This window comes from Pseudomonas reactans (assembly GCF_013385825.1).
Lineage (GTDB): Bacteria > Pseudomonadota > Gammaproteobacteria > Pseudomonadales > Pseudomonadaceae > Aquipseudomonas > Aquipseudomonas reactans.
Genome location: NZ_JACAPG010000002.1, coordinates 1 through 218,770, shown reverse-complemented (window position 1 = coordinate 218,770; position 218,770 = coordinate 1). Strand labels below are relative to the sequence as shown.

The window sequence follows — 218,770 nt, the reverse complement described above, 5'->3', positions numbered from 1 at the left end:
GCCCGGCGGTTTTCGAGAACAACTGGATCACCACCACACCCAGCACAATCAGGCCCATCCCCAGCATCGCCGGGATATCCAACTTCTGCCCGTAGATAAACAGCGCCGCGATGCTCACCATCACGATGCCCATCCCTGCCCACACGGCGTAGGCCACACCCACCGGCACCGTGCGTACCACCAGCGTCAGCATCCAGAACGCCACGCCGTACCCGACGATCACCAGCAACAGTGGGATCGGCGTACTCCAGCCCTTGATGGCCTTCATGGAAACGGTGGCGATCACTTCCGAGCAGATGGCAATGGCCAGGTAGTAGTAAGCGACGTTCATGGGCAATCCTCGGGGTAAAGCAATCAGATAAGGCTGGCATTCTAGAGTTTAATCAGATGGGGTAAAGTCATTACCTATCTGAATTGGAGATGGGTTGAGCCATGAGCGTGCAATGGGATCTGGAGCAGATGCGCCTGTTTGTCAGCGTCGCCGAGCAGCGTTCGTTTTCGGCTGTGGCGCGTCAGCAGCGTAAGGCGCAGTCAGCGGTAAGCAATGGGATTGCGATGCTGGAGGCGGACCTCGGCGTCAGCCTGTTCGAGCGTAGCAGCGGGCGCCAACCACGACTGACCGAAGCCGGCAGCGTGTTGCTGGAGGAAGCGCGCGAAGTGCTGCGCCAATGTGAGCGGCTCAATGGCCGGGCGCTCTCACTGACCCGCGGCGAAGAGGCGTGCCTGCGCCTGGCCCAGGACGAAGCCATGCTGTTCCAGCCGGTCCTCGACAGCCTGGAGGCGTTGGCGGGCAAATACCCGTTGCTGGAAGTGCAGCTATCCAGCGCTGCCCAGGGCGACGTGGCGCGCAAGTTGGTAGAGCGCAAGGCCGACCTGGGTCTGCTGTTCTACCATGACCAGATTCCCGAAGCCCTGGAGCGGCGGGTGGTCGGCAGTGTGGAGATGGTCACGGTGTGTGGCGTGAATCACCCGCTGGCCATGGAAAAATACGTGACGTGCCAGCGCCTGGCGCAGTTCCGCCAGCTACTGATGTCGACCCAGACCAGTGTCTACCCCGGCAGCGAAGCGGCCAGCCCGTTGGTGTGGCGCGCCGACAGTTTCTACGTGTTGGCCGAGTGGCTGATGAGCGGCCTGGGCTGGGCCTGGCTGCCCCGGCATATCGTGCAGTACCCGACCTATCAGCAACAGATGGTGGAACTGGACAGCGAATGGACGCCGCCAGCCCTGGTGGTGGAGCTGGTCTGGCGTCGCGACGAGCACCTGGGACCGGCCGCGCGCTTCCTGGCCAAACGATTTGCCGAGTGCTTGCAGGCGATCGACTGAAAAAGCCGATAAACTCCGCCGCCATGAATAGAACTCTCTACAGCTGTCTGTTTTACCTGGCGCTGCCCTTGGTGGCTTTACGTCTGTGGCTGCGTGCGCGCAAGGCGCCGGCGTATGCCAAGCGCGTCGGCGAGCGCTTCTCCTATGGCCTGCCGGTGATGCAACCCGGCGGGATCTGGGTGCATGCCGTGTCGGTAGGCGAGAGCATTGCCGCCGCACCCATGGTGCGCGGGTTGCTGGCGCGTTATCCGACGCTGCCGATCACGGTTACGTGCATGACGCCCACCGGATCCGAGCGCATCCAGGCGTTGTTCGCCAACGAGCCGCGCATCCAGCATTGCTATTTGCCGTATGACTTGCCGTGCGCGGCCAAGCGTTTCCTCGACCGTGTGCAGCCGAAACTGGCGGTGATCATGGAAACCGAGCTGTGGCCCAACCATATCCACGCCTGCGCCCAGCGTGGGATTCCGGTGGCGTTGGCGAATGCGCGGTTGTCGGCGCGTTCGGCCAAGGGCTACGGGCGCTTTGCCAAGCTGACGGCGCCGATGCTGTCGCAAATGAGCCTGTTCGCCGTACAGACGCACGCCGAAGCCCAGCGCTTCCTTAGCCTTGGCGCTCGCCCGGAAACCGTCGACGTCACCGGCTCAATCAAGTTCGACCTGACCATCGACCCCGAACTGCCGGTGCGGGCCGCTGAGTTGCGCGAGCAATGGGGCGCCAGCGAACGTCCGGTATGGATCGCCGCGAGTACCCATGAAGGTGAAGATGAAGTCGTTTTGGCAGCCCATCGGCAATTGCTCGAAAGCTATCCCAACGCACTGCTGATTCTGGTGCCGCGCCACCAGGAACGCTTCGGGCCGATGTTCGAACTGTGCCAGCAACAAGGTTTTGCCACCGTGCGCCGTTCCAGTGGCGAAGCAGTCACCGCGCAAACCTCGGTATTGCTCGGCGACACCATGGGTGAATTGCTGTTTCTCTACGCCTTGGCCGACAGCGCGTTTGTCGGCGGCAGCCTGGTGGCGACCGGCGGGCACAATCCCCTGGAGCCGGCGGCATTGGCAAAGCCTGTGATCATGGGCCCGCACGTATTCAACTTCCTCGAAATCACCGCGATGATGCGTGAAGCCGGGGCGTTGCGAGAGGTGGATGACGCCGAAGGCTTGGCCGAAGCCGTGCGCCAATTGTTCGAATTGCCGCAGGATGCGCGCAAGATGGCGCAGGCGGGGCTGAAGGTGATGCAGGCCAACCAGGGTGCGTTGAAGCGCTTGCTGGATGGCCTTGATCGACTCATCACCCTGTAGGAGCCGGCTTGCTGGCGATGGCGATTTTAAGGACGCCATCGCTGGCAAGCCAGCGCCTACAGAAGGTATGTCAGTAGCCGGGGCGGGCCTTGAGCTGCTCGGCCGCAGCCTTGGCCAGGTCCGGCGGCAGGAAGTCGCGGTCCGGGTTGTAATCAGCCTTTAGATAGCGCGCCAGGTCCTGCAGGTCGCCTGGATTCAAAGTGCCCGCTGCCTGCTTCAAGCGCAGGTTGTCGAGGATGTAGTCATAACGGCTGTTGTTGTAGTTGCGCACCGACGCGTAGAGCTGGCGTTGTGAATCCAGCACATCGACGATGTTGCGCGTACCCACCTGGTAACCGATTTCCGTGGCTTCCACCGCGCTCTGGTTGGAGATGATCGACTGGCGGCGCGCTTGCACCTGCTCCACATCGGTGTTGACTGCGCGGTGCAGGTTGCGGGTGTTTTCCACCACCTGGCGGCGCAGGCCTTCGCGCTGTTGCTCGGTCTGGCCAAGGCGTGAGTAGGACTCGCGCACTTGCGAACTGGTCAGCCCGCCGCTGTAGATCGGGATGCTCAGGCGCAAGCCGATGGTGCGTTGTTCCACATCGCCACGGTACGGCGTGCCGAAGGCATTCGGGTTGCTGAAACCCAGGGCATCGTTGTCGCCTTTTTCGTATTGCGCCACGGCGTCCAAGGTCGGCGCATGCCCGGCCTTGCGCTGCTTGAGGGTTTCCTCGGCGGCGGTGACGGCGTAGTTGCTGGCGAGCAGGTTGAGGTTTTGGCGGCCGGCGGTTTCGACCCAGGCCTTGGCGTCGTTCGGCAGCGGCGGCAACACCGGCAGCGTGTGGACAATGCCCTGGATCGAGTTGTACTGGCGGTTGGTCAGGGTGATCAAGGCTTCGAACGCGTCTTCCACCTGGCGCTGGGCCAGGATGCGGTTGGCGCGGGCGGTGTCGTAGCTGGCCTGGGATTGCAGCACGTCGGTCTTGTCCGACAGGCCGACGTCGAAGCGCTCGTTGGACTGGTCCAGTTGGCGCTTGAACGCGTTCTCTTCGGCCTTTGTCGACGCCAGGTTGTCCTGGGCACGCAACACGGCAAAGTAATTTTCGGCACTTTGCAGGATCAGGTTCTGCTCGGTGGCCGACAGTTGCAGCGCCGCCTGCTCGTTGGTGGCCTCGGCCGCCTGTAATTGAAACCAGCGGTCGGCGCGGAACAGCGGCTGGCTCAAGGTGGCCCGCCAGGAATGCGCATCGCGGTTGGCGGTGGCGGCAGGCGTGTCGATCTGCGTGCGTACGTTATTGATATCGGCGCCACCGGTCAGGTTCGGCAGCAGCCCGGCGCGGGCCTGGGGCACCACTTCTTTTTGCGCGCCGTATTGGGCGCGGGCGGCGGCCAGGTCGGCGTTGTTGTCCACCGCTTCCTGGTAGACGCTGACCAAGTCAGTTTTAGCGGACAAGGGCGCTTCTGCTGCCCAGACCATTCCGTTGGTCGCACAAGACACGGCGAGCGCCAGTGAGAGTTTGCGCAGCATGAGGCGATCCCTAGTTTTAATATTACGGTGATAATTTAGCGCCCAAGGCTAAGGCGGCCCATTCCTGGCGTCAAGCATTGTGGCGGCAACCGAGTGTAGTGGTGCTGACTCGGCGCAACAATCCCGCAATCACGCCATTCATCACGCTGAATGCACTGCCATTGGCAATTTGCCCACGCCATGGTCTAGACTGGCCGCGTTCTTGTCGGGGTGCCTTGTTGGAAGGCTGAGATCGGTAAATACCGGATCCCGTTGAACCTGATCAGGTTAGCGCCTGCGTAGGGAACAAGATTTCTCGTCACCCGGCGAGTCCTCTTGTGCTTCGTCCGGGATGCTGTTCATTTAGTGAACAGCCCTCGTGCACCGAGCACAGCACTGGTTTCAGTGCGTCCATCCGTCACAGGTTCGCTCCGACAAAAATCCACCGCCTGGATAAGTTGGAGAGCCCGTGATGAGTACAAGACCAAAAAATACCGTGCACCTGAGTGAGTCGGCCAAAGTCGACTCCGGCTCCGTGCAACCCTTTACCCGCTCGCAAAAAATCTACGTACAAGGCACCCGCCCGGACATTCGTGTGCCGATGCGCGAAATCAGCCTGGACGTGACCCCCACCGACTTCGGCGGTGAAATCAACGCGCCGGTCGTGGTCTATGACACCTCTGGCCCGTATACCGACCCCAACGTGATCATCGACGTGCGCAAAGGCCTGGGCGATGTACGCTCGCCGTGGATCGAAGTGCGTAACGACACCGAACGCTTGCCAGGCCTCAGCTCCCACTTCGGCCAGCAACGCTTGAGCGATGCTGAACTCACCGCGCTACGTTTCGCCCACGTGAAGAACCCGCGTCGCGCCAAGGCCGGCGCCAACGTCACGCAGATGCACTACGCGCGCAAAGGCATCATCACCGCCGAGATGGAATACGTCGCCATCCGCGAAAACATGAAGCTGGAAGAAGCCCGCGCCACCGGCCTGCTCGACCAGCAACACGCCGGCCACAGCTTCGGCGCCAGCGTGCCGAAGATCATCACGCCTGAATTCGTGCGCGAAGAAATCGCCCGTGGCCGCGCGATCATCCCGGCCAACATCAACCACACCGAACTGGAACCGATGATCATCGGCCGTAACTTCCTGGTGAAGATCAACGGCAACATCGGCAATAGCGCCCTGGGTTCCTCCATCGAAGAAGAAGTGGCCAAACTGACCTGGGGCATTCGCTGGGGTTCGGACACCGTGATGGACTTGTCCACCGGCAAGCACATCCACGAAACCCGTGAGTGGATCATCCGCAACTCGCCGGTGCCGATCGGCACCGTGCCGATCTACCAGGCGCTGGAAAAAGTCGGCGGCGCCGCCGAAGACCTGACCTGGGAGCTATTCCGCGACACCCTGATCGAACAGGCCGAGCAGGGCGTGGATTACTTCACCATTCACGCCGGTGTGCTGCTGCGCTACGTGCCGCTGACCGCCAAGCGCGTGACCGGCATCGTGTCCCGTGGCGGTTCGATCATGGCCAAGTGGTGCCTGGCGCACCACAAAGAGAACTTCACCTACACGCATTTCGACGAAATCTGCGAAATCATGAAGGCCTATGACGTCAGCTTCTCCCTCGGCGACGGCTTGCGCCCTGGCTCGATTGCCGACGCCAACGACGCCGCGCAATTCGGCGAGCTGGAAACCCTCGGCGAGCTGACCAAGACCGCCTGGAAGCACGACGTGCAAACCATGATCGAAGGCCCTGGCCACGTGCCGATGCAGTTGATCAAGGAGAACATGGACAAGCAGCTCGAATGCTGTGACGAAGCACCGTTCTACACCCTCGGCCCACTGACCACCGACATTGCGCCGGGCTACGACCACATCACCTCCGGCATCGGCGCGGCGATGATCGGCTGGTTCGGTTGCGCCATGCTCTGCTACGTCACGCCCAAGGAACACCTGGGCCTGCCGAACAAGGATGACGTGAAGACCGGGATCATCACCTACAAGATTGCCGCACACGCGGCAGATCTTGCCAAAGGCCATCCGGGCGCGCAGATCCGCGATAACGCCTTGAGCAAGGCGCGCTTCGAGTTCCGTTGGGAGGACCAATTCAACCTGGGGCTGGACCCGGACACGGCGCGTTCGTACCACGATGAAACCCTGCCGAAGGACTCGGCCAAGGTCGCGCATTTCTGCTCCATGTGCGGGCCGAAGTTCTGCTCGATGAAGATCACCCAGGAAGTGCGTGAATACGCGGCCAACCAGCGCATTGAAGCGGTGGATGTGGACGTGGCCAAGGGCTTGGCGGAACAGGCGGAGCGGTTCAAGCAGGAAGGCAGTCAGCTGTACAAAAAGGTCTGACGGCCTCGCCGAAATCCCTGTAGGAGCCCGGCTTGCCGGCGATGGCGATCTTGTTGGCGCCATCGCCGGCAAGCCGGGCTCCTACAAAGGATGTACCAGATAATAATGTTCCTCAGAGATACCACCCTTGAGCATTCAACCGAGTACTTACTCCCCGGATATCGCAGTGCCGAGCGACAAAAGAGTCTTCGGCGCCCGCGACCTGTTCTCCCTCTGGTTCTCCCTCGGCATCGGCCTGATGGTCCTGCAAACCGGTGCATTGCTCGCGCCGGGCCTGGGCCTGTCCGGTTCGTTGCTGGCGATTTTCCTCGGCACCCTGGTGGGCGTCCTGCTGCTGGCCGCCGTCGGCGTGATCGGCAGCGACACCGGCCTGTCCGCCATGGCAGCCCTCAAGCTCAGCCTCGGCGCCAAAGGTGCAAGCCTGCCGGCGCTGCTCAACTTGCTGCAGCTGATCGGCTGGGGTTCGTTCGAAATCATCGTGATGCGCGACGCGGCCAGCTTGCTAGGCACGCGGGCGTTCAGCGAGGGCAGCCTGTTCGCCAGCCCATTGCTGTGGACCCTGTTTTTCGGCGGCCTGGCGACGCTGTTGGCGGTCAGTGGCCCGCTGACCTTTGTGCGTCAGATCCTGCGCAAATGGGGCATCTGGCTGCTGCTCGCCGCTTGCCTGTGGCTCACCTGGAACCTGTTCGCCAAGGCCGACCTCGCCGCACTTTGGGCCAAGGCGGGTGACGGTTCGATGCCGTTTGCGGTGGGTTTTGATATCGCCATCGCCATGCCGCTGTCGTGGCTGCCGCTGATCGCGGATTACTCACGTTTCGGCAAGCGCGCCAACAGTGTGTTCGGCGGCACGGCGCTTGGGTTCTTTATCGGAAATTTCTGGCTGATGGGCCTAGGCGTGGCCTACACGCTGGCGTTTGCGCCGAGCGGTGAAGTCAACGCGCTGTTGCTGGCGTTGGCCGGGGCTGGCCTGGGGATTCCGCTGCTATTGATCCTGTTGGATGAATCGGAAAACGCCTTCGCCGATATTCACTCGGCGGCGGTTTCCAGCGGAATATTGTTGCGTTTGAAGGTCGAGCACCTGGCACTGGCTATCGGTGTGATCTGCACGCTCATCGCCTGCTTTGCGCCATTGGCCCAGTACCAGAACTTCCTGCTGCTGATCGGCTCGGTATTCGCGCCGCTGTTTGGCGTGGTGCTGGTGGATCACTTCATCCTGCGCCGTCGTAGCGCGGGTGCAGTAGCCAGTCTACGCTGGCCGGCATTAATCGCCTGGCTGGGTGGTATTGCGACTTACCACCTGCTGGCCAATCTGTATCCGGATGTCGGCGCAACCCTGCCGGCGCTGGTGCTGGCTGGGTTGCTGCAATTCATCCTGGGCAGGGCCTTCAGCGGCGCGCGGGCACCAGCTCAGGCTTGAGGATGCCGTCCAGGCGCGAGTAAGGAATCTGCAACTCGACGTGGCCCAAGGCATACGGCGCAATCGTGGTGGTGGGGTACTTGAGGATCACGCCACCGTAGGTCAGCGCCACGTTCGGGGTTTTCTGGAAGGGGTACTGTTTCACGTACTCCGGCTCCAGGCTCAGGCGGGTGCTGATCAGCCAGCTGTTATGGGCCACCTGGGCGGCTTTCCAGAACGCATCTTCTTTGCCGGGCAACAACATGTCGGTGAGGGTGAGGGCCTTTTGCTGCTGGCGCGAATAGTTGATGAACGCACGGCCCGGTTCGCCGTGGGTGGCGCCCTGGTCCAGGTAACTGGATAACTCGATGATCACCAAGCCGTCATGCTGCTCACGTACCTTTGCCTGCAAGTACATGCTGTTGCGTGGAGCGGCGGTGCGCAGGAACTGCTCGCTGTACGTCGCGAGGCTGCTAGGCAGCGGGTCGGCCTGGGTCATTTCCAGCAGGCGCTGTTCGATCAAGGCGTCCAGCTTGGGTTCCTTGGCAAAGTGCACCGTGTCGATGTTCACCAGCGGGCAGTCGGCGCTGGCGCAGCCTGGTTTGCTTTGCTCGGTGGCGTCGCGGGTGGCGTCCAGCGGGGTTTTGTAGCTTGGCTGGAACAGGCTTTGGCAAGCGCCGAGGGTCAATGCGATGCAGGCCACGGAGGCGATTTTTAAAAGCGACATGGATGTCCTTCGTCTAGCGATAAGAGCGAAATTTGTGGAGCTTCGACTGTCAGCAAGGCCGTCAGTTCGCCACTAAGCTGATTAGAGTGAGTTTGACGCCCGCCGTCTATCCCGGCAACTGGAAAGGGGCTGCATCCAGAGGCATGAGCGCGTTAGGATGGCGCCAAATGCGCAGGCTCAATGAGGAAGGGATATGACGGACATCGCAAAATCGACGCCGAGCACCATCGAGATTGTTCAGCGCGACAATGCCTACCAGGGCTTCTACAAGCTTGATCGCGTGCAACTGCGCCACGAGAAATTCGATGGCGGCATGAGCCGGGTGATCAATCGCGAAGTCTTCGTTCGTCACGACGCCGTATGCGTGTTGCCCTACGACCCGCAGCGCGATGAAGTAGTACTGATCGAGCAGTTCCGCGTGGGCGCCATGGGCCGAACCGAAAACCCCTGGCTGATCGAGATGGTCGCTGGCCTGATCGACAAGGATGAGCAACCGGAGGAGGTTGCACACCGCGAGGCCGAGGAGGAAGCTGGGCTGACGTTCTCCGCGTTGTGGCCGATTACCAAGTATTTCCCGTCGCCCGGCGGCAGTACCGAATTTGTCCACTTGTACCTGGGCCGTTGCGACAGTTCCGGAGCCGGGGGTGTCCATGGATTGGAAGAAGAAGCTGAAGATATCCGCGTCACCGTATGGGCCTTCGAAGATGCCCTGCAAGCGGTACGCGACGGCAAAATTTCCAACGCAGCCAGCATTATCGCCCTGCAATGGCTTGCGCTTAATCGCGCGGAAGTGAGGGGGTTATGGCAGTAAAGGCACGGGAACGTTATCGAGTCGACCTGATCGGGTTGCAAGCGGCCTGCGAGGCCAACTATGCGCGGCTGATGCGCCTGCTCCCCGATATGCGCCATGCCCCTGAGGCGCGGCGCATCGGCGTAACCCACGGCGACCAGATGCTTGGCGTGCTGGCGCTGGAAGTCATCGTCAATTGCCCGTACACCACCACCCTGCGGGTGCGCCAGGAACACAGCCTGCCGTGGCTGCCGGTGCCGCAACTGGAAGTGCAGGTGTACCACGACGCGCGCATGGCCGAAGTGATCAGCGCCGAACATGCGCGACGCTTTCGCAGCATCTATCCTTACCCCAACGTGTTCATGCACCAGCCCGATGAGAAGGCACAGCTCAATGTGTTCCTCGGTGAGTGGTTGAGCCACTGCCTGGCCCTGGGCCATGAGTTCGAAGTTGTGCGGTAGATGTGAACTGTATCTGCTTCCCAAGGTTTCCTCTTGTGTCCTGCCCCAGCATAATCACGCCACACGTCCATTCCTGTGATTGCCTTGGGAGAGCGCCTTGCCGAGCGTATCCACTGTGAGTCCCGATGCGCCGGCATTGCTGGTGCAACTGTCCGACAGCCACCTGTTTGCCGAGGCCGACGGTACGCTGCTGGGCATGAACACCCGTGACAGCCTGCAAGGCGTCATCGAATTGGTGCGCGCGCAGCAGCCGCACATCGATTTGGTGTTGGCGACGGGGGATCTGTCCCAGGACGGCACGTTGGAGTCGTACCAGCAATTTCGCGACATGACCCGGCAGATCGACGCCCCGGCGCGCTGGATTCCCGGCAATCACGACGAGCCGCATATCATGGCCCACGCCGCTGTGCACAGCGATCTCTTGGAGCCGGTGGTCGATATCGGCAACTGGCGCGTTACCCTGCTGGACTCCGCCGTACCCGGTTCGGTGCCGGGCTACCTGCAAGACCAGCAACTGCAACTGCTCGCCCAGGCCCTCAGTGAAGCGCCGAACCGTCATCATCTGGTGTGTTTTCATCATCATCCGGTATCCATCGGTTGCGCCTGGATGGAGCCCATCGGCCTGCGCAATCCTGAGGCGTTGTTTGCCGTGCTCGACCGTTTCCCGCAGGTGCGAGCGGTACTCTGGGGTCACGTGCACCAGGAAATCGACCGCGAACGCAACGGCGTGCGCCTGCTGGCGTCGCCGTCGACCTGCATTCAGTTCGAACCGGGCAGCGAAGACTTTAAGGTCAGCGAGCAAGCGCCGGGCTACCGCTGGTTGCGCCTGCATGCCGACGGACGGTTGGAGACTGGGGTAGAGCGCTTGGTCGGCTTCGCGTTTACGGTGGATTACGGTAGCAACGGCTACTGAGATTTACCTGTAAACTGCGCCTTTTTGGCGCAAGCACGGAGAGCCCGGCATGTCCGCTTCGATCCTGTATATCCACGGTTTCAACAGTGCGCCTGCGTCCAACAAGGCCACTCAGCTGATGACTGTGATGGGCGCCATCGGTCTGGCCGACCAATTGCGCGTGCCGGCCTTGCATCACCATCCCCGTCAGGCGATTCCTCAGTTGGAAGCGGCCATTGCCGAACTGGGGCGGCCACTGCTGGTCGGCAGCTCCCTCGGCGGCTACTATGCAACCCATCTTGCCGAACGCCATGGCCTTAAGGCGCTGCTGGTGAACCCGGCGGTCAGCCCTCACCGGATGTTCGACGGTTACCTGGGCACCCAGAAGAACCTCTACACCGATGAAACCTGGGAACTGACCCACGACCACGTTACGGCGCTGGCCGAGCTGGAAGTACCGGCTCCCCAGGATGCGGCGCGGTATCAGGTGTGGTTGCAGACCGGGGATGAAACCCTGGATTTTCGCCTCGCCCAGCAGTACTACCGGGCTTGTGCCTTGCGCATCCAGGCCGACGGCGACCATGGTTACCAGGGGTTCGCCCAGCAATTACCGGCCATGTTGAGCTTTGCCGGCATTGGCGCAGATCAGTATCAATCCTTCGATTTTTCTTCATTGTAAGAATCGCAGGTCACTTTTTAATCGAACGACTCACGACGAGACCCCATGGCCACTCCCAGCGCTAGCTCTTATAACGCCGACGCCATCGAAGTCCTCTCGGGCCTCGACCCGGTGCGCAAACGCCCCGGCATGTACACCGACACCAGTCGGCCGAACCACCTTGCCCAGGAAGTCATCGACAACAGCGTCGACGAAGCCCTGGCCGGTCACGCCAAGTCGGTGCATGTCATTCTCCACGCTGACCACTCCCTGGAAGTGTCCGACGATGGTCGCGGCATGCCGGTGGATATCCACCCGGAAGAGGGTGTGCCTGGCGTCGAGCTGATCCTCACCAAGCTGCATGCCGGTGGCAAGTTCTCCAACAAGAACTACCAGTTCTCCGGCGGCCTGCACGGTGTGGGTATTTCCGTGGTCAACGCCTTGTCCACGCTGGTGCGGGTCAAGGTCAAGCGCGACGGTAACGAATACCAGATGACCTTCGCCGATGGCTACAAGGCCACCGACCTGGAAGTGATCGGCACCGTTGGCAAGCGCAACACCGGCACCAGCGTGTACTTCGCGCCGGACCCGAAATACTTCGATTCGCCGAAATTCTCCATCAGCCGCCTCAAGCACGTGCTCAAGGCCAAGGCGGTGCTGTGCCCAGGCCTGCTGGTGACCTTTGAAGACAAAGGCACCGGTGAGAAGGTCGAGTGGCACTACGAAGACGGCCTGCGCTCGTACCTGGAAGACTCCGTCAGCGACTTCGAGCGCCTGCCCAGCGAGCCGTTCTGCGGCAGCCTGGCTGGTAATAAAGAAGCCGTGGACTGGGCGCTACTGTGGTTGCCGGAAGGCGGCGACAGCGTGCAGGAAAGCTACGTCAACCTTATTCCGACGGCCCAGGGTGGCACCCACGTCAACGGTTTGCGTCAGGGCCTGCTGGATGCCATGCGCGAATTCTGCGAATACCGCAGCCTGCTGCCGCGCGGCGTGAAGCTGGCGCCGGAAGACGTGTGGGAGCGCATCGCGTTCGTGCTGTCGATGAAGATGCAGGAGCCGCAGTTCTCCGGCCAGACCAAAGAGCGTCTGTCGTCCCGCGAAGCGGCGGCGTTTGTCTCCGGCGTGGTCAAGGATGCCTTCAGCCTGTGGCTCAACGAGCACCCAGAGCTGGGCCTGGCCCTGGCGGAGTTGGCGATCAACAACGCCGGTCGTCGTCTGAAGGCCAGCAAGAAGGTCGAGCGCAAGCGCATCACCCAGGGTCCGGCATTGCCCGGCAAGCTGGCCGATTGCGCCGGGCAAGACCCGATGCGCTCCGAGCTGTTCCTGGTGGAAGGTGACTCCGCCGGCGGTTCCGCCAAGCAAGCGCGGGACAAGGAGTTCCAGGCGATCCTGCCGTTGCGCGGCAAGATCCTCAACACCTGGGAAGTCGATGGCAGCGAAGTCCTGGCCAGCCAGGAGGTGCACAACATCGCCGTGGCCATTGGCGTAGATCCCGGCGCAGCGGACATGAGCCAGTTGCGCTACGGCAAGATCTGCATCCTCGCCGACGCCGACTCCGACGGCCTGCACATCGCCACGCTGCTGTGCGCGCTGTTCGTCCAACACTTCCGCCCGTTGGTGGATGCCGGTCACGTCTACGTCGCCATGCCGCCGTTGTACCGGATCGACCTGGGCAAGGAGATTTACTACGCCCTGGACGAAGCCGAGCGTGATGGCATCCTCGATCGCCTGGTCGCCGAGAAGAAACGCGGCAAGCCACAGGTCACGCGATTCAAAGGCCTGGGTGAAATGAACCCGCCGCAGTTGCGCGAAACCACCATGGACCCGAATACCCGGCGCCTGGTGCAGTTGACCTTGGAAGACTACGCCGCCACGTCGGAAATGATGGACATGCTGCTGGCGAAGAAGCGCGCGCCGGACCGCAAGTCCTGGCTGGAGTCCAAAGGCAACCTGGCCGAGGTTCTGGGCTGATGCGCACAGGTTTCGCCCTGGCGATCCTGATGTTGAGCGGGCTGGCGGCTAGCCAAGTGGTTGCCGCGCCCGTGGCTGAGCTGAAACTGGTGTCCGAGCACCCGGTGGACGGCATGCGCGGCGGCAACCTGTCGGGCCTGGCCTTGTGTGGCAAGGAGTTGTGGACGGTTTCCGACCGCGATGACGACCAGATCTACCGCCTGGATATCAGCGCGCCAACCTGGCAGGCCGAGGCGGTCAAGATCGACGTGCCACCGGTGCCGGAATCCGGGCTGCCATGGGGTTTGCGTTCGCGCACCAAGGCCGCATCGTTCATTCGCGGTGGCGATTTGGACTTTGAAGGCATCACCTGCGATGCCGCCGGCAACCGCTACGTAGTCAGCGAGGCCCATGCGGCGGTGCTGCAAGTGTCAGTGACGGGCGCGCCTGAGTGGTTGAAGATCGCGCCGGGCATGGTGCGTGAAGCGCGGGCCAGTGGCATGTTGCTGCACTTCAACGCGTTGTTTGAAGGTCTTGCGATCAACCCTGAGGGCAACCAGATCTGGCTGGCGGCCGAGCGCGAGCGACGCGGGCTAATTTCGATCAAGCGTCCGCAAAGCCTGTGGGATTGTGATGGCCCTTGTGTATTGTTGAGCGAAGCCGGCCAGGAAGTGCAACCGGCCCAGTTCCCGAACCCCAAGGCGGTATCCAAGGACTTCGCCGACCTGGCGCTGTTCAACGGCAAGCTGTTTACCCTAGAGCGCAATGCGTTCCAGATTTGCCGGCGTGACGCGGTCACGGCCAAGGTCGAACTGTGCTGGTCGTTTGCCGACGAGACCCTGACGCCCGAGCGGCGTTATCCCCAGCCCTATGGCCTGGCTGAAGCCCTGGTGGTGGATGCCGACGGTGCTTGGCTGGGCATCGACAACAACTTCGGCCCGCGTGCCGACGGTGAAAAACGCCCGGTGGTCTATCGTTTCGCCGCCCCGGCCGGTGGTTGGAGCGCCCAGCCATGAATTTGAATTTTCTTGAATTGACCCGACGTCGCGACATTTTCGCTGCGTCTTACCAAATGATGAGGCCCGCATGAGTGACATCCTCGCAGACAGCTTAGATGGCGTAGAACGCCGGTCGCTGGCTGACTTCACCGAAAATGCCTACCTCAACTACTCCATGTACGTGATCATGGACCGTGCCTTGCCGCATATCGGCGACGGCCTCAAGCCCGTACAACGGCGCATTATCTACGCCATGAGTGAGTTGGGCCTGGACGCCGATTCCAAGCACAAGAAGTCGGCGCGTACCGTCGGTGACGTGCTCGGTAAGTTCCACCCCCACGGCGATTCCGCCTGCTACGAAGCCATGGTGCTGATGGCGCAGCCGTTCAGCTACCGCTACACACTGGTAGACGGCCAGGGCAACTGGGGTGCGCCGGATGATCCCAAGTCCTTCGCCGCCATGCGATACACCGAAGCGCGTTTGTCGCGTTACTCGGAAGTATTGCTGAGCGAACTGGGGCAGGGCACCGCCGACTGGGGGCCTAACTTCGACGGCACCCTCGACGAACCCCTGGTGTTACCGGCACGTTTGCCGAACATCCTGCTCAATGGCACCACCGGTATTGCTGTGGGTATGGCCACTGACGTGCCGCCGCATAACCTGCGTGAAGTCGCCACCGCCTGCGTGCGCTTGCTCGATGAGCCCAAAGCCACGGTGGAACAGCTCTGCGAGCACATCCAGGGGCCGGATTACCCGACCGAAGCGGAAATCATCACGCCGCGCGCCGACCTGCTGAAGATGTACGAAACCGGCAAGGGCTCGGTGCGCATGCGCGCCGTGTACCACATCGAAGATGGCGACATTATCGTCACCGCGTTGCCGCACCAGGTGTCCGGTGCCAAGGTGCTGGAGCAGATCGCCGCGCTGATGCAGGCCAAGCCGTCGAAATTGCCGCAGGTTGCCGACCTGCGTGACGAATCCGACCACGAAAACCCTTGCCGCATCGTGATCATCCCGACCAACAGCCGGGTCGACCACGAGGTGCTGATGCAGCATCTGTTTGCCAGCACGGACCTGGAGTCCAGCTACCGGGTCAACGTCAACATCATCGGCCTGGACGGCAAGCCGCAGTTGAAAAACCTGCGCAACCTGCTGGTGGAGTGGCTGGAGTTCCGGGTCAACACCGTGCGTCGCCGCCTGCAATTCCGCCTGGATAAGGTCGAGCGTCGCCTGCACCTGTTGGACGGCTTGCTGATCGCCTATCTCAACCTGGATGAAGTGATCCACATCATCCGTACTGCCGAGCACCCGAAAGCCGAGTTGATTGCGCGTTTCGAGCTGAGCGAGATTCAGGCCGACTACATCCTCGACACCCGCTTGCGTCAGTTGGCGCGACTGGAAGAAATGAAGCTGCGCGACGAACAGGACGCGCTGCTTAAGGAGCAAGCCAAGCTGCAAGCCCTGCTGGGCAGCGAAGCCAAGCTGAAAAAGTTGGTGCGCAGTGAGCTGATCAAAGACGCCGAAACCTATGGTGATGACCGTCGTTCGCCGATCGTGCAGCGTGCTGAAGCGAAAGCGCTGACAGAAACCGAGTTGTTGCCAAACGAGAAAATTACCGTCGTTCTGTCGGAAAAGGGTTGGGTTCGCTCCGCCAAGGGGCATGATATTGACGCCACAGGCTTGTCGTACAAGGCCGGCGACGGGTTCAAGACCGCTGCCGCCGGGCGTTCCAACCAGTTTGCGGTGTTTATCGACTCCACCGGGCGCAGTTATTCGGTGCCGGCCCACACCTTGCCGTCTGCACGGGGGCAGGGCGAGCCGTTGACCGGCCGCCTGACACCGCCGCCAGGGGCGAACTTCGAGTGCGTGCTGCTGCCGGACGATGATGCGCTGTACGTGATCGCCTCCGACGCGGGTTATGGGTTTGTGGTGAAAGGTGAAGACCTGCAGGCCAAGAACAAGGCCGGCAAGGCTTTGCTGAGCTTGCCGAACAACGCCAAGGTGATCCTGCCACGGCCGGTGGATGACCGTGAAAGCAACTGGCTGGCCTCGGTGACCACCGAAGGGCGTTTGCTGGTGTTCAAGATCAGCGACCTGCCGCAGTTGGGCAAAGGCAAGGGCAACAAGATCATTGGCATTCCCGGCGAGCGGGTGGCCAGTCGCGAAGAGTATGTGACCGACATCGCAGTGATCCCGGAAGGCGCGACGTTGGTGCTTCAGGCCGGTAAACGTACCCTGTCGTTGCGTCCTGACGACCTCGAGCATTACAAGGGTGAGCGCGGTCGGCGTGGTAACAAATTGCCTCGCGGCTTCCAGCGCGTGGATGCTTTGCTGGTGGAAACGCCGGTTTAACGCGTATTAGAGCCCTCGATCTACGATTTAACGCGTAGATCGACGCTTTGGCGCTGGAGTCATGGCGCATATTCACGGATGATATGGCCTTTCCAGCGCCGGCGTGGCCGAGCGTGTTTAGGTTATTTTTAGTATTACATTGTGGTTCGCCTTGTGGCAGCCACCTGGATGGGATGATGACTGCTCCACGCCTTCCTTTATTTTTTGTACTCGCTGGCCTTTTGGGGCTGGCGGGTTGCAGCACACATCAACCGGTGTCGCTGTACCAGCTGGACAGCGGAAGTCCGGCTCAACCTGCACAGACCGCCGGCATGGCCGTCTTGCTGGGCCCGGTGGTGGTCGCCGACTACCTGCAACGCGAAACCCTGCTGCAACGTCAGAACGATGGCAGCCTGCAAGGTTCCACCGACGGTCGTTGGGCGGGCAGTTTGTCGTCCGACATCAACCAGCTGATGTTGCGCCAGGTCGCGGGTCAACTGGATAGCCAGCGTGTGGTGCTGGCACCCGCGCCGACTGGTTTTACCCCGGATGTGCAGGTGTTGCTGACCATCACCCGTCTTGACTCCGGTACGTCGCAGCCGGCGATCCTCGATGCGCAATGGCGCTTGATCGACCGTCGCGGCCAGGTACGCGATAACCGCATCGTGCACCTGCAGGAACAACACACCGGCACCACCGCGTCCCAGGTCCAGGCCCAGGGCGTGTTGTTGCAGCATCTGGCACAGCAATTGTCGGTGGCCCTCAAGCCATTGGCCAACCAGCCGCCGATTGCCGAAGCGCCACGCAAGCAGAGCGCCCCGGCGCAGGCCAAGCCGGCAGAGCCGCAGAAGCCGAAGATGCCAATGGCGACGCCGATTCGCACGGATATGGAAGTGTTCAGGTTCTGATCTGAATCGCAGATACAAAAAAGGCCCGCTGACTCAGCGGGCCTTTTTGTTGGCTGTAGACCTGTAGGAGCCGGCTTGCCGGCGATGGCAATCTCACCATAACCACCGGCCTCAAGGGCCTCATCGCCGGCAAGCCGGCTCCTACATAAGATCAGGGCTTGCGGGTCTCGTGCATCCGCGCCAACTGCCGCTCCAGCATCGACGGGTACGGTTCCATCAACCGCTCCACACAGCTTGCACCCTCTGGGCTGGCAATCGGGCGGATCCGTGCGCGCTGGCGAATCAGCGTGTCTTCACTAATCTTGCGCTCCACCAGCAACAGGTTGCGGCTGTGTTGCGACAGGGCCAGGGCATCCTGGGCGCTCTCGGTGAGCAGCAGGTCGATCTGGGTCATGCCAAACAGGTCATCGCTCACCGTCAGGCCCAACTGCAGTTGCAGCGTGATGCCACTGTCGGCCACTTCGATCTGCAGGGCATGGCCCAAGGCGCGCAGCAGCTCACCGCAGCAGATGGCGTTGGTCAGGTAGTCTTCGCCACTGTCTTCGCTGTGGAACAGCATCAGCGTGCTGCCGTCGTTCAGGGTGTGCAGCTCGCTCTGGTAGAGCGATGCGGCCTGGTCGAGGCAGTCGCGGTAGCGTTCCAGTAGCTCGGTCAGGCGTGCACGGGGCAGGCGACGCAGTTGATCCTGAGCGCCCAGTTGCACAGCCAATACGGCGCTGAACTGGGGTTCGGTGTTCTTCACCGGGACTGGCTTCGGTGCGACGGCCGGTTCGCTGGCCGAGGTGTCGCGCAGGTCGGCGAAGGGGTCTTCTTCGTCCAGCTCGTCTTCTTCGGCTTTGAACGCCTGGCGGGTGGCAGGCTTCAGGCCCGCTACCGGCGCGTCTTGCACTTCAAACTCAGGCTCGTCGTCGTAGTCTGTTTCGTCGAACTCAGGCTCTGGCTCTACTTCGCGCACTACGGGTTCCGGGGCGAAACTGGCGTGCAACTGGCGGGCGAGGTCGCCGATCTCATCCTGGCGGTCAGTGGCCGGGGTGTGTTCGTCGATATCGCGCAGCCAGATGCGCAACTGCATCAGCGGCGTAGAGATGTGTCGACCCAGGCGCAGGCTCAAGGCCAAGGCCAATGCCAGCAGGATCGCGCTCAAGATGCCCATGCTTTGCAGGCTGATGGTCATCGGCTGCTGGAATTGCTGCATGTCCAGGCTGATGCGCAGTTGGCCGGCCTTCACGTCCTGGAACGTGATATTGCTCGAATACAGGCCTTCGGCCTCACCCAACAGGCCGTTTTTCGGGCGCTGCCCGGCTTCGGCCATGATCCGGTTGTCCACGCTGTAGATGGCGGCGTGGGCCACCAGCGGGTTCTTGGTCAGGTTGTTGAGCAGCACGTTGAGGCTGAGGATGTCATTGGACACCAACAGCTCAGTCGCCGAGGTGGCGGTCTGGGTGGTCAAGCTCTCGCCCAGGGCGTCGGCTTGCTCGTGCATGGCCTGTTTGAACTGCAAACCCATCACGCAGGCGTAGATCACCAAGGCCAGGGCGACCAGGATCACGTTATGGCTGGCGATGCGTAATGCGATCGGTACACGGCGGTGGCGCAGTGCCCGGAAGATCAGCAGGAAGAAATTATCGGTTTTTACTGGCGTGGGCCGGTTCACTTGCGCTCGGCTCTTGGTCCGTGAAGTTGACGCGCAGTATAGCGACAGCCCTAGGACCGGCAAAGCGCTGGCTGTGCCCGATGGTCACTGAAAGTGGGTAGAATGCGGTTTTTTTCCAGCCTGGGGGTGCGCCTTGCGCGAAATTGTCCTGATTAACATCACGGGGGAGGACCGCCCAGGTCTGACCGCAGCCATTACCGGCGTTCTGGCCCAGGGTGGTGTGAACATTCTCGACATCGGCCAGGCGGTGATCCACGACACCCTGTCGTTCGGCATCCTGGTCGAGATCCCGAGCACAGAACAGGCGTCTTCGGTGCTCAAGGACATCCTGTTTACGGCGTACAAGCTGGATCAACAGGTGCGTTTCACCCCGGTTTCCGAAGAGGACTACCAGCAATGGGTCGCCGGCCAGGGCAAGAAACGCCACATCGTGACGCTGCTGACCCGCAAGGTCACCGCCGAGCAGCTGCAACGCGTCAGCTCCATTACCGCGCAGTACGGTCTGAACATCGACCATATCGACCGTCTGTCGGGTCGCATGCCACTGGACACTCCGGCCGACAAGGGCAAGGGTTGCATCGAGTTCTCCGTGCGCGGCGAACCGGCCGACCCGCAAGCCTTGCGCGCCGAATTCCTCAGCGTGGCCCAGGAGCTGAACGTCGACATCGCCTTCCAGGAAGACTCGTTGTTCCGCCGCAACCGCCGTCTGGCGGTGTTCGACATGGACTCCACGCTGATCGAGGCTGAAGTCATCGACGAGTTGGCCAAAGCCGCCGGTGTGGGCGAGCAGGTTTCCGAAATCACTGAACGCGCCATGGCCGGTGAGCTGGACTTCCGCGCCAGCTTCAAAGAGCGCCTCGCGCTGCTCAAAGGCCTGGACGTGAGCGTGCTGGACTCCATCGGCGCCTCCCTGCGCCTGACCGAAGGCGCCGAGACCCTGTTCGCCGAACTCAAGCGCCTGGGCTACAAGACCGCCATCCTGTCTGGCGGCTTCACCTACTTCGCCAAGCAACTGCAGGCCAAGCTGGGCATTGACTACGTGTTCGCCAACGAGCTGGAAGTGGTGGATGGCAAGGTGACCGGCGTGGCGGTCGAGCCGATTGTCGACGCACAACGCAAGGCGGATTTGCTGAAGGAGCTGGCGCACAAGGAAGGCTTGCGTCTGGAACAGACCATTGCGGTCGGCGACGGTGCGAATGACCTGCCGATGCTGGCGATTGCCGGGTTGGGTGTAGCGTTCCGTGCCAAGCCGTTGGTGAAGCAGTCGGCCAAGCAGGCGATTTCGACACTAGGACTGGATGGCGTGCTGTATCTGCTGGGCTTCCGTGACCGCGACGGCCAGCTTTAGGCCGTCACGCCACCCCCTGTAGGAGCGAGCTTGCTCGCGAAAATCGTCAACGATTACACGGGCATTCTGGATGCCCGCGGTGTTCTTGAGTTCTTCGCGAGCAAGCTCGCTCCTACAGGGTCTGTGTCGATCAGGCTTTAGGTGCGGCGATGCCCTGGCCCATCTGTACCGGAGTACCAGCGGCCAGTTCTTCAGCCCACTTCACCTGATCCGGCCCGAACAGCACGATCGCCGTCGAACCCAGCTTGAAGCGACCCAGTTCCGCACCTTTCTCCAAATGAATCGGCGCGCGCGCGGCTTCGTCGTAGCGGAAGGTTTTCAGCTCGCGTTTCGGCGGCGTCACCAAACCGGCCCACACGGTTTCAATCGACGCAACAATCATCGCACCCACCAATACCACGGCCATCGGGCCGCGTTCGGTGTCGAAAATGCAGGCAACGCGCTCGTTGCGCGCGAACAGTTCAGGTACGTTTTCAGCGGTAGTCTGGTTCACCGAGAAGATGCGACCCGGGATGTAGACCATCTCGCGCAGCGTACCGGCCAGCGGCATGTGCACGCGGTGGTAGTCCTTTGGCGACAGGTAGATGGTGGCGAAATCACCGCCCATGAACGGCGCTGCTACGGCCGAATCGCCCCCCAGCAATTCCAGCACGCTGAAGCTGTGGCCCTTGGCCTGGAACACCCGGCCATGCTCGATCGGGCCCAATTGGCTGACTGCGCCATCGGCTGGGCTCAACACCGCGCCTGGGGTTTGATCCAGTGGGCGCGCGCCGTCTTTCAGTGCGCGGGTGAAGAAGGCGTTGAAGTGCTCGTAGGCGGTCACGTCCTCAACCAGGGCCTGGGACATGTCCACTTGATAACGCTTGGCGAACCACGTGGTGAAGGCATTCTTGAACCAGCGCACGCGGCATTCGGCGATGCAACCGGCCAGGCGCGACAGCAAGTGGTGCGGCAGCAAGTACTGGCTGAGGATAAACAACTGCTTTTTCATAACTGTCCTTAAACCTTAAATCTCGACGGGGGTGTCGGGGTGGTTGCCCCATTCGCCCCAGGAACCGGCATAACCTTTGACTCGCGGATAACCGAGCGCCTTGGCCACCAGGTAGGTGAAGCCAGAGCGGTGGTGAGTCTGGCAGTGGGTGATAATTTCTTTGTCGCGGGTCAGCCCGAGGTCTTCGAGGATCTGCGGCATGTCGCGGCGGATACGCAGGTTGCGCGCCTTGTCCATGCCGGCGGTCCATTCGAAGTTCACGGCGCCGGGGATGTGTCCGCCTTTGGCCGCCAGGACCTTCTCGCCGGAGTACTCCAGCGGACCGCGTGCGTCCCAGATGCCCAGGTCGGCAGCGCCCAAACGGCTTTGCAGGTATTCGCGGGTGGCGGTGGGGCCGTCGTGCAGCGTGAGGCTGACCGGGCCGCCGACGGGGGCGGGCACCTCGGTCGAGACCGGATGCTTTTCTTCCAGCCAGGCCAGCAGGCCGCCGTCCAGGTAGTGGTACTTCTGATGGCCGATCACGTCGAGCATCCAGATGAATCGTCCGGCCCAGCCGCCGCCTTCGTCGTCGTAGACCACGTAGGTGGCGTCCGGGGTATGACCCAGTTCGCCGAACAGTTTCTCAAGATCAGCCTTGTTGGGCAGCAGGCCGGGCGCCGGCGGCTGGCCCAGTTGGGTGCGCTTGGGGTCAACGAAATGCGCGCCGGGGATATGCCCTTCGGCGTAGCGGGCGGCACTGGTGAGGTCCACCAGTATCAGGTGTTCGGCATCGAGGCGACCAAGCAGGTCGCTGGATTCGATCACCAGCGGCAAGCCAGAGAAGTCAGGCATGTGAGGTCTCCTGGGCACAAATGTTGGCGATAAAAGACGGCGATTGTAGCGCAAGCATCAGGCGCTGCGGTTGGTAAAGCAGTGCAGGGCTTTTTCGATGCATTGGGCGGTTTTGCCGAAGGCCTGCACGGTGGTTTCCGAGAACGGCCCGCCGCCCTGGTCGGCTACCATCAGCATCACCACCTTGCCATTGCAACTCAGCGAGCGCAGCAACAGGTGTTCGCCGGTAAACAGGCGGCGCAGTATCGGCGGCAGCAAGGCCGAGAACTGCGCATGGTTTTCAGGGTTGAGGCGTACCTGGGCGGATTTTTCCAGCAAGCGCTGCAGCAACGTACTGTTGACCACATCCAGGCTCAAATTGGCCGCATCCTTCGGCAGGCCATCGGCCTGGTGCACACGCAAGGTGCTCATGGCGCGGTCAGCCATTAATAGCATGACCCGCTGCATGCCACTGGCCACCAGGGCTTCCTTGGCGCAGGTGGTCAAGTGCATGGCGTTGGCAAAGCGACTCGGCTCCACCAGCAGTTCGGTGCAGCGTTTGCGCCACACGGCCAGGGCCTCGGCGGTGGGCGGCGGCGCTGGGAGCAGGCCGCGATGAATCTTTTGTACATGCCACGGCCAAATCAACGACAGCGCCGGGTGCCAGAGGTCTGGCATCAAGGCGGTACGGGCGCTGGTGACGGCCTGCTGGTGAACCTGTTGTTGTACCTCGCCCAGAGGCTGTTGCAGGTACAGCGCCGTGAGGAGTTGCCAGCGTTCGGTGTGCGGGCAGGTCCAGGATTCCTGGGCCGACATCGCCAGGCCGTTGGCCAGCAGCACGGTGTTGGCCGGCTGGTTCAACCAGCGGCGCAGATTGGGTTCGGCGTCGAGTAATTGCTGGTGGCGCAATGGGTCGTCTTCGCGGGCGATGTGCAGCGCCTTGACCAGCAAGCGTTGCTCGCTCATCAGTAGCTTGTAGCCCTGGGACACCCAGATCGGCAGGTGCCAGGCTTCGGTCAGGCCGACGCACAGGTCCAGCAAGCGCACGCCGAACAACGCCTGCTCGACCTCGCGCGCCGATTGGCCTTTGTGGATCACCCGCAGTTCCCATTCTTCAAGGAGCTTGGGGTAGGCGACCGCCATCGGCCACAGCGGCGACAGAAACAGCAGGCTGCCCCAGTGAATGTCCTGCCACAGTCGCGCCAGGCGGCTGCCGAACAAACCGTTGGCTTGCTGCGAAGCGTGCTGGCTCACCAGCAACAATTGGCGCAACGCCACGGGGATCTCGTTGGCCGGCACCGAGGGCAGGCGCGCCAGCAGTTCTTCGGCGCGCTTGAGGCCCAGGCGGTTGAGCGCCACTTCGAGGTTTTCCGCCGGTTCCGCCAGGCTGCCATGGGTATGGCTGTTGGCCTCGCGCATCACGCTGAGCACGAGCGCCGGGCTGCTTTGCATCAGCTCCGCAATATCTCGCAATGAACTGCGGCTGTCGCGGATGCCTTTGCACACCCGGTCGTGGCTGGCCTGGGGCACAGGCAGCAGCACATCGTCCAGGCGCTTGATCCAAGCAGCGAGAGAGTTGGGTTTTGCACTTGGGACTGTCGTTTCATTAGCCATGATAGGGGCGCGATCATCACTTGCGGTCTACACGCCCGGAGCGGGCCGAACTGGCTTTTCGCCTTAACGGGCTATAGTCTGGCGCAGTTTTGCCGATAAGTAGAACAAGAGTTTTCTGCTACACCCAATATGTCCATGAACCCGACGGCGCAAGTACTCATCCCCTATGGCTAAAATTATCGGCATCATCGTCGTCATCGCAAGTGTGCTCGGTGGCTACGTCCTGTCCCACGGTAAAATTGCGGCGTTGATCCAGCCCTTCGAAGTGCTGATCATCGGTGGTGCGGCGTTCGGCGCATTCTTGCAGGCCAACCCCGGCTACATGACTATGCACGTGGTCAAGAAGTCGCTGGGGATGTTCGGTTCGCGCTTCACTCACACGTTCTATCTGGAAGTGCTGGGGCTGGTCTACGAGATCCTCAACAAGAGCCGCCGCGAAGGCATGATGGCCATCGAGGCTGACATCGAAGACGCCGCCGCCAGCCCGATTTTCGCCAAGTACCCGGCTGTGCTCAAAGATGAGCGCATGACCGCCTACATCTGCGACTACCTGCGCATCATGTCCTCCGGCAACATGGCCCCCCATGAGCTGGAAGGCCTGTTCGACATGGAGTTGTTCAGCCTTAAAGAAGAGTTGGAGCATCCTTCCCACGCCGTGACCGGCATCGCTGACGGTATGCCGGGTTTTGGTATCGTCGCGGCGGTACTCGGTATCGTGGTGACCATGGCGTCCCTGGGCGAGGGCGACCAGGCCGCTATAGGCATGCACGTTGGTGCGGCACTGGTGGGTACGTTCTTCGGTATTCTCGCGGCCTACGGCTTCTTCGGCCCGTTGGCCACCTCCCTGGCCCATGACGCCAAGGAAGAAATCAACCTGTACGAATCGATCAAGGCCAGCCTGGTCGCTTCGGCTTCCGGCATGCCGCCGTCCCTGGCGGTGGAGTTTGGCCGCAAGGTGCTGTACCCGAAACATCGCCCAAGCTTCGCCGAGCTGGAACAAGCGGTTCGCGGTCGCTAAGCCATGGAAAACAACCAGCCGATAATCATCAAGCGCGTCAAGCGCTTCGCTGCGGGGCACCATGGCGGCGCCTGGAAAATCGCCTTCGCCGACTTTGCGACGGCGATGATGGCGTTCTTCCTGGTGCTGTGGCTGATGTCCACCGCCACGCCGGAACAGAAGATCGCCATCGCCGGCTACTTCAAAGACCCGATTGGTTTCTCGGAAAGCGGCACGCCCTTCGTGATCGACCTGGGCGGCTCGCCGCAATTGGCACCTGAGCGCACCATCAATCCGGAAATCAAGACCGAGTCGCCCCAGGAAAAAATCCCGATCGAGCGCGACACGGTCGAGTCCATGGCCGAGCAGGTCGAGCAGGAGCGCCTTGAGCTGCTGCTGCAAGAGCTGCAAACCAAGGTCGAAGAAAACCCGCAACTGCTGAAATTCAAGGACCAGATTTCCTTCGAGATCACGCCTGAAGGCTTGCGCATCCAGATCACCGACGCGGCCAACCGGCCGATGTTCGACTCTGGCAGTGCGCGCTTGAAGCCGTACTTTGAAGACATCCTGCTGGCCATGGCCGACACCATCAAGGCGGTGCCGAACAAGATCAGCATCAGTGGCCACACCGACGCCAAGCCATACGCGGGCCAGGGCGATTTCGGCAACTGGGAGCTTTCGGCCAACCGCGCCAACGCCGCTCGCCGCGCGCTGGTCGCCGGCAGCTATCCGGACCCGCAAGTGGCACGGGTGGTCGGGTTTGCTTCGTCGCAGCTGTTTGACCATCAAGACCCGTTCAACCCGGTCAACCGCCGGATCGATATCGTGGTGCTGACCAAGAAGGCCCAGCGTGCGATTGAAGGTGATCAGCCGCCAGCGCCGCAACCCACCCAAGGTGCAGGCGCACCGGGTGAAGTACCGGTCGACCCGAATGCCATTCCGCCAGGGCAAGAGCCGCTGCCGGCGCATGAGCTGCGCCAGAAGCTGAATTTGTTTGATGATGGTGGGGTGAAGGATCCTACGGTGCCTGGTACCGGGTCGTAGGCCCTTTTCGACAAACTTCGTCAGTGAAAACGCCCCAACTCATTGGGGCGTTTTCGTATCCGTCAGAGCGGAAGATAGGCTTTCACACCGCTGATCACGCCTTGCATGTCGTCGGTACATAACCTCGGTACGAAGTACTCTCGTCCTTTGGAACGGGTCTTTCTGTGGAGTTTGTCGAGCCGCTCGAAGCTGACGGTGTAAATCATGTCGCACTTCACCCACAGCTCTTTGTAGCCATCAGTTAGAAGTGGATTGGTGTGAAGTAAATGGTGCCAGTCATGCTGTATCTCGGGAGCGGTAGAAGAGATCGGCACTACTGTGCAGAGCTTGCGGTTGTGGGTAGCCGTCGGGGATATCACTACGACTTTGCGGATCTTCAGCATTTCTGGTGCAACAAAGCCTCGCGTGAAGTCGCAGAGCAGCACATCGCCTTGTTTGGGGTGATAGTAAAGAGGCAATTATTAATTCCCCACAAAAAGCAAAGCCGCCCGAAGGCGGCTTCATTCGACACGCAGTGGAGCTTGCTTCGCCCCTTCTGCGCCGCTGGATCAACCCCGAAAAGGATCCAGACTCCTGCCAGCTATCGCTGGTGACGGAGCAATTATGCGCATCAGGAATTCCGAATTCAAGCTGGCTCGTGTCGACTGGCCGCCCAGTTGTCCTGAATTCTTGATGCCAAACCCCGTTAAATCAATGGACTAGGCCGATCTGTGCCTTACTTTATGTGTATCAAGGCATGGCGGCTCAGTAACTGCTCTCCGGCAAACTCGCAATAATCGACCGATAGCTATTCATCCGCTGCTGCTGCACACGCCCATCCTCCAACGCCTTGAGCAATGCACAGCCCGGTTCGCGGTCGTGTTTGCAGTCGCGGAAGCGGCATGTGCCGATCAGGTCGTTGAATTCGATGAAGCCTGCTTCCACATCGCTGCGGCTGACGTGGCCGAGGCCGAATTCGCGGATACCGGGGGAGTCGATCAGCTCACCACCGCCGGGGAAGTGGAACAACCGCGCGGTGGTGGTGGTGTGGGTGCCCTGACCGGACAGTTCCGACAGCGGGCCCACACGGGTTTCGACTTCCGGCAGCAGGCTGTTGACCAGCGAGGATTTACCCACGCCCGACTGGCCGACAAACACGCTGATGCGCCCGTCCAACTGCTGTTGCAGCTGTTCCATGCCATTGCCGTGATGCGCCGAGACTTCCAGCACCGGGTAACCCAGCGTGCGGTACACCGCCAGCAGCGCATTCAGCGCCGGGGCGTTCTGCTCGTCGATCAGGTCGAATTTGTTCAACAGCAACAACGGGCGGATGCCGGCATGCTCGGCGGCGACCAAATAGCGGTCGATCAGGTTGGCATGGGGCTCGGGCAGCGGGGCGAACACGATCACGATCATGTCGACGTTGGCTGCCACCGGCTTGAGCTGGCCACGGCTGTCCGGGCGGCGCAGTTCGGTGGTACGCGGCAACTGGGCGACGATCACGCCGATGCCCTGGTTGCCGGCACGCCAGACCACTTGGTCGCCGGTCACCAGCGCAGGCAGGTTGGCGCGCAAGTGGCAACGGAACACAGAGCCTGCGAGTTCGCCTTCGAGCGCCTCGACTTCGACCTGCACACCAAAGTGCGCGATCACCAGGCCTGTTTGTTCAGGGCCCAGGTCGCCGCCTTCAAGCGCTTCCACGGCGGAGGATTCACGTTTGGCGGCGCGAGCGGCGCGTTCACCTTGAATCTTTTCGATGCGCCAGTTTTGGCGACGGTTGAGCTGGCGTTTGGCCATGGGTGTTCCGTGTCGATAATGCAAAGGTTGGGTAAAACGGTCGCGAGTCTAGCACGCCCCCGCCTGCTAAACTGCGCAGCTACGCCAAGGTGCCAAGAGAATCAAGCCATGCAAAACCCACAGAACCTGATTTGGATCGATCTGGAAATGACCGGTCTGAACCCCGACACCGACGTCATCATCGAGATGGCTACGATTGTCACCGACAGCAACCTCAACACCTTGGCCGAAGGTCCGGTGATCGCCATCCACCACAGTGACGCAGTCCTCGCCACCATGGACGAGTGGAACACCCGCACCCACGGCAACTCCGGCCTGACCCAGCGTGTGCGCGACAGCCGCATCAGCATGGCCGAAGCCGAAGCCGAGACCATTGCCTTCCTGGAGAAGTGGGTGCCCAAGGGCAAGTCGCCGATCTGCGGCAACAGCATTTGCCAGGACCGTCGCTTCCTCTATACCCACATGAAAGGGCTGGAAAGCTACTTCCACTACCGCAACCTGGATGTGTCGACACTCAAAGAGTTGGCCGCGCGTTGGGCGCCGGAAGTCAAAGACAGCTTCCATAAAGGCAGCACCCACCTGGCCCTGGATGATATCCGCGAGTCGATCGCCGAGTTGCAGCATTACCGCAAGCATTTCATCAAAGCGTGACGCCCCCTTTTGGTGCCGTCAGCAAATGATTAGACTGCCGGCCTCAATGCAAGGATCGCCCTCATGCTGTTGATGCTCTACCTCCTCGCCATCACCGCCGAAGCCATGACCGGCGCGCTGTCTGCTGGTCGGCGTGGCATGGATTGGTTTGGCGTGGTGCTGATCGCCTGCGTCACAGCGTTGGGCGGTGGTTCGGTGCGCGACGTGCTGCTTGGGCATTACCCGCTGACCTGGGTCAAACACCCGGAATACCTGGTGCTGACCTCCATTGCCGCACTGGTGACGATCTTTATCGCACCGCTGATGCGTCGCCTGCGCTCGTTGTTCCTGGCGCTGGACGCCGTGGGCCTGGTGGCCTTCACTCTGATCGGTTGCATGACCGCGTTGGAAATGGGCCACGGCATGCTGGTGGCGTCGGTCAGTGGTGTGATCACTGGGGTCTTCGGCGGCATCCTGCGCGACATCTTCTGCAACGACATCCCGCTGATCTTCCGCCGCGAGCTGTACGCCAGCGTGTCGTTCCTCGCCGCCTGGTTCTACATGCTCTGCCTTTATCTGGAGCTGCCCAGCGAGCAGTCGATTCTGTTGACCCTGTTCAGCGGCTTTCTATTGCGCCTGCTGGCGATCCGTTTTCACTGGGAAATGCCCAAGTTCGTCTACAACGACGACGTGCACTAGCGCGTAGCGTGCTGGTTCAGCGCCCACTCCACATGTTCGCGCACCAGTTCCGACGGGTAATCCCGACGCGCCTTCAAGGCTTCCAGCACTGGAATACTCGACGGCGCATTGCCCAGGCCAACCGCCAGATTACGCAGCCAGCGCTCGTAGCCGGCGCGACGCAGCGGTGAGCCTTCGGTGCTGCTGAGGAATTTATCCTCGTCCCACATAAACAGCTCGGCCAGCTCCGCGTTATCCAGATTGTGGCGTGGCTTGAAATCGCTCTCGGCGGTAGAGCGGGCGAAACGATTCCACGGGCATACGATCTGACAATCGTCGCAGCCAAACACACGGTTGCCGATCAGGGGGCGCAGGTCCTCGGGGATCGCGTTCTTGAGCTCGATGGTCAGATAGGAAATGCAGCGCCGTGCGTCCAATACATAGGGTCCGACGAAGGCATTGGTGGGGCAGATATCCAGGCAAGCGGTGCAGCGGCCGCAGTGTTCGGTACTGTGAGGGGCGTCGATCGGCAATGGCAGGTCGACGAATAGTTCGCTCAGAAAGAAGTAACTACCGGCCTTGCGATTAAGGACCAGGGTGTTTTTGCCGATCCAGCCCAGCCCGGCTTTTTCGGCGATCGCTTTTTCCAGCACCGGCGCACTGTCGACAAAGGCACGGAAACCGAAGGGTCCGATTTGCGCCTGGATGCGGTCGGCCAGTTGCTGCACGCGCTTGCGGATCAGCTTGTGGTAGTCGCGGCCCAAGGCGTAACGGGAGATATAGGCTTTTTCCGGCTTGGCCAGCAATTGGGCCATTTGCGTGTCGCCCGGCAGGTAATCCATGCGCAGCGACACCACGCGCAAGGTGCCCGGTACCAGTTCATCGGGGTGGGAGCGTTTGCTGCCATGGGCGCCCATGTACTCCATCTCGCCGTGGTAGCCCGCGTCGAGCCAGCGTTGCAGGTGCTGCTCATGCTCGGCCAGGTCCAGGCCGCTGATGCCGACTTGTTGAAAGCCCAGCTCGCGGCCCCAGTCTTTGATCGATTGGGCGAGGGCGGGCAGATCGGACGTAATAGCAGGCATGAGACACGGGAAACCACAGGTTAGATGCGTATAATTCTGCCAGACATCGGAGCTTGAAGACGCATGCCGCAGACAAAACACGCAATAACCGACGTACAGCCCCTGTTGCACGGCCATTTGCCGCAACTGGCGGCCCGTTCCCCGGACGCCCATAAAGGCCAGTTTGGCCACCTGTTGGTCATTGGCGGCGACCGCGGCTTGGGTGGCGCCGCCCTGCTGAGCGCCGAAAGTGCCTTGCGCAGTGGTGCGGGGATGGTGTCCCTGGCGACGCGCCTGGACCACGTGTCGGCCGCGTTGGCCCGCTTGCCGGAAGTCATGACCGTCGGCGTGAGCTCGGCCAATCAACTGATGGGCCTGTTGGAAAAGATCTCGGTCATTGTGATCGGGCCTGGGCTGGGTGACGCGTCCTGGGGCAAAAGCCTGCTGTCCGTCGCCGCCAACGCCAGCTTGCCGCAGGTCTGGGACGCCGATGCCTTGAATCAGCTCGCCAGTGGTGGCGTCAGCTTGCCAGCCAACAGCGTGATCACCCCGCATCCGGGGGAGGCTGCGCGGTTGTTGGGCCTTTCGACAGCCGAGGTTCAGGCCGATCGTCTTAAGGTGGCGCGCGCGTTGACTCAGAAATTCAATGCAGTGGCTATCCTCAAGGGGGCTGGCAGTTTGATTGCCAGCCCGGACGGACGTGTTTCACGCTGTGACCAAGGCCATCCGGCGATGGCGACGGCGGGGCTCGGTGATGTCCTGGCCGGTCTGGTGGGCGCGTTGCTGGCCCAGGGCATGCAGGCCTATGAGGCAAGCTGCCTGGCGGTTTGGTTGCACGCCACGGCGGGCGATCGCCAGGGCACCTTTGGTCGTGGGCTGGCTGCCAGCGACTTGATACCCGCCATTCGTCAATTGCTGGAGGAGCAGTCGCCGTGTCTGAAGTAATCCTTTTTTTGGCCGATGAAGAGGCCATGGTTGCGTTCGGGCAACGCATCGCGCAGGTGACGGCCGGAGCCGGGCTTATCTTTCTGGAGGGCGATTTGGGGGCGGGCAAGACCACGCTGTCCCGAGGGATTATCCGAGGGTTGGGCCATACAGGGGCAGTAAAAAGCCCTACGTTCACCCTGGTAGAACCCTACGAGATCGGTGCAGTGCGCGCCTTTCACTTTGACCTCTATCGTCTGGTGGACCCCGAAGAGCTGGAATACATGGGTATCCGGGATTACTTCGATGCAGATGCGTTGTGCCTGATCGAGTGGCCAGATAAAGGCACAGGCTTTTTGCCAAAGCCTGACATGACCATTACCATTACGCCGCATGAGCACGGACGTCAGTTGAAGTTGTTGCCCCAGAGCGCGCGCGGCCAGTCTTGGTGCGCCGCTTTGGCATTGGAATTCAAATAATTGGTGGGGTTAGGTATGCGCTTTCGCGCGTTGGTTGCTGTCGTGGGGGTGTTGCTTGCGGCAATGACTGTCAATGCTCTGGCTGCTTCACAGGTGAAAAGTGTTCGCCTGTGGCGAGCGCCGGATAACACGCGACTGGTGTTCGACCTGTCTGGCCCGGTCCAGCACAGCGTCTTTACGTTGACGTCGCCTGATCGCCTGGTGATTGATATCAACGGTGCGACCCTGGCTGCGCCGTTGAAAGTGTCCACCGCCAATACTCCGATTACCGCCATGCGCTCGGCCCAGCGTACGCCGACCGATCTGCGCGTGGTGATCGACCTGAAAAAGGTCGTGACCCCGAAAAGCTTCTCCCTGGCGCCCAACGCCCAGTACGGCAACCGTTTGGTGGTCGACCTGTTCGACAACGCCGCCGATGCCAACCCGCCGCCTGCACCGCCTCCAAGCGTCGCGACGGTCCCGGCGGTGCCGGTCAACCCGTCGCAACCGCAGGTCAAGCTGCCTCCGCCGCCACCGGCTCCCGCCGGCAAGCGTGACATTATCGTGGTGATCGACGCCGGCCACGGCGGTGAAGACCCGGGCGCCTCTGGCTCACGCGGCCAGCATGAAAAAGACGTGGTGCTGGCGATTGCCCGTGAACTGCAGCGCCAGATCAACGCGATGAAAGGTTATCGCGCTGAGCTGACCCGTACCGGCGACTACTTCATTCCGTTGCGTGGCCGTACCGAAATCGCCCGTAAGAAGGGCGCCGACCTGTTCGTGTCGATCCACGCCGACGCCGCGCCTTCGGCTGCAGCCTTTGGCGCCTCGGTGTTTGCCCTGTCGGATCGCGGCGCTACCTCCGAGACTGCCCGTTGGCTGGCCGACAGCGAAAACCGTTCCGACCTGATCGGCGGGGCCGGCAACGTGTCCCTCGATGACAAGGACAAAATGCTCGCCGGTGTACTGCTCGACCTGTCGATGACCGCTTCGCTGACCTCCAGCCTGAACGTCGGCCAGAAGGTCTTGAGCAATATCGGTCGCGTCACGCCGCTGCACAAACAGCGCGTGGAACAAGCGGGCTTCATGGTGCTGAAATCGCCGGACATCCCGTCGATCCTGGTGGAAACCGGCTTTATCTCCAACTCCAACGAAGCTTCGAAACTGGCGACCGGTAGCCACCAGCAGGCGCTGGCACGTTCCATCAGCGCCGGTGTGCGCCAGTTCTTCCAGCAGAATCCGCCGCCGGGCACCTACATCGCCTGGCTGCGTGACTCCGGGAAGATCGCCCAGGGCCCGCGCGACCATCGCGTACAGCCCGGCGACACCCTGGCCATGCTGGCTGTGCGTTTCCAGGTGTCGGCTGCTACCTTGCGCAGCGCCAACAACCTGAAGACCGATGAATTGAAAGTCGGCCAGGTGTTGACCATCCCCGGCACCGAATTGGCGGCGCAGTAATGAGCGAATCGATCCTGGATAACGGCTCACGCATCGAACTGCTGAGCCCGCGCCTTGCCAACCAGATTGCGGCAGGTGAGGTGGTGGAGCGCCCAGCCTCGGTGATCAAGGAGCTGCTCGAAAACAGCATCGACTCCGGCGCCAAGCGCATTGATGTCGACGTGGAACAGGGCGGCGTCAAGCTGCTGCGCGTGCGTGACGATGGCAGCGGCATCTCGTCCGACGACCTGCCGCTGGCCCTGGCGCGTCACGCCACCAGCAAGATTCGCGACCTGGAAGACCTTGAGCGGGTGATGAGCCTGGGCTTTCGCGGTGAGGCGCTGGCGTCCATCAGCTCTGTGGCGCGCCTGACCCTGACGTCCCGCACCCGCAGCGCCGAGCAGGCCTGGCAAGTGGAAACCGAAGGTCGCGACATGGCGCCTCGGGTCCAGCCGGCAGCCCATCCCGTCGGTACGTCGGTAGAAGTGCGCGACCTGTTCTTCAACACCCCGGCGCGGCGTAAATTCCTCAAGGCCGAGAAAACCGAATTCGATCACCTGCAGGAAGTCATCAAGCGCCTGGCCCTGGCCCGCTTCGATGTGGCGTTCCACCTGCGGCATAACGGCAAGACCATCCTCAGCTTGCACGAAGCCCACGATGACGCCGCGCGTGCTCGCCGGGTGTCGGCGATTTGCGGGCCGGGTTTCCTGGAGCAGGCGCTGCCGATTGAAATCGAGCGCAATGGCCTGCGCCTGTGGGGTTGGGTCGGGTTGCCGACCTTCTCCCGCAGCCAGGCGGACTTGCAGTACTTCTTTGTGAACGGCCGTGCGGTGCGCGACAAGCTGGTGGCCCACGCGGTGCGCCAGGCCTATCGCGATGTGTTGTTCAACGGGCGCCACCCGACGTTCGTGTTGTTTTTCGAGGTCGACCCGTCGGTGGTGGACGTGAACGTGCACCCGACCAAGCACGAAGTGCGCTTCCGTGATGGGCGCATGGTGCATGATTTCCTCTACGGCACCTTGCACCGCACCCTGGGTGATGTGCGTCCGGATGATCAGTTGTCTGCGCCGATTGTGACGGCCGTGGTCCGCCCGAGTGGCCCGCAAGCCGGTGAGTTCGGCCCTCAGGGCGAAATGAGCCTGGCGGCCAACCTGCTGCAATCGCCGCAGTCACAACCTGCTTATACCGCGCCGAATGCTGGCGCCGGCTCGGGTTATCAGTACCAGTACACCCCGCGCCCACAGTCGGCAGTACCGGTGGCTGAAGCCCAGGCGGCTTACCGCGAGTTTTTCGCGCCGCTGCCAGGTGCCGAACCGGGCGCGCCTGTGGCCTTGCCGGAAGGCGGTGGAGATATCCCGCCGCTGGGCTACGCGTTGGCGCAGCTCAAGGGCATCTACATCCTGGCGGAAAACGCCCATGGCCTGGTGCTGGTGGACATGCACGCCGCCCATGAGCGGATCATGTACGAGCGCCTCAAAATCGCCATGGCCAGCGAAGGCCTCAGCGGCCAGCCGCTGCTGGTGCCGGAGTCCCTGGCGGTCAGTCAGCGTGAGGCCGATTGTGCCGAGGAACACCACGGTGTGTTCCAGAAGCTGGGCTTTGAATTGCAGCGCCTGGGCCCGGAAACCCTGGCCATCCGCCAGATTCCCGCGCTGCTCAAACAGGCCGAGGCCAACCGCCTGGTCGCTGATGTGCTGGCGGACCTGATGGAATACGGCACCAGTGACCGCATTCAGGCGCATATCAACGAATTGCTCGGCACCATGGCCTGCCACGGCGCCATCCGCGCCAATCGCCGTCTGGCCCTGCCGGAAATGAACGGCCTGCTGCGCGACATGGAAAACACCGAGCGCAGCGGGCAATGCAACCATGGCCGACCGACCTGGACCCAAATGGGCCTGGACGATCTGGACAAACTGTTCTTGCGCGGTCGTTGATGAGTGCCTTGCCCCCCGCGATCTTCCTGATGGGCCCCACAGCCGCCGGCAAGACCGACCTGGCCATCGAGCTGACCAAAGTGCTCCCGTGCGAGCTGATCAGTGTCGACTCTGCCCTGGTTTACCGGGACATGGACATCGGCACGGCCAAGCCTTCCAAGGAGCTGTTGGCCCAATATCCGCATAAGCTGATCGACATCATCGACCCGTCGCAGAGCTATTCGGCCGCGGATTTCCGCACCGACGCCCTGGCGGCCATGGCCGATATCACCGCACGGGGCAATATTCCGCTGCTGGTGGGCGGTACGATGCTCTATTACAAGGCTTTGCAGGAAGGCCTGGCGGATATGCCGCCGGCCGACGCCCAGGTGCGCGCCGAGCTTGAAGAAGAGGCTGCACGCCTTGGCTGGCAAGCCTTGCATGACCAGTTGGCCGCCGTGGACCCTGTGTCCGCCGCGCGCATTCACCCCAATGACCCCCAGCGCCTCACTCGCGCCCTGGAAGTCTGGCGTGTCAGCGGGCAGACCATGACTGAACATCGGCTGAAACAAAGTGCGCAAAGTGCTGACGCAGGCGCATCTGGCGCGTCACAATTGCCCTATACTGTGGCGAATCTGGCCATCGCTCCGGCAAATCGCCAGGTGCTGCATGATCGAATTGCACAAAGATTCACAATTATGTTGGAACAGGGGTTTGTGGACGAGGTCGTAGCTCTGCGTTCCAGAGGTGACCTGCATCCAGGGTTACCTTCGATACGTGCTGTAGGCTACCGCCAAGTCTGGGATCATCTGGATGGCAAGCTGACGTCAGCCGAAATGCAGGAACGCGGCATCATTGCCACGCGCCAATTGGCGAAACGCCAGTTCACCTGGTTGCGCAGCTGGAGCGATTTGCACTGGCTGGACAGCCTGGACAGCGACAATCTGTCACGCGCCTTGAAATACTTGGGATCGGTCTCCATATTGAGCTGAGTCCTTGCAATTGCCGTCTATCCTTGGGGGTGTGACGGCCATAAGCTATCTATTTTCCGATTTTTTATTATTGATCCTTAAAGGAGTGCGGCACATGTCAAAAGGGCATTCGCTACAAGACCCTTACTTGAATACTTTACGTAAAGAGAAAGTGGGGGTTTCCATCTACCTGGTCAACGGTATCAAGCTGCAAGGCACGATCGAGTCGTTCGACCAGTTCGTGATCCTGCTGAAAAACACCGTCAGCCAGATGGTCTACAAGCACGCTATCTCGACAGTCGTCCCTGTTCGTCCAATCCGTCTGCCTAGCGCTGCCGGTGACGACGTAGCTGACGCTGAGCCAGGTAACGCCTGATAGGAGTCTCCTTTGTTCTTTGAGCGCCACGGTGGTGGTGAGCGGGTCATTCTCGTTCACTTGGATGGACAGGACCCTGAGGCGCGCGAAGATCCGCAGGAGTTTCAGGAGTTGGCAAATTCGGCCGGCGCCGAGACCGTTGCGTTTTTTAACGTGCCGCGTCATCGGCCAACCGCCAAATTCCTGATTGGCAGCGGCAAGGTCGAGGAACTGCGCGACCTGGTCCACGCCGAAGAAGCCGATCTGGTGATCTTCAATCACGTCCTCACGCCCAGTCAGGAACGTAACCTCGAACGTGTCTTCGAGTGTCGCGTGATCGACCGTACCGGTCTGATTCTCGATATCTTCGCCCAACGCGCCCGTACCCATGAGGGCAAGCTCCAGGTTGAACTGGCCCAGCTTGACCACATGAGCACCCGCTTGGTCCGCGGCTGGACTCACCTTGAGCGTCAAGGTGGTGGCATCGGCATGCGCGGGCCGGGTGAAACCCAGCTCGAGACCGACCGACGCCTGCTGCGGGTTCGTCTGCGCCAGATCAAGGGCCGCCTGGAGAAAGTGCGTAGCCAGCGTGAGCAATCGCGCCGTGGCCGTTCTCGCGCGGACATCCCGACCGTGTCCCTGGTGGGCTATACCAACGCCGGCAAATCCACACTCTTCAACAACGTGACGAAATCGGACGTGTACGCGGCCGACCAACTGTTCGCCACCCTCGACCCGACCCTGCGTCGTCTGGATCTGGACGATCTGGGGCCGATTGTCCTGGCCGACACCGTGGGTTTCATTCGTCATTTGCCGCACAAGCTGGTCGAGGCATTTCGGTCTACGCTCGAAGAGTCGAGCAATTCCGACCTGCTGTTGCACGTGATCGATGCGGCTGAACCGGATCGCATGTTGCAGATTGAACAGGTGATGCTGGTGCTGGGCGAGATTGGTGCCCAGGACTTGCCGATCCTCGAGGTCTATAACAAACTCGATTTGCTTGAAGGCGTTGAGCCACAAATCCAGCGCGATGAGAACGGCAAGCCCCAGCGGGTCTGGCTGTCGGCGCGTGATGGCAGTGGTCTTGAGTTGCTTGAACAGGCCATTGCCGAGTTGCTCGGCAGCGATTTGTTCGTTGGCACCTTGCGCTTGCCCCAGCGTTTTGCTCGACTGCGTGCACAGTTTTTCGAGTTGGGCGCGGTACAGAAAGAAGAATACGACGAAGAAGGTGTCAGCTTGCTGGCCGTTCGATTGCCGCGCTCGGAGCTGAATCGGCTGGTCAGCCGTGAAGGCGTGGTACCGACAGAGTTCATCGAACAACACACTTTGCAATAAAAGCCTCCTAAAGCGGTTGTGCCGCAGTGGCAGGCATTCTGTAGCATTGGTCGGCGCGCCGTGGGTGCGTCTTTGCTTTATCAGATGGAGAGCGCTATGGCTTGGAATGAGCCGGGTGGCAACTCGAATAATCAGGATCCTTGGGGTGGTAAACGCCGCAATAATGGCGACCGCAAGGGGCCACCAGATCTCGACGAGGCCTTCCGAAAGCTGCAGGAAAGCCTGAATGGGTTGTTCGGTGGTGGAAAAAAACGTGGTGGTGACGACGGCGGTCGCACAAGCAAGGGCGGCGGCTATGGCCTGCTGGGCCTGGGTCTTGTCGTGCTGGCGGCCGTATGGCTGTACAGCGCCGTGTACGTGGTGGACGAGCAGGAACAGGCCGTGGTGCTGCGCTTCGGCAAGTACTACGAGACTGTCGGCCCGGGCCTGAACATCTACTTCCCGCCGATCGACAAGAAGTACATGGAAAACGTCACGCGTGAGCGTGCCTACACCAAGCAGGGCCAGATGCTGACCGAAGACGAGAACATCGTCGAAGTGCCGCTGACCGTGCAGTACAAGATCAGCAACCTGCAGGACTTCGTGCTGAACGTTGATCAGCCGGAAATCAGCCTGCAACACGCTACCGAAAGTGCCCTGCGCCATGTCGTCGGTTCGACCGCGATGGACCAGGTGCTGACCGAAGGTCGTGAATTGATGGCCAGCGAGATCAAGGAGCGCCTGCAGAGGTTCCTCGATACCTATCGCACCGGTATCACCGTGACCCAGGTGAACGTACAGAGCGCAGCCGCACCGCGCGAAGTACAGGAAGCGTTCGATGACGTGATCCGGGCCCGTGAAGACGAGCAGCGTTCGCGTAACCAGGCTGAAACCTACGCCAACGGCGTCGTGCCGGAAGCCCGTGGTCAGGCCCAGCGTATCCTCGAGGATGCCAACGGTTACCGCGACGAAGTGGTCTCTCGCGCCAAGGGTGAGGCGGATCGCTTTACCAAGCTGGTCGCCGAGTACCGCAAGGCGCCGGAAGTCACGCGTGAACGTCTGTACCTGGACACCATGCAGGAAGTCTTCAGCAACACCAGCAAGGTTCTCGTGACCGGCAGCAAAGGTGGGCAGAACAACCTGCTGTACCTGCCGCTGGACAAGATGATCGAAGGTGGTCGTAGCAGCACCAGCGCACCGTCCACCGGTTCCAATGCCGCTGCCAATGAAGCGAGCGCCCGTGCGGCCGCTGACTTGCTGCAACAGCAAACACGTACCAGGGAGAGTCGTTGATGAGCAATAAATCGCTGACCGCCCTGATTGTGGGCGTCGTCGTGGTCATCGCTGCCTGGAACTGCTTCTACATCGTGGCTCAGACCGAGCGTGCGGTGCTGCTGCAATTCGGTCGCGTGGTCCAGGCGGATGTCCAGCCGGGCCTGCATGTGAAAGTCCCCTACGTCAACCAGGTGCGCAAGTTCGACGCCCGCCTGATGACCCTGGATGCACCGACACAGCGCTTCCTGACCCTGGAAAAGAAAGCCGTGATGGTTGACGCCTACGCCAAGTGGCGCGTCAAGGATGCCGAGCGCTTCTACACCGCGACCTCCGGCCTCAAGCAGATTGCTGACGAGCGTTTGTCGCGCCGTCTGGAATCGGGCCTGCGTGACCAGTTTGGTAAGCGCACCCTGCATGAGGTGGTATCCGGTGAGCGTGATGCGCTGATGGCTGATATCACGCGTTCGCTGAACACGATGGCGGAAAAAGAACTGGGCATCGAAGTGGTTGATGTCCGGGTCAAGGCCATCGACCTGCCGAAGGAAGTGAACCGCAGCGTGTTCGAGCGTATGAGCACCGAGCGTGAGCGTGAAGCCCGTGAGCACCGCGCCAAGGGTAACGAGCTGGCAGAAGGTATTCGTGCGGATGCCGACCGTCAGCGCCGTGTACTGTTGGCCGAAGCTTATCGCGAGTCTGAAGAGGCCCGTGGTGATGGCGATGCTCAAGCCGCGGCGATCTATGCCAAGGCCTACGGCCAGGACCAGGAGTTCTACGCGTTCTACCGTAGCCTGCGTGCCTACCGTGAAAGCTTCGCGAACAAAACCGACGTCATGGTGCTGGACCCAAGCAGCGACTTCTTCCGCTACCTGGAAAAGTCCAAGTAACCGGCCTGTGATTCTGTAGGTTTCACTCCCGTCGGGCGGCTAAAACGCCTGGCGGGGTGATCCTTTCAGAAAACGGGTGTATGATGCGGCAGCCGGGAAATTCCCGGCTTTTTTGCGTCTGCATGTTTGATTCGGCAGGCGTGACAGGTTTTTCGAGGAAAGTGCCCGACGAGGCCGATTACAGGCCGTTCGTCACGTCGCTCTTGCGCGTGGTTTATGCAGGGGGCGGGTGTTTTCTGCTTCACTCAAGGCTCGGCCGAGGGCTGGCCGCCCGGATCAAAGGGGAATGGCGTAATGGCAACGGTAGACCGCTGGCTGCTGCCAGATGGCATCGAAGAAGTACTGCCACCAGAAGCTGCGCGCATTGAAGTAGCGCGTCGCCAGGTGTTGGATCTGTTCCAGAGCTGGGGTTACGAGTTTGTCGTGACCCCCCATATCGAGTACCTGGAATCCCTGCTGACCGGTGCGGGCCAGGACCTGGATCTGCGCACCTTCAAGGTCATCGACCCGCAATCGGGCCGGCAAATGGGTTTCCGTGCCGACATCACGCCGCAAGTGGCGCGCATCGATGCGCACACCCTGCGTCGCGAAGGTCCGAGCCGTCTGTGCTACGCCGGTAGCGTGCTGCATGCACAGCCGCGCGCGTTGTCGTCGTCCCGTAGCCCGATCCAACTGGGCGCCGAGTTGTACGGCGATGCCAGCCCGAGCAGCGACGTTGAAGTGATCAGCTTGATGCTGGCCATGCTGCAACTGGCCGACGTGCCGGATGTCCACATGGACCTGGGTCACGTCGGTATCTACCGTGGCCTGGCCCGTGCGGCCGGTTTGTCCGGTGAAGTGGAACAACAGCTGTTCGATGCCCTGCAACGCAAGGCCATCGATGAAGTGATTGCCCTGACGGCGGGTGTGCCTGCCGATCTGGCTGACATGCTGCGTGCACTGGTCAACCTGTGCGGCGGTCGTGAAGTGCTGGTGGCTGCGCGTGAGCGCCTGGCCAAGGCGCCGGCGCCGGTACTGGCTGCGCTGGACGACGTGCTAGCGATTGCCGAGCAGTTGTCGGCGCGCTTCCCGGAGCTGCCGCTGTACTTTGACTTGGGTGAGTTGCGTGGCTACCACTACCACACCGGTGTGGTGTTCGCCGTCTTTGTACCGGGCGTTGGCCAAGCCATCGCCCAAGGTGGTCGTTATGACGATATCGGCGCCGACTTTGGTCGTGCGCGTCCGGCCACTGGTTTCTCCACCGATTTGAAAACCCTGGTGACCCTGGGGCGTGCTGAGGTCGAGCTGCCGTCTGGTGGCATCTGGATGCCCGACAGTACGGACGCAGCACTCTGGCAGCAGGTTTGCCAGTTGCGCAGTGAGGGTCAGCGTGTCGTCCAGGCGTTGCCTGGGCAGCCATTGGCCGCCGCCCGTGATGCGGACTGCGACCGGCAATTGATTCTGCAGAACGGGCTTTGGCAAGTATCGCCACTGGCTTCTTGAGTTTTCCTGCCGGCCATCGCCGGCACCAAGTTTGCGCGAATGAGGACAAGTGTTATGGGTAAGAATGTCGTAGTCCTGGGCACCCAATGGGGTGATGAGGGCAAAGGCAAGATCGTTGATCTGCTGACCGAACATGCTGCCGCCGTAGTGCGCTACCAAGGTGGCCACAACGCTGGCCACACCCTGGTCATCGATGGCGAAAAAACCGTCTTGCACCTGATCCCGTCGGGCGTACTGCGCGAAGGCGTGCAGTGCCTGATCGGCAACGGCGTGGTGGTTGCACCTGACGCCCTGCTGCGTGAGATCACCAAGCTGGAAGAGAAAGGCGTACCGGTGCGCGAGCGCCTGCGTATCAGCCCGTCCTGCCCGCTGATCCTGTCGTTCCACGTTGCGCTGGACCAGGCTCGTGAAAAGGCCCGTGGCGAGCTGAAGATCGGTACCACCGGTCGCGGCATCGGCCCAGCCTACGAAGACAAGGTTGCACGTCGTGGCCTGCGTGTGGGCGACCTGCTGAACATGCCGCGCTTTGAAGACAAGCTGCGTGAACTGGTGGATTACCACAACTTCATGCTGGTCGGTTACTACAAAGAGCCAGCCATCGAGTTCGAAAAAACCTTGGCCGAGTGCAAGGAATACGCTGAGCTGCTCAAGCCGCTGATGCTGGACGTGACTGCCGAGCTGCACGACCTGCGTCGCGCCGGCAAAGACATCATGTTCGAAGGCGCCCAAGGCTCCCTGCTGGACATCGACCACGGCACTTACCCGTACGTGACCAGCTCCAACACCACCGCGGGTGGCGTTGCGACCGGCTCGGGCGTTGGCCCGATGTTCCTGGATTACATCCTGGGCATCACCAAGGCTTACACCACTCGCGTAGGTTCGGGTCCGTTCCCGACTGAGCTGTTCGACGACGTCGGCGCGCACCTGGCCAAGCAAGGTCACGAATTCGGCGCGACCACCGGCCGTGCTCGTCGTTGCGGCTGGTTCGACGCCGTCATCCTGCGTCGCGCTATCGATGTGAACAGCATCTCGGGCATCTGCCTGACCAAGCTGGACGTACTCGACGGCCTGGAAACCATCAATATCTGCATCGGCTACAAAGATGCCGAAGGCAAGGACGTTGCTCCGACCGACGCCGACAGCTACGTGGGCCTGCAGCCTGTGTACGAAGAAGTGCCGGGCTGGACCGAATCGACCGTGGGCGCCAAGACCCTGGAAGAGTTGCCAGCTAACGCCCGTGCTTATATCAAGCGAGTTGAAGAGCTGATCGGTGCGCCGATCGACATTATTTCGACAGGTCCGGACCGCAACGAAACCATCGTTCTGCGTCACCCGTTCGCTTAATAAGCTGTTGATGTAAAAAGCAAAGGGCTCCTTCGGGAGCCCTTTGTCGTTTCTGTCGCCTGGGCGGCACGACCCTTGCTTTGGTTCTTTCTTTCGCGGTGCTATCAAATTAATGGCACCCGTGGTGGAGGGATTCCCGATGTCTGCCGTTCTCTCATTGTTACAAAGCCGTCTGTTGCGGCCGGTGTTCGTTACCCTAGGTATCGCCCTTTTGGTGCAAGTGCTGGTGGCCGTCGCCCTGACGCGAAGCACCGTCACAGCGTTGGAAGCTGATTTGGGTAATCGCCTGGGTATCGACAGCCAGAAACTGTCGGGTGAATTGGCCCAGGCCGGTAAAGAAGTCACGTCCAGCCTGGACGCCTTGTCGACCAGTACCCGTCAGCGTCTGACAGCGGGGCTTTCAACCCGCCTGCAGGAAGAGCAGAAGCAACTGCGTGCGACCCTGGAAAAAGACCTGAAAGACTCCGCCAATGACATGGCGCAACTGCTGGCCTCGGTGGCGCCCCGCGCCATGTGGGACAGCGACGTGCCGACGCTGTCGGAGTTCGCCCGGCGTGCCCAGCGCAACCCCAACGTGCTGTTTGTGGTCTATGACGACGCGGCGGGTGAGCATCTGACCCGCTACCTCAACCGTGAAAACCCGATTAACCAGGCGCTGTTGGAAAAAGGCAAAGGTGACCGCGCCCTGGATAAAGTGTTGGATGCGGCGAAAGATGATCCTTCAGTGTTCTATGTTGAAGCGTCCATCAGCCCCAACGGCGTGGAGATCGGTAAGGTGCGCATGGGGGTTTCCACGGCCGCAGTGGAGGCTGATCTGGCCGCGCTGGATAAGCGCTTCTCCGCACTGATCGCCAGCGGTGACCAGTTGGTGGGCGACAGCCTCAAGGGCGCAGCGGCCGATAGCGCTGCCGCCATGGGCGCGCGCCTGCAATCCGCGCAAGCCACCGCCACCCAAATGACTGCGAACACCACCAGCGCCGTCCAGGACGCTGCCGGCACCTTGCGCTGGCGCATTGGGATGGGCCTGGCGCTGGTCGGTTTCGGCGTGTTGCTGCTGATCGCCATCGTGTTGGGCCGCCGTGTGGTCAATCGCCTGAAGCTCCTGATCGCGGCCATGGACGACTTGGCGGCGGGCGAGGGTGACCTGACCAAGCGTGTGCAAATCAGCAGCAAGGATGAAATCGGCGACATGGCTTCGGCGGTCAATCGCTTTGTGGATAAGTTGCAGCCCATCGTGCGCGAGGCGGGGGATGTGGCCCAGCGCACTGGCGTGGAAATCGGCGCGATGACCTTGCGCAATGCCGGTGCCGACGCAGCGGCCGGTTTACAGCGCGATGAAGTGGCCGAGAGCTTGCGCGCACTGTCGCAGATGGCCGACGAAGCGCAGGCCGAGAGCCATGCGATGCAGGCGGCGTTGCAGCAAGTGGTGGATATTCGCCAGGCCACGGATGAGAACTCGCGGACCTCGGCTGAGGTCGGCAGTTTGATCGAGGCGCTGGCGGGCCAAGTACAAGCGGGCTCCACGGTCATCGAGCGCCTGGCCCAGCAAAGCCAGCAGATCGAGGTGGTGCTGACCGTGATTCACGGCATTGCCGAGCAAACCAATCTGTTGGCGCTCAACGCAGCCATCGAGGCGGCGCGTGCCGGTGAGACCGGGCGCGGCTTTGCCGTGGTGGCGGACGAAGTGCGGGCGCTGGCAAGCAAGACTCAAAGCTCCACCGGCGATATCCAGGCGCATATCGTGGCGTTGCAACAGGGCGCGCGGGAGGCGGTGGAAACCATCGGCAAGGCTGGGCGCCAGGCCAGTGAAGGTTTGCTGGTCCTGCGCGACAGCGTGCGTTTGCAGCAGACGGTGCAGGCTTCGGTGGAGCAGGTGCATGCGGCGATTGGCTTGGCAACCCGTGCCGCTGAGCATCAGGCCCAGGGTGCCCATGCGGTGCGGGGGCGGGTCGAGGTAATCCATGCTCAGGCCGAACGTGCCGCCCAGGCGGTGGTTGAGACCACCGCCAGTGGCAAGGTGCTGGATGGGTTGGCGGCGCAGTTGAAGGCAAGCCTGGGGCAGTTCAGGGCTTAGTGGCCTCATCGCTGGCAAGCCAGCTCCTACAGGTTATGCGCAACCCTTGTAGGAGCCGGCTTGCCGGCGATGATGTCCTAGCGGCTCAGATACATCCGAGTCGTGAGCAAATACACCGGCAACCCCGACACTAGAATTAACAGCGCCGCATAAGGCGCCGCCGCCGCAAACTCTACATTCGAGGTGTGCGCCCACACCGCCGTCGCCAATGTATTCAACCCTGTCGGGCTAAGCAGCAACGTCGCGGTCAATTCCTTCATCGCATCCAGGAATACCAATGCAAATGCAGCGCCGAGCGCCGGGAAAATAATCGGTAAGGTCACCCGGCAAAACGCACTGAACGACGAGGCGCCCAACGTGCGTGCAGCCTCTTCAAGCTGCGGCGCAGCCTTGTTCAGCGCGGTACGGATCGGCGCCTGGGCCAGCGGCAAAAACAGCAGCGCATAAGCAATCAACAACAATGCCGAGGTCTGGTACAGCGCCGGCACATAGTGCAGGGCGAAGTACACCAGCGTCAGCGCAATCACCAAGCCGGGCAGGGCGTGCAGCAGGTACGGCAGGCGCTCGGCCCAGATCGCCAGTTGGCCTTTGTAGCGCACCACCAGCAATCCGACCGGCACCGCCAGCACCAGGCAAAGCGCGGCGCCTCCGAGGGACAGCGCCAATGACGACAGCAACGCTTCACCGATCTCTGCTACCGGGAAGGCGGCAGAAGATCCCACTGCCAACCAATAACCGAGCATCCCCAGCGGAATCCCGCTGCCGATGATCGCCAGCGCCAGGCAATAAACCTGACCCAATGGCGCCCACTTCCCCAGTCGCACCTGCTCCGCATGTCGCGCCGCGCCCTGGCCGATACGCACATGCCGGCCCTTGCCGCGCACGCGCAACTCCAGCCACAGCAATGTCAGGCACATCACCAGCAACACTGCCGAGAGCATTGCGGCATTCGCATTGCTGAATTCAAGCTCGAACTGTTGGTAGATCGCGGTGGTGAAGGTCTGCAAGCCGATGATCGACAGCGCGCCAAACTCTACCAGCATATGCAGTGCGATCAGCAATGCCCCGGCCAGCAGCGACGGCCACAGTAGCGGCAAAGTGATGCGAAAGAACACGCCCCAGCGATTCAGTCCCAGAGTGCGGGCCGACTCTTCCAGGGACGGGTCAAGATTGCGCAAGGTCGCTGCCACCGGCAGAAACACCAGCGGGTATTTCGACAGGCTCATCACCAGGATGGCCCCGCCAAGCCCTTCGAAACTGGCGCTCAGCGATACCCAGGTAAAGCTGCTGACAAACGCCGGTACCGCAAACGGCAGGCACAGGATCACGCCCCAGATACGTCGTCCCGGCAGATTGCTGCGCTCCAGCAGCCAGGCCAGGGACAGGCCGATCACGCCACACGTCACCGTCACCCCGACCATCAACGCCAAGGTATTGCGCAGCAACCCGAACACATACGGCCGCCACAGCAGGTGCACCGCCTCCGCCCAACCGGCTTGCCAAGCCTTGAGCCCCACATACGCCAGCGGCAGCAGACTCAAGCCGACCAGAAACAGTACGGGCAGCAACAACCAGATCGACGGGCGCTTGCGCCTTGGGCTGAAACCCCCGCGCAGGGTGGGGGTGGGTAGCGATGGGTTCATCAGTTCAAGCCAACGTCACGTTCCAGGTCCAGGGCTTCTTCGGCGTTGCCCAGGTCTGCGGGGGTGACTTTCGGCGGTTGCAGCTCGCTGAACGGCTTGAGGCCACGGCTGGATTCCATGCCTTTACGCAGCGGGTACTCGGCCGAGGTGTTGGTGATGACGCGCTGGCCTTCTTCACTGGCCATGAACGCCAGCAGTTGCTGGGCTTCTTTCGGATGCTTGCTGGATTTCAGCGCCGCCGCCGAAGATACGGTGATCAAGCCGCCGGCATCGCCATCGGTGAAGTAATGCAGCTGCGAATCCAGGTTGGTTTTTTCTTTCTTCAGGGCGAACCAGTAGTAGTTGTTCACCAGTACGGTGGCCACTTCGCCATTTTCAACGGCTTTGAGGGCGACCATGTTGTTGCTGTACACCTTGCCGAAGGCGCGCAGGCCGGTCAGCCATTCTTCAGCGGCTTCACGACCGTGCAGCTTGATGATCGCCACGGCCTGTTCCTGGAACGCGCCGCTGGTCGGCACGAAGCCGACCTTGCCTTGCCACTCGGGGCCGGCAAAATCCAGCACCGATTTCGGCAGGTCTTTTTCCGCGATCAATTTCGGATTGAACGCCACGACACGGGTGCGGGCGGTCACGCCCATCCAGTCGCCATTGGTGCCGACATAATCCTTGGGCAATACGTCGAGGGTGCTGGCGTCGATCTTGGCCAGCAGGCCTTGTTCGCCGAGTTTGTTCAACGGTGGCGATTCTTCGGTGTAGATCACGTCGGCAGGCGAGCGATCGCCTTCTTCCACGACTTGGCTGGCGAGCTGGTTGCTGCTGCCTTTGCGCACGTTGACGTGAATGCCGGTCTTGGCTTCGAAGGCCTTGGCGAGTTCATCGCCGACTTCTTTGTGCTGGCCGTTGTACAGGGTCAGGGAAACCTTGTCGGCGGAATAGGCGGTGGGCGAGAGCAGGGTCAGGCCGAGCAGAGTGATGGTCAGGCCACGCAGAAGGGATGTCTTGAGATGGGTATCGCGGATCATCATCCGGGTTGTTCCTCACTTGTATGCAACAAATACTTACAAGGATAAACGATAAAGTTTCTCAGGTGCGAACGAGGGGGGAAATCGATGGGAAAGATTCAGGTCAGGTTTTTTCAAACCCCGGAAACGAAAAAACCCGCTTTCGCGGGTTTGATCTGAATTTGGTGCCCAGGAGAAGACTCGAACTTCCACGACCTTGCGATCACCAGCACCTGAAGCTGGCGTGTCTACCAATTTCACCACCTGGGCATTATCAGCAGCGCTTGCGCTGTTGATGGGACGAACTATACGGAGGGCTTTTTGATCTGTAAACCCCTGATTCGAAAAAATAAATCAAGTTTTCCGTTAAAAATCAAAGGCCTGAAACGAAAAAACCCGCTTTCGCGGGTTTGATCTGAATTTGGTGCCCAGGAGAAGACTCGAACTTCCACGACCTTGCGATCACCAGCACCTGAAGCTGGCGTGTCTACCAATTTCACCACCTGGGCATTATCAGACAACGTTGCCGTCGTCGATGGCGCGCACTATACGGAGGGGATTTTAAGCTGTAAAGCCCTGCTATGAAAAAAGCCTGGAAAATTTCGCCAATGGTCGTGCAAGGTGTCCGCCGGGGGCTGCAAAGGGCTTTAAAAGGCTTGTTGGCGTCTGAAATTTCCCGTTTCAATACGCGTATGCCAAACTAACCCGCATATAGACAAGGTGAAAACTCTCTAATGGCCGATTGGCAGTCCCTCGATCCCGAGGCCGCTCGTGAAGCGGAAAAATATGAAAACCCTATTCCTAGCCGCGAACTGATCCTGGCGCACCTCGCCGATCGGGGTTCGCCTGCTAGCCGCGAGCAGTTGGTTGAAGAATTCGGTCTGACCACCGAAGACCAGCTCGAAGCCCTGCGCCGCCGTTTGCGTGCCATGGAGCGTGATGCTCAACTGATCTACACCCGCCGTGGCACTTACGCGCCTGTGGATAAGCTCGACCTGATCCTGGGCCGCATTGCCGGCCATCGTGACGGCTTCGGCTTCCTGATCCCGGACGACGGCAGCGATGACCTGTTCATGAGCCCGGCGCAAATGCGCCTGGTGTTCGATGGCGACCGTGCCCTGGCGCGCGTTTCCGGCCTGGACCGTCGCGGTCGCCGTGAAGGCGTGATCGTCGAAGTGGTGTCCCGTGCCCACGAGTCCATCGTCGGCCGTTACTTCGAAGAAGGTGGCATTGGCTTTGTCGTGCCGGATAACCCGAAGGTCCAGCAGGAAGTGCTGATCACACCGGGCCGTAATGGCGCCGCCAAAGTCGGTCAGTTCGTCGAGGTGAAGATCACCCACTGGCCAACCGCGCGCTTCCAGCCTCAGGGCGACATCGTTGAGGTGGTCGGCAACTACATGGCGCCGGGCATGGAAATCGACGTGGCGCTGCGCACCTACGATATTCCTCACGTCTGGCCTGAGGCTGTGCTCAAAGAAGCCGGCAAGCTCAAGCCTGAAGTGGAAGAGAAAGACAAAGAAAAACGCATCGACCTGCGCCATCTGCCGTTCGTCACCATCGACGGCGAAGACGCCCGCGACTTTGACGATGCGGTCTACTGCGAAGCCAAGCCCGGCAAGCTGCGCTTGTTCTCCGGTGGCTGGAAGTTGTTCGTCGCGATTGCCGACGTGTCCAGCTACGTGAAGATCGGTTCGGCCCTGGATAACGAAGCCCAGGTGCGCGGCAACTCCGTGTACTTCCCTGAGCGCGTGATCCCGATGCTGCCTGAGCAGCTGTCCAACGGACTCTGCTCCCTGAACCCGAAAGTCGACCGTTTGGCCATGGTGTGCGAGATGACTATCTCGAAAACCGGCGAAATGACCGACTACCAGTTCTACGAAGCGGTGATCCACTCCCAGGCGCGCCTGACCTACAACAAGGTCAGCACCATCCTGGAAACGCCGAAGACCAGCGAAGCCAAGGCCCTGCGCAGCGAGTACGCTGGCGTGGTGCCGCACCTCAAGCAGCTTTACTCGCTGTACAAAGTGCTGCTGGGCGCCCGTCATACCCGTGGCGCGATCGATTTTGAAACCCAGGAAACCCGGATTGTCTTCGGTTCCGAGCGCAAGATCGCTGCGATCACGCCGACCACGCGTAACGATGCGCACAAGCTGATCGAGGAATGCATGCTGGCGGCCAACGTGGCCACCGCTGAATTCCTGAAGAAGCATGAGATTCCTGCGTTGTACCGCGTGCACGACGGCCCGCCACCGGAGCGCCTGGAAAAACTGCGCGCCTTCCTCGGCGAGCTCGGCCTGTCCCTGCACAAAGGCAAGGACGGCCCGACGCCGAAGGACTATCAGGCGCTGCTCGCGAGCATCAAGGACCGTCCGGATTACCATGTGATCCAGACCGTCATGCTGCGCTCCCTGAGCCAGGCGGTGTACAGTGCCGATAACCAGGGCCACTTCGGCCTGAATTACGAGGCGTACACCCACTTCACCTCGCCGATTCGCCGCTACCCGGACCTGCTCACGCACCGCGCGATCCGCAGTGTGATCCACTCCAAGCAGAACACCCCGCACGTCAAGCGTGCCGGTGCCATGACCATTCCGAAGGCACGGATCTATCCGTACGACGAAGCGGCCCTGGAACAACTGGGCGAGCAGTGCTCCATGAGCGAGCGCCGTGCCGACGAAGCCACCCGCGACGTGGTGAACTGGCTCAAGTGCGAGTTCATGAAGGATCGCGTAGGCGAGACGTTCCCAGGCGTGATCACGGCCGTGACCGGCTTTGGTCTGTTTGTTGAACTGACCGACATCTACGTCGAAGGCCTGGTGCACGTCACCGCCTTGCCGGGTGACTACTACCACTTCGATCCTGTGCACCACCGCCTGGCGGGCGAGCGCACCGGTCGCAGCTTCCGTCTGGGCGATACCGTGGAAGTGCAGGTCATGCGCGTCGATCTCGACGAGCGCAAGATCGACTTCGGCATGTCCGACAAGCCAGCCGAATCGCCGGGCAGCCGTAAAAAGCGTGGCAGCGAACCGGCCAGCAAAGGCAAGGCCGCGCCTGCTAAAGCAGCGGCCGCCGAGCCTGCACCCGCGAAGGCTGGTCGTCGTCCGTCGGCCAAGGAAAAGGCACCCGAAGCCTACCGCCCAAGCGATGCGGCGGCGAAAAACGCCGAGCTGCGCAAGAGTCGCGAGTTGAAGCAGCAGTTGCTCAACGAAGCCAAAAGCGGTGGTAAAGCGGCGTCTGGGGGAAAGTCCCACGGGGCAGAAAAGCCGTCGAGCAAGCCAAGTAAACACCGTAAAGGCCCGCCAAAAGCGGGTTCGGGCCCTGCCAAGAGCGGCGGGTCGCGCAAACCTAAGGCCAAGTCATGAGTCTGGAAAAAATCTACGGCGTCCACGCCGTAGAAGCACTGCTGCGTCACCACCCGAAACGCGTCAAGCAAGTGTGGCTGGCCGAGGGCCGCAGCGAGCCGCGCGTACAGGCGCTGGTTGAACTGGCGACCCAAAACAAGGTTGCCATCGGTCAGGCCGAGCGCCGTGAAATGGACGTCTGGGTTGAAGGCGTTCACCAAGGCGTGGTGGCGGACGTAAGCCCGAGCCAGGTCTGGGGCGAAGCGATGCTCGACGAGCTGCTCGACCGTACCGAAGGTGCGCCGTTGCTGCTGGTGCTGGACGGCGTGACCGATCCGCACAACCTCGGCGCTTGCCTGCGTTCGGCGGACGCTGCCGGCGCGCTGGCGGTGATCGTGCCCAAGGACAAGTCGGCCACCCTGACGCCGGTTGTGCGCAAGGTTGCCTGCGGCGCGGCGGAAGTGATTCCGTTGGTGGCCGTGACCAACCTGGCGCGCACCCTGGAGAAACTCCAGCAGCGTGGCCTGTGGGTCGTGGGCACGGCAGGCGAGGCCGAGGTCAGCATTTATGACCAGGACCTCACCGGGCCGACCATCCTGATCATGGGCGCCGAAGGCAAAGGTATGCGTCGCCTGACTCGTGAGCACTGCGATTACCTGGTGCATTTGCCGATGGCCGGTAGCGTCAGCAGTCTCAACGTGTCGGTCGCCACCGGCGTATGCCTGTTTGAAGCCCAGCGCCAACGCGGTGCGAAGGCCAAGGCCAAGCCGAAGAAGTAAACCTCTCGACTGTAGGAGCCGGCTTGCCGGCGATAGCGATCTTCCGGACGCCATCGCTGGCAAGCCGGCTCCTACAATTGGTTTGTGGTGTTTGGAAGATTGTTCAAATAATCACCAATCACCTTGCACGCTTCCTCCCCCTTCTCTACAATTGCGCCCCTTGCCTTCCTGGCAGGCACCGATGTGCCTCCCTGCGGCAAGATCCATAAGTGTCATTCACTCCTTGTCTGACCGTTTTTGAGCGGCAGGCTACAACCCGTAAGGAGCATTCATGCGTCATTACGAAATCATCTTTTTGGTCCACCCGGATCAAAGCGAGCAAGTCGGCGGCATGGTTGAGCGTTACACCAAGCTGATCGAAGAAGACGGCGGCAAAATCCACCGTCTGGAAGATTGGGGCCGTCGTCAACTGGCCTACGCAATCAACAATGTTCACAAGGCTCACTACGTGATGCTGAACGTTGAGTGCACTGGCAAGGCCCTGGCCGAGCTTGAAGACAACTTCCGCTACAACGATGCTGTGATCCGTAACCTGGTCATCCGTCGCGAAGAAGCCGTTACCGGCCAATCCGAGATGCTCAAGGCTGAAGAAAACCGCAGTGAGCGCCGTGAGCGTCGCGACCGTCCTGAGCACGAAGGCGCTGATAGCGCTGATAGTGATGACAGCGACAACAGCGATAACGCTGACGAGTAATCCACGGACCTTTTAAGGAGCCTATCAAATGGCACGTTTCTTCCGTCGTCGTAAATTCTGCCGCTTCACCGCTGAAGACGTGAAAGAGATCGATTACAAAGATCTCAACACTCTGAAAGCCTACGTATCCGAGACCGGCAAAATCGTTCCAAGCCGTATCACCGGTACCAAAGCACGTTATCAGCGTCAGCTGGCCACCGCTATCAAGCGCGCCCGCTTCCTGGCCCTGCTGGCCTACACCGACAGCCACGGCCGCTGAGACCGGGCAGTCGACAAGTAGTAAGGGATTGAATGCATGCGCGCCTTAGCTGAGTTCATCATGCGCGGTCGTGTGCAGGCCACTCTGGTAGTGGCTGGATGTGCAGCATTGCCGTTGTTGTATTGGTTGGCTGCTGCCGCTGGATGCCTTGTGCTCCTGCGGCGCGGTTTGCAGGATGCCGTTGGCATCCTGGCCCTGGGAGTCGTAGCCGCCTTGATCTGGTGGTTGCAACTGGGCGAACCCAAAGTGCTTCTGGTGCTGCTGGGGGCGTCGAGCCTTGCGTTGGTTTTGCGCGCAAGTGAGTCCTGGGTCCGCACGCTGCTGGTCAGCGTGGCATTGGGGTTGGTGTTTTCGGTGTTGATTGACGCGGCTTTCCGCCCGCAGATCGAGGCGCTGTCGCAAGAGATCGTCAAGATCCTGCCGATGGCCCTCGGGGAACTCTACCAACAGCTGTCGGTAGAAGAGCGAGCGCGACTGGCAACGCTGATTGCACCGGCCCTGATCGGCCTGATGGCGGTAATGATGCAGATCGTCAGTTTGCTGAGCCTGATGCTTGGGCGTTATTGGCAGGCGTTGTTGTACAACCCGGGTGGTTTTGGTCGCGAGTTTCGCAGTATCAGAATCCCCGTGGGCCCGGCGATGTTGCTGCTGGCACTCATGGTGGTCGGACCGTACTTCGGTTCACAAGCCACCTTGCTGGTGCTGTTTTGCAGCGTACCGCTGGTGTTTTCCGGACTGGCCCTGATTCACGGGCTGGTCGCGCAGAAGCGCCTGGCCAAGTTCTGGCTGGTGGGGATGTACGTAACGATGCTGATGTTCATGCAACTGATCTATCCGTTACTCGTGGTTTTGGCCATTGTCGACGGCCTGATTGATTTTCGCGGTCGTCTGGCGCCGAAAGACGCCGATAACGCGAACGGTGAAGGTTAAAAGTTAGAGGATTTTCACATGCAACTGATCCTTCTGGAAAAAGTCGCCAACCTGGGCAACCTGGGCGACAAAGTGAACGTTAAGGCCGGTTACGGTCGTAACTACCTGCTGCCATACGGCAAAGCCACCGCTGCAACCGCTGCCAACCTGGCTGCGTTTGAAGAGCGTCGTGCTGAGCTGGAACAAGCAGCAGCAGACAAAAAAGCTTCGGCCGAAACTCGCGCTGCCCAACTGGCTGAGCTGGAAGTGACTATCACTGCCACCGCCGGTGACGAAGGCAAGCTGTTCGGTTCGATCGGCACCCACGACATCGCTGATGCACTGACCGCCTCCGGCGTTGAAGTGCAGAAGAGCGAAGTTCGTCTGCCGAACGGCACCATCCGTAACGTAGGCGAATTCGACGTAGCCGTGCACCTGCACGCCGAAGTTGAAGCCACCGTACGCGTTATCGTGGTAGCAGCTTAAGCAGCACCTAACTGACTGGCACCTCGCGTGTCAGCCAGTTAACATCGGGCACGATCCTGTTTACAGGTCGTGCCTTTTGTTTTTCTACACTCCCCAAATTCCAAGTGGCCATGAACGATATTTCAGCTCCTGAGCAATACGATCTGCAAACCGCTGCCCTGAAGGTGCCGCCGCATTCCATCGAGGCCGAACAGGCCGTGCTCGGTGGTTTGATGCTGGACAACAACGCCTGGGAACGCGTGCTGGATCAAGTCTCGGACGGTGACTTCTATCGCCATGACCACCGCCTGATCTTCCGCGCCATCGCCAAGCTGGCCGACCAGAACTCACCGATCGATGTGGTGACCTTGGCCGAGCAGCTAGACAAGGAAGGCCAGACCTCCCAGGTTGGCGGCCTCGGCTACCTCGGTGAGCTGGCGAAGAACACGCCGTCCGTCGCCAACATCAAAGCCTATGCCCAGATTGTTCGCCAGCGGGCCACGCTGCGCCAACTGATCGGTATCAGCACCGAGATCGCCGACAGCGCCTTCAATCCGGAAGGGCGTACCGCCGAAGAGATCCTCGACGAAGCCGAACGCCAGATCTTCCAGATCGCCGAGGCCCGCCCGAAAACCGGCGGCCCGGTGGGCGTCAACGAGCTGTTGACCAAGGCCATCGACCGTATCGACACGCTGTTCAACACCGACGCGGCCATCACCGGTATTTCTACCGGTTATGCCGACCTGGACGAGAAGACCAGCGGCCTGCAGCCGTCCGACTTGATCATCGTTGCCGGTCGTCCGTCCATGGGTAAGACCACCTTCGCGATGAACCTGGTGGAAAACGCCGTGTTGCGCAGCGACAAGACTGTCTTGGTGTACTCCCTCGAGATGCCCGGTGAATCGCTGATCATGCGGATGCTCTCGTCCCTGGGGCGTATCGACCAGACCAAGGTGCGTTCCGGCCAGCTGGAAGACGACGACTGGCCGCGGCTGACCTCGGCGGTCAACCTGCTCAATGACCGCAAGCTGTTCATCGACGACACCGCGGGCATCAGCCCCTCGGAGATGCGTGCACGCACCCGCCGCCTGGTGCGTGAGCACGGTGACATCGCCCTGATCATGATCGACTACCTCCAGTTGATGCAGATCCCGGGTTCCAGCGGTGACAGCCGGACCAACGAGATTTCCGAGATTTCCCGGTCCTTGAAAGCCCTGGCCAAGGAATTCAACTGCCCAGTGGTGGCGCTGTCCCAGCTCAACCGTTCCCTGGAACAACGTCCCAACAAGCGCCCGGTGAACTCCGACTTGCGGGAATCGGGTGCGATCGAGCAGGACGCCGACGTCATCATGTTCGTGTACCGCGACGAGGTGTACCACCCCGAGACCGAGCACAAGGGCATCGCCGAGATCATCATCGGCAAGCAGCGGAACGGCCCCATCGGTTTTATCCGCCTGGCCTTCATCGGTAAGTACACCCGCTTCGAGAACCTCGCGCCGGGCAGCTACAACTTCGACGACGACGAATAACCCGTCTGCTCAATTCCGACCATTACCGTCGGAATTGGTCAAAATTTGTGCTATATTCCGCGCCCGCGATTTTCCATCTCAACACCGGTCACCGTCATGCAAACAGCCAAGCCGTTATTTGACTATCCCAAGTACTGGGCCGAATGTTTCGGTCCAGCGCCATTCCTGCCGATGAGCAGGGAGGAGATGGATCAGCTTGGCTGGGATTCCTGCGACATCATCATCGTCACCGGTGATGCGTATGTTGACCATCCGTCGTTCGGCATGGCGATCATCGGCCGGCTGCTGGAGTCCCAGGGCTTCCGCGTCGGGATCATTGCCCAGCCGAACTGGCAGTCCAAAGACGACTTCATGAAGCTCGGCGAGCCGAACCTGTTCTTCGGCGTCGCGGCCGGCAACATGGACTCGATGATCAACCGCTACACCGCCGACAAGAAAATCCGTTCCGACGACGCCTACACTCCTGGCGGCATGGCCGGCAAACGCCCGGACCGCGCGAGCCTGGTGTACAGCCAGCGTTGCAAGGAAGCCTACAAGAACGTGCCGATCGTGCTCGGCGGCATCGAAGCCTCCCTGCGCCGCATCGCCCACTACGACTACTGGCAGGACCGCGTGCGCAACTCGATCCTGATCGACGCCACCGCCGATATCCTGCTGTACGGCAACGCCGAGCGTGCGATTGTCGAAGTCGCCCAGCGCCTGTCGTGGGGCCACAAGATCGAAGACATCACGGACGTGCGCGGCACCGCGTTCATTCGCCGTGACACGCCGGTGGGCTGGTACGAAGTGGACTCCACCCGCATCGATCGCCCGGGCAAGATCGACAAGATCATCAACCCGTACGTCAACACCCAGGACACCCAGGCTTGCGCTATCGAGCAAGATAAGGGGCCGGTGGATGACCCGGAAGAAGCCAAGGTCGTCCAGATCCTGGCCAGCCCGCGCATGACCCGCGACAAGACCGTGATCCGCCTGCCTTCGGTGGAAAAGGTCCGTGGTGACGCGGTGCTCTACGCCCACGCCAACCGCGTGTTGCACCTGGAAACCAACCCAGGCAACGCCCGCGCCCTGGTGCAGAAGCACGGTGAAGTGGACGTGTGGTTCAACCCGCCGCCCATCCCGATGACCACCGAAGAAATGGACTACGTGTTCGGCATGCCTTACGCACGTGTCCCGCACCCGGCGTACGGCAAGGAAAAGATCCCGGCCTACGACATGATCCGTTTCTCGGTGAACATCATGCGTGGCTGCTTTGGTGGCTGCACCTTCTGCTCGATCACCGAGCACGAAGGCCGCATCATCCAGAACCGTTCCGAAGAGTCGATCATCCGCGAGATCGAAGAGATCCGCGACAAAGTGCCGGGCTTTACCGGCGTGATCTCCGACCTCGGCGGCCCGACCGCGAACATGTACCGCATCGCCTGCAAGAGCCCGGAAATCGAATCCGCGTGCCGCAAGCCGTCGTGCGTGTTCCCTGGCATCTGCCCGAACCTGAACACCGATCACTCGTCGTTGATCCAGCTCTACCGCAGCGCCCGTGCGTTGCCGGGTGTGAAGAAGATCCTGATCGCCTCCGGTCTGCGTTACGACTTGGCCGTTGAGTCGCCGGAATATGTCAAAGAGCTGGTCACCCACCACGTTGGTGGCTACCTCAAGATCGCCCCGGAACACACCGAGGAAGGTCCGCTCAACCAGATGATGAAACCGGGCATTGGCAGCTATGACAAGTTCAAGCGCATGTTCGAGAAGTACACCAAGGAAGCGGGCAAGGAGCAGTACCTGATTCCTTACTTCATCGCCGCCCACCCCGGCACCACCGATGAAGACATGATGAACCTGGCCCTGTGGCTCAAGGGCAATGGCTTCCGTGCCGACCAGGTGCAGGCGTTCTACCCGTCGCCGATGGCCACCGCCACCGCGATGTACCACTCGGGCAAGAACCCGCTGCGCAAGGTCACCTACAAGAGCGACGCGGTGACCATCGTCAAGAGCGAAGACCAGCGCCGTCTGCACAAGGCGTTCCTGCGCTACCACGACCCGAAAGGCTGGCCAATGCTGCGTGAAGCACTGACCCGCATGGGCCGTGCCGACTTGATCGGGCCGGGCAAGGACCAACTGATCCCGCTGCACCAGCCGAGCACCGACAGCTACCAGAGCGCCCGTCGCAAGAACTCAACGCCGGCCGGCAGCCACAAGGTCGCCAAGGAAACCACCACCAAGATCCTCACCCAGCACACCGGCCTGCCACCGCGCGGCAGCGACGGCAGCAACCCGTGGGACAAGCGTGAGCAAGCCAAGGCCGCCGCCCAGGCGCGCAACAAGCAGGCCGCCAAGGAGCGCGCGGATGCGGCCAAGGGCAAGGGTGGCAAGCCTGCGCGCAAGCCGGTGGTGCCGCGTTGATCGCAGCCTGAATAGTTAGAACGCCAGCCTAGTGCTGGCGTTTTGCTTTCTATTCGGTGGCGAGCCTGTTTGTTAAGGTGGCGCCCATTAGATTGCCATCGCTGGCAAGCCAGCTCCTACCGTTGACCGCGTTTTAACGTTGGAATGCGGTCAACGGTAGGAGCCGGCTTGCCGGCGATGACGTCAGACCCGTCACCGCAATTTTTCAAGGAAGAGCACCCCCATGGGCACCCCCCTGGCCGGCATCGGCATGGACTTCAATCGCTCCCAATTCATGGCGCGCCAGCGCATCGAGAGCCAGATCAACCTGCCGCGCCTGTTCGCTGCCATCGACGCAGACCCCGGTATCGTCGGCGCGGGTGTCGTGTACATTGACGCCGATTTCAACGTGGTGACCCTGCGCGAATTCAAGCCGATCTGCAGCATCAGGCCCAAGCGCGTCATTTTGCGCGAGGCGCAGAAGTACATTTCGCCCGCCCAGTTTGTGGAACAGGTGAAAACCGACCCCCGCGAAGGTCGCCTGCAGAAGGAGGCATTCGACATGGGGCTGTCGTGCGGCGCAGCGATCATTGGCTGGATCGTGGTGTTCAGTGGCAGCGTGGCCGTCCCCTTCACCGCCGGCGCCAGTGCGTTTGTGGTGGGCATTGGTATCACGGCGGCGTTGGCCAGCAGTGCGCAATGCGGGTTTGGCGTGGCACGTACCTTTAACGAAGTACTCGACCCGGATGCCAACGATCGCATGGACGACGCCGAATGGTATGGCGCCGTTTCGCCCATCCTTGATGCGGCCTCGTTGGTGGGTATCGGCACGGGTGCGTTGACCACGGTCCGGCTGCTCAAGGCCAACAAGGCCGCAGCATTGGGCAAGAGTTGGTACGAGTTGCTCAAGGGCCTGAGCCGCCAGGAACGCAAGAAGTTGACCAAGGAGTTGCTCAGCCTGCGTGATCCCAGCCTGACGCCCAAGCTGCTCAAGTTACAGCAGCGCGCCGGTAAACTGACCAAAAGCTACAGTTCCACGCAAATTCGCCATGCCACCATGACCCAGCTCAGGGATGCCCTGGGAGGCGTCCTCGGCATCTGGGGCAGCCACCGCAGCGGCCACGTGGGCAGTGCCGAAACAATTGCCATCGGCCTCTACGAGGACCTGACGGAATGAGCGGCTTTCCCGATATGCGCAGTTTCCTGGCGCGCTATTTCCCGGTTTTCATGGGCACCATCTTCATGGCGATCTTCTCCGGTTCGGCGGCCGTGTCCATGGCGGGTGTGACCTACCTGCGCGCCGTCGATCCCGAGCTCAAGTCCAGCTACTCGGGCGCCATGATCCTGGGGCTGGTGGCGGTGATTGTGTTCGCCAATGTGATGATTGCGCGAGGCTACGCCTGGGCAACCAGGCTGGTGGCCGGGTATCTGGCGGCTTGTTTGTTGTTCGTCTTGCCGATGATCCAGTACGACCTGCCCACGCTGGTCTATGGCTTGGCGGTGCTCTTTCCACTGCTGGGGTTACTGCTGCTCAACAGCCAGCGCCATCGCGAAATGCGCCAGCGACTCCTAGACATACGCCACCTGCGCCAAACCGCGATCGCCGCGCGCAAAACGCGCTGATTGAGTAGATTCATCACGCCTGCCACAAATATGTGCGAGCCTCGCACCATTGGCGCAGCCACAGCGCCGTTTTGGTGCTGTACTGCAACGGGTCTTACGATAAAGCGCAATGACCGCCGCTCTGGCATAAGTCTTGCGCGCTTTGTTTCCATGCCCTGGCTCGCAGGAGGCCGCCGTGTCGATTCATGTCGCGTTGCACCACGTTACGCATTACCGCTACGACCGCGCGGTCGAACTCGGCCCGCAGATTGTGCGTCTACGCCCGGCGGCCCATAGCCGCACGCGGATTCTGTCCTACGCGCTGAAAGTGCTGCCCGAACAGCACTTCATCAATTGGCAGCAAGACCCTCAAGGCAATTACCTGGCGCGCTTGGTGTTTCCGGAAAAGACCAATGAGCTGCGCATCGAGGTCGACCTGGTCGCTGAAATGGCGGTGTTCAACCCCTTTGACTTTTTCCTCGAGCCCTATGCCGAGAAAATCCCCTTCAGCTACGCCGCCGACGAGCAGCGCGAGCTGGCGCCGTACCTGGAAACGCTGCCACTGACGCCGAAGTTCGCCGCGTACCTGGCGGGTATCGACCGCACGCCCTTGCCGGCCGTGGACTTTCTGGTGGGCCTCAATCAGCGCCTGGCGGCTGATATCGGCTACTTGATTCGCATGGAACCGGGTGTGCAAACGCCTGAATTCACTCTGGAAAATGCCTCCGGCTCGTGTCGCGACTCGGCCTGGTTGCTGGTGCAGCTCCTGCGAAATCTGGGGCTGGCAGCACGTTTCGTGTCCGGTTACCTGATTCAACTCACCGCCGACGTCAAAGCCCTCGATGGGCCTTCCGGCACCGAAGTGGACTTCACCGACCTGCACGCCTGGTGCGAAGTGTATTTGCCCGGCGCCGGCTGGATCGGCCTGGACGCCACCTCCGGGTTGTTCGCCGGTGAAGGCCATATTCCGTTGGCGTGTAGTCCCGATCCATCGTCCGCCGCACCGATCAGTGGGCTGGTGGAGCCTTGCGAGTGCGAATTCACCCACGAAATGTCGGTTGAGCGGATTTGGGAAGCCCCACGCGTCACCAAGCCTTACACCGAAGAACAATGGCTGGCGATCCAGGCCTTGGGTCGTCAGATCGATGGCGACCTGCTCAAGGACGATGTGCGCCTGACCATGGGCGGCGAGCCGACCTTCGTTTCCATCGACGATCCCGACGGCGCCGAGTGGAACACCGCCGCGCTCGGGCCGGACAAACGTCGGCTCTCCGCCGAGTTGTTCCAGCGTATGCGCAAGCACTACGCACCCAAGGGGTTGGTGCACTTCGGCCAGGGCAAGTGGTACCCCGGCGAGCAGTTGCCGCGTTGGTCGCTTAATTGCTACTGGCGCCGCGACGGCGTGCCGATCTGGCACAACAGCGCGTTGATTGCCGATGAGCAAGAAGACTACGGCGCGGACGGCGCGCTGACCGGACGTTTCCTGGCCAGCGTCGCAGAGCGCCTCAAATTACCGGCGCGCTTTGTGTTCCCGGCCTTCGAAGACAACTTCTACTACCTGTGGCGCGAAGGCGCGCTGCCGCAAAACGTCACCGCCCAAGATCCGCGGCTGAGCGACGATCTGGAGCGCGAACGCCTGCGCAAGGTGTTCAGCCAGGGCCTGGATAAAGTCATCGGCCAAGTGCTGCCGCTGGCGCGCACGGCGGCCAATGATCGTTGGCAGAGCGGGCGCTGGTACCTGCGTGACAACCACTGCCGCCTGGTGCCGGGGGATTCGCCGTTGGGCTATCGCCTGCCACTGGCCTCGCAGCCATGGGTGACGGCGGCGGAGTACCCGTTTGTACATCCGACGGATCCGAACCAGGATCAGCCGGAGCTGCCGGCCACGGCGCAACTGCAACACCATGCAGAGCCTGCGCCGAGTGATGAGCGCGTGCCCAAGGTGGACGAATCCGCCGACTGGCTGACCCGCACCGCCCTGTGCGCCGAAGCGCGGGACGGGCGCCTCTATCTGTTCATGCCGCCCTTGGAGCGCGTTGAAGACTATCTGGAGTTGGTGGCAGCCATTGAAGCCACCGCCGAAGAGCTGCACTGCCCGGTATTGCTGGAAGGCTACGAGCCGCCGGCCGACACGCGGCTGAGTAACTTCCGCGTCACGCCGGACCCGGGTGTGATTGAGGTCAACGTGCAGCCGTCCGCCACGTGGGACGAGTTGGTGGAACGCACCGAATTTCTCTACGAAGAGGCGCGGCAAACGCGATTGACCACCGAAAAATTCATGATCGACGGGCGTCACACCGGTACCGGCGGCGGTAATCACTTTGTACTCGGTGGTGCAACGCCCAAGGACTCACCGTTCCTGCGCCGACCCGATCTGCTGCGCAGTCTGATCAGCTACTGGCACAACCACCCGTCATTGTCCTACCTGTTTTCCGGTCTGTTCATCGGCCCGACTTCCCAGGCTCCACGGGTGGACGAGGCGCGTAATGACGCGCTGTACGAATTGGAAATCGCCTTCGCACAAATGCCAGAGCCCGGCGAAGAATGCCCGCCGTGGTTAGTGGACCGATTGCTGCGCAACCTGCTGATCGACGTGACGGGTAATACCCACCGCGCCGAATTTTGCATCGACAAACTCTATTCGCCGGACGGCGCCACCGGCCGCTTGGGCCTGCTTGAACTGCGGGCCTTTGAAATGCCTCCCCATGCGCGCATGAGCCTGACCCAGCAGTTGTTGCTACGGGCGCTGGTCGCGCGTTTCTGGCGCGAACCCTACGCGCCGCCGAAGCTGGCGCGCTGGGGCACGGAGCTGCACGACCGTTTCCTGCTGCCGCATTTTATCGAGCAAGACTTTGCCGACGTGATCGTCGAACTCAACAGCGCCGGCTACCCGCTGCGCGCCGAGTGGTTTGCCGCGCACCTGGAATTCCGTTTCCCCAAAGTGGGTGACTACGCCGTCAGCGGGATCGAGCTGGAGCTGCGTCAGGCTCTGGAGCCCTGGCACGTCCTGGGAGAGGAGGGAGCGGTCGGCGGCACGGTGCGTTACGTGGATTCGTCCCTTGAGCGTCTGCAAGTCAAATTGACCGGGCTGCCCCCGCAGCGCTACCTGCTGACCTGCAATGGCGTCCCGGTTCCGCTGCAACCGACTGGGCGAGTCGGTGAGTTCGTCGCTGGCGTGCGTTATCGCGCCTGGCAACCGGCCAACTGCCTGCAACCGACCATCCCGGTGCATGCGCCGCTGGTGTTCGACCTGCTGGACACCTGGATGCAGCGTTCGCTGGGCGGCTGCCAGTACCACGTCGCCCATCCGGGCGGGCGCAATTACGACAGCCTGCCGGTGAATGCCAACGAGGCAGAGAGCCGGCGCATGGCGCGGTTTTTCCGGTTGGGGCATAGCCCTGGGAAGCAATCTGTGCCGACGGTAGTGGTGAACGATGAATTACCCATGACCCTCGATCTACGGCGTTTCCCCAATAAAAATGACTGAACGCCATCCAACTGTAGGAGCCGGCTTGCCGGCGATTGCGCTATATCAGTCACCAGAAATGTTGCCTGAACCACCGCTATCGTCGGCAAGCCGGCTCCTACAGTAGATTGCGATGAATTTGCATTAAACTGAGCCCCCTTGCCTCTGCCGAGCGTTCCATGTCCGACTTGCTCGACCGTTACCCGCTGACCGCGGGCACTTATCACGAACTGCTGGATGACAGCGGCGCGGTGCGTGCCCATTGGCGGCGCTTGCTGGATCACCTGCAACGCAGCACGCCCGCGCAACTGGCCCAGCGCCAGGCGCTGTTGACCCGGCAGATCCAGGAAAACGGCGTGACCTACAACGTCTACGCCGACCCCAAGGGTGCCGACCGCCCGTGGGAGCTGGATTTGCTGCCCCATGTGCTGGCGGCTGATGAATGGCAGCACCTCTCGGCGGGTATCGCGCAACGTGCACGCCTGCTCAATGCCGTACTGGCCGATCTCTATGGCCCGCAACGCCTGATCAAGGAAGGCTTGTTGCCGGCTGAGCTGGTATTCGGACATAACAATTTCCTGTGGCCGTGCCAGGGCATCCAGCCGCCGGACGGTGCGTTCCTGCACCTCTATGCCGTGGACCTGGCGCGCACGCCGGATGGTCGCTGGTGGGTCACTGCCGACCGTACCCAGGCGCCATCCGGTGCCGGTTATGCGTTGGAAAACCGCACCATCGTGTCCCGCGCCTTCCCGGATCTTTACCGTGACTTGCAGGTGCAGCACCTCACCGGTTTTTTCCGCACCTTGCAGGAAACCCTGGCCCGCCAGGCGCCCGGTGATGACCAGCCGCCGCTGATCGTGCTGCTCACGCCTGGCCGGTTCAACGAAAGTTACTTCGAACACCTCTACCTTGCCCGCCAGTTGGGCTACCCGTTGGTGGAAGGCGGTGACCTCACCGTGCGCGACAGCACTGTGTTCCTGAAAACCCTCAGCGGCCTACGCCGGGTGCACGCGATCATGCGTCGCCTCGACGATGACTTCTGCGACCCGCTGGAGCTGCGCACGGACTCGGCCCTCGGCGTACCGGGTTTGCTGGATGCCGTGCGCCAAGGCAATGTGCTGGTGGCCAATGCCTTGGGCAGCGGCGTGCTGGAATCACCCGGTTTGCTGGGCTTTTTGCCGAAGATCAACGAGTTCTTATTTGGTGAAGAGCTGATTCTGCCGTCCATCGCCACCTGGTGGTGCGGTGAGGCGCCGGTGCTGGCCGAAGCGCTGGAGAAGCTGCCGGAACTGCTGATCAAACCCGCGTTTCCGTCGCAGAGTTTTGCGCCGGTATTTGGCCGCGACCTCAACGACGAACAACGCCAGGCCCTGGCTGAGCGCATGCGCGCGCGGCCCTACGCCTACGTCGCCCAGGAGCTGGCTCAATTATCCCAAGCGCCGGTATGGCACACCGTGGATGACCACCTGCAACACCGCGCCATCGGCATGCGCGTATACGCCGTGGCCAGTGACGACGGTTACCGCGTACTGCCCGGCGGCCTGACGCGCGTAGCGGCCGAGGCCGACGCCGAAGTGGTGTCGATGCAACGCGGTGGTGCGAGTAAGGACACCTGGGTGCTCGGCGAACGCGCCGTCGGTGGCGAACACTGGCGTGCCCAACGCGCGATTGGCGCCCACGACCTGGTGCGCCGCGATCCTTATCTACCGTCCCGCGTAGTGGAAAACCTGTTCTGGTTTGGCCGTTACTGCGAGCGCTGCGACGACAGCGCGCGTTGGCTGCGTATCGTGCTGGCGCGTTATGTGGATGGCGACGATCCGCTGGCCCTGCAGGCGGCTGTCGAGCTGGGTGAAAACCTGCGTCTGCTGCCCGAGGAGGGCGAGTTGCCTGAGCGCCTGTTGGCGGCGCTGCTGGGTGATGATTGGCCGTCCAGCCTGCGCGCCAACCTGCAACGCTTGCAGTGGGCGGCGTCGCAAGTGCGCGGCAAGCTGTCCCGAGAGAACTGGCAGGCCCTGGTGGAGCTGCAACGCGAAGCCATGGAGCTGGAAAGCGAGTCACCGGATTTTGGCGAGTTGCTGGACTTCCTCAACCGTCTGGTGATGTCGTTGGCGGCGCTGTCCGGGTTTGCCCTGGACGACATGACCCGTGACGAAGGCTGGCGCTTTTTGATGATGGGCCGGCGTATCGAGCGTCTGCAATTCCTGAGCAGCAGCCTGGCGGCGTTCCTGCGCGGAGTGGCGGTGTTCGATCAGGCCGGGTTGGAGTGGTTGCTGGAACTGGGCAACAGCAGCATCACCTACCGTTCGCGTTATCTCGCGGTGCCGCAACTGATCCCGGTACTCGACTTGCTGTTGCTGGACGAACAGAACCCCCACGCGGTGCTGTTCCAGCTCAAATTGGTGAACCGCACGCTGCGGCGTCTCAACGATGATTTTGGTGTGCCGCGGGAAACCGGCCTGGGCCCATTGGTGGAGCGCCTGGCGCGATTCGACCTGGGTTGCCTGGAGAACCCGTTGTTCGGCGAATCCAGCGTGCGTGCCGCGCTGGACGGCCTGGCCGACCTGCTGCAAGCAGTGGCCGATGAGAGTGGGCAAGTGTCGGACCGCCTGGCCTTGCGTCACTTTGCCCATGTGGATGATGTCAGCCAGCAAACGGTGTCGGTGTGATGAGTGCGCGCTACCAGATCTTCCACGATACCCACTACCACTACGACAGCCCGGTGTCCCTGGCCCAGCAGCTGGCGCATTTGTGGCCACGGCCGTGCGCCTGGCAGCGTTGCAGCTTGCAGCAGTTGGATATCAGCCCGGAACCGACCTCGCGCCGTGATGAGCTGGACGTGTTTGGCAACCCGATCACGCGCCTGGCATTCGAGCGGCCTCATGATGAATTGCTGGTGAACGCTGGACTGACCGTGGAAGTGCTGGCGCGGCCGGTGCTGGATTTTCAGCAGTCGCCCGCCTGGGACCAGACCCGCGATAGCCTGACCTACAGCAGCCAGCCGATGTCTGGTGAGTTGATCGAGGCCTGTCGCTATCGCTTCGAATCGCCCTACGTGCACCTGAAGAAAACCTTCGTCGAATTTTCCGAAAGCTGCTTTCCCCCCGGAAAACCGCTGCTGCTGGGCGTACAGGCGTTGATGGAAAAGATCTTCAGCGAATTCACCTTCGATGCCGAAGCCACCCAGGTCGCCACGCCGCTGGTGGAGGTGCTGGAGCGCCGTCGCGGCGTGTGCCAGGACTTTGCCCACCTGATGCTCGCCTGCCTACGCTCGCGGGGCCTGGCGGCGCGCTATATCAGCGGCTACCTGCTCACCCAGCCACCGCCTGGCCAGCCACGGCTGATCGGCGCCGATGCGTCCCACGCGTGGGTCTCGGTGTATTGCCCGGTTTCGGGTTGGGTGGATTTCGATCCGACGAACAATGTGCAGCCGGCACTGGAGCACATCACCCTGGCCTGGGGCCGTGATTTTTCCGATGTGTCGCCGTTGCGAGGGGTGATTCTGGGGGGAGGGAGCCATGACCCGGAGGTGAGGGTAACGGTGATGCCGCTGGAGTAACGGTGGATTGTGCCGAGCCGGGCGGGCCGGCTCAGCACAAAGGAATTTATTCAGCCGGATCTTTTGGTGTTTCGGTCTCGTCGCTCGTTTCTTCACCATCAACATCGGCGTTCAGCCCATTGGCCTCTTCTTCTGCAGCGGCTTTCTTGCGTTGCAGTTTTTCCTCTTTCTTCTGCTCCTTGGCCAAGTCTCTCTGACGTTTGGCGAAGGAGTAATTAGGTTTGGCCATGGGCGATCCTCTAGGGTCGAAGGTGAGGGTGGCGGCGCGCAGCTGCCTTGGGACGACATGGTAGCAGCTTCAGGGTGCGCTTGGCCTTCACTTACCGCAGGCGTAGGCGGCCAGCAGGCCGTTGAACAGTTGGTTGAGGTGCATGGCTCGGACTCCGATGGGTGATGAGCCGATCATAGCCAGGGGGTTGTACTTTGGCTGGTAGATTGTGTTGATCAGTCTGATAGCCTAAAGTTGTATACAATCTGTTGATTCAGATCATAAGAATTTCTGCCTGATTCAGGCACCCTTGTCGCAATACGCGTTTTCTAAACCCTGCCTTGGAGATTCACATGTTTGCCAAACTCGTTGCTGTTTCCCTGCTGACTCTGGCGAGCGGCCAGTTGCTTGCTGCAGAGTGCAAGGTCACTGTCGACTCCACCGACCAAATGTCCTTCAACACCAAAGCCATTGAAATCGACAAAAGCTGCAAGACGTTCACCGTCGAGCTGACTCACTCCGGCAACCTGCCGAAAAACGTCATGGGCCATAACTGGGTGCTGAGCTCCGCTGCTGACATGCCAGGCGTCGCCAGCGACGGCATGGCCGCCGGTATCGACAAGGACTACCTGAAAGAAGGTGACGCACGCATCATCGCCCACACCAAGATCATCGGTGCTGGCGAGAAAGATTCGGTGACCTTCGATGTGTCGAAGCTGAAGGCGGGCACTGACTACGCATTCTTCTGCTCGTTCCCAGGCCACATCTCGATGATGAAAGGCACTGTGACCCTCAAGTAATCACGCGTTCGCTCTTCCTGTAGGAGCGAGCTTGCTCGCGAAAAACTCAATGACGCCGCGTCCACTCAGAATGCCCGCGTTATCGTTGACAGTCTTCGCGAGCAAGCTCGCTCCCACAGGTTTTAAGGTGAAAACGGCATGACCCGCTTGTGTTCAGTCTTGCGGTAGGTCTCGCAGATAATCCTGAACGCTTCCTCACGCACCGGCTCACCGTGCAGGAACGCATCGATCTCGGCATAGGTCACGCCATGTGACGCTTCGTCCGGCTTGCCCGGCGACAAGTCTTCCAGGTCCGCCGTCGGCACTTTCTCCACCAACGACTCGGGCGCGCCAAAGTGCCGCGCAATCGCACGCACCTGGTTTTTCACCAGGCCGCTCAACGGCGCCAAATCGCACGCGCCATCACCGAACTTGGTGAAAAAGCCCATCACCGCTTCCGCTGCATGGTCGGTACCGATCACCAGGCCACCGGCCGCGCCTGCGATGGTGTACTGCGCCACCATGCGCATGCGCGCCTTGGTGTTGCCCAGCACGAAATCCCGGGATACCGCAGCCTTGCCTTCAAACGCTGCCACTTCATTGGCCAGGGCCTTGACCGCCGGGCCGATGTTTACGGTGTGGCGCTCGTCCGGCTCGATAAAGTCCACCGAGGCGGTGGCATCGATTTCGTCGAACTGGGTTTCGTAAGGTAGTCGCACCGCTATAAAGCGATATGCCTCATCACCGCTGTTCTCGCGCAGCTCTTTCACCGCGCGTTGGGCCAGCAGGCCGGCGGTCAGGGAGTCGACGCCACCGCTGATGCCCAGCACCAGCGTCTTGAGCCCGGAATTGCGCAGGCAGTCCTGGATAAAGGTCACGCGGCGGGCAACCTCGGCCTCAAGGGCGGCCTGGTCGTTGAACGGCGCTTGGACCTTGAGCTGTTCAGCAATCTCACGCTGTACGGCTTGCATGATTCACTCCTTGCTAGAGATGGCAGGTACTTTGAAAACATGACGCAAATAGGCGACGAAATTCGGGTCGGTGCAGTGGGTCTTGCCCGCTTCATCGGAGATCTTCGCGACGGGCTGGCCATTGCAGGCGGTCATTTTAAGCACGATGCTCATTGGCTCAACACCTGGAATGTCGCAGGTCAGGTTGGTGCCGATGCCGAAGCTCACATTAATGCGACCACGCAGGGCGCGGAATATCTCCAGGGCCTTGGGCAGTGACAGGCTGTCGGAGAACACCAACGTCTTGCTCATCGGCTCGATGCCGAGCTTGTGGTAGTGGGCGATGGCTTTTTCTGCCCATTGCACGGGATCGCCGGAGTCATGGCGCAGGCCGTCAAACAGCTTGGCGAAGTACAGGTCGAAGTCGCCCAGGAACGCGTCGGTGGTGATGCAGTCGGTCAGGGCGATGCCCAGCAGGCCACGGTATTCGCGGACCCAGCAATCCAGCGCGGCGATCTGGCTGTCGATCAGGCGCGGGCCCAGTTGCTGGTGGGCCATGATCCATTCGTGGGCCATGGTGCCCAGCGGCTTCATGTCTAACTCGCGGGCCAGGTGCACGTTGCTGGTGCCGACGAAGCGCCCGGGGAAGTCATGCTTGAGCACGCTGACCACTTCTTCCTGCACGCGATACGAGAAGCGCCGACGCGTGCCGAAGTCGGCCACTTGCAGCTCCGACAACTCGTCGCTGCTGGCGTTGGCCGTCAGCCAGTCGAACTTGCGGTACAGCTGCTCCCGCGCCTGTTCGAGGATCACGGTCTGGTAGCGGTAGCGGTTACGCACTTCGCTGACGATGGCCAGCATCGGCACTTCAAACAGGATCACATGCAGCCACGGCCCGCGCAGGCGGATGAACAACTCACCGTTCTCGATGCCGGTCTGCACGTAGCGCAGGTTGAAGCGGAACAGTCCCAGGAAGCGCAGGAAGTCCGGCTTCATGAAGCTGATGCGTTCCAGGAAACCCAACTGATCGGGGCTCAGGCTCAGCTCGGCGAGGCGTTCGATCTGGTAGCGGATCTCCGCCAGGTAAGGGCGCAGGTCTTCGCTGTTACGGCAGCGGAACTCCCATTCAACTTCCACGTTGGGGTAGTTGTGCAGCACCGCCTGCATCATGGTCAGCTTGTAGAAGTCGGTGTCGAGCAAGTTCTGCACGATGCGATCGGCAAACACACTCTCGCTCATAACGGGAATCTCCAGACGGGTCGGCGATGGGCGCCGACCTTTACGCACAATTAAGGAAGGGGCTAGTGGCGCATAGACGCGGGTCGGTTTGCCAGTGATTTTTTCGGTAAGGCTACTGGCGCCATCGCAGGCAAGCCAGCTCCCACAGTAGAAATGCATTCCAACCTGTGGGAGCTGGCTTGCCTGCGATAGCGATCGTCCAGGCGCTAAATCACCTGCTCCATCATCCACTTCACAAAATCCCGCACCTTGGGCACCTCCGCCGAATGCTCTGGGTACGCCAGGTAATACGCATCCTGACTGGGCATCGCATGCTGCCAGGGGATCACCAGCTTGCCGTCGGCCAGTTCCTCTTCCACCAAAAAACGCGGCAGCAGCGCCACGCCACAACCCACCTGCGCGGCACGAATGCACATATAAAAGGTATCGAAACGCGGCCCGTGATAGCTGTGCTCGGTCTGGTAGCCCTGGCTGGCGAACCAATCATGCCAGCCCTGGGGGCGCGAGGCGTTTTGCAGCAGCACCAGGTTGCTCAATTGCGTGGGGTCGGAGAATGGCTGCGCCGGCAGGCTCTCTGGCGCGCACACCGGTACAAGCTCTTCGCTGAACAGTTTCAGGCTCTCGGTGCCGGGGCGTGAACCCTGGCCGAAGTAGAACGCCATGTCGGCCTTGCCTTGCAGCAACTCATCCGGCTCCTGTTCATTACACAGATCCAAGTGGATCTGCGGGTGACGCAGTCGCCAGCCCTTCAGGCGTGGCACCAGCCAGCGCGCGCCGAAGGTGTAGGGCGTGGACACCCGCAGTACTTCGGTTTCGCCACCGTAGGAGCGCAGGTAGTGGGTGGACATCTCCACTTGAGTGAGGATCTTGCGCACTTCCACCAGGTACAGATCGCCCGCCGGGGTCATCTGCAAGCGCCGGCGCACGCGGCGGAACAGCAAGTGCTGCAGCAACTCTTCCAACTGTGCCACCTGCTTGCTCACCGCGCTCTGCGTGAGGTTCAGTTCCTCGGCGGCGCGGGTGAAGCTCAGGTGACGGGTGGCGGCTTCGAAGCACTGCAAGGCGGTGATCGAGGGCAAATGTCTTTTGTTCAGCACGGCGTGCCTCTTTTTATGCTTTGCATGAATAAACGGAATGATATCTCGCCTAATCGTCGTTTGTTGGCAAGTCTTGGGCCAGCTACAAATAAGCTCTGGATCGCCGTGTCGGTGGCGGCGTGAATTTTCTGTTTGAGATTGAAGGAGTGACCCATGGTTGCCGCATTGCTTGATCGTCTCGGGGTAAACCCGGCGCTGTACCAGTCGGGCAAGCAGCCCGTGCATTCGCCGATTGATGGCAGCCGTATCGGCAGTGTGCACTGGGAAGGTGCCGCCGAGGTGGAGCAACAGGTCAGTCGCGCCGAGCATGCATTCGAAGCCTGGCGCAAAGTGCCGGCACCGCGCCGTGGTGAGTTGGTGCGTCAGTTCGGCGACGTGTTGCGCGAATACAAGGCCGACCTGGGCGAGTTGGTGTCCTGGGAAGCCGGCAAGATCACTCAGGAAGGCCTGGGTGAAGTGCAGGAAATGATCGACATCTGCGACTTCGCCGTGGGCCTGTCGCGCCAGTTGTACGGCTTGACCATCGCCTCCGAGCGCCCAGGCCACCATATGCGTGAAACCTGGCATCCGCTGGGCGTGGTCGGGGTGATCAGCGCGTTTAACTTCCCGGTCGCCGTGTGGGCGTGGAACACCACCCTGGCGCTGGTGTGCGGCAATGCCGTGATCTGGAAACCCTCGGAAAAGACTCCGCTCACTGCGCTGGCCTGCCAGGCATTGTTCGAGCGCGTGCTGAAGAAATTCGACGGCGCCCCTGAGTACCTGAGCCAAGTGATCATCGGCGGCCGCGATGCGGGTGCTGCACTGGTGGACGACCCGCGTGTCGCCCTGATCAGCGCCACCGGCAGCACCCGCATGGGCCGCGAAGTGGCGCCGAAAGTCGCCGCCCGCTTTGCTCGCAGCATCCTGGAGCTGGGCGGCAACAACGCGATGATCCTCGGCCCGAGCGCCGACCTGGACATGGCCGTGCGCGCCATCCTGTTCAGCGCCGTCGGCACCGCTGGCCAGCGCTGCACCACCCTGCGCCGGCTGATCGCCCATGAGTCGGTGAAAGAAGAAATCGTCACCCGCCTCAAGGCCGCCTATTCCAAAGTGCGCATCGGCCACCCGCTGGAAGGCAACCTGATCGGCCCGCTGATCGACAAGCACGGCTTCGACAACATGCAGGACGCCCTTGAGCAAGCCTTGAGCGAAGGCGGCAAGGTGTTCGGCGGCAAGCGCCAACTGGAAGACACGTTTCCGAATGCCTACTACGTCTCGCCGGCGATTGTGGAAATGCCCGAGCAAAGCGACGTGGTGTGCACCGAGACCTTCGCGCCGATCCTCTATGTGATCGGCTACACCGACTTCAACGAAGCCCTGCGCCTGAACAACGCTGTGCCTCAAGGCCTGTCGTCGTGCATCTTTACCACCGACGTGCGTGAAGCCGAGCAATTCATGTCGGCGGTGGGCAGCGACTGTGGCATCGCCAACGTCAACATCGGCCCGAGCGGCGCGGAAATCGGCGGCGCGTTTGGTGGCGAGAAAGAGACCGGCGGCGGGCGTGAGTCGGGTTCGGATGCGTGGCGCGGGTATATGCGTCGCCAGACCAATACGGTGAACTACTCGCTGGAGTTACCGCTGGCACAGGGCATTACTTTCGACTAATCACACGATCCCGTAGGAGCCGGCTTGCCGGCGATAGCATCCCCCCCGGTGTACCTGAAGTACCGCGGTGTCTGCATCGCCGGCAAGCCGGCTCCTACAGTCTGCGAATACATGGGTTTGTTAGGTTTCATCCCGGAGTCTGGCAATGGCACTACGCGAAACATGTTTATGGGAACACCTCACCCCCAGCCGGCCGTACCGTGCCGCGCTCAAGGGTGAGGTCAAGGTGGATGTGTGCGTGATCGGCGCCGGGATCACTGGCCTGTCGGCGGCCATTCATTTGCTGGAACAAGGTAAAAGCGTCGCCGTGCTGGAGGCTCATCGCACCGGTCATGGTGGTTCGGGGCGTAACGTGGGGCTGGTCAACGCCGGCATGTGGATCCCGCCGGACGAGATCGAAGCCGGTTTCGGCGAAGCGGTGGGCAGTCAGCTCAACCGCATGTTGGGTGCGGCGCCGTCCCTGGTGTTCAGCTTGATCGACAAATACAACATCGATTGCCAATTGCGCCGTGAAGGCACCTTGCACATGGCGCACAACGCCCGTGGCGAGGCGGATTTGCGCAGTCGTGAAGCCCAATGGAAGCGCCGTGGCGCGCCAGTAGAGCTGCTCACCGGCCAGGCTTGCGAACAGGCCACGGGCACCAAAAAAATCGCCGCCGCCTTGCTGGACCGCCGCGCCGGCACCTTGAACCCGATGGCCTACACCAGTGGCTTGGCCAATGCTGCAGCCGGGCTGGGCGGGCAATTGTTCGATCATTCGCCTGTCACGCAGCTTGAGCGCCAAGGTTCGCACTGGTCGGTGCAGACCGCTCAGGGTTCAGTGCAGGCTGCACAAGTAGTGATCGCCTCCAACGCCTACACCGAGGGCGAGTGGACCGAGTTGCGGCGCAATTTCTTCCCCGGCTATTACTACCAGGTCGCGTCGGCCCCGCTCACGGACGCCGCGGCCCAACAGATCCTGCCCGGTGGCCAGGGCTCATGGGATACGCGCCAGGTGCTGAGCAGCATCCGTCGCGACGCCGATGGCCGTTTGTTGCTCGGCAGCCTGGGCAACGGCAACCAGAAACCCGCGTGGTTCCTCAAGGCGTGGGCCGATCGGGTGCAGCAGCACTACTTCCCGTACCTCAAATCGGTGCAGTGGGAGTTCACCTGGACCGGCTGTATTGCCTTCACCCCTGACCACTTGATGCGCCTGTTCGAACCGGCGCCCGGCCTTGTGGCAGTCACGGGCTATAACGGCCGTGGCGTGACCACCGGCAGTGTGGTCGGCAAGGCGTTTGCCGACTACTTGTGTCACCAGAATCCCCAGGCGCTGCCGATTCCCTTCGCGCCGATGCAGCCATTGGCCGGGGTGGGCTTGCGCAGCTGCCTGTATGAAGCCGGATTCTCGCTGTATCACGCCGGTCAATGCCTGAGGATCGTGATCTGATCAGCGAAATACCGCTCAGAAGCCTGCATTTTCTTAGCAGGCTACTAATCTGTATTGGTGCAAGTCGTAGCAATCACGCACTGTAAATGTGCAGTTCCGTTACGCCGTTTGTTACAGCGCCAGGAACTGTCGTTTATAGGCTTGGTTGCAGGTGCGACCTGTCGCGGTTGTACTTTTTGGATCCATTGGTTGCACCTTTAGACGCTAGAGGGTTGCACGTGCTGGCCAATGGAGCCGAAACACCTGCAATAACAATGACACCGTGTCTTTTTGAAGAATAAAAACGTAATGGCACGCGCCTTGCTCTGGGCTTTCAGTGAAAGGTTTGAATGCAAGTTGTCGTGCCAAAAATCAAAAATATCGGAGCACCACTCATGTCCCAGACGTTTTACAAGAAAGGTTTTCTGGCCCTCGCCGTTGCAGCGGCGCTGGGTGTTTCTACGTTTGTTCAAGCTGATGTGAAGATTGGCGTAGCGGGGCCCATGACCGGCGCCAACGCCGCTTTCGGTGAGCAGTACATGAAGGGTGCCCAGGCGGCAGCCGATGTGATCAACAAGGCTGGCGGCATCAACGGCGAAAAAATCGTGCTGGTGGCCGGCGACGATGCTTGCGAACCCAAACAAGCCGTGGCAGTGGCCAACCGCCTGGCTGACCAGGACAAAGTGATCGGCGTGGTCGGCCACTTCTGCTCCTCCAACACCATTCCGGCTTCCGAGGTGTATGACGAAGCCGGCATCATCGCCATCACCCCAGGCTCCACCAACCCACAAGTGACCGAGCGCGGCCTGGGCGCCATGTTCCGCATGTGCGGGCGTGACGACCAGCAAGGCATCGTTGCCGGCGACTACATCGTCGACGTGCTCAAGGGCAAGAAAGTCGCTGTCATCAACGACAAGGACACCTACGGCAAAGGCCTGGCTGATGCCACTGCTGCCCAGTTGACCAAACGCGGCGTGAAGCCGGTGCTGGAAGAAGGCCTGACCCGTGGCGAGAAAGACTTCAGCGCCCTGGTCACCAAGATCCGTTCAACTGGCGCTGACGTCGTGTACTTCGGCGGCCTGCACCCGGAAGCCGGTCCACTGGTTCGCCAGATCCGTGAAGCCGGTTTGAAAGACGTCAAGTTCATGTCCGATGACGGCGTAGTAACCGACGAACTGGTTGCCACCGCTGGCGGCGCGCAGTACGTCGATGGCGTGTACATGACCTTCGGCGCCGACCCGCGCCTGCTGCCGGACAGCAAGGCTGTGGTGGAAGAGTTCCGCAAAAACGGCACCGAGCCGGAAGGCTATACCCTGTACGCCTACGCGTCGGTCCAGGCCCTGGCCGCCGGCTTCAACGGTGCCAAGTCCAACAAAGGCGAAGACGCCGCCAAGTGGCTCAAGGCTCACCCGGTAAAAACCGTCATGGGCGAAAAAGCCTGGGATTCGAAGGGCGACCTGAAGATCTCCGACTACGTGGTTTACCAGTGGGATAAAGACGGCAAATATCACCAGCTGGAAAAACAGAAGTAATCCGAACTGACTGCGTCACCCTGTAGGAGCGAGCTTGCTCGCGAAGAACGTCAACGATGGCCCGGACATTCAGAATGCCCGCGTCGCTCTCCGGTTTTTCGCGAGCAAGCTCGCTCCTACAAGGGGTATCGCCGAGCCTCTGTTTTCCTCCAGAAGCGCCGCACACCCACCGGTGTGCAGGTGCTCACCGCGTGAGATTGCGTTATGGATGGTATTTTCCTGCAGCAACTGGTCAACGGCCTGACCCTCGGGTCGGTCTATGGCCTGATCGCCATCGGCTACACAATGGTCTATGGCATCATTGGCATGATCAACTTCGCCCACGGCGAGGTTTACATGATTTCCGCTTACCTCGCGGCAATCAGTCTGGCACTGCTGGCTTACTTCGGCATCGAATCCTTCCCGCTGCTCATTCTCGGCACCTTGATCTTCACCGTGGTCGTCACCGGCGTGTACGGTTGGGTCATCGAGCGTGTCGCCTACAAACCGCTGCGCAACTCCACCCGACTGGCACCGCTGATCAGCGCCATCGGTATCTCGCTGATCCTGCAGAACTACGCGCAGATCGCCCAGGGCGCCAAGCAACAAGGCATTCCCACCCTGCTGGCCGGGGCCTGGCGTGTCGATATCGGCACAGGCTTCGTTCAGTTGACGTACACCAAGGTGTTCATCCTCGTGGCGGCGTTTGCCGGCATGGCGTTGCTCACTTACATCATCAAATACACCAAGCTCGGCCGCATGTGCCGCGCCACCCAGCAAGACCGCAAGATGGCGTCGATCCTCGGCATCAATACCGACCGGGTGATCTCCTACGTGTTCGTCATCGGCGCCGCCATGGCGGCATTGGCTGGCGTGTTGATCACCCTCAACTACGGCACCTTCGACTTCTATGCCGGCTTCATCATCGGCATCAAGGCGTTTACCGCAGCGGTACTCGGCGGCATCGGCTCCCTGCCTGGGGCGATGTTGGGCGGGATCATCCTCGGTATCTCCGAGTCGTTGTTCTCGGGGTTGATCAACTCTGACTACAAAGACGTGTTCAGTTTCTCCCTGCTGGTGGTGATTCTGATTTTCCGTCCCCAGGGCCTGCTTGGTCGCCCACTTGTGGCGAAGGTGTAAACATGTCTGCTGCCAAACCCATCGATATCAAGAAAAGTGTGGTCGATACAGTCCTCGCCGGGCTGATTTCACTGGTCGTGTTCGGTCCGATCGTCGGCGTGGTCCTCGACGGCTACAGCTTCAACCTGGAACCGGCCCGCGTGGCCCTGTTGGTGGCCATCGTGATGGTCGGCCGCTTTGCCATGAGCCTGTTCCTGCAAACCCCCAAGGGCCTGAAGATCCTGCAGGGCTTCGAGAGCACCGGCTCTGGCGTGCACGTGCTGGCGCCGGACTACAAGTCGCGGCTGCGCTGGATCATCCCGGCACTGATCGTGATCGCCATCGTGTTCCCGATCTTCGCCAACAAGTACCTACTCACCGTGGTGATCCTCGGCCTGATCTATGTGTTGCTCGGCCTGGGCCTCAACATCGTGGTCGGCCTGGCGGGCCTGCTCGACCTGGGTTACGTGGCGTTCTACGCCATCGGCGCCTACGGCCTGGCATTGGGTTATCAATACCTCGGCCTGGGTTTCTGGACGGTGCTGCCACTGGCGGCCATCGCGGCGGCGCTGGCGGGGTGCATACTCGGGTTCCCGGTGCTACGAATGCACGGTGACTATTTGGCCATCGTGACCCTGGGCTTTGGTGAAATCATCCGTCTGGTGCTCAACAACTGGCTGTCGTTTACCGGCGGACCCAACGGCATGCCGGTGCCATCGCCGACCTTCCTCGGCCTGGAGTTCGGCAAGCGCGCGAAGGATGGCGGGGTGCCCTTCCATGAGTTCTTCGGCATCGACTACAACCCCAACATCAAATTCCTGTTCATCTACATCGTGCTGTTCCTGGTGGTGCTGGCCGTGCTGTACATCAAGCATCGCCTGACCCGCATGCCGGTCGGCCGCGCCTGGGAAGCCTTGCGCGAAGATGAGATCGCCTGCCGTTCCATGGGGCTGAACCATGTGTTGGTCAAACTTTCGGCGTTCACCATCGGTGCATCGACGGCGGGTTTGGCTGGCGTGTTCTTTGCCAGCTACCAGGGCTTCGTCAACCCGTCGTCGTTTACCTTCTTTGAGTCAGCGCTGATCCTGGCCATCGTGGTGTTGGGCGGCATGGGCTCGACGGTGGGCGTGGTGATCGCGGCGTTTGTTCTGACGGTCGCGCCTGAACTGCTGCGTAGCTTCTCTGAATACCGCGTGTTGCTGTTCGGCGTGTTGATGGTGGTGATGATGATCTGGCGACCACGCGGCTTGATCCGCATCAGCCGTACCGGTGTGACACCACGTAAAGGAGTGGCGCCATGAGCAAGGAAGTCGTCCTCTCCGTGGAACACCTGATGATGCACTTCGGCGGCATCAAGGCCCTGAGCGATGTGAGCCTCAAGGTCGAACGTAACTCGATCTTCGCCTTGATCGGCCCCAACGGCGCCGGCAAGACCACGGTGTTCAACTGCCTCACCGGCTTCTACAAAGCCAGCGGCGGCAAGATCCAACTCAACCTTCGCGGCAAGCAGACCGACGTGATCCAGTTGCTCGGCGAGCGCTTCCAGCCCACCGACTTTGTGTCGCCCAAAAGCTTCCTCAGCCGGGTGTACTACAAGATGTTCGGCGGCACCCACCTGGTGAACCGCGCCGGCCTGGCGCGGACGTTCCAGAACATTCGCCTGTTCAAGGAAATGTCGGTGGTGGAAAACCTGCTGGTGGCCCAGCACATGTGGGTCAACCGCAACATGCTCGCGGGTATCCTCAATACCAAGGGCTACCGCAAGGCTGAAAGCGACGCCCTCGACCACGCTTTCTACTGGTTGGAAGTGGTGGACCTGGTCGACTGCGCCAACCGCCTGGCCGGCGAACTCTCTTACGGCCAGCAGCGCCGCCTGGAGATCGCCCGTGCCATGTGCACCCGGCCGCAGATCATCTGCCTGGATGAACCGGCTGCGGGCCTCAACCCCCAGGAAACCGAAGCCCTCAGCGCGATGATTCGCCTGCTGCGCGACGAACACGACCTGACGGTGGTGCTGATCGAACACGACATGGGCATGGTGATGAGTATTTCCGACCACATCGTGGTGCTGGACCACGGCAACGTGATCGCCGAGGGCGGGCCGGACGCGATCCGCAACGACCCGAAAGTGATTGCCGCCTACCTGGGCGCCGACGAAGAGGAGTTGGTATGAGTGCACCTATCCTCGAAATGAAGGACCTGGATGTGTATTACGGCCCCATCCAGGCCCTGAAAAAAGTCTCGCTGCACATCAATGAGGGTGAAACCGTCAGCCTGATTGGCTCCAACGGCGCGGGCAAATCCACGTTGCTGATGTCGATCTTCGGCCAGCCACGTGCCGAGTCGGGGCAGATTCTCTACAACGGTGTCGACATTACCCACAAGTCGTCGCACTACATCGCGTCCAACGGCATCGCGCAGTCGCCGGAAGGCCGGCGGGTGTTCCCCGACATGACCGTCGAGGAAAACCTGTTGATGGGCACCATCCCCATTGGCGACAAGTTTGCTCAGGAAGACATGCAGCGCATGTTCGAGCTGTTCCCACGGCTCAAGGAGCGACGTAACCAGCGCGCCATGACCATGTCCGGCGGCGAGCAGCAAATGCTCGCCATCGCCCGCGCGCTGATGAGTCGGCCCAAGCTGTTGCTGCTGGACGAGCCGAGCCTGGGCCTGGCGCCGATTGTGGTGAAGCAGATCTTCTCGACGTTGCGCGAGTTGGCCTCCACCGGGATGACCATCTTCCTGGTGGAGCAGAATGCCAACCACGCCCTGCGCTTGTCGGACCGCGCGTATGTGATGGTCAACGGTGAGATTCGCCTGACGGGCACCGGCAAGGAATTGCTGGTGAACGAGGAAGTGCGCAACGCCTACCTCGGTGGGCATTGATCTAAATAACCTGTAGGAGCGAGCTTGCTCGCGAAGAGCGTCAACGATAATGCGGGCATCCTGGATGGCCGCAGTATTCTTGAGTTCTTCGCGAGCAAGCTCGCTCCTACAGTTGTTTTTGGGGGGGCTCACACCGCTTTCTCCAAATTGTGGAAAACAAATCCAGCCTCCCTCCAAAGCGCGACATATAGCCGCCGCAAATCCCTGTTTTGTCACAGTTTTGACTTGTCCCCATCCGCTGTGGAACCGGCTGTGGGTAACGTGGGAGTAGCTGGCTGGAAGCCAATGAATCCGGGGCTTGCAGCGCGGCGGTTGTTTTTTGATCAGGCGGTTTTTGGTCGCCGGTCCAAGCCGTTGTCAACCTGTTTAAAGACACAGGTATATGACCGAAATATGTCCCGCCAGCCTGTGGATAAGTCTGTGATTAAACTCTGGAAAGACCGCCGCAGAGGCCGGAATGACTGGCCTGGAGCCATCGTTCTGATTTTCCGCTTACCGAAGGGCCTACATACGGCCTGGCCAAGGTCAAGCAAAAAACTTTCTAAAACTGCCTGCAGCCCTTGTGTATAGGGGCCTGAAGCATTTTGTACTTGCCCCCAAAGTCTGTGGGCGCAGTTGTGGATAACCTGCGCGCATATAGCTGCAGGCCACGTTCCGTATGGCTTTGAGAGATCTGATTAAAAAGTGACCAGTCATGTATCAAGTTGTGTGCTTAGCGGTTGCCGCCATCGCGGCGTACGGGCATTCTGCTGGCTGATTTTTTCCCCGATGCCCGCAAGGAGAACACCATGTCCGACACGCTGTTTATTACTGGCGCAACCTCAGGTTTCGGCGAAGCCTGCGCCCGTCGCTTTGCCGAAGCCGGCTGGAAACTGGTGCTCACCGGCCGTCGTGCCGACCGCCTGAATGCGCTGGTCGAAGAGCTTTCCAAGCAGACTGAAGTGCATGGCCTGGTCGTGGATGTGCGGGACCGCAAAGGCATGGAAGATGCCATCGCCAACCTGCCGCCGTCGTTTGCCAAATTGCGTGGGCTGATCAACAACGCCGGCCTGGCCGTGGGCACCGACCCTGCGCCCAAGTGCAGCCTCGACGATTGGGAAACCATGGTCGACACCAACATCAAGGGCCTGCTGACCACCACCAACCTGCTGCTGCCACGCCTGATCGCTCACGGTCGTGGTGCGGGCATCATCAACCTGGGGTCCATCGCGGGTAATTATCCGTATCCGGGCAGCCACGTGTATGGCGGTTCCAAGGCGTTCGTTAAGCAGTTCTCGCTGAACCTGCGCTGCGACCTGCAAGGCACGGGCGTGCGCGTGACCAACATCGAACCGGGCCTGTGTGAGAGCGAGTTCTCGCTGGTGCGCTTCGGCGGTGACCAGGCGCGGTATGACGCGACTTATGCGGGTGCCGAGCCGATCCAGCCGCAGGATATTGCCGATACGATCTTCTGGGTCATGAACACGCCGGCGCATGTGAACATCAATCGGTTGGAGCTGATGCCGGTGAGCCAGACCTGGGCTGGGTTTGCTATCGAGCGTGGGGCGAAGTAAGGCTATAGACCGAGTTGCTACTATCGCCGGCAAGCCGGCTCCTACAGAAGAACGCTGTGAACCTGTAGGAGCCGGCTTGCCGGCGAGGCGGCAAATCGGCCAAAACACGACATAAGGTACACTCCACCCGGTAAAACCCCTCCGCACCGTGCGGATTTAAGGTTTTGACGGGAGGAAATGTGAGTAACCGAGGTGAGCAGGCACTGCTCAAACAATCGACCATCCTGATGTTCGCCGTCGCGATCGCCGGGATTGTCACGGGTGTGATTTCTGGCGCCCAATCCATTCTGTTCGACGGCTTTTTCTCGCTGATCGCCACCGCCATCAAGGTGTTGATGCTGATCACGGCCAAGCTGATCGCAAAGAAAAGCAACGAGCGTTTCCAGTTCGGCTATTGGCACCTGGAGCCGATGGTGTTGCTGATCGAAGGCAGTTTCCTGTTGCTGATCGCCATCTATGCGTTCCTCAACGGCGTGTTCGGCATTATCAATGGCGGCCGTGAGATCGAGTTGGGGCTGGTGATCATCTACGCGGCGGTGTTTACCGTCGTCGAGTTCGCCTACTTCTTTTACGTGCGTTATCGCAATCGCCGCCTGAAATCATCGCTGATCCAGTTCGACAACATCAGTTGGCTGGTGGACGCGATGCTGTCGGTGGGCTTGCTGATCAGCTTCCTGGCGGCGCTGTTGCTCAAGTCCCAGGGCTACGGCGAGTGGGCGGTGTATGTCGACCCATTGATCCTGATCCTGCTGGCCCTGAGCATGCTGGCACCGGCGTTCAAGATCCTGCGCCCGGCCTTGCGCGAGGTGCTGGGAATTGCGCCGGACCAGTTGGACGACAAAGTGCGCGAAGTGATGGAAGCGGCGCAGGCCAAGCATGGTTTCGACGACTACGTGTCGTACGTGCAAAAGCACGGGCGGGCGCGGTTTATCGAGATTCATGTGGTGTTGCCGGCGGATTACCCGGTGGATAACGTCGCGACGCTGGACGGGCTGCGCGAAGAGATATCCACAGGGCTCGGCACGCCGGATGCGGCGCGCTGGCTGACGATCAGCTTTACCGGAGATCGCAAGTGGATTGCATAAGGCCCAGGTAACAGGTGGCCAAGTGATACGGCGTGGTCGACGGCATGTCCCGTCGGCTTACGGCGCCCTTGGCATCCAGGCATTCATTCCAGCCTTTTGCATGCAGAAAGTGCTGTTGCAGCGCCAGCAATTGGCGTTGCAGCACCGCTTCGCTGTCCGGTCGCAAGGTCAGTGCCCGCAGGTATTCGGCCTGGGCCCAGATACGTTGGGTGCCGTCACGCACGGTGCCGTCCAGCGCGAGCGTGCCGCTGACCGCACCACTGAGGTTATCCACACCTTTGAGTTCTGCGTAGGCAAAAGCCCGGGTCAGGGACGCATGCAGCGGCGTACCGCGCAGCACATCCGAAGACTCCAGCAAAAAGAACCATTCGAACTGGTGCCCCGGTTCAAACCAGTTATCCACAGCACCCAGCGGTTTTTCCATCATCACGCCGTGCTGGCGGTCGATGAAGCGCTGCTGCATGGCCGTCGCCAACCCCAGCAGGGCGGCTTGCACGTTGGCATCCTCACGCACCGCGAGGGTGGCGAGGAAACCTTCGGCCAGGTGCATCAGCGGGTTTTGCAGTGGGCCCGACTTCAGTGACGACCAGTTGCGCTCCAACACGGCTTCGTACAGACCGTCGTCTGTGGAGAACCGCTCTGCGACCACTTCCAGGGCGGCATTGAGCACCGACTCCACCAACGGCTCACTTACTTTGGCCCAGTAATGGGCGCAGGCAAAGATGATGAAGGCGTGGGTGTAGAGGTCTTTGCGCTTGTCCAGCGGCTGGCCGGACGGGTCGATGCTGTAGAACCAGCCGCCATGCTCGGCGTCGTGGAAGTGCCGTTGCAGGGAGCGGAACAGTGCCGCTGCGCGTTCTTCGGCAAAGGCCGCGCCGGGTTCGCCGATCAGGCTGGCAAACAGGTACAACTGCCGGGCGCAGGCCATCGCGCGGTAGCGTTGCGGGGGCAGTGGGTGATGGTCGGCGTCCAACGCCTCATAGGGCAATGCCAGGTCGGCATTCCAGCCCGGGCCTTGCCAGAGCGGCACGATCAGGCTGTGGAAGTGCGTAAGCACGGTGTTCAAGGAGGGTTGGGAAGCGCTGGGCATTGGCTGGCGTCGTCACGGCAGGGGTGTAGGCGCGCATGGTATCAGGCTTGGGTTCTGTGGTGTCTGGTCGACTGCTATCGCCGGCAAGCCGGCTCCTACACAGGATGACCTCTCGATCATAGGTAGGAGCCGGCTTGCCGGCGATGAGGCCCTTACAAACGCCGCGAATATCAGCCCGCGAGCAACCAGACCCCAGTCGCCGCCGAAGCCGCCCCCGCAACCCGCACCAACGGCGCGGCCGCAGCTGGCAGGAAGCGCACCACGGCATAACCCGCAGCGTGCAGCACCGCCGTTGCACCGACAAAACCTGCGGCATACGCCCACGGGCTGGACATGTCCGGCAGCTCCAGGCCATGCGCCACACCATGGAACAGCGCGAATAAGGCCGTGGCCCCCACCGCCATGAACAACGGCGGACGCACCGCCAGCGCCACCGCCAGGCCCAGGGCCAGCACCGACGCGGCAATCCCGCTTTCCAGCGCCGGCAACGCCAGGCCTTCAAAACCCAGCACGCCGCCAATCAGCATGGTGCCGACAAAGGTGCACGGCAACGCCCAACGCGCGGCGCCTTTTTGTTGGGCGGCCCACAAGCCGACCGCGACCATCGCCAGCAAGTGGTCGATGCCCCCCAGAGGATGGCTGATACCGGCCACCAGGCCGTTGTCGCCATGGCCCGGGTGAGCGAAGGCCAGGGCAGGGGCCAGCAGCAGGGCGGCGGCGGTGAAGAGTTTCTTGAGGCTCATGGACAGGTTCCTTATGGGTTGATCAGGCGGCGGTCAGCAGGCCTTGGCGTTCGATGAAGGCGACGATGTCCTCCAGGCCGACACCGGTTTTCTGGTTGCTGAACACAAAGGGTTTGCCGTTGCGCATGCGGGTGGTGTCGCTGTTCATCAGCTCCAGCGACGCGCCGACCAAGGGCGCCAGGTCGATCTTGTTGATCACCAGCAGGTCGGACTTGCAGATGCCAGGCCCGCCCTTGCGCGGCAGCTTGTCGCCAGCCGACACATCGATCACGTAGATGGTCAGGTCCGACAACTCCGGGCTGAAGGTGGCCGAGAGGTTATCGCCGCCGGATTCCACCAGGATCAGGTCCAGGCCGGGGAAGCGGCGGTTGAGCTGGTCGACAGCTTCCAGGTTGATCGAGGCGTCTTCGCGGATCGCGGTGTGCGGGCAGCCGCCGGTTTCTACGCCGATGATGCGTTCCGGCGCGAGGGCCTGGTTGCGCACCAGGAAGTCGGCGTCTTCGCGGGTGTAGATGTCGTTGGTGACCACCGCGAGGTTGTAGCGATCACGCAGCGCGAGGCACAGGGCCAGGGTCAGGGCCGTCTTGCCGGAGCCCACTGGGCCGCCGATGCCGACACGCAAAGGTTGTGTGTTCATGAGTGTGTTCTCCTAGGAACGAAACAGGCGGCTGTACTGGCGCTCGTGGGCCATGCAGGCCAAGGACAGGCCAAACGCGGCGCTGCCGAAATGGTGGGGTTCGATGCGGCTGGCGTCCTGCTGGGCTTGTTGCAGCAACGGCAGCAGTTCACTGGTCAGGCGTTGGGCTGCTTGTTGGCCCAGGGGCAGGGTTTTCATCAGCACGGCCAATTGGTTTTCCAGCCAGCTCCACAGCCAGGCGGCGAGGGCGTCGGCGGGGCTGATGCCCCAGGCGCGTGCTGCCAGGGCCCAGCCCACAGCCAGATGCGGTTCTGCGCACTCTTGAAGGAAGGTGCGGGCAGCTTCATCCAGTTCCGGCAGGCCGTTGAGCAGTTGTTGCAGGGAGTAGCCCATCTGCCGGCTCTCTTGGTACAGCTCGCGGGTCTCACGGCTGGCGCGGTGTTCTTCGCACAGCTGGGCCAGGCGCGGCCAATCGGCCTCACAGGCTGCTTGGCAATGGGCGAGCAGCACCGGCGCTTCGAAGCGCGCCAGGTTGAGCAGCAACTGATCGCTGATCCAGCGTCGCGCACTGACAGCGTCGTTGACGCGACCGTTCTCCACCGCCATTTCCAGACCCTGGGAATAGCTGTAGCCACCAATCGGCAATTGCGGACTGGCCAGACGCAGCAGCGCCCAGGCTGGGTTCACAGGCGCACGCCGAACTGGTGCAGCTTGGGCGGGTAGTTGAAATCTTCATCGCCATGGCGCGAATGATGATGCCCGCCGCCGTAGGCGCCATGTTCCGGCTGGAACGGCGCTTCGATGGTCTGCGTCTGCGCGCCCAGCTGTTCGAGCATGGCCTTGAGTACATAGTCATCGAGCAGGCGTAGCCAGCCATCGCCCACCTGCAACGCCACGTGGCGGTTACCCAGGTGATACGCCGCGCGCGTCAGTTCAAATGCGCTGCTGCAGGTGACATGCAGCAGTTGTTCAGGCCGGGCGCACACGCGTACGACTCGACCGTCTTCAGCCTGTAGGAATTCGCCATCGTGCAGCGGCGGCTGGCCGCGCTCCAGGAAAAGGCCGACGTCTTCACCGTCGGCACTGAAACAGCGCAGGCGGCTTTTGCTGCGGGCTTCGAAGTTCAGCAGCAACTCGGCGGCCCAGAGGGCTTGGGGGGCGATTCGACGGTGGATCACCAGCATCAGGAAGCTTCCAGCTATGAGCGATGAAACAGCTAGAGCAAGGGGCTTGCCAATCTCGATAGGGAGTAGGAATTGCCTGTAGGCAATGGTGGTAATGCCACTAAACAGGGCGAAGAAGAATTCCGGATATGCGCCAAAGTGGTGCGCAATGTTGCGTGTTGCACGCGTGCTGGGCGTTTTCGGATTTTCCCTACAGGGTATGAGGAATCGGCGTTCATCACCTTACCCGCGAGATGATTAGTCTGTGCGCCGTGTTTAATTCACTGCGACGTTCATCATGTTCAAATCATTTTGTTGCCTGGTCATTGTCAGTCTGTCTTTCGTCCTTTCATCGGCTTCTGCCAATCTGAAGCCCCCGCCGTCTTTCAGCGCTTCGCTGGCGCCAGCGTCTATCGAGGATGTGGTAGACCGCGCCCACGAATTGCTGGGTACGCCTTACAAATGGGGCGGCACCTCGGCGGATCAGGGGTTCGATTGCAGCAGTCTGCTGGTCTATCTGTTCAAGACCGAGGCCAATATCAAGATACCGCGCACCACCGCCGCCATGCACCGTTCCACGGCTCCGACCATCAAGCGCAACGCACTCAAGCCCGGCGATGCGGTGTTTTTCAAGGCAAACGGGCGCGGCCAAGTCAGCCATGTGGGGCTTTATATAGGCCAAGGCAAATTCATTCATTCGCCACGTACGGGCAAGAACATCCGTATTGATTCGTTGAGCAACAGCTACTGGAACAAGAACTACACCACGGCCAAGCGTTTTCACTCGGCGGGGTGATTGCATTATTCGGTACTGCCCAGCCCTTGCCAGTGCTTCAAACCGATAAAGATAAAGCGCAATTGCTGGGTGATCTTCGCCTGGGGCGTGAGGTGGTCAGGCAGGGCCTGGGCCGGTGGGTCGATGATGTCGGGGAGGGTGGCGAACACACTTTTGACGATCAGGTCGGCCATCACATGCAGGCCCTCTGCATCCAGGTGCTGCAGTTTTGGCATGAACGTCAGGTCGGCCGCCAGGTCGCGGGTGATGTCTTCACGTAGCGCACCGATGGCCTGGCGCACGGCCAGGCAGCCGCCGTATTGCTCGCGGGCCAGGAACAGGAATTGCGAACGGTTGGCCGAGACCACATCGAGAAAGATCCGCACCGAGGCATCGATAATGCCGCCCATCACGAATTCGTTATGGCGCACCAGGCGGATGGTGGCGCGGAAGGTCTGGCCGACTTCACTCACCAACACGAGCCCCAACTGGTCCATGTCGGCAAAATGCCGATAGAAACCGGTGGGCACGATACCGGCGGTCTTCGCCACTTCACGCAGGCTCAGGCTGCCAAACCCACGGCCACACTCCATCAAATGGCGGGCTGCGTCCATCAGGGCGAGGCGGGTCTGTTGCTTCTGTTCGGCGCGGGGCAGCATTGGCGGGCGGGCTTTGTTGGCAAGTACAGCGACGCACTCTAGCAAAACAGGTCTGTTGACGTCGAACTTGGCAGGGGACGGGCGTGACGCGATCTACAGGAAAGCAAAAGCCCGATCGACAGATCGGGCTTTTTTCTCGGCCACCACGGGGTTAGCTCTGTGCTTGATGCAGTTCTTGCAGACGGTCAGCACCGCCTTCAGCAACGCCTTCGGTGTAGGCGCGTTTGTTGGCTTGTTCAGCACCGCCTTCGACCAGACCTTTCTGTTCCAGACGATCACGGCCACCTTCGGCAACAGCGTTGCGTTCCATCAGGCGATCAGCACCACCTTCAACCAGGCCTTTCTGTTCCAGGCGGTTGCGGCCGTTTTCGGTCAGGCCTTCGGTGTAAGCGCGTTTGTTGGCTTGTTCCGAACCATTTTCGGCCACAGCGCCTTTAGCGTAGTCACGGTTCTCTTCTTCTTGCGAACCGCTGCGAGCGACGGTCTGGCTGAAAGGAACGGCGTCAGCTTTGACTTGTGGAGTAGCTTGTTCGGCGGCTGGCAGGGCAAAGGCACTGGAAGCCAGGATGGATAACAGGGCGGTAGCGAGTAATTGGCGTTTCATGATGGGTTGCTCCTTGGGAGGGCGATAAAGTGGGTACAGGGCTAATGCTACTCTCGATAAGTCGATATAAAAGTTCATAAACACAATGGTAATAATCAACAGAATTGATTGTTCTAGGCGGAGGCTCTAGATCGGGCCTCTCAAGCACGCGGTTTTGCACTGGTGTGGGTATTTTCGACACGCGCGCGGGTAACAATGGTGCGCCGTGGTAGGAGGAATCTGTCGAAGTGGTCAGAAATTGAGGTTTTTCCAGGCAAATCGGGGATCGGGTTAAACCCCAAGGCGGTTTGCCAGTCGTAGTTCTATAAGCTGTCCTTAAAGGCTGTCACCCAGCCAGTCGTATTCAGGAGTCCTGTGCAATGACGCGCACTCGTAAAATCGTCGCTTGGAGCTGCGCCAGCTTCGTTGTGTTAATCGCCGTGGTGGTGTTGGTCCTGGTGTTCTTTGACTGGAACCGCATCAAGCCGCCCCTCAATGCCAAGGTCTCCGAAGAATTGCATCGACCGTTTGCCATCAACGGCAACCTGGCGGTGGTGTGGGCGCGTGAGCCCGATGAAGGCGGCTGGCGCGCTTGGGTGCCGTGGCCGCATGTGATTGCCGAAGACCTGACCCTGGGCAACCCGGACTGGTCGAAAAACCCGCAAATGGTCACCCTCAAGAAGGTGGAGCTGCGCATTTCGCCCCTGGCGTTGCTGGTGCAGCGCGTGGTGATCCCGCGTATCGACCTCACCGAGCCGAGCGCGCAGTTGCAGCGCCTGGCCGATGGCCGCGCCAACTGGACCTTTAAGTTCGACCCCAAAGACCCGAACGCCGAACCTTCCAACTGGGTGGTGGATATCGGCGCCATTGGTTTCGACAAAGGCCACGTGACCCTCGACGACCAAACCCTCAAGACCCAACTGGATGTGATCATCGACCCGTTGGGCAAACCCATCCCGTTCGGCGAAATCGTCGGCGACGTCGATGCCAAGAAGGCCCTGGAGAAAGGTTCCGCACCCCAGGATTATGCGTTCGGCCTCAAGGTCAAAGGCCAGTATCACGGCCAGAAACTCGACGGCAGCGGCAAGATCGGTGGCCTGCTGGCCCTGCAGGACGCGGCCAAACCGTTCCCGCTGCAAGCCCAGGTCAAGATTGCCGACACCAGCATCGCCCTGGCCGGCACCCTGACCGACCCGCTGAACCTGGGCGCGCTCGACCTGCGTCTGAAACTCGCCGGTTCCAGCCTGGGCAATCTCTATCCCCTGACTGGCGTGACCCTGCCGGATTCGCCGGCCTACTCCACCGATGGTCATCTGGTCGCCAAGCTGCACGAAGCCAATGGCGCGTCCTTTCGCTATGACAACTTCAACGGCAAGATCGGCAACAGCGATATTCACGGCAACCTGGCCTACGTCGCCAGCCAGCCACGGCCCAAGCTCAGCGGCGCGCTGGTCTCCAACCAACTGCTGATGACCGACCTCGCACCGCTGATTGGCGCCGACTCCAACGCCAAACAAAAAGCCCGTGGCGGCGACAGCAAACAGCCGGCGACCAAAGTGTTGCCGGTGGAAGAATTTCGCACCGAGCGTTGGCGCGTCATGGATGCCGACGTGGAATTCACCGGCAAGCGCATCGTGCACAGTGCCGATCTGCCGTTTACCGACCTCTACACCCACCTGGTTCTGAATGACGGCGTACTGAGCCTCGAACCCCTGCGTTTCGGTGTGGCCGGCGGCAAGCTGGATGCGCAGATTCGTTTGAATGGCCGCATCACGCCAATGGAAGGTCGCGCCAAACTCACCGCGCGCAACTTCAAGCTCAAGCAGTTGTTTCCGACCTTCGAACCGATGAAAACCAGCTTTGGTGAGCTCAATGGCGATGCCGACATTTCCGGACGCGGTAACTCTGTGGCGGCGCTGTTGGGCACCTCCAACGGTGACCTGAAGATGCTGATCAACGACGGCGCCATCAGCCGTGGCCTGATGGAAATCGCCGGGCTCAACGTGGGCAACTATGTGGTCGGTCGCCTGTTTGGTGACAAGGAAGTGAAGATCAACTGCGCGGCGGCGGACTTTGGCATCAAGACAGGCCTGGCGACCACGCGGTTGTTTGTGTTCGATACCGAGAACGCCATCATCTACATCGATGGCACGGCGAACATGGCCACTGAGCAGTTGGATCTCACCATCACCCCGGAATCGAAAGGCTTCCGCCTGTTCTCCTTGCGCTCACCGCTGTACGTCAACGGGCCGTTCATCAAACCCAATGCGGGTGTGAAAGCCATTCCGCTGGCGCTACGGGGGGCGGGCATGGTGGCGCTGGGTGTAATTGCCGGGCCGGCGGCCGGGTTGCTGGCATTGGTTGCGCCGAGTGGTGGTGAGCCGAATGAATGTGCGCCGTTATTGCAGCAGATGAAGGAAGGCAAGGCGCCGAAAACCGTAAAAGGTTGATCGGCCACAAAAATGTAGGAGCCGGCTTGCCGGCGATGAGGGCCTTGAACTCTGTCGAGATCGTGAGGCCAGCATCGCCGGCAAGCCGGCTCCTACAGGGTATTGCGGTGTTACAGGCTTTCTAGGATATCCGCCATATCGTCGGCGTGCTCTTCTTCCTGGGCCAGGATTTCTTCAAACAGGCGGCGCGTGGTCGGGTCTTTATCGCCAATGTACTGGATGATTTCACGGTAGCTGTCCACGGCAATCCGCTCGGCAACCAAGTCTTCGTAGACCATTTCCTTGAGGTCTTTGCCGGCCACGTATTGGGCGTGGGAGTTCTTGGTCAGCAGGTCCGGGTTGAACTCCGGCTCACCGCCCAGTTGCACAATGCGTTCGGCGAGTTTGTCCGCGTGTTCGGCTTCCTGGGTGGCGTGTTCGAGGAATTCCTCGGCGGCGACGGATGCCTTGATACCGCTGGCCATGAAGTAGTGGCGCTTGTAGCGCAGCACGCAGACCAACTCGGTGGCCAGAGACGCGTTGAGCAGGCGGATGATTTCTTCGCGGTCGGCGTCATAACCTTCGGTCACTGCACCGTTTTCGACGTTCTGGCGGGCGCGGCTGCGCAGGGTCGCAACGTCAGTCAAGTTTGCTTCGGTCATCTCAATCTCCTGGTACTAATCCGGTTTTGCGCCACGCTCTGCCGGCGTGATCGCTCCAAGTTGTGAGTCCTGCGCAACACAAAAAGTTTTATCGGATTTTACAAGGCGTGACCGCAGAGCCTGACTTCCTCTTGCATCCACTGGAAAAATGCCCGTACTGGCGGATGGCGCTCGCGGCCCGGTACGCACAAAGCGCTGTAACCGGCGCCGTCCACGCTGATCAGCGGCCGGTAAGGCACCAGTAAACCTGACGCGAGACTTTCCGATACCAAAATATTGCTGGCCAGCACCAGGCCCTGACCGGCGATGGCGGCTTGTAGGGCGTAGTGCTCTTCATCGTATTCGCGCAATGCCGGCGCATCCTGCAACCAGCGTTCCCCGGCCTTTTCGCACCAGGCTTGCCAACCGAGCGCGTAGAGCTTGGAGTTGTGCCAGCGCACGCTGATCAATGTGGGGGCTTGCGTTTGCGCCAGCGCCACCTGCTCGGGGGAGCCGTATACCGCAAAACATTCGTCGAACAGGCACAGCCCATAGAGGTTGGGGTAGTCATCAAGGCTGTAGCGGATCACCAGATCGACGCTGGCATCCTGCTGCAGGTCGACTACGTCGCATTGGGTATCCAGGCGCAGGTTGATACCGGGGTGTGCGGCGTAAAAACGCCCCAGCCGTGGTACCAGCCATAAGGCGGCGAAGGCTGGCGTGGTGGATACGGTGAGGTGCCCGGCGCTGCGTTGTGGGCGCAGGGTGTCGAGGCTTTGCGCCACGTCCAGCAGGGCGCCGTGCAAACTGTGGAACAGTCGTTCACCACACTCCGTCAGGCGCACCTGGCGTGGCAGCCGTTCGAACAATGGCACCCCCAGCCAGGTTTCCAGGCTGCGGATCTGGTGGGAGACCGCTGTCGGCGTGACCGACAGTTCCTGGGCTGCTGCCTTGAAGCTGAGCAGGCGCGACGCCGATTCAAAGGTGCGCAGGGCGGTGAGTGGCAACGAGGCAAACATTCCAGCTCCATGGATGAAATAGATTCATCCAGATCAATTATTGCTCATTTGTCGGAAGTACTACGCGGCCCTAGATTTGCCGCAAGAAAGGCGGTCATCCAGGTCGTCTGAGTCTAACCCGCGAAGGTCCTACAGATGAAAAAAATGCTTGTTATTCACGCCAGCCCCCGTGGCGAACGTTCCCACTCGCGGCGTCTGGCCGAATCATTCCTCGATGTGTGGCAAGCCGCCAACCCGGACGCGCAGATCACACGGCGCGAAGTAGGCCGAGCGTCCATTCCCCACGTCAGCGAAGCCTTCGTGGCAGCGAATTTCTACCCCGAGCCGCAATCCATGCCCAAGGTGATGAAGGCTGACCTGCAACTGAGCGATGAGCTGGTCGGCGAGTTGATCGACCACGAAATCCTGGTGATTTCCATGCCCCTGTACAACTTCGGTGTGCCCAGCGGCCTCAAGGCCTGGATTGATCAGATCGTGCGTATGGGCCTTACCTTTGACATCACCCAGGACAGTCAGGGCATCGCGCAGTACCAGCCTTTGCTCCAGGGTAAGCGTGCGCTGATCATCACCAGCCGGGGCGGTAATGGCTTTGGTCCGGGTGGCGAGTTTGAATGGATGAACCATGCCGACCCGCACTTGCGTACGGTACTGGGTTATATCGGTATCGACGACGTCCGGGTGATTGCTGCCGAGGGTGAAGAGTCGGACAAGAGTGTGTTCCAGCGTGCCTATGCAGAAGCCGAACGCCAGTTGCACGACCTGGCTGGGCATTTCTGAAAACACCCGGATGTCACGGGGCGGTCACGTTGATTGGTCTAGGATGGACCTATCACCTTATCGCCTTGGACGCCCGCTCCATGCCTCAATCCCTTGCCACGCGTTACCCTCTGGTGCTGGTCCCCGGCATGCTCGGGTTCGTACGCCTCGCAGGGTTCCCCTATTGGTACGGCATCGTCCCGGCGCTCCAGGCAGGCGGGGCGCAGGTCTTTCCCGTGCAGGTGGCGCCGCTGGATTCCAGCGAAGTGCGTGGCGAGCAATTGCTGGTGCAGATCGAGCGCATTCGCCGTGAAACGGGGGCCGACAAGGTCAACCTGATCGGCCACAGCCAGGGCTCGCTCACCGCTCGGTATGCGGCGGCCAAGCGCCCGGAGTGGGTGGCGTCGGTGACGTCAGTGGCCGGGCCCAACCATGGCTCGGAGCTGGCGGACCACATTCACCTCAATTACTCGGTGGATGGTGTGAAGGGGCGGATCATGAGCGCGCTGTTTCACGGGGTCGCCTGGTTGATGGGCGTGCTGGAAACCGGCTATCGCGGGCCACGCTTCAAGGCGGATCTGCAGGCCTCCCACCACTCGCTGACCAGTGCGGGCGTGGCGCTGTTCAATCAGCATTATCCACAGGGGCTGCCGCAGACATGGGGTGGGCAGGGGGCCGAAGAGGTCAACGGCGTGCGTTATTACTCATGGTCCGGCACCTTGCAGCCGGGCATCACCGACCGCGGTCGCAACCTGTTCGACGGCACGCACCGCAGTTGCCGCCTGTTCGCCCGCAGCTTCGTGCGCGAAAAGGGCCAGTGTGACGGCATGGTCGGCCGCTACAGCTCACACCTGGGGCAGGTGATCGGTGATGACTTTGCCCTGGACCACTTCGATATCGTCAACCAATCCCTGGGTCTGGTGGGCAAGGGCGCCGAGCCGATCCGACTGTTTGTCGAGCATGCCCGGCGCTTGAAGGAGGCTGGGGTTTAACGCACCGTCGTGGTCCAACGCTCCGACAGAATCACCCCGCCCAAGGTCAGCAGGCCGCCCACCAGGTGGTATAGCGCCAACTGTTCTTTCAATACCACGGCGGCAATCAGCGCGGTGATCAATGGCAGCAGGTTGAAAAATAGCGTGGTGCGGCTCGGGCCCAAGGTCTTCACCGAATGCATCCACGCCAGCGGCGCGACCATCGAGGCCAACAGGCACGCATACAGCACCAGCGGAATGTTCGCCCAACCCAAGCCCGCCTTCGCCGAAAACAGAAACAGCGGGAACAGCACCACCACCGCCACCAGCACCTGGAGATACAGCAACACCAACGGCGGCAGGCGCAACTGCCATTTTTTCAGCAGGGTGCTGTAGACCGCGTAGGCTAGGGTCGCGACCAGCATCATGCCGTCCCCCAGGTTGACCCCGTGTTGCAGCAGTGCGTCGAGGCTGCCGGCGGAAACCACCACCACAACGCCGGCGAATGACAGCACGGCACCGGTCATCGCGCCGTAGGTGAGGCGTTGGCCGAGGCTGATGATCGCCGCCGTCAGTGCCATCAACGGCATCAACGACAGGATGATGCCCATGTTGGTCGCCGTGGTCAGCGACGCTGCGTAGTACGCCAGGCTTTGGTACACCGCCATGCCCAGCACGCCGAGGATGAACACCTTGCCCAGGTTCGGACGGATCAGCGCCCAGTTGGCGATCACTGGCTTGATCATGAACGGCGTGAACAGCAGCGCCGCCAGTAACCAGCGGTAAAAGCCGATTTCCGCCGGGAACAGTGCGCCCACGGCCAGCTTGTTCACGACGGTGTTGCCGGCCCAGATAAAAATGGCCAGCAAGGGATAAGCGTATTGCATCGAAAGTAACCAAGTGTGTTGATGAGGCAGGATTATCCATTGTCTGGATCGAAGCCTATACTGCGATCCAGACAAACCACCTCTGTATCCAGACAATATGGCCAAGCACAACGTACGACTTGCGGATTTCCCTCGCCTGCCGAGCCCGGTGTATTTCCGCTATTCGGATTTCGCACCCGACACTGAGTGCACGCCGCACCAGCATTTCTGGGGTTCGCTGGATTACTCGGCCAGCGGCGTGATGCGCATGGAAGTGGCCGGCAACCGCTTCATGTCGCCGCCGCAATACGCGGTGTGGGTGCCGCCGCACACCGAACACAGTTCCTACAATGCCGAGGCGATCGTCTATCACTCGGTAGGGTTGGCGCCGGAACTCTGTGAGCAGTTGCCCCAGCAGCCGTGCACCCTGGCGATCAGCGATATCCTCAAGGCCATCCTCAGTGATTTCGCCCAGCGTGACGTGAACATGCCGCAGACCGAGTCCGACATCCGCCTGGCCCAGGTGCTGGTGGACCAGCTCAAGCAGGCGCCGATCCACGAATGTTTTTTGCCCTACGCCCAACACCCCGGTTTGCTCGGCGTGCTGGAAGGCATGCAGGCCGATCCCGCCGACAACCGGCCCCTGGCGCACTGGGCCGAACACGTCCACGTGAGCGAACGCACCCTGGCGCGCCTGTTTGTGCGGGAGCTGGGCATGAGCTTCGGCGAATGGCGCCAGCGCCTGCGCTACCTGGCGGCCATCGAAGCCCTCGACAGCCCGCGCAGCGTGCAACATGTGGCGTTTGACCTGGGTTACAGCACCGCCTCTGCTTTTATCGCCATGTTTCAACGGCAGGCGGGCTGTACACCGGAGCAGTATCGACGGACGCATATCCGTACCCGGTGAAGTTGTAACAGGCTTTGACTACACTCCTGGGTAGTCCGTGCCCTTCGGTGCGGTAACAGGGAGAAAACTCCATGAAGATGCTGCGAATTCCGCTGTTGATGATGGGCCTGCTGCTGTGTTCCCAAGGCTTTGCTGCCACCGCTCAGCAAAATAAAATGACCACCTGTAACGCCGAAGCCACCACCAAGACGCTAAAAGGTGATGACCGCAAGGCCTTCATGAAGACCTGTCTGTCTGCTCCAGCGGCCAATGACGCCAAGACGCTTACGCCACAGCAGCAGAAGATGAAGGATTGCAATGCGGACGCCAAGACCAAAGCCTTGACTGGCGACGCGCGTAAAACCTTTATGAGCACCTGCCTGAAGAAATAATAGCCCCAGGCCATAGAAGGCTGCGACACTCGCACACAGCCCCCTGTAGGAGCTGGCTTGCCAGCGAAAAAACGTGAACGTTGGCGCGTTCGTTCAGACTAAACGCGGCGCACTTGCGTTTTTCGCCGGCAAGCCGGCTCCTACACATCCTTTAACGCCGTTCGTTTTGAGGCTGTATGCCAACGTTTTCTCAGCGTCACGTGATATTGCTGGCCAGCTACATCATCATTTTCGGCGGCCTGCTGCTGGTACTGCCGCTCAAATTGCTGCCCAGCCTGCTGGCCGGTCTGTTGGTGTTCGAGCTGGTGAACATGCTCACTCCCCAACTGCAACGGCTGATCGAAGGCCGGCGTGCGCGCTGGCTGGCGGTGGCCTTGCTCGGCACTTTGATCGTCAGCGTGCTGACTTTGATCTTCGCCGGCGCCATCAGCTTCCTGCTCCACGAAGCGGAAAATCCCGGGGCTTCCCTCGACAAATTCATGGGCGTGGTCGACCGCGCGCGCGGCCAACTGCCGCCGTTCCTCGACGCTTACTTGCCTGCCAGTGCCGCCGAGTTCCGCGTGGCCATCGGCGACTGGCTGAGCAAGCACCTGAGCGAACTGCAGCTTGTGGGCAAGGACGCCGCCCACATGTTCGTCACCCTGTTGATCGGCATGGTGCTCGGCGCCATCATCGCTCTGCAGCGCGTGCCCGACCTGACCAAACGCAAACCCCTGGCCGCGGCGTTGTTCGATCGCCTGCACCTGCTGGTCCAGGCCTTTCGCAACATCGTCTTCGCGCAAATCAAGATCGCAGCGCTCAACACCGCTTTCACCGCTGTGTTCCTCGCCGTGGTGTTGCCGCTGTGCGGGATTCACCTGCCGTTGACCAAAACCCTGATCGTCCTCACGTTCCTGCTCGGCCTGCTGCCGGTCATCGGCAATCTGATGTCCAACACGCTGATCACCATCGTCGCGCTGTCGTTGTCGATCTGGGTGGCGGTGGCGGCGTTGGGTTATTTGATCGTGATCCACAAGATCGAGTACTTCCTCAATGCGCGGATCGTCGGCGGGCAGATCAGTGCCAAGTCTTGGGAGTTGTTGCTGGCGATGCTGGTGTTTGAGGCGGCGTTTGGCTTGCCGGGAGTGGTGGCGGGGCCGATTTATTACGCGTATCTCAAGAGTGAGCTGAAGCTCGGCGGGATGGTTTGACGCAGTAACCTGTAGGAGCGAGCTTGCTCGCGAAGAACGCCAACGATAACGCAGCGCTCTCAGGTGTTTCGCGAGCAAGCTCGCTCCTACAGTTGATCTTTTAGTAGCCGTAGCGCTTGCTGGCCTCGATCGCCAGACCACTGCCGATACTGCCAAAGATATTGCCTTCCACATGCCGCGCATTCGGCAACATCGCCGAAATGCTGTGGCGCAGTGCCGGAATGCCGCTGGAACCGCCGGTAAAGAACACCGTGTCCACTTGCGCCACGCTCACCGAAGCGTCGTTGAGCAACTGCGTCACGCTACCGCGTACACGCTCCAGCAAGGCGTCGATGGATGACTCGAACAACGCCCGACTCAGGTCTACGCTCAGGCCTGCTTCGATGCGGTCCAGCGCCACGTGGCGGCTGTCTTCATGGGTCAGTTGGATCTTGGTTTCTTCCACTTCCATGGCCAACCAGTGTCCGGCACGCTGTTCGATCAACTTGAACAGGCGGTCGATGCCACCCGTGTCTTCAATGTCATAGCGCATGCTGCCTAATGCCAGCTGGGATTTTTGCGAGTACACCGAGTTGATGGTGTGCCAGGTGGCCAGGTTCATGTGGTGGCTGGTCGGCATGTAGGCGCCGCTCTTCATGCGGCTGCCGTAGCCGAACAGCGGCATCATGCCGTTCAGCGAGAGCTGTTTGTCGAAGTCGGTCCCGCCGATGTGCACACCGCCGGTGGCGAGAATGTCGCTCTGGCGGTTGTCGTTGTGGCGACGATTTGGTGACAGGCGCACCAGTGAGAAGTCGGAGGTACCACCGCCAATGTCGACGATCAGCACCAACTCTTCTTTCTCGATGGTCGACTCGTAGTCGAACGCCGCCGCGATTGGCTCGTACTGGAACGAAATGTCCTTGAAGCCGATCTTGCGCGCCACGTCGACCAGGGTGTTTTCCGCTTCCTGGTCGGCCATTGGGTCGTCATCGACGAAAAACACCGGACGGCCCAGCACCACTTCTTCGAATTCACGGCCGGCGTTGGCTTCGGCGCGGCTCTTGAGCTGGCCGATAAACAGCGCCAGCAGGTCGGTGAAGGGCATCGCCGTGCCGAGCACGCTGGTGTCGTGCTTGATCAGCTTGGAGCCCAGCAGGCTCTTGAGCGAGCGCATCAGCCGGCCTTCGTAGTTTTCCAGGTACTCGTGCAGCGCCAGGCGACCGTACACCGGGCGGCGTTCCTCGAAGTTGAAGAACACCACCGACGGCAGGGTGATTTTGTCGTCCTCCAGCGCAATAAGCGTCTCCTCGCCGGGACGGATCCAGCCGACGGTGGAGTTGGACGTGCCAAAGTCGATGCCGCAGGCACGGGCTGGGGATGAGTTTTCCATGACAATCAGGTTCCGGTTGAAAAACGGCCGCGCAGTGTATGCCAGTCGAGGGCGGATGCGTAGGCCGACCATCTGTTAAATCTTCCTTGAAACCTGGGGATTTGCCCCCACATCTGCTGCATACGGCAAGCGCCGATAACACTTTGACGCACCCCCAGGCCACAAGACTCAACAGGTGCAAACCAGCGCACGTTGTGCCCCGGGCTGTGCGATCTCGATTAAGGATGGTGAACCGCCGATGGATTTCAAAGACTACTACAAGATATTGGGCGTAGAGCCGACGGCTGACGACAAGGAAATCAAGGCGGCCTACCGCAAGCTCGCGCGCAAATATCACCCCGATGTGAGCAAGGAAAAAGACGCCGAAGCCAAGTTCAAGGATGCGTCCGAAGCCTATGAGGCGCTCAAAAGCGCCGACAAACGCGCCGAATACGACGAACTGCGCAAATACGGCCAGCATGGCCAGCCATTCCAAGGGCCTCCGGGTTGGCAGAGCCGTGGCGGCTTTGGCGGTGGCGGCGGTGGTGAGGACTTCTCGGACTTCTTCAGTTCGATCTTCGGCTCCCGTGGCGACGGTTTCGGCGGCGGCCAGCGCCGTCCGACCGGGCGCAAGGGCCAGGACGTGGAGATGCAACTGACCGTGTCCCTTGAAGAGACGCTGTCCACCGAGTCCAAGCAGATCAGCTTCCAGGTGCCGCAATACGACGCCTCGGGCCGGCACGTCAGCAACACTACCAAGAGCCTCAACGTGAAGATCCCCGCTGGCGTAGCCGACGGTGAGCGCATCCGCCTCAAGGCGCAGGGCGCGCCGGGGATTGGCGGCGGGGCCAATGGTGACCTGTACCTGATCATCAAATTTGCACCACACTCCAAGTTCGAGGTGGAAGGTCAGGACCTGGTAATCACCGTGCCGCTGGCACCGTGGGAGTTGGCGTTGGGTACGGAAGTAGCTGTGCCGACGCTGACCGGCAAGATCAACCTCAAGGTGCCTGCCGGCAGCCAGAACGGCCAGCGCATGCGCGCCAAGGGCCATGGTTTGCTGAACAAGAGCGGGGAACGGGGTTATCTGTTCATCCAGCTCAAGGCCGTGATGCCCAAAACGTCCGACGACGACACCAGGGCGTTGTGGACAAAGTTGGCAGAACGCTGCGATTTCAACGCGCGTGAAGGCTGGAGCAACTGACTGGATAGTTAGGCCCAGACCTTGGTGGGCCATGAATAAGCTCCTCATTTCTCGATGAGGTAACGATTCATGGCCCTTTCTCAAGCCCCACCCCTCCGGGAGACCAGGGGCAGCACTTCACGACGCTCGTCAACCATATACCGCAGGTTTTGGTCAGTGCATCCGAGCAAAATCGGGTTGCCTTGCGCCAGCTCAAGCCTGAACTGCCCGCCTGGTACATCTGCGCTACCCAAGCACAAAAAGACACGCTCAACAAAGGGCAATGCCCTGGAAGACTTGCTGAAGGCACAAGAGGCATGGGCCGCCGATGGGCGCTTATCGGGCACAGAAAAAGCCGCCTTGCGCATGACCATCGACATGGCAGGTCGTAGGTTGGGCAAGCCCACTCAGGACATCCGTTCCGGCCAGGTGATGACGGATGAACAATACACAGCCGACTACTCCACGCTGGCCGAGGAAACTCAAAACATCCGGCGCAGGTTTTGCGACAAAACGATGGGCCGGAAAAGCGCGGAAACCAAGCCATAACTATGCAGGCCGTCAACACCGTATCGCTCGATAGGCTGAGGTCTTTACCTCACCTCAAGGACGATCCGTCATGTCACAACCCAACTCAACTGCCACGCTCGTCGGCGTGTTCAACGCCGACGCTCGCGGTGTTCATTACGACTTCCTGAAAGACCGTGTGCCCGCCTGGTTCAACCAGGCGAGCACGCAACGCCAGGAAGAGTTCGCCAGCCACGAAATGCACCAACTGCCCAGTTGGTATCGGGCCGCTTCAACTGAAGCCAAAGGGGTACTGGGAGACGCCCACACCCGCTATCGCGAGACGTTGAACACCATCGAAAATCGCCTGGGCAGCCTCACCGATATTGCGGACTTTGCCGAAACGCTGCTGAAAGAGGCGATCAAAAAAGAATTCAAGCTGGACATCGATGTTCATAACACCTACTTCGCCCGCAAATACCGTGCATCACACGGCCGTACGGACATGTTCGGCGCTTTTGTGCTGGAGCAGCAGGACAACTCGACGCTCAACGACCGGTATCAGGGCATTTCCCTGCTGGAAGCCGCACTGGCCAATTTCGAGCCTGACGATGAGCAGCCGCTGACGTGTGCCGATTGCCGCGTTATCACCACGTTCAGCGCGTACGACGGCGAAATCATTCCAACGGTCTACGCGGTCACTTCCCAGGCCGTGGCCATCCCTGCGCATGCCTTTGCCAAGCTCTGCCGCACCCTGGACCTGGGCGCGCGTTATCAAGCACACCTCAAAGAGGTGCTGTATCCGGCAACGAAGGCTGAGCGCGATGCACTGGACCAGCAACTGCGAGAACATCACCGTCAACAACTGGCGCTCAGCGTTGAGGTCGCCCATCTACAGCTCGGCAAAGACCACCGCAGTGGCCGTGTTTTGGCCGGTATCAGCGACACTGCCTACGAGATGCTCAAGCAAGTGCTGGCCGATACGCCGAACGTGAGTCTGGATGGTCGGCGCGTCACGTTCGCGGTCTTGAGAGCCTTCGGCATTGAGCTGGTCGGCCCCCTGCTGATAGGTCCGGACCGCGCTGACAGTACCCGCGTCGAACGGCTGCTGGTGTACATCCCGAATGACCCACAGCAACCGCTCAGGGAATATACCTCCAGCGCCGATTTCATGGCCGACCTCAGGATGCGCCTGCACAGCGTCTCTTACCGGCGCTTTTTCAGCCGGTTTATTCCCAAGCGTGACCAGGGCAAGTTCTTTAAACAATTCAACCGGTTGTATCAGCCTGCGGGCAACGACGATGCAACGCTGGATTACCCGCTGCAGCCCAATCCTGGGCGCTTGCGTCTGGATGACAGGTACCTGTGGGGCAATGTGTGGGAGCACGTGGCCAATGCGCACATCACTAAGATTTATGCCGATGCACGAGCGGTCGCCGTGCCGACGGGAGACGAGGATGCGAAGGCTCGAACCGAACGGTTGGAAAGCTACCTCGATGCGGTACTCAGTGTTCTGAACGTGGCCGCTTTTGTGGTGCCGGGCCTGGGGCCGATCATGCTGGCCGTCGGCGCGGCGCAGATGTGTTACGAGGTATACGAAGGGATCGCAGCGGCTGAGCAGGGAGATACGAAAGAGGCGTGGGCACACTTCGCCTCGGTGGCACTCAATGCGGCGTTCTTTGCCGCGGGTGCCAAAGTGTTGCCCAGGATCAAGTATGTGAACACGCTTGATCATCTCAAATCCGTCACGATGCCGTCAGGCAAGCAGATGCTATGGAGGGCGGACCTTGGTCCCTATGCGTCCACGGTCGAACTGGTACCAGAGTCCAACGCCGGCAAGCTGGGGCTGCATCAGGTCGACGACCAGGCGGTGTTGCCACTGGAGGGCAAGCATTATCAGGTCAAACAGGACACGGACACCGGCCAATACCGAATCCAGCACCCGACCCGGCCCGACGCCTATGCACCAAAACTGGAGCATAACCATCAGGGAGCCTGGAGCCATGAACTTGAAGAGCCGTTGACCTGGGACGACCCCACACTGCTCAAACGACTGGGGTTGGCCGAGCACGCGGATCAAGTCCGTGTCAGTGGGGTAGAGCCTGATACCTTGCGTGAAACCTTCGTTAATCATGAACCGCTCCCGCTGGTGCTTGAGGAAACCCTTCATCGTTTCGAGATCCATCAAGAGCTCACGACGTTCGTCGAGCAGATGAACAGTACCGATCCGCGGGTTTACGCAAAAGCTGACCCGGCGTTGCAACTCGACCTCATGCGGCGCCGCGGCCTGCTGCCTGACACGCCGTTGCTTCGGGTCATCGACAATAACGCCAAGATCCTTTGGGAAAGCGTCGGCCCGGCATCGACCCCAAGGAAAGTGGTGGCGCTGAGCCAAGGTCATATGGACCGGGGCGAGTTGCTCAACGAGGTGCTGTACACATTGCAAGGGGATGACCCGGCGCTCACGGAAATGCCCGGCAACCCTCAAGACTCCTTACATTCGCGGGCCCACCAACTGCGCCAGTTCATCGCCAGCACGGCGGCGTCCCTCAAAGGCACGTTGGTGGAAGAGCGTTTCAAGGCCTCTACCCGCACCGATGATCCAGATGTTCAACGGGTGCTGGATGCTTATCCAAAACTGTCGCCAACGGTGGCTGCGCACGTGCTTGAAACGCTGGGTGCTGACGATTTGCAGGTGTTTCGCCGCACTGGTCGCCTGCCTGAAACCCAGGCTGCGCAAGCGCGATGGTTTGAGCAGGAAACCCGCGTATCCCGCGCCTATGAAGGGCTGCACCTGGACACCCTGACGGACGTCGACAGCCAGCGCCTTGCCTTGCGTACCCTTGAAACCCTGCCGGGGTGGCGGCGCGGAACGCGACTTGAGCTACGGCAGTATTCGGCGCAAGGGCCGACATTGGATGCCATCGGCTCCCCGGACATCACGCCGGCCAGGACGCTGGTTATCCAGGAAAACGGTGAGTTTTTGACCCAGGGCCCAGGGGACTTTTACACAGCGGTCTGGGAGGCAATGTCGCCCCAGGAGCAGCAGACCATGAACCTGAGTGACAGTTCGCAGCTCAAGCAAGCCATTAGGCAATCACCGTTGCCACGCCCCCAATTACGCACGGTTTTGTTGGAGCACCCGGTCCTCAAGCCACCCTATGATCCTACGATGCGCTTGTTGGGCGGCGGGCCCGGCTGCAGCCGATTGCGCCGTGTCAGTGACCGTACACTGCATTCTCCCGAGACACGGGTGCGCAAGCTGTACCCGGCGCTCAGTGAGGAGCAAACGGTTGAGTTCATTCGGTCATCGGGCGTGAACATCTCCCGTGTGCTCACGCGGTTGGAAGCTGAGTTCGAGACCTTGGACGCCACGTTGAAAGCGTGGGTGACAGAGCATGCACCGCAACGCATGGTTACCGAGTTTGATCGTCGCGGCGGTTATGCGGCCGTTCGGGCCGATGAAATCAGGCGCTGCTGGCGGCGGGAAACGGGGAACAAGTTGCAGCTGTCGTTCGGTGGCGGGGACGCCACGTTGCCAGCGTTGACTGCAGATTTCAGTCATGTTGAGACACTTGAGATCCGCTACTTCAAGTGGTCGGAGAGTAGTGAAACGTTTCTCAAGAACTTTACTCATGTCAAGCGCTTGGATATCTCCAACGCCGGGCTTACCGCACTGCCTGCGGCCTTCACTGATATGAACAGCCTGACCTCTTTGAGCCTGCGCGGGAATCAAATCCGGTTGAACGCACGCAGTGTAGCAACGCTTAGTGCAATGACTGGCCTTGAGGTGCTTGAGTTGTCAGGCAACCCGCTGGGGATGCCTCTGGACTTCAGCAACATGCCCCGGCTGAAAAGACTGGATTTGGCGCTGACGCAAATGGACCAATGGCCTTCCGGTATGCAGCATCTGACCTCGGTGGAGTACGTCAACCTGAGGTTCAACAAGTTGCGCCAAGTGCCAGAAGCTCATTTGAACCCGCCACCTGAAGAGGTTGAGGCAATGGCCCGGGTCAATCGCGTCACAATGGTGCAGGGCAACCCGTTTCCTGAGGATTATTGGCAAACATTTGATGGCTACTGGAGGCGCCTGAGCGAGAGCCGGCCCGATTTGGTTTCGGGTGGGGAGCATGACGCGTTTGACAGCGGTAATCCCAGGGTAAGGACAGTTCAGAAAATGTACCCGACCTACAACACGCAAAAGGCCAGGGAGTTTGTCTGGAATCTAGGCGCTGGTGCAGAGGTGGAGCTGGCCCATCTGGAACAGGGGTTTGATCGACTCGAGACCCAGCTCGATGCCTGGACATTCTCAGGCGGCGGCGCGCATCAGCGGTATATCCGTCCAGGCCAGTTGAATATCGAGAGAGCTGTTCATGCTGACCGATTTGAGGCTCAGCAACGCATCATGAGCTGCTGGAGAAAGGAAACGCCGCAAATGCAGGCCACTGACGGCAGCTCAATCGGCCTCGAATTGGACCTCAGTGGCCTGAACCTGCCGAGCCTGCCGGACCTGGATACTGACTTCAGCCATGTCGGCTCGCTCAAATTGAGCCGCATGAACCTGGCCACGTCCCCTGAGGGGTTTCTCGCAAGGTTCCAGGGCGTGCGTTGGTTGGATTTGTCTGGCAACCAGCTGCGTGAATTACCGCCCGCCTTGGGTGAAATGCCGGGGTTGACGCGTCTGTTTCTACAGAACAACCGGATTCGCTTGAGCCCGGAAACGGCCAGGATATTGTCAGAGCGTGTAACGCTCAGGGCGTTACTCGTCAATGACAACGACCTGCGTATCTCCCCCGACTTCAGCCAGATAACCGATATGCGCACGCTTAACATGGCGCACGCAGGTCTGACTGACTGGCCGACCGGTTTGGCCGAGCAACCGCTGCTGGACCGCATAGACCTCATCGGCAACCAGATGACCACAATCCCGGCGTCAGTCATCTCGCCACCACAGGAACTACTGGCCCAGAGTGCACGGGTCAATAACGTAACCGACGCAAGCGGCAATCCCTGGTCAGAGGCCACATTGCAGCAGGTCCGAGAATATGGCGAGCGCCTTGAACAGGCTGGGCTGGCCTCGCCCAATCAACCGAATCGGCTGGTCGCTTCCGTGCCTTTGAACGCAAGCCGCGTCGCCGCGCGTGCGGTGACTTATGACGCACCGTTCCAGCGTTGGTCGGCAGGCTTGTCCACCGAGCAGGCGTCCACCAGAAAAGCCCAGTGGGATGACCTGCGTGGGCAGGCGGGCGCAGACGGCTTCTTTAATGTGCTGCGAGACCTGCAAGCGGCGGGCGCAGGTCATGAAGACCTTCAGCGCCGCGTCTGGGAGGTCATCGACAGCATCACCGAGAACTCCACCGAATCCGAAAACCTGCGCGAGCAAATGTTCGAATGGGCGGGCCGGCCAGCCTGTTGTGATCGTGCTGCATTGTCTTTCAGTAACCTGGAAATCATGACGATGGTTTACAAGGCCAGGCTCCAGGCCATGGATTCAACCCAGGGCTTGGCGCTGTCGAGTTTGTCCAGAGGCATGTTCCGCCTGGACGAAGTCGAGAAGGTCGCCTTGAACGATATTGATCAGCGCAGAACGGCGATTAACAACAATCGGGACCTGACGACGGAGCAAAAAAACCACCAGTTGGCACAATTGGAGGAAGTCGAAATCAGGTTGGCTTATCGGTATGGCCTCAAGGACCGACTGCACTTGCCAGGGCAGCCGTCGCAAGTCAGGTTCACGGCGTTGGGCAACGTTACCCAAGCGATGCTGGACGCGGCCTATGACAGAATCATCGCGCTGGATAACTCGCCTGAAGAGTTTCAGGCGCTCCTTTCCCGCGAGTTCTGGCAGGACTATGTGACCCAGAAATACCGACCGCAATTCGAGGCACAGGGCAGGCCGTATCAAGAGGCGCTGGCCGCGTTGCACGACCGTTTTTCCGACGGCAGCCTCACGGCCAGCGCGTACGACGCACAGGCCAAGGACTTGCAGGCTCGCCTTGTGATTGAAGATGCCGCGTTGATCGATACGCTGACTCGCCAGGAGATCGCTGAGCGCCTGCTGCCTCGGGAGCCCCTTCAAACCCTGACGGATCCCGCTGAGCGACCGGCATTTGCGTTGGCACTGTCAGAGGCGCAAGCCATTGAGTTCAACGGCAAGCAGTATTTTATAACCAGCATGCCGGACGCCGGTGACGGGCAGCATTACCTGCTACGGGTGCAGAGCCCGAATAATCCGTTCGAACTCGTCAGCAGTGGGATTGTGGCCAAGCCGGATGTAAAAGGGGTTTGGAGGCGCAGAGGCCAGGTTGGGGGAATGCGTGCGGGCTCGTCTGACGATGAATTTGAGCCCGCCTCGGAGTCCATGCCTGTGTCGCCCTACACCACGGCAGAGCTCAGGTTCATGCGCCAGGAAGCTCACTTTCTGACGCTCAAAAACGAACTGGGCACTTACAACCGTGCCAGTAATGGCAAGTACCCACTCAGGGATTTTCAAGGCAAGCCGATTCGAATCAAACGCCTGGAGACACAGGTAAAAATAGAGTCGGGTGAGACCTATTCCTCGGCGCAAATAAAGCCCTATATAAAGTTTGAAGGGTATGAAAACGTTGGGGCGCTCTATGAAGAGAAACTACAGTGGCGAACCTTTACGGCGGACGATGTGAAAGTGCCAGGAGAGAAGGCTTTGATAGGGCAATCCATGGTCGTGGCCAATCGACGCATCGTTAAAGGCGAGGTGGTGGGGGTGTACGGAGGGGTCGTTATACCTCATGGTTTTTCCGTGGGCACCGAGAGTACGTTTGGCATGGTCGTCGGTCACAAGATCGTGCCGGACGCAGGTTCTTTCCGCACCGAACCGATTTATCTCGTGGGCGACAACATAACGTCCAGAATCAATACCCACTTCGAATATGACGCCAGCGACAAGCCCGTACGACAGGCGCCGGCGGGGTACAACGTTGAAAGTATTGCCTTCAAGGTTGAAGCCGAACACGCGACCAGTCGCCCGGGGGTGAGGAGCGAGTATCTGTTGAGTGCTGTGTTCGCGACTGAAGATATCCCTGCAGGCGTCGAACTGCGGGTGAACTACCGATACTCCGAGGCGGCGATCAAAACCAAGTTTCCTTGAACCTGGTAGTTGAGCGTTCCCCCTTGAGGACGAACACCGTCTTCAAGGGGGCGGGACGTTGTTAAAACAGAAAGTAGCGCTGCGCCATCGGCAGTACATCCGCCGGCTCACACCATAGCAACACGCCGTCGGCCTTGACCTGATAGGTCTGCGGGTCCACCTCGATATCCGGCAGGTAATCGTTGTGAATCAGGTCGGTTTTCTGCACATCCCGGCAGCCTTTGACCACGGCGATCTGCTTCTTCAATCCCAGGGCTTCGGGCAGGCCGGCGTCCTGGGCGGCTTGGCTGATAAAGGTCAGGCTGGTGGCGTGCAGCGAGCTGCCGAAGCTGGCGAACATGGGGCGGTAATGCACCGGTTGCGGCGTGGGGATCGACGCGTTGGCGTCGCCCATCAGGCTTGAGGCGATGGCGCCACCCTTGAGGATCAGGGTCGGCTTGATGCCGAAGAACGCTGGGCGCCACAGCACCAGGTCTGCCCATTTTCCCACCTCGATGGACCCCACGATATGGCTCACGCCATGGGTGATCGCCGGGTTGATGGTGTACTTGGCGATGTAGCGCTTGGCGCGGAAGTTGTCGTTGCCGGGGCCGTCACCCGGCAGTGGGCCGCGCTGTTTTTTCATTTTGTCGGCGGTCTGCCAGGTGCGTGTGATCACCTCGCCGACGCGGCCCATGGCCTGGCTGTCGGAGCTGATCATGGAGAACGCGCCGAGGTCGTGCAGGATGTCTTCGGCGGCGATGGTCTCGCGGCGGATACGGCTTTCGGCGAACGCCACGTCTTCGGCAATGCTGGGGTCGAGGTGATGGCAGACCATCAGCATGTCGAGGTGTTCGTCGATGGTGTTGCGGGTGAAGGGCCGCGTCGGGTTGGTCGAGCTGGGCAACACGTTGGGGAAGCCGCAGGCTTTGATGATGTCCGGTGCATGGCCGCCACCTGCACCTTCGGTGTGATAAGTGTGGATGGTGCGGCCCTTGAGCGCGGCGAGGGTGGTTTCGACAAAGCCGGATTCGTTGAGGGTGTCGCTGTGGATCGCCACCTGCACGTCGTATTCATCGGCGACGCTCAGGCAGTTGTCGATGCTCGCCGGGGTAGTACCCCAGTCTTCATGCAGCTTCAAACCGATGGCGCCGGCCTTGACCTGTTCGATCAACGGCTCCGGCAGACTGGCGTTGCCCTTGCCGGTGAAACCGATATTCATCGGGAACGAATCGCTGGCTTGGAGCATGCGCGCCAAGTGCCATGGGCCCGAGGTGCAGGTGGTCGCATTGGTACCGGTGGCCGGGCCGGTGCCGCCGCCGATCATGGTGGTGACGCCACTGGTCAGCGCCTCTTCGATCTGCTGCGGGCAGATGAAATGCACGTGGCTGTCGATGCCGCCGGCGGTGAGGATCATGCCTTCGCCGGCAATCACCTCGGTGCTGGCGCCGATGGCCATGGTCACGCCGGGTTGGATGTCCGGGTTGCCGGCCTTGCCGATGGCGTGGATGCGACCGTTCTTCAGGCCGACGTCGGCCTTGACGATGCCCCAGTGGTCGATGATCAGCGCGTTGGTGATCAACGTGTCGACCACTTCATGGGCGAGCAATTGGCTTTGGCCCTGGCCGTCGCGGATGACTTTGCCGCCGCCGAATTTCACTTCTTCGCCATAGACGGTGAAGTCCTGTTCGACTTCGACGAACAGCTCGGTGTCGGCCAGGCGGACCTTGTCACCAACGGTGGGGCCGTACATGTCGGCGTAGGCGCTTCTAGAAATTTTCATGGGCATGCCTTGGAATTCAAGTGAATGTGAGAACGCTCGCGAGCTCGCTTTCGCCGGCAAGCCGGCTCCTACAGGTCGCCCATGATTTGTCCGGCAAACCCGAACACCCGGCGACCGCCGCTCAAATCGACCAACTCAATCTCCCGACTCTGCCCCGGCTCAAACCGCACCGCCGTCCCCGCCGGAATATTCAGGCGCATGCCACGGCTCGCCGCACGGTCAAACGTCAGCGCGTCATTGGTCTCGAAAAAATGGTAGTGCGAACCCACCTGGATCGGTCGGTCGCCGCTGTTGGCCACACTCAGGCTGATCGTGCGGCGGCCGACGTTGAGTTCGATGTCGCCAGGCTGGATCTGATATTCACCAGGAATCATGCAGGTTGCCCCAGGGTCTTGAAGTAGATGGCGGTCGGGCTGTAGCGCCCGTCCGGGCTTTGGCAGTAGTCGGGCAGTTCACCGATCTTGGTGTAGCGCAGCGACTGGTAGAAGGCTTCGGCGGGTGAGCCGGCTTCGGTGTCCAGGTACAGCAAACCGCGCTTGTGCTGGCGCGCGGCGAGTTCCAGGGTGCTCATCAATTGCTGGCCGAGGCCATGGCGGCGCGCGCTGCTGTGCACCAGCAGCTTTTGCACCTCGGCGCGGTTGAGGCCGTTGGCTTTCTGGCAGAGCGCCAATTGCACGCTGGCGATCACCTGTTCATCGCGCACCACCACCCAGAGCAACAGGCTGGCGTCTTCGATGCTGGCCTGCACGCCGCGCAGATACTCGCGGGCTTGGGCCTCGTCGAAGTCAGCCATGAAACCAACAGAGGCGCCATGCTTGACCGCGTCCAGCAACAGTTCGATCAAGCCCAGACGGTAATGGGCAAAACTTTCCGCATTGACTCGACGCAGTTGCGCGGCGTTCATCGACGTCACTCCTTGGGCGGTTCGGCGCCCGGGTTCAAGGTCAGTTGCATAAAGGTCAGGTCCAGCCAGCGGCCGAACTTGATGCCCACTTGGGGCATCTGCCCGGTGGTGATGAAGCCCTGGCGCTCATGCAGGCGGATCGAGGCCTGGTTGCCGCTTTCGATGGCGGCGACCATCACGTGTTTGCCGCACGCGCGTGCGCGCTCGATCAACGACGCCATCAGCAACGGACCGAGGCCCTTGCCGCGCTGGTCGTTGCGCACATACACCGAGTGCTCGACGCTGTAGCGGAAGCCTTCGAACGGCCGCCAATCGCCAAAGGAGGCGTAGCCGGTGACTTCTTCGTTTTCCACCGACACCAGGATCGGGTAACCCTGGGCATGCCGCGCACTGAACCAGGCCTGGCGGTTGCCCAGGTCCACCGGTTGTTCATTCCAGATCGCCGTGGTGTTCAGCACCGCGTCGTTGTAGATATCGCGGATCGCCGGCAAATCGTTTTGGGTTGCGTCACGAATCATCGTCAGGCCTCACGCAATCGGCTGGTGCACAGTGACCAGCTTGGTGCCGTCGGGGAAAGTCGCTTCCACCTGGATATCCGGGATCATTTCCGGGATGCCTTCCATCACTTGTTCGCGGCTGAGCAGGGTGGTACCGAAGTGCATCAGGTCGGCCACGGTGCGGCCATCGCGGGCGCCTTCCATCAGGGCGGCGGAGATGTAGGCGATGGTTTCCGGGTAGTTGAGCTTCACGCCGCGTGCGAGGCGGCGCTCGGCCACAAGGCCAGCGGTGAAGATCAGCAGTTTGTCTTTTTCCCGTGGGGTCAGGTCCATGGTTCAAGGTCCTTTATCAAGCTATTCAAATAGAAGACGCCCACCCCTGTAGGAGCGAGCTTGCTCGCGAAAAACCTGAGAGCGCCACATTCATCCGGGATGTCCGCGTTATCGTTGACGCTTTTGGCGAGCAGTTCAGAGGGGCGGATGTTCATGTGCTCCAAATTCGTGGTGATACGGCTTCTCGGCCTAGCACTGCCGGGCGTAGCAATTTCCATAAATCAATCAGCCAGGCGCGTGCATGCAGCGCCTCGCTGGCCAGACAGCGTGCGACCAGCAGGCCAGGCAATTGGGTCAAATCGCCGCGTACCACGTGGGGCAGGGCGCGGCAGGTTTCCAGCAGTTCAGGATCGATATCGGCCGTCAGCAACAGTGTGGCAAACACCGGCTGCCCGTCCAGGCCGATGGGCGAATCGAGCAACCCATCGGCGCCCACAATGCGCTGGCGCTCATGCCAGAGCAACTGACCGTCGCGGCGGATATCCAGGTGGGATTGGAAGTGGCCGAGGTCGAAACGTTCGCCGCTGGCTGGACGGCCCAGGGCAACCACGTCCCAATAGAACAGGCGTGCATCGCCTTGCAGCGCGATGTGCGTTGTGAGTTCGGCCTGGGCCGCGCTGAACACGATGGTTTCCTGGGGCAGCCATTCCAGCGTGGCACCGGCTTCCACGGTGAGGTCCAACTGCTGGAATGCCGGGCCCTTGGCGCGATACCACTTGGCGGCGCCGGGGCTGGTCAATTGCACCCAGGCACCGGCGCCGACGTGGGCGCTGATGTCCAGGCGATCACCGCCGGCAATGCCTCCGGGCGGGTGCACGATGATGTGCTGGCACACCTCGGGGCCTTCGGCATACAGGTGTTTTTGCACGCGCAATGGGCCCACGTGGCGGCGCATCACCGGCCGCGTGGTGTCGCCGAAACGCGCGTAGCCGAGTTCCAGCTCGGCATGCCAGCTGGGGGTGAACAGGGCGGGAGTAACGGGCAGGTTCATGGCGTAGTGGTTGTCGTCAGGACGCTACAGATTAGTGCGCAGCACCATGGGGCGCGCACGCTCGCTATGCAAATTCATGGAGTTCCGTTTGTGCTAGCAAGGGCTATGCCCGCTTTGACTGTATGGCGTGGCCGCGCGCACAACGACAGGTCACAGGTATCAGCTTTGCGCGTATTTGGGGCGCGGCTCGGCAATTGCACTGTTTTGGTGCTTGGCCTTGCATGCCGCGGAGATAACCAAGACTGGGACAGCGCCTAGCTACGAGGCCGTGAACTATGTAGCGCCTGACGTCGACGTGATTGGTTGAGGATGTTTGAACTTAATCCTCAACTCTGAAGGAGCCGAAAGTGGCTTTGGATCAATTGCATCAAAATGATAGTCCCTCTCCCTCAGTAGACACATCAGTGTTGGAAGGGCCTTTTTTATACGCGGACGATGCGGCGTATTGGGCGCATCGGCATATTGGTGGTGAGCGTAGCGTTGAGTACGGCGGCGTGATTCTAAAGAAAGGCGCGCGGTTTTTCGCCTCGATACCTCAGCCGAGTACAGGGCAGTTTGTTCGTAGCGATCTAGTCACGGTAAGCCCTGAAGGCAAGCTGATCTTCCCCGATGGCTACACACCGTACGCGTTTTACCACTCGCATCCGACGCAGGCGCAACCGGCGGGACAGCCTGCTGTGCCCGATGAAATGTGGTCTGTTTATTCCGGGATGTTTACTTACACCGATATTGAACGGATCATCGAGAATGGCTCCGTTGTACCCGCTCATTACCTATCTGGACCGGGAGATGCGCTGATCAAGTACGTGGTCAGCGGTTCGATCAGGGAGCGTGAGCTCGTCAGTCGCCTGCGGCCCGAAGACCGTCGACCGTTTGATTTCTTTACCGATTACATCCCGATGATGGCTGGGGCCGGCGAATTGAGTGTGGTGCTTGCCAGCAAGGCATGGGGGGGTATTCGTGGGCGTGTCGGCGAAGATTGGCGGATGGGCGTACCGTTGGCGGCAGATGTGTTGTCGCCGCTTTTCGCAAAGATCACCTCCAGCCCGAACTTCGGCGACCTCTTGTGGGAGAGGGCAAGGTCCTTGGTCGGCTATCAACTCAAGGCCATCGACAAAGAGGAATACCTCGTCATGGTGAAAGAGTGGGAGCCCACTAAGCTGACATCCCCAGAGCAGCTATTTCCACTGAACCCGGATGGCGGGGTAAGGCTGCCTGACAATTTCCGAATCAGTTCCCTTTACTATTGGGAGGGCTCGCGCGGAACCCCGGGTAGTGCCCACTTCTTTTCCCCGACGCTACTTGCCGGAGTAGCGGAACAACTGCGTACATCGCCTGAGCTGTACGTGCAGGAGCCACGTCTGCGACTAGTCATGTTAAGCGGCGATGGCGCATTGCTGTCTTACCGGTTTTCTGCAAGTGATAGCGAAGTGCAGTATCTGGGGAGGGGAGGCGCGACCGCTAACGCTCAATTGAAAGAAGGTCGTCTGACAGGGCGCCAGTTCGCCTCGCATATGGCTGGTATTGGCGAGTTGGAGACGCTGAGAGCTGGCAGTTCATGGCTCACCGTCGGTCGAGTTTTGCCGGAAGTGACTCTGGTCGATCAGTTGGGAGCGGCCATGAGCCCGGCATTTATCACGGCAGACGATGCCGCCCGTTATTTGCATGATCGCGTGCGCGATCGCAGCGGGGACATGCTTGGGTTGGTCTTTCAGCGCAATGATGGCCGGTTTGTGTCAACACCGCCTATTTCCGAGCCTGATATGGTCAAGTATTTGGGCCCCGCTGATGCAAGCACCTTCAATACCATGGCATTGCCGCCAGGCTATCGGGTCCACGGTTTTTTTGTCGCCCACAGCCTCTTTGACGAGACCCAGTTGCCTCCCCTGTCTGATGAGACGGTACGGTCCACACTCTCGCCAGGAGAACTCGCAGCGCTGTCCGACGCTATACCTGTTCATTTCTCAGTGGCAGGTATTCTGCACGTCGACCAAAAAATGTCTGCGTTTTATCATTCGAGCTCTCTGGGCTCATTGGTCAAATATGTCCGCAGTGGATCGCAAGCTGAGAGCACGTTCGGCGCCTTTCTGCGGGAGGCTATACGCACCGGAGAGTTTAAGGTCCAACTGGATGGATTTGACGGCACACCGATTGAAATGGTCAAAAAACTTGCACGTCTCGGCGAGTTTTCCGTTCTGGTTACGAGTCGGGTCTGGGGGGGGAGTCGAGGTCGGGTGCCCGAAAATTGGGCGCCGTTCAAGCCCTTCGTCGCCGCATCGCCTGTCCCGCCCTTATACAGCTGGATATTTCAGGGTGCACCCACGGCTGCAACATACGGCCACGATCAGTTGGCTTTAACCGCTGGCAATCAATCTGTCGTATTTATCCTTAAAGGCCTTGGGGCCGACGAGTATGTGGCGGCGCTTGCGGGCACCGTTTCAGGCTCGAGAGTTTTTTCGGGTGATTCACTTGGGCATCCAGTGCTGGTGAGTGGGTTTGAGCTGCACGGGATGTGTTTTTCATCGCGTCCAGCGTTGGGCCAAAATGTCCAACAACGCTGGTTGTATGAGTGTTTTGTGGCGCCGGGCGAGCTGGCGGTGGCGATCGCAGCGTCCCGTGAAGCAGGCGCTACCGTTAAAACCCTTTACTGGAATACGCGTGATGGCGCGCAACTGGAATATCAATTCAGTGGGACGGCGCTGGAAAGTCAGCTTTATGGCGTAACGCCTACCGGCGCTGTGACCGACAATGGCACCTTGGCAGAGCTGTTGGCAGGTACGCTGACCCCGAGTGAGTTCGTCATGCGTGTCGCTGCCGCAGGTCGGTTGTCGGTGATGAAGACCGGTACGCTGTGGGACGTCCTCGGCCCAGTCGATGAGCGATGGAAACCTTTTGCAGCCTACCCTGAGCCCACCCTCAGTGCGCCGTTTCTAACGGCCGATGATGCCGCACGCTTTGCCCATGAGCAAATTGGCTCGCAGCGTTACGGTGAGCTGTGCGGGCTCATACTGAAAACCGCTGATCAACGATTTGTCGCCACCCTGCCACGACCCTGTCGCGCGGATGACCGGTTTGCAATCCGGGGCATCTTTGCCGCAGACCACGCTGGGGCGCTCATTTTGCCGCCGCTGCACACCCTTTATGGGCAGTACGCTTCATGTCGGGCGCTGGCAATGATGGACAGCGAGCGGATGGTTCGGTACGGCCGGTCGCGCACGCAAGCGTTGATCGACTGGCAACTGTTCGCTGATATCGACCTGCGTCACATCATGGACAATCGTCACGGGTTGTCGGTGGCTTATCTGTCCAGCGCTGAAGATGCCTTGATCGCCTACGACGTCACCGCTTCGGCTGCACAAAGAGAATTGCGCGAACTGCTGGAGCCAGGACCGCAGGGCAGTGCGCTGGACGCTAAGCGCGCTCGCGAGGGGCTTGGCCCGCAGGACTGGGTCAGAAAGCTGGCAGCTACCGGGCTACGCATTGTGCAGGGCAACCCGCTGTGGGGCCGCAGCGTTGAGCTGGCGGATGACTGGCAGCCCTTTGCCGCCGAGACAGCCTATGCAAGACCTGACCAAGTGGCCTTTGGCGCGATATTTCCCAGCGTCAAGGAGGCTGTCCTTGATGCCCACTCGCGACAAACGCGTAGCTACCTAACCTCGCAGACAGATTTTCGTTTTGTGTTGAAGCATGGCCATGAAGATGCCTATGTTGTGTCCGAGGCCGTTCCGTGTGATGGCAATAACCCGTTGTTGAATGTGGCCAGCCTGTTCAAAATCGATGATGGCGGCAGGTTTATCTTTCCTTCCGGTTTCACCCTGTTTGGACTCTTCTACGCACGTCAGTGGATGCCGGAATCACTGCAGGGTGCGCAGCGCTGGTTGGCGAGGCATTTCATCTCCCCAGCAGACCTGAGTGAGGCCTTTTCCGTTGCTACACGTTGGCGCGACAAGGCGTTGAAGATCACGTTACCGGTGTATATCTCCACACTGGAAGATGCGCTGCTCGAATTTCAGACGCCGGTGTCGACCCGTCTGTTTGATGCACAACCACACGCTTCCGGAAGTTTCGAAGACGTTCACACCCTGCTGGCGAGTGGGCAATTGACGGCGAAGGGGTTTGTGTCCAAGGTTATTTCAGAATCTTGGTTGAGCGTCATCCAGCCCAGCGAATGTTGGGATGAAACAGGCAGGCAGGGGGCGGACTGGGCGCCTTTTGCCGATTTCAGTCGACGAGCCCTGAGCCCGGCGTTTCTCAGTGAGGACGACGCCGCGCGTTACGCCAAAGCACTGATTAAGGATCACCAAGATCACGTATATGGAGGGTTGATACTCCGACGAGGGGATGGCCGGTATGTTGCTACTGAACCCCTGCTCGTCACGACTGAAAACTTCGACCCAAAGTGGATTCTGCCGGACGAAGACGTGCGCATGGACTTTCTTGCGCCAGGCATGAACATGGTGGCGCGTTATCGGTCTCGGCCGGACACTTTGCCCGGTTTCCCGCTCGCTGAAAAAGAACTGTCGGTGTATCGCAACATGTTCTCCACCGAGGTGCTGGGTAAAGCACTCGAGTGTAATCATCTGTGGAGCCGTGAATACTTGTTCGGGCCAGATGGTTCGGTGATCAGTTTTACCTGCGACGACCCCGACCAGGATCTGCTCAGCGTTGAGCAGCGAACGCAGCAGACCTTGAGCTTTCAACAGTTCAAGCAAGCCCTGTCGCCCTCCAGCCGAACGCCGCACAATCCGCAGAGCAACGAGATTGAGCAACAACTGCGTGACGGGCTCAAAACGCCGACCGAGTATGTCAATCTCGTGCTGAAAGCGGCCTCCATGACGGTTGTGGAGGGCAACACGATGTGGGGGAGCGCACGCAAATTGCCTGCAGGCTGGTTCTATTCCTACGGTTTTACCGCCCCCGAAGATGGCCTTCATGCGATCGCGAACCGCGCCTTGAGCCCTGTGTTCAGCCATATTGATGATGTGGCGCGCTTTGCCCATCACCAGGCCGGCGCGCGCACTGAACTGAGGTACGGCTATATTCTCAAGTCGGCGAATAATCACTGGATCGCCAGCCTGCCGGTCAAGGTGCACGACTTACGACTATCGCCAGACCAAGTGTTTTTTCGAGGCCAATTGCCCACCGGCTGGACAATCCAAGGGCTCTACCTGTGCGCTCCGACACGCCAGCCTGACGAATTGACCGCATCGCCGGTCTACCGCAGTTTCATCCCGCCACGCCTGCTGAGTGCAGCAATCGGCGCGTTGACGCGCACCACTGCGCGCGTTGTTGAATACCTGCCGCTTTATCTGTCTTGCGCTGACGGTGCGTTGCTCAGCTATCGAGCCACTTCCATCGACGCCGACTGGGGCAGTGAGCTGCGGTTGCAGAGCTACGTGCAAAAACTCAATGCAGCCTTCAACCCGGCCGACTATATCCGCCAAGTGGCTCGGGCGGGTGAATTGAAGGTATTAAGGACCGGGGAGATATGGGCGACCTCGGGTACAGTCGGCCCCGACTGGCTCCCACGACAAGCCCTAACGTTCACGCCTGGTGACAGCGAACGAGTGGCCCTGGGGCCGTTGTTTGCCCACGCCGACGACGCGGTCCGCTACCAGTGGCGCCGCTATCGTCATGAGCGCAACACCCCCCGATTGGCCGCTCTACTTGCCAATACGGCGAACGACACTTTCCTGGTAACTGAAGCGCTGGTCGACAGCGGCCTGAGTGCTGGATGGGGACGGGGTGAAGCGCCTGCGAGCCGACGCTTGTTCATCGGAGCTGTCAATCCCCAGCGTCCGGCGCGTGATGTTCGCTATCCCCAGGGATACCGGGTAATGGGCGTGCAGCAATTGTATAAGCTCGCTGACAATCAACAGCTCCAGGTGAATCGCTTTCAACAAGCACTCGCCGACAACTTCATTGGCCAACCGGAACTTAGTACATTTATCGGTATGTTCCGAGACAACAAAGTGACCGGCGTGCGTTACTACTTCACGCCACGGAACGGCGCGCTGTTGCTCTACGTGCCCAGTTTTCAAAGCGTTGAAACGAACATGCTGTTTTCGGGCTGGGTTGATCCTACCAGTGAAAAGCAGGTGGCGACCCCAAGCCAGGTGATCACGGTCTTGATCAATTCCGGCCGGATGTACATTCTGGAAACAGACACGTTCTGGCAGCCTCGCGGTCATGTTGCTACTCGGCTGTTGCGCGAGTTACGCAAGGGTTTGCCGGGCTAATGGCGTTTGCGCGGTCTACCGATCAAATCGTGACGAGACCGCGCACACCTTCGCTTTCCATATTTTCACCACGGCCCTGTTGCACGATTTCACCACGGGACATCACCAGGTATTGGTCGGCCAGCTCGGCGGCAAAGTCGTAGAACTGCTCCACCAGCAGGATCGCCATATCGCCGCGCTCCGCCAGTTTCTTGATCACCGCACCGATCTCCTTGATCACCGACGGCTGGATGCCTTCGGTGGGTTCATCGAGGATCAGCAGTCGCGGTCGACTGGCCAGCGCGCGGCCGATCGCGAGCTGTTGCTGCTGTCCGCCGGACAGGTCGCCGCCACGCCGATGTTTCATCTGCAGCAACACCGGGAACAGTTCGTAGATGAAAACGGGCACTTCCTTGGCCTCGGAACCGGGGAAGCGCGACAGCCCCATCAGCAGGTTTTCTTCCACCGTGAGCCGCCCGAAAATCTCCCGCCCCTGCGGCACGTAGGCGATCCCGGCATGCACGCGTTGGTGCGGCTTGAATCCGGTGATGGTTTTGCCTTCCCAACTCACTGCACCCTCTTTGGCTGGCAGCAAACCCATCAGGCATTTGAGCAAGGTGGTCTTGCCCACGCCGTTACGTCCGAGCAGGCAGGTGACTTCGCCGATCTTCACGTCAAACGACAGCCCGCGCAGGATGTGGCTACCGCCGTAGTACTGGTGCAACTTGTCGACTTGCAGCATGTTCAGCTCTCCTCAGCGACCGAGATAGACTTCGATCACCCGCTCATTTTCCTGCACCTGTTCCAGCGACCCTTCGGCCAGCACGCTGCCCTGGTGCAACACGGTGACGTGGTCGGCAATCGCGCCGACAAACCCCATGTCGTGTTCCACCACCATCAGCGAATGCTTGCCCGCCAGGCGCTTGAACAGCTCGGCGGTGAATTCGGTTTCGGCGTCGGTCATGCCCGCCACCGGTTCATCCAGCAGCAACAGTTGCGGGTCCTGCATCAGCAGCATGCCGATTTCCAGAAACTGCTTCTGGCCGTGGGACAGCAACCCGGCCTGACGCTCTGCTGAGGCGGTCAGGCGGATGGTGTCGAGCACTTCGTCGATACGGTCTTTCTGCTCGCCACTCAAGCGTGCGCGCAGGCTGGCCCACACGGATTTGTTGGTCTTCTGCGCCAGCTCCAGGTTCTCGAACACGCTCAGGGCTTCGAACACCGTGGGCTTCTGGAACTTGCGGCCGATGCCGGCCTGGGCGATCTGCACTTCACTCATGCTGGTGAGGTCGAGGTTTTCGCCAAACCAGGCGGTGCCGTGGCTGGGCCGGGTCTTGCCGGTGATCACGTCCATCAGCGTGGTCTTGCCCGCGCCGTTGGGGCCGATGATGCAGCGCAGTTCGCCGACGCCGATGTAGAGGTTCAGGTTGTTCAGCGCCTTGAAGCCGTCGAAGCTGACGCTGATGTCTTCCAGGCTCAGGATCGTTCCGTGGCGTGTGTTCAGGCCCGGGCCTGCGGCCTGGCCGAGGCCGATCGCGTCGCGGCCGGCGCCTGCATCGAAAATAGGTTCAAGCATGACGTTCCTCATTTCTTCAGCAGGCCGATAACGCCCTTGGGCAGGTACAGGGTGACGATGATGAACAGCGCGCCGAGAAAGAACAGCCAGTATTCCGGAAAGGCCACGGTGAACCAGCTCTTCATGCCATTGACCACGCCAGCGCCGAGCAGCGGGCCGATCAGCGTGCCGCGCCCGCCGAGGGCCACCCATACGGCGGCTTCGATCGAGTTGGTCGGTGACATTTCGCTGGGGTTGATGATGCCCACCTGCGGCACGTACAGCGCGCCGGCCAAACCGCACAGCACTGCGCTCAACACCCACACGAACAGTTTGAAGCCGCGCGGATCGTAGCCGCAGAACATCAGGCGGTTTTCCGCATCGCGCAGGGCGGTCAGCACTCGGCCAAACTTGCTGCGCGCCAGGCGCCAGCCGATGAACAGGCTCGCCACCAACAACAGCACCGTGGCCACAAACAACACCGCCCGTGTGCCAGGCTCGGTAATGCCGAAGCCGAGGATGCTGCGGAAATTGGTGAAGCCGTTGTTGCCGCCAAAGCCGGTCTCGTTGCGAAAGAACAACAGCATGCCGGCAAAGGTCAGGGCCTGGGTCATGATCGAGAAATACACGCCCTTGATACGCGAGCGGAAGGCGAAGAAGCCGAACACCAAGGCCAATAGGCCAGGCGCTAAAACCACCAAGCACATGGCCCAGAGAAAGTGCTGAGTGCCGACCCAATACCAGGGCAATTCGGTCCACGACAAAAAGGTCATGAACGCCGGCAACTCATCGCCGGAGGCCTGGCGCATCAGGTACATGCCCATCGCGTAGCCACCGAGGGCGAAGAACAGGCCGTGGCCGAGGGACAACATCCCCGCATAGCCCCACACCAGATCCAGCGCCAGGGCGACGATGGCGTAGCAAAGGATCTTGCCCACCAGGGTCAGGGTGTAGGCCGACACATGCAACGGGTTTTCCGGTGACAGCAGTGAACATAATGGCAACGCCAGCAGCAGTGCGAGAATCACCACGCCCACCGCAATCGTCACCTTGGGGCCAGCCTTTTGCGTGGCCGTCAGCATCAATGGTTGGTTCATCAGTCGATCACCCGTCCTTTCAGTGCGAAGAGTCCCTGCGGGCGTTTCTGGATAAACAGAATGATCAGCGCGAGGATCAGGATCTTGCCGAGTACGGCGCCGATCTGCGGTTCCAGGATCTTGTTGGCGATGCCTAGGCCAAAGGCGGCCATGACGCTACCGGCCAACTGGCCTACACCGCCAAGTACTACCACTAGGAAGGAATCGATGATGTAGCTCTGGCCGAGGTCCGGGCCGACGTTGCCGATCTGGCTCAGCGCCACGCCGCCTAGCCCGGCGATGCCGGAACCCAGGCCAAACGCGAGCATGTCCACACGTCCGGTGGGCACGCCGCAGCAGGCCGCCATGTTGCGGTTCTGGGTGACGGCACGCACGTTGAGGCCCAAGCGGGTCTTGTTCAGCAGCAGCCAGGTCAGCACCACCACGCACAGCGCGAAGGCGATGATCACAATGCGGTTGTACGGCAGCACCAGGTTGGGCAGCACTTGAATGCCACCGGACAACCACTCGGGGTTGGACACCTCGACGTTCTGCGCACCGAACAGCAATCGGACAAGCTGGATCAGCATCAGGCTGATGCCCCAGGTGGCGAGCAAGGTTTCCAGCGGTCGGCCGTAGAGGTGGCGAATCACCGTGCGCTCAAGGGCCATACCGATGGCGGCGGTGACAAAAAACGCCACGGGCAAGGCGATCAGCGGGTAGAACTCGATGGCTTGCGGCACGTAACGCTGCATCAGCAGTTGCACCACATACGTGGAGTAGGCGCCGAGCATCAGCATCTCGCCGTGGGCCATGTTGATCACGCCGAGCAGGCCGAAGGTGATCGCCAAGCCCAGGGCTGCCAGCAGCAAAATCGAACCGAGGGACATGCCGCTGAAGGCTTGCCCGAGGATTTCACCGAGCATCAACTTGCGTTTGACTTGGGCCAGGCTGGTTTCGGCAGCGGTGTGCACGGCGGCATCGGTTTCGACGCCGGGGGCGAGCAGCGCCTCAAGACGCGTGCGCGCCAGTGGATCACCGGTGCTGCCCAACAGGCGTACGGCGGCGAGGCGAACGACGGGGGCGGGGTCGACCAGTTGCAGGTTGGCCAGGGCCAGGCTGAGTGCGGTGTGCACGGCCTCGTTGGTCTCGGCGGCGACCTGCTGATCGAGGAATTTCAGTTGCGCCGGTTGTGCGCTTTTTTGCAGGGTCACCGCTGCGGCCAGGCGCACCTTGGGGTCGGCGGCGAGCAGTTGCTGGCTGGCTTGGACGTTGTCGATCAGGCTGCGCAGGCGGTTGTTCAGGCGTACGGTTTTGGTTTCACCGTTGACGGGGAGCTGACCTTGTTGCAGGGCGTCCACCAGCTCGATGCGTGCGGGATCAGGCTGGGCGGCCCAGTCCTGGAGCAGCTTGGCTTGTTGGCTGGGGTTGGCAGCCAGGAAGTCTTCGGCATCGCTGGCGTGTGCCGCCAAAGGCAGCAACAGCAGGGCCATAAGGATGAAGCGGTAAAAGGCAGTGGGCATAACAAAATGTCCTGATCATTCACGGACGGTGTAGGAGCTGGCTTGCCGGCGATGGCGATTTCAAGGACGCCATCGCCGGCAAGCCGGCTCCTACAGAGATTTAGTTGCTCTTGACGGCGTAATCCGGCTTTTTGTCATTGCCCGGAATGTACGGGCTCCACGGCTGTGCCCGAATCGGCTCCTGGGTCTGCCACACCACCGAGAACTGCCCGTCCGCCTGGATCTCACCAATCATCACCGGCTTGTGCAGGTGGTGGTTGGTCTTGTCCATGGTCAAGGTGAAGCCCGAGGGCGCAGCAAAGGTCTGCCCGCCCAGCGCTTCACGCACTTTGTCGACGTCGGTGGACTTGGCTTTCTCCGCCGCCTGCGCCCACATGTGGATGCCCACGTAGGTGGCTTCCATCGGGTCGTTGGTCACAGCTTTGTCGGCGCCCGGCAGGTTGTGTTTCTTGGCGTAGGCTTTCCAGTCAGCGACGAATTTCTTGTTCACCGGGTTCTCCACCGACTGGAAGTAGTTCCAGGCGGCGAGGTTGCCCACCAGCGGCTTGGTGTCGATGCCGCGCAGTTCTTCTTCACCCACGGAGAACGCCACCACCGGTACGTCGGTGGCTTTCAGGCCCTGATTGGCCAGTTCTTTGTAGAACGGCACGTTGGAGTCGCCGTTCACGGTGGAGATCACCGCGGTCTTGCCGCCCGCCGAGAACTTCTTGATGTTGGCGACGATGGTCTGGTAATCGGCGTGGCCGAACGGGGTGTAGACCTCTTCGATATCTTTATCCGCAACGCCTTTGGAATGCAGGAACGAACGCAGGATCTTGTTGGTGGTGCGCGGGTAAACGTAGTCGGTGCCCAACAGGAAGAAACGCTTGGCCGCGCCGCCTTCTTCGCTCATCAGGTATTCCACGGCCGGGATCGCCTGCTGGTTCGGCGCCGCACCGGTATAGAACACGTTTGGCGACATCTCTTCGCCTTCGTATTGCACCGGGTAGAACAGCAGCCCATTGAGCTCTTCGAACACCGGCAATACCGATTTGCGCGACACTGAGGTCCAGCAACCGAACACCACGGCGACCTTGTCCTGGGTCAGCAATTGCCGGCCTTTTTCGGCGAACAGCGGCCAATTGGAGGCGGGGTCCACGACTACTGGTTCAAGCATCTTGCCGTTCACACCGCCTTTGGCGTTGATCTCGTCGATGGTCATCAGCGCCATGTCTTTGAGCGAGGTTTCGGAGATCGCCATGGTGCCGGACAACGAGTGCAGGATGCCGACCTTGATGGTCTCGGCGGCCTGGATCGTCCAGGTCATGCCCATGGCGGCAATGGACGCCGAAAGAGTGAAAGCTTTGATCAAGCTGCGACGCTTCATGGTGCGATCTCCGTGAACTCAAGATTGTTATGAGGGGGACAAAGTCGAGTAGGTGATTGCAAGCGTTGTGCCTAGTCGGGAAAAGGCATGAAATAGTCGCTTCGCCGCGTGTTGCGCGCGGGTTGCGCACCATCAAATGGCAGGGTGGGGTGCCAGGTGCATCGCGATGCGCTACAACGGGGCGCGGTCAGCGCTTGCGCATCAGCCCGATGAAAAACACCCCGCCAATCGCCGCCGTGGCCACGCCGATGGGCAGGTCTTCAGGGGCGATCAGCGTGCGCGCGGCCACGTCCACCCATACCAGGAACAGGCTGCCGAGCAGCGCGCACACCGGTAGCAGCCGGCGATGTTCGGCACCCACCAGGCGCCGGGCAATGTGCGGGATCATCAGGCCGACAAAGCCGATGGAACCGCTGATGGACACCAGCACCCCGGTCATCAACGAGGCCACTAGGAACACCTTCAGCCGCACATTGCGTGCATTCAGGCCAAGGGTCACGGCGGTTTGTTCGCCGGCCATCAGCGCGTTCAACGGGCGGGCCATGCTCGCCAGTACCAGCAGGCCCAGTACGACCGTGGCGGCGGGAATCGCGAGCAGTTCCCAGCGTGCCAGGCCCAAGCCGCCGAGCATCCAGAACATCACCGCTGATGCTGCGCGATGGTCGCCCATGAACAACAACAGATTGGCCGCGGCCATCATCACAAACGATACCGCCACGCCGCACAGCAGCAGGCGATCACTCTCCAGCCGGCCGTTGCGACTGGCCACCGCCAGCACCACCAGCATGCTCAGCAGTGCGCCGATAAACGCCGCGATGGGCAAGGTCAGCAGGCCGATGATTTCACCCACATGCAACACCACGATCACCGCGCCCAGGGTGGCGCCTGAGGTGACGCCCAGCAGGTGCGGGTCGGCCAACGGGTTGCGCGTGACGGCCTGCAGCACCGCGCCGATCAATGCCAACCCAGCCCCCACCAACGCGCCGAGCAACATACGCGGCACGCGGATCAGCCAAACGATATGTTCCTGCCCCGCCGGCCAATTCACCTCACCGATACCGAAGGTCTTGTACGCCACAATCCGCCACACCACCTCCACCGGCACCCGCGCCGGGCCGAAGCCCAGCGAAATGACGCAAGAGACCAGCAACGCCGCAGCCAGGGCAATGAGTAGGAAGGCGTAGCGACGGCTGATCATTCGCCGTGGAACCCCTTGGCCAGTGTCTCGACGGCCAGCACGTTATCAATGCCCGGCGTGGCTTGTACGTAAGGGATCACGATGAACCGCTGGTTCTTGATCGCGTCCACCGCTTGCAGCGCCGGGTTGTTCATCAGGAATGCCTGCTTCTGCTCGGCAGTGATTTCGCTGTAGTCAACGATCACGATCACCTGCGGGTTGCGCTCCACCACCGTCTCCCAGTTGACGCGGGTCCAGCTGGCATCCACGTCATCGAGAATATTGTGCCCGCCCGCCGCCTCGATCAGCGCCTGGGGCATGCCGAGGCGTCCGGAGGTCATGGCGCGGTCTTCACCGCTGTCGTAGAGGAACACGCGCGGTTTATCGGCGGGCAGGTCTTTCTGCACTTCGTCGACCTGCGCCTGCATCTGCGCGATCAAGGTATTGGCGCGGTCCTGCACGTCGAAGATCTTGCCCAGGTTGCGCAGGTCGTTATAAGTGTCTTCGAGGGTCGCGGCCGGGCGCTTCATCACGAAGGCGCAAGATTCGGTCAACTCATACACGTTGATGCCCAGGGGTTGCAGGGTGCTTGGCGTGAGGTCGCCGCCCACGCGCATGCCGTAATCCCACCCGGCGAAGAAGAAGTCGACGTTGGCGTTGAGCAGGGTTTCCACCGATGGGTATTTACTCGCCAGTTCCGGCAGGCCGTCGAGGATCTCGGCCATTTCCGGGGTGACCGACTTCCAGCCAGTGACGCCGCTGTACCCGGCCATGCTTGGCTTGAGGCCCAGGGCGAGCATCATCTGGGTCATGTTGATATCGTGGCTGACCGCGTGTTTCGGCGCTTCCTGGAAGGTCACGTCGCGGTTGCAGCTTTTGATGGTGACCGGGTAATGGGTCGCTTCGGCGAACGCGTATGCAGTGCCGAACAGTAACGCGAGAGACAGCAGGGAGCGCAGGATCATGGTTGGGTTATCCAGGTGATTCGGGGGTAGCCGGACAAGGGATGGGTGTCGATCAGTGCTTCGACGCCAAACACCTCGCGCAGCAATTCGGCGGTCAGTACTTCATGGGGCGTGCCGCTGGCGACGATGCGTCCGTGGTTGATCACATACAGGCGATCACAGAAGGCGGCGGCCAGGTTGAGGTCGTGGATGCTCGCCAGGGTGCCGATGTTCAGGCGCTTGACCAGCCGTAGCAGCTCCAGCTGATAGCGTGGGTCGAGGTGGTTGGTGGGCTCGTCAAGGATCAGCAGTTGCGGTTGCTGGGCCAGGGCGCGGGCCAGGATCACACGCTGTTTTTCGCCGCCGGAGAGGGTGGCGAAGGCGTGGTCTTCGAAGCCCTGCATGCCGACCGATTCCAGCGCTTGCTGGATCAGTTTTCGGTCGAGCTGCGTGTCGCCATCGAACAAACCCTTGTGGGGTGTGCGGCCCATCGCGACCACCTCATCGACCCGCAAGCCAAAGGCATCAGGGAACTCCTGGAGCACCACGGCGATGCGTTGTGCACACCATTTCGCGCTTTGCTTCCACACGTTCTGGTGGGCGAGCAGTACATCACCACGCGCCGGCTGGGTGAACCGGTAGGCGCAGCGCAACAGGCTGGTCTTGCCGCTGCCATTGGGCCCGATCAGGCCGACGAACTCCCCCGCACCGACCTGCAGGCTGGCATCACGCAGGTGGAACTGGTGATGGCAGTGGCCATGGTCCGACGGCGTCCAGGTCAGGTCGGAGAGGGTAAGTGACGTCATCAGAAGCTGTAGTCCGCCGTGACGAAGAATGAGCGAGGTTCGCCGAGAATCCACTGTTGGCCATCGTTGTATTGGCTGACGGCATAAGTGCGGTCGAACAGGTTGTTCAGTTGCAGGCCCAGGGTGGTGTTGCGCATGGCTTTCCACGACACGGTGGCGTCGACCACGGTGTAGCTCGGCAGCTCGTTCTGGTTAGCCATGTCGGCATAACGTGCATCCACATAACGCACGCCGCCACCAGCACGGATGTCGTCAGTCACGGCCTTGCTCAGCCACAGGTTGGCGGTGCGGCGCGGCACGTCCACCGGGCGGTTGCCGTCGCGGGAGACTTGCACGCCGTTGACGTCCTGGCTGAAGTCGTCGTACTGCGCATGCACAATCGCGGCGTTGGCTTGCAGCGTCCAGGCGTGGGGCAGTTGCAGGTCGAGGCTGGCCTCCAGGCCACGGGAGGATTGCTGGCCGACTTGTTGTTGATGGTCCGGCTCACCCGGAATGTCGGTGAGCAGTTTCTTTTTGACGATGTGATAAGCCGCCAAGGTCCATTCGCCGCGCTGGTCCCAGAAGGTTTGCTTGATGCCGATCTCGGTCTGCTTGGCGGTGGACAGGTCGAATTGCTGCTGGCTCGGGCTCAGGGAAATCAGGCCGCCGACGCCGTCGGTGCTGGTGGCGTATTGGCCGTAGATCGAGGTGTCGGGTGTGATCGCGTAGACCAGGCCGGCCTTCCAGTTATTGCCGGTGAGGGTTTTGTCGGACTGGGCGCCTGTGCGCAAGTCGTCGCGGTCGACGTGGGTATAGTCGCGACGAATGCCAGTGATCAACGACAGTTGGTCGGTGAGTTGCAGGCGGTTTTCGGCGAAGCCGGCGACGGTTTTGGTGGTGGTAGAGAACAGCGGCGCAAACGCGTTCTGGCTACTGAACGGCGCCGGCGCAGGGTGATTGATATCGATCGGCTCGCCGCTGGGCAGTACATCGTTGAACGGCGAATTGCTGGCGAGGCGGAAGCGAATCCGGTTGTACTCCACGCCGGTCACAGTCTGGCTGTCGAGGCCGAACAGCGTGTGCTTGAAGGTGAAGGTCTGGCGGTCGCCCACCTGCTCCTGATTGTGCTTGATACCAAAGTTGCCACTGCGTGTGAGCTGGCCGTTGGTGAAGTTGTAGTTCTCGGCGTTCTGCCAGCGGCGCTGGTTTTTCAGGTAATACAGCTCGTTAGTGGCACTGACGCTGTCGTTGAGTTGCCACTCGCTGGTCAGGCGTGTCCATTGGTCGTTGTAGTGCTGGGTGTCGTTGCTGACGTTGTAGTTCTTGTCGCGCAGGCCCTTGTGCAACTGGCCGTTGATCAACGGGGTGCCGAAGTAGTTTTGCGGGCGCTGGTCGCCATAGTCGCTGGCCAGGGTGAAGCTCAGGTTGTCCGCCGCCTGCCAGCGCAGGGCGCCGCTGGCGAAGTCGCTGCTGGAGTCGCCACGGTCGATGAAACCGTTGCTGCGCAGGCGATTGAGGTTCAGGCGATAGCTCAGGGTGTCGGTCAGCGAGCCACCGCTGTCCAGGGCTTGCTGCTGGCGATCATAGGAGCCGTAGCCCAGGCGGATATGGTTTTCGATCTCGCCTGCAAACGGCTTTTTCGGCACGGTGTTGATCACTGCACCGGTGGCGCCTTCGCCATACAGCACTGAGGCTGGGCCGCGCAGCACGTCCACACGCTCCACCGACCAGGTGTCCACCGGGAAGGTCGAGGTGCCCATGCCCATGTACATGCGGTTGCCGTCGTACAACTGCATCACCGAGCCCTGGCCGGTAAAACCACGGGCCGACAACGAGGTGCCGCCATCGCCCGGCGTGCCGGTGCGGCTGATGCCGGTGGCGCGGGAGATTGCGTCCTGCACACTGGCATCGCCGCGTTCGCGGATTTGCGCGCCGGTCTGGCTTTCGACGCTGCCAGGGGTTTGCAGCGACGTGAGGTTCAAGCGCGAGCCGGCGGTGGTCGGGGTCTTGAGGTCGACGCGTTCGTCATCCACGGCGGGCGCGGTGACGGGGCTGACGGGCAGGGTCAGGGCTTGGGCGTTGTTTTGCAGGGCGAGCAGGCACAGCCCGGACGCAAGGTACTTGTTCATCGGTCGATCAGTCTTCTTGGAGGGATGCTCGCCGCAGGGCGCGGCGAGCAACGATAACGCAGAAAGTGTTATAAGTTAACACTTATTCGCTGCGCGGCAAAAGTCCGCGCAAGGCTACAGAAGGCCTCTGTGTCGGGCATCTCGCCGGTTTCATGCTGAACCTGAGGCAGATTCACGTTGCGCAAAAAAGCGCGACAGCACCAGGCGATCCAGTGCCCACACCGCAATCAAAGACGCGCCAACAAGGGGGAAAATGATCGCCAGGGCGAGCATGATCACCATCGCGGTTTTCCACTTTGGCAGGTCATGACGCAGCGGCGGAACGCCCAGCCCGCCTTGAGGGCGACGCTTCCACCAGATCACCACGCCGCTGACCGCGCTGAGCAAAATCATCAGGCAGATCAGCAGCACGATCAGTTGATTGACCCAACCGAACATCTTGCCTTCGTGCAGCATCACGCCTGTCTCGGTGGCTCGCGCGACCAGGTTGTAATGTTCCCAGCGCACATCGGCCAGCACCTTGCCGGTGTATTGGTCCACATGCAGGGTGGCGTCATTGCGTGGGTCGTTGGCGAACACCGCGACGGTGAATACACCTTCGGCGGTGGTGGGGAAGGTGATGCTGTAGCCGGGCTCGACGTGGCGTGCGTTGGCCAGGTCGACCACCTGCTGCAAGCGCAAGGTGGACGTCGCCGGACCCGAGTGCATGGCGCCGTGGTTCATGTGTTCGGCGTGGTCGCCGGACATCGGCATCGGCGTGTTTTCCATGGCCCAGGGCACGGTCTGTTGGCTGGCGGTATTGAGCACGCGCGCCTGCTGATCCGATTGCGGCACGTTGTTCCACATTGCCGCCGGAAAGGTGTTCCACAGGTCGGCGTATTGCTTGCCCCAGAAGCCGGTCCAGGTCATGCCGCTGAGCAGCATCACCAGCAACAAGGACGCGCCCCAGAAACCGGTGACCGCATGCAGATCGCGCCACAACACCCGGCCACGACTGTTTAAACGCGGCCAGAGCACACCCGCCGAGGACTTACCACGCGGCCACCACAAGTACAGGCCCGACACCACCAGCATCACGCCCCAACCGGCGGCGAGTTCCACCAGGCGGTCGCCGACGGTGCCGATCATCAGCTCGCCATGCAGGGCGCGGGCGATGGCTTGCAGGTTGTATTTCGAGTCCTGCTCACCGAGGACCGTGCCGCGATAGGGGTCGACGAACACGGTTACTTCGCGGCCTCCGTTGTGCATCACGAATTGTGCGCTGCTGGTGGCGTCGGCCGGGGGCAGGTATTTGCTGATCGCAGCGTTGGGGAAGGCGGTTTTGGCGCGTTGCAGTTGCTCATCGGCGCTCAGGGCGTGCTCGGCGGTCTGGACCTTGAGCAGGTCGCCGTACATCAGCGGGTCGAGTTGGGGTTTGAACAGGTAGATGATGCCGGTCAGTGCCAGCAACACCATGAAAGGGGCGACGAAGAGGCCGGCGTAGAAGTGCCAGCGCCAGGCCAGGTTGTAGAAGGAAACTTTTTGTGTGTTCATCAGGTGCTCCGCAAAGCTTGTTATTTATTGATTGTTAACGCAGGACCTGTAGGAGCCGGCTTGCCGGCGATGGCGATCTCACGGGCGCTATCGCCGGCAAGCCGGCTCCTACAAGGTGCGTTAGAAGCTCATGTCCACCTTGGTCCACAGGGTGCGCCCCGGCTCCTTGATGGCCTGCGGGTCACTGGCCGGGTAGCCGAACCCGGCGTTACCGGCCAGGTTCAAGTGCTCGGCGTAGGCCTTGCCGAACAGGTTGTCGACGCCGGTGCTGACCTTGAAGTGTTTGTTGATGCGATACGCCGCGTTCAGCGAGAACACGCCAAAACCGCCGCTCTTGTCGAAGTCCTTACCGACCACGTTGCCCTTGTTCTGGTCGATGCGGTTTTGTGCAGCGACCACACGCCACAGCGCGCCTGCGCTCCAGTCATCCTCGCTGTAGGTGAGGCCCAGGCGTGCGTCCAGCGGCGGCATTTGCGGCAGGGCCTTGCCATCGCTGCTGTTCTTGCCCCAGGCGTAGGCGAGGGTCGCGTCGGCCTTCCAGTTGCGCGTCAGTTTGTACGCCGCACCCAGTTCGCCGCCCATGATGCGCGCGTCGACGTTGCGGGCCTGGGAGGTGGTGCCCATCATTCCGGGCCGGTAGTCGAACAGGATGAAGTCCTGCACCCGACCGATGTAACCCGAAGCCCAAGCTTCCAGGTCGTCGGCTTTGTATTGCGCGCCGAAATCGAGTTGGGTGGTTTTCTCAGGCTTCACGCCGTCGAAGGCATTCACTGAACCGCTCGCGCCGGTGTTGGGCGAAAACAGCTCCCAGTAATCGGGGAAACGTTCCGAGTGGCCCAGGCCTGCGTAGAGGGTGGTGGGGCTGTCGGCCAGGTCGTGCTCATAGCGTACGAAGCCCGAGGGCAAGGTGTCCGCGCGGGTGTTGTCAGCCGTCGGATTGGGGCGCGTCATCATGCCGGAACCGGTGCTCTGCCGGAAATCCTTGGCCGAGGCGCGGTCCAGGCGCGCGCCAGTGATCAGCCGTTCGCGGTCGGCGGCGTACCAGGTCAGTTCGCCAAACACACCATAGTTGTGGAAGTTGGCGTCCTTGACCCGTGGCAGGTCCTTGTAGGTATCGATGCCCATGCTGCTGCGCTGGCGGTGTTCGTTGGTCTGCGCATCCAGGCCGCTGATCAACTGCACATCGGCCCAGCGCCAGGTGGCCTTGATGCGCGCGCCGAGGGTGCGGCGATCAACGTTGGACGCCATCGGCCCGGCCATCATGCCGGTGCCCGAGGGCGTGCGCAGGCTGTAGTTGTCCATCACATGGTCGGCGTAGTTGTAGTAGACCTGGGCTTCGACCTTGTCCAGCACGTCACCGATGTTGGATTTTTCGAAACGCAGCCCCAGGCTTTCGCGCAGGAACTGCGAACCATCCATGCCGCGCCCGGCGTATCGCGCTTCGCCATCGCCACGGCCGGCAGTGAGTTCCAGCAGGGTGTCGGCGTCGGGGGTGAAACCGACGGCCACGTCGCCGTTCCATTTGTCGTAGCGCGAGGCGACGGTGTCGTTGTTGCCGTCCTTGTAGTCATCGGCATGGGCCTGGTTGCCGATCACCCGTACATAGCCCAGTGGCCCCCCGGCAGCGGCATCGATGACCTTGTCAAAGCGCCCGTTGGAACCCGCCAGCACACTGGCGTTGAGTCGCGTACCCAGCTCGCCGAATTGCTCAGGCTCACGCTCGAACAGCACCGTGCCGGCCGACGCGCCAGGCCCCCAGAGCACGGTCTGCGGGCCTTTGATTACAGTGAGTTTGTCGTAGGTTTCCGGCGAGATGTACGAGGTGGGCGCATCCATGCGACCGGGGCAGGCGCCGAGCATCATGCTGCCGTTGGTGAGGATGTTCAGGCGCGAGCCGAACATGCCGCGCAGCACCGGGTCGCCATTGGTGCCGCCGTTGCGCACCAGGGCGAAGCCGGGGATGGTCTTGAGGTAGTCGCCGCCATCGCTGGCGGGCACCGGTTGGCGCGGGTCTTTCGGGTTGGTGATCACGGTCAGCGGTGAGCTGGGAGCGATCGCCGTAATGACGGTGGGGCTCAATTCATTTTCGTCGGCGTGAGCCATCGGAGCCAGCAGTGCGCCGCACAGAACGGCGAACACGGGAGTACGTCCCAAACGGGTGTCAGCAGAAAACCTGGACATGAAAAATTCCATCAATCAATCGTAAACAACACGGCCAGCAGCCTGCGGCTGTCTGTCTAAAGTCGGCCGGGGTGAAGTAACGCTGTGAAGTGCTTACGAAGCGATGGGCGGCGCGCGGCTGCGGGCGCCGGGGAAGATGCTTTGCCGGGCATGGCCCAGGCGCGTGGCGGGGGTGAGGGCGTTGGCGGGTGGCGGACTGCTCTGGGTGAAGGTTGAAACGCCGCCGGGCAGGGCGGGGCAGCTGTAGAGCAGGTCGCAATAGCCGCACTTGGACCAGAGGGCGTGGTGTTCGTCAGGGGTTTTCTTGTGATGGGAGTCGCCGTGGTCCATTGGCATGTCCATCGACATACCGGCGTGATGGTCCATCGGCATCGCTTGGGAAATCAGCGGACCGATAAAGATCATCAGCATGGCGAACAGGCTGATCCAACCGCCGCGCCTTACGCGGGCGTGCGGGGAGAGCCTGGCGCGAGGGGCGCCCATCGAATGTCAGCCTATTGCGGGTGCTTGTGCTCGTGGCCGGCCATCGGCGGTATTTTCTGAACCGACACTTCCACCTTGACCTCGCCGGCTTTTTCGAAGGTCAGGGTCAGCGGGAATTGCTTGCCGTCGGCCAACAGGCTGCGGTCTTTGATGTCGAGCAGCATCACGTGGTACGCCATCGGGGCGAAGGTCAGGTCACCCTTGGCTGGCACGGCGACGCTAGGCACTTGCTGCATCTTCATCAGATCGCCCTGCATGACGTGTTCATGCAGCTCGGCCTTTTTCGCCACCGGCGTTTCGACGCTGAGCAGGCGGTCCGGGGATTCGCCGGTGTTATGAATCACAAAATACGCGGCGACAGTCGGCGCATTCGGCGGCAACTCCTGGGACCAGGGTTCGCTGACCACCAGGTCACCGGACTTGTAGTCCTCGGCATTGGCAGCACTGAACACCGGCAGCAGCAACGCAGCCAGAAGCAGGGAAGATTTGAGCATGGCAGTTCTCCAGAACGGTTCTAAACGCAGTTCACTTGCGAAGAAAATCAGACCGTTGGAGAGGCGCGGGGGTTGAGGCTTGGCCATTGCTGGCGCGGGGTCGGGCTCTGCAGACGGGGCGACGGCAAGCTCTGTGAGGTACTGAATTGGGTGAGATACAACTGCGGCACATGCCCCGGCAACGCCACCATTGGCGCCGAGCCCGAGCAACACCAGCAATGCTGCATGGTGGAGTGATCATCCTGCTGCGGCGCCGGAATCTCCAGCTTGCCCAGGGCGATGGTCTTGAGCGTGGCGCCATTGGACGAGCAGAAACTGCCCCACAGCAACTGCTGCACCGGGTCCTGGGACTGTTGCATCGCGCTGGCCATTGGCATGGCAAAGGCGTTGAACAGCACTGCGAGGCAGGCGATCCAGGCGATTGCGAAGCGTTGACGGGCCATGGCGGACAATCCGTAGGGTTAAACGATCAGGAGGGTATTTAGCCTGATCGTAGGGGATAAGTAAAAACAGGGCATGTGGTTTGGTGTCGCACTGCTATCAGATAGCGGTGGCGTGAAGCTTCAGGCCCAACGCTTTCATGACTTTCATGATAGTCGCGAATTCGGGATTGCCAGTGGCGGAGAGGGCTTTGTACAGGCTTTCGCGGCCGAGGCCAGCGTCGCGGGCGATTTGGGTCATGCCTTGGGCGCGGGCGATATCGTTGAGAGCGGTGCGAATCAAGAGACCATCGCCTGCATCGTCTTCAAAGCAGGTCTCCAGGTAGGCGGCCATTTCTAAAGGGGTTTTCAAATATTTTGCCGCGTCGAAGCGAGTATAGGATTCGCTCATGAGTCATTCCTCATTGCCAAGGTTTAATGCAATTAGCTTTGCACGCTTGATGTCCCGGCTTTGTGTTGATTTGTCACCACCGACTAGCAGCAGATAAACCGCCTTGTTTCGACGAGTGAAGTAAACGCGATACCCAGGACCGTAGTGGATTCGCATTTCGGACACCCCATCACCTACAGGCTCACAGTCACCGAAGTTTCCGGCTTCTGCCATTCGTATTCTCTTCACAACACGCACTTTTGCGAATGGATCCCGAACGGCCTCCAGCCATTGGACAAACTCAATGGTTTCATTGAAATCAATCATCTCGGATCGTATTCCTTGGGATACATCATGGCAAGTGCGACGCACTGTGAAAACAGTGCATCTCCATCGCGGATGCTGGTGCGAATTCGCGAGGAGAGAGGTTAGGGCGGGGGCTTTTTGCTGAACCAGCCAGCTCGTTCGGAAGTGTTTGTAGGGGGATTCGGCTTTTATGAGAAGGTCAAATGCTTGGTCATTTTGCGGGTTATTTGAAACGAGAGGAATTGCTCGGCGTTGCGCAATTGATTGAGCTGGCGCAGCTGCTGGCGGATCGCGTACACGCCACGTCCCCACTGTAGGAGCCGGCTTGCCGGCGATGAGGTCCCTGAGACTTGCGGTGAGCGTACGGGCCTCATCGCTGGCAAGCCAGCTCCTACAAGGATTGCAGTGTTTGCAGGAGGTCTTGGACGTTGGTGAACTCTCGGTCGACGGTTGCCAGAGCGGGGCGTTTCAATACAAGCATCGGCACGCCTCGCTCTCTTGCCACTTCCAGCTTTGGTTCTGTGGCGGTGCTACCGCTGTTCTTGCTGATCAACACATCAATCCCGCGGCGCCTGAACAGCGCGCGCTCATCCTCAATCAAAAACGGTCCCCGCGCGCCGATCACTTCACAGCGCTCATTCCCCGGATACACATCCAGCGCCCTCAGCGTCCAGAACTGCTCCGGTGGGATTTCATCCAGGTGCTGCAATGGCTCACGCCCCAACGTGAACAGCGGACGCTTGAAGGGTTTGAGCGCTTCAATCAACGCGGGCCAATCACTGACCTCGCGCCAATCATCCCCCGCCTGCGGCTGCCACGCCGGACGGCGCAACGCCCAACACGGCACGCTGCTCAACCGAGCAGCCTCGGCCGCATTGCGGCTGATCTGCGCCGCATACGGATGGGTCGCGTCGAGAATCAGGCCAATCCCCTCATCCCGAACAAACTGCGCCAAGCCCTCAGCGCCACCATAACCACCGACCCGCACTTGGCAGGTCAGGTCGGTGGGCACGCGCCCGACGCCGGCCAGGCTGTAGATATGTTCCGGGCCCAAGGTGCGGGCAATCGCAAATGCCTCAGTCACGCCGCCCAGCAGAAGGATGCGCTTCATAGCGGCTTGACCACTTCCAGCAAGGTAATCGGCAACGCCTGCCGCCATGTATCAAACTCCCCCAGCGGCTGCGCCTGGGCTACGTGGATGCGCGTCAGTTCGCCGCCATGCCGCGCACGCCAGTCCATCAGGGTCATTTCACTTTGCAGGGTCACGGCGTTTGCCACCAGGCGCCCGCCCGGCCGCAGGTGTTGCCAGCAGGTGTCGAGTACGCCGTCGCGGGTGACGCCGCCGCCGATGAAGATGGCGTCCGGGGCTTCCAGTCCGTTCAACGCCTCGGGCGCCTTGCCGCGAACCAATTGCAGCCCGGGCACGCCAAGGGCGTCGCGATTGTGTTCGATCAGTCCTTGGCGGCCCTCATTGGCTTCAATCGCCAGTGCGCGGCAACTCGGGTGCGCACGCATCCACTCGATACCGATGGAACCGCTGCCCGCGCCCACGTCCCATAGCAGTTCGCCAGGCATTGGCGCGAGGCGGGCGAGGGTCATGGCGCGTACATCGCGTTTGGTCAGTTGGCCGTCGTGTTTGAAGGCTGAATCCGGCAGGCCCGCCAGGCGCGACAGACGGGGTGTTTCGCCGGAGGCTACGCAATCAATGGCAACCAGATTCAAATCGGCGACTGACGCGTGTTGCCAATCCGTAGCCAGCCCGTCGATGCGCCGCTCATGCGCGCCGCCCAAATGTTCAAACACGCTCAAGCGGCTCGGCCCAAACCCGCACGAAGCCAACAAAGCGGCAATCAACGCCGGACTGCGCCCGTCATTACTCAACACCAACATCCGCACGCCACTGGCCAGATGCGCATTCAGCGCCGACAGCGGCCGGGCGACCACGGATAACGTCACCACGTCCTGCAACGGCCAGCCCAAGCGAGCCGCTGCCAGCGACACCGACGAAGGCGCCGGCAAAATCAGCAACTCTTCAGCCGCCACCTGTCGCGCGAGGCTCGCGCCCACGCCATAGAACATCGGGTCCCCACTGGCCAACACGCACACCGGCTCCCCGCGCCGCGCCAGCACCGGCTCCAGGGAAAACGGGCTCGGCCACAACGCACGCTCGCCGCGAATACACACCGGCAACAGGTCCAACTGGCGCTGAGCACCTATAATCCGCGTGGCGCGCAACAAGGCATGCCGGGCATTCCTGCCCAGCCCCTTGAAGCCGTCTTCACCGATGCCTACAACCGTCAGCCAGGGCGACATAAAGATTCCTTGAACGACATCCGACGGGCAGGCTTTTCATGCCGCCGGACAAAGCAGGCATAATACCGCGCCTTTACCCATCAACCGGTAGCCCCGTGAACCCAACGCCCGCTGTAAATACCTTGCGCCCCTCGGCTTGTCCGGGGTTGCTGCGTATTGTCCAGGCGCTGGACGGCGGCATTTGTCGGATCAAACTGGCCGGTGGTTCGATCACTGCCGCCCAAGCCCACGCGGTGGCGGATGCCGCCCAGGCCTATGCGGGCGGCGTGATCGAGGCGACCAACCGCGCCAATCTGCAGATTCGTGGGATTGGCACTGAAGAAAGCGCGCTGATTGCGATGCTGCTGGCAGCCGACCTCGGCCCCAGCAATGCCGCCGGCGACGACGTGCGCAACCTGATGCTCAGCCCGAGCGCCGGGATCGATCCGCAGATGCTCTTCGATACGCGCCCGCTGGCCGAACAGATCCTGAACACCCTGCAAAGCCACCCGCGTTTCCATGAGCTGTCGGCCAAGTTCGCCGTGCAATTGGATGGCGGTGAGGCCCTGGCGATGCTCGAACATCACCATGACCTGTGGCTGTCGGCGTTCGTACGGGAGGGCGAGACGCTTCTCGCCTTTGGTCTGGCAGGTTGTCCGGGGCTGGATGCGCCGCTGGCCGCCGTGCCATTGGACCAGGGCCATGCGCTGGTGGTGGCCGTGCTGGAGGCGTTTCTCGATATTGCCACTCCCGAACAGACCCGCATGCGGCATCTGTCTGTGGATAACTTGCTGAGTCGTCTAACCCTGCCGCTGCTGCCTGTTGATGGCTTAAAACGCCCGCCCAGTGGCGCTTTGCTGCACCTTGGCACTTATCCACAAGCGCAAAAGAACCAATGTTACGTCGCCGCCATCGCACCCTTGGGCCGCCTGGATGCGACGATGCTCAAGGGCGCCGCGCAACTGGCCAGTGAGTACGGCGATGGCACGCTGCGTTTCACCCCCTGGCAGGGTGTGCTGCTGCCCAACGTCGAAAAACCGCACGCCGTGACCGAACACCTGGCGCAACTCGGTTTTCTTTGTTCAATCGACCAGCCCCTGTCGCGCATGACCGCCTGTACCGGCTCCAGCGGCTGCGGCAAGGCCCTGGCCGACACCAAGGCCGACGCCATGCAACTCGCTGCCCTGGACACCGGGCACAACGTGCACCTGTCCGGCTGCCCACGCTCCTGCGCCGCCGCACACACCGCGCCGGTGACCTTGCTGGCGGTGAGCGCCGGCCACTACGACCTCTATTTCCGCGAGGCAGCCCACCCCGGTTTCGGCCGGCTGCACGCACGCAACCTTTCTATTGAAGCGACGGGCGCCCTGCTGCGCGCTCGCCCACGGAGCAACACCGATGATTGATTACATCCGCGACGGTCAGGAGATCTATCGCAACTCCTTCGCCATTATTCGCGCGGAAGCCAAGTTGGACCGCATCCCGGCTGATTTGGAAAAACTCGCGGTGCGGGTGATTCATGCCTGCGGCATGGTCGACGCCATCGACTGCCTGCAGTTCTCCGAAGGGGCGGGCAAGGCCGGGCGCGATGCGCTCGCCGCCGGTGCGCCGATCCTGTGCGATGCGCGGATGGTCTCCGAAGGCGTGACTCGCGCACGCCTGCCGGCCAATAACGAAGTGATTTGCACCCTGCGCGACGACAGCGTGCCGGAGCTGGCGCGTGAGCTGGGTAACACCCGCTCCGCCGCGGCCCTCGAATTGTGGCGCCCGCACCTGGAAGGCAGTGTGGTAGTGATCGGCAACGCGCCGACCGCACTGTTTTACTTGCTGGAAATGCTCGATGCCGGCGCGCCGAAACCGGCGTTGATCCTCGGCTTCCCGGTCGGGTTTGTCGGCGCTGCCGAGTCCAAGGCGATGCTGGCTGCCGACAGCCGTGGCGTGCCGTTCGTGATCATGCAGGGCCGCCTGGGCGGCAGCGCCATGGCCGCCGCTGCGGTGAATGCCTTGGCCACGGAGGTCGAATAATGCAGGCACGCGGACGTTTGATCGGCCTGGGCGTAGGCCCCGGTGACCCGGAACTGATCACCCTCAAGGCCTTGCGCCTGCTGCGCGAATCGCCCGTGGTGGCTTACTTCGTGGCCAAGGGCAAAAAGGGCAACGCCTTCGGCATCATCGAAGACCACCTGGTGCCGCAGCAAACCCTGATGCCGCTGGTGTACCCGGTGACCACCGAGGTGTTGCCGGCGCCGATGTCCTACGAGCAAGTGATCAGCGATTTCTACGACGCCGCCAGCGTTGACGTAGCGGCGCATCTGGACGCGGGCCGCGATGTGGCGGTGATCTGCGAAGGTGACCCCTTCTTCTACGGCTCCTACATGTACCTGCACGACCGCCTTGCCGAGCGCTATGAAGCGCACGTCGTCCCCGGCGTTTGCTCGATGCTCGGCGGCGCCTCGGTGCTGGGCGCGCCGCTGGTGTATCGCAACCAGAGCCTGTCAGTGCTTTCGGGGGTGTTGCCGCATGACGACCTCAAGCGCCGCCTGGCGGATGCTGACGCGGCGGTGATCATGAAGCTGGGGCGCAATTTCCCGAAAGTGCGCCAGGTGCTGGGAGAACTCGGCCTGGCCGAGCGTGCGCTGTATGTGGAACGCGCCACCATGGCCAATCAAAAGATCGTGCCGCTGGATCAGGTAGATCCGGCGTCGTCGCCGTACTTCTCGCTGATCATCGTGCCCGGTGAACGGTGGCAAGGTTGATGAGCCCGGCGATTGTCATTCTGGGGCAGGGCAGCCTGGCCACTGCCCGCAAGATCCAGCGGCTGTACCCCGCAGCGGTGATTCACGGCTTGGCCGGACGGGTCGAAGGCGCGGATCAGACCTACACTGAGTTTGGCGCGACCCTGCGTCAGTTTTACCAGCAAGGCATGCCGTTGATTGCGCTGTGCGCGGCCGGCATTGTCATCCGCACGCTGGCGCCGCTGCTGCTGGAAAAAGGCGAAGAGCCCGCCGTGCTGGCTGTTGCCGAAGACGGCAGCGCCGTGGTGCCGCTGCTCGGTGGCCTTGGCGGTGTGAATGTGATGGCGCGGGAGATTGCCGCCGCGCTGGACGTGGCCGCTGCGATCACCACCAGTGGCGAGTTGCGTTTCGGCACGTGCCTGCTCAACCCGCCGGCGGGTTATGAGCTGGCCGACCTGGAGCTGGGCAAGCGGTTTGTCTCGGATCTGCTGGCCGGCGAAAGCGTGCGCATCGAAGGCGTTGCGCCGTGGCTGGAACAGGCCAACTTGCCTCAGGACCAGCACGCGCGCTTGGCAATTCATGTGGGCAGTGCCGAGCGCATACCGGCTGCGAATGAATTGCTGATCTATCCGAAAACCGTGAGCGTGACCTGCAAGCCCGGTCCGCAGTTGGCTGAGCGTGTGCGCACGGCGTTGCATGCGGCGGGCATTGCCGTGCAATCCCTGGCGTGCCTGCTGGCCAGTGATACGCAGATGGCCGAAGCGTCGTTGCATGAAGCGGCGCTGGAATTGGGCGTACCGCTGCGTTTTGTCAGCGTCACCCAGGACGCGGATATCGTCATCAACGTTGCCGAGCAGCCCCTGGACGTATCGCAAGTCGGCCACGTGCGGGGTCGCCTCGCTGTGATCGGCCTGGGCCCCGGCGCTGCCGAGTTGATGGTGCCTGCGGTGAAAGCCGAACTGGCGCGTTGCACTGACGTGCTCGGCTATGAAACCTATGTGCGCATGGCCGGCCCATTCCGTGACGATCAAGTGCAGCATTGCACCGATAACCGCGAAGAAATGCAGCGTGCCCGCCATGCCTTCGAGCTGGCGGCCCAGGGTCGCTCGGTTGTTGTTGTATCGTCCGGCGACCCGGGCGTGTTCGCCATGGCCGCTGCGGTGATCGAAGCCCTGCACGAATCCAGTAACCCGGCCTGGCATCAGGTCGACCTGGAAATACTGCCGGGCGTCTCGGCATCGCTCGCCACCGCCGCCCAGGCGGGCGCACCATTGGGGCATGACTTCTGCGTGATGTCGCTGTCGGACAATCTCAAGCCCTGGTCGATCATCGAGAAGCGCCTGGACCTCGCGTCCCAGGCTGATCTGGCGTTGGCGTTCTACAACCCGATCTCGCGCGCGCGGCCGTGGCAGTTGGGTCGAGCCCTGGAAATCGTCGCGCTGCACCGTTCGCCCGAAACGCCAGTGGTGCTGGGCCGCGATATCGGTCGACCGGGCCAGACCTTGCGTGTCACCACGCTTGGGCAACTGACGCCGGAACAGGTAGACATGCGCACCATGGTGCTGATCGGCTCGTCTACCACCTGCACATTCGCCCGTGCCGGTGGCGGTACATGGGTATACACACCGCGTTGGTATGGCGAAAAGCCCAGCGCCTGAAAACGGTTTGCCGGCCGCCTGAAAGCTCCGAATGACCCAGGGATTTTCCTGGCGTTGTCCGGGGCTTTTTCTTTTTTTTGCGACGAAATCCGGACGTTCGCCCGTCACGCCACGTAATTGCTGGGCGCTACGGTTTGACGCGTCGATCCAAGGGATTGTTATCGTCTGGAAAGCCCGTCACCCCGTGAACTAGGGTGGACACAAGCCCCACGTTGGGGTGCTTGTGGAGAATCAAAATGGAGCGACATCACGGAAGGATCAACAATACAAAAAGGCGCAAGTTGATTGCGGCCTACACGTTGCCAGGGGCGTCAGGCAAGCCTGCGGGTTTGCCGCTGGACACCGAGGATGACTTCAACGCGGCCGTGGTCAACAACAGCGTGATCTCGTTTGCTCAAGGCCTGTCGAGTCTGAATCGGGAATACGTGCGTAAAAGTTATCTGCTGGCCAGCAGCTACGTCAGCGATGTATTGAAAGTGCACCGCGGTACCGAGGATTGGTACGACGAATTCATCAGGGTGATGGTCAGCCTGGGGTGGTTGCCGGTGCGCAGCCGCTTCGAGCGGATTTCTCATGCGGGCAAGGGCCTGACCGTGCAGTTGGCGGCGTTGAACCTTATCGCCGCCTTACTGGCGACGAGCACGTTGTCCGGGCCGCTGCTGACGGCATTGCCAAAACTGGCAGCCGATGCATTAGAGGCATTGAAACAGACGCCTGCGTCTTTCGAGCTGTTCAAACGCAACAGCTCCGTGCACCAGGGCGGCGATTTCGGTCTGGCATCCTGTGCCGAAACCGATGGCGAATTGATGATGGTGCTGGTGACCTACAGCACCCACGGGGTCACTAAACAGGTAGGTCTGCCTTTCCTGGAATGGGACAGCTCCTCGTTCGAGGCCTTCAGCGGGCAGACGTGCCTGGTGCTGAATACCTCGGTGGTCAACGAAAAGACGATCCAACTGATGCGCGAGAGTGCGGGTGACAAGGTGCAGTCGGCTATCGCCAAATACCGGATCTAAGGCACCAGGTAACCGCGCACACCGGTGAAGATGATTTGCGCGGCCAGGGCACACACGAACAACCCCATCAACCGACTGACAATCTGTAAGCCCTGGTCACCGAGGATCCGTTCGATGCGGTTGGACAGGTACAGCACCACACCCACCGTGAGGCTGGCCAGGGCGATGCTGAGGATGGCGGTGAGCTTGTCATCCCAGTGGGGCTGGCTCACGCCCATCACCAGCAGCGCACCGATGGTGCCGGGGCCGACGGTGAGGGGGATGGTCAGCGGCACGATGGTCACGTCCTGCTGCACGTTATCGGTCTGCACCGCCGACTTGCCTTGGGCCATGCCCAGGGCGGAGATAAACAGCACACTGCCGGCACCGATGCGGAAGGCGTCGACGGTGATGCCGAATACACTGAAGATCACGCGGCCGAACAAGTAGAGCAACACGCTCGATACCAGGGTCGCCAACGCCACCTTCCACGCCAGGCGCCGCCGCTCTTTGCTGGAGTAGCCACGGGTGAGGCTGATAAAGCAGGACAGCACGAAGAATGGGCTGTAGAGCACCAGCATTTTCAGGTAGACGCTGAATAACACGTGGAGCATGGGGGGCGGCTCGAGGCAGTGAGGACCGAGGGAGTCTATCAGGCACACCCACTTTGTAGGAGCTGGCTTGCCGGCGATAATGGGGTGTCAGGCAATGGGTGTGTGACTGATACACCACCATCGCCGGCAAGCCAGCTCCTACAGGCGATCGTATTTCAGGTCAGGAGGAGGCGTGCTCGGGCCGTTGTTGGCGCTGCGCCACCCAGAACTCCACCAGTTCACGCAACTGCGACAACTCCACCGGCTTGGCCATGTGCCCGTCCATTCCGGCCTGGCGTGCACGCTCTTTATGTTCCGACAGAATGTGCGCCGTCAGCGCCACCACCGGTGTGCGAATACGCTGGTGGCTGACTTCCCACGCGCGCAGCTGCTGGGTCGCCGAAAAGCCGTCGAGGATCGGCATTTCACAGTCCATCAACACCAGGTCATAGCGCTGGGCTTTCATCGCTTCCAGCGCTTCCTCGCCATTGCTGGCAGTGTCCGGGTTGAGATTGAGCTTGCCGAGCATGCCACGGATCACCTTGGTGGAGATGCTGTTGTCTTCTGCTACGAGGATACGGAAATCCGTCGGCACGGTGATGGCCGCCGGGGCATTGAGGACCGGGCGGGGTGGGACGTTGCCCTTGCTGCGCTGGGTCAGTTCGTCGGCCAGGGTGGTCTTGAGCGTGTAGCCGGCCACGGGTTTGGCGAGGATGCGCTTGATCCCGCAATTGCGCGCGATGATCTTGCTCGGCGCGTTGCTGATGCCGGTAAGCATGATCAGCAGGATGTCGTGGTTCAGGCTCGGGTCTTCCTTGATTTTCGCCGCCAGTTGCATGCCGGTCATGCCGGGCATGTTCTGGTCCAGCAGCACCACGTCGAAGTAATCGCGCAGGTGCGCCTTGGTGCGCAGCAACGCCAGGGCTTCCTTGCCCGAAGGCACGGCGCTGACGTTGAGGCCCCAGGCCGAGCATTGTTGCACCAGCACTTTGCGGCAGGTGTCGTTGTCGTCCACCACCAGCACCCGTGCGCCCTTGAGTGGGCCGTCGAGGTCGGAAGTCGGGTGTTCCAGGCGTTCCGGGTCCAGCGGCAGGGTCAGCCACAAGGTGCTGCCCTGGTGGCTGCCGCTCTTGATGCCGAACTCGCCGTTCATCAGCAGGATCAGTTGGCGAGCGATGACCAGGCCCAGGTGACCGTTCAGGCGGGTGGCGGAGAAGAAATTCTTGCTGTGCAGTTCGCTGTGCAGCAGGGCGTCACGCTCGGCGGCTTCCATCGGCAAGCCGCTGTCTTGCACGGCGATGCGCAGGCGCGGCTTGGTGCTGCGGTCGTCCAGTGCGACGACGATCAGCACTTCGCCTTCGTCGGTCTTTTGCAGGGCGTTTTCCAGCAGGCTCAACATGGCCTGGCGCAGGCGCGTCGGGTCGCCGCTGATCACGCGGGGCACTTGGGGCTGGATAAAGCTGATCAGTTCGACGTTCTGTTGCTCGGCCTTGGCGCGGAAAATACTCAGGCAATCTTCGATCAGCGCGTTGAGGTCGAACTGCACGTCATCCAGTTCGATCTGGCCGGATTCCAGCTTGGAGATGTCGAGGATTTCGTTGATCAGCGTGAGCAGTTCATTGCCAGCACTGTGGATGGTCTGCACGTAGTCGCGCTGTTTCACCGACAGCGGTGTGCCCAGCAGCAATTCGGTCATGCCCAGCACGCCGTTCATGGGCGTGCGGATTTCGTGGCTGATCTTGGCCAGAAACTCGGCCTTGGCGGCAATCTCTGCGTTGCTTGCCGCCAGGTCGCGACTGAGGCTGAAGCGCGCTTCGACAATCGCGCGCTGGCGTTCGCCCAGTGCCAGGCTCATCAACAGGCCGCTAAGGCAGATAAACGCCAGCAACGTAACGATCAGGCCCTGGGGCGAAACCATCGTCAGGCCCAGTAGCGCCGGCAAAATGATCAGCGTGCCGATGTTGAACACCACCATCGCCGCCACGAACAGGCGTGCAGGGCGGTAGCCTTTCTGCCAGTGATAGGCCGAGACAAACAACATGCTCAAGCCAGCCAGGGCCACCAGGGCATAGGTGATGATGTTCAGCGGCAGGGTGTTGACGAACAACAGCAGCAAGCCGCACAGCACGATGAACAGGATGTCGGCCATCAACAGCTTGTTCAGCGGGTGTGGGCCCAGGGGCATGAAGAAACGGTAGGCAAACATCAATCCGCACGGCGCCGTCAGCAGCAGGGCCAGGTAGGCGCCTGGGGTCTGGATTGCGTGCCAGTTCGGCAGCCAGGGGCCGATCAGATTGAGCAGCAGTGCGAGGCTGAGCATCAGCAGGATTTCGCAGGCCGCCAGCCACAGGCTGCTGCGCGAGCGGTGGTAGGCGAAACGGGTGATGTTGTGCAGGATCAGCATCAGCAGACAGCCGAACAGCAGGCCGTAGATCAGCGTCTGGGTCTGGTCGGCGGCGGCAAGCACGGCCGGTTCCAGGGTGATATAGGGGCGCAGCTCATGTTCCGAGACCAGGCGCAGGTAGACCTCTAAAGGTTTCTGGCTCTGGGGCATCGGCAGCATGAAGTCGCTGCTGGGTAATGGGCGCTCGGCCTGGGGCTGGCGTGTGCCGGTGCTCTGCTGCTCCACCAGGGTGTCGCCGTCCAGTACATAGAGGCTCAGGTGGGACAAATCCGGAGCAAAGACCCGCAGCACTTGTTCGTGCTTGCCGGGTTGCAGTTTGAAACGCACCCACAACGCACCGTCCGGTTCCGCGGCGGTAATGCGGTCCAGTTCGATGGGGCTGAATTGATTGGTGTAGCGCGAGGAACGGATGTCGCTCAGTTGCAGGTCGGCCTGTTCATCAAGCAATACTGCCCAGCCACTGCCTTGCGCGGCGGCCTGGGCCGGGAACAAGCAGAGCAGTGTCAGCAGACTGACAGTAAAACCTATGGCGATCCTGAGCCAGCGCACGGCGAAATCCCTTCGTAGGTTGATGCACGGTTAACTATGCGCGGGTAGGGCTGCATACGGCAAGGGCCAGAGGCCCCTGCCTAGCCGAACGGATAGCGACTTACTGTTTCTCGCCACGCTCCCGCGCAATGGCGCGATAGCCGATGTCCTTGCGATAGAAGCAGCCTTTCCAGTCGATCTTTGCAGCGAGCTTGTAAGCCTGTTGCTGCGCGGCGTCGACACTGGCGCCCATGGCGGTGGCGCACAGCACACGGCCACCGGCTGTCACAACCTGGCCGTCCTTGAGCGCGGTACCCGCATGGAACACTTTGCCTTCCAGCGTAGCAGCGGCGTCGAGACCTTCAATCACGTCGCCCTTGGCGTAATCGGCAGGGTAGCCTCCGGCCGCCAGCACAATGCCAACGCTCGGACGTGGATCCCACTGGGCTTCAACCTTGTCCAGCGCTTGGGCCAGGGCGGCTTCCACCAGCAGCACCAGGCTCGATTGCAGGCGCAGCATCACTGGTTGGGTTTCCGGGTCACCGAAGCGGCAGTTGAACTCGATGACTTTCGGGTTACCGGCTTTGTCGATCATCAGGCCGGCATACAGGAAACCGGTGTACACATTGCCTTCGTCGGCCATGCCACGCACGGTCGGCCAGATCACCAGGTCCATGACGCGCTGGTGCACGTCGGCGGTGACCACCGGGGCAGGGGAGTAGGCACCCATGCCGCCGGTGTTCGGGCCGGTGTCGCCGTCGCCGACGCGTTTGTGGTCCTGGCTGGTGGCCATCGGCAGGACGTTCTTGCCGTCGACCATCACGATGAAGCTGGCTTCTTCGCCGTCGAGGAATTCCTCGATCACCACGCGTGAACCGGCGTCACCAAAAGCGTTGCCGGCGAGCATGTCGCGCACGGCGTCTTCGGCTTCCTGCAGGGTCATGGCAACGATCACGCCTTTGCCGGCGGCCAGGCCATCAGCCTTGATCACGATCGGCGCACCTTTTTCACGCAGGTAAGCCAGGGCCGGCTCGATCTCGGTGAAGTTCTGGTAGTCGGCGGTCGGGATTTTGTGGCGCGCCAGGAAGTCCTTGGTGAACGCCTTGGAACCTTCCAGCTGGGCAGCGCCAGCGGTCGGGCCGAAGCAGTCCAGACCACGGCTGCGGAACAGGTCCACGACGCCGGCAACCAATGGCACTTCCGGACCGACAATGGTCAGGGACACATTTTTTTCAGCAAAGTCGGCCAGCTGCTCAAGGGCCAGCACGTCGATTGCGACGTTCTCGCACTTGGCTTCAATGGCGGTACCGGCATTGCCGGGTGCTACGAATACTTTCTGGACGCGCGGGTCCTGGGCAACTTTCCAGGCCAGGGCGTGTTCACGGCCACCGCTGCCAATGATCAAAACATTCATTTCAAAAACCTCGGATGACGCAAATTCTGGGGTACACCGTGGGCCGCATTTCTGTGGGAGCTGGCTTGCCTGCGATGCTGGCGCCTCGGTGTATCAAGTACACCAAGGTGATGCCATCGCAGGCAAGCCAGCTCCTACAGGAGCCAGGGCCACCGGCTGTGTTGGATCAGTGGCGGAAGTGGCGCATGCCGGTGAAGACCATGGCGATGCCGGCTTCATCAGCGGCAGCGATGACTTCTGCATCGCGCATCGAGCCACCCGGTTGGATCACGGCGGTCACGCCAGCTTTCGCGGCGTTGTCCAGGCCGTCACGGAACGGGAAGAACGCATCGGAAGCCATCACCGAACCCACGACTTGCAAGCCAGCGTGTTCAGCCTTGATCGCGGCGATACGCGCCGAGTTCACGCGGCTCATCTGGCCGGCGCCGACACCAATGGTCTGGCGGTTCTTGGCGTAGACGATAGCGTTGGATTTAACGTACTTGGCCACTTTCCAGGCGAAGATCAGGTCGTTGATCTCTTGCTCGGTCGGCGCGCGTTTAGTCACGACTTTCAGGTCCTGGCTGCCGATCATGCCGATGTCGCGGCTCTGTACCAGCAAGCCGCCGTTGACGCGCTTGTAGTCCCAGGCAGCGGCGCGGTCAGCCGACCACTCGCCGCAGGCCAGCAGGCGCACGTTGGCTTTGGCCGCTACGATAGCGCGGGCTTCTTCGCTGACGCTTGGGGCGATGATCACTTCAACGAACTGACGCTCGACGATCGCCTTGGCGGTCTCGGCGTCCAGCTCACGGTTGAAGGCGATGATGCCGCCAAACGCGGATTCGGTGTCGGTGGCGTAGGCCAGTTCGTAGGCCTGGCGGATACCGCCTTCAGCGTCCGGGCAGACCGCCACGCCGCACGGGTTGGCGTGCTTGACGATCACGCAGGCCGGCTTGACGAAGCTCTTCACACATTCCAGCGCGGCGTCGGTGTCGGCCACGTTGTTGTAGGACAGCTCTTTGCCTTGCAGTTGGGTCGCGGTGGCGATGCCCACTTCAGCTGGCTTGGCTTCCACGTAGAACGCCGCGCTCTGGTGCGGGTTCTCGCCGTAGCGCATTTCCTGGGCCTTGATGAACTGGCTGTTGAAGGTGCGCGGGAATTGGCTGCGGCCTTCGGTGGACAGTGTTTCAGCCGCCTGGTTAACAGTGCCCATGTAGTTGGCGATCATGCCGTCGTAGGCGGCGGTGTGTTCGAACGCCTTGAGCATCAGGTCGAAGCGCTGGGCGTAGGTCAGGCCGCCGGCTTTCAGGCTTTCCAGCACGTTGGCGTAGTCGCTGGCGTTGACCACGATGGCCACGTCTTTGTGGTTCTTGGCCGCCGAGCGCACCATGGTCGGGCCGCCGATATCGATGTTTTCGATGGCGGTCGGCAAGTCGCAGCCTGGCTTGTTGATGGTGGCTTCGAACGGGTAGAGGTTAACGGCTACCAGGTCGATCGGTTTGATGCCGTGTTCGGCCATGATCGCGTCGTCGGTGCCGCGACGGCCGAGGATGCCACCGTGGATTTTCGGGTGCAGGGTCTTGACCCGACCGTCCATCATTTCTGCGAAACCGGTGTAGTCCGCCACTTCCACTGCGGCCACGCCGTTGTCCTGCAGCAGTTTGAAGGTCCCGCCCGTGGAGAGGATTTCCACGCCCAGGGCTTCCAGCTCCCGGGCAAATTCGAGGATCCCGGTCTTGTCGGAGACACTGATCAAGGCGCGGCGGATCGGCAGGCGGGTAGTCTGGTCGGTCATTTCAATTTCCATCAAAAGCAAAGGAAGTCAGCAAAAAAGGCGACCGTTTTTACGCGGGCGCCTTTCTGGTTTGATTGAATGCTTACAGCAAATCGTATTGCTTGAGCTTTTTGCGCAAGGTGCCACGGTTGAGGCCCAGCAGCTCACTGGCTTTGGTCTGGTTGCCCTTGACGTAGTTCATCACGCTTTCGAGCAAGGGCGCCTCGACTTCGGAGAGCACCAGGTTGTACACGTCCGTGACGGAAGCGCCCTCAAGGTGGGCGAAATAATTGTGCAGCGCCTTCTCGACACTCCCGCGAAGGGTCTGGCCTTCTTCGCTCGGCGTGTTGAGGTGCTGTTTCAAATTGACGTTGTCGCTCACGGGTGTTGTTCCACTCACTAAAGTCTCGGTCATCATCGTCATGCGGCCACCCCCTCTCCGTCCCCTGTCCCCAGGCTCTTGTAACGCTCGCTGAAGAACTCACGAACGTTGGCGCACTGTGCTTCCGTATCATCCAAACGATTGAAGTGGGCGCGAAACTCCCTGGCGCCCGGCAGGGTTGCGAGATACCAGCCGACATGCTTGCGAGCAATGCGTACTCCCATCACGTCCCCATAGAAGGCGTGCAGGGCGGCTAGATGCTCTAGCAGAATACGTTCCACCTCGATCAACTCCGGTGCCGGCAACACTTCGCCAGTACGCAGAAAATGCTCGATCTCACGAAAAATCCACGGCCGCCCCTGGGCAGCCCGGCCAATCAACAAGCCATCGGCACCGGTCGCGTGCAGCACGCGCCGGGCTTTCTCGGCGGAGTCAATGTCGCCATTGGCAAACACCGGCATCGACACCGCCTGCTTGATTGCAGCGATGGTGTCGTACTCGGCTTCACCGGTGTAAAGGTCGGCGCGGGTGCGGCCATGCACCGCCAGCGCTGTAATGCCTGCCTGTTCTGCGATCTTCGCCACAGTCAGGCCGTTCTTGTTGTCCCGGTCCCAGCCGGTACGAATCTTCAAGGTGACCGGCACATCCACTGCGGCGACAACGGCCTGCAGGATCTCGGCAACCAATTGCTCATCTTTCAACAGCGCGGAACCGGCGGCCTTGTTGCAGACCTTCTTGGCCGGGCAGCCCATGTTGATGTCGATGATCTGCGCCCCCAACTCCACGTTGGCCCGGGCCGCATCCGCCAGCATCTGTACATCGCCACCGGCGATCTGTACCGAGCGGGGCTCGGGATCACCTTCGTGGATCATGCGCATCCGCGATTTGCGGGTGTTCCACAAGCTCATGTCGCTGGTGACCATTTCCGAGACTACTAGACCCGCGCCCAAACGCTTGCACAGCTGACGAAAGGGCTGGTCGGTAACCCCCGCCATCGGGGCGAGGATCAAGCCGTTCTGCAATGTATATGGGCCGATGCGTACCGCCGACATAGGACTTCCCTGTTGTGGGGCCGGATCATTAGAGTTCGAAAAAGGGTTGGCATGATACCCGCTCTCGATGACTGGATAAAGGCTGAATTGGATAAAATCTGAACAGTTATTTCTTTATCGCCACCGGTTTGGTTGCGCAGGCGAAAGTCAATAACCTGCCGTCAAATTCCAATGTACGAGGCGATTCACTCGGGAGAGTGAAAGCTCAGGCTGTAATTCACGGCTTTGTTGCCCGGATCGAGGATATCCAGGGAAATATGGATCGGGGTTTGCGAGGGCATTTCGCTGACACCGGCCAGCTCACCGCTGAGGTATTCGGCGGGTTTGAAGCGACGACTGGCAATCAGGCTGCCGTTCATGTCGGCAAAACGCAGTTCAAGCAGCGGGAAGGGCTGGGAGAAGGTTGCGCGGTTATAGATGATCGCGTCCACCACCAGTGCCCCGGCGAAATCCGGGTGGCTGCGCACCACCAGGTTGCTGCTCTTGATGTGGGCGATATCGACCCGTGATGGCACGGTGCAGCCCAGTGTGGGGCACAGTTGCTGGAACCAGGGTCGATAAGCGTCCTGGCGCGCCAGGTCGTCAAATTGATAGGCGATGTACTGGCCTGCAAGTCCGGCGGCGGCGATCAGTACCAGCAACAGCCAGATCAGGCGACGGCCCCAACCCGACGGGCGTTTCTGCGCGTAGAGGTGCAGCGGGTCGTCTTCCAGGTCCAGCAGTTGGTCGTCTTGCACGCTCGTTTCGGCGCGCGAGCGCTTGCGACGCGGTTTGGGGCGTTCTTCGGGTTCTACGTCATCGGCCGATTGGGTCAGTGGCGTGAACGGCGGGTCGTCATCGTCCGGCGTTGAGCGCAGTGGCGGCTCATCGCCGAGGTCGTCGGTGTGCAACGACATGGACGGTTCGGTGCGCTGCTGGGTCGCAGGTACAGGCTCGTCTTCAGTGACGCGGATGCGTTCTTCAGGCGGCTCGCTGAACAGGCTTGCCGCCCACATTTCCTCTTCGGCCTTGACCGTGTCGCGGCTGGCGCTGAAGGGCTCTTCCTTTTGGCGGCGGTCGGTGCCGGGCTGGCGACGGTCTGCACCGATAGGCAGCGTGTGCTGAATCTCGCGGCGTTCCAGCTTGGCCAGCTCTTCGTCCAGGTCCAGGTTGTCCAGGTCCAGCTCTTCGGCGGTCCACTGTTTCTGGCTGATGGCCCGTGGTGGCTCTGGCTCAACCGCAGCTGGCAGGTCAGGCGCTGTTGTGCCGGCCGCGCGCTGCTCCAGCAACTGACGAGCGGCATTGAACACTTGCAGGCACGAGCCGCAGCGCACCACGCCACGGGCCACGCTCAACTGAGCGTGGCTGACGCGAAAGCGCGATTGGCAATGCGGGCACTGGGTGACGAAACTGTCGGTCATGCGGCCATCCGATTCAGGCAAGCGCTCATTCTAGCGCCGACGACCGCTGATGCGTACCCAGCCATCGCGGTTGGCGATCGGATCCAGCTCGAAATCCTTCGCGTAGGCGGCAGCGACGTCTTCGCCCTGCTCGGCCAGGATGCCCGACAGCGCCAGGCGTCCGCCTGGCTTGACCAGGCTCGACAGTTGCGGCGCCAGGGACACCAGCGGGCCGGCGAGAATATTCGCCACTAGCACATCGGCTTTTACTTGGGGCAGTTGCTCTGGCAAGTAAAGTGGGAATTTGCCTTCAGGAATGTTGTTGCGACCAGCGTTATCACGGGAGGCTTCCAGGGCCTGCACGTCGATATCGGTGCCCACGGCTTCCTTGGCGCCCAGCAACAGGGCGGCAATTGCCAGGATCCCCGAGCCGCAGCCGAAGTCCAGCACGTGGCTGTCGGTCAGGTCCTGGCCGTCCAGCCACTCCAGGCACAGCGCGGTCGTGGGGTGGGTGCCGGTGCCGAACGCCAGGCCTGGGTCGAGCAGCAGGTTGACCGCGTCCGGCTCGGGCGCGGCGTGCCAGCTTGGCACGATCCACAGGCGCTGGCCGAAACGCATCGGCTGGAAGTTGTCCATCCAGCTGCGTTCCCAGTCCTGGTCTTCAATGACTTCGCTGTGATGCTCTGGCAGCGGGCCGCCGGTGAGCAATTCCATATGGGCCAGCACGGCGGCAGCATCGGTGCCGTCTTCGAACAGGGCCAGCAAGTGGGTGTGGGACCACAGCGGCGTAGTGTTGAGTTCCGGTTCGAAGATCGGCTGGTCTTCGGCGTCCATGAAGGTCACCGAGACAGCGCCGACTTCGAGGAAAGCGTCTTCATAGGTTTCGGCTTGTTCTGGGCTGATGGCGAGACGGACTTGCAGCCAAGGCATGGCGGGCACCTTTGAAAAAATTGAATGTGCGACGGGGTGGGTCGCGAAAGGGCGCAAGTTTACGCGAGCCGGCGTAATAACACGACTGTACTGGATGCGTGGAACAATCGGCATTGTACGTAGCGGACCTGTAGGAGCCGGCTTGCCGGCGAAAAACTCACAGGCACCGCGTTTCTTTCTGATGCCCCGCGCTATCGTTAACGATTTTCGCTGGCAAGCCGGCTCCTACACAGTAAGTGCTCTGAAACAACAAAGCCGCCCGGAGGCGGCTTTGTTATTTCAGAGCACTTACTGGTTGGCCAGCTTGTGTTCCAGGTAGTGAATGTTCACACCACCTTCGCAGAAGCCTTCATCACGGACCAGGTCCCGGTGCAGCGGGATGTTGGTCTTGATGCCGTCGACCACGATTTCGTCCAGGGCGTTACGCATACGGGCCATGGCCTCGTCGCGGGTGGCGCCCCAGGTGATCAGCTTGCCGATCAGCGAGTCGTAGTTGGACGGAACCTTGTAGCCGCTGTACAGGTGCGAATCCACGCGTACGCCGTTGCCGCCGGGCGCGTGGAAATGCTTGACCAGGCCAGGGCTTGGGATAAAGGTTTTCGGGTCTTCGGCGTTGATGCGGCACTCCAGGGAGTGGCCGTGCATCTTCACGTCGTCCTGGGTGAAGGACAGCGGGTTGCCGGCGGCGATGCTGAGCATCTCCTTGACGATGTCGATACCGGTGACCATCTCCGACACCGGGTGCTCTACTTGCACACGAGTGTTCATCTCGATGAAGTAGAAACGACCGTTTTCGTACAGGAACTCGAAAGTGCCCGCGCCACGGTAGTTGATGTCGATGCACGCCTTGACGCAACGAGCCAGTACTTCCTGGCGCGCTTTTTCGTCCAGGCCCGGTGCCGGAGCTTCTTCCAGAACCTTCTGGTGACGACGTTGCAGCGAGCAATCGCGGTCGCCCAGGTGGATGGCGTGGCCTTGGCCGTCGGACAGTACTTGCACTTCCACGTGACGTGGGTTGGTCAGGTACTTCTCCAGGTAGACCATCGGGTTGCCAAACCAGGCGCCCGCTTCGGAGCGAGTCTGCTTGGCCGCTTCGATCAGGTCTTCTTCCTTGTGCACCACGCGCATGCCGCGACCACCACCGCCACCGGCGGCCTTGATGATCACCGGGTAGCCGACTTCGCGACCAATGCGCAGCGCGGTTTCCTCGTCTTCCGGCAGCGGGCCGTCGGAGCCAGGAACGGTCGGCACGCCGGCCGCGATCATGGCGTCCTTGGCAGAAACCTTGTCACCCATAAGGCGAATGGTTTCGGCTTTCGGGCCGATGAAGGCAAACCCGGATTTTTCCACCTGTTCGGCGAAATCGGCGTTTTCCGCGAGGAAGCCGTAGCCAGGGTGGATGCCATCAGCGCCGGTCACTTCCGCGGCCGCGATGATGTTCGAGACTTTCAGGTACGAGTTCGTGGCCAGGGGCGGGCCGATGCAGATGCTTTCGTCCGCCAGTTTCACGTGCATCAATTCGGTATCGGCCGTCGAGTAAACAGCGACGGTCTTGATGCCCTCTTCCTTACAGGCGCGCAGGATCCGCAGCGCGATCTCGCCGCGGTTGGCGATCAGGACTTTTTGCAGTTTCTTCGCAGGTTTCAACATCGAAGGCGCTCCGCGGTTCAAACGATGGTGAACAGCGGCTGGTCGTACTCAACCGGCTGACCGTTTTCTACCAGAATGGATTCGATGACGCCGGCTTTTTCAGCGGTGATGTGGTTCATCATTTTCATCGCTTCAACGATGCAGATGGTGTCGCCCACTTTCACGGTTGCGCCGACTTCAACGAAGGCTGGCGAGGTCGGTGCCGGGGTGCGGTAGAACGTACCGACCATTGGCGACTTGACCACGAAGCCGTTCAGCGCAGGAGCAGCTGGCGCAGCAGGAGCAGCTGCGGCAGGTGCAGCAGCCGGAGCGGCAGCGGCTGGGGCCGGTGCTTGCATTTGCGGTGCGTAGAACTGCTGGGCCGGGGTCTTGCTGTGGCGGCTGATCCGTACGGACTCTTCGCCTTCCTTGATTTCCAGCTCGTCGATACCGGATTCTTCCAGCAGTTCGATCAGTTTCTTAACTTTACGGATATCCATGAATCATCAACTCCCAAGGGTCGGTCAGGGGCGCTTGGCCGGTTGTTCAAGTTGTTCCAGGGCGGCCTCCAGGGCCAGTCGGTAACCGCTGGCGCCAAGGCCGCAGATCACACCTACCGCTACGTCGGAGAAGTAGGAGTGATGGCGGAAAGCTTCGCGTTTGTGCACGTTCGACAAATGCACTTCGATGAATGGGATGCTCACCGCCAGCAATGCGTCACGTAATGCAACGCTTGTGTGTGTAAAAGCGGCGGGATTGATCAGGATAAAGTCCACGCCTTCGCCACGCGCGGCATGGATGCGATCAATCAATTCGTACTCGGCATTGCTTTGCAGGTAGAGCAGATGGTGGCCGGCTTCACGGGCCCTGCGCTCCAGGTCGAGGTTGATCTGGTCCAGGGTGACTGCCCCGTAGACGCCCGGTTCGCGGGTGCCAAGCAGGTTCAGGTTGGGTCCGTGAAGAACCAGTAAGGTCGCCATCGGCTGTTCCTTGTTATTGATGTGGGTACGGCAGAACCCGGCGACTATGCCGCAAAGCCTTTGTGACTGTCCAGTTCTATGCAGTAGGCAGCACGATTAGCGAGGATAGCGCGAAATTTGTGACTGTGAGGCCGGATTCGGTCAGTGTAGGAGCGAGCTTGCTCGCGAAAAACGTCAACGATAACGCGGGGCGTCTGGATTAAAGCGGTGCCTGCGCGTTCTTCGCGAGCAAGCTCGCTCGTACAGTGGATGTTCAGACGCGAAACGCCTGCACGGCAGTGTTGAGCTGCCCACCCAGCACCAGCAAGTGCTCACCCTGAATGCGGCCCTGGCCGATTCGCAGCAAGTTATCCTCACCCAACTGGTGAATCCGCTCGCTGTTGTCGCGAATCTCACTGACGGCGCCACTCTGCTGTGCCGTCACATCGGCGATGCGCACGGCGGTGTCGGAAATGGTCTGGATAGCCCCGACGATTTCATCCAGCGCGCCGTCCGCCGCCTGGGCTTGCTGGGCAGTGGCCTCAGCGTGTTCGACCTGGGCGCGCATGCCTTGCACCGATTGATGGGCGGCGCTTTGCAGGCCGGCAATCAGGGTCTGGATCTCTGCGGTGGCGCCGGCGGTGCGCTGGGCCAGGGAGCGGACTTCGTCGGCGACCACGGCAAAGCCACGGCCGGCCTCACCAGCGCGGGCGGCCTCGATGGCGGCGTTGAGGGCGAGCAGGTTGGTTTGATCTGCAATCGAGCGGATTACTGTCAGTACACCGCCGATGGTGGCGGATTCTTCGGCGAGTTTTTCGATCATCTGCGCATTCTGCTGCACTTCGCCCACCAGGGCATGCAGCCCGGTCAGGCTCAGGCCGATCACGCGTTGGCCCTGCTTCACCGCCTGACCGGCACTGCGACTGGCACCCGCCGCCTGGCTGGCATCACCCGCGACTTGCTGGATGGTCGCTTCCAGTTCACCCAGCGAATCACGGATCTGCGCGGTATCTCCCGCCTGGCGTTCGGCGCCGTCGTGCAGGCCGCTGCTTAATTCGGCCAGTGCGCGGCTACTGCCGGCGACTTCCTCGGCATTACCGCGAATCGTACCCACCAAATCCACCAGATAGGCGCGCAGCCGGTTCAAGGAGGCTTCAATGTCGTGCAACTCGCGATTGGTCTTGCCCAAGGCAATCGGCTGGCTGAAATCGCCCTCGGCCCAGGTCGACAGGGCTGGTGCCAGGTTGGTCAGCACCCGCGCCAGGCGGCGTTGCAGGGTGTCGATCAGCAGCGCGATCAGCAGGATCAGGCCGATCATCACCCCTTGCATCAGGCGCACTTCGCCCTGGATCTTGCCGTGCTGCGCGCGCACCACCGGTTCCAGGCCGGCAATGGCTTGTTGCACAGTGTCGATTTTCTGGTGGGTCTTGGCGGCCAGGTCGGTGCGTTGCTGGATCTGTTCGCGGGTGCGCTTGAGTTCGGCAGGGTAGCGGGTGAGCAGGCTGTTGAGTTCACGCTTGAGGTCGACGCCGGTGTCCTGGGCTTCGGTTTTCTCGGTGTTCTCCAGGCCCATCAGTGCGGAAAAGTCGTCGGCGCTGGATTCGGCGCTGGCCTTCACGCCCAGCAATGGCAGTTGTTCCAGCACATCGGCTTGGCTGCGGATGTTGCCGACTTCGCGTTCGACGTCGTCGGCCAGTTCCGCGCGCCCGCTGCTCACCAGTTTGTCGCGGGCCAGGGATAGTTTGCCCAGGTGCTGCGACGCAGCCAGCAAAGGCGGCAGATAGCGAGCGGCGTCAGGGGTAGTCACGCCGATGGCGTACTGACTCAATTGCTCCAGGTTCGCGCCTAATTCGCGTTCGGCCTGTAGCAACAAGGCTTGCGGGTCGCCCGCCAGTTTCCCGGCCGCCAGTAGGTCAGTCTTGCTGAACGCATCCAAGTCAACCAGGCTCGGGCGCAAATTCTGCGCGAGCTCCGTCGGCAATTCGTCCAGATGCTGCAGCAGGCTTTCCAGGCTCTGGCTGGCACTGCTCAAGCGCAGGGCGTCGCCACTGGCCAGATAGTCGTCGATATTGCGCGCCGCCTGGTTCTGGAACGTCTGGGACAACCCAAGGTAGCGTTCCATCAGCAAATACGGCCGTTCCAGCGCGCGCTGCGACCACCACAGGGTCGCGCCCAGCGCCAGGCACACGGCCACAAGAAGAAGGGTATTGAGATTGGTCAGCAGCTTCAGGCGCATGCGTGGTTTCAACCGACAGCAAAAGATAAGTGCCTGAAGTTATTGCGTTTTCATTACAGGGTTATGACCGAATCAGTGGATTCTGGTGAAAAGGTGGCACTTTGCTTTGACGTGCGCGCAGCTTGCACGCGGTTGCGTCCCGCATCCTTGGCGCGGTACAGCGCCTCGTCGGCCTGGGCCGCCATCATCAGGCTGTCGGAACCGTCGCACAGCTCCACCAACCCGGCGCTGAAGGTGCACCACAAATCCTGGGGTTGGGCGGGGTAGTGGATTTCGGCAAAGCGCCCACGAATCTCATCCAGCACCCGGCACGCGGATTCCAGGTCGGTGTCGGGCATGACGATGGCGAACTCTTCGCCGCCGTAGCGGCCGATATAGTCGGTCTTGCGCAAGCGCTGCTTGAGAAACAGCGCCAGGCTCTTGATGACACGGTCACCCATGGGGTGGCCGTGGCTGTCATTGACCCGCTTGAAGTGGTCGATATCGAGCATGGCAAAGCTCAGCGGCTTGTTCTCGCGGCGTGCGCGGAAGCTGCAGTCTTCGAGCAATTGCAGGATGTGGGTGTGGTTGTACAGGCCGGTCAGGCTGTCGCGCACCATCCGCGCCTTGAGGTTGCGCGCGCGCGCGGCGCGGTTGCGCACGGTGGTGATCAGGTGGCGCGGCTTGATCGGCTTGGTGAGGAAGTCGTCACCGCCTTCGCTCATGGCGTCCAGTTGCTTGTCCAGGTCGTCCTCGGCCGACAGGTAAATGATCGGCACGCTCACATAACGGTCGTTATGACGGATGACCTTGGCCAGTTCAGTGCCGGTACAGGCGGGCATGTACATGTCGAGGATGATCAGGTCGGGCTGGAAGTCCGCCAATTCGGCCATGGCCTGGATCGGTTCGATCAGGGTGCGGGTGACGATGCCGGCGCTGTTGAGCAGGCGCTCGGTGTGCAGCGCCTGGGCCCGCGAGTCGTCGATGATCAGCACTTTATACGGTTCGTACTGGGCGACGCAGGTCAGCACCTCAATCTTCTCCAGCAGGCTGGAAGCTTCCAGGGTGCCGGTGAGGAATTCCTGGCCGCCAGCGCGCACGGCGGCCAGGCGGGTCGGGGTGTCGGTTTCGTGCAGGCTGAAAAACAGCAGCGGCAGCTTTTGCTCCAGGCCTTCCTGGGCTTCGGCGGCAAGCTTGAGGCCCAGGCCGGCGCCGCAGAAGTCTACGTCCATCACAATCGCGGAAGGCAGGCGCTCGGCCATCGATGCACGAAAGGCCGCCACGCTGTCCAAGGACTGGGCGCTCATGCCAAAGAATTCCAGCTGCTTGGCCAGGCGCTCGGCGCGGTCATGATCGGCCAGCATCACGTAGATCGGCTTGCGCATGGGCGGCAGGAAAGTTTGTTCGAGCTGGTCGCCCTGGCGCAGGCCGGTACGGGACAGGCGCTGCATCAAGCGGTTGAGTTCGGTGATCAGGTGGCTGCTCAGGCGCCCACGGTTCTCGTCCACCGCCCTGAGGGAGTCGCCGATATGTCGCGCCAACTGGCTGTGTTCCGGCTGTTCGAAGCGCTCGGCAAAACGCAGCAGGCGCAAGTTGGCCTCGCTGAGTTCGGAGAGGTCGGCGCCGGACCATTCGGTGCGTTGCAGGCGCTGCCAGATCTCAAGAATTTGACGTGCCTGATGAATTACCCGCTGGGCAAAATGCTGCTTGAGACGCTCACGGCTGGGGTCTTCTGGCTCGGTCATATCCTGACTACTAGTTAGGGTGCATGCTGAGGTCGACTGATGGCTCTATGCTAGCACCTCTTTCCGATAGGATGAGTGTCATACGTCAATAAACTGTGTCTCAGTAGTATTCAGTTGCTGACTGGGTGGTCGCGCACGGTAAAAAGCCCCGCACGGGCGGGCACGATGCGGTAGGGTTATGGTCGGAGTGTTTGAACGTACGCCCTGAACTCAAGTGATTGAAAGGATATCGCCATGCTGGACTGGAAAAACCGTGCAGGCAGCGCCAAAGGCCCCGCGCCTGAGCCCAAGTCGGCCAACCGCGGCTATTTTCGTACCGTGCTGATGAGCCGCGCCGTGCTCAGCGTGCTCGGCCTGTACCTGTTGGTCACCGGCGCCCTGGGCTGGTACTGGAGCGAAGAGCCGGCGCTGTTTCCGGTTCAGCAGAATGCCCAGCTGGCCGCTGAGAAGGAAGGCAAGCAGATGGTGGTGGGCTACACCACGGTCGAAACTCTCAAGACTGTGGTCGGCACCTTGCTGAACAAGCCCGGTGGCTACATTTCCAACGATCGCTTCCCGCCAGGCTTGTGGATGGACAACATGCCGAGCTGGGAATACGGCGTGCTGGTGCAGGTGCGCGACCTGACCCGCGCCCTGCGCAAAGACTTCGCCCGCTCGCAGTCGCAGTCAGCCGAAGACGCGGATCTGGCCAAGGCCGAGCCACGCTTCAACTTCGACAACAAGAGCTGGGTGTTGCCGTCCAGTGAGTCGGAGTACCAGGAAGGCATCAATTCCTTGAGCCGCTACGAAGCGCGCCTGTCCGATCCGAACCAGCGCGGCGCGCTGTTCTATGCGCGTGCCGACAACCTGAACAACTGGCTGGGCGACGTCGCCACTCGCCTGGGCTCGCTGTCGCAACGCCTGTCGGCCAGCGTCGGCCGGGTGAAACTGAACACCGCACTGAAAACCGAAGCCTTGGCGCCGGGTGAAGTGCCGCAGGTCGATGAAGAAGTGGTGGAAACCCCATGGATGCAGATCGACAACGTATTCTACGAAGCCCGTGGCCAGGCCTGGGCCTTGTCACACTTGCTTCGCGCCATCGAAGTCGACTTTGCCGACGTGCTGGCCAAGAAGAACGCCACGGTCAGCGTGCGCCAGATCATTCGTGAGCTGGAAGCGTCGCAAGAGCCTGTGTGGAGCCCGATGATCCTCAATGGCAGTGGTTTTGGCGTTCTGGCCAACCACTCGCTGGTCATGGCTAACTACATTTCCCGGGCCAACGCTGCAGTGATCGACTTGCGTCAGCTCCTCAACCAGGGTTGATGATGGACGCTACCAAAATGGAGGCCGCCCACCGCGCGGCTTCCGATGCTGAACTGATCTGCTGGGTCGACGAGCAGGACAACCTGCTCGGTCACCTCGTCAGGTCCGACCTTCGCCAGCGCGGCCTGATCGGCCGTTGCACCTTCATATTCCTGTTCAATTCCAAGGGTGAGCTGTGTGTGCATCGGCGCACCCTGAGCAAAGCCTTGTACCCCGGTTTCTGGGACACGGCGGCGGGTGGGATGGTGGCGGCGGGAGAGTCGTATGCCGTGTCGGCGGCGCGCGAGTTGGAGGAGGAGCTGGGTGTCGGTGGAGTGGAATTGGTCGAACATGACCACTTCTACTTCGAGGATGGCGACAGTCGGCTCTGGTGCACCTCCTACTCCGCCGTTTGGGACGGGCCGTTGCGTTTGCAGCCGGAAGAAGTCATGGAAGCGCGCTTTTTACCCCTTGAAACGGTCCTGCAGGAGGCTGGGCAAAAGCCTTACTGCCCGGATGCCCAGGAAGGGTTGCGTCGTTATCTGGCCTTGCGTCGCTAAAGTTGCATAAATTGGCGCCATTTGGCTCTTAGCAAGTCGGCTTTTTGTGGTTACACTGCGCGACTTTTCACCCGAACCACCAAGCTTCACCCCCGTAGGAGCTGGCTTGCCGGCGATGGCGTCTTCAAGAACGCTATCGCCGGCAAGCCGGCTCCTACAGGTAGGGGTGAGCCTTGGTGGTACGGTAGCGCTGCCCCTGCCTGAGTGGGGCTTCGCGGTCGGTTCACCGCTTTGCGGGTGCCGATCAGTCTTCATCCTCCCAAGAGGATTGCCGGTGGCCAAAAAAGCCGCATCCTTCGCCGCCCTTGGTGGCCTGGTATTTTCCACTGATGCAGGTCGACACTGCCCGGACTGTCGTCAGCCCGTGGATTCGTGCACCTGCAAACAGACCCTGATCCCTGAAGGCGACGGTATTGCCCGCGTACGCCGCGAGAGCAAAGGCCGTGGCGGCAAGACGGTGACCACCATCACCGGCGTGCCGTTGGCCGAAGAGGCCCTGAAGGAACTGGCCACCACGCTGAAAAAGCGCTGTGGCACCGGAGGCGCGTTGAAAGACGGCGTCATCGAGATTCAGGGCGATCACGTCGAGTTGCTGTTGGCCGAGCTGATCAAGCTCGGGTACAAGGCCAAGAAGTCCGGCGGCTGAAAGCCTCTTCCCGACCTGTGTCTAAACTCTGTCCTGCGCGTGGGGTCCTACCTTGCACGCAGGCAAATCGTCATTTTCATTCTTTAGACTGCGCCAGCCTCTGATAGGGGCGGTGCCTTCGACTTCATTTATAGGGGACTTCGATGTCCGTACGACGCACACGCAAAGACGATGGCAGCCAATGGACAGTTGCGGACAGCCGCAGTGTTTACGGGATTCGCCATTGGGGGGCCGGGTATTTCGCGATCAATGAAGCCGGTCGCGTAGAAGTCCGTCCGAACGGCCCGAACAGCACGCCTGTCGACCTGTACGAACAAGTCGACGAGTTGCGCAAGAGCGGCCTGTCGTTGCCGCTGCTGGTGCGCTTCCCCGACATCCTGCAAGACCGCGTACGCCAACTGACCGGCGCCTTCGATGCGAACATCGAACGCCTGGAATACCAGAGCAAGTACACCGCGCTGTACCCGATCAAGGTGAACCAGCAGGAAGCGGTGATCGAGAACATCATCGCCACCCAGAACGTGTCGATCGGGCTGGAAGCCGGCTCCAAGCCTGAGCTGCTGGCCGTGTTGGCCCTGGCGCCGAAGGGCGGCACCATCGTCTGCAACGGTTACAAGGACCGTGAGTTCATCCGCCTCGCGCTGATGGGCCAGAAGCTCGGCCACAACGTGTTCATCGTGATCGAGAAAGAATCCGAAGTTGAACTGGTGATCGAAGAGGCCGCCAGCCTCAAGGTCAAGCCACAGGTCGGCCTGCGCGTGCGTTTGTCGTCGCTGGCATCGAGCAAGTGGGCAGACACCGGCGGCGAGAAGTCCAAGTTCGGTCTGTCAGCGGCGCAACTGCTGTCGGTGGTCGAGCGCTTCCGCGCGGCCGGTCTGGACCAGGGCATCCGTCTGCTGCACTTCCACATGGGCTCGCAGATCGCCAACCTGGCGGACTACCAGCACGGGTTCAAGGAAGCCATCCGTTATTACGGCGAACTGCGCAACCTTGGCCTGCCGGTGGATCACATCGATGTCGGCGGTGGCCTGGGCGTGGACTACGACGGCACGCACTCGCGTAACGCCAGCTCCATCAACTACGACATGGACGACTACGCCGGCGTGGTCGTGGGCATGCTCAAGGAATTCTGCGACGCGCAGAGCCTGCCGCACCCGAACATCTTCTCCGAAAGCGGCCGTTCCCTGACCGCCCACCACGCCATGCTGGTGGTGCAGGTGACCGACGTCGAGAAACACAACGACGAAATCCCGACCATCGAGAACAAGGAAGCCCTGCCCGAAACCGTGCAATGGCTGGTGGACCTGCTCGGCCCGACCGACATCGAGATGGTCACCGAAACCTACTGGCGCGCCACCCACTACATGAGCGACGTGGCCACCCAGTACGCCGACGGTAAACTGACCCTGGCCGAGAAAGCCCTCGCCGAACAGTGCTATTTCGCCGTGTGCCGCCGCCTGCACAACTCGTTGAAAGCCCGTCAGCGCTCGCACCGCCAGGTGCTGGACGAACTCAACGACAAGCTGGCCGACAAGTACATCTGCAACTTCTCGGTATTCCAGAGCCTGCCGGACACCTGGGCCATCGGCCAGGTATTGCCAATCCTGCCGCTGCACCGCCTCGACGAAGAGCCGCTGCGCCGCGCGGTATTGCAGGATCTGACCTGTGACTCCGACGGCAAGATCAAGCAATACGTCGACGAGCAGTCCATCGAGACCAGCCTGCCGGTGCACGCCTTGAACGAAGGCGAGGACTACTTGCTGGGTATCTTCCTGGTCGGTGCTTACCAAGAGATTCTGGGCGACATGCACAACCTGTTCGGTGACACCGACTCGGTGAACATCTACCAGCGTGAAGACGGTTCGGTGTACAGCGCCGGTATCGAGACCCACGACACCATCGAGGACATGCTGCGTTATGTGCACTTGTCGCCGGAGGAGTTGATGACGCATTACCGGGATAAATGTGCGAGTGCGAAGATCAGTGCGTCGGAGCGTACCCAGTTCCTGGATGCGCTGCGCTTGGGCCTGACGCGCTCTTCGTACCTGTCCTCCTGATTCCCCTGTAGGAGCGAGCTTGCTCGCGAAGAACGTTAACGATAACGCGGGCAACCAGAATGCCCGCGTCGCCTGCGGGTTTTTCGCGAGCAAGCTCGCTCCTACAGTGAGGTGCGTCAATGCTTAGGAAATGGTTTGTCATGGCATTCGCCGCACTGCTTGCGGCGTGCTCGCCCATCAAAGTGCTCAATGCACTCACTCCTTCCAACACCTTCACCAAAACTTCAGCCATCGCCTACGGCGATGACCCCCGGCAGAAACTCGATATCTACCGACCTGTCCCTGCTGTCTCCAACGCTCCAGTCGTGGTGTTTTTCTATGGCGGCAGCTGGAACAGCGGCTCCAGGGAGGACTACGGATTTGTCGGTGAAGCCCTCGCTTCACGCGGCATCGTCGTGGTGATCGCCGATTACCGCCTCTATCCTCAAGTGCGTTACCCCGCGTTTCTCCAGGACGGCGCCAACGCGGTGGCCTGGACCCATCAACACATCGCCGAATACGGCGCCGATCCACAACAGCTGTATCTGATGGGCCACAGCTCCGGCGCCTACAACGCCTCGATGCTGGCGCTGGATGCTCGGTGGCTTAACAACGTGGATTTGTCGCCGTCGATGCTCAAGGGTTGGATCGGTCTGGCAGGGCCCTATGATTTTCTGCCGATTGAAAACCCTGACGTGAAACCGGTGTTTTTCTTCCCTGATTCACCGCCGGATTCCCAGCCGATCAATCATGTCAGCCGTGGTGCACCGCCCAGTCTGCTGATTGCTTCGACGGACGACAAACTCGTCAACCCCAAGCGCAATACCGGCGGACTGGCTGAGCAACTACGGGCGGCGGGTGTGCCCGTGGAGGAAGTCTATTTCGGTAAGACCAACCACCAAACACTGGTGGGGGCGATCGCCAAACCCTTGCGTTGGCTGGCACCGGTACTGGAGCGCGTCACAGCCTTTATCCAAGCCACTGGTCCTGCCGGTTCAAGCGCCAGGCAATCGCCCACAAAGTAAGACTGCGCAGGGCCATGAACAGCAGGAAGGTTATCCACAGCCCGTGGTTACCCAAACCCTGCAACGCCCACGCGAAGGGCAGTGTCAGCAAGACGGTCAGCAGCATGCCATTGCGCATCTCCCGCGCGCGGGTGGCGCCGATGAACAAGCCGTCGAGCAAGTAACTCCACACCGCAATCAACGGCAGAACCGCCAGATAAGGCAGGTAGAGGTCGGCGGTTTCGCGCACGCTGGGGATGTCGGTCTGCATGGCGATAAACAGGTGGCCGCCGACGGTGAACAGCAGCGCAAAGCCAACGCTGGCGATCAACGACCAGCCGCCGGCCACCACCAATGAACGACGCAAGGCCTGGCGGTCATGCGCGCCGATGGCGTGGCCGCACAGGGCTTCGACGGCGTGAGCCAACCCATCCAGCGCGTGGGCCGTCAGCAGCAGGCCGTTGAGCAGCAGTGCATTGGCCGCCACGGTGGCATCGCCCAGTCGTGCGCCTTGCACCGTGATCATGAAAAACACCGATTGCAGCGCGAGGCTGCGGATAAAAATGTCGCGGTTGACCGCCAGCAGCGGGCGCCAGCTTTCCCACAGCTTCAGCGCCGCCCAGGCGATATGACCCGGGTAGGCGCGCAGGGCTTTTTGCGTCATCGCCAGGCCGAGCAAAGCGCCGGTCCATTCCGCCACGACGGACGCACGCGCCGAACCGACCACACCCCACTCCAGGCCGAGTACGAACCACAGGTTCAGGGCGATGTTGACCAGGTTGGTGGTCAGCAGGATCGCCAGCGGCGCCCGCGCATTTTGTGTGCCGAGAAACCAGCCGACCAATGCGTAGCTGGCCAATGCGGCGGGCAGGCCGAACAGGCGAGTGTGGAAAAAATCCTGCGTCAGTTGATTGAGTTCGGGTGAAGGCTGCATCCACTCCAACGCCAGATGGCTCAGCGGAATGCCCACCGTGCCCAACAGCATCGCCAGGCCCAGTGCGAGCAGCAGGCCTTGCAGCAGGATCTGCCGCAGCGCCGCCCCGTCATTGCGCCCGGCAGCCTGGGCGGCGAAACCGGTGGAGCCCATGCGCAGGAAACCCATGGCCCAGGCGAGGAAGGTGTACAGGCTGGCGCCGACCGCAACGGCACCCAGCTGGTGCGCGTGGGGCAGGTGGCCGATGACCATGCTGTCCACCAGCGCCACCAACGGCACCGAGATATTCGACAGGATCATCGGCGCGGCGAGGGCCCAGACGCGGCGGTGGGTGGGGCGGTGGCGCCAGTCGGTGAGTAAGGTGGGCATGCAGGCTCCTTGGGGGAGCGGCATTGTAACTGGCTGCCCTTGGCTGTGGGATTTGGCTTGATCAAGGATGACCTCAGAACCAAACCACCCTCCGTCGGTCAATGTGACCAGCATCCCATCGGCCTCCTGTGGGCTGATATATAGTTCACCTCTCGGACCCCCTCACAGCGAGTGTTCACATGCTTAATAAAAGCGTGCTTAACAAAGGACTGTTCCTTGCTTGCGCGCTGGCCCTGCTGAGCGCCTGCGATTCCTCCGATAAACCGGCGGCCCCGACCGCTCCCGCAGCGGCAACAGTGGCACCCAAACCGGCCAAGGCCGCGGTGGATGTGGCGGCGCTGAAGCAGCGTTATGCCGGACGTGAGTTAAGTGTGGTGGACGTGTCCGAAGTGCAGCTCGACGGCGCCAGCACGCTCTCTGTGAGCTTTTCCATTCCGCTGGATCCCGATCAAAAATTCGCCGACAAACTTCACCTGGTGGACAGCAAGTCCGGCAAGGTCGATGGCGCCTGGGAAATCTCCGATAACCTGATGGAATTGCGCCTGCGCCATCTGGAGCCACAGCGCAAGCTGGTGCTGACAGTCGACGCCGGTGTGAAGGCGGTCAACGACAATACCCTCGCCACCGAATACACAGCCCGCCTGGAAACTCGCGACCTGCAAGCCACCGTCGGCTTTGCCAGCCGTGGCACCTTGCTGCCGACGCGCCTGGCCGAAGGCCTGCCGGTGATCGCGCTGAACGTCGACAAGATCGATGTCGAATTCTTCCGCATCAAACCCGAATCCCTGCCTACCTTCCTCGCGCAGTGGGGCCGCAACACCAGCCTGCAAAGTTATGAATCCCGCGAACTGCTGCCTTTGGCCGACTTGGTCTACGGCGGCCGCTTCGACCTGAACCCGGCGCGCAACACCCGTGAAACCCTGTTGCTGCCGATCGCCGGCCTCAAGCAACTGCAGCAGCCTGGCGTGTACCTGGCAGTCATGCGTGCCTCGGGAACCTACAACTATTCCCAACCAGCCACGCTGTTTACGCTGAGTGATATCGGCCTGTCGGTGCACCGTTACGCCAATCGCCTGGACGTGTTTACCCAGGCGCTGGAGGGCGGTAAGGCACTGGATGGTGTCGACCTTGAGGTGCTCGACGCCGAAGGCCGCGTGCTGGGCCAGGGCAAGACCGAGAAGGGCGGCCACGCCGAATTGCCATTACCGAAAAAGGCCCAGGTGCTGCTCGCCAAGCAAGGCGAACAGACCAGTATGTTGCGCCTCGACAGTGCGGCGCTGGACCTGGCCGAGTTCGACATTGGCGGCCAACCCTCCCACCCTTTGCAGTTCTTTGTGTTTGGCCCGCGCGACCTGTATCGCCCTGGCGAAACCGTGCTACTCAACGCCCTGCTGCGGGACAAGGACGGCAATGCCGTCAAGCCGCAGCCGGTGAGCGTCGAAGTCCGTCGACCGGATGAGCAGGTCAGCCGCAAATTCGTCTGGGACGCCGATGCCTCTGGCCTCTATCAATATCAACTGCAACTTGCCGGCGAAGCACCGACCGGGCGTTGGCAGTTGGTGTTCGACCTCGGCGATGGCAAGCCGCAGCTGTATGAATTCCTTGTCGAAGACTTCCTGCCCGAGCGCCTGGCGCTGGAACTCAAGGGCAGTGACACCCCGCTGAAGCCGGCGGATGACGCGGTGATTCAGGTCACCGGCCGTTACCTGTACGGCGCCCCCGCGTCGGGCAATCGTGTCAGCGGCCAAGTCTATGTGCGACCGTTGCGCGAAGCGGTCAAGTCGCTGCCGGGCTATCAGTTCGGCTCCGTCACCGAAGAAGAACTGAGCCAGGATTTCGAGCTGGAAGAAAGCGTGCTCGACGCCAAGGGCCAGGAAGCGCTGACCCTGGAAAGCAAATGGGCCGAGGCCAAGTCGCCGCTGCAACTGATCGTGCAGGCCAGCCTGCAAGAGTCGGGTGGACGGCCGATCACCCGGCGCCTGGTGCAGCCGATCTGGCCGGCCGAGCAATTGCCGGGCCTGCGCGGGCTGTTTGACGGCAAGGAAACCAACGGCGACGGCCCGGCAGAATTCGAAGTGCTGCTGGCCAACCAGGACGGGCAGAAACTCGCCGCGCCCAACCTCAAGGTGCGCCTGGTGCGTGAGCGCCGCGACTACTACTGGAACTACTCTGAGAATGATGGCTGGAGCTATCACTTCAACGAGAAATTCCTCAACCTCGACGAACAGACCCTGAACATCAAGGCCGGCGATACCGCCAAGGTCAGCTTCCAGGTGGAGTGGGGCCCATACCGCGTGGAAGTGGAGGACCCGCAGACCGGCCTGGTCAGCAGCCTGCGATTCTGGGCCGGCTATCAGGCTCAAGACAACACCGAAGGCGGCGCCGTACGGCCTGATCAAGTCAAGCTGGCGCTGGATAAACCGGCCTATGGCGATGGCGATACGGCCAACGTGACCGTCACGCCGCCGGCTGCCGGTAAGGGCTACCTGCTGGTGGAGTCCGCGGAAGGCCCGCTGTGGTGGCAGGAAATCGAGGTGCCGGCCGAAGGCAAAAGTTTTGCCGTGAAGCTCGACCCGAAATGGTCGCGCCATGACTTGTATGTCAGTGCCTTGGTGATCCGTCCCGGCGAGCGCAAAGCCAACATCACGCCTAAGCGTGCGGTGGGCCTGCTGCACCTGCCGCTGGATCGTACCCAGCGCAAACTCGGCGTGACCCTCAGCGCGCCGGAAAAAATGCGTCCCAAACAGCCGCTCACCGTAAAAATCGCCGCCAAAAATGCCGATGGCAGCGTGCCGAAACAGGTACATGTGCTGGTTGCAGCGGTAGACGTGGGCATCCTGAATATCACCGAATACCCGACGCCGGATCCGTATTCCAGCCTGTTCGGTCGCAAAGCCTACGGCGTGGACCAATTCGACATCTACGGCCAGTTGATCGAAGCCGGCCAGGGCCGATTGGCCAGCCTGGCATTTGGTGGTGATGCGGCGCTGGCCAAAGGCGGCAAGCGCCCGGACACCAGTGTGACCATCGTCGCCCTGCAAAGCGCACCCGTGACGTTGAACGAGCAAGGCGAGGGCGAAGTCAGCGTCAATATTCCTGACTTCAACGGCGAGCTGCGCCTGATGGCCCAGGCCTGGAGCGATGATCGTTATGGCATGGCCGAAGCCAAGACAGTGATTGCCGCGCCGTTGATTGCCGAGCTGTCGGCGCCGCGCTTCATGGCGGGTGGTGACCAGACCACGTTGGCGCTGGACCTGTCCAACCTGTCGGGCAAACCGCAGAAACTCGATGTGCAACTGAGTGCCGACGGGCAGTTGGAGCTGGTCAACAGCGGCGCGCAAACCGTCGAACTCAAGCAAGGCCAGCGCACCACCTTGCACATCCCGGTGAAAGCCTGGGGCGGGTTGGGGCAGGGCAAGGTCAAGGTGACGGTGAATGGCCTGGATCTGCCGGGTGAGAACCTGCCGCCGTTTACGCGGGAATGGACCCTGGGCGTGCGCCCGGCTTATCCGGCGCTGCTCAAGCACTATCGCGCGGTGCTGAAGGATCAACCGTGGAGCTTGCCGGCGGGGACTCTGGATCAGTTCGACGCCTCGGGGCGCCAGGCGCTGCTGAGCCTGTCGAGTCGACCGCCGCTGAACCTCGGCGCGCAGATCAGTGCACTCAAGGCCTACCCCTACGGTTGCCTGGAGCAGACTGCCAGCGGCCTGTATCCGTCGCTGTATGCCGACGATGCATTGCTCAAGCGCCTGTCAATCAAAGGCGAGTCGGACAGCGAACGCAAACGCAAGATCGAGCTGGGCATCGAACGCCTGCTGGGCATGCAGCGCTACAACGGCAGCTTCGGGTTGTGGGGCGCGGATGGCGAAGAGGAATATTGGCTGACGGCTTACGTCACCGACTTCCTGCTGCGCGCTCGCGATCAGGGTTTCGCGGTGCCACCTGAAGCCTTGAAAAAGGCCAGCGAGCGTCTGCTGCGCTACGTGCAGGAACGCAACCTGATCGACGTCGATTACAGCGACAATGCCGACCACACCCGCTTTGCCGTGCAGGCCTACGCGGGTATGGTCCTGGCGCGCAGTCAGCAGGCGCCGTTGGGCGCGTTGCGCAGTATCTTCGAGCGCCGCAGTGATGCGCGCTCCGGTCTGCCGCTGGTGCAGTTGGCCATAGCTTTGCAGAAGATGGGCGACCAGCCGCGCGCGGACCAGGCGTTGCTCGCCGGCTTGGCGGCACAGCGCAATGCCAATGAATGGCTGGCCGACTACGGTAGCCCGTTGCGCGACCAGGCGATGATCCTGGCGTTGCTGGAAGAGAACGACTTGGCCAAGGGCAAGCGTGAGGAGCGCTTGTTCACGCTGTCGGATCAACTGGCGGCCAGCCCTTACCTGTCGACCCAGGAGCGTAACTCGCTGTTCCTGGCCGGGCGCCTCGGGTTTGCCAAGCCTGATGCGAACTGGCAAGTGTCATTGACGGGCAGTGGCGGTGTGCAGGAACTGAACAATCAACAGTCGACCCTGACGTTGGACGGCAAGCTGCTGTCCAGTGACCTGACCTTGAGCAATCAGGGCGAGACGCCGGTGTACCAGCAACTGACGATTTCGGGTTATCCACAGGTGCCACCGGCACCGGGTGGCGACAACCTGAGCATCCGCCGCGAATACCTGGGCATGAACGGCCAGCCGTTGAACCTGCGCAGTCTCAACAGTGGTGATCTGGTGTTGGTGCATTTGGCGGTGAGTGCCAAGCAGCGCGTGCCGGATGCGTTGGTGGTGGACCTGCTGCCGGCTGGCCTGGAACTGGAGAACCAGAACCTGGCACAAAGCGCCGCCAGCCTGGAAAACGCCAGCAGCCAAGTGAAGGAGTGGCGTGAGTCGATGCAGAACGCATCGCTCAAGCACCAGGAGTTCCGCGATGACCGCTATGTGGCGGCGATCAACCTGGAAGGTTCCGGCACCACGCACCTGCTGTACCTGGCGCGTGCCGTGACGCCGGGTACTTACCGTGTGCCACCGCCGCAAGTGGAGTCGATGTACCGGCCGAACTGGCAGGCGGTGGGCGAGACGCCGGCGGATCTGGTGATCAAGGGGCGTTAATGTAAAACGGGGCCCTGTTCATCATGGCCCCGTTTGTTAATGCACAACCCAGCTCAGTAGCCACAGGCCCAACAGCAACCAGATAATCCCCATGATGATCGACGCCCGCATAAAGGCGCGCACCGCCGAGTACAGCAGCATCAGGCCGATGATCAGGGTGATGATGCTGATGATAGAGGTGTCCATGCCCAAGGTGCGGGACAAGCCATCGATGAAGTTGCCGCCGGCATTGGTCAGTGCACCGAACAGGCCGCTGAGCCCGTCGACGATAAAACGGATGATGGAACCGATCGCCTGGCCCAACCAACCGAAAAAGCTTTCTACCTGCATATGTGTGTCCTGATGAGAAGGTGGGCGTATCTGTGCCTTTGGTTGTTATTGCAACAGGCTAGTTCCCTACCAGCATAGAGGTTTGCCCGTTTGAGTTTGCGTTTAGTTGCCCGTTGGACCTTGGCCAGCCTGTTGTTGGTGGTGGCCTTGCTGTGGCTGGCCGACCGCATCTGGCCTCTCCCGTTGCCCAAGGATGACCTGGCGCGTGTGGTACTGGCCGAGGATGGCACGCCGTTGTGGCGGTTTGCCGATGCCAATGGCGTGTGGCGCTACCCGATGCAGACCAGCGACGTGTCGCCGTATTACCTGGACGCGCTGCTGACTTATGAGGACCGCTGGTTCTACCAGCATCCCGGTGTGAACCCGCTGGCGCTCGCGCGGGCGACCTGGCAGAACCTCACGGGCGCGCGGGTGGTGTCGGGCGGCAGCACCTTGTCGATGCAGGTGGCGCGGTTGCTCGATCCGCATTCACGCACCTTCCATGGCAAGTTGCGCCAGTTGTGGCGCACGGCGCAGTTGGAATGGCACCTGTCCAAGGCCGAAATCCTCAACCTCTACCTGAACCGCGCGCCGTTCGGCGGTACGTTGCAGGGCGTGGCGGCGGCCAGTTGGGCCTACCTGGGCAAATCCCCTGCGCAACTGACCCACGCCGAGGCCGCCTTGCTCGCCGTTCTGCCTCAGGCCCCCAGCCGTTTGCGCCCAGATCGCCATCCCCAGCGTGCCCAGCAAGCCCGCGACAAAGTCTTGCGCCGTCTCGCTGAATTCCAGGTGTGGCCGCAGTCTGCCGTCGATGAAGCCCTGGAAGAACCGTTGCTGCTCGCCCCACGCTTGGAGCCGAGCCTGGCGCCCTTACTCGCGCGTCGCCTGAACCGCCCCGACAGCCCGCCGCTGATCCGTACCACTCTGGATGCCACGTTGCAGCGCCGTCTTGAAGACCTGCTGCTAGGTTGGCGTGCGCGGCTGCCGGAGCACACGTCCGCCGCGATCCTGGTGGTGGAAGAGGAGAGCATGGCCGTGCGCGCCTACCTCGGCTCGGTGGACATCAACGATGCCAAGCGCTTCGGCCATGTGGACATGATCAGCGCCTTGCGTTCGCCGGGCTCCACGTTGAAACCGTTTCTCTATGGCATGGCCCTGGATGACGGCCTGATCCACTCCGAATCCCTGTTGCAGGACGTGCCCCGGCGTTATGGCGATTACCGGCCGGGCAACTTCTCCATGGGCTTTACTGGCGCGGTACCGGCGAGTACGGCGTTGTCGAGTTCGCTCAACCTACCGGCGGTGCAATTGCTGGAAGCCTATGGGCCTAAACGCTTTGCCGCCGAAATGCGCATCGGCGGCGTGCCGTTGGCGCTGCCGGCGCTGGCCGAACCGAACCTGGCGTTGATCCTGGGTGGGGCAGGCAGTCGTCTTGAAGACCTGGTGAGCGGCTACAGCGCCTTCGCCCGGGACGGCAGGAGCGCCACTATTCGATTGCAGCCGGACGATACGCTCAGGGAACGGCCGTTACTGTCGCCAGGGTCCGCCTGGATTGTGCGGCGTATCCTCAGCGGCCAGGCGCGGCCCGACCGTGACCCGCGTGCCGAGTTGGTGCAACGCCCGGTGCTGGCCTGGAAGACGGGCACCAGCTACGGCTTTCGCGATGCCTGGGCCATCGGCGTGGGCCCGCGTTATCTGATCGGCGTGTGGATCGGCCGCCCGGACGGCACGCCGGTGCCGGGCCAGTTCGGCCTGGCCTCGGCAGCGCCGTTGATGTTGCAGGTGCACGACGTGCTGACCAACCGCGACAGCCAGCGCGGCATCAGCGCCCCCGTTAAACCGGTACCGGCCAATGTCGGCGTGGCGGCGATCTGTTGGCCGCTGGGCCAGCCCATGAGCCGCAGTGATCCCAATTGCCGCCGCCAGCGTTTTGCCTGGACCCTGGATAACACCACGCCGCCGACGTTGCAGGCACTGGATCAGCCGTTGAGCGTGGGCTTGATGGAAAGCGTGTGGGTCAATGCCAAGGGCCTGCGGGTCGACGCCCATTGCCCCGGCGCCGAGCCGACAAAAATCGCCCTGTGGCCCGCGCCGCTGGAACCCTGGCTGCCACGGGTCGAGCGCCGCGAAGCGCGCATCCCGGCCGCCGACCCCGATTGCACGCCTCCGGCATTGGCCGCGTCGTCGCCGTTGTCGATTGTTGGGGTACGCGAAGGCGACCAATTGCGCCTGCCCGCCGCCAGCCAACAGGCCCTGCGCCTGAAAATCTCCGCCTTGGGCGGCAGCGGCCGGCGCTGGTGGTTCCTCAATGGTGCGCCGCTGGGGGACAGCGCCAACCAGGACTTTATCAACGCCAGTTTCGAACGGCTGGGCCGCTACCAGCTGAGTGTGCTGGATGAGGCGGGGCAGACGGCCAGGATCGAATTCAGTGTGGTGGATTAACTTGCCTTCCGGCGCTTTCGGCCCGAAGCTATCCACCTTCAGGAGTACCGCATGAACCTCGAACACCTCACCGAACGCCTGCACCGCATCCGCGATAACAACGACTGGAAGCAGTTCCACAGCCCGAAAAACCTGGCCATGGCCGCCAGCGTGGAAATGGCCGAGCTGGTGGAAATCTTCCAATGGCTGACCGAAGACCAGTCGCGCCAGCTGCCGGCCGACGCACTCGCCCATGCCGGGCAGGAAGTCGGCGATATCGTGCTGTATCTGCTGTTGCTGTGCAGCGAGTTGGGCCTGGACATGAACGAGGTGGTGCGCGCCAAGTTGGCCGACAGTGAACGGCGGTTTGCCCATGAGTGATCGTCATTTCGACCAGCTGGCCACGCGTTTCGCCGAGAAAATCTACGGCGGTGCCAAAGGCGCGATTCGCCTGGCGGTGCTCCAGGCCGACTTGACCGAAGCGCTGCCGAAACGCCCGTTGCGCGTGCTGGATATCGGCGCGGGCCTGGGCCATATGTCGCTGTGGCTGGCCGAGCAAGGCCATGACGTCACCCTGGCCGAGCCCGCCGAGCCGATGCTGGAAGGCGCCCGTCAACGCTTTGCCGATGCCGGGCAGACCGCCACGTTTATCCATGCGCCCTGGCAAGACCTGCTCGGCCAACTTACCGAACCCTATGACCTGGTGTTGTGTCATGCCGTACTGGAATGGCTGGCCGAGCCCCATGCAATCTTGCCGGTTTTGCACCAACTCACGGTGCCCGGCGGCTGGTTGTCGCTGGCGTTCTATAACCGCGATGCGCTGATTTACCGCAACCTGCTCAAAGGCCACTTCCGCAAAATGCGCAAGAATGACATGGCCGGCGAAAAGCAGAGCCTGACGCCGCAACAACCCCTCGATCCCCGTGAGTTGGCGGCGCAACTCGATGGCCTTTGGCAGGTCGAAAGCCAAAGCGGCGTGCGGGTGTTCCACGACTATATGCCGGTGGAATTCCAGGCCCGCGCCAATTTGCAGGACCTTTTGGAGATGGAACTCGCTCACCGTCGTCACCCAAGCTTTGCCGGACTTGGGCGTTATTTGCACTGGATTTGCCGTCCGGTTTAAGCGGCCCAGTCTGCGGAGGTCGAAATGCGTCGTCTCTGTTTGATCCTGTTGTCCCTGGGTTTGGGCGCGTGTTCCAGCCCGAACCCCTATGTTGCCGCTTCGGCGCCGATTCCTCCGGCGCCGCCCCAGGCGGCCAATACCTTTGATGCCAGCGCCTACCCGGCGCCCGTGCGCGACTACGGCGCCTACCGCAATTGGGCCTGGCGCAACGGCCAGTTGCCGGCGGGCACGGCCTGGGCGGATTCGGCGCAGATTGCCGAAGCGGTCAGCGGCGCCCTTGACCAACGCGGGCTGCGCCCCTTGCATGACAATCGCCCGGCGGACCTGTTTGTCAGCGCCGATGTGCGCCTGGAGAAGCGCCTCAAGCAGGTCCAGGATGACTACGGCTATGGTTATGGCGGCTACAACCGCTATGGCAATGGTTACGGCATGTACAACTCGGTGCCGATCGTGCGCACCTATGAAGTGCAGGTCGTGGTGGTTCGCGTCAATCTGTTCGATGCCCGCACCGGCCAGCCGGTGTGGAGTGCCAGTGCGGAAACCGGCAGCCAGGGAAGCCTCAGTGAGCGGGGAGATGCCTTGCGCCAGGCGGTGCAAAAGGCAATGACGGCGTATCCTCCCAGTTAACAGCTATTCTCATCTTTAGCGCGGGTCGCTCTTTGGAGAAAAACCATGTTTCGTCGTATCGCTACGCTTGCTGTTGTAGTGCTGCTGGGCGGTTGCCAGACCAGCCAGGTCAACCACGATTTTGACGCCAGCCGGGACTTCGGTGCCTACCGCAGTTGGGCCTGGAAAGACCCGGCGCTGCAATACCGTCCGGATGATCCGCGCATCAAGAGCGACCTGACCGAGCAGCGCATCCGGCAGGCCGTGGGTGAACAACTCGACCAGCGCGGTCTGCGCCCAGCGGCGCCGGGCAGCAAGGCTGACCTGAACGTACAGGCCTACCTCATCGTCGAGGACCGCCAGCAGCAAGTCACCACCAACTACGGCGGCGCCTGGGGCGGCCCATGGAACGGCTATTGGGGCGCGCCGATGTACAACGAAACGCGCAACATCACCTACAAAGTCGCCACCATCCAGATCGACCTGCTCGACGGCAAGGACGGCAAGTTGGTGTGGCGCGGCAGCGACGAACAGATGATGGCCACCTCGCCGAATCCCCAGGATCGTGACAAAGCCATCCGCACCACCGTCACCCGCGTCCTTTCCAGCTATCCACCGCACTAGAAATACCTTCCGCCAGTCGCCAATGTGGCGACTGGCCAGCGCGCACCTGAAGCCTTGTCTACACTCCAACCCAACAATGGAGAGTAAGCGCTAAGGAGTGCCTGATGTCTCCCCGACTTGGTTCACGGCAGCGTGGTGCGATTGGCTTGATGGCGGCAGGCACCTTGGCGGTGGCCATGGTGTTTATGCTGCTGGCGTTGGACAGCGGCCGTCTGTACCTGGAAAAACGCCGGTTGCAGTCCATCGCCGACACAGCGGCATTGGAAGCCGCTGGTCGTGGCGGCCTGTGCACGCCCACTAACACGGCCAATGATTACGCCAAGGAAAACGCCGCGCGCAACGGCTTCACCGTGGTCGCTGGCGACAACAGTCGGGGCCTGGCCGTGACCTGTGGCACCTTGCCCACCAATGCCAGCAATATCCGTGTGTTCGTCGCTGATGCGACCAAGAACGACGCCATACGCGTGGTCGCAACGCGCAGTGTCATGACCAGTCTCGCCAACGGCATCTGGAATATGTTCAGCGGCGCGCCGGTTGCCGCCCAGACGATATTGAGTGCCACCGCCGTGGCTGCGGCTGCGCCACCGGTGGCGCAACTGACCATTCGCAGCAGTCTGGCCTCCGTGAATTCGGCCAACTCCCCGTTGCTGAACCTGGTGATCGGCAATCTATTGGGCGGCAGCCTGTCCCTGACGGCCGCAGGCTGGAATGGCTTGCTGACGACGAACTTGAACCTGCTCAGCTATCTGGATCAGTTGGCGATTGATTTGAAAATCAAGGCGGGCGACTACGACGCGCTGCTAAGCACCGCGGTCTCCGCCCGCCAGTTGCTCGACGCCGCCGTGACGATCCTGCAGAAAAACGGTGCGGTCGCCTCGGCGGTCATCAATGATTTGATTACAGTGAAAGCCATTGCTCCGAATACACAGCTTCTTAAGGTTGGCGATTTGCTGAAAGTCGCCACCGGGACGCCGGCGGCAGCTTTGAATACCAGTGTGCAGTTGTTTCAGTTACTGGAGACCGTGGCGCAGCTCTCCAGTAGCAAAAGTGCGGTCAGTGCGGCAGCCCAAGTGAATATTCCGCTGGTAGGCACCGTCTCGATCCAGACCAAAGTCATCGAGCCACCGCAAATGTCGGCGATTGGCAATCCACTAAAGGCCAAGGCGGGGCTTTTGAATAACCCGCGAACGGATCAGATTTTTGTGCGGACGGCCCAGGTACGCACCTTGGTCACGATTGATGCGCCGATCATCAAGGTGGTGTCGGGGGTTTCATCGATTCTGAGCGGGCTTGCGACGCCGGTATCCAAGGTGGTCGGTGGTTTGTTGAACTTGAATCTTCTGGATGTGGTGGCCGGTGTCGTGTGCTTAGTGGGGTGTAATGTCGCTGACGTGGATATCACCCAGACCTTGTCCATCTATATCGAGGCGGCCAGTGCAGAGAGCCACGTGACGGACTTCAGTTGCGCCACGCCGGCCACCAAGTCGTTGACGGTGCAGGCCACCACTTCACTCGCCACCCTGGGTGTGGGTTATGTTGATCCGGTGTCGGCATTTTCATCGTCTGCGGCAGTGAATGTGCAGCCGGTGAGGCTGATCGACTTTGGCCAACGCTTTTGCCTGCTGACGTTGGTGTGTGGTCCGCGCACCCCCGGTGTCGGCGGCGGCCTGAATCTGAGAGCGTTGTCCACCATAGCCGAGCAAACCAATACGTTGGTGTTTAATCCGGTGAATGACATCAACGCGGCAACGATCTACAAAAAACCACCCGGCACCGCCGATATCCTGTTTAGCCTGGGCAATACCCTGAACGGTCTGCAGGTCACCTACGTACCGCCCAGCGGCAGTACACCCAACCCGGCGAATGGCACCGTTACCAACGCGCTCGCGACCATCATCAGTTCGGTGGTGGGCCTTGTCCAAAACGTGCTGTCGCCGATACTCGACCCCATCGTCAACACGTTGCTCTCGGCGCTGGGCATCAGCTTGGGCAACGCCGAGGTCGGCGCCAACCTCAGTTGCCACATGGGCCGTGCCTACCTGGTGATCTAACTCACCGGCAATTCCACACAAAACCTCGCGCCGTGCTCGCCATTGGCGACGCTCAGGCGTCCGCCCATGTTTTCCACGATCCCGTAGCTCACCGACAAGCCCAACCCCGTGCCCACGCCGATGGGCTTGGTGGTGAAGAACGGCTCGAAAATCCGCTCCAGCAACCGTGGGTCAATGCCGCCACCGTTATCTTCAACCCAGATGCGCACATGCCGGCTGTCATGCTCGCAGTGCAGGGCGATCCACGGGCGGAACCCGGGATCCTTTTCCCGCTTGCTCAGCAACGCATCACGGGCGTTGACCATCAGGTTGATCAGCACTTGCTCAAGCTGGTCGACATGCCCTTTGACCTGCACTGTGAAGTCCGCAGGTGTGATGCGCAGCTCCACGCCCTTGCCGCGCAGGCCTTCACCGAGCAGCGACAGGGTGCCTTCCACCGCCTGTGACGGGTCGAAGGGCTGTTGTTCGATTTCCGAGCGGCGGCCGAACACGCGCATGTGGTCCACCACCCGCGCCGCGCGCTGTACCTGGGTGTCGATGCGCTGGAGCTTTTCGGTGAGGTAGTCGATCTGCGCATCGCCGTTGCTCAGGCGCTTGAGCACATTGACGATGGCCATGCGCATCACGTTCAGCGGCTGGTTGATCTCATGGGCCAGGCCGGTGGCCATTTCGCCAAGGGTGGCCATCTTGGCACTTTGGGTCAGTTGCTGCTGGGAGCGGCGCACTTCGGTGTTGTCGCGGCCCACCGCTTGCACCTCCACCAGTGTGCCCTGTTCGTCGAACACGCCACGGTCCGACCACACCCACCAGGCATGTTCGCGGCCGGGCAATTCCAGGCTGATCTCGGCGGTGCTGACCGGGAATTCCGGGGTCAATTGTTCGATGCGTTGCACAAAGGCCTGGCGTTGTTCGTCCGACAGCCAGTGCCCCAGGTTCAGCCCGGGCAATTGCACCGGCAGGCATTCCAGATAGTTGGCCAGCGGTGTATTGCCAAAGGTCAGGGTCAGGTCAGGGCGATAGCGACAGATCATCGCCGGAGAGTCTTCGACCAGGATGCGGTAGCGTTCTTCGCTCTGTTTGATCTGCTCGGCCGCCAGGGTCGCCTCGGTGACATCCAGCCATAAACCGACGGCTTCGACCGGCAGGCCGAGGTCGTCGCGCAACAGCTTGGCTTCGTCCAGCAGCCAATGGTAATGGCCCTGTTTGTCACGCAGGCGGTAGCGGCTGCGTACGTTGCCTTCGCGCAGCAGTTGGCGGCTGCGCTCGAAGTACAGCTCGCGGTCTTCGGGGTGGATCAGTGACGCCAGGTTGTCAGGGGTGCAGTCTGCCAGGGTCCAACCCAGCAGCGGCAGCAGGCTGTCGCTGAAGAACGCCGGGAGCAGGGCGCCGCTGACATAACGTTGCACGTAGATCACCGCCGGTGAGCTGGCGATCAGGTTGTCCAGGCGCGCATGGGCGGCGGCGGCTTGCAGTTGCTGGTTCTTGATGTCGCTGATGTCGAGCATGAAGCCGATCCAGCGCCGGTTGTCACCCACGCCCAACACCTGGCCCTGGACGCGATACCACAGCGGGTTGTGCTCGGCGTCGGTACGCTGCAGGCGCACGCTAGTCAGCAGCGGCTTGCCCAGGGCCTGCAGATCGTGCAGACGGCTGTTGAGCGCCTGGCGGTCGGCGGGATGGATCAGTTCAAGCCACTGGTCCAGCGGCTGGCGGGTCGGGCCGTCTTCCAGGCTGAGATTGTGCAGCAACTGCGGGGCCAACTGGATCTCCTGAGTGGCTGGCAGCAGTTCCCACCAGCCGGTGCCTAGCAGGCCTTGCAGGGCTTCCATGCGGTCAAGCTGTTGGTGGTTGCGTTGCTCGCGCAGGCGGCTCAGCAGCGGGGCGGCGAGGGCGGCGGTGAGGTTCAACCAGTCCCGTTCGCTAGTGTGTTGCTGGCCGCTGTAGAACCCGCAGAGCAACCAAGCGGCGACGCCCTGGCTGTCACGATAAGGCACCAGAAATCCATCGGCACTCCCGAAAATGCTCTGCAGGCGCGGGTTGTCACTGCGCTCCTGGGCCAGGCTCAACGGCGTATTACCATTGGCACTGTCCAGGCTGATGCCCAAGGACTGGCCGGTCTGCCACAAGGCGGGCGCATCGTGGGCGGCGTAGTGGCTGTAGATCCGCCAACCCTGGTCTTCTTCATCGAGCAAGGCCATGGCCACGCAGGGGATTCGCCAGCGCTGGGCCAGGCTGCGCAGGTGCTCGTTGAACACCTCGGGCAGGCGGGTCAGGCTGCATACCCGCAGTTGTTCGCTCATCTGACAGGCGAGTTGATGGTTCTGTTCGCGGTGCTGGGCCAGTTGCCTGCTGGCCAGCAAGTCGCTGACGTCCTGCAGGCGCAAGCTCCAGCCGTCGCCCTCGGGTTCGACCCAGCCACGGGTGTGCAGGATCTGGCCGCCGGCGCCTTGAAAGTCCAGATCCAGGCTCTGGCGTTGCCAGTCGGCGGGTTTGCCTTCGATGCTCAAGGCGCTGCTGGCGCATAACAGCTCGCGCAGCAACGGGCGCGGTTCATGTGGGGCGAGCAGTGAGCGCAGGGTGCCGTTGATGCCCAGCACGTGGCCATGAGCGTCCAGTTGCAGGTGCAGCCCTGGCGTGGGGGCGCCGGGCATGTCGAGTGTGAGCGCGCTGCTGCGGCCGAGCAGGCGCCCGAAGAGCTTGTCTCCCGAGGTCAAAGCTGCAGACTCGAACTGGCGAACAGGTTGGCCGGCAGATTCGGCACGGTGCCGATGACCGGCAACACCAATGCCGGGAATACCGAATAGAGGCGGCTGGTGGGGTATTTGATCGTGACGGTCAGCGTGTTACCGGTGTAGTTGGCGGTGATCAAGTCGTCCGAAAACTGGAAGCTGGCCGGGATCCACTTCAACTGGTTTTTCGCCGTTGTTTTGGCGAGTGTGGTCACCTGGGTAGTATAAGTGGAGCCCGCGGCTATCGGGTCCACCGACATAGCCTGGCGCACGCCCTCCGCCGCCGCCTGGTTGAACGACTGCAACATCAGCAGCGGCAGGCTATAGCTGATCAACCCATAAAACACCGCAAAAAAGATCCCGAAGACCAGGGCGAACTCAATCGCGGCTGCACCTTTTTGCTTTCCAGGCAGGCCTGTTTTCATGACTGCGTCTACCCTGACGGCTACTACTTGATATCAGCATAGAATCATTCAGCGAAAAGGGATGTTTTTTACGTGATCCATAGCATGGTGATACTGCTCTGGTTGGGGCTGTGTGCGTTGCAGGACATGCGTCAACGGCAAATCGCCAACAGCTTGACCCTGGGGGCGGCGCTGTTGGCGTTGATCTATCTGGTGTGGAACGGCACGACGTGGTTGGGGGCGCCCGCCAGTGACGGGGGGTGGGCCTTTGCCGTGGCATTGCTGCTGACCTTGCCGGGTTATGCTCTGGGCCGCTTTGGCGCAGGCGATGTGAAGCTGTTGGCCGCCCTGGCCCTGGCGAGCAATCTGGATGCCTTGTTGTGGTCGTTGATCGGTGCCGCCGTATTCCAGGGCGCCTGGGTGCTTATCCATCAAAGGTTTAGCGCGTATCGAGAGGTACCTTCACCGGGCGTGTCAACAAAGCAGCCTTTTGCCCCCTTTGTATTGACAGGATTTGTGTTGTACTGGTTTTGGATCCATTAGTCGCACAAGGCCTCTATCGCTATGTACATAGTCGGAAAGTAGGTCTACGTTTATTGAGTGGATGTATAGGATTCTTCGTCAAAAGGGATAGGTCAATCTTTTGGCTGGCCAGGCATGGAGTAACGCGTGAACAAGCTTACCTCGGCGGTAAAGGTGCTCGTGGTCGACGATCAATCGTTGATCGTGGAAGAGCTCTGCGAATTTCTTGAAAGCAGTGGTTATCGCTGCGTCCCTTGTGAGTCCAGCCGACACGCCTTGCAGCGCTTCAGCGAAGACGCCGAGATCGGCCTGGTGTTGTGCGACCTGCACATGCCGGACATGGACGGCATCGAGCTTGTAAAGGCCATGCAAAAGGTGGCGGGCAAGGCGCGGGCATTCGAGGCGATCATGCTCACTGGGCGCGCCGATAAACAGGACGTGATCAAGGCCCTGCGTGCAGGGATTTCGGACTACTACCAGAAGCCGATCAACCTCGACGAGTTGCTCGAAGGCCTGCAACGCCAGGAAGCGGCACTGGAAGAGCGGCGCAAGGAGCTGCAACTGGGGCACCTGAACCAGAAGCTGCAATACCTTTCCGAATCCATCAATGACTTGTACCAGGACCTCGACAAAGTGCGCCGCAGCCCAGGCGCCGGCGTGGCGGATGAGGCCGACCTGGCCGCCGATGAAGCCGGGCCGGTGGAAATTCCGACCATCTTCAACCAGCTGTCACCGCGCCAGTTGGACGTTGCGCGCTTGGTGGGCAAGGGCCAGACCAACTACCAGATCGCCTGCGAATTGGGGATCACCGAGAACACGGTCAAGCTGTACGTGTCCCAAGTACTGCGCCTGACCCATATGCATAACCGTACCCAACTGGCACTGGCCTTGTCGCCGAGCAACTCGGCGATGCGCCAGCGGGTGACTGCCCATTGATACATGAGGGCATCACTGACTCTTGCCGCCTTTAGAGTCCCCGCTGGTGCCCGTTTCGAAGAACTCCGGAATCGTATGTTTGTAAGTCTCCAGCCAACGCTGCGAGGCGTGCTCCCGTTCCGCGGGCGTGGCCCTTTGTGGCGTCGGCGAAGCGGCTCGCCCGTTGATCTGCAAGGCCATCCAGTTTTCCGTTTCCGCCTGCTGCGGGGAGGATGGGCCCGGTTCGATGGCCATGGCGCCCAGCGGTAGCAGCGCCAGGCCGATCAGGTAATGTGCTTTCATCGATCACTCCTTACTTGAGGCTCACCGGCAGGGCATCGCGTGTTGCGACTTTGCGCGCGGCCGTCCGGGCACCCTTGAGTTTTTCCGCGCGGGCCTGGGCATCAGTGAACTGCTCGCGGCTCAGGCCCAACTGGCTGACCACTTTGGCCGCTTGCCCCCAGTCGTCCTGATAGATCAGCAGCGTTACCAGGTTGACGGCGGCCAACGGGTCGCCCTGCTTGAGTTCGATGGCGGTCATGAATTCAAAGCGGGCGTCTTCCACGCGCAATTGGTTGAGGTAGACCACGCCCAAGTCGTTGCGGATCTTTTCATCGGTGGGCGCCAGCTGCGCCGCCCGTTGCAGGTGGGCCATGGCCAGGGCGTTGTCGCCCTTGGCGACTGCCAATTGCCCCAGGCCGTGCTCGCCTTCGGCGGTCATGCAGGTGCCGAGCAGGCTGCGGTACAACGGTTCGGCTTCGCTGCGCCCGAGCAGGCGGTAAGTGCGGGCCTTGCGCTGACGCACCTGGGGCAGGGCGTCGGGCAGGCTCTGCAGGTTGGCCAGGCTGGCGTGCAGCTTGCCTTCATTGGCCAAATCATCGGACAGGTTGAGCGCCAGTTCCTGTTCCGAGCTTGGCTTGGTGCAACTGCCCGGTGAGGTCAACGCTGCCCAGGGTGATTGGCCATTGGTGGCGCACCCGCCGAGCATCAGCAGGGCCAAGCCGGCAATCAGTACTTTCATCCATGTCTCCTCAAAAGTTGGCCATCGCACGGGCGATGCCGATAAAGGCCGGGCCGCCGAGCACGATCAGCAACGCGGGGAACAGAAACACCATCATCACGACCGACATTTTTGCCGACATCTTCGAAATATATTCCTGCAGGCGGGTCAAGCGTCGGTCGTCGAGCAGTTGCTTGAGGGCCAGCAAGGACTTCATCGCGCCGCCGCCCTGCTGGATCAATTGTTGAAGGATGATGCAGGTGTCGGTGAACTCATCCACCTCCAGCAAGCGTGCGGTCTTGCCCAGTTCTTCGCCCAGCTCCAGCCCGGAGTCGACCCGCGCCAGGATCAGGCGCAGCTCTTGCGTAAGGTGGGGGAGCAAGCGCTGCGCTTCGGTGCCCAGTACGCGCAATGACTGTTCAACTGCCATGCCCGACTCGAACAGGATGCGTAGCAGCGGAATGAAGGTCGAGATTTCCTTGGCGATGGTTTGCTGACGATGTTTGGCGACGGCGGCCAGCACGCGTTTGGGCAGCAGGTAGCCGATACCCAGGCCAAACAGGGGCGCAATCCAGGCGGGGTCCATTTCAGGGAAAAAAATCTGCTGGCCGATGACGGTCAGGCCCAGGAACACGATGGGCAAGCCGATCTGAAAGGCTGCAAACAGCGAGCGTTGGCTGGCCTTGCGCCAACCGATACGGTTGAGCAGTATCTGAGTCTCGTTGTCCAGGCTGACCGAACGCTGGGCCAGGGTGCTGGCGCCGAGTTGACGCATGAGCGTGCCGAGCTTGGCATCGCCGCCCATACGTCCTTGCAGGCGCTCAGCCACCCGGCGGCCACGTCGGCGATTTTCGAGCAGTTGGCCCCCGAACAATACCAAGGCGGCGAGCAACAACAAGACACAGGCCAGTAGCGCCATCTCAGACACTCCTCAGCATGCGCCACATGAGCAAGGTGCCGCTGATGTCCATGGCCAGCGCGCTGAACAGCATGATGCGCCCCGTATCGTCGTTCCACATGGTCATCAGGTAATCGGGGTTGACCAGGATGAAATAACCCACGATCAGTATCGGCAGCCCGCCCAGCACATAGGCGGTCATGCGTGTTTCGCCCGTCATGGCCTTGAGTTGACGGGCGCCCTGTTCCCGTTCGCGGATCATTTTGATCAGGTTTTCCAGCAGCTCACTGGCGTTGCCGCCGTAGCGGTGGTTGACCTTCAGGCCCAGGGCGAACAGGCGAAATTCGTCCTGTTCATAGAACTCGGCAAAGTCGCTGACGGAGTCTGGCAGGCTGACGCCCATGCGCACGTTACGTTGAACGCGGCCCATGGCTTCCTTGAGCGGATCCTCAGTGCTCTCGACACCGCCCAGTACTGCGTCGGCCAAGGTTCTGCCGGATTTGAGACTGCGCACGCTGTGGTCGAGCAATTGCGGCAGTTGCTCGACCATGCGTTGCACGCGACGTTGATAACACCAACTGATGTACACCCGCAGAAACAGCGGCGGTCCGATGATCATCGCGATCAAGCCCAACCCGTCGGCGAACAGCCAGCCCAGCAGTGCGCCGATCACCCAGCCGCTCAACCATAGGCCAAGGCGGTCCGTGGGTTTGCCCAGCCCGGCACGTTGAAACATCCGCTCAAGGCCCGTCCAACTGGTGTTGGTTTCCTGTACTTCGGGCTGACCGTCGCCGAGACGTTCCAGTACGCGGTCCGTCTGGGCCTTGCGCAGGCCGTGCTGAAATTGCCAGAACGACAGGCCGATCAGCAGCAGGCAGATTAGGAGCAACACAGGTCCGATCATCTGGCGCTCCCTAGGATTGCAAGGCCGATTCGCGGCGCAACTTGTCGCCGGCCGGGTTGATGGCTTCGCGCAGGAAACCAAAGCCGGTGCGCCGGTCCAGGCGGAACAGGGTGTTGGTGACATACACGTCTTCGCGCACGCCGACCACTTCCACCACTTCGCTCACACAGCGGCGTCCATCGGGCATGCGTGTCAGTTGGATAATCACGTCCAGCGCGGCGCAGATCATCTGGCGCAGGGTTTTTTCCGCGACCACACGGCCGGTCAGACCCACCAGGGTTTCCAGGCGCAGCAACGCATCCTGGGCATTGTTGGCGTGCACGGTGCTCATGGAACCGTCGTGGCCGGTGTTCATGGCGGTCATCACGTCGAGCACTTCCACGCCTCGGATCTCCCCGAGGATGATGCGGTCCGGGCGCATCCGCAGGGCGTTACGGATCAGGTCGCTGGAGCGCACTTCGCCATGGCCTTCGGCGTTGGGCGGGCGGGTTTCCAGGCGTACCACATGGGGGTGGCCCAGTTGCAGTTCGGCGACGTCTTCGATGGTCACCAGCCGTTCATGGGGGTTGATCAACTGGCTGAGAATGTTCAGCAGCGTGGTCTTGCCAGTGCCGGTGCCGCCACTGATCAGGATATTGCAGCGCTTGCCCACGGCTTCCTGGAAGAACTCGAAGATGCTTTGATCAATGGTTTGCATGGCGACCAGGTCGCTGCTCTTGAGCATGTCCTTGCGGAATTTCCGAATCGACAGGCACGGCCCGTCCAGGGCAATCGGCGGGATGATCGCGTTGACCCGGCTGCCGTCGGGCAGGCGCGCATCCACCATCGGCGAGGACTCATCCAGGCGTCGACCCAGCGGCGCAAGGATGCGTTGCATCACGCGCTCCACATGGTGGTCGTCGATGAAACGCAGGTCGCTCTGGTGCAACAAACCATCGCGTTCGATAAACACCCGGTGTGGCCCGTTGACCAGGATTTCCGTCACGGAGGGGTCACGCAGCAGCACTTCCAGCGGGCCGAAACCGGTGAGTTCGTCGACGATCTCTTCGGCCAGGCGCTCCATCTCATAACGCGAGATCGCCAGGCGCATGCGCGTGATGTATTCGGACACCTTGTCGATGACAAATTGCGCCAGGGACTGACGCGTGCCTTCGAGCAGGTTTTTACCCGACTCCTCGATGGCGTCGATGATGTAGCGGTGCAGCACCAGCTTCAGGCCATCGTGATCGCTGTTGCCACCGGCAGTGCGGGCTGGGCCGCCAAACAGTTTTTCGCCGTTCATCGTCCCGACCCCAGGAAGCGTTCAAACCAGCGCATCGACGGCTTCGCCAGGCCCTCGGAGCGTTTTGCCAGGCGCTCGCCCAAGGTGCGCACGGCTTGGGTCAAAGATTCACGGGGGGCCAGGGCAAACAGGGTCTTGCCTTGGTTTTTCACATTCAGGCGCAGTTCGGCGCTCAGGGGCAGTACGGCGATGCACTCAAGGCCGAAGCTTTTTTCCAGGGCTTCGGTGTCAGGTGCGCAGGCTTTGATGTAGCGGTCGACCACCAGCTTGGCGTGATCCAGTTTCATGCCTTTTTCGCGCCAACGATTGAGTATCGCCAGGTTGCGGCGACAGTCCAGAACGCTCTGGTCGGTGCACCACAGTAGCTTGTCACAGTGGCTGACGAAGGTGCGCAGGGCTTCGCTGTCGGGTTGCCCGGTAATGTTCACGACGATGTGCTGGAAATGTTGGCGCAGCGCGCTCAGCAACATGAACAGCTCGGCGGCACTGGTGAGTTTGAGCGGTTCGTCACCGGTGGCGTAGGCCAGGATGCGCAGCCCATCCAGGGCGGTGGTGAAGGCGCTGTTGATCAGGGTGGTATCGAGGCGGCGCAAATGTCGCAACGCATCACCGAAATTGAAGGTGCTTTCCAGGCCCAGCAAGGCCAGGCTGTCGCTGCGCGGCAGGCCCAGGTCGAGCAACAGGGTTTGTTGCCCGCTTTTCTGCACGACCAGCGCCAGGTGGGTGGCCAGCATTGCCCCATCGGCATTGCTCTGGGTGCCAAACAGCACGGTCAGTCCACCCAGTTGTGCATGGTTGGCGACGGTGGGCAGGCGCTTGCTCAGGCGTCGCACCAAGCCTGCCACTTCACTGGAGCGCGAGCCGTAGGCCACGAAATCGCGGGCCCCAGCGCGCATTGCATTGAGCACAAGCTGGTTGTCCATGCCATCGCCCAGGGCGACCACGGCCAGCATCGGCTTGGCTTCCAGGGCCCCTTCGATCAATGCGCTCTGGGCCACGACGTTTTCGCGGTCCAGGCCGACGAACACCAGGTTGGCGAAGGTCACATCCACCAGTGCCAACAGTTCATCCAGGCTGCCGGTGCCGGCGCTGACGACTTGGCCAAGCGGCGCCAGGGCGCCTTGCAGCCACTCCAGGTCAGTGGTGTTGCGGGTGATGGCGAGAAAGGTCTGGCTCAGGCTATCGCTCATTGTGAAAGTCCGCTGCGACGGTCGAAGTTGCCGTTTTCCAGGAAGAACAGCCGGTACCAGTTCGGGTCGTAGCTGCGTAGTTTTTCGCCGGGCAAGGAGGGCAGTTGCGCGTTGGCCGCCAATGGCTGCACCAAGTGCGGTGTGACGATCATCAGCAGTTCTTTTTCTTCGCGGCTGATATTGGAGTCGCGGAAAAACGCCCCGAGGATCGGAATATCGCCCAGCCCTGGAAACTTGTTGATGGTGGAGCGGTTGTTGCTGCTGATCAGGCCGCTGATCACAAAGCTTTCACCATCGGCCAGGGACACGCTGGTGTCGGTACGGCGCACCGTCAGGGCCGGCACCTGGATGCCTTGTATCTGCACGGCGTTGCTGTAGTCCAGTTCGCTGACTTCCGGTGCAACCTTGAGGGAGATGCGGTTGCGGTCAATCACCGTCGGTGTCAGTGTCAGGCGAATGCCAAACTCCTTGTATTCGATGGAAATCGTGTCGCTGCCCGCGCTGGGCACCGGGATCGGCACCTCGCCGCCAGCCAGGAACGATGCACTCTGGCCACTCATGGCCACCAGGCTGGGGCGTGCCAGGGTGTAGGCGAAACCACTGCGTTCCAGCGCGTTGATCATCGCTTTGACCCGCCCCCCACCGAAGCCGACGTTGAAGCTTTCAGCGTTTACCGGCAGCTTGAAAACACCTTCCGAAGGGGATAACAGGTTGGGGCTGCCGAAGAAAAAGTTAGCGCCTGTGCCCAACAGCCGGGTGCTGGCTTCCTTGAGCTTGGTACGGCTGACCTCGACAAAGCGAATATCGGTCTGCACCTGGCTGGGCAGCATGGGGTCTTCCGACGGCGACAGCGACTGGCTGGTCAGTGCCGACGTGGCCTTGCCCTTGACGAACACCATGCTCTGGCGCGGCGAACTCGCGCAGGCGGTCCACACCAACAGGCTGGTGGCGCCGGACGAGACGCCGGTCAGCAAAAAATTACGGTCGCCATTGACCCGTACATCGGCGATTTTCGGGTCGCCGATGGCCAGGCGCGTAATTGCCACTGGCGATTGCAGCTCTTGTTGCAGGCCTTCTCCCACCTCGACCACGGCGGGTAACTGACCCAGGGCACTGCAGTTACCCGGCGCTGCCAAGGCCAAGCCGACCGGCAGGCTCGACAGCATCAGGGCCCAGGTCAGTTGCGTGAACAGGGGTGCGTAGCGATGGCTCATTCAAGGCATCCTTGCTCGATCACGGAGTTTGTGGTGCCGCTTGGGCACCGCGAATCACTTCTATGCCACGGCGCACGCCAGGCCCAGCGGTGCTGGCTTGTACAACGCGTTTGGGCGGGCCGGTCAGGGCCAGTTGGGTGAATTGGTAAAGGTTGCGGTTGGCGCTTTCCAGTCTTTCTGATGCGTCGCTTTCGCCGGCCCAGTAGCGGCTGAGCAGTTGTTCCTCGGCGCTGCGTACGGCCAGGCGCAACACGCCGGCTTGCGTCGCGAGCATCAGGCGGCTTAACAGGGGTTCCGGCACGGCGAGTACCACTGTGCGCGCGCTCGCTCGGCGTTGGGCGGCTAGGGCGCGCTCTTCAGGCGTGGCTGGGGGCGGAACAGCGGGTTTGCCATCGTTGGCCAGGCCCAACTGATCTCCGACACTGAGCAGGCGCATGGCCGGAAGGACGATCTGCGCCGACTGCTCGACGTTGCCGGCATCCTGGCGCAGGAATAGCAGCACATCCACATAATCGCCGGGCGTCAATTGGCCTCCAGCGGCATTCACCTCATCCACGGCCACGGCCATAGCGCGCTCGTCCGGGCGAATCATGCGCGCGAGCGGGCCGCCGCCACTGAAGCTTTCTTCGGTGAGCCAGGTGCCTGCACCCAACGTGCGCTGGGGCATGCGACCGATGGCTTGATCGAGCTGGGTCAGGCTCCCGGCGGGCGCGGTGCGCAGTTTTTCCAGGGTCAGGTCGGCGGCGGTCAGTGGTACGAACGCGGACACGTCATGTGTCAGCACCACCACCGGTTGGCGGGTCTGATCTTCCACGGCAGCTACGGTGTTATCAACGGAAACGACAGGTGCAGCGGGGGGGGCGACAGGCTCCGGTGCGCGGCTCAACACAAGCCCCCAGTACCCGGCGATCAAGGCCCCGATCAGCAACAAGCCGGCCAGGACCATGCTGATACGACTGTTCATGACGGCTCTCCCTTTCCCGTTGCACTGCACACCCGATTAATTCGAATGGGTTAATCCGCAACCTGGCTGTGATGAACATCTAACGATTTGGCTATTTGAAGGTAGCTCAGCTAGGACGAAATGCCATTACCCGTGGAAAAATTTATCTGAACTATAGATGCAGCCTTTTAGCGTACGGGTTTGTGGCGTCAACGTTACGACTAATACTTTATGATTAATCCGTTATTACAGTTGTGAGGCTGAGGTTTGTTGACAATGCTCTAGTGGCACGCCGCGATTATCTGGTACTAGAGCCGTTCCGGCTTCCAGTGGCGTTTTAGGGAGAAGTCTTATGTTCCTTGACCTGGTGTTGAAGCTTTATGTCCAAACCCAACTATTCTTCAGTCGCAAAGAAGGAGCCTCAGGCATTGAATACGCTATTGTCGTAGCGTTGGTAGCGCTCGTTATTGTGGGTGCCGGGACGGGGCTTGGAACTAAGGTAAAAACCATTTTCACCAACATGACCAGTAATATGCCGACCGGAACCTGATTTAATTGTGGTAGCCGTTATGATCATCCCTTCTTGAAGGTAATGCCATGAGCGCGTCTTCACGCCAGCAAATTCTATTGGTGGACGACGAAGAGGACGCCTTGATCGAACTCGCCGAATCCCTCGAAAACGAGGGATTTGTCTGTTTTACCGCCACCTCCGTCACCTTCGCCCTGCAAGAATTGACACTTCACCCCGACATCGCCTTGGTCATCACCGACCTGCGCATGCCCGAGGAAAGCGGTATCTCCTTGATCAAGCGCCTGCGCGAACACACCTCACGCTCACACCTGCCGGTGATTGTGATGTCCGGCCATGCCGAAATGGATGATGTGAGCGATATGCTGCGCCTGCAGGTACTGGACCTGTTTCGCAAGCCGATCTATCTGGTGCGGTTGATCGATACGTTGAACAATCTGTTTCCCCTTCCGAAAACCAGGCTTTAGGCGCCCCGGCAGCGCCTGCAGGCTAGGATCAGAGCTGATAACTGAAGCTCAACGTATACCGTGGCCGTCTATTGAAGCTGTCCAGCGCGATATCCGACATGGGCTTGGCCGCTTCCAGGGCGATGTTGTAGTACTTGTTGTCCCCGAAGCGCAGCCCGACTGCAGCCGATGACAGGTCGTTGCTTCTGACCGGCAGATCGTTGAACCAGGTCTTGGCGCGGTCGAACACGATGTAGGGCTGCAGAATCCTCACCCAGTCGCCGGCGCGGTTGTAGCTGTAGTTGACCTCATACGCCAGCCCCCAGCCCTTGTCACCGGAGCCCTGATCGTCAGGGTAGCCACGACCGAAGTTCTGCCCACCGAACGTGGCACGTTCGCTGTCCGGCAGGGTGTCATTGCTCCAGTAAAACGCTCCCGAGAGGACGCCTTGCCAGTTATCGAAGAACTTGTCGCTTTGTACACCGGACAGGCGCAGGCGGAAGAAATCCAGGTCGGGCTTGAGCCCTTCGAAGTCACTGTGGGTCCTGGCGCCCATGCCGTTGATGCCCTGATACAGGCCGGCGCTGAGGATACGCAGTTGGCGGGTGTCGGACTTGCGCCAGTCGCCCTCGAAGGCCAGGGCGCGCAGGTCGGTTTCAACGTCGAAACGCTGGGGGAAGCCCAACAGTTTGTAGCCTGTGGTCTGGTCCACTGCGTAGAGGCGCGTGCCGAGGGTCAGCGACTCATTCGGTGAGGCAATCAGCGGGTGGCTAAGGCCGATGGAATAGCGATCGATGGATTGGTGCGGCTTGAGCTCGAAGCCACCGTCCAGTTGCAGGTTGGTTTTGGGATCGGCGCGGTAGCGTTCGGCGGCGAGCGCCAACTGGGTGCCTTCTGCATTGATGAACTGGCTGTAGCCCACGCGGTAGTAGTGCTCTTTATCCTCGCCAGGTGGGAACAGCCCGCTGATGTTGAGCTGCTCGCCCATTGAGGTCTGGGAGTTGCTGGTGCCGGTGAGCAAGGCCTGCAGACCCCCGCGGCTGTCATCGGTCATGCTCATGCTGCTGGTGAAGGGCTTGCGGCTGGCGGTGATCTGCATGTGCGTGCCACCGTCGGTGGTGCTCGGCGGCGGTACTTGCGCTTGCAGTGTGACACCGGGGATACGGCCCATGAGCGTGGTGTAGCGCTCGAAGGTCTTGCGGGTCAGTGGGCGTTCGGCCTGGAGTTTATTGGCGAGCTTGTCGATGTAAGCCGAGACCGGGCCTATATCGCCACTTTGCTGGTAGTCCTTGATATAGCCTTCCACCAGAACCACGCGCACCAGGCCATTTTCGAAGCTCTGTGGGGGCAGGAATGCGTAGGACAACAGGTAGCCGTCCTGCTGGTAGCGACGGGTAACGCTACGGGTGGCTTCGATCAGTTGCGCCAGGTTGGTCTCATGACCAAACAACGGTTCGTAGGTCTTGGCGGTCTCGTCGAGCGGGTAGATCGTGCCGCCCTCGATCTGCAGCTTGCGAATCGTGACCTTGGTGTCCATCAGCAGCGGCTCGCCTTGAGTGGGCGGCGCCTCGGGCACTTGGGTTTGCGGCGTGACCGGTCGATAGGCGTCTGCGGGAAGGTTGGGCACTGGCAAGTTGCGGATGGTGTCGTTGCTGTTGAGGAAGCTGGGAAGGGTCTCGGCCTGGGCGTAGGCACTGAGGGTAAGCAATAACAACGGCGTCAACACGCGCATAGGACACTCCATGGTCAACTGCAGCAGCGTTTCGGGCCCGCCGGGTTCTGGGACTCGGTTCGGGTGGGGCATGTTCCAGGCCCCATAAAAAAGACGAGAGACTTATTGGGGTCTCTCGTCTCAACCAAGCGTAGGCGCTGTAGGGGAGGCCGTCTAATCGGCCAGGTGCATTTCTATTTGCCGGTCAGGCCGTTCAATAAACCGCCCAGGCCGCCGGCGGTATTTGCATTCGCGCTGCCACCCGCCGAGGCGTTGGCGCCTACGTTCAGTCCGCCAAGCAGACCGCCGCTGGTGCCGGTATCGCCTGTGACCAACCCACCGACCGAGCCTACGGTGTTGCCGACCGCACTGACGGTGCCGCCGAGGGCATTGGTGATCGGGTTGGCGTTGGCCGCCGTCAGGTTGGCACCGATACCGCTGACGGCGCCACCGACTTGAGTCACCAGGCCGTTGACCGGCGCGCCGATGCCCGTGGTGGTTCCGATGTTTTGCGTCAGGCTGGCGACACCGGAGGTCACTGGGTTAAGGGCCGCACCGACGTTGGTGGCCAAGCCGGCAACGGGCGATGTGGCGCCGGTATTGGCGATGCCATTGCCGCCAATGATCGTGCCGAGGGAGGCGACAGTGCCGCCCAGTGCGCCACCGGTCACACCGGCTGCGCTGACGGCGCCATTGGTGTTGCCGGCATTCAGGCCGTTACCGACGTTGGCGATCAGGCCTCCCACCAACTCCGGCAGGCCGGATTTCGAGCCGCCGCCCGCTGGGGCGACATAGCCACCGGATTTATCGAGCACGCCACCGACGCCGGTCAATGCACCGCCCACGATGTTGGTGACCGGGTTGCCGCCCGCGCTGGCGACTTGGCCACCCAGGCCGGTCACTGTCGAGCCGACTTTATCCAGCAGGCCATTGACCGGGTTGCCAAGGCCGGTGGCCTTGCCGAGGTTGCCCGTGGTGTTTTCCACCAGCGAGACCACAGGCACCAACACTTTACCGCCGACCGTGTTAGTGAGAGAACCCAGCGGGCCGGTGGTGCTGGCAGTGCTCAAGGTATCGCCGAGCATGGTGACGGCCTGGCCGACCTTATCGACCACGCCGCCCGCAGCACCGCCGACACCGCCGGTCAAGCCGCCCACCACCGGAATGCCGCCCAGTGTGGTCGACAGGGATTTGCCGGTTGTCGAAAGGCCGTCGCCCAGGTCGGCAACGCCGTTACCGACCCCCGCCACGGTAATGCCGAGGGAGTTGCTGTTGGTGCCCAGAGAGCCCAGTCCGGCAGTGACGCCAGTACCAATGCTGGTGACGGCGTTGCCGGCAGCGGTGACGAGACCGCCAGCGGTAGTGCCAACGATGGGGATGGTGTTCAAGGTGTCGCCAAGGTCGCCGACCGCAGCGCCCACGTTACCGACAGTACCGCCCAGGGTGCCGGCAATCTGGCCAGTCACCAGGGGCGTGGTTGTCGAACCTGTGCCGCCACCGGTACCACCGCCTGTGCCACCGCCAGTTCCGCCACCTGTGCCACCGCCAGTTCCGCCACCTGTGCCACCACCTGTGCCACCACCGGTACCGCCGCCAGTACCACCACCGGTTCCACCATCACCACCACCAGTGCCACCGCCAGTTCCGGCACCCGCATCCGGTGAGGACGATGCCACGCTGGATTTATGCCCACCACCACCGCTGCTGCAGCCGCCGAGTGCCAGTGCGACGGCCAGGGCCAGCGCGGTACTTGCTTTCCAAAACACGACTTGAGTTTTCATGATTGAGTTCCTTGCACCTGTACAACCTTGGTTGTCTTCAAACACTCACTATTTCTAGGGATAGCGATATGTTTGTCCGTGTGGCTATAACAGCCCCGGCGGTGCGTTCGCTCAATGCTCTACTTGGTATTAACGATTTATATACGGCGCGGGTGTACCGTTTAAGTAACTAATACCAAGGGTATAAGGCGAGGATGTATCAAGATGTATATGTGTTGTGAATCAATGGCTTGAATAAAGAAGCGGACGTGAAAAAGTCCGCTATTACTTAGGGTGTATATATACAATTAATCGGTTTATTTCAGGCGATCGGCTGCCACTTGCCTACCATATGTTCAATATCGCCCGCGCCTTTCAACCACAACTCACCGCTGGAACCGGCGGCGCTGGCCAGTAGCGTCACTTCACCGGGCAGGCGCACGGGTTTTTTGAACTCGACGCTGATCTCGATATTGGCGGCGGGCAAGTGTTCGCCGAGGGCCGCAAGGGTGTGCGCCTTGTTCCACAGCCCGTGGGCGATGGCCTGGGGAAAACCGAACAGCTTGGCGGTGAGGGCGCTGAGGTGGATCGGGTTGTAGTCGCCGGAAACCCGCGCATAACGGCGGCCGATATCGGCGGGGGCTTTCCAGCGGGTCAGTTCGCTGACCTGGGTGGGGGAGGGCTGGGCGTCATCATCGGGTTCACCTTCCAGTTTTACGCCCCTGCACAGCATGCGGCTTTCGGCTTCCCAGAGCAGGCCGAGTGAGTCCTCGACGGTGGTGACCAGATCGAAGGTCGCGCCCTTGGGATGGGGTTTGAGGTTTTGCGTGTGTACACCGACAGACAATTCACTCACACCCCCGAGCGGGCGATGAATGCGGATGCGGTTACTCAGGTGAATCAACCCCAGCAGCGGGAAGGGAAAACGATTGTCCGTGAGCAACTGCATCTGCAACCCGAACGCCAGGATATGCGGATAAGTCGCCGGCAGGATCGGGCTGTCGGCAAAACCGCAGACCTTGCGATACGCCGCTACCTGCTTGAGATCGATGCTTACCCGGCAGCGCAACCCCTGCTCGGGCAGCGTGTTACCGGTGATCTTGCGTTTGAGCGCCGCGCGCCAATACAACGGCGGCAGGAATGGCGTAGTGCCTAGCGTCTTCCATTGCATGCTTATGCTCCCAAGAGACTTTGCCCGCACACCCGCAGTGCTTGCCCGCTGACCGCACCGGAACCTGATTGGCCAAGCCACGCCACCGCCTCGGCGACATCCTGCGGCAGGCCGCCCTGGCCCAGTGAACTCATGCGCCGTCCGGCTTCACGCAAGGCAAAAGGAATGTGTGCGGTCATCTGGGTTTCGATAAAACCGGGCGCCACGGCGTTGATACTGATGCCGCGCTCCTTGAGCAGCGGTGCCCACGCTTGTGCGAGGCCGATCAAGCCGGCCTTGCTGGCGGCGTAGTTGGTCTGCCCACGGTTGCCGGCGATGCCGCTGATCGACGCCAGCAACACCACGCGGGCGTTGTCGTGCAGGGTGCCGCTGTCGAGCAGCGCCTTGGTCAACACTTGCGGCGCATTGAGGTTGACCGCCAGCACCGCGTCCCAGTATTCCGGGGTCATGTTGGCCAGGGTTTTGTCACGGGTGATCCCGGCGTTGTGCACCAGAATGTCGAGGCCATCAGGCAGGTGTTCGATCAATTGGCTGGCGGCATCTGCAGCGCAGATATCCAGCGCGACAGTGCGTGCCCCCAGGCGCGCGGCCAGGGCTTCGAGGTCGGCCTTGGCCTGGGGCACGTCCAGCAAAATCACCTCGGCGCCGTCGCGGGCCAGGGTCTCGGCGATGGAGGCACCGATGCCTCGGGCTGCGCCAGTGACCAGCGCTTTGCGCCCGGCCAGGGGCCGCGTCCAGTCCTCGACGGGTGTGGCGCAAGCTTCCAGGCGAATGACTTGCCCCGAGATATACGCGCTTTTGGGTGAGAGGAAGAAGCGCAGCGCGCCTTCCAGTTGGTCTTCGGCACCGTCGCCCACATAAAGCAATTGCAGCACGCCGCCATTGCGCAGTTCCTTGGCCAGCGAGCGGCTGAAGCCTTCCAAGGCGCGCTGGGCGCTGGCGGCGAAGGGGTCGCTGAGGCTTTCCGGCGCGCGGCCGAGGATCACCAGGTGGGCGCTGTTATCCAGGTTTTTCAGCAGCGGCTGGAAGAATTCGCGCAGTTGCTTGAGTTGATCGGTGTGCTGCAAGTCGCTGGCGTCGAACACCACGGCCTTGAGCTTGGGACCGTGGCCGGGGATCCAGGTCGATGTTTCGGTGCCGTAGGTATAAATCGCGTCGGTGAGCTTGTGGGCAAACGCCTGTACGTTGCTCGCCAGCGCGCCGCCGCCCAGCAACAACGCACCTTCCACCGGACGCAGGCGCCCAGCTTGCCAGCGTTCCAGGCGTACCGGTGACGGCAGGCCAAGGGCGGCGACCAGGCGATGGCCGAGGCTTGAGTTGGCGAAGTCGATATAACGGTCAGACATGGAACGCTCTCCGAAGGCTGGGGTTCAAAGGGTTGACCACCCCGGGGCGGCAGTCGTTCGATTGAGCCTAGGCTAGGCTGAATGATTCCACCCACAACCTTCAGGGAGCTTTCCATGACTCAATTGCGCCGTGTGGCGATCATCGGCGGCAACCGCATTCCTTTCGCTCGCTCCAATGGCCCTTACGCCACGGCGAGTAACCAGGCGATGCTGACCGCTGCCCTGGAAGGCCTGATCGAACGCTACAACCTGCATGGCCAACGCATGGGCGAGGTGGCCGCTGGCGCGGTGCTCAAGCATTCGCGCGACTTCAACCTCACCCGGGAATGCGTGCTGGGCTCGCGCCTGTCGCCGCAAACCCCGGCCTATGACATCCAGCAGGCGTGCGGCACCGGTCTGGAAGCGGCGTTGCTGGTGGCCAACAAGATCGCCCTGGGTCAGATTGAATGCGGGATTGCTGGCGGGGTGGACACGACGTCTGATGCGCCCATTGGCGTCAATGAAGGCCTGCGTAAGATCCTGTTGCAAGCCAACCGCAGCAAATCCGTGGCGGATAAATTAAAAGTCCTGTTACAACTTCGTCCCCATCACCTCAAGCCAGAGCTACCGCGCAACGGTGAACCCCGCACTGGTTTGTCCATGGGCCAGCACTGCGAATTGATGGCGCAAACCTGGCAGATCCCCCGCGCCGAGCAGGACCAACTCGCCCTGGAAAGCCATCAGAAAATGGCCGCCGCCTACGCCGAAGGCTGGCACAACGATTTGCTCACCCCGTTTCTGGGCCTGACCCGCGACAACAACCTGCGGCCCGACCTGACCCTGGAAAAACTCGCGACCCTCAAGCCCGCCTTCGAACGCAGCGAAAAGGGCACGCTCACCGCCGGCAACTCCACGCCGCTCACCGATGGCGCCTCGCTGGTGCTATTGGGGAGTGAAGCCTGGGCTAAAGAGCGCGGCTTGCCGATCCTGGCGTATTTGCGCGATGGCGAAGCGGCAGCGGTGGATTTCGTCAACGGCGCCGAAGGCCTGCTGATGGCGCCGGTGTACGCGGTGCCGCGCTTGCTGGCGAGGAATGGTCTGACGCTGCAGGACTTCGATTACTACGAGATCCACGAAGCCTTCGCTGCCCAAGTGTTGTGCACGCTCAAGGCCTGGGAGGACGCGGACTACTGCAAGACACACCTGGGACTCGACGCACCCTTGGGCGCTATCGACCGCAGCCGGCTCAATGTGAAAGGCAGCTCCCTGGCCGCCGGGCACCCGTTTGCCGCCACGGGTGGGCGTATCGTCGCCAATCTGGCCAAGTTGCTGGATGCGGCGGGCAAAGGCCGCGGGCTGATATCCATCTGTGCGGCAGGTGGGCAGGGGGTTACGGCAATCATTGAGCGCTGAAACTGGCCTATTGGTTGCATTCTTAAGTGATCAACGGTCGGTAGCCCCTCCCACCGGCGAGCTGATTGCCGTATAACGAGTGCCATACGCGTATTTGGTAATAAAGGACCCACAATAAAAGCTGATGAAGACTCCTAAACGCATTGAACCCCTGATCGAAGACGGTCTGGTCGACGAAGTGCTGCGCCCACTCATGAGTGGTAAAGAAGCAGCTGTTTATGTGGTGCGCTGCGGCAATGAATTGCGTTGCGCCAAGGTTTACAAGGAGGCGAACAAACGAAGTTTTCGTCAAGCGTCCGAATACCAGGAGGGCCGTAAGGTCCGTAACAGCCGGCAGGCCCGGGCCATGGCCAAGGGCTCCAAGTTCGGCAAGAAAGAAACCGAAGACGCTTGGCAGAACGCCGAAGTGGCGGCGTTGTTCCGCCTGGCCGGTGCGGGCGTTCGCGTGCCCCAGCCGTTCGACTTCCTCGAAGGCGTGCTGCTGATGGAACTGGTGGCCGACGAGTACGGCGATGCGGCACCGCGTCTGAACGACGTCACGCTGGAACCGGACCAGGCGCGCGAATACCACGCTTTCCTGATTTCCCAGATCGTGCTGATGCTGTGTACCGGCCTGGTGCACGGTGACCTGTCCGAGTTCAACGTGCTGCTTACGCCAACTGGCCCGGTCATCATCGACCTGCCCCAGGCGGTGGATGCGGCGGGCAACAACCACGCCTTCAGCATGCTGGAGCGGGACGTGGGCAACATGGCTTCCTACTTCGGGCGCTTTGCCCCGGAGTTGAAGAAGACCAAGTATGCCAAGGAAATGTGGGCACTTTATGAAGCCGGCACCCTGCACCCGGCCAGTGTATTGACCGGCGAGTTCGACGAGCCGGAAGAGCTGGCGGATGTCGGCGGTGTGATCCGCGAGATCGAAGCGGCGCGGTTGGACGAGGAGCGTCGCCAGGCGATTCGCGCGGCGGATGATGCGCCACCAAGCAAGGTGCCGGACGAGCCACCGCCACCGCCGTGGATGCAATGACCCGCTGACAACACCACCCCTGTAGGAGCCGGCTTGCCGGCGATGAGGCCTTGAATCCAGTGCAAGGGTTCAGGCCGCCATCGCCGGCAAGCCGGCTCCTACAAGGGGTTGTCAGCAACAGCTACCGGACGCCAATTCCTTGAGAATCGGACAATCCGGCCGATGATCGCCTTGGCAGTGCTCTACCAGGTCCTGCAAGGTGTCGCGCAGCTGTCCCAGCTCAAGAATTTTCTGGTTCAGCTCCTCGATATGCTGGCGCGCCAAGGCTTTTACGTCGGCGCTGGCCCGCTGCCGGTCCTGCCACAGGGTCAGCAGCTTGCCGACCTCTTCCAATGAAAACCCCAGATCCCTCGAGCGTTTGATAAACGCCAGGGTGTGCAAGTCATCCTGGCCGTACACGCGATAGCCACTGTCGGTGCGATGCGCGGCTTTGAGCAGGCCGATGGATTCGTAGTAGCGAATCATCTTGGCACTCAACCCGCTCTGGCGTGCGGCTTGGCCGATGTTCATGGGCGCTGATCCTCCAAGTCCTTGGGCTTCCAAGTCTTCAACAGTAACGCATTACTCACCACGCTGACGCTGGACAAGGCCATCGCCGCACCGGCCAGCACCGGGTTGAGCAGGCCGAACGCCGCCAGGGGAATGCCGATCAGGTTATACACAAAGGCCCAGAACAGGTTCTGGCGGATTTTTGCGTAGGTCTTGCGGCTGATCTCCAGAGCGGCGGGAACCAGGCGCGGATCGCCGCGCATCAAGGTGATGCCGGCGGCGTGCATGGCCACGTCGGTGCCGCCGCCCATGGCGATGCCGATATCGGCGGCGGCCAGGGCCGGGGCGTCGTTGATGCCGTCGCCGACCATTGCGACAACCCCGGTTTTTTTCAGCTCGGCGACGGTGGCGGCTTTGTCGGCGGGCAGCACCTCGGCGTGCACGTCGTCGATGCCCAACGCCTCGGCGACCACGCGGGCACTGCCGCGATTATCGCCGGTGAGCAGGTGGCTGCTGATGTGCTGGGCCTTGAGTTGCTCCACGGCCTCCAGCGCACCGGGCTTGAGGGTGTCGCCAAACGCGAACAGCCCAAGCACGCGGGGTTGGGCGCCTTGCTCAATCAGCCAGGACAGGGTGCGGCCTTCTGCCTCCCAAGCCTTTGCGAAGTCGGCCAGATGGCCCGCGTTCAAGCCGCATTCTTCCAGCAAGCGACGATTGCCCAGAGCCAGTGGCAGGCCGTCCAGCGTGCCGGCGATGCCCCGCCCGGTCAGGGACTGGCTGGCCGTTACATCGGCCACCTTCAGCCCTTGTTCGTCACAGGCGTCCAACACGGCCTTTGCCAACGGGTGTTCACTGCCACGTTGCAACGCTCCGGCTTGTTGCAGCAGCATGGCTTCGTTGCCATCCACGGCTGCCAGGTGCGCAATCTTCGGCGTGCCGGAGGTGAGGGTGCCGGTCTTGTCGAAGACCACCGCGCTTACTTCATGAGCGCGTTCCAGGGCTTCGGCATCCTTGATCAAAATGCCGTGGCGCGCGGCGACGCCGGTGCCGGCCATGATCGCGGTCGGTGTGGCCAGGCCCAGGGAGCAAGGGCAGGCGATCACCAGTACGGCGACAGCATTGATGATCGCGGTCTCCAGGGACGCGCCATACAGCCACCAGCCCACCAACGTCACCAACGCCAGCACCAGCACGGCCGGGACAAACACTTGGCTGACTTTATCCACCAGTTTCTGGATCGGTGCCTTGGCGGCCTGGGCGTCTTCCACCAGGCGGATGATCCGCGCCAACACGCTTTCAGCACCGAGGGCCAGGGTGCGCACCAGCAGCCGGCCTTCGCCGTTGATGGCGCCGCCGGTAACCTTATCGCCGGGTTGTTTTGGCACGGGCAGGCTTTCGCCACTGATCAGGGCTTCGTCGGCATGGCTCTGGCCTTCGACCACCTCACCGTCCACCGGGAAGCGTTCGCCGGGTTTTACCAGCACCCGATCATTGAGTTTCAGGGCATTGATGGCGACGTCTTCTTCACGGCCCTCAATCACCCGGATCGCCCGCTCCGGACGCAAGGCTTCCAGGGCGCGGATGGCGCTGGCCGTCTGGCGCTTGGCACGGCTCTCCAGGTATTTACCGAGCAGCACCAAGGCGATCACCACCGCGGAGGCTTCGAAGTACAGGTGCGGCGCCATGCCAGGGTGCGCGGTAAGCCATTCATAAATACTCAAGCCATAACCGGCGCTGGTGCCGATGGCGACCAGCAGGTCCATATTGCCAGCACCGGCACGCACGGCTTTCCAGGCGGCGATATAGAAGCGTGCGCCAAAGATGAATTGCACGGGGGTGGCCAGGGCGAACTGCGCCCAGGCGGGCAGCATCCAGTGCAGGCCGAACGGTTCCACCAGCATCGGCAGCACCAATGGCAAAGCCAGCAGGATCGCCAGCAGCAGCGACCAACGCTCGCGGTGCAGGCGCTGGGCTTGATTGGCGTCGGTGGCGGTTTCGCTCTGGGGCAGGGTGGCGGTGTAGCCGGCTTTGTCGACGGCGGCGATCAACACGCCGGGGTTCATCTGGCCGAGTACTTCGATATGGGCGCGCTCATTGGCCAGGTTGACGCTGACGCGTTGCACCCCCGGCACCTTGCCCAGCGCACGCTCGACCCGGCCGGCACAGCTGGCGCAGGTCATGCCGCTGATGGGCAGGTCAAAGGTGGTGGATCCATTCATGGGGCAGTCCTCCAAGAGAAGTTGCCCCTAGGATCAACCTTGACCTGTGGGGAAGGTCAAGCGCCTTCAGTATTCCAGTTTGGCGGCTTTGAGGTACATCCCATCCGGGCCCTGGGCAATGCGCAGTTTGCGCACATCACCGGCCTTGAGCGTGATGTTCTGCGCTGGCGGCGCCAACATCCCTGGCAGGCAACCTGGGGATTGGCCGGGCAGCAGCTTCAGGCGTAACGACAGATTGCCCGCCGGCAAGTTGAACGACGTAGCCTGTTCCTGGAACAGCCTACCCGCGAGCTGGTCATTCAGGTACAGGCCGATTTCGCAGTTGGTCGGCACTTCCAGGCGTTCCCGGGAAATGATCAGCACCGCATAGTCTTCTGCGGCGAAGGCCTGAGGCACGGCGGCCGACAAGCTCATCAGGCCCGCAAGGGCAAAAAACGACCAGCGCATGGCGAATGCTCCGTGGTGTGAATCAAAGTTGGGTGAAGCTTGGCCTTTGAAGCGGCCAAATACCAGCCCGGCAGAAATTTCCGGAACTTGACCTTGCCATCGTGGCAAGGTCGAGACTGGGTCCAACCTCATCAAAGGAGTCATGTCATGCAAGTATTCAGCGTTGAAGGAATGACCTGTGGCCACTGCGTTCGAGCGGTGACCCAGGCAGTGCAGAGCCAGGATCCGGCGGCCAGTGTGAAAGTCGACTTGGCCGCGAAGGAAGTGGGCGTCGAAAGCCGTTTGTCTGCCGAGCAAGTGATCGAGGCGATCACCGAAGAGGGCTACAGCGCCAAGCTTGCCTGATACGGGTAAATAGTTAGCGAGCTATCGTGTTCAACGCACCCAAGCGCGGCTAGACTATCGGGCTGCCGTCTCACTTGGGTGCCCGATGAACCTCCGCATAATCCTGATTCTGGGTGCCTTGAGCGCCTTTGCGCCGCTGGCGATCGATTTTTACCTGCCCGGCTTCCCGGCCATGGCCAAGGCCTTCGCCACGGATGAAAAACACATCCAGCTGACCCTGGCGGTGTATTTCGGCGGCCTGGCCATCGGCCAACTGATCTATGGCCCACTGGCCGACCGCTTTGGTCGACGCGGCCCGCTGCTCAGTGGTGTCACCCTGTTTACCCTGGCTTCATTTGCCTGCGCCTTTGCGCCGTCGCTGGAATGGCTGATCGGCGCGCGTTTTGTGCAGGCGTTGGGTGGCTGCGCCGGCATGGTGATTTCCCGCGCGGTGGTCAGTGACAAATGCGACGCGGTCGGCTCGGCCAAAGTGTTTTCCCAGTTGATGCTGGTCACCGGTCTGGCGCCGATCCTTGCACCGCTGGCGGGCGGGCTGATGGTGGGAATATGGGGCTGGCAGTCGATTTTCCTCGCCCTGTCGATCTTCAGCGTCATGGCGGCCATCGCCGTGGCGGTCGGGCTGCCGGAAACCTTCCCGGCCCATCAGCCGCGCCAGCCGTTGTCCGGGTCGCTGCGTCGCTATGCGGCGCTGTTGTCGGACCGGGTTTACCTGGGCTATGCGCTCACCGGCGGCATCTCGATCGCCGGAATGTTTGCCTACATCGCCGGTTCACCTTTTGTCTTCATTCAACTCTATGGTGTGCCCGCCGAGCATTACGGCTGGCTGTTCGGCTCCAATGCCGCGGGCTTTATCCTGGTGGCGCAGTTGAATGCGCGATTGCTGTCCAAGCGTGGCCCGGCGTTCCTGTTGTCGCGCAGTGTGTGGGTTTATCTGCTGGCAGCGTTGAGCTTGCTCGGTATCGCGGCGTTGCGCACCGATGCGCTGTGGCCATTACTGGTGCCGCTGTTTATCTGCATCGCCAGCTTGGGCTGCATTTTGCCGAATACCTCGGCCTGTGCCATGAGCGGGCAGGGTGCACGGGCCGGTAGCGCTTCGGCGTTGCTGGGGTGCATTCAGTTTGGCGTGGCGGCGGGGGCGGCGTCGTTGGTCGGGATTTTGCACGATGGCACGGCGATGCCGATGGCGATGGTCATCAGCTTGTGCGGTGTGTTGGCGGTGACGATTGCGATGTCGACCCAGCGCCTGCAACGCAAACGGGCCTTGCAGGCGCAGGTCTGAACAGCGGATCAGCCAGCAGCAGAACGTTGCTGGCTGCTTGGAAAACGGTGGGGCGCCTGGATACGGGCTTGCAGGGTATCGGCAAAGGCGCGGGCCTCGGCTTCGGTGCGGAAGGTGAAGGCGTCCTGGTCGAGACGGACCTGCCATTTATTGCCTGCGGATTTTGCTAACGCTTTTATCAGGATTTTCATTGCTGACTTCCTCACGTAAAAGAATCGTGGCAAAGGCGGCCAATATAAACCCGAATACGCTCACAAATATGACAAAGGTCAACTCTCTGACTAGCGGTGTCGTCCATTACTCACATGAATAATGGACGACCCTGACAGCTATTTTTTCAGAAACCTTCCAGCACGATCTTGCCCTTGGCCTTGCCGCTTTCCAGCAGCGCATGGGCACGCCGCAGGTTTGCCGCATTGATCACGCCGAAATGCTCACCCACGGTGGTTTTCAGGGTGCCGGCGTCAATCAGTTCGGCCACGCGATTGAGTAGGTGGTGCTGTTCGATCATGTCCGGGGTCTCGAACATTGAGCGCGTGTACATGAACTCCCAATGCAGCGACAGGCTCTTGCGCTTGAGCTTGCTGACGTCCAGCGCCTTGGGATCGTCGATCAGCGCGAGCTTGCCCTGGGGTTGCAGGGCTTCGACCAACTGGTCCAGATGGTGATCGGTCTGGGTCAGGCTGGCGACGTGGGTCACCTGCGGGTGGCCGGCAGCTTTCAGTGCTTCGCTGAGCGGTTGGCTGTGGTCGATCACCAGGTCGGCGCCGAGGGCTTTGGTCCACGCTTGGGTTTCCGGGCGTGAGGCGGTGCCGATTACTTTCAAGGCGGTAAGTTGGCTGGCCAGTTGAGTCAGGATCGACCCCACGCCACCGGCGGCACCGACGATCAACAGGCTCTGGCCTTCGTCCTGATGACCTTCGCGCACTTGCAGGCGTTCGAACAGCAATTCCCAGGCGGTGATGGCGGTCAGCGGCAACGCGGCGGCTTCGGCAAAACCCAGGCTCTTCGGCATATGCCCGACGATGCGCTCATCCACCGTGTGCAATTCGCTGTTGCCGCCCGGACGCACCAGGGAACCCGCGTAAAACACCTTGTCTCCGACCTTGAACAGTGTCACGTCGTTGCCGACGGCCTTGACCACACCGGCCACGTCCCAGCCCAGTACCTTGGCGGCGCCATTTTCCGGGGCGACGTTCTGGCGCACCTTGGTGTCCACCGGGTTGACCGAGATGGCTTTGACTTCCACCAACACGTCACGCGGGCCTGCGACAGGTGCGGGTAGTTCGATGTCTTGCAGGGCGTTTGGATCGTTGATCGGCAGCGAGGCGTAGTAAGCAATGGCTTTCATGATGGCTCCATAAGACAAGGGTAATCGACTGTAGGAGCGAGCTTGCTCGCGAAAGACTCAAGGGCGCCGCGTTAAACCAGGCATGCAGCGTTTTCGTTGACGATTTTCGCGAGCAAGCTCGCTCCTACAGAAAAATGGTGAGGATCAGGCGAGAAATTTCAGGCGCTTGAGCTCGAAGTGTTCGAGCACATCCGCGGCCTTGGCGCGAAAGCCCTGGATATGTGCGCTCTGGTCGTGGTCGGCCAGCGCCGCGTCGTCGCTCCAGCGTTCGAGCATGTAGAAGGTTTCGGGGTGTTGCAGATCCTGGTGCAAGTCGTACTGCTCGCAACCGGCTTCCAGGCGCGTGGGTTCCAACAGACCGCGCAGCAAAGTTTCCAGGGTGGCCTGTTGGCCAGGTTTGGCGATCAGCGTGGCGATGACGTTAAAGGCGGTGGACATAATCAACTCCAGACACGTGAGGAACGGGATGCACAGATGATTGGCTATTTCCCGCGCAGATAAAACCCGCTAAAACTGCAGTCTGTTTCAACAAAACTTTGATAATGAGCGGAAGAGCATGCTGCGTTTTGATGATTTGCAGTTGTTTGTGCGGGCGGCAGACTTGGGTAGCCTGTCGGCTGCGGCACGGGTGATGGACCTGTCGCCCGCAGTGGCGAGTGCGGCGCTCAAACGCATCGAACAGCAACTGGGTACGCGTTTGCTGGCGCGCTCGACTCGCAGCCTGCGCCTGACCGCCGAAGGTGAGGGCTTCCTGGAATATGCCCGTGCTGCCTTGAGTTCGCTGGATGAGGGGCGACGCTTATTGGCCAGTGGGCAGGATCATGTCAGTGGTGTGCTGCAGTTGTCGGCCCCGTCGGATTTCGGGCGCAATCAGTTATTGCCGTGGTTGGATGAGTTCCAGCGTGACTACCCACAACTCACCGTGCGGCTATTGCTCGGCGACCGGATTGCCGATCTGTTCCGCCAGCCAGTGGATATCGCCTTGCGTTATGGTGAGCCTGAAGACTCCAGCCTGATTGCGCTGCCCATTGCCCCAGACAATGTGCGTGTGCTGTGTGCCTCTCCCAGCTATCTCGCACGTTATGGCGAGCCTCGGCACCTGGAGCAGTTGGCCCAGCACAATTGCTTGCTGTACATGCTCGGCAGCCGGGTCCACGACCACTGGAGCTTTAACGACGGTAAACGCGAAATCAGCCTGACCGTCACCGGCGACCGCTTCAGTGACGATGCCGACGTGGTCCGGCGCTGGGCGGTGGCGGGGGTGGGCATTGCCTACAAGTCCTGGCTGGATGTGAGTACCGACGTACTGGCCGGGCGCTTGCGCCTTATCCTGCCGGAGCTGCGCGGTGAGCGTACACCGCTCAATCTGCTGTGCGCGCACCGCGCGCAATTGAGCAAACCCATCAACCTGCTGCGGGAAATGCTTGTGTCTCGCTGTGCGACATTGACCGCCCAATTGCCAGAGCGATCCGGCACAACATAACGGACTCCATCAAAGTCGGAAATTTCACTCAGATCCTGTCCCTCTCTACGCTGTCAGACGCCATGGAGCCGGTGGTTTGCGCCCCTATACTTTGGTGCCTACCTCAGCAGAAAAATAAATCGACAGGGAGTGAAAAGATGGAAGCTGCACCTTGCATCAGTCAGATCGCCAGTTTGCTCGCCGAGCCCAAACGTACTGCCATGCTGTGGGCCTTGATGGATGGCTCGGCCAAGTCACCCGTCGAGTTGGCGGCGCTTGCCGGGTTGTCACCGACATCCGCCAACGCGCATCTGGCGCGACTGACGGCAAGTGGTGTGCTGCAAGTGGAAGCCAGGCGCGGCAAGCGTTTGTTCCGTGTCGCGGCGCCTGATGTCAGTGCCGCCATTGACGCCTTGGCCAGGACCACCATGGCGTGCGCCGCACGCCGGGCGCCGGAGTCTCTGCCGCCGGCGTTGGTCGCTCCAGCGCTGTTACGCCATGCGCGGTTGTGCCATGGCCACCTCGGTGGGGAATTGGGCGCTCAGTTGTACCAGCATCTGCTGGAGGCGGGTTGGATAGAACGCTATGAGCAGCGTGCCGATATCACGGTCAAGGGCGCACAGCGCCTGGCAAGCCTTGGGATTTTTACCCAAGCCCTGGCGTCGCCGCTGGTGTGTAATTGTTTCGACTGGAGCCAGCACCAACCTCATTTGGGGGGGGCGTTGGGTGCGGGGTTGTTGCAACTCTTTCTGCAGTCGAACTGGATCAGCGTGATCAATGAGTCCCAGGCGTTACGGGTCAACGCCGTAGGGCATAGGGAAATCACTCGATTGGCCAGGTCTGCCTGACCTGGCCAATTGTTCTTTACACCGTTATGGCTTTACAAGCCGCGCATCCAAGCTGTTCTGCGCCAGGCGTTTGGCCTGGTCCTGGGTCATGCCCAGCGAGGTGTACAGCGCGTGGAAATTTTCGGTGACATAACCGCCGAAGTAGGCCGGGTCATCCGAGTTCACCGTCACCTTCACGCCACGCTCAAGCATGTCGAGGATGTTGTGCTGGGCCATGTCATCGAACACGCACAGCTTGGTGTTGGACAACGGGCACACGGTCAGCGGGATCTGCTCGTCGATGATGCGCTGCATCAGGCGCTCGTCTTCGATGGCGCGCACGCCATGGTCGATGCGCTGGATCTTCAGCAGGTCAATGGCTTCCCAGATGTACTCGGGCGGGCCTTCTTCGCCGGCGTGGGCCACGGTGAGGAAACCTTCGTGGCGGGCACGGTCGAACACGCGCTGGAACTTGCTCGGTGGGTGACCCATTTCCGAGCTGTCCAGGCCCACGGCCACGAACGCGTCGCGGAATGGCAGAGCTTGGTCCAGGGTTTTCTCGGCTTCAGCTTCGCTCAGGTGGCGCAGGAAGCTGAGGATCAAGCCGCTGGTGATACCCAGTTGTTGCTCGCCATCTTTCAATGCGGCGGCGATGCCGTTGAGCACCACTTCGAACGGGATGCCACGGTCGGTGTGGGTCTGCGGATCGAAGAAGGGTTCGGTGTGAATCACGTTCTGCTCTTTGCAACGCAGCAGGTAGGCCCAGGTCAGGTCGTAGAAGTCCTGGGAGGTGCGCAGCACATCGGCGCCCTTGTAATACAGGTCGAGAAACTCTTGCAGGTTGTTGAAGGCGTAGGCCTTGCGCAGGGTTTCGACGTCGTTCCACGGCAGCGCGATCTTGTTGCGCTCGGCCAGGGCGAACAGCAACTCTGGCTCCAGCGAGCCTTCCAGGTGCAGGTGCAGTTCAGCCTTGGGCAGGGCGTTGAGCCAATCGTACATTTTCTAAATTCTCATCAGGTGCAATGGCGGCATTCTACAGGCCATGGCCGAAATAATCGGCAAAACCTGACCAGCAGGATCGTTTTCGTTGCATTCGCGCAAGGGCCGCGTGAACTAAGGTGTAACGAAACGTTAGCGGCGTGACGCAGTCTGTACCCCATCAATGACTGATTTGCCGCACTAAAAGGCCCGGAATGCTCACATCCCTCAAGCAAGAAAAATTCATGCTGCTGGCGCTGATTGCCGCCATCGCCGCCTACCCGTTGGAGCACTGGATGCTGCACAGCGGGCAGATCACGGCGTTGCTGGCCGGCGTGGTGCTGATCGGCTTTATCGTGGTGGCGTCGATGCGCGTGGCCCACCATGCCGAGCAACTGGCGGAAAAGGTCGGCGACCCCTACGGCACCATGATCCTCACCCTCGCCGCCGTGCTGGTGGAAGTGGTGATCCTGGCGATCATGATGAGCAACGAGCCTTCGCCCACCCTGGTACGGGACACCATTTATTCGGCGGTGATGCTCGATATCAACGGCATCCTCGGCCTGGCCGCGTTGATGGGCGGCATCAAGCATGGCGAGCAGTCCTACAACGATGATTCGGCCCGCACCTACAGCGTGATGATCCTCACCGCCATGGGCGTGTCGATGGTGGTGCCGGAATTCATCCCCGAAGCCGACTGGAAAATCTACTCGGCCTTCACCATTGGCGCGATGGTGGTGTTGTACACCCTGTTTCTGCGCATGCAGGTGGGGCCGCACAGTTACTTCTTCAGCTACAGCTACCCGGAAAAACGCCGCAAGAAACAGCCGGAAGAACAGGAGGCCCCTCCGGTCAACCTGGCGTTTTCCATTGGCACCCTGATATTTGGGGTGATTGTGATCGGCGCATTGGCGGAGGTGATGTCCAAGACGCTGGATCTAGGCTTGGAGGGTACGGGAGCGCCGCCGGTGATTACGGCGATTGTGGTCGCGGCGATTTCAGCGGCGCCGGAAATCCTGACGGCATTGCGCGCCGCGTTGGCCAACCGCATGCAATCGGTGGTCAACATTGCGTTGGGTGCTTCGCTGTCGACGGTGATCTTGACGGTACCGGTGATGGAGGCGATGGCGCTCTACACCGGCCAACCGTTCCAGATGGCGATGACGCCGGTACAAACGGTGATGGTGTTTATCACGCTGATCGTCAGCGCGATCAACCTCAACGATGGCGAAACCAACGCCATCGAAGGGATGACCCATTTCGTGCTGTTTGCGACCTTTATCATGCTGTCGCTGTTGGGGTTGTAATCAGCCAGCGATCAACTGCCGCGCGGCCTGGGTGTGATCGGCGATCAGGCCTTTCAGGTCCAGGCCTTCGACCTGGCCGTCGATCACGCGCCATTTGCCTGCAATCATCACCCGGTCCGCACGATCGGCGCCGCACAACAGCAGCGCCGAGATCGGATCGTGGCTGCCGGAGAAGCGCAGCTCGTCGAGCTTGAACAGCGCCAGGTCGGCCTGTTTTCCGACGGCCAATTCACCAATATCCGTACGGCCCAGCAACTGCGCCGAGCCTTTGGTTGCCCAGCCCAGCACGCCTTCCGGGGTGATCTTTTCCGCGCCGTAACGCAGGCGCTGGATGTACAAAGCCTGGCGCGCTTCAAGGATCATATTCGACGCGTCGTTGGACGCGGAACCGTCCACACCCAGGCCGATAGGCGCGCCGGCCGCGAGCAGGTCCAGGGTCGGGCAGATGCCGGACGCCAGGCGCATGTTCGAGCTTGGGCAATGGCAGATGCCGGTGCCGGCGGCGCCCAGGCGCGCGATTTCATCCGGATTGAAGTGAATGCCATGCGCGAGCCAGGTACGTGGGCCGAGCCAGCCGACGCTGTCGAGGTAATCCACGGTGCGCAGGCCGAAGCGCTGCAGGCAGAAATCTTCTTCGTCGAGGGTTTCGGCCAGGTGGGTGTGCAGGCGTACATCCAGGCGGTTGGCCAGTTCGGCGCTGGCTTCCATGATTTCCGGGGTGACGGAAAACGGTGAGCAGGGCGCCAGGGCGATCTGGATTTGCGCGCCGTCACCACGCTGGTGGTATTCGCGGATCAGACGCTGACTGTCTTCAAGGATGACTTGGCCCTGCTGCACCGTCTGTTGCGGTGGCAGGCCGCCGTCGGCTTCACCCAAACTCATGGAACCACGGGTGAGCATGGCGCGCATGCCCAACTCGCGGACGCTTTCCACTTGTACGTCGATGGCGTTTTCCAGGCCGTCGGGGAACAAGTAGTGGTGGTCCGCCGCTGTGGTGCAGCCCGAGAGCAGCAATTCGGCCAATGCGACTTTGCTGGCCAGAGCGAGCTTTTCCGGGGTGAGTCTTGCCCAGACCGGGTATAGGGTTTTCAACCAGGGAAACAATGGCTGATTGACCACCGGCGCCCAGGCGCGAGTCAGGGTTTGATAAAAGTGGTGGTGAGTGTTGATCAGCCCCGGCAAGACCACATGCTCACGCGCCTCGAACACTTGGGCGCAGGGCAGCGCGGGTTCTTGGCCTTGGGCCAGCACTTCGGTGATCACACCGTCTTGCAGCACCAGGCCGCCACGGGCGTCGAGGCCGTTGGCCGTGAAAATCGCGAGGGGGTTTTTTAACCAGATACGGGTCGCAGGCATTGGCCGGCTCCTCTGAATGATGGGTTCAGGTTTGCCAGCTCAGTGTTGCCCTGTCTGCTGATCCAGGGTCGCCGGTGAAGGCGAGGTGATGAGTCTACCTCTGTAGGAGCGAGCTTGCTCGCGAAAAACGTCAACAATAACGCGAGCTTTCTGGATTAACGCGGTGCCTTGGCATTTTTCGCGGGCAAGCCCGCTCCCACAGGGGCTAATTTACCAAGCGATGGTGTCGCCTTTGTAATCGATGAAATGATGGCCGCCTTTGCCGGTGTAGGCGTTCACCTGGTCCACCAGGCCGCGCACGCTGGTGTCGACGTCGATGTGTGCGTTTTCACCGCCCATGTCGGTCTTCACCCAGCCTGGGTGCAGTGACAGCACGGTCAACTTATGGTCGCCCAATTGGGTGATGAAGCTGTTGGTTATGGAGTTGAGTGCCGCCTTGCTGGCTTTGTACAACGCCAGGTCGGAGCCGTCGGGGATGGTCACGCTGCCCAGTACCGAACTCATGAACGCCAATACGCCGCTGTCCTTGCGGATCTGCCCGACAAAGCGCTGGGCCAGGTTGATCGGCGCCACGGCGTTGGTGAAGAACAGTTGGCCGACCTCTGCCAAGGTGGCGTGGCCCGGCTCTTGATTGGCGGGGCCTTTGACGCCGGCGTTGACGAACAACAGATCGAAGGTCCGATCCTTCAGGCGTTGGCTCAGGGCGATCACGGCTTGCTGGTCGTCCATATCAAGTTTTTCGATCTGTACCGGGCCTACGGCTTTCAGGGCATCGGCTTTGCTCGGATCACGCACGGTGGCGGTCACGTCCCAACCGTCCTGCAACAGTTGCTTGACCAGCCCAAGGCCCAGCCCGCGCGAGGCGCCGATGATCAATGCGGTTTTTGGCGTAGACATGAAAAGCTTCCTTTAAGAGTCGCGGTTCAGGGTGTTCAGCGTTGTAGCAGGATACGCCCACGGCTAAGGTCGGCGAGTTGAATTTGCAGGGTATCGATATGGGCTTCGCCCAAGGCGAGTTGTAGCTCGACGCCGTTGGCGGTGAAAGATTCTTCTACTACCAGTCCGCCCAGTTCGGCGACGCGCAGTTTCACCAGGTTCAATTCCGAGAAACCGCATGCGCAGTTCAACGGCACGCGGCTGATGAGCTCAATGCGTTCGGCGGTTTGTAGGCATTTGTTCGCGCCGCCGCCATACGCGCGGGCGAGGCCACCGGTGCCCAACTGGATGCCGCCGTACCAGCGGATGACCAGCACCGCGACCTGATCGAAACCTTGTGCTTCGATGGCCGCCAGGATCGGTCGGCCAGCGGTACCTCCGGGTTCGCCATCATCATTGCTGCGGTATTGATCCGCGAGCTTCCAGGCCCAGCAGTTGTGCGTGGCGTTCAGGTCGCTGTGCTGCGCGAAAAACGTCTGGGCGTCTTGCGGGCTGGTGATGGGGGCGGCGAGGGTGATAAAGCGGCTTTTGCGGATTTCTTCGTGAAACTCGCAAAGACCGGTAAGCGTGAAAGGCATAAGTCGCTTCGTTTATAGGGCGGGCTTGACGCCACAGCCTTTGAGAATGATGTGGATCAGGTTGGTGCCGGCGTCTTCCATGTCTTGCTTGGTCAGCTTGGTTCGACCGGTGACGCGACAGATCTGGGTGGCGAAGTCGGCATAGTGCTGGGTGCTGCCCCACAGCAGGAAAATCAGGTGCACCGGGTCGATCGGGTCCATCTTGCCAGCGTCAATCCAGGCCTGGAACACCGCCGCACGGCCACTGAACCAGGCGCGGTAGTCCTGGCTGAAATATTCGGTCAGGCATTCACCGCCGCTGATGATTTCCATCGCGAAAATCCGCGAGGCCTGGGGTTGGCGGCGCGAAAACTCCATCTTGGTGCGAATGTAGCGAGTGAGCGCCACGGCCGGGTCATCTTCGGCGGTCAGCGTGTTGAAGGTGCTGTCCCACAGTTCGAGGATGTTGCTGAGCACCGCAATGTACAGGCCCAGCTTATTGGTGAAGTAGTAATGCAAGTTGGCCTTGGGCAACCCGGCACTGGCAGCAATGGTGTTCATGCTGGTGCCTTTGTAGCCATGGCGTGCGAACTCATCTTCAGCAGCCTGCAGAATGGCTTGTTCGTTCTTTTGCCGAATGCGGCTGGCGGGCTTACCGGCGTGGTTGCTGTGGGCAGGAACTTCGAGGCTCATGGAGGTTTCCGTGCTGATCGATAGAGACGACGTGTGCACAGATAACCCACCCTCAAGCCTCAGACAAGTCCTGATGCAATAAAACCGTCAAAGCGATTCCAGTGTGTCGCTTTCCGGAGCGTGGTTTGCGGCAGTGGAGGTTGCTTTGGCTTCGGGCAATAACAGGCACAGAATAATGGCGGTCAACCCGCCGCTGGTGATGGCGGAGTCGAAGAGGTTCTGTACCAGCGTCGGCATCAGGTGCAGCAGGTTCGGTTGCGCGGCGACGCCCAGGCCGACGCCAAACGAGGTGGCGATGATCAGCATGCTGCGTCGGTCCAACGGTGCTTGGGCGAGGATGCGCACGCCGGCGGCGGCCACACTGCCGAACATCACCAGGGTGGCGCCGCCCAATACTGGCTTGGGGATTTGTTGCAATACCGCGCCAATCAAAGGAAACAAGCCGAGGCAAAACAGCACCACGCCGATGTATAGGCCGACGTAACGGCTGGCCACGCCGGTAAGTTGGATCACGCCGTTGTTCTGCGCAAAGGTAGTGTTGGGGAAAGCGCTGAACGTGGCGGCGATCATGCAGCTCACGCCATCGCCGAGTACGCCACCTTTAAGCCGGCTTATATAGGAAGGGCCGCTAATGGGCTGGCGGGCGATCATGCAGTTGGCGGTGAGGTCGCCGACGGTTTCGATGCTGCTGATCAGATAAATCAGCGCAATGGGCAGGAAAGCACTCCAGTCGAAGTTGAAACCGAAGCGAAACGGAATGGGCAAGCTGACCAGAGGGAGTTCGGGCAGGGCTTGAGGCACGAGTTTGCCGCTGAACCAGGCGGCAAGACTGCCGAGGGCCAAGCCGATGATGATCGCCGAGAGGCGTACCCAAGGTGTGTTAGAGCGGTTGAGCAGAATGATCGTCAAAACGACGAACACGCCCAGTGCCAGGTTGGTGGGAGCGCCGAAGTCGGGGGCGTTGAAACCGCCGCCGAGGTCAGTGATACCGACCTTGATCAAGCTGATGCCGATCAGGGTGATGACAATCCCGGTCACCAGAGGCGTGATGACTCGGCGCAGTTGTCCGATAAACCGACTCAGCACAATCTGCACCACAGCGCCGAAAAAGCACACGCCGAAGATCATCGCCATGATGTCTTCCGGGCTGCCGCCGCGTTGTTTCACCAAGAATCCGGCTGATAGCACTGCACCGAGGAAGGCAAAGCTGGTGCCTTGCAGGCAGATCATCCCGGCGCCGATTCCAAATGGCCTACGCGCCTGAATGAAGGTGCCTACGCCGGAGACCATCAACGCCATGCTGATCAGGTAGGGCAAATGGGCAGTGAGGCCCAGGGTGGAACCGATGATCAGCGGCGGGGTGATGATGCCGACAAATGCCGCGAGCACATGTTGCAGTGCGGCGAGAAAAGCCGGGGCGGGTTTTGGGCGGTCGTTGAGGCCGTAGATCAGGTCGCTGCTGTTGAACGCTTCTGGTGGCATGGCGGGCAAACTCAAGGTCTATGTCCTTGGGTTATTGCAAAAAGCTGTCCAATTGCTCAGCTTTTAGCTGCGAGGCCGAGTTAGCGGGTTGCCGCGAGACTTTCCAGGAAACTTTCCAGCACCAAATGGGGGCGTCGGCCTTTGCGCGTGACCGATGCGAGGCTTAAATCGTAAAAACGTGTAGTCGGTTTCAGCGCACGCAGTCGGCCTTGTTGTACCCACAGGCTGGCGTAATGGTCGGGCAGGTAGCCGATGTAGCGGCCGGTGAGAATCAGGAAGGCCATGCCTTCGCGGTCCGAAGCGCTCGCGGTGCAGTTGAGCGCCTGGTAATGGGCCTGGATCTCGGCTGGCAGGCGGAAGGTTGGGGCGATCGCGTCTTGGGCATCGATGCGTGCGTCGTCCAACTGCTTGTTGTCGGCGTAAAACAGCGGGTGACCCACCGCGCAGTAGAGCAGTGAACGCTCACTGTACAACGGCTGGTATTCCAACCCCGACAGCGCGCTGGCCTGAGGCACCACGCCCACGTGCAGGCGACCATCGAGTACGCCTTGCTCGACTTCGTTGGGGGCGATCATGCGGATCTGGATCTGTACATCCGGGCCGCGCTCCTTCAACTGGGCAAGCGCGTGGGTGATGCGCATGTGGGGCAAGGTGACGAGGTTGTCGGTGAGGCCGATGATCAACTCGCCGCGCAAGTGCTGGTGCAAGCCGTTGACCTCGGTGCGAAAGCTTTCCAGGGCACTTAATAATTGCAGGGCGGATTGGTAGACCTCACGCCCCTCTTCAGTCAGCGAGAAACCGGCGCGGCCGCGTTGGCACAGTCTTAATCCGAGGCGTTGTTCGAGATCGCTCATTTGCTGGCTGATCGCCGAGCGCCCGATGCCCAGCACGGTTTCCGCTGCCGAGAAGCCACCGCATTCGACCACGCTGCGAAAGATGCGCAACAGGCGGATATCGAAGTCGCTTACTTGGGCCAGGGGATCGGGTCTACGGCTGCTCATAGTTTAGTGAAGGCCTGACTGAAGGTTAGAAGAGTTGAATTTCACCGACTTTATCGCCGTGGCAATTTAGCTGCAACAACGCTTTTCAATCCCGACGCTGCCTTTTGCCCTGCGAGGTTTTGCTGATGAACATGCCCGAAAACGCCCCATCGTCCCTGGCCAGCCAATTGAAGCTGGACGCGCACTGGATGCCTTACACCGCCAACCGTAACTTCCAGCGTGACCCGCGCCTGATCGTGGCGGCCGAGGGTAGCTGGTTGACTGACGACAAGGGACGCAAGGTGTACGACTCGTTGTCAGGCCTGTGGACCTGTGGCGCCGGGCATACCCGTAAGGAAATCCAGGACGCGGTGGCCAAGCAATTGGGCACTCTGGACTACTCGCCGGGCTTCCAATACGGTCATCCGCTGTCCTTCCAACTGGCGGAAAAGATCACTGACCTGACCCCTGGCAACCTGAACCATGTGTTTTTCACCGACTCCGGCTCCGAGTGTGCCGATACCGCGGTGAAGATGGTGCGGGCCTACTGGCGCCTGAAGGGCCAGGCGACCAAGACCAAAATGATCGGTCGCGCTCGCGGTTACCACGGTGTGAACATTGCTGGCACCAGCCTGGGCGGCGTTAACGGCAACCGTAAGATGTTTGGTCAGGCGATGATGGACGTTGACCATCTGCCGCACACCTTGCTGGCAAGCAATGCTTTTTCCCGTGGCATGCCGGAGCAGGGCGGTATCGCGCTGGCGGATGAGCTGCTCAAGCTGATCGAGCTGCATGACGCATCGAACATCGCCGCAGTATTTGTCGAACCAATGGCCGGCTCTGCGGGCGTGCTGGTGCCGCCTCAGGGCTACCTCAAGCGTCTGCGTGAGATTTGCGATCAACACAACATCCTGCTGGTGTTTGACGAAGTGATCACCGGCTTTGGCCGTACCGGTTCGATGTTCGGCGCCGACAGCTTCGGCGTGACCCCGGACCTGATGTGCATCGCCAAGCAAGTCACCAACGGCGCGATCCCGATGGGCGCGGTGATTGCCAGTAGCGAGATCTATCAGACCTTCATGAACCAGGCGACGCCTGAGTACGCGGTGGAATTCCCCCACGGCTACACCTACTCGGCGCACCCGGTCGCTTGTGCGGCTGGCTTGGCGGCATTGGACCTGTTGCAGAAGGAAAACCTGGTGCAGAGCGTCGCCGAAGTCGCACCGCACTTTGAGAATGCGCTGCATGGCCTGAAGGGCAGCAAGAACGTGATCGACATCCGCAACTACGGCCTGGCCGGCGCGATCCAGATCGCCCCGCGTGACGGCGATGCGATCGTGCGTCCATTCGAGGCCGGTATGGCTTTGTGGAAAGCCGGCTTCTACGTGCGCTTTGGCGGTGACACCTTGCAGTTCGGGCCAACCTTCAACAGCAAGCCGCAGGACCTGGATCGCCTGTTCGATGCGGTCGGCGAAGTGCTGAACAAGATCGACTGATTTCTCCTTCTATATAGAACAACTTTTCAGGAGCTCTGCATGAGCCTTATCCAGCATTTGATCAACGGTGAGTTGGTCAACGACAGCGGTCGCAGTGCCGACGTGTACAACCCGTCCACCGGCCAGGTGATCCACCAAGTGCCGTTGGCCAGCCGTGAAACCATTCAACAGGCAATCGACTCGGCCAAGGCGGCGTTCCCGGCCTGGCGTAATACTCCAGCGGCCAAGCGTGCCCAGGTGATGTTTCGTTTCAAGCAATTGCTGGAGCAGAACGAAGCGCGTATCTCGCAGTTGATCAGCGAAGAGCATGGCAAGACCCTGGAAGATGCCGCGGGTGAGCTGAAGCGGGGGATCGAAAACGTCGAGTACGCGTGCTCTGCGCCGGAAATTCTGAAAGGCGAGTACAGCCGTAACGTAGGGCCGAATATTGATGCCTGGTCGGATTTCCAACCACTGGGCGTAGTCGCTGGCATTACACCGTTCAACTTCCCGGCGATGGTGCCTTTGTGGATGTATCCGCTGGCGATTGTCTGCGGCAACTGTTTCATCCTGAAACCATCGGAGCGTGATCCGAGCTCGACGCTGTTGATCGCACAGCTGCTGCAGGAAGCCGGTCTGCCCAAAGGCGTGTTGAGCGTGGTACATGGCGACAAGGGCGCAGTGGATGCGCTGATTGAAGCGCCGGAAGTGAAAGCGTTGAGTTTCGTGGGGTCGACGCCGATTGCCGAGTACATCTATTCCGAAGCGACCAAGCGTGGCAAGCGCGTGCAGGCACTGGGCGGTGCGAAGAACCATGCGGTGTTGATGCCGGATGCGGATTTGGATAACGCAGTCAGCGCGCTGATGGGCGCTGCTTATGGTTCTTGTGGCGAGCGCTGCATGGCCATCTCGGTCGCCGTGTGCGTGGGGGACCAAGTGGCGGATGCGTTGATTGCCAAGCTGGTGCCTCAGGTCAAGGCGCTGAAGATCGGCGCGGGCACCTCCTGCGGCCTGGATATGGGACCGCTGGTGACAGGACAGGCCCGTGACAAAGTCAGTGGCTATATAGAGGACGGTGTGGCAGCGGGTGCCAAGTTGGTGGTTGATGGTCGTGGCTTGAGTGTTGCCGGGCATGAAGAGGGTTTCTTCCTTGGTGGCAGCCTGTTCGACCGTGTGACGCCAGAGATGCGCATCTATAAGGAAGAGATCTTTGGGCCAGTGCTGTGCGTGGTTCGGGTGAATAGCCTGGAAGCGGCGATGCAGCTGATCAATGATCACGAATATGGCAACGGCACCTGTATCTTTACCCGTGATGGTGAAGCGGCGCGTCTGTTCTGTGACGAGATTGAAGTGGGCATGGTCGGCGTGAACGTTCCTCTGCCGGTACCGGTGGCCTATCACAGCTTTGGTGGTTGGAAGCGTTCTCTGTTTGGTGACCTGCATGCGTATGGACCGGATGGGGTGCGTTTCTATACCCGTCGCAAGGCGATCACCCAGCGCTGGCCGCAGCGGGCCAGCCATGAAGCGTCGCAGTTTGCGTTCCCCAGCTTGTCTTAAGGCAAGCTGAAAGCCGGCCCCTTGGGGCCGGCTTTCGCGTTTTTGGGGCTTTTCTGACTTATATGACAGAAATATGAAGAAAGGCATTGACGGCAGATTCTGGATGTCTATAATTCGCCCCACTTCCGGCGCAGTCGAAACGGAAAACTCATTGATAAACAATGAGTTATGTA

187 protein-coding genes, 2 tRNA genes, 1 pseudogene and 1 riboswitch are annotated in these 218,770 nt (G+C 61.2%); of the genes and pseudogenes, 94 read left to right on the top strand and 96 right to left on the bottom strand.

Features of this window, described 5'->3' with window-relative positions:
• The coding region (locus HX868_RS01025; RefSeq protein ID WP_177001605.1) for a DMT family transporter at nt 1-331 on the bottom strand (331 nt) is incomplete at its 3' end.
• A 101-nt stretch (nt 332-432) separates the two neighbouring features.
• Here HX868_RS01025 and HX868_RS01020 point away from each other — a divergent pair.
• Together HX868_RS01020 and waaA are read left to right on the top strand one after the other, a co-directional pair.
• Complete coding sequence (locus HX868_RS01020; protein ID WP_177001604.1) at nt 433-1,323, top strand: LysR family transcriptional regulator; 891 nt, start codon at nt 433-435, stop codon at nt 1,321-1,323.
• A 23-nt stretch (nt 1,324-1,346) separates the two neighbouring features.
• The gene (waaA, locus tag HX868_RS01015) at nt 1,347-2,624 is read left to right on the top strand and encodes a lipid IV(A) 3-deoxy-D-manno-octulosonic acid transferase (RefSeq protein WP_177001603.1); all 1,278 of its coding nucleotides are present in this window, start codon (nt 1,347-1,349) and stop codon (nt 2,622-2,624) included.
• A gap of 70 nt (nt 2,625-2,694) precedes the next feature.
• Here the strand turns inward: waaA and HX868_RS01010 are convergent, their stop codons facing one another.
• The gene (locus tag HX868_RS01010) at nt 2,695-4,134 is read right to left on the bottom strand and encodes a TolC family outer membrane protein (RefSeq protein ID WP_028615490.1); all 1,440 of its coding nucleotides are present in this window, start codon (nt 4,132-4,134) and stop codon (nt 2,695-2,697) included.
• A 196-nt stretch (nt 4,135-4,330) separates the two neighbouring features.
• Nucleotides 4,331-4,436: riboswitch (TPP riboswitch) on the top strand.
• Between the two features lie 149 nt (nt 4,437-4,585).
• On the opposite strand from HX868_RS01010, the gene thiC reads away from it, so the two are divergent.
• Nucleotides 4,586-6,475: a phosphomethylpyrimidine synthase ThiC gene (gene thiC, locus HX868_RS01005; RefSeq protein ID WP_028615491.1), complete on the top strand. Its 1,890-nt coding sequence runs from the start codon at nt 4,586-4,588 to the stop codon at nt 6,473-6,475.
• A 127-nt stretch (nt 6,476-6,602) separates the two neighbouring features.
• A complete protein-coding gene (cytX, locus tag HX868_RS01000; protein WP_177001602.1) occupies nt 6,603-7,892 on the top strand; it encodes a putative hydroxymethylpyrimidine transporter CytX in 1,290 nt (429 codons plus the stop codon).
• Here the strand turns inward: cytX and HX868_RS00995 are convergent.
• Nucleotides 7,861-8,598: an RsiV family protein gene (locus HX868_RS00995; protein WP_016975621.1), complete on the bottom strand. Its 738-nt coding sequence runs from the start codon at nt 8,596-8,598 to the stop codon at nt 7,861-7,863. The two genes, cytX and HX868_RS00995, sit on opposite strands and share 32 nt — an antisense overlap.
• A gap of 193 nt (nt 8,599-8,791) precedes the next feature.
• On the opposite strand from HX868_RS00995, the gene HX868_RS00990 reads away from it, so the two are divergent.
• The 8 genes from HX868_RS00990 to HX868_RS00955 all read left to right on the top strand — a co-directional run bounded on the left by HX868_RS00990 (nt 8,792) and on the right by HX868_RS00955 (nt 17,587).
• Nucleotides 8,792-9,409, top strand: a complete 618-nt coding sequence (locus tag HX868_RS00990; protein WP_177001601.1) for an NUDIX domain-containing protein — start codon at nt 8,792-8,794, stop codon at nt 9,407-9,409.
• Nucleotides 9,400-9,849: a DUF1249 domain-containing protein gene (locus HX868_RS00985; protein ID WP_003171323.1), complete on the top strand. Its 450-nt coding sequence runs from the start codon at nt 9,400-9,402 to the stop codon at nt 9,847-9,849. Before HX868_RS00990 ends, HX868_RS00985 begins: the two co-directional genes overlap by 10 nt.
• 97 nt (nt 9,850-9,946) lie before the next feature.
• Complete coding sequence (gene cpdA / locus HX868_RS00980; protein WP_177001600.1) at nt 9,947-10,762, top strand: 3',5'-cyclic-AMP phosphodiesterase; 816 nt, start codon at nt 9,947-9,949, stop codon at nt 10,760-10,762.
• Between the two features lie 49 nt (nt 10,763-10,811).
• Nucleotides 10,812-11,420 carry a YqiA/YcfP family alpha/beta fold hydrolase gene (locus tag HX868_RS00975; RefSeq protein ID WP_177001599.1) on the top strand — a complete coding sequence of 203 codons (609 nt, stop codon included), beginning with the start codon at nt 10,812-10,814 and terminating at the stop codon, nt 11,418-11,420.
• A 45-nt stretch (nt 11,421-11,465) separates the two neighbouring features.
• Entirely contained in the window at nt 11,466-13,370 is a 1,905-nt protein-coding gene (gene parE, locus HX868_RS00970) for a DNA topoisomerase IV subunit B (protein WP_177001598.1), read from the top strand.
• Nucleotides 13,370-14,365, top strand: a complete 996-nt coding sequence (locus HX868_RS00965) for an esterase-like activity of phytase family protein (protein WP_177001597.1) — start codon at nt 13,370-13,372, stop codon at nt 14,363-14,365. Before parE ends, HX868_RS00965 begins: the two co-directional genes overlap by 1 nt.
• 70 nt (nt 14,366-14,435) lie before the next feature.
• Nucleotides 14,436-16,700, top strand: coding sequence for a DNA topoisomerase IV subunit A (gene parC, locus HX868_RS00960; RefSeq protein WP_028615499.1), 2,265 nt, complete (start codon nt 14,436-14,438; stop codon nt 16,698-16,700).
• Nucleotides 16,701-16,876: 176 nt separating this feature from the next.
• The gene (locus tag HX868_RS00955) at nt 16,877-17,587 is read left to right on the top strand and encodes a PqiC family protein (protein ID WP_028615500.1); all 711 of its coding nucleotides are present in this window, start codon (nt 16,877-16,879) and stop codon (nt 17,585-17,587) included.
• Nucleotides 17,588-17,738: 151 nt separating this feature from the next.
• On the opposite strand, the gene HX868_RS00950 is transcribed toward HX868_RS00955, so the two are convergent.
• A complete protein-coding gene (locus HX868_RS00950; protein ID WP_177001596.1) occupies nt 17,739-19,241 on the bottom strand; it encodes an AhpA/YtjB family protein in 1,503 nt (500 codons plus the stop codon).
• Between the two features lie 133 nt (nt 19,242-19,374).
• Here HX868_RS00950 and serB point away from each other — a divergent pair, with 133 nt between their 5' ends.
• A complete protein-coding gene (gene serB / locus HX868_RS00945; protein WP_028615502.1) occupies nt 19,375-20,589 on the top strand; it encodes a phosphoserine phosphatase SerB in 1,215 nt (404 codons plus the stop codon).
• A 130-nt stretch (nt 20,590-20,719) separates the two neighbouring features.
• Here serB and asd read toward each other — a convergent pair whose 3' ends face one another.
• Genes asd through HX868_RS00930 form a run of 3 tightly spaced genes read right to left on the bottom strand, consistent with a single transcriptional unit; the run spans nt 20,720 to nt 24,004 of the window.
• Nucleotides 20,720-21,580, bottom strand: coding sequence for an archaetidylserine decarboxylase (gene asd, locus HX868_RS00940; RefSeq protein ID WP_095014463.1), 861 nt, complete (start codon nt 21,578-21,580; stop codon nt 20,720-20,722).
• Between the two features lie 15 nt (nt 21,581-21,595).
• Nucleotides 21,596-22,411 (bottom strand): thiosulfate sulfurtransferase, encoded by an 816-nt coding sequence (gene rhdA / locus HX868_RS00935; RefSeq protein ID WP_177001595.1) that lies wholly within the window; start codon nt 22,409-22,411, stop codon nt 21,596-21,598.
• A 57-nt stretch (nt 22,412-22,468) separates the two neighbouring features.
• Entirely contained in the window at nt 22,469-24,004 is a 1,536-nt protein-coding gene (locus HX868_RS00930) for an HDOD domain-containing protein (protein WP_177001594.1), read from the bottom strand.
• A gap of 166 nt (nt 24,005-24,170) precedes the next feature.
• Between HX868_RS00930 and motA the strand changes: the two genes are divergently transcribed.
• Nucleotides 24,171-25,022: a flagellar motor stator protein MotA gene (motA, locus tag HX868_RS00925; protein ID WP_016976894.1), complete on the top strand. Its 852-nt coding sequence runs from the start codon at nt 24,171-24,173 to the stop codon at nt 25,020-25,022.
• Between the two features lie 3 nt (nt 25,023-25,025).
• A complete protein-coding gene (gene motB, locus HX868_RS00920) occupies nt 25,026-26,045 on the top strand; it encodes a flagellar motor protein MotB (protein WP_177001593.1) in 1,020 nt (339 codons plus the stop codon).
• 62 nt (nt 26,046-26,107) lie between these two features.
• Here motB and HX868_RS00915 read toward each other — a convergent pair whose 3' ends face one another.
• Nucleotides 26,108-26,503 (bottom strand): type II toxin-antitoxin system PemK/MazF family toxin, encoded by a 396-nt coding sequence (locus tag HX868_RS00915; RefSeq protein ID WP_038850732.1) that lies wholly within the window; start codon nt 26,501-26,503, stop codon nt 26,108-26,110.
• A 286-nt stretch (nt 26,504-26,789) separates the two neighbouring features.
• Nucleotides 26,790-27,821: a small ribosomal subunit biogenesis GTPase RsgA gene (gene rsgA / locus HX868_RS00910; protein WP_016976897.1), complete on the bottom strand. Its 1,032-nt coding sequence runs from the start codon at nt 27,819-27,821 to the stop codon at nt 26,790-26,792.
• Nucleotides 27,822-27,929: 108 nt separating this feature from the next.
• Here rsgA and orn point away from each other — a divergent pair, with 108 nt between their 5' ends.
• Together orn and HX868_RS00900 are read left to right on the top strand one after the other, a co-directional pair.
• Nucleotides 27,930-28,472, top strand: coding sequence for an oligoribonuclease (orn, locus tag HX868_RS00905; protein WP_003171343.1), 543 nt, complete (start codon nt 27,930-27,932; stop codon nt 28,470-28,472).
• A gap of 63 nt (nt 28,473-28,535) precedes the next feature.
• On the top strand, nt 28,536-29,150 hold the full coding sequence (locus tag HX868_RS00900; protein ID WP_177001592.1) for a trimeric intracellular cation channel family protein: 615 nt from the start codon (nt 28,536-28,538) through the stop codon (nt 29,148-29,150).
• Here HX868_RS00900 and queG read toward each other — a convergent pair.
• The gene (gene queG, locus HX868_RS00895; RefSeq protein WP_177001591.1) at nt 29,147-30,211 is read right to left on the bottom strand and encodes a tRNA epoxyqueuosine(34) reductase QueG; all 1,065 of its coding nucleotides are present in this window, start codon (nt 30,209-30,211) and stop codon (nt 29,147-29,149) included. The two genes, HX868_RS00900 and queG, sit on opposite strands and share 4 nt — an antisense overlap.
• A gap of 63 nt (nt 30,212-30,274) precedes the next feature.
• On the opposite strand from queG, the gene HX868_RS00890 reads away from it, so the two are divergent.
• The 12 genes from HX868_RS00890 to HX868_RS00835 all read left to right on the top strand — a co-directional run bounded on the left by HX868_RS00890 (nt 30,275) and on the right by HX868_RS00835 (nt 44,624).
• Entirely contained in the window at nt 30,275-31,135 is an 861-nt protein-coding gene (locus HX868_RS00890; RefSeq protein WP_177001590.1) for an NAD(P)H-hydrate dehydratase, read from the top strand.
• On the top strand, nt 31,123-31,593 hold the full coding sequence (tsaE, locus tag HX868_RS00885) for a tRNA (adenosine(37)-N6)-threonylcarbamoyltransferase complex ATPase subunit type 1 TsaE (RefSeq protein WP_177001589.1): 471 nt from the start codon (nt 31,123-31,125) through the stop codon (nt 31,591-31,593). The genes HX868_RS00890 and tsaE overlap by 13 nt, the downstream gene beginning before the upstream one ends.
• A 15-nt stretch (nt 31,594-31,608) precedes the next feature.
• A complete protein-coding gene (locus tag HX868_RS00880; protein ID WP_177001588.1) occupies nt 31,609-33,030 on the top strand; it encodes an N-acetylmuramoyl-L-alanine amidase in 1,422 nt (473 codons plus the stop codon).
• A complete protein-coding gene (gene mutL / locus HX868_RS00875) occupies nt 33,030-34,946 on the top strand; it encodes a DNA mismatch repair endonuclease MutL (RefSeq protein ID WP_177001587.1) in 1,917 nt (638 codons plus the stop codon). Before HX868_RS00880 ends, mutL begins: the two co-directional genes overlap by 1 nt.
• Nucleotides 34,946-35,917, top strand: a complete 972-nt coding sequence (gene miaA, locus HX868_RS00870) for a tRNA (adenosine(37)-N6)-dimethylallyltransferase MiaA (protein ID WP_177001586.1) — start codon at nt 34,946-34,948, stop codon at nt 35,915-35,917. Before mutL ends, miaA begins: the two co-directional genes overlap by 1 nt.
• A gap of 94 nt (nt 35,918-36,011) precedes the next feature.
• The gene (gene hfq, locus HX868_RS00865; protein ID WP_034105706.1) at nt 36,012-36,272 is read left to right on the top strand and encodes an RNA chaperone Hfq; all 261 of its coding nucleotides are present in this window, start codon (nt 36,012-36,014) and stop codon (nt 36,270-36,272) included.
• A gap of 12 nt (nt 36,273-36,284) precedes the next feature.
• Entirely contained in the window at nt 36,285-37,586 is a 1,302-nt protein-coding gene (gene hflX, locus HX868_RS00860) for a ribosome rescue GTPase HflX (RefSeq protein ID WP_177001585.1), read from the top strand.
• A 96-nt stretch (nt 37,587-37,682) separates the two neighbouring features.
• Nucleotides 37,683-38,858: an FtsH protease activity modulator HflK gene (gene hflK / locus HX868_RS00855; RefSeq protein ID WP_028615515.1), complete on the top strand. Its 1,176-nt coding sequence runs from the start codon at nt 37,683-37,685 to the stop codon at nt 38,856-38,858.
• A complete protein-coding gene (gene hflC, locus HX868_RS00850) occupies nt 38,858-39,724 on the top strand; it encodes a protease modulator HflC (protein WP_010213607.1) in 867 nt (288 codons plus the stop codon). Before hflK ends, hflC begins: the two co-directional genes overlap by 1 nt.
• 294 nt (nt 39,725-40,018) lie before the next feature.
• Entirely contained in the window at nt 40,019-41,206 is a 1,188-nt protein-coding gene (locus HX868_RS00845; protein WP_038850728.1) for an ATP phosphoribosyltransferase regulatory subunit, read from the top strand.
• Nucleotides 41,207-41,260: 54 nt separating this feature from the next.
• Nucleotides 41,261-42,550 (top strand): adenylosuccinate synthase, encoded by a 1,290-nt coding sequence (locus HX868_RS00840; RefSeq protein ID WP_003217505.1) that lies wholly within the window; start codon nt 41,261-41,263, stop codon nt 42,548-42,550.
• 139 nt (nt 42,551-42,689) lie between these two features.
• Entirely contained in the window at nt 42,690-44,624 is a 1,935-nt protein-coding gene (locus HX868_RS00835) for a methyl-accepting chemotaxis protein (protein WP_177001584.1), read from the top strand.
• A 77-nt stretch (nt 44,625-44,701) separates the two neighbouring features.
• Here HX868_RS00835 and HX868_RS00830 read toward each other — a convergent pair whose 3' ends face one another.
• From HX868_RS00830 to HX868_RS00815, 4 genes are all read right to left on the bottom strand, one after another.
• The gene (locus tag HX868_RS00830) at nt 44,702-46,267 is read right to left on the bottom strand and encodes an ABC transporter permease (protein ID WP_177001583.1); all 1,566 of its coding nucleotides are present in this window, start codon (nt 46,265-46,267) and stop codon (nt 44,702-44,704) included.
• Nucleotides 46,267-47,292, bottom strand: coding sequence for an iron ABC transporter substrate-binding protein (locus tag HX868_RS00825; protein ID WP_177001582.1), 1,026 nt, complete (start codon nt 47,290-47,292; stop codon nt 46,267-46,269). Before HX868_RS00825 ends, HX868_RS00830 begins: the two co-directional genes overlap by 1 nt.
• 159 nt (nt 47,293-47,451) lie before the next feature.
• A tRNA-Leu gene (locus HX868_RS00820) sits at nt 47,452-47,538 on the bottom strand.
• 152 nt (nt 47,539-47,690) lie between these two features.
• A tRNA-Leu gene (locus tag HX868_RS00815) sits at nt 47,691-47,777 on the bottom strand.
• Between the two features lie 225 nt (nt 47,778-48,002).
• On the opposite strand from HX868_RS00815, the gene rnr reads away from it, so the two are divergent.
• From rnr to HX868_RS00750, 13 genes are all read left to right on the top strand, one after another.
• Nucleotides 48,003-50,630 (top strand): ribonuclease R, encoded by a 2,628-nt coding sequence (gene rnr, locus HX868_RS00810; RefSeq protein WP_177001581.1) that lies wholly within the window; start codon nt 48,003-48,005, stop codon nt 50,628-50,630.
• Nucleotides 50,627-51,388 carry a 23S rRNA (guanosine(2251)-2'-O)-methyltransferase RlmB gene (gene rlmB / locus HX868_RS00805; protein WP_003188074.1) on the top strand — a complete coding sequence of 254 codons (762 nt, stop codon included), beginning with the start codon at nt 50,627-50,629 and terminating at the stop codon, nt 51,386-51,388. Before rnr ends, rlmB begins: the two co-directional genes overlap by 4 nt.
• Before the next feature lie 271 nt (nt 51,389-51,659).
• Nucleotides 51,660-52,082, top strand: a complete 423-nt coding sequence (gene rpsF / locus HX868_RS00800) for a 30S ribosomal protein S6 (RefSeq protein WP_003236224.1) — start codon at nt 51,660-51,662, stop codon at nt 52,080-52,082.
• Between the two features lie 28 nt (nt 52,083-52,110).
• Nucleotides 52,111-52,341 (top strand): 30S ribosomal protein S18, encoded by a 231-nt coding sequence (gene rpsR / locus HX868_RS00795; RefSeq protein WP_002551829.1) that lies wholly within the window; start codon nt 52,111-52,113, stop codon nt 52,339-52,341.
• A gap of 36 nt (nt 52,342-52,377) precedes the next feature.
• Complete coding sequence (locus HX868_RS00790) at nt 52,378-53,271, top strand: YybS family protein (protein WP_177001580.1); 894 nt, start codon at nt 52,378-52,380, stop codon at nt 53,269-53,271.
• A gap of 18 nt (nt 53,272-53,289) precedes the next feature.
• Entirely contained in the window at nt 53,290-53,736 is a 447-nt protein-coding gene (gene rplI / locus HX868_RS00785) for a 50S ribosomal protein L9 (RefSeq protein WP_016976915.1), read from the top strand.
• Between the two features lie 110 nt (nt 53,737-53,846).
• Nucleotides 53,847-55,244, top strand: a complete 1,398-nt coding sequence (gene dnaB / locus HX868_RS00780; RefSeq protein ID WP_016976916.1) for a replicative DNA helicase — start codon at nt 53,847-53,849, stop codon at nt 55,242-55,244.
• Between the two features lie 96 nt (nt 55,245-55,340).
• A complete protein-coding gene (locus tag HX868_RS00775; RefSeq protein WP_177001579.1) occupies nt 55,341-57,644 on the top strand; it encodes a YgiQ family radical SAM protein in 2,304 nt (767 codons plus the stop codon).
• A 223-nt stretch (nt 57,645-57,867) separates the two neighbouring features.
• Entirely contained in the window at nt 57,868-58,800 is a 933-nt protein-coding gene (ssp4, locus tag HX868_RS00770) for an Ssp4 family T6SS effector (RefSeq protein ID WP_177001578.1), read from the top strand.
• Nucleotides 58,797-59,246, top strand: coding sequence for a hypothetical protein (locus HX868_RS00765; RefSeq protein WP_177001577.1), 450 nt, complete (start codon nt 58,797-58,799; stop codon nt 59,244-59,246). The genes ssp4 and HX868_RS00765 overlap by 4 nt, the downstream gene beginning before the upstream one ends.
• A 175-nt stretch (nt 59,247-59,421) precedes the next feature.
• Entirely contained in the window at nt 59,422-62,712 is a 3,291-nt protein-coding gene (locus HX868_RS00760; RefSeq protein WP_177001576.1) for a transglutaminase family protein, read from the top strand.
• A gap of 158 nt (nt 62,713-62,870) precedes the next feature.
• Complete coding sequence (locus tag HX868_RS00755) at nt 62,871-65,357, top strand: circularly permuted type 2 ATP-grasp protein (protein ID WP_177001575.1); 2,487 nt, start codon at nt 62,871-62,873, stop codon at nt 65,355-65,357.
• A complete protein-coding gene (locus HX868_RS00750) occupies nt 65,357-66,247 on the top strand; it encodes a transglutaminase family protein (RefSeq protein ID WP_177001574.1) in 891 nt (296 codons plus the stop codon). Before HX868_RS00755 ends, HX868_RS00750 begins: the two co-directional genes overlap by 1 nt.
• A 46-nt stretch (nt 66,248-66,293) precedes the next feature.
• Here HX868_RS00750 and HX868_RS00745 read toward each other — a convergent pair whose 3' ends face one another.
• Entirely contained in the window at nt 66,294-66,476 is a 183-nt protein-coding gene (locus tag HX868_RS00745; RefSeq protein ID WP_016976924.1) for a hypothetical protein, read from the bottom strand.
• 332 nt (nt 66,477-66,808) lie between these two features.
• Here HX868_RS00745 and azu point away from each other — a divergent pair, with 332 nt between their 5' ends.
• Nucleotides 66,809-67,255, top strand: coding sequence for an azurin (gene azu, locus HX868_RS00740; protein WP_016976925.1), 447 nt, complete (start codon nt 66,809-66,811; stop codon nt 67,253-67,255).
• A gap of 122 nt (nt 67,256-67,377) precedes the next feature.
• Here the strand turns inward: azu and nadE are convergent, their stop codons facing one another.
• The 3 genes from nadE to HX868_RS00725 form a co-directional block, all read right to left on the bottom strand.
• Nucleotides 67,378-68,205, bottom strand: coding sequence for an ammonia-dependent NAD(+) synthetase (nadE, locus tag HX868_RS00735; RefSeq protein WP_177001573.1), 828 nt, complete (start codon nt 68,203-68,205; stop codon nt 67,378-67,380).
• Between the two features lie 3 nt (nt 68,206-68,208).
• Nucleotides 68,209-69,423, bottom strand: a complete 1,215-nt coding sequence (pncB, locus tag HX868_RS00730) for a nicotinate phosphoribosyltransferase (RefSeq protein ID WP_016976927.1) — start codon at nt 69,421-69,423, stop codon at nt 68,209-68,211.
• Between the two features lie 206 nt (nt 69,424-69,629).
• The gene (locus tag HX868_RS00725; protein WP_016976928.1) at nt 69,630-70,520 is read right to left on the bottom strand and encodes a LysR family transcriptional regulator; all 891 of its coding nucleotides are present in this window, start codon (nt 70,518-70,520) and stop codon (nt 69,630-69,632) included.
• Nucleotides 70,521-70,673: 153 nt separating this feature from the next.
• Here HX868_RS00725 and amaB point away from each other — a divergent pair, with 153 nt between their 5' ends.
• The 9 genes from amaB to HX868_RS00680 all read left to right on the top strand — a co-directional run bounded on the left by amaB (nt 70,674) and on the right by HX868_RS00680 (nt 81,726).
• Complete coding sequence (amaB, locus tag HX868_RS00720) at nt 70,674-72,164, top strand: L-piperidine-6-carboxylate dehydrogenase (RefSeq protein ID WP_016976929.1); 1,491 nt, start codon at nt 70,674-70,676, stop codon at nt 72,162-72,164.
• A 145-nt stretch (nt 72,165-72,309) separates the two neighbouring features.
• Nucleotides 72,310-73,593 (top strand): L-pipecolate oxidase, encoded by a 1,284-nt coding sequence (gene amaA / locus HX868_RS00715; protein WP_177001572.1) that lies wholly within the window; start codon nt 72,310-72,312, stop codon nt 73,591-73,593.
• A 374-nt stretch (nt 73,594-73,967) separates the two neighbouring features.
• Nucleotides 73,968-75,104: a branched-chain amino acid ABC transporter substrate-binding protein gene (locus tag HX868_RS00710; protein WP_010213577.1), complete on the top strand. Its 1,137-nt coding sequence runs from the start codon at nt 73,968-73,970 to the stop codon at nt 75,102-75,104.
• Between the two features lie 204 nt (nt 75,105-75,308).
• On the top strand, nt 75,309-76,223 hold the full coding sequence (locus tag HX868_RS00705; protein ID WP_003188099.1) for an ABC transporter permease subunit: 915 nt from the start codon (nt 75,309-75,311) through the stop codon (nt 76,221-76,223).
• Nucleotides 76,224-76,225: 2 nt separating this feature from the next.
• On the top strand, nt 76,226-77,503 hold the full coding sequence (livM, locus tag HX868_RS00700) for a high-affinity branched-chain amino acid ABC transporter permease LivM (protein ID WP_016976932.1): 1,278 nt from the start codon (nt 76,226-76,228) through the stop codon (nt 77,501-77,503).
• Complete coding sequence (locus tag HX868_RS00695) at nt 77,500-78,375, top strand: ABC transporter ATP-binding protein (protein ID WP_028615532.1); 876 nt, start codon at nt 77,500-77,502, stop codon at nt 78,373-78,375. The genes livM and HX868_RS00695 overlap by 4 nt, the downstream gene beginning before the upstream one ends.
• Nucleotides 78,372-79,088, top strand: coding sequence for an ABC transporter ATP-binding protein (locus tag HX868_RS00690; protein WP_010213569.1), 717 nt, complete (start codon nt 78,372-78,374; stop codon nt 79,086-79,088). Before HX868_RS00695 ends, HX868_RS00690 begins: the two co-directional genes overlap by 4 nt.
• A gap of 788 nt (nt 79,089-79,876) precedes the next feature.
• Nucleotides 79,877-80,641, top strand: coding sequence for an SDR family oxidoreductase (locus tag HX868_RS00685; protein ID WP_095014487.1), 765 nt, complete (start codon nt 79,877-79,879; stop codon nt 80,639-80,641).
• Between the two features lie 179 nt (nt 80,642-80,820).
• Nucleotides 80,821-81,726 carry a cation diffusion facilitator family transporter gene (locus HX868_RS00680; RefSeq protein ID WP_177001571.1) on the top strand — a complete coding sequence of 302 codons (906 nt, stop codon included), beginning with the start codon at nt 80,821-80,823 and terminating at the stop codon, nt 81,724-81,726.
• Here the strand turns inward: HX868_RS00680 and HX868_RS00675 are convergent.
• From HX868_RS00675 to ureE, 5 genes are all read right to left on the bottom strand, one after another.
• Nucleotides 81,698-82,816: an AGE family epimerase/isomerase gene (locus HX868_RS00675; protein WP_177001570.1), complete on the bottom strand. Its 1,119-nt coding sequence runs from the start codon at nt 82,814-82,816 to the stop codon at nt 81,698-81,700. The two genes, HX868_RS00680 and HX868_RS00675, sit on opposite strands and share 29 nt — an antisense overlap.
• A 170-nt stretch (nt 82,817-82,986) precedes the next feature.
• Complete coding sequence (locus HX868_RS00670) at nt 82,987-83,559, bottom strand: HupE/UreJ family protein (protein WP_177001569.1); 573 nt, start codon at nt 83,557-83,559, stop codon at nt 82,987-82,989.
• A gap of 22 nt (nt 83,560-83,581) precedes the next feature.
• Nucleotides 83,582-84,196: an urease accessory protein UreG gene (gene ureG, locus HX868_RS00665; protein ID WP_010213562.1), complete on the bottom strand. Its 615-nt coding sequence runs from the start codon at nt 84,194-84,196 to the stop codon at nt 83,582-83,584.
• A 12-nt stretch (nt 84,197-84,208) separates the two neighbouring features.
• Entirely contained in the window at nt 84,209-84,883 is a 675-nt protein-coding gene (locus HX868_RS00660) for an urease accessory UreF family protein (protein ID WP_177001568.1), read from the bottom strand.
• Nucleotides 84,880-85,380 carry an urease accessory protein UreE gene (ureE, locus tag HX868_RS00655; protein WP_016976942.1) on the bottom strand — a complete coding sequence of 167 codons (501 nt, stop codon included), beginning with the start codon at nt 85,378-85,380 and terminating at the stop codon, nt 84,880-84,882. Before ureE ends, HX868_RS00660 begins: the two co-directional genes overlap by 4 nt.
• 277 nt (nt 85,381-85,657) lie before the next feature.
• Here ureE and HX868_RS00650 point away from each other — a divergent pair, with 277 nt between their 5' ends.
• Nucleotides 85,658-86,155: a C40 family peptidase gene (locus tag HX868_RS00650; protein WP_177001567.1), complete on the top strand. Its 498-nt coding sequence runs from the start codon at nt 85,658-85,660 to the stop codon at nt 86,153-86,155.
• Between the two features lie 5 nt (nt 86,156-86,160).
• Here HX868_RS00650 and HX868_RS00645 read toward each other — a convergent pair whose 3' ends face one another.
• Both HX868_RS00645 and HX868_RS00640 read right to left on the bottom strand, forming a co-directional pair.
• Nucleotides 86,161-86,793, bottom strand: coding sequence for a TetR family transcriptional regulator (locus HX868_RS00645; protein WP_025857330.1), 633 nt, complete (start codon nt 86,791-86,793; stop codon nt 86,161-86,163).
• Between the two features lie 151 nt (nt 86,794-86,944).
• Entirely contained in the window at nt 86,945-87,397 is a 453-nt protein-coding gene (locus HX868_RS00640) for a hypothetical protein (protein ID WP_177001566.1), read from the bottom strand.
• A 359-nt stretch (nt 87,398-87,756) separates the two neighbouring features.
• Between HX868_RS00640 and HX868_RS00635 the strand changes: the two genes are divergently transcribed.
• Nucleotides 87,757-89,826 (top strand): AsmA family protein, encoded by a 2,070-nt coding sequence (locus HX868_RS00635; protein ID WP_177001565.1) that lies wholly within the window; start codon nt 87,757-87,759, stop codon nt 89,824-89,826.
• Nucleotides 89,827-89,936: 110 nt separating this feature from the next.
• On the opposite strand, the gene HX868_RS00630 is transcribed toward HX868_RS00635, so the two are convergent.
• Both HX868_RS00630 and HX868_RS00625 read right to left on the bottom strand, forming a co-directional pair.
• Nucleotides 89,937-90,467: a ferritin-like domain-containing protein gene (locus HX868_RS00630; protein WP_177001564.1), complete on the bottom strand. Its 531-nt coding sequence runs from the start codon at nt 90,465-90,467 to the stop codon at nt 89,937-89,939.
• 98 nt (nt 90,468-90,565) lie between these two features.
• Nucleotides 90,566-91,465 (bottom strand): LysR substrate-binding domain-containing protein, encoded by a 900-nt coding sequence (locus tag HX868_RS00625; protein ID WP_177001563.1) that lies wholly within the window; start codon nt 91,463-91,465, stop codon nt 90,566-90,568.
• Nucleotides 91,466-91,600: 135 nt separating this feature from the next.
• On the opposite strand from HX868_RS00625, the gene HX868_RS00620 reads away from it, so the two are divergent.
• Both HX868_RS00620 and HX868_RS00615 read left to right on the top strand, forming a co-directional pair.
• Nucleotides 91,601-92,242 (top strand): FMN-dependent NADH-azoreductase, encoded by a 642-nt coding sequence (locus tag HX868_RS00620; protein WP_095014495.1) that lies wholly within the window; start codon nt 91,601-91,603, stop codon nt 92,240-92,242.
• A gap of 80 nt (nt 92,243-92,322) precedes the next feature.
• Complete coding sequence (locus tag HX868_RS00615) at nt 92,323-93,213, top strand: esterase/lipase family protein (protein ID WP_177001562.1); 891 nt, start codon at nt 92,323-92,325, stop codon at nt 93,211-93,213.
• Here the strand turns inward: HX868_RS00615 and HX868_RS00610 are convergent.
• Nucleotides 93,210-94,079 (bottom strand): DMT family transporter, encoded by an 870-nt coding sequence (locus HX868_RS00610; RefSeq protein WP_177001561.1) that lies wholly within the window; start codon nt 94,077-94,079, stop codon nt 93,210-93,212. The genes HX868_RS00615 and HX868_RS00610 overlap by 4 nt on opposite strands.
• Before the next feature lie 97 nt (nt 94,080-94,176).
• Between HX868_RS00610 and HX868_RS00605 the strand changes: the two genes are divergently transcribed.
• The 3 genes from HX868_RS00605 to HX868_RS00595 all read left to right on the top strand — a co-directional run bounded on the left by HX868_RS00605 (nt 94,177) and on the right by HX868_RS00595 (nt 96,526).
• Entirely contained in the window at nt 94,177-94,965 is a 789-nt protein-coding gene (locus HX868_RS00605) for an AraC family transcriptional regulator (protein WP_177001560.1), read from the top strand.
• A gap of 71 nt (nt 94,966-95,036) precedes the next feature.
• Nucleotides 95,037-95,336: a PsiF family protein gene (locus HX868_RS00600; RefSeq protein WP_016976953.1), complete on the top strand. Its 300-nt coding sequence runs from the start codon at nt 95,037-95,039 to the stop codon at nt 95,334-95,336.
• 176 nt (nt 95,337-95,512) lie between these two features.
• Nucleotides 95,513-96,526, top strand: a complete 1,014-nt coding sequence (locus HX868_RS00595) for an AI-2E family transporter (protein ID WP_016976954.1) — start codon at nt 95,513-95,515, stop codon at nt 96,524-96,526.
• A 100-nt stretch (nt 96,527-96,626) separates the two neighbouring features.
• Here HX868_RS00595 and HX868_RS00590 read toward each other — a convergent pair whose 3' ends face one another.
• Nucleotides 96,627-97,895, bottom strand: a complete 1,269-nt coding sequence (locus HX868_RS00590; RefSeq protein ID WP_177001559.1) for an Hsp70 family protein — start codon at nt 97,893-97,895, stop codon at nt 96,627-96,629.
• Nucleotides 97,896-98,133: 238 nt separating this feature from the next.
• On the opposite strand from HX868_RS00590, the gene HX868_RS00585 reads away from it, so the two are divergent.
• From HX868_RS00585 to HX868_RS00575, 3 genes are all read left to right on the top strand, one after another.
• Complete coding sequence (locus HX868_RS00585; protein WP_177001558.1) at nt 98,134-99,078, top strand: DnaJ C-terminal domain-containing protein; 945 nt, start codon at nt 98,134-98,136, stop codon at nt 99,076-99,078.
• A 156-nt stretch (nt 99,079-99,234) separates the two neighbouring features.
• Nucleotides 99,235-99,606, top strand: coding sequence for a hypothetical protein (locus HX868_RS00580; protein ID WP_177001557.1), 372 nt, complete (start codon nt 99,235-99,237; stop codon nt 99,604-99,606).
• A gap of 70 nt (nt 99,607-99,676) precedes the next feature.
• Complete coding sequence (locus tag HX868_RS00575) at nt 99,677-106,690, top strand: NEL-type E3 ubiquitin ligase domain-containing protein (protein WP_177001556.1); 7,014 nt, start codon at nt 99,677-99,679, stop codon at nt 106,688-106,690.
• A gap of 61 nt (nt 106,691-106,751) precedes the next feature.
• Here the strand turns inward: HX868_RS00575 and ureC are convergent, their stop codons facing one another.
• The 6 genes from ureC to HX868_RS00545 all read right to left on the bottom strand — a co-directional run bounded on the left by ureC (nt 106,752) and on the right by HX868_RS00545 (nt 111,177).
• On the bottom strand, nt 106,752-108,452 hold the full coding sequence (gene ureC, locus HX868_RS00570) for an urease subunit alpha (RefSeq protein WP_177001555.1): 1,701 nt from the start codon (nt 108,450-108,452) through the stop codon (nt 106,752-106,754).
• A 68-nt stretch (nt 108,453-108,520) separates the two neighbouring features.
• Nucleotides 108,521-108,826: an urease subunit beta gene (locus tag HX868_RS00565; RefSeq protein WP_177001554.1), complete on the bottom strand. Its 306-nt coding sequence runs from the start codon at nt 108,824-108,826 to the stop codon at nt 108,521-108,523.
• On the bottom strand, nt 108,823-109,356 hold the full coding sequence (locus HX868_RS00560) for a GNAT family N-acetyltransferase (RefSeq protein WP_177001553.1): 534 nt from the start codon (nt 109,354-109,356) through the stop codon (nt 108,823-108,825). Before HX868_RS00560 ends, HX868_RS00565 begins: the two co-directional genes overlap by 4 nt.
• Before the next feature lie 5 nt (nt 109,357-109,361).
• Complete coding sequence (locus HX868_RS00555; protein WP_177001552.1) at nt 109,362-109,874, bottom strand: GNAT family N-acetyltransferase; 513 nt, start codon at nt 109,872-109,874, stop codon at nt 109,362-109,364.
• A gap of 9 nt (nt 109,875-109,883) precedes the next feature.
• The gene (locus HX868_RS00550) at nt 109,884-110,186 is read right to left on the bottom strand and encodes an urease subunit gamma (RefSeq protein WP_010213535.1); all 303 of its coding nucleotides are present in this window, start codon (nt 110,184-110,186) and stop codon (nt 109,884-109,886) included.
• Nucleotides 110,187-110,337: 151 nt separating this feature from the next.
• Entirely contained in the window at nt 110,338-111,177 is an 840-nt protein-coding gene (locus HX868_RS00545) for an urease accessory protein UreD (protein WP_177001551.1), read from the bottom strand.
• A gap of 347 nt (nt 111,178-111,524) precedes the next feature.
• Between HX868_RS00545 and HX868_RS00540 the strand changes: the two genes are divergently transcribed.
• Nucleotides 111,525-117,416: a hypothetical protein gene (locus tag HX868_RS00540; RefSeq protein WP_177001550.1), complete on the top strand. Its 5,892-nt coding sequence runs from the start codon at nt 111,525-111,527 to the stop codon at nt 117,414-117,416.
• A 22-nt stretch (nt 117,417-117,438) separates the two neighbouring features.
• Here HX868_RS00540 and urtE read toward each other — a convergent pair whose 3' ends face one another.
• The 16 genes from urtE to HX868_RS00460 form a co-directional block, all read right to left on the bottom strand.
• Complete coding sequence (gene urtE / locus HX868_RS00535; protein WP_177001549.1) at nt 117,439-118,137, bottom strand: urea ABC transporter ATP-binding subunit UrtE; 699 nt, start codon at nt 118,135-118,137, stop codon at nt 117,439-117,441.
• Nucleotides 118,138-118,149: 12 nt separating this feature from the next.
• The gene (gene urtD, locus HX868_RS00530) at nt 118,150-118,983 is read right to left on the bottom strand and encodes an urea ABC transporter ATP-binding protein UrtD (RefSeq protein ID WP_177001548.1); all 834 of its coding nucleotides are present in this window, start codon (nt 118,981-118,983) and stop codon (nt 118,150-118,152) included.
• Nucleotides 118,980-120,047 carry an urea ABC transporter permease subunit UrtC gene (gene urtC, locus HX868_RS00525; protein ID WP_177001547.1) on the bottom strand — a complete coding sequence of 356 codons (1,068 nt, stop codon included), beginning with the start codon at nt 120,045-120,047 and terminating at the stop codon, nt 118,980-118,982. The genes urtD and urtC overlap by 4 nt, the downstream gene beginning before the upstream one ends.
• Nucleotides 120,047-121,549: an urea ABC transporter permease subunit UrtB gene (gene urtB, locus HX868_RS00520; protein WP_177001546.1), complete on the bottom strand. Its 1,503-nt coding sequence runs from the start codon at nt 121,547-121,549 to the stop codon at nt 120,047-120,049. The genes urtC and urtB overlap by 1 nt, the downstream gene beginning before the upstream one ends.
• Nucleotides 121,550-121,649: 100 nt before the next feature.
• On the bottom strand, nt 121,650-122,915 hold the full coding sequence (urtA, locus tag HX868_RS00515; RefSeq protein WP_038842928.1) for an urea ABC transporter substrate-binding protein: 1,266 nt from the start codon (nt 122,913-122,915) through the stop codon (nt 121,650-121,652).
• A gap of 187 nt (nt 122,916-123,102) precedes the next feature.
• Nucleotides 123,103-124,113, bottom strand: a complete 1,011-nt coding sequence (locus tag HX868_RS00510) for a FecCD family ABC transporter permease (RefSeq protein ID WP_177001545.1) — start codon at nt 124,111-124,113, stop codon at nt 123,103-123,105.
• Nucleotides 124,110-125,057 (bottom strand): ABC transporter substrate-binding protein, encoded by a 948-nt coding sequence (locus HX868_RS00505; protein ID WP_177001544.1) that lies wholly within the window; start codon nt 125,055-125,057, stop codon nt 124,110-124,112. Before HX868_RS00505 ends, HX868_RS00510 begins: the two co-directional genes overlap by 4 nt.
• Entirely contained in the window at nt 125,054-125,842 is a 789-nt protein-coding gene (locus HX868_RS00500) for an ABC transporter ATP-binding protein (protein WP_177001543.1), read from the bottom strand. Before HX868_RS00500 ends, HX868_RS00505 begins: the two co-directional genes overlap by 4 nt.
• Entirely contained in the window at nt 125,842-127,950 is a 2,109-nt protein-coding gene (locus tag HX868_RS00495; protein ID WP_177001542.1) for a TonB-dependent receptor, read from the bottom strand. The genes HX868_RS00500 and HX868_RS00495 overlap by 1 nt, the downstream gene beginning before the upstream one ends.
• A gap of 150 nt (nt 127,951-128,100) precedes the next feature.
• A complete protein-coding gene (locus tag HX868_RS00490; protein ID WP_177001541.1) occupies nt 128,101-129,483 on the bottom strand; it encodes a PepSY-associated TM helix domain-containing protein in 1,383 nt (460 codons plus the stop codon).
• A gap of 120 nt (nt 129,484-129,603) precedes the next feature.
• Nucleotides 129,604-131,664 carry a TonB-dependent copper receptor gene (locus tag HX868_RS00485; RefSeq protein WP_177001540.1) on the bottom strand — a complete coding sequence of 687 codons (2,061 nt, stop codon included), beginning with the start codon at nt 131,662-131,664 and terminating at the stop codon, nt 129,604-129,606.
• A 93-nt stretch (nt 131,665-131,757) separates the two neighbouring features.
• A complete protein-coding gene (locus tag HX868_RS00480; RefSeq protein WP_028615562.1) occupies nt 131,758-132,147 on the bottom strand; it encodes a DUF2946 domain-containing protein in 390 nt (129 codons plus the stop codon).
• Between the two features lie 11 nt (nt 132,148-132,158).
• The gene (locus HX868_RS00475; protein WP_177001539.1) at nt 132,159-132,641 is read right to left on the bottom strand and encodes a copper chaperone PCu(A)C; all 483 of its coding nucleotides are present in this window, start codon (nt 132,639-132,641) and stop codon (nt 132,159-132,161) included.
• A gap of 47 nt (nt 132,642-132,688) precedes the next feature.
• On the bottom strand, nt 132,689-133,084 hold the full coding sequence (locus HX868_RS00470; RefSeq protein WP_177001538.1) for a DUF2946 domain-containing protein: 396 nt from the start codon (nt 133,082-133,084) through the stop codon (nt 132,689-132,691).
• Between the two features lie 97 nt (nt 133,085-133,181).
• Complete coding sequence (locus HX868_RS00465) at nt 133,182-133,472, bottom strand: addiction module antidote protein (protein WP_095014520.1); 291 nt, start codon at nt 133,470-133,472, stop codon at nt 133,182-133,184.
• Nucleotides 133,473-133,475: 3 nt separating this feature from the next.
• Nucleotides 133,476-133,778: a type II toxin-antitoxin system RelE/ParE family toxin gene (locus HX868_RS00460; protein WP_177001537.1), complete on the bottom strand. Its 303-nt coding sequence runs from the start codon at nt 133,776-133,778 to the stop codon at nt 133,476-133,478.
• Between the two features lie 209 nt (nt 133,779-133,987).
• Between HX868_RS00460 and HX868_RS31130 the strand changes: the two are divergent.
• Nucleotides 133,988-134,074, top strand: a pseudogene (locus HX868_RS31130) (DUF6124 family protein); the annotation flags it as partial.
• A gap of 74 nt (nt 134,075-134,148) precedes the next feature.
• Here HX868_RS31130 and HX868_RS00455 read toward each other — a convergent pair.
• Complete coding sequence (locus tag HX868_RS00455) at nt 134,149-134,868, bottom strand: cobalt-precorrin-6A reductase (protein WP_177001536.1); 720 nt, start codon at nt 134,866-134,868, stop codon at nt 134,149-134,151.
• The gene (cbiE, locus tag HX868_RS00450; protein ID WP_177001535.1) at nt 134,865-136,070 is read right to left on the bottom strand and encodes a precorrin-6y C5,15-methyltransferase (decarboxylating) subunit CbiE; all 1,206 of its coding nucleotides are present in this window, start codon (nt 136,068-136,070) and stop codon (nt 134,865-134,867) included. The genes HX868_RS00455 and cbiE overlap by 4 nt, the downstream gene beginning before the upstream one ends.
• 38 nt (nt 136,071-136,108) lie before the next feature.
• On the opposite strand from cbiE, the gene cobG reads away from it, so the two are divergent.
• The 5 genes from cobG (at nt 136,109) to HX868_RS00425 (ending at nt 141,458) form a co-directional block, all read left to right on the top strand.
• Nucleotides 136,109-137,455 carry a precorrin-3B synthase gene (gene cobG / locus HX868_RS00445; protein ID WP_177001534.1) on the top strand — a complete coding sequence of 449 codons (1,347 nt, stop codon included), beginning with the start codon at nt 136,109-136,111 and terminating at the stop codon, nt 137,453-137,455.
• On the top strand, nt 137,448-138,074 hold the full coding sequence (locus tag HX868_RS00440) for a precorrin-8X methylmutase (RefSeq protein WP_177001533.1): 627 nt from the start codon (nt 137,448-137,450) through the stop codon (nt 138,072-138,074). The genes cobG and HX868_RS00440 overlap by 8 nt, the downstream gene beginning before the upstream one ends.
• On the top strand, nt 138,074-138,805 hold the full coding sequence (locus tag HX868_RS00435) for a precorrin-2 C(20)-methyltransferase (RefSeq protein WP_177001532.1): 732 nt from the start codon (nt 138,074-138,076) through the stop codon (nt 138,803-138,805). Before HX868_RS00440 ends, HX868_RS00435 begins: the two co-directional genes overlap by 1 nt.
• Nucleotides 138,805-140,442: a precorrin-3B C(17)-methyltransferase gene (gene cobJ / locus HX868_RS00430; protein ID WP_177001531.1), complete on the top strand. Its 1,638-nt coding sequence runs from the start codon at nt 138,805-138,807 to the stop codon at nt 140,440-140,442. The genes HX868_RS00435 and cobJ overlap by 1 nt, the downstream gene beginning before the upstream one ends.
• Before the next feature lie 236 nt (nt 140,443-140,678).
• Nucleotides 140,679-141,458, top strand: coding sequence for a hypothetical protein (locus tag HX868_RS00425; RefSeq protein WP_177001530.1), 780 nt, complete (start codon nt 140,679-140,681; stop codon nt 141,456-141,458).
• On the opposite strand, the gene HX868_RS00420 is transcribed toward HX868_RS00425, so the two are convergent.
• From HX868_RS00420 to HX868_RS00360, 13 genes are all read right to left on the bottom strand, one after another.
• Entirely contained in the window at nt 141,455-142,051 is a 597-nt protein-coding gene (locus HX868_RS00420) for a MarC family protein (RefSeq protein WP_003171467.1), read from the bottom strand. The genes HX868_RS00425 and HX868_RS00420 overlap by 4 nt on opposite strands.
• Before the next feature lie 160 nt (nt 142,052-142,211).
• Nucleotides 142,212-144,983: a response regulator gene (locus HX868_RS00415; RefSeq protein ID WP_177001529.1), complete on the bottom strand. Its 2,772-nt coding sequence runs from the start codon at nt 144,981-144,983 to the stop codon at nt 142,212-142,214.
• A 100-nt stretch (nt 144,984-145,083) separates the two neighbouring features.
• Nucleotides 145,084-146,376: a phosphoribosylamine--glycine ligase gene (gene purD, locus HX868_RS00410; protein ID WP_016976992.1), complete on the bottom strand. Its 1,293-nt coding sequence runs from the start codon at nt 146,374-146,376 to the stop codon at nt 145,084-145,086.
• Nucleotides 146,377-146,542: 166 nt separating this feature from the next.
• Nucleotides 146,543-148,150: a bifunctional phosphoribosylaminoimidazolecarboxamide formyltransferase/IMP cyclohydrolase gene (gene purH / locus HX868_RS00405; RefSeq protein WP_177001528.1), complete on the bottom strand. Its 1,608-nt coding sequence runs from the start codon at nt 148,148-148,150 to the stop codon at nt 146,543-146,545.
• Between the two features lie 82 nt (nt 148,151-148,232).
• Nucleotides 148,233-148,553, bottom strand: coding sequence for a DNA-binding transcriptional regulator Fis (gene fis, locus HX868_RS00400; protein WP_002555375.1), 321 nt, complete (start codon nt 148,551-148,553; stop codon nt 148,233-148,235).
• Complete coding sequence (dusB, locus tag HX868_RS00395; RefSeq protein ID WP_177001527.1) at nt 148,550-149,563, bottom strand: tRNA dihydrouridine synthase DusB; 1,014 nt, start codon at nt 149,561-149,563, stop codon at nt 148,550-148,552. Before dusB ends, fis begins: the two co-directional genes overlap by 4 nt.
• A 185-nt stretch (nt 149,564-149,748) precedes the next feature.
• Nucleotides 149,749-150,963 (bottom strand): DUF3426 domain-containing protein, encoded by a 1,215-nt coding sequence (locus HX868_RS00390; RefSeq protein ID WP_177001526.1) that lies wholly within the window; start codon nt 150,961-150,963, stop codon nt 149,749-149,751.
• 30 nt (nt 150,964-150,993) lie between these two features.
• Nucleotides 150,994-151,872, bottom strand: a complete 879-nt coding sequence (gene prmA, locus HX868_RS00385; RefSeq protein WP_095014531.1) for a 50S ribosomal protein L11 methyltransferase — start codon at nt 151,870-151,872, stop codon at nt 150,994-150,996.
• Nucleotides 151,873-152,160: 288 nt separating this feature from the next.
• Nucleotides 152,161-153,522 carry an acetyl-CoA carboxylase biotin carboxylase subunit gene (accC, locus tag HX868_RS00380; RefSeq protein ID WP_010213490.1) on the bottom strand — a complete coding sequence of 454 codons (1,362 nt, stop codon included), beginning with the start codon at nt 153,520-153,522 and terminating at the stop codon, nt 152,161-152,163.
• Nucleotides 153,523-153,539: 17 nt separating this feature from the next.
• Nucleotides 153,540-154,001 (bottom strand): acetyl-CoA carboxylase biotin carboxyl carrier protein, encoded by a 462-nt coding sequence (gene accB / locus HX868_RS00375; RefSeq protein WP_177001525.1) that lies wholly within the window; start codon nt 153,999-154,001, stop codon nt 153,540-153,542.
• A gap of 24 nt (nt 154,002-154,025) precedes the next feature.
• Entirely contained in the window at nt 154,026-154,481 is a 456-nt protein-coding gene (aroQ, locus tag HX868_RS00370; protein WP_010213488.1) for a type II 3-dehydroquinate dehydratase, read from the bottom strand.
• Nucleotides 154,482-154,734: 253 nt separating this feature from the next.
• On the bottom strand, nt 154,735-155,283 hold the full coding sequence (locus tag HX868_RS31125; protein ID WP_425504209.1) for a methyl-accepting chemotaxis protein: 549 nt from the start codon (nt 155,281-155,283) through the stop codon (nt 154,735-154,737).
• Nucleotides 155,284-156,749: 1,466 nt separating this feature from the next.
• Entirely contained in the window at nt 156,750-158,420 is a 1,671-nt protein-coding gene (locus tag HX868_RS00360) for a response regulator (RefSeq protein WP_095014534.1), read from the bottom strand.
• Between the two features lie 324 nt (nt 158,421-158,744).
• Between HX868_RS00360 and HX868_RS00355 the strand changes: the two genes are divergently transcribed.
• The 5 genes from HX868_RS00355 to HX868_RS00335 all read left to right on the top strand — a co-directional run bounded on the left by HX868_RS00355 (nt 158,745) and on the right by HX868_RS00335 (nt 163,968).
• Nucleotides 158,745-159,722 (top strand): DUF2333 family protein, encoded by a 978-nt coding sequence (locus HX868_RS00355; protein WP_370468598.1) that lies wholly within the window; start codon nt 158,745-158,747, stop codon nt 159,720-159,722.
• 2 nt (nt 159,723-159,724) lie between these two features.
• Nucleotides 159,725-160,261, top strand: a complete 537-nt coding sequence (locus HX868_RS00350) for an NUDIX hydrolase (protein WP_177001523.1) — start codon at nt 159,725-159,727, stop codon at nt 160,259-160,261.
• A 274-nt stretch (nt 160,262-160,535) separates the two neighbouring features.
• Entirely contained in the window at nt 160,536-160,907 is a 372-nt protein-coding gene (locus tag HX868_RS00345; protein ID WP_012722004.1) for a translation initiation factor Sui1, read from the top strand.
• A gap of 143 nt (nt 160,908-161,050) precedes the next feature.
• Nucleotides 161,051-162,964: an arginine decarboxylase gene (gene speA, locus HX868_RS00340; protein WP_095014537.1), complete on the top strand. Its 1,914-nt coding sequence runs from the start codon at nt 161,051-161,053 to the stop codon at nt 162,962-162,964.
• Between the two features lie 140 nt (nt 162,965-163,104).
• The gene (locus tag HX868_RS00335) at nt 163,105-163,968 is read left to right on the top strand and encodes an alpha/beta hydrolase (protein ID WP_425504204.1); all 864 of its coding nucleotides are present in this window, start codon (nt 163,105-163,107) and stop codon (nt 163,966-163,968) included.
• Here the strand turns inward: HX868_RS00335 and HX868_RS00330 are convergent.
• The gene (locus HX868_RS00330) at nt 163,913-165,250 is read right to left on the bottom strand and encodes an MATE family efflux transporter (protein ID WP_177001521.1); all 1,338 of its coding nucleotides are present in this window, start codon (nt 165,248-165,250) and stop codon (nt 163,913-163,915) included. The two genes, HX868_RS00335 and HX868_RS00330, sit on opposite strands and share 56 nt — an antisense overlap.
• A gap of 194 nt (nt 165,251-165,444) precedes the next feature.
• Between HX868_RS00330 and HX868_RS00325 the strand changes: the two genes are divergently transcribed.
• Nucleotides 165,445-170,343: an alpha-2-macroglobulin family protein gene (locus HX868_RS00325; RefSeq protein WP_177001875.1), complete on the top strand. Its 4,899-nt coding sequence runs from the start codon at nt 165,445-165,447 to the stop codon at nt 170,341-170,343.
• Between the two features lie 36 nt (nt 170,344-170,379).
• Here the strand turns inward: HX868_RS00325 and HX868_RS00320 are convergent, their stop codons facing one another.
• Nucleotides 170,380-170,673: a hypothetical protein gene (locus HX868_RS00320; protein WP_177001520.1), complete on the bottom strand. Its 294-nt coding sequence runs from the start codon at nt 170,671-170,673 to the stop codon at nt 170,380-170,382.
• A 90-nt stretch (nt 170,674-170,763) separates the two neighbouring features.
• Between HX868_RS00320 and pbpC the strand changes: the two genes are divergently transcribed.
• The 6 genes from pbpC (at nt 170,764) to HX868_RS00290 (ending at nt 177,477) form a co-directional block, all read left to right on the top strand.
• The gene (gene pbpC, locus HX868_RS00315; protein ID WP_177001519.1) at nt 170,764-173,094 is read left to right on the top strand and encodes a peptidoglycan glycosyltransferase PbpC; all 2,331 of its coding nucleotides are present in this window, start codon (nt 170,764-170,766) and stop codon (nt 173,092-173,094) included.
• A gap of 51 nt (nt 173,095-173,145) precedes the next feature.
• The gene (locus tag HX868_RS00310; RefSeq protein ID WP_177001518.1) at nt 173,146-173,454 is read left to right on the top strand and encodes a MazG-like family protein; all 309 of its coding nucleotides are present in this window, start codon (nt 173,146-173,148) and stop codon (nt 173,452-173,454) included.
• Complete coding sequence (locus HX868_RS00305) at nt 173,447-174,196, top strand: methyltransferase (protein ID WP_177001517.1); 750 nt, start codon at nt 173,447-173,449, stop codon at nt 174,194-174,196. The genes HX868_RS00310 and HX868_RS00305 overlap by 8 nt, the downstream gene beginning before the upstream one ends.
• A gap of 24 nt (nt 174,197-174,220) precedes the next feature.
• Nucleotides 174,221-174,823 carry a DUF4136 domain-containing protein gene (locus HX868_RS00300; protein ID WP_016977011.1) on the top strand — a complete coding sequence of 201 codons (603 nt, stop codon included), beginning with the start codon at nt 174,221-174,223 and terminating at the stop codon, nt 174,821-174,823.
• A 45-nt stretch (nt 174,824-174,868) separates the two neighbouring features.
• Nucleotides 174,869-175,426 carry a DUF4136 domain-containing protein gene (locus tag HX868_RS00295; RefSeq protein WP_033897332.1) on the top strand — a complete coding sequence of 186 codons (558 nt, stop codon included), beginning with the start codon at nt 174,869-174,871 and terminating at the stop codon, nt 175,424-175,426.
• A gap of 104 nt (nt 175,427-175,530) precedes the next feature.
• Nucleotides 175,531-177,477: a pilus assembly protein TadG-related protein gene (locus HX868_RS00290; protein ID WP_177001516.1), complete on the top strand. Its 1,947-nt coding sequence runs from the start codon at nt 175,531-175,533 to the stop codon at nt 177,475-177,477.
• Here HX868_RS00290 and HX868_RS00285 read toward each other — a convergent pair.
• Together HX868_RS00285 and HX868_RS00280 are read right to left on the bottom strand one after the other, a co-directional pair.
• Nucleotides 177,474-180,191, bottom strand: a complete 2,718-nt coding sequence (locus HX868_RS00285) for an ATP-binding protein (protein ID WP_177001515.1) — start codon at nt 180,189-180,191, stop codon at nt 177,474-177,476. The two genes, HX868_RS00290 and HX868_RS00285, sit on opposite strands and share 4 nt — an antisense overlap.
• Entirely contained in the window at nt 180,188-180,631 is a 444-nt protein-coding gene (locus tag HX868_RS00280; RefSeq protein WP_177001514.1) for a TadE/TadG family type IV pilus assembly protein, read from the bottom strand. Before HX868_RS00280 ends, HX868_RS00285 begins: the two co-directional genes overlap by 4 nt.
• A 72-nt stretch (nt 180,632-180,703) precedes the next feature.
• Here HX868_RS00280 and HX868_RS00275 point away from each other — a divergent pair, with 72 nt between their 5' ends.
• Both HX868_RS00275 and HX868_RS31065 read left to right on the top strand, forming a co-directional pair.
• Entirely contained in the window at nt 180,704-181,153 is a 450-nt protein-coding gene (locus HX868_RS00275) for a prepilin peptidase (protein ID WP_177001513.1), read from the top strand.
• 126 nt (nt 181,154-181,279) lie between these two features.
• Nucleotides 181,280-182,068, top strand: a complete 789-nt coding sequence (locus tag HX868_RS31065; protein ID WP_095014550.1) for a response regulator transcription factor — start codon at nt 181,280-181,282, stop codon at nt 182,066-182,068.
• 12 nt (nt 182,069-182,080) lie between these two features.
• Here the strand turns inward: HX868_RS31065 and HX868_RS00265 are convergent, their stop codons facing one another.
• Genes HX868_RS00265 through cpaB form a run of 8 tightly spaced genes read right to left on the bottom strand, consistent with a single transcriptional unit; the run spans nt 182,081 to nt 189,499 of the window.
• Nucleotides 182,081-182,350, bottom strand: coding sequence for a DUF3613 domain-containing protein (locus HX868_RS00265; RefSeq protein ID WP_177001512.1), 270 nt, complete (start codon nt 182,348-182,350; stop codon nt 182,081-182,083).
• 10 nt (nt 182,351-182,360) lie between these two features.
• Nucleotides 182,361-183,068 (bottom strand): tetratricopeptide repeat protein, encoded by a 708-nt coding sequence (locus HX868_RS00260; protein WP_095014552.1) that lies wholly within the window; start codon nt 183,066-183,068, stop codon nt 182,361-182,363.
• 10 nt (nt 183,069-183,078) lie between these two features.
• Nucleotides 183,079-183,966, bottom strand: a complete 888-nt coding sequence (locus HX868_RS00255; RefSeq protein ID WP_177001511.1) for a type II secretion system F family protein — start codon at nt 183,964-183,966, stop codon at nt 183,079-183,081.
• A gap of 1 nt (nt 183,967) precedes the next feature.
• A complete protein-coding gene (locus HX868_RS00250; protein WP_095014554.1) occupies nt 183,968-184,849 on the bottom strand; it encodes a type II secretion system F family protein in 882 nt (293 codons plus the stop codon).
• A 10-nt stretch (nt 184,850-184,859) separates the two neighbouring features.
• Nucleotides 184,860-186,131, bottom strand: a complete 1,272-nt coding sequence (locus tag HX868_RS00245) for a TadA family conjugal transfer-associated ATPase (RefSeq protein ID WP_033897322.1) — start codon at nt 186,129-186,131, stop codon at nt 184,860-184,862.
• Nucleotides 186,128-187,321, bottom strand: a complete 1,194-nt coding sequence (locus tag HX868_RS00240) for a CpaE/TadZ family protein (RefSeq protein ID WP_095014555.1) — start codon at nt 187,319-187,321, stop codon at nt 186,128-186,130. The genes HX868_RS00245 and HX868_RS00240 overlap by 4 nt, the downstream gene beginning before the upstream one ends.
• Nucleotides 187,318-188,535, bottom strand: a complete 1,218-nt coding sequence (locus tag HX868_RS00235) for a type II and III secretion system protein family protein (protein ID WP_095014556.1) — start codon at nt 188,533-188,535, stop codon at nt 187,318-187,320. Before HX868_RS00235 ends, HX868_RS00240 begins: the two co-directional genes overlap by 4 nt.
• Before the next feature lie 19 nt (nt 188,536-188,554).
• Entirely contained in the window at nt 188,555-189,499 is a 945-nt protein-coding gene (cpaB, locus tag HX868_RS00230) for a Flp pilus assembly protein CpaB (protein WP_177001510.1), read from the bottom strand.
• A 331-nt stretch (nt 189,500-189,830) separates the two neighbouring features.
• On the opposite strand from cpaB, the gene HX868_RS00225 reads away from it, so the two are divergent.
• Both HX868_RS00225 and HX868_RS00220 read left to right on the top strand, forming a co-directional pair.
• The gene (locus HX868_RS00225; protein ID WP_095014558.1) at nt 189,831-190,028 is read left to right on the top strand and encodes a Flp family type IVb pilin; all 198 of its coding nucleotides are present in this window, start codon (nt 189,831-189,833) and stop codon (nt 190,026-190,028) included.
• A 47-nt stretch (nt 190,029-190,075) separates the two neighbouring features.
• Nucleotides 190,076-190,474: a response regulator gene (locus HX868_RS00220; protein ID WP_016977027.1), complete on the top strand. Its 399-nt coding sequence runs from the start codon at nt 190,076-190,078 to the stop codon at nt 190,472-190,474.
• Nucleotides 190,475-190,502: 28 nt separating this feature from the next.
• On the opposite strand, the gene HX868_RS00215 is transcribed toward HX868_RS00220, so the two are convergent.
• From HX868_RS00215 to HX868_RS00200, 5 genes are all read right to left on the bottom strand, one after another.
• Nucleotides 190,503-192,185: a ShlB/FhaC/HecB family hemolysin secretion/activation protein gene (locus HX868_RS00215; RefSeq protein ID WP_095014559.1), complete on the bottom strand. Its 1,683-nt coding sequence runs from the start codon at nt 192,183-192,185 to the stop codon at nt 190,503-190,505.
• 173 nt (nt 192,186-192,358) lie between these two features.
• Nucleotides 192,359-193,630: a collagen-like triple helix repeat-containing protein gene (locus HX868_RS00210; RefSeq protein WP_343047856.1), complete on the bottom strand. Its 1,272-nt coding sequence runs from the start codon at nt 193,628-193,630 to the stop codon at nt 192,359-192,361.
• Entirely contained in the window at nt 193,627-193,821 is a 195-nt protein-coding gene (locus HX868_RS30610; protein WP_246355478.1) for a hypothetical protein, read from the bottom strand. Before HX868_RS30610 ends, HX868_RS00210 begins: the two co-directional genes overlap by 4 nt.
• 425 nt (nt 193,822-194,246) lie before the next feature.
• Nucleotides 194,247-195,095: a MaoC family dehydratase gene (locus HX868_RS00205; protein ID WP_177001508.1), complete on the bottom strand. Its 849-nt coding sequence runs from the start codon at nt 195,093-195,095 to the stop codon at nt 194,247-194,249.
• Nucleotides 195,096-195,097: 2 nt separating this feature from the next.
• The gene (locus HX868_RS00200; RefSeq protein WP_177001507.1) at nt 195,098-196,441 is read right to left on the bottom strand and encodes a 3-oxoacyl-ACP reductase; all 1,344 of its coding nucleotides are present in this window, start codon (nt 196,439-196,441) and stop codon (nt 195,098-195,100) included.
• A 114-nt stretch (nt 196,442-196,555) separates the two neighbouring features.
• Here HX868_RS00200 and HX868_RS00195 point away from each other — a divergent pair, with 114 nt between their 5' ends.
• Together HX868_RS00195 and HX868_RS00190 are read left to right on the top strand one after the other, a co-directional pair.
• Nucleotides 196,556-197,833, top strand: a complete 1,278-nt coding sequence (locus HX868_RS00195) for an acetyl-CoA C-acetyltransferase (RefSeq protein WP_177001506.1) — start codon at nt 196,556-196,558, stop codon at nt 197,831-197,833.
• A 124-nt stretch (nt 197,834-197,957) separates the two neighbouring features.
• Entirely contained in the window at nt 197,958-198,857 is a 900-nt protein-coding gene (locus HX868_RS00190; RefSeq protein ID WP_016977033.1) for a PA4780 family RIO1-like protein kinase, read from the top strand.
• Between the two features lie 111 nt (nt 198,858-198,968).
• Here the strand turns inward: HX868_RS00190 and cueR are convergent, their stop codons facing one another.
• The 3 genes from cueR to HX868_RS00175 all read right to left on the bottom strand — a co-directional run bounded on the left by cueR (nt 198,969) and on the right by HX868_RS00175 (nt 202,012).
• Complete coding sequence (gene cueR, locus HX868_RS00185) at nt 198,969-199,367, bottom strand: Cu(I)-responsive transcriptional regulator (protein ID WP_177001505.1); 399 nt, start codon at nt 199,365-199,367, stop codon at nt 198,969-198,971.
• Nucleotides 199,364-201,565, bottom strand: coding sequence for a heavy metal translocating P-type ATPase (locus HX868_RS00180; RefSeq protein ID WP_177001504.1), 2,202 nt, complete (start codon nt 201,563-201,565; stop codon nt 199,364-199,366). Before HX868_RS00180 ends, cueR begins: the two co-directional genes overlap by 4 nt.
• A gap of 66 nt (nt 201,566-201,631) precedes the next feature.
• Nucleotides 201,632-202,012 (bottom strand): hypothetical protein, encoded by a 381-nt coding sequence (locus tag HX868_RS00175; RefSeq protein WP_038845813.1) that lies wholly within the window; start codon nt 202,010-202,012, stop codon nt 201,632-201,634.
• Nucleotides 202,013-202,159: 147 nt separating this feature from the next.
• Between HX868_RS00175 and HX868_RS00170 the strand changes: the two genes are divergently transcribed.
• Nucleotides 202,160-202,357 (top strand): heavy-metal-associated domain-containing protein, encoded by a 198-nt coding sequence (locus HX868_RS00170; protein ID WP_016977037.1) that lies wholly within the window; start codon nt 202,160-202,162, stop codon nt 202,355-202,357.
• Between the two features lie 85 nt (nt 202,358-202,442).
• A complete protein-coding gene (locus HX868_RS00165) occupies nt 202,443-203,636 on the top strand; it encodes a multidrug effflux MFS transporter (protein WP_177001503.1) in 1,194 nt (397 codons plus the stop codon).
• A gap of 8 nt (nt 203,637-203,644) precedes the next feature.
• On the opposite strand, the gene HX868_RS00160 is transcribed toward HX868_RS00165, so the two are convergent.
• From HX868_RS00160 to HX868_RS00150, 3 genes are all read right to left on the bottom strand, one after another.
• The gene (locus HX868_RS00160; protein ID WP_016977039.1) at nt 203,645-203,827 is read right to left on the bottom strand and encodes a hypothetical protein; all 183 of its coding nucleotides are present in this window, start codon (nt 203,825-203,827) and stop codon (nt 203,645-203,647) included.
• A 146-nt stretch (nt 203,828-203,973) separates the two neighbouring features.
• Complete coding sequence (locus tag HX868_RS00155; RefSeq protein ID WP_177001502.1) at nt 203,974-204,987, bottom strand: zinc-binding alcohol dehydrogenase family protein; 1,014 nt, start codon at nt 204,985-204,987, stop codon at nt 203,974-203,976.
• A 144-nt stretch (nt 204,988-205,131) separates the two neighbouring features.
• Complete coding sequence (locus HX868_RS00150) at nt 205,132-205,425, bottom strand: putative quinol monooxygenase (RefSeq protein WP_177001501.1); 294 nt, start codon at nt 205,423-205,425, stop codon at nt 205,132-205,134.
• 118 nt (nt 205,426-205,543) lie between these two features.
• On the opposite strand from HX868_RS00150, the gene HX868_RS00145 reads away from it, so the two are divergent.
• Both HX868_RS00145 and HX868_RS00140 read left to right on the top strand, forming a co-directional pair.
• The gene (locus tag HX868_RS00145; protein ID WP_177001500.1) at nt 205,544-206,470 is read left to right on the top strand and encodes a LysR family transcriptional regulator; all 927 of its coding nucleotides are present in this window, start codon (nt 205,544-205,546) and stop codon (nt 206,468-206,470) included.
• Between the two features lie 137 nt (nt 206,471-206,607).
• Complete coding sequence (locus tag HX868_RS00140; RefSeq protein ID WP_016977043.1) at nt 206,608-207,297, top strand: ArsR/SmtB family transcription factor; 690 nt, start codon at nt 206,608-206,610, stop codon at nt 207,295-207,297.
• Between the two features lie 24 nt (nt 207,298-207,321).
• Here the strand turns inward: HX868_RS00140 and HX868_RS00135 are convergent, their stop codons facing one another.
• A complete protein-coding gene (locus tag HX868_RS00135; RefSeq protein ID WP_012722045.1) occupies nt 207,322-208,275 on the bottom strand; it encodes an adenosine deaminase in 954 nt (317 codons plus the stop codon).
• Between the two features lie 194 nt (nt 208,276-208,469).
• On the opposite strand from HX868_RS00135, the gene HX868_RS00130 reads away from it, so the two are divergent.
• On the top strand, nt 208,470-209,561 hold the full coding sequence (locus tag HX868_RS00130; RefSeq protein WP_177001499.1) for a calcium:cation antiporter: 1,092 nt from the start codon (nt 208,470-208,472) through the stop codon (nt 209,559-209,561).
• Here HX868_RS00130 and HX868_RS00125 read toward each other — a convergent pair whose 3' ends face one another.
• From HX868_RS00125 to HX868_RS00100, 6 genes are all read right to left on the bottom strand, one after another.
• On the bottom strand, nt 209,562-210,917 hold the full coding sequence (locus HX868_RS00125) for an 8-oxoguanine deaminase (protein WP_177001498.1): 1,356 nt from the start codon (nt 210,915-210,917) through the stop codon (nt 209,562-209,564).
• 210 nt (nt 210,918-211,127) lie between these two features.
• Nucleotides 211,128-211,814: an SDR family oxidoreductase gene (locus HX868_RS00120; RefSeq protein WP_177001497.1), complete on the bottom strand. Its 687-nt coding sequence runs from the start codon at nt 211,812-211,814 to the stop codon at nt 211,128-211,130.
• 35 nt (nt 211,815-211,849) lie between these two features.
• The gene (locus HX868_RS00115) at nt 211,850-212,431 is read right to left on the bottom strand and encodes an IMPACT family protein (protein ID WP_177001496.1); all 582 of its coding nucleotides are present in this window, start codon (nt 212,429-212,431) and stop codon (nt 211,850-211,852) included.
• A 12-nt stretch (nt 212,432-212,443) separates the two neighbouring features.
• Complete coding sequence (locus HX868_RS00110; RefSeq protein ID WP_016977049.1) at nt 212,444-213,103, bottom strand: TetR/AcrR family transcriptional regulator; 660 nt, start codon at nt 213,101-213,103, stop codon at nt 212,444-212,446.
• A gap of 87 nt (nt 213,104-213,190) precedes the next feature.
• Nucleotides 213,191-214,585: a uracil-xanthine permease family protein gene (locus tag HX868_RS00105; RefSeq protein WP_177001874.1), complete on the bottom strand. Its 1,395-nt coding sequence runs from the start codon at nt 214,583-214,585 to the stop codon at nt 213,191-213,193.
• 80 nt (nt 214,586-214,665) lie between these two features.
• A complete protein-coding gene (locus HX868_RS00100) occupies nt 214,666-215,586 on the bottom strand; it encodes a LysR family transcriptional regulator (protein WP_016977051.1) in 921 nt (306 codons plus the stop codon).
• 125 nt (nt 215,587-215,711) lie between these two features.
• Here HX868_RS00100 and aptA point away from each other — a divergent pair, with 125 nt between their 5' ends.
• Both aptA and HX868_RS00090 read left to right on the top strand, forming a co-directional pair.
• The gene (gene aptA, locus HX868_RS00095; protein ID WP_177001495.1) at nt 215,712-217,061 is read left to right on the top strand and encodes an omega-aminotransferase AptA; all 1,350 of its coding nucleotides are present in this window, start codon (nt 215,712-215,714) and stop codon (nt 217,059-217,061) included.
• A gap of 39 nt (nt 217,062-217,100) precedes the next feature.
• On the top strand, nt 217,101-218,597 hold the full coding sequence (locus tag HX868_RS00090; protein ID WP_095014569.1) for a CoA-acylating methylmalonate-semialdehyde dehydrogenase: 1,497 nt from the start codon (nt 217,101-217,103) through the stop codon (nt 218,595-218,597).
• Nucleotides 218,598-218,770 lie beyond the last annotated feature (173 nt).

Coding starts and splice junctions, on each gene's coding strand:
- waaA (WP_177001603.1), top strand. CDS start 1,347: ATGAATAGAACTCTCTACAGCTGTCTGTTTTACCTGGCGCTGCCCTTG.
- HX868_RS00790 (WP_177001580.1), top strand. CDS start 52,378: ATGCGCGCCTTAGCTGAGTTCATCATGCGCGGTCGTGTGCAGGCCACT.
- HX868_RS01010 (WP_028615490.1), bottom strand. CDS start 4,134: ATGCTGCGCAAACTCTCACTGGCGCTCGCCGTGTCTTGTGCGACCAAC.
- HX868_RS00215 (WP_095014559.1), bottom strand. CDS start 192,185: ATGCGCGTGTTGACGCCGTTGTTATTGCTTACCCTCAGTGCCTACGCC.
- HX868_RS00510 (WP_177001545.1), bottom strand. CDS start 124,113: ATGATCAGCCGTCGCTACGCCTTCCTACTCATTGCCCTGGCTGCGGCG.
- HX868_RS00260 (WP_095014552.1), bottom strand. CDS start 183,068: ATGAAAGTACTGATTGCCGGCTTGGCCCTGCTGATGCTCGGCGGGTGC.
- HX868_RS00455 (WP_177001536.1), bottom strand. CDS start 134,868: ATGAAGCGCATCCTTCTGCTGGGCGGCGTGACTGAGGCATTTGCGATT.
- HX868_RS00890 (WP_177001590.1), top strand. CDS start 30,275: ATGCCGCAGACAAAACACGCAATAACCGACGTACAGCCCCTGTTGCAC.
- HX868_RS00300 (WP_016977011.1), top strand. CDS start 174,221: ATGCGTCGTCTCTGTTTGATCCTGTTGTCCCTGGGTTTGGGCGCGTGT.
- amaA (WP_177001572.1), top strand. CDS start 72,310: ATGGCACTACGCGAAACATGTTTATGGGAACACCTCACCCCCAGCCGG.
- rlmB (WP_003188074.1), top strand. CDS start 50,627: ATGAGTCTGGAAAAAATCTACGGCGTCCACGCCGTAGAAGCACTGCTG.
- HX868_RS00390 (WP_177001526.1), bottom strand. CDS start 150,963: ATGACCGACAGTTTCGTCACCCAGTGCCCGCATTGCCAATCGCGCTTT.
- orn (WP_003171343.1), top strand. CDS start 27,930: ATGCAAAACCCACAGAACCTGATTTGGATCGATCTGGAAATGACCGGT.
- dusB (WP_177001527.1), bottom strand. CDS start 149,563: ATGTCGGCGGTACGCATCGGCCCATATACATTGCAGAACGGCTTGATC.
- HX868_RS00115 (WP_177001496.1), bottom strand. CDS start 212,431: ATGCCTTTCACGCTTACCGGTCTTTGCGAGTTTCACGAAGAAATCCGC.
- HX868_RS00475 (WP_177001539.1), bottom strand. CDS start 132,641: ATGCTCAAATCTTCCCTGCTTCTGGCTGCGTTGCTGCTGCCGGTGTTC.
- fis (WP_002555375.1), bottom strand. CDS start 148,553: ATGACGATGATGACCGAGACTTTAGTGAGTGGAACAACACCCGTGAGC.
- urtD (WP_177001548.1), bottom strand. CDS start 118,983: ATGAGGAACGTCATGCTTGAACCTATTTTCGATGCAGGCGCCGGCCGC.
- ureE (WP_016976942.1), bottom strand. CDS start 85,380: ATGCTGGTGATCCACCGTCGAATCGCCCCCCAAGCCCTCTGGGCCGCC.
- HX868_RS00650 (WP_177001567.1), top strand. CDS start 85,658: ATGTTCAAATCATTTTGTTGCCTGGTCATTGTCAGTCTGTCTTTCGTC.
- accC (WP_010213490.1), bottom strand. CDS start 153,522: ATGTTGAAACCTGCGAAGAAACTGCAAAAAGTCCTGATCGCCAACCGC.
- HX868_RS00190 (WP_016977033.1), top strand. CDS start 197,958: ATGAAGACTCCTAAACGCATTGAACCCCTGATCGAAGACGGTCTGGTC.
- HX868_RS00555 (WP_177001552.1), bottom strand. CDS start 109,874: ATGATTCGTGACGCAACCCAAAACGATTTGCCGGCGATCCGCGATATC.
- HX868_RS00460 (WP_177001537.1), bottom strand. CDS start 133,778: ATGATTGATTTCAATGAAACCATTGAGTTTGTCCAATGGCTGGAGGCC.
- asd (WP_095014463.1), bottom strand. CDS start 21,580: ATGAAAAAGCAGTTGTTTATCCTCAGCCAGTACTTGCTGCCGCACCAC.
- HX868_RS00505 (WP_177001544.1), bottom strand. CDS start 125,057: ATGATCCTGCGCTCCCTGCTGTCTCTCGCGTTACTGTTCGGCACTGCA.
- purH (WP_177001528.1), bottom strand. CDS start 148,150: ATGACCGACCAGACTACCCGCCTGCCGATCCGCCGCGCCTTGATCAGT.
- HX868_RS00355 (WP_370468598.1), top strand. CDS start 158,745: ATGAGCCGCGCCGTGCTCAGCGTGCTCGGCCTGTACCTGTTGGTCACC.
- HX868_RS00135 (WP_012722045.1), bottom strand. CDS start 208,275: ATGTACGATTGGCTCAACGCCCTGCCCAAGGCTGAACTGCACCTGCAC.
- HX868_RS00765 (WP_177001577.1), top strand. CDS start 58,797: ATGAGCGGCTTTCCCGATATGCGCAGTTTCCTGGCGCGCTATTTCCCG.
- HX868_RS00635 (WP_177001565.1), top strand. CDS start 87,757: ATGACGCGCACTCGTAAAATCGTCGCTTGGAGCTGCGCCAGCTTCGTT.
- HX868_RS00565 (WP_177001554.1), bottom strand. CDS start 108,826: ATGATTCCTGGTGAATATCAGATCCAGCCTGGCGACATCGAACTCAAC.
- ssp4 (WP_177001578.1), top strand. CDS start 57,868: ATGGGCACCCCCCTGGCCGGCATCGGCATGGACTTCAATCGCTCCCAA.
- cbiE (WP_177001535.1), bottom strand. CDS start 136,070: ATGTCGCCCTGGCTGACGGTTGTAGGCATCGGTGAAGACGGCTTCAAG.
- HX868_RS30610 (WP_246355478.1), bottom strand. CDS start 193,821: ATGCGGGTGCCGGAACTGGCGGTGGCACTGGTGGTGGTGATGGTGGAA.
- HX868_RS00265 (WP_177001512.1), bottom strand. CDS start 182,350: ATGAAAGCACATTACCTGATCGGCCTGGCGCTGCTACCGCTGGGCGCC.
- HX868_RS00330 (WP_177001521.1), bottom strand. CDS start 165,250: ATGCCCACCTTACTCACCGACTGGCGCCACCGCCCCACCCACCGCCGC.
- miaA (WP_177001586.1), top strand. CDS start 34,946: ATGAGTGCCTTGCCCCCCGCGATCTTCCTGATGGGCCCCACAGCCGCC.
- motB (WP_177001593.1), top strand. CDS start 25,026: ATGGAAAACAACCAGCCGATAATCATCAAGCGCGTCAAGCGCTTCGCT.
- HX868_RS00835 (WP_177001584.1), top strand. CDS start 42,690: ATGTCTGCCGTTCTCTCATTGTTACAAAGCCGTCTGTTGCGGCCGGTG.
- ureC (WP_177001555.1), bottom strand. CDS start 108,452: ATGAAAATTTCTAGAAGCGCCTACGCCGACATGTACGGCCCCACCGTT.
- HX868_RS00705 (WP_003188099.1), top strand. CDS start 75,309: ATGGATGGTATTTTCCTGCAGCAACTGGTCAACGGCCTGACCCTCGGG.
- HX868_RS00675 (WP_177001570.1), bottom strand. CDS start 82,816: ATGCCCAGCGCTTCCCAACCCTCCTTGAACACCGTGCTTACGCACTTC.
- HX868_RS00755 (WP_177001575.1), top strand. CDS start 62,871: ATGTCCGACTTGCTCGACCGTTACCCGCTGACCGCGGGCACTTATCAC.
- HX868_RS00610 (WP_177001561.1), bottom strand. CDS start 94,079: ATGCAATACGCTTATCCCTTGCTGGCCATTTTTATCTGGGCCGGCAAC.
- HX868_RS00750 (WP_177001574.1), top strand. CDS start 65,357: ATGAGTGCGCGCTACCAGATCTTCCACGATACCCACTACCACTACGAC.
- HX868_RS00470 (WP_177001538.1), bottom strand. CDS start 133,084: ATGGCCCGTCAACGCTTCGCAATCGCCTGGATCGCCTGCCTCGCAGTG.
- HX868_RS00255 (WP_177001511.1), bottom strand. CDS start 183,966: ATGGCGCTACTGGCCTGTGTCTTGTTGTTGCTCGCCGCCTTGGTATTG.
- HX868_RS00100 (WP_016977051.1), bottom strand. CDS start 215,586: ATGAGCAGCCGTAGACCCGATCCCCTGGCCCAAGTAAGCGACTTCGAT.
- HX868_RS00335 (WP_425504204.1), top strand. CDS start 163,105: ATGGCATTCGCCGCACTGCTTGCGGCGTGCTCGCCCATCAAAGTGCTC.
- HX868_RS00420 (WP_003171467.1), bottom strand. CDS start 142,051: ATGCTCCACGTGTTATTCAGCGTCTACCTGAAAATGCTGGTGCTCTAC.
- HX868_RS00205 (WP_177001508.1), bottom strand. CDS start 195,095: ATGCAATGGAAGACGCTAGGCACTACGCCATTCCTGCCGCCGTTGTAT.
- nadE (WP_177001573.1), bottom strand. CDS start 68,205: ATGCAAGCCGTACAGCGTGAGATTGCTGAACAGCTCAAGGTCCAAGCG.
- HX868_RS00710 (WP_010213577.1), top strand. CDS start 73,968: ATGTCCCAGACGTTTTACAAGAAAGGTTTTCTGGCCCTCGCCGTTGCA.
- HX868_RS00545 (WP_177001551.1), bottom strand. CDS start 111,177: ATGAACCTGCCCGTTACTCCCGCCCTGTTCACCCCCAGCTGGCATGCC.
- HX868_RS00615 (WP_177001562.1), top strand. CDS start 92,323: ATGCCTCAATCCCTTGCCACGCGTTACCCTCTGGTGCTGGTCCCCGGC.
- HX868_RS00170 (WP_016977037.1), top strand. CDS start 202,160: ATGCAAGTATTCAGCGTTGAAGGAATGACCTGTGGCCACTGCGTTCGA.
- HX868_RS00620 (WP_095014495.1), top strand. CDS start 91,601: ATGAAAAAAATGCTTGTTATTCACGCCAGCCCCCGTGGCGAACGTTCC.
- HX868_RS00320 (WP_177001520.1), bottom strand. CDS start 170,673: ATGCAGGTAGAAAGCTTTTTCGGTTGGTTGGGCCAGGCGATCGGTTCC.
- HX868_RS00350 (WP_177001523.1), top strand. CDS start 159,725: ATGGACGCTACCAAAATGGAGGCCGCCCACCGCGCGGCTTCCGATGCT.
- parE (WP_177001598.1), top strand. CDS start 11,466: ATGGCCACTCCCAGCGCTAGCTCTTATAACGCCGACGCCATCGAAGTC.
- HX868_RS00965 (WP_177001597.1), top strand. CDS start 13,370: ATGCGCACAGGTTTCGCCCTGGCGATCCTGATGTTGAGCGGGCTGGCG.
- livM (WP_016976932.1), top strand. CDS start 76,226: ATGTCTGCTGCCAAACCCATCGATATCAAGAAAAGTGTGGTCGATACA.
- aptA (WP_177001495.1), top strand. CDS start 215,712: ATGAACATGCCCGAAAACGCCCCATCGTCCCTGGCCAGCCAATTGAAG.
- HX868_RS00310 (WP_177001518.1), top strand. CDS start 173,146: ATGAACCTCGAACACCTCACCGAACGCCTGCACCGCATCCGCGATAAC.
- HX868_RS00220 (WP_016977027.1), top strand. CDS start 190,076: ATGAGCGCGTCTTCACGCCAGCAAATTCTATTGGTGGACGACGAAGAG.
- HX868_RS00640 (WP_177001566.1), bottom strand. CDS start 87,397: ATGAAACGCCAATTACTCGCTACCGCCCTGTTATCCATCCTGGCTTCC.
- azu (WP_016976925.1), top strand. CDS start 66,809: ATGTTTGCCAAACTCGTTGCTGTTTCCCTGCTGACTCTGGCGAGCGGC.
- purD (WP_016976992.1), bottom strand. CDS start 146,376: ATGAATGTTTTGATCATTGGCAGCGGTGGCCGTGAACACGCCCTGGCC.
- HX868_RS00775 (WP_177001579.1), top strand. CDS start 55,341: ATGCAAACAGCCAAGCCGTTATTTGACTATCCCAAGTACTGGGCCGAA.
- HX868_RS00690 (WP_010213569.1), top strand. CDS start 78,372: ATGAGTGCACCTATCCTCGAAATGAAGGACCTGGATGTGTATTACGGC.
- mutL (WP_177001587.1), top strand. CDS start 33,030: ATGAGCGAATCGATCCTGGATAACGGCTCACGCATCGAACTGCTGAGC.
- HX868_RS00165 (WP_177001503.1), top strand. CDS start 202,443: ATGAACCTCCGCATAATCCTGATTCTGGGTGCCTTGAGCGCCTTTGCG.
- urtA (WP_038842928.1), bottom strand. CDS start 122,915: ATGAAGCGTCGCAGCTTGATCAAAGCTTTCACTCTTTCGGCGTCCATT.
- rpsF (WP_003236224.1), top strand. CDS start 51,660: ATGCGTCATTACGAAATCATCTTTTTGGTCCACCCGGATCAAAGCGAG.
- HX868_RS00485 (WP_177001540.1), bottom strand. CDS start 131,664: ATGTCCAGGTTTTCTGCTGACACCCGTTTGGGACGTACTCCCGTGTTC.
- HX868_RS00585 (WP_177001558.1), top strand. CDS start 98,134: ATGGATTTCAAAGACTACTACAAGATATTGGGCGTAGAGCCGACGGCT.
- HX868_RS00290 (WP_177001516.1), top strand. CDS start 175,531: ATGTCTCCCCGACTTGGTTCACGGCAGCGTGGTGCGATTGGCTTGATG.
- aroQ (WP_010213488.1), bottom strand. CDS start 154,481: ATGGCGACCTTACTGGTTCTTCACGGACCCAACCTGAACCTGCTTGGC.
- HX868_RS00590 (WP_177001559.1), bottom strand. CDS start 97,895: ATGGAAAACTCATCCCCAGCCCGTGCCTGCGGCATCGACTTTGGCACG.
- HX868_RS00605 (WP_177001560.1), top strand. CDS start 94,177: ATGGCCAAGCACAACGTACGACTTGCGGATTTCCCTCGCCTGCCGAGC.
- HX868_RS00670 (WP_177001569.1), bottom strand. CDS start 83,559: ATGAGCCTCAAGAAACTCTTCACCGCCGCCGCCCTGCTGCTGGCCCCT.
- HX868_RS00120 (WP_177001497.1), bottom strand. CDS start 211,814: ATGTCTACGCCAAAAACCGCATTGATCATCGGCGCCTCGCGCGGGCTG.
- rsgA (WP_016976897.1), bottom strand. CDS start 27,821: ATGGCCAAACGCCAGCTCAACCGTCGCCAAAACTGGCGCATCGAAAAG.
- HX868_RS00175 (WP_038845813.1), bottom strand. CDS start 202,012: ATGCGCTGGTCGTTTTTTGCCCTTGCGGGCCTGATGAGCTTGTCGGCC.
- HX868_RS00155 (WP_177001502.1), bottom strand. CDS start 204,987: ATGAAAGCCATTGCTTACTACGCCTCGCTGCCGATCAACGATCCAAAC.
- HX868_RS00245 (WP_033897322.1), bottom strand. CDS start 186,131: ATGAACGGCGAAAAACTGTTTGGCGGCCCAGCCCGCACTGCCGGTGGC.
- HX868_RS00240 (WP_095014555.1), bottom strand. CDS start 187,321: ATGAGCGATAGCCTGAGCCAGACCTTTCTCGCCATCACCCGCAACACC.
- HX868_RS00235 (WP_095014556.1), bottom strand. CDS start 188,535: ATGAGCCATCGCTACGCACCCCTGTTCACGCAACTGACCTGGGCCCTG.
- HX868_RS00840 (WP_003217505.1), top strand. CDS start 41,261: ATGGGTAAGAATGTCGTAGTCCTGGGCACCCAATGGGGTGATGAGGGC.
- cueR (WP_177001505.1), bottom strand. CDS start 199,367: ATGAACATCGGCCAAGCCGCACGCCAGAGCGGGTTGAGTGCCAAGATG.
- HX868_RS00145 (WP_177001500.1), top strand. CDS start 205,544: ATGCTGCGTTTTGATGATTTGCAGTTGTTTGTGCGGGCGGCAGACTTG.
- HX868_RS00745 (WP_016976924.1), bottom strand. CDS start 66,476: ATGGCCAAACCTAATTACTCCTTCGCCAAACGTCAGAGAGACTTGGCC.
- HX868_RS00500 (WP_177001543.1), bottom strand. CDS start 125,842: ATGACGTCACTTACCCTCTCCGACCTGACCTGGACGCCGTCGGACCAT.
- HX868_RS00360 (WP_095014534.1), bottom strand. CDS start 158,420: ATGACCGAGCCAGAAGACCCCAGCCGTGAGCGTCTCAAGCAGCATTTT.
- rhdA (WP_177001595.1), bottom strand. CDS start 22,411: ATGCCTGACTTCTCTGGCTTGCCGCTGGTGATCGAATCCAGCGACCTG.
- cobJ (WP_177001531.1), top strand. CDS start 138,805: ATGAGCCCGGCGATTGTCATTCTGGGGCAGGGCAGCCTGGCCACTGCC.
- HX868_RS00575 (WP_177001556.1), top strand. CDS start 99,677: ATGTCACAACCCAACTCAACTGCCACGCTCGTCGGCGTGTTCAACGCC.
- HX868_RS00225 (WP_095014558.1), top strand. CDS start 189,831: ATGTTCCTTGACCTGGTGTTGAAGCTTTATGTCCAAACCCAACTATTC.
- HX868_RS00295 (WP_033897332.1), top strand. CDS start 174,869: ATGTTTCGTCGTATCGCTACGCTTGCTGTTGTAGTGCTGCTGGGCGGT.
- HX868_RS00900 (WP_177001592.1), top strand. CDS start 28,536: ATGCTGTTGATGCTCTACCTCCTCGCCATCACCGCCGAAGCCATGACC.
- HX868_RS00130 (WP_177001499.1), top strand. CDS start 208,470: ATGCTCACATCCCTCAAGCAAGAAAAATTCATGCTGCTGGCGCTGATT.
- HX868_RS00955 (WP_028615500.1), top strand. CDS start 16,877: ATGACTGCTCCACGCCTTCCTTTATTTTTTGTACTCGCTGGCCTTTTG.
- HX868_RS00550 (WP_010213535.1), bottom strand. CDS start 110,186: ATGGACCTGACCCCACGGGAAAAAGACAAACTGCTGATCTTCACCGCT.
- HX868_RS00830 (WP_177001583.1), bottom strand. CDS start 46,267: ATGAACCCATCGCTACCCACCCCCACCCTGCGCGGGGGTTTCAGCCCA.
- amaB (WP_016976929.1), top strand. CDS start 70,674: ATGGTTGCCGCATTGCTTGATCGTCTCGGGGTAAACCCGGCGCTGTAC.
- HX868_RS00490 (WP_177001541.1), bottom strand. CDS start 129,483: ATGAACACACAAAAAGTTTCCTTCTACAACCTGGCCTGGCGCTGGCAC.
- motA (WP_016976894.1), top strand. CDS start 24,171: ATGGCTAAAATTATCGGCATCATCGTCGTCATCGCAAGTGTGCTCGGT.
- HX868_RS01020 (WP_177001604.1), top strand. CDS start 433: ATGAGCGTGCAATGGGATCTGGAGCAGATGCGCCTGTTTGTCAGCGTC.
- HX868_RS00595 (WP_016976954.1), top strand. CDS start 95,513: ATGCCAACGTTTTCTCAGCGTCACGTGATATTGCTGGCCAGCTACATC.
- HX868_RS00495 (WP_177001542.1), bottom strand. CDS start 127,950: ATGAACAAGTACCTTGCGTCCGGGCTGTGCCTGCTCGCCCTGCAAAAC.
- HX868_RS00160 (WP_016977039.1), bottom strand. CDS start 203,827: ATGAAAATCCTGATAAAAGCGTTAGCAAAATCCGCAGGCAATAAATGG.
- HX868_RS00465 (WP_095014520.1), bottom strand. CDS start 133,472: ATGAGCGAATCCTATACTCGCTTCGACGCGGCAAAATATTTGAAAACC.
- accB (WP_177001525.1), bottom strand. CDS start 154,001: ATGGATATCCGTAAAGTTAAGAAACTGATCGAACTGCTGGAAGAATCC.
- HX868_RS00975 (WP_177001599.1), top strand. CDS start 10,812: ATGTCCGCTTCGATCCTGTATATCCACGGTTTCAACAGTGCGCCTGCG.
- HX868_RS00880 (WP_177001588.1), top strand. CDS start 31,609: ATGCGCTTTCGCGCGTTGGTTGCTGTCGTGGGGGTGTTGCTTGCGGCA.
- HX868_RS00630 (WP_177001564.1), bottom strand. CDS start 90,467: ATGACCGAAGCAAACTTGACTGACGTTGCGACCCTGCGCAGCCGCGCC.
- hflK (WP_028615515.1), top strand. CDS start 37,683: ATGGCTTGGAATGAGCCGGGTGGCAACTCGAATAATCAGGATCCTTGG.
- HX868_RS00250 (WP_095014554.1), bottom strand. CDS start 184,849: ATGATCGGACCTGTGTTGCTCCTAATCTGCCTGCTGCTGATCGGCCTG.
- cpaB (WP_177001510.1), bottom strand. CDS start 189,499: ATGAACAGTCGTATCAGCATGGTCCTGGCCGGCTTGTTGCTGATCGGG.
- HX868_RS00110 (WP_016977049.1), bottom strand. CDS start 213,103: ATGAGCCTCGAAGTTCCTGCCCACAGCAACCACGCCGGTAAGCCCGCC.
- HX868_RS00995 (WP_016975621.1), bottom strand. CDS start 8,598: ATGTCGCTTTTAAAAATCGCCTCCGTGGCCTGCATCGCATTGACCCTC.
- rpsR (WP_002551829.1), top strand. CDS start 52,111: ATGGCACGTTTCTTCCGTCGTCGTAAATTCTGCCGCTTCACCGCTGAA.
- HX868_RS00930 (WP_177001594.1), bottom strand. CDS start 24,004: ATGGCTAATGAAACGACAGTCCCAAGTGCAAAACCCAACTCTCTCGCT.
- HX868_RS00105 (WP_177001874.1), bottom strand. CDS start 214,585: ATGCCACCAGAAGCGTTCAACAGCAGCGACCTGATCTACGGCCTCAAC.
- HX868_RS31125 (WP_425504209.1), bottom strand. CDS start 155,283: ATGATCGAAAAACTCGCCGAAGAATCCGCCACCATCGGCGGTGTACTG.
- hfq (WP_034105706.1), top strand. CDS start 36,012: ATGTCAAAAGGGCATTCGCTACAAGACCCTTACTTGAATACTTTACGT.
- HX868_RS00985 (WP_003171323.1), top strand. CDS start 9,400: ATGGCAGTAAAGGCACGGGAACGTTATCGAGTCGACCTGATCGGGTTG.
- HX868_RS00845 (WP_038850728.1), top strand. CDS start 40,019: ATGGCAACGGTAGACCGCTGGCTGCTGCCAGATGGCATCGAAGAAGTA.
- HX868_RS00990 (WP_177001601.1), top strand. CDS start 8,792: ATGACGGACATCGCAAAATCGACGCCGAGCACCATCGAGATTGTTCAG.
- hflC (WP_010213607.1), top strand. CDS start 38,858: ATGAGCAATAAATCGCTGACCGCCCTGATTGTGGGCGTCGTCGTGGTC.
- speA (WP_095014537.1), top strand. CDS start 161,051: ATGTCCGTACGACGCACACGCAAAGACGATGGCAGCCAATGGACAGTT.
- parC (WP_028615499.1), top strand. CDS start 14,436: ATGAGTGACATCCTCGCAGACAGCTTAGATGGCGTAGAACGCCGGTCG.
- cobG (WP_177001534.1), top strand. CDS start 136,109: ATGCCGCCGGACAAAGCAGGCATAATACCGCGCCTTTACCCATCAACC.
- urtC (WP_177001547.1), bottom strand. CDS start 120,047: ATGAACCAACCATTGATGCTGACGGCCACGCAAAAGGCTGGCCCCAAG.
- prmA (WP_095014531.1), bottom strand. CDS start 151,872: ATGCCTTGGCTGCAAGTCCGTCTCGCCATCAGCCCAGAACAAGCCGAA.
- rnr (WP_177001581.1), top strand. CDS start 48,003: ATGGCCGATTGGCAGTCCCTCGATCCCGAGGCCGCTCGTGAAGCGGAA.
- HX868_RS00125 (WP_177001498.1), bottom strand. CDS start 210,917: ATGCCTGCGACCCGTATCTGGTTAAAAAACCCCCTCGCGATTTTCACG.
- HX868_RS00825 (WP_177001582.1), bottom strand. CDS start 47,292: ATGATGATCCGCGATACCCATCTCAAGACATCCCTTCTGCGTGGCCTG.
- HX868_RS00280 (WP_177001514.1), bottom strand. CDS start 180,631: ATGAAAACAGGCCTGCCTGGAAAGCAAAAAGGTGCAGCCGCGATTGAG.
- HX868_RS00685 (WP_095014487.1), top strand. CDS start 79,877: ATGTCCGACACGCTGTTTATTACTGGCGCAACCTCAGGTTTCGGCGAA.
- HX868_RS00600 (WP_016976953.1), top strand. CDS start 95,037: ATGAAGATGCTGCGAATTCCGCTGTTGATGATGGGCCTGCTGCTGTGT.
- ureG (WP_010213562.1), bottom strand. CDS start 84,196: ATGAACACACAACCTTTGCGTGTCGGCATCGGCGGCCCAGTGGGCTCC.
- HX868_RS00645 (WP_025857330.1), bottom strand. CDS start 86,793: ATGCTGCCCCGCGCCGAACAGAAGCAACAGACCCGCCTCGCCCTGATG.
- thiC (WP_028615491.1), top strand. CDS start 4,586: ATGAGTACAAGACCAAAAAATACCGTGCACCTGAGTGAGTCGGCCAAA.
- HX868_RS00560 (WP_177001553.1), bottom strand. CDS start 109,356: ATGAACGCCGCGCAACTGCGTCGAGTCAATGCGGAAAGTTTTGCCCAT.
- urtE (WP_177001549.1), bottom strand. CDS start 118,137: ATGCTGCAAGTCGACAAGTTGCACCAGTACTACGGCGGTAGCCACATC.
- HX868_RS00150 (WP_177001501.1), bottom strand. CDS start 205,425: ATGTCCACCGCCTTTAACGTCATCGCCACGCTGATCGCCAAACCTGGC.
- pncB (WP_016976927.1), bottom strand. CDS start 69,423: ATGAGCGAGAGTGTGTTTGCCGATCGCATCGTGCAGAACTTGCTCGAC.
- HX868_RS00180 (WP_177001504.1), bottom strand. CDS start 201,565: ATGAATGGATCCACCACCTTTGACCTGCCCATCAGCGGCATGACCTGC.
- queG (WP_177001591.1), bottom strand. CDS start 30,211: ATGCCTGCTATTACGTCCGATCTGCCCGCCCTCGCCCAATCGATCAAA.
- urtB (WP_177001546.1), bottom strand. CDS start 121,549: ATGCCCACTGCCTTTTACCGCTTCATCCTTATGGCCCTGCTGTTGCTG.
- HX868_RS00195 (WP_177001506.1), top strand. CDS start 196,556: ATGACTCAATTGCGCCGTGTGGCGATCATCGGCGGCAACCGCATTCCT.
- HX868_RS00200 (WP_177001507.1), bottom strand. CDS start 196,441: ATGTCTGACCGTTATATCGACTTCGCCAACTCAAGCCTCGGCCATCGC.
- HX868_RS00425 (WP_177001530.1), top strand. CDS start 140,679: ATGGAGCGACATCACGGAAGGATCAACAATACAAAAAGGCGCAAGTTG.
- HX868_RS00440 (WP_177001533.1), top strand. CDS start 137,448: ATGATTGATTACATCCGCGACGGTCAGGAGATCTATCGCAACTCCTTC.
- HX868_RS00480 (WP_028615562.1), bottom strand. CDS start 132,147: ATGGGCGCCCCTCGCGCCAGGCTCTCCCCGCACGCCCGCGTAAGGCGC.
- HX868_RS00695 (WP_028615532.1), top strand. CDS start 77,500: ATGAGCAAGGAAGTCGTCCTCTCCGTGGAACACCTGATGATGCACTTC.
- HX868_RS00305 (WP_177001517.1), top strand. CDS start 173,447: ATGAGTGATCGTCATTTCGACCAGCTGGCCACGCGTTTCGCCGAGAAA.
- dnaB (WP_016976916.1), top strand. CDS start 53,847: ATGAACGATATTTCAGCTCCTGAGCAATACGATCTGCAAACCGCTGCC.
- rplI (WP_016976915.1), top strand. CDS start 53,290: ATGCAACTGATCCTTCTGGAAAAAGTCGCCAACCTGGGCAACCTGGGC.
- HX868_RS00140 (WP_016977043.1), top strand. CDS start 206,608: ATGGAAGCTGCACCTTGCATCAGTCAGATCGCCAGTTTGCTCGCCGAG.
- HX868_RS00625 (WP_177001563.1), bottom strand. CDS start 91,465: ATGTTTGCCTCGTTGCCACTCACCGCCCTGCGCACCTTTGAATCGGCG.
- HX868_RS00090 (WP_095014569.1), top strand. CDS start 217,101: ATGAGCCTTATCCAGCATTTGATCAACGGTGAGTTGGTCAACGACAGC.
- HX868_RS00435 (WP_177001532.1), top strand. CDS start 138,074: ATGCAGGCACGCGGACGTTTGATCGGCCTGGGCGTAGGCCCCGGTGAC.